We start from the raw sequence: 169,909 nt of genomic DNA, 5'->3' as shown, positions 1-169,909 counted from the left end.
GTACGCCATCGCCGGCAAGCCGGCTCCTACAGGGGGCGTGTTTTATCCGGTAATCATCGGGGGCATGGTGCCCAGGAGGGAGACTGCCGCCACCGCGCCAATGCCCAGCAGCCACTCCATAATCACGCTGGTTTTGAGCGTCGCCATGCGCTGCTCGCAATCCTTGATCCGCTGCCGATTGAACAGCGCCAACCCCAGCATCGCACTCACCAGCAGCACCTTGATCAGCAGAATCAAGGCAAACCCGGACAGCAACGGGGTCGGCCAGAACTGCCCGGTCAACACCCGCACATTGATCAGCCCGGTGATCACCAGTCCCGCCACCAGCGCATAACCGACACCGCTGAAGCGTTGCAGTATTTCGCGGACAGCATGGCCAGCCGGTTGCCGCAGGATCATCACCAGCAGCAACAATCCACCGAGCCAGGCGCCGACGCAGGTCAGGTGAATGATTTGATTGAGGATCAGCAACTGGCCGCTGAGGCCGTCGAGCATCGCGCCGTGACCGACCGGCGCCAACGTCGCCAGCAGCAGGCCGCCGAGGACCAGGCGCAAGGGCAGGCTGACGTGAAGCGGGGTCAGCAGCACAACCATCAGCAAACCATTGAGCAGCAGATGCCAGCGCCAGACCTGGCCGAAAAACGTATTGCCCAGCACCAGGCGCAAGGTCGACGGATCGAACGCCGCCTCCCACGCACCGGCCATGCTGACGGTGATCAGCAGCAGCCAGGCGATGCCGCTGACCAATGCGACCGAGGCGAGCCAGCGGCTGACTCGCGCCAGCGTTTTGTCCAATAACGCCTCATGACCCAACAGCAGCGGCCTGAATACCCAGACCCCGAACAGCATCAGCACCACGGTGAAATGCAGGAAGCGGCACAGCACCATCGCGCTCGTCATGAATTACTGGCCAACCTTGAAGCTGTAGGCGCCTTCGCTTTTGTGGGTGTCGACCGACACCGCATGCCATTCGACTTTGTAGGCGCCCGCCGCCAGTGGCGCAGCCGGGGTCACGACCAGGGTCTTTTTATCGCTGCCTTCGGTGGCCAGGCTTTTCACCTCAACGTTGGCGCCGTCCTTGCTGATCGTGACTTTGGTGAATGCCGCTTCGACACCTTCGGAGAAAACCAGGCGCAATTCCGACGGCGCACTCACGGTGCTGTCGGCAGCCGGCGTCTGGCTTTTCAGATGAGCATGGGCAAACACCGACGAAGCGGCGAGCAGCGAGCCGAGCAGGGCGGCAGCGGTCAGGGTTTTCTTGAAAAGCATCGTGGATACCTCAGAGGCAGGTTCGAAGAAGGGCGACAGTTTAACTGCGAGCGCGAGCGGGCGGGTGTACGAAGTTTCGTTTTCCGCTGTCGCCGCGATGTAGGGCGGATGCTAGTCTTGAGCAACGCTGTTGTCAGGGAGCCCTCATGGGCAATCACAAGATCGAGATTCGCCGCAGTAACGTCGAAAAAATTCTGCTCGGGGCCGAAAAGGTCTTCGCCGAAAAAGGTTTCGGCGGCACCGCCATGGCGGACATCGCCGCTGAAGTGCAACTGCCGCGCTCCAATCTGCATTACTACTTCAGCACCAAGACCGAGCTCTACAGCGCCGTGCTGTTCGATTTACTTGAAGTGTGGAAGCAGGATGCGCTGTGCTTCGAGATGTTCGATGACCCGCGCGTGGTGCTCAGCAGTTACATCCGCGCCAAGATGAACCACTCGCGCAGCCGGCCTTACGGCTCGAAAGTCTGGGCCAACGAAATCATCCACGGCGCGCCGACGCTGGGTGAGAAACTCGACGCCAGCCTGTACGACTGGGCCAAGATGAAAGAAGCGAAAATTCGCCAGTGGGTGGACGACAAACGCATCCTGCCGGTGGAGCCTTCCAGCCTGCTGTACATGATCTGGGCGTCGACTCAGCATTACGCCGACTTTGATCATCAGGTGAATATTCTGAACGATCACCAGCCGCTGTCGGACATGCAGTTCGAGCGGGCGGTGCAGACGGTGACGAGCGTGATATTGCGGGGGATCGGGTTGGAGCCCTGATATCTCGGGTGTTGCTGATGGCCTCTTCGCGGGCAAGCCTCGCTCCTACAGGTACCGCGCTGTACCTGTAGGAGCGAGGCTTGCCCGCGAAGGCGTCAGACCAGACAACGCATCACTCAAACTGCGACATGGTACGGATTCCTCGGATCATGATTCCAATCCAGAAACGGCTTGCCGTTCTCCATCGGCACCATCTCGATGCAGTCCTGCACCGGGCAAGTGATCTGGCACAAATTGCAGCCCACACACTCGTCATCGATCACTTCATATTTGTGCGTCCCATCCGCCTGCCTGAGGCTGGCCACCGCCTGGTGCGAGGTGTCTTCGCAAGCGATATGGCAGCGACCGCAACCGATACACGCCTCCTGGTCAATTTTCGCGATCACCTGATAGTTGATGTCCAGGTACTTCCAGTCCGTGGTATTGCCCACCGCGCGCCCGGAAAATTCCGACACGCTGGCGTAACCCTGACTGTCCATCCAGCGTGACAAACCGTCCTTCATGTCCTCGACAATCCGGAAACCATGCAGCATCGCCGCCGTGCACACCTGCACCGAGCCGCTGCCCAGCGCGATGAATTCCGCCGCGTCGCGCCAGTTGCCGATGCCGCCAATACCGGAGATCGGCAAGCCTTGAGTCTGCGGGTCGCGTGCAATTTCGGCGACCATGTTCAACGCAATCGGCTTCACCGCCGAGCCGCAATAACCGCCGTGAGTGCTTTGGCTGCCGACGATGGGGTTGGCGACCATGCGTTCCAGGTTAACGCTGGTGATCGAGTTGATCGTGTTGATCAGCGACACCGCATCGGCACCGCCGCGATGGGCCGCGCGGGCGGCGACGCGGATGTCGGTGATGTTCGGCGTGAGCTTGACGATTACCGGCAGCGAGCAATACGTCTTGCACCAGCGGGTGACCTGCTCGACATACTCCGGCACCTGACCGACCGCCGCGCCCATGCCCCGTTCCGGCATGCCGTGAGGGCAGCCGAAGTTCAGCTCGATGCCGTCGGCGCCGGTGGCTTCCACCAGCGGCAGGATGTGTTTCCAGGATTCTTCGACGCAGGGCACCATCAGCGACACGATCAAGGCGCGGTCCGGCCAATCCTTTTTCACCTGGGTGATTTCCCGCAGGTTGATCTCCAGCGAGCGGTCGGTGATCAGCTCGATGTTATTGAAGCCCAGCACTTCACGGTTGGCGCCGAAATGCGCCGAGTAGCGCGACGACACGTTGACCGCCGCCGGGTCTTCACCCAGGGTTTTCCAGACCACGCCACCCCAGCCGGCCTCAAAGGCGCGGACCACGTTGTAGGCCTTGTCAGTCGGCGGCGCAGAGGCCAGCCAGAACGGGTTGGGGGATTTGATGCCGGCGAAGACAATCGAAAGATCGGCCATTTACGCAGCCTCCACGTTGAGCATCAATTGAGCGTTGATCGCCTCGGCAGCCAGCTTGCCGTGCTGCACGGCTTGCACGGTGAGGTCCTGATCGAGGCTGGTGCAGTCGCCGCCGGCATACACGCCGGGGATGCTGGTGCGCAGCTGTTCATCGACGGCAATCCGATCGCCCTGACGCTTGAGTTCACGGGCCAGCGGGTCGCTGAGGGCGCTTGAGTCAAAGGCCTGGCCGATGGCTTTGAAGATCGCATCGGCGACCAGTTCGAAGGTTTCGCCAGTGGTTTGCAGGCGACCTTCTACCAACTGTGTGCGGGCGAAGCGCATGCCGCGCACGTGGCCTTGATCATCGAGCAATACTTCTTCGGGTTGCGCCCACGTCAGCAAGCGCACCTGATTGGCTTTGGCGATGTCTTGTTCGTGGTGGGTGGCGCCCATGTCCTCGACACCGCGGCGGTACACCAGATTCACGTCATGCGCGCCGAGGCGGGCCATTTGCACGGCCATGTCGATGGCGGTGTTGCCGGCGCCGAGGACGATGCAGTGGTCGGCCAAAGGCAGTTGTGTCAGGTCATCGGCCTGGCGTAACTCGCGGATGTATTCGGTGGCGGCGAGCAGGCCGGGGGCGTCCTCGTGATTCAGTCCCAGCTGTTTGCTGGCATTGAGACCGAGGCCGAGGAACACCGCGTCGAATTGCTGATGCAGATCGCTCAAGGTCAGGTTTTCACCGAGCTTTTGCCCGTGACGGATTTCGATGCCACCGATCTGCAACAGGAAATCCAGCTCCTTCTGTGCGTAATCGTCCACCAGTTTGTACTTGGCGATTCCGTACTCGTTGAGGCCGCCAGCCTTTTCCCGTGCTTCGAAAATCACCACGTCATGCCCGTGCATGGCACTGCGATGAGCGCAGGACAAACCGGCCGGACCAGCCCCTACCACCGCGATGCGTTTACCGGTTGCGGCGGCGCGCGGGAAGGGGTGTTCGCTAAAGTGCGCATTGTCCACGGCGTAACGTTGCAAGAGGCCGATCAAGACGGGCGCGCATTCATGGTCGTTGTTACGCACACACGCTTGCTGGCAGAGGATTTCGGTCGGACAGACCCGGGCGCAACTGCCGCCGAGGATGTTCGCCGAGAGGATTTTTTGCGCCGCGCCTTGCACGTTGTCCTGATGGATATTGCGGATGAACGAGGGAATGTCGATGTCGCTCGGACAGGCATTCACGCACGGCGCGTCGTAGCAATACAGGCAGCGCGAGGCTTCCAGGTGCGCCTGGCGATCGTTGAGCGGCGGCGCCAGATCGGTGAAGTGGCCGGCGAGGGCGGCCGCATTCTCAACGGGATGCGGGAGGTGGGTCAGGGTCTTGATCACGGTGTTGGCCTCACGGTTATTTGAGGTAACTGCCTCTGATGGGCATTGGTTTTTTGTCGCCTGGGCCGACGCCATCGCCAGCAAGCTGGCTCCTACAGTTGAAATGCATTCCCCTGTAGGAACTGGCTTGCCAGCGATAGGCCGAAGGCCGCTCTCAGCGTTTCACAGCAACCGGCTGATTCAACTCCGCCCGCTTGCTCAGCAAATCAAACACCGCCGGATACGCCGGCCGTTCGACATAGCGCCCGGCTCCACGCTCGGCGCGCAAATCCCCGTCTGCCCAGACCACCCGACCCTGGCTGATCGTGTGGCTCGGCACACCGCGCACGGTCTTGCCTTCGAAGATGTTGAAGTCGACCTGCTGGTGATGCGTCTTCGCCGAAATCGTGCGCGTGCCCTCGGGATCCCACAGCACCAGATCCGCATCGGCACCCACGCGAATCGCACCTTTACGCGGGTAGAGGTTGAAGATCTTCGCGGTGTTGGTGGAGGTGAGCGCCACAAAGTGCTGCATCGAAAAACGCCCGGTGTTCACTCCTTCATCCCACAACACGGCCATGCGGTCTTCGATACCGGCAGTGCCATTCGGGATCTTGCTGAAGTCGTCACGCCCCGCGGCTTTTTGCTCGGCGCAGAAACAGCAGTGATCGGTGGCGGTGGTGTGCAGGTTGCCGGACTGCAAACCATGCCAAAGCGCTTCCTGATGGCCGCGAGGACGGAAGGGCGGGCTCATCACATAACCGGCGGCGGTCTGCCAGTCCGGATGCTGGTAGACACTGTCATCCAGCAGCAAATGCCCGGCCAGCACTTCGCCGTAGACTGGCTGGCCCTTGCTGCGGGCATAGGTGATTTCGTCGAGGGCTTCCTTGGTCGACACGTGAACCAGGTACAGCGGCGTGCCCAGGGTTTCGGCGATACGAATCGCCCGGCTCGCCGCTTCACCTTCGACTTGCGAAGGGCGCGACAGCGGATGCGCTTCAGGGCCGGTAATGCCTTGGGCCATCAACTTGCGTTGCAGGTGATAAACCAGTTCGCCGTTTTCCGCATGCACGGTCGGCACGGCGCCCAATTCCAGGCAGCGCTCGAAACTCGCTACGAGGGTGTCATCGGCCGCCATGATCGCGTTCTTGTAGGCCATGAAATGCTTGAAGCTGTTGACCCCGTGATGGCTGACCAGCTCGGCCATTTCCTCACGGACCTGCTCGCTCCACCAGGTGATCGCCACGTGGAAGCCATAGTCCGACGCTGATTTTTCCGCCCAGCCGCGCCACTGATGAAACGCTTCCATCAACGACTGCTGCGGGTTGGGAATCACGAAGTCGATGATCGACGTGGTGCCACCGGCAAGTCCCGCCGCCGTGCCACTGAAAAAGTCTTCGCTGGCCACGGTGCCCATGAAGGGCAGTTGCATGTGCGTGTGTGGGTCGATGCCGCCGGGCATCAGGTATTGGCCGCTGCCGTCGAGCACTTCGGCACCCGCCGGAACATCAAGATTGTCACCGATGGCTTTGATCACGCCGTCGGCGCAATAGACGTCGGCGCGATAACTTTCATCATGGGTAATAACGGTGGCGCCACGGATCAACAGAGACATTCCGAGTTCCTCGCAGGCAATGACTGACTGGTGTCAGTTCTAACTGTTTTATATGCAGCAGGCGTCAACGGTCGTATTCCTGTCAACGCTGTCAGGATTAGAAGCTAGTATGAGTTCAAGGATTGAGCAAGAATATTTTTTATAAGCATATAACCGTTTTAAGCTATTGATAAATAATAACTAAATCGATTAATCACCAAAATGATGAGGCCTCTCACCATTTTGACGCACTTGACAGGTTCCAAAAATAGACGAGATTTCTTATGTGAAATCAGCCGCTTGAGAATGGTCTATGGTTGATGCGCAACTTTGAAAAAAAGATCGACGCACCAGATTGAGTCCTGACGGTTCGGACAACTTGCCTGGCCTTTAGCCTGATAGAACAGACACGTCGCCGAGTACTCACTGGAGATAGATATAAAACTGATCAACATCAGTTAGTTGCAACGTTTTTATGGAACTGCCCGATGCGTATTCGGAGTGCCCGGCACGTTTATTGATGCCGCCAGCCCCCGATGAGCAAAAAATAATTCAAAGAACAGTGGAGCGGCCATGCAACAGATCAGATCGCAAGTGACCGAGCGCGACGGCTTGTTCGAGCTCGAAGCCGGCAGCGATGTCCTCGACAGTCCCCGATACAACCACGACATGGCACCGACCAAGGTGCGCGAACGAACCTGGAACAAATGGCACATCACCGCGCTATGGGTCGGCATGGCGATCTGCGTGCCGACCTACACCCTCGGCGGTGTGCTGACCGCCTATTTCGGCCTGACGGTGGGCGAGGCGCTGGTGGCAATTCTGCTCGCCAACATCATCGTGTTGATCCCGCTGACCCTGAATGCTTTCCCCGGCACTAAATACGGCATTCCGTTCCCGGTGTTGTTGCGTTCGTCCTTCGGCATCCTCGGTTCCAATATTCCCTGCCTGATCCGTGCGCTGGTGGCGTGTGGCTGGTTCGGCATCCAGACGATGTTCGGCGGGTTGGCGATTCACCTGTTTCTGGGCTCGGTGTTCGAGGGCTGGAAATCCCTCGGTGGCACCGGTGAAGTCATCGGTTTCATGGTCTTCTGGGCGCTGAACCTGTGGGTGGTGATTCGCGGCGCCGACTCGATCAAATGGCTTGAAACGCTGTCTGCGCCGCTGCTGGTGCTGGTGGGTGTCGGTCTGCTGGTGTGGGCGATGCCGAACGTGTCGATGACCGAGTTGCTGGCGATCCCGGCCAAGCGTCCGGAAGGCGCCAGTGTGGTCAGCTATTTCGCCGCCGGGCTGACCGCGATGGTCGGGTTCTGGGCGACGTTATCGCTGAACATTCCCGACTTCAGCCGCTATGCGAAGAGCCAGAAAGACCAGATTGTCGGGCAGATCATCGGCTTGCCGCTGACGATGTTCCTGTTCGCCTCGCTGGGCGTGGTGATGACTGCCGCGTCGGTGAAACTGGTGGGCGTGACCGTCTCCGATCCCGTGACGTTGATCGGCCATATCCAGAGCCCGGTCTGGGTCGCGCTGGCCATGGCGTTGATCATCATCGCCACGTTGTCCACCAACACCGCGGCCAACATCGTGTCGCCGACCAACGACTTCCAGAACATCGCGCCGAAGGTGATCAACCGCACCAAGGCGGTGTTGCTCACCGGGCTGGTGGGGTTGTTGCTGATGGGCCATGAATTGCTGAAGAAACTTGGGTTGATTGTCTCGGACCTGAGCCTGGAAACGGTCTATTCGAACTGGCTGCTGGGTTATTCGAGCCTGCTCGGGCCTATCGCCGGGATCATGGTGGTGGACTATTTCCTGATCAAGAAACAGCAACTGGACCTGGCCGGGTTGTATCGCGATGACGTGTACCCGGCGTGGAACTGGTATGGATTTATCGCGTTCGGCGTGCCGGTGGTGCTGACGTTGCTGTCGTTGGGCAGCGATGCGTTCAGCTGGTTTTACAGTTATGGCTGGTTCACTGGCTCGGCGCTGGGCGGGTTGATTTATTACGGGTTGTGCTCGGTGCGGCCAAGCCCGTCTATCGCGAAATCTCCGGTGTGAGCACTGGCCTCTTCGCGAGCAAGCTTCGCTCCTACAAGGAATACGCAAACCTGTAGGAGCGAGGCTTGCCCGCGAAGGCGGCGCCACAAACACCAAAGAACTGCCTGAAAAACCTATAACAACTGCCTGAGGAGATCACCATGAACGCGGCCGTAGACGTTCTGCAATCCACCCATCAGCATATCAACCGCGACCGCCTGTGGCAGTCGCTCATGGACCTGGCCCGGCTTGGCGCCACGGTCAAGGGCGGCGTGTGTCGCTTGGCCCTGACCGACCTCGATCGCCAGGCCCGGGACATTTTCGTCAGGTGGTGCGAGGAGGCTGGGTGCACCGTCAGCATCGACGCCGTCGGCAACATCTTCGCCCGCCGCCCCGGCCGCAACCCGAACCTGCCACCGGTGATGACCGGCAGCCACATCGATACCCAACCCACCGGTGGCAAGTTTGACGGCTGCTTCGGCGTACTGGCCGGGGTCGAAGTGCTGCGCACCCTCAACGACCTGGGCGTGGAAACCGAAGCGCCGTTGGAAGTGGTGGTCTGGACCAACGAAGAAGGCTCGCGTTTTGCCCCGTGCATGATGGGCTCTGGCGTGTTTGCGGAAAAATTCACCCTCGAAGAAACCCTCGCCAAGGTCGACGCCGAAGGCATTACCGTCGGTGAAGCGCTGAACGCCATCGGCTATGCCGGGCCACGAAAAGTCAGCGGTCACGCGGTCGGCGCGTATTTCGAAGCTCACATCGAGCAAGGCCCGATCCTTGAGGACGAACACAAAACCATCGGTGTGGTGATGGGCGCCCTCGGGCAGAAATGGTTCGACCTGAAACTGCGCGGCGTCGAAGCCCACGCCGGCCCGACCCCGATGCACCTGCGCAAGGATGCACTGGTTGGCGCCGCCGTGATCGTCGGTGCGGTCAACCGCGCCGCCCTCGGCCATCAACCCCACGCGTGTGGCACCGTCGGTTGCCTGCAAGCCTATCCCGGCTCACGCAACGTCATCCCCGGTGAAGTGCGCATGACCCTCGATTTCCGTCATCTGGAACCGGCGAGGCTGGACTCGATGATCGCTGAAGTACGTGAAGTGATCGAAACCACTTGCGAAGAACACGGCCTGACGTTCGAACTGACCCCCACCGCCGACTTCCCGCCGCTGTACTTCGACAAGGGCTGCGTCGAAGCGGTACGCGGTGCGGCGCAAGGGCTCGGTTTGTCGCACATGGACATCGTCAGCGGAGCAGGGCACGACGCAATCTTCCTCGCGGAGCTCGGCCCGGCCGGGATGATCTTCGTCCCGTGCGAAGGCGGCATCAGCCACAACGAAATCGAAAACGCCGCGCCGGATGACCTGGCGGCCGGGTGTGCGGTGTTGTTGCGGGCGATGCTGGCGGCTTCGGCGGCGATTGCCGGGGGGCAGCTCGCGGCATAAACGTCAGAAATTCGCGTAAGCCCATGTAGGAGCGAAGCTTGCTCGCGAAGGCGCCCGTTCAATCGACAGTGATAGTGAAGTCGATGGCCCCTTCGCGAGCAAGCTTCGCTCCTACGGATTCGGATGTTTGCCGCACGATCCCCACCCCTCGCGGTCGTAATCTTCACAGAGCGCCACACGTTGGCGCGGCCGCCATTGTGGAGATCCAATGAGCCAGGACGTCCTGACCACCGAAACCAATCGCCGCCAGTTGCAGCAGATCATTGCCGGTTTGTCCGACGGGGTGATTCTGCTGGAGCTCGACCAGACCATTGTGTGGGCCAATGATGCTGCGCTGGCCATGCACGGCGTCAGCCGGATAAGCGAGTTGGGCGCGAACGCCAGGGAATATGCCCGGCGTTTCGCGTTGCGCTATCGCAATAACCACCCGGTGGCGACCGACAATTACCCGATCAACCGGGTTGCCCGGGGCGAGACCTTCAGCGATGTGTTGGTGGAGGTGACGCCGACCGCCGACGAGGATCGCACCTGGGTTCACAACGTGCGCAGCATGGTCCTGGCCGACAGTGCAGGGGCGCCGGAGTCGCTGGTGCTGATCATGGACGATGTCACCGAATGGGCCAGCGCCGAGCAGCGTTTTGAAAAGACCTTCAATGCCAACCCGGCCCCGGCGGTGATCTGCCGCCTCAGCGATTTGCGCTACATCAAGGTCAATTCGGGTTTTCTGGACATGACCGGGTATGCCCGCGATCAAGTCATCGGTGTTTCGACCTATGAACTGGACGTCCTTGAAGGCGCCGAAAAGAAAGACCTGGCGATCGAGCGTTTGCGCGAAAACACCACCATTCCCCAAATGCAGGCCGAGCTGAAGTTGGCCGATGGCAGCAGCAAACAGGTCATCGTCGCAGGCCAGCCGCTGGAGCTGAACGACGAAGACTGCATGCTGTTTTCTTTCGTCGACATGGAGCCACGGCACAAGGCTGAAGTTGCCCTGCGCCAGAGCGAGGAACGTTTCGCCAAGGCCTTTCGATTGACCCCGGTGCCCACCCTCGTGTGCGGTGCTGGCGATCAGGTGGTGATCGACGTCAACGAAGCCTTCCTCGATACACTCGCGTACCCCAGCGAAGACGTATTGGGCAAGACCCTCGCGGAGATCGATTTCATCCACGATCAAGGCGACCGCACTCGGCTGTTTGCGGCGCTGGAGAAAACCGGCCGCCTTGATCGCATCGATGTGCGTATCCGAAAAAAAGACGCTCAACTGATCGATTGCGCGATTTGCGCCGACACCGTGAACATTCAGGACAACCCTTGTTATCTGCTGGTGTTGATGGACATTACCGAGCGCAAACGTACCGAGCTGGAGTTGGTGGCGGCCATCGAAGAAGTGATGCAAGACGCGTCCTGGTTCAGCCGTACGCTGATCGAAAAACTCGCCAATGTGAAGAGCGCCAATTCGCCGAAATTGCCCAGTGTGTCGTTTACCGACCTGACGGCCCGGGAGCGCGATGTGCTTGGCCTGATCTGCGAAGGCCTGGCCGACAAGGAAATCGCCGCGCGCCTGAAACTGGCCCCCAATACGGTGCGCAATCACGTATCGACGGTTTACTCCAAGCTCGATGTGCACAGTCGCAGCGAGGCGATTGTCTGGGCACGCGAGCGGGGATTGTTTTCCGGTGAGTGGCGATCCAAAGGGCAGCGGTAAGGTGCAAATGCACTAGTTGAGGCAGTGCAAATGGATGTTCTGATCGGGCTCGGCGGTTTTTAGGCTGTAAGGGTGAGATACGAGTCTTCGCGTCCCCCTCGATACAGGAAAAGGAACCGTCACATGGTCACGTTCAGAGCGCACAGGTTTATGCGCCGTCGCCAAGGTGAATCGCAATGATTTCCCTGGCGCAATTACGTCTGCAACTGGAACGCAGTTTTTCGCCGCTGGCCTGTGAGTGCACGCTTACGGGGGATCATTCGCTCACAGTGAAGCTCTATCATCCGGTTTCCGGGCAGGTGGATCTGGTGGTCAGTGGGTTGAGCTTAACAACGCTCGGAACGCCGGACGCTGTGCAGGCGCTGATCGAAGAACTGCGTTATGAGCTTGAAAGCAATAGTCTGGGTCGACCGAATGCGATCCTGTAGGGGATTATCAAAAGTGAAGGGGCTATAGCATTTTGTTCTAGTTGAACTGTCATGTTTGACAGTAGCTCTCTTGCCCGATCTTTCTGATAGTGGGCCGTGTCTTTTTAACACGGCGTTATCAGAGGGGTTTCATAATGGAAATCGAAACGAGCCGAAAGTTTTCAGAGCCTGACTCGTGGGAGGACTCAAAGATATTTGTAGATGGAGTCGAGCATCTGCCGGGTTCGCCGATTGCGCTGAAGGCGCCTGATTCACATGTTTTGAAGATCGTTTCGAACTTGTTGGACGGTAAACAAATCAGGCTGGAGGTGGTCGACGTCGAACTGGCCAATATCGATATAGCCCCGAAGGGTTGGGTGACAGTGAGCGGCGGCATCGCGGAGTTTACAATCACTCCACAATCCATTATCGGAAAAGCCACGTTGATATTGTTCGCGATGGACTTTACTGAGGTTTTGACGTTTCCATGTATTGTCACGCCGCCTCCTCATCCTTGGTATTCGGTTTCTTCAATTTACGTGGAGTCATCGTCTTGGAGCGGATTCGTACCACACGCAGGGCTTGTACCCGGTGTAAAGGCTGGCAGTAGTTTTAAAATTACGTTGAGGCCGGTAGGGGATAGTTTGCTTGGCAAACAGGTGGAGATGAAAACGTTGGATTCATGGCTTCCACCTGTTGTGACGCCGACGGAACCTCAGGTGATGGTAAAAGACGGTATTACCTGGCGTGTTGTCTTCACAACGCCTGCGTTCGTAACGGCAAGGATTTTTTCCCCTGATGTTCCATCGTGGACCGGAATCACCTTCGTACCCTCCGGGTACAAAGTAGGAATAGCTTCTTCTGAAGAGTAGGGCTGCGCATCGGTATCAAGGGGGTTAATACACGCAGAGACTGGAACAACGATTGAGTCGGCACTCCAGGATTACTGCATGGCGTGACCTCTCTAATGGTCGTAGGCATTTGCACTGGCGGATTGGGCAAGAAACATCGATGCAGGGTGGCAGAAGCGGTCGAGTGGGCTATAAGCAATAAGTGGGTAAAACTCTGTGACCGGACCGTGAATAGGCGGAAATCCATTTGTTTCACAGATATCTGACAATCAGTTGCCGCGGGCCTACCTATGAACATTCTTGGGAAATGCACGTTTGCGCCTTTGTCGCTTGCCTTTTGCATAACGATACTCAGCGGTTGCGCCAGTCCACCGCCGCCACCTCCCGCCGCCCCACCTCCGATACCTCAACGCACGTGTGACACGTCTGAAAAAACCGATGTGTTGGGTGACGCAAGGGCTGAAGGGCAGGTGACAAGGGAGACCACGTTGACTCGGTGCGTGACTCAATAGCTCCCTGTACCTGAGTTGTGGGTGAAAATTATCCCGGCTGAAAAGACGTAATTTTACATTTGGGTATGCAAGGCTTACCGCGATGGCGTTCTCGAGATTGCCATCGCCGGCAAGCCGGGCTCCTACAATTGACGGACTTTCTCAGGAAAGAAAACCGCCATCCACATTCAGCGAAACTCCCGTGGTGTAACTCGACGCATCACTCGCCAGATACAACACCGCCCCCGCCATTTCACTCGGATCCGCCACGCGCTTCAGCGGGATCTGCGCCAGTGCAGTCTTCAAAATCGCATCATTCTTCACCAGCGCCGAGGCAAACTTGGTGTCGGTCAGGCCCGGCAGCAGGGCGTTGCAGCGAATCCCGAACTGCGCACATTCCTTGGCGAACACCTTGGTCATGTTGATCACGGCTGCCTTGGTCACCGAGTAGATGCCCTGGAAAATTCCCGGCGAGATGCCGTTGATCGATGCCACGTTGATGATGCTGCCACCACCGTTGTCACGCATCAGTTTGCCCGCTTCCACGGACATGAAGAAGTAGCCGCGGATGTTGACGTCGACGGTTTTCTGGAAGGCGCTGAGGTCGGTGTCCAGCACGTTGCAGAACTGCGGGTTGGTCGCGGCGTTGTTGACCAGGATGTCCAGGCGGCCGAACTGTTCGCGGATGCCGGCGAAGACCTGGCTGATTTGTTCCATTTCGCCGATGTGGCACGCGACGGCGGTGGCTTTGCCGCCGGCAGCGATGATGGCGTCGGCGACGTGCTGGCAGCCTTCGAGTTTACGGCTCGAGACGATGACATGGGCGCCTTGCTGGGCCAGGAGTTTGGCGATGGCTTCACCGATACCGCGGCTGGCGCCGGAGACGAAAGCGATCTTGCCGTCGAGGTCGAACAACTGGGTCTTGGACATGGGAGTTCCTTGTTATAGGCCTGACATTTGTACTGTAGGAGCCAGCGATGCGGCGACCCGACTTGCCGGCGAAGAGCGATTACGCGGTATTACAGATACACCGCAGTGTCCAATTCGCCGGCAAGTCGGGTCGCCGCATCGCTGGCTCCTACAAGTGGTGTGTTGTATCAGAGGCTGGATTTCTGGATGACCTGCAAACTCATCTGCTCCAGCAGTTTGTTCATGTGAATGAACTGCGCGAAGCGTTTGTCCTGGGTCTGACCATGGAAGAAGCGGTAGTAGATCTGCTGCACGATGCCGGCCAGGCGAAACAGGCCGTAGGTGTAGTAGAAGTCGAAGTTGTCGATCTGGATGCCGGCGCGTTGGGCGTAGTAATCGACGAACTCGCGGCGGGTCAGCATGCCCGGGGCGTGGCTCGGCTGGCGGCGCATCATTTGCACCGGGGCCGGGTCGCCGGCTTCGATCCAGTAGGCGAGGGTGTTGCCCAGGTCCATCAGCGGATCGCCGAGGGTGGTGAGTTCCCAATCGAGCACGCCGATGATCTGCATCGGGTTGTTCGGGTCGAGGATCACGTTATCGAAGCGGTAGTCGTTGTGTACGATGCTTGAGGTCGGGTGATCGGCCGGCATTTTGTCGTTGAGCCAGGCTTTGACCACGTCCCATTGCGGGGCGTCCGGGGTCAGGGCTTTTTCGTAGCGGTCGCTCCAGCCTTTGATCTGCCGCGCCACATAACCTTCGGGTTTGCCCAGATCACCGAGGCCATAGGCCTTGTAGTCGACCTGGTGCAGTTCAACGAACTTGTCGATGAAGCTCTTGCACAGTGCTTCGGTTTTCGCCGAATCCAGGCCCAGTTCCGGCGGCAGTTCGGAGCGCAGGATGATCCCGTTGACCCGTTCCATCACATAGAACTCGGCACCGATCACCGATTCGTCAGTGCAGTGCACGTAGGCTTTGGGGCAGTACGGAAAACCGTCGCGCAGTTGATTGAGGATGCGGAATTCGCGACCCATGTCGTGGGCGGACTTGGCCTTGTGGCCAAACGGTGGCCGACGCAGGACAAATTCCTGTTCGGGGTATTCCAGCAGGTAGGTGAGGTTCGACGCACCGCCGGGAAACTGGCTGATTTGCGGCAAACCGCTGAGGCCCGGAATGTGGGCCTTGAGGTACGGATCGATCAGGCTGGCATCGAGTTCTTCGCCGGAGCGGATACGGGTGGACTGGTCAGTAAGCGCCATGCTTATCCCTTCTGCTTATTCTGGAGGCCTGAGACTATTGGCTAATCTAATGTGCACACCCGGCACCGACAACCACGATCAGCCCTTATAGGTGAGCGTGTTGCCGGGCAATCATTGCTTTTGATACACCTGTTTGAATGTTGTCACAGCGCTGCCTGATTCGCATTGGCCGGCAGGGCGACGGGGGTGAGCACCGGTTCACCGGAAAAGAACGCCATCAGGTTGCGCCCGACCAGTTCGACCGTGCCCTGGGTCGCTTCCGGAGACAGTCCCGCGACGTGCGGCGTGAGGATGACATTGCTCAAGACTTTCAAGGCCTCCGGCACCTGAGGTTCGTGGTCGAAGACATCCAGTGCCGCGCCGGCAATGCGTCGCTGTTCCAGTGCGCCGATCAGATCAGCGGTCACCACGACACTGGCCCGAGCGATGTTGACGAGAAAACCGTTAGGACCCAGCGCGTCCAGCACCGGGCGATTGATCAGGTTTCGGGTGCCGATTCCGCCGGGCGTGGCCACCACCAGGAAATCCGAGACGCGGGCCAGTTCGGTAGGCGTCGAACAGAAGCTGTACGGCACATCGCTGCGATGCTGGCGGTTGTGGTAGCTGACCGTCATGTCGAAACCGTTGGCCGCGCGCCTGGAGATGGCCATGCCGACCGCGCCGAGGCCGAGGATGCCCAGGCGTTTGCCGGCGAGGGAAGGGCGCATGATCTTCGGCCACTCGCCCCGTCTTACGGCGGCGTCGCAGCGCGGGATATCACGCACCAGCGAGAGCAGCATCGCCATCGCATGGTCGGCGACCGAAGAAGCGTTGACGCCCGCGCCGTTGGTGACGGTCAGGCCCCGGTCGGCGGCGGCTTGCAGGTCGACGTGTTCGTAGCCGGCACCGATCACGCAAATGATCTTCAGCGCCGGCAGCGCGGCTATTTCGTCAGCGTACAAACCTAACGGGCCACGGGTCAGGACCGCATCGATCCGGGCGCCGTGGGTGGCAATGGCCTCGGCGCGCTCGGCGGGGGTCGGTGCCAGAATCAGGTGAAACCCCTGATGCTCCAGAATCGGCAAGTAATCATTGATTGTTTCAACCAGTACCAGAACGGTTGCGGGCATGCTGGGCTCCTGTGACTTGAAAATCCCTAGAGATTGCTGGCTTCAAAGTGCATTGGCAACGATCAAGGTCGCAGCGCTACCAGATGATCATAGCGGAACAGGAGGGAGAGGTTATGGCGCTGTCAAAAAGCTGCGCGCCGCGTCCAGAATCTCATCGGACAACGGTTCGCCACGGGTTGCGCGGGCCAGCGTCAGGGCGCCGACCATCAACGAGAACTGCACCAGCGCCTGCTGTCGATCGCGGGCGTCATCGCCGGTATCCATCAGGGGGGCGAACGTGCCGAGCAATGAGTCGAGACCGTCCATGAACGTTTGGCGCAGGCCGCTTTCGGCGGTTTCGTGGCACATGTCACCGGCAAACGCCGTCACCGGGCAGCTGTCGCCCGGATTATCGCGGCTGGCTGCCGACAGGTAGGGTTTGATCAAGGCCTGACGAGCGGCGTTCTTGTCTTCATTGGCGGCGATCCAGTCTTTCCAGCGGTCTGCCGATTGCTGGAATGCGAGGCTACTGGCCTCCTGGGCCAAGGCTTCCTTGGACTCGAAATGCCCATAGAAACCGCCATGTGTCAGGCCTGCCGCCGCCATGACGTCGATGACGCTGATGCCATGCACGCCCCGTTCGCGAAACAGCCGCGTGGCTGCCTCGACGATAATCTCGCGGTTGAGTTCGGCTTGTTTGCGGGAAACACGGGGCATTGGCGGCTCACAAAGATAAAGGATGGCGATCAGAGGGCGTACTGGGCAATTCCGTTGCCGAACGACCAGTTCTCTTTTTTCACTTCGACCAGATTAATGAAAACGTCCTCGAGGCGCACCGCCAGTTCAGCGTTAAGGCTCTCGGCGATGGTTTTGTAGAGCAGTTTTTTCTGCTCGACGGTGCGGCCTTCGCTCAGGGTGATCTGAATCACCACCAGTTTGTCGCTGCGGTCGATCCCCAGGTATTGCGTGTCAAAGATGAAGTGCTGCTCGTCGTGTTCGGCGAGGATCTGGAAATTATCGTTTTCCGGCACGCCGATGGCGCTGTGCATGGCGGCGTAGATCAACTGCCCGATGCGTTTGGCGTGGGTGGGGTCCTGATGCTTTTTGATGTCGATGCGAACCAGTGGCATGGAAGGTCTCCGGAAGGGATGCAGGTTTACTTAAAATACATGATGGCAAACCTTTATCAAGTCGAAGCTGGCTTTGGCGATGAAGCGTTTGTGCGTGATTGAGGCTCAACCGAAATTGTAGGAGCCGGCTTGCCGGCGAAAGATTTTGGATATTGCGGTTTTCTTCCGTCCGCCATCGCTGGCAAGCCAGCTCCTACAGGGGTGTGTTCGCTGCAGATTTGCTGATCCGCACAACCATTCCTCAGCTAAGTCTTTGCTTCTGTTCATTAATCCCGGAGAATCGCGCCCCTGTTTCGGCCAGGGCGCTGCCTGTCGGATTTTTCCGACTCGTCCTGGCCGGGTAGCAACTGACCGGAATGTGGAGATCCCACCGGATGAATGATCAGGCCAATAGCGTTAACGAACGCTATGTAGCGGCGAACCCTGTCAGCCTTGAGGGCTGGAATCGTCATGACACCACCTGGATGCTCGGCCTGTTTGGCACGGCCATCGGGGCCGGTACCCTGTTTTTGCCGATCAATGCGGGTCTGGGCGGTTTCTGGCCGTTGCTGGTCCTGGCGCTGCTGGCGTTCCCCATGACGTTTTACGCGCACCGTGGCCTGACCCGCTTCGTGTTGTCCGGTCGTGAAGGCGCGGACATCACAGAAGTGGTGGAAGAGCATTTCGGCATCAAGGCCGGTGCGCTGATCACCTTGCTGTACTTCTTCGCGATCTTCCCGATCCTGCTGATCTACAGCGTGGCCCTGACCAACACCGTGGGCAGTTTCCTTGAGCATCAACTGCACATCATGCCGCCACCGCGCGCCGTGCTGTCGTTTGTGCTGATCCTCGGCCTGCTGGCGGTGGTGCGTTGCGGCGAGCAAGTGATCGTCAAGGCGATGAGCCTGATGGTGTATCCGTTCATCGTGGCGTTGCTGTTTCTGGCGGTGTTCCTGATTCCGCACTGGAACGGCGGCATCCTCACCACGGCATCGACGCTGCCTGAGCCGTCGGCGCTGCTGCACACCTTGTGGCTGGCGATCCCGGTGATGGTGTTCTCGTTCAACCACTCGCCGATCATCTCGGCGTTCGCGGTGGACCAGAAGCGTCGCTACGGCGAGCACGCGGAAGAGCGCAGCTCGCAGATCCTGTCCCGCGCCCATGTGTTGATGGTGGTGATGGTGCTGTTCTTCGTGTTCAGCTGCGTGCTGACCCTGTCGCCGGCGCAACTGGCGGAAGCGAAGGCGCAGAACCTGTCGATCCTGTCGTACCTGGCCAACCACTTCAGCAACCCGACCATCGCGTTTGCGGCGCCGTTGATTGCGTTTGTGGCGATTTCCAAGTCGTTCCTCGGGCATTACATCGGTGCCAGTGAAGGTCTGAAAGGCCTGATCGTGAAGAGTGGCAAGCGTCCGGCAGCCAAGACGCTGGACCGTATGACCGCGGCGTTCATGCTGGTGGTGTGCTGGATTGTGGCGACGCTGAATCCGAGCATTCTGGGGATGATCGAGACCCTCGGTGGCCCGATCATTGCGGCGATTCTGTTCCTGATGCCGATGTATGCGATCCGCAAGGTGCCGGCGATGGCACGTTTCCGTGGTCAAGCGTCGAATGTGTTTGTGACGGCGGTTGGTTTGGTGGCTATTTCGGCGTTGATTTATTCGCTGAGCGCTTGATTGTTGTTGTTTGCTTGATTGGTTGAGATGACGGCTGATCCGCTTTGCGGGTTGGCCGTTTTTTTTGTGCGCTGGTTTTTTGAGGGGGGGGCATATCCGTTGCTGCGGTCACGGCTGCTAATGGTTTCGCCCTTACGGCGAGTCACTTGGAGAAGCGCCAAGTAACCAAGCGCTCTTGCCCCTTTCGTTCGGTGGCTCGCTAATGCTCGCCATACCCTCGCTCCGGTCCTGCTCCGTGGGCCCGCCGCCATCGGCCATCCATGGCCGGGGGCGGCTAACCCGGCATCCATGCCGGGTTGCCCACTGCGCAGAACCTGCGCTCGGCCTCTCGAGGGGGCGCTCAGATCAAAAGCGGAAGGCGAGCTAACGCTCGGCCTGATGAGTGGTGGAAATCAAAAGCGTACGCAGATCCCTGTAGGAGCCGGCTTGCCGGCGAAAAACGTCGGGGCGACGCGTTCATTCAGACAGCCCTCGTTATCGTTGACGCCCATCGCCAGCAAGCTGGCTCCTACAATTTTGAGTCGTGTGAACCCAATCCCCGTGTAGGAGCCGGCTTGCTGGCGATAGCGTCCGTCCAATCAATAAATGCGTCGACTGACCCACCGCCATCGCCAGCAAGCCGGCTCCTACAGGGGATCGGTGTACATGTCCGGAATGGGTGAGCGCAGCAGAGAAGGACAACGCGTACCCCCAAAGAGCCAGGTCGGCTTTCAGGCCGCCTCGACGGCTGTGGCGGTAGTCGCCCCCTCGAGAGGCCGAGTGGAGGTTCTGCGCAGTGGGCAACCCGGCATGGATGCCGGGTTAGCCGCGCACGGCCAAGGATGGCCGATCGCGGCGTGCCCACGGAGCAGGACCGGAGCGAGGGCATGCCGAGCATTAGCGAGGCACCGAACGAAAGGGGCAAGAGCCCTTTGGTTACTTTGGGGCTTTTCCAAAGTGACTCGCCGTAAGGGCGAAACCGCCAGCCGCCGCAACCGAAAAAACGGATATGCACACGGCCAGCGTTTTTATGGCATGGCACCTGATCCAGAACACCTGTCCCCAGGGATAAACAGCTAAGCTGCGGCTGCATCGGCGCGCCGTAAAGCGCCGTCTCTGGAGACGCTACATGGCTCGTACCCCCGGCGCATCGGCGCAACCCCGTGCCGATACACCTGACCGTTGGCTGGACGTACTGGCCGGCCTGTCGATTGCCGGGTTGTTGCTGCCCGAGGCGGTCGCCTATTCCAGCATTGCCGCGTTGCCGCCACAGGCCGGGGTGATTGCCTTGTTTGCCGGGCTGCTGTGTTACGGACTGTTCGGCACCAGCCGGTTCGCCATCGTGTCCGCGACCTCGTCGTCAGCGGCCGTTCTGGCTGCTGCCACCGCCGCGCTAGCCAATGGCGATCCGGCCTTGCGTATGAGTCTGGCGATCGGCCTGGTGCTGATGACCGGAGGTTTCTTCCTGTTGGCCGGGTTATTCAAGCTCGGCAGCGTCACCTCATTCATCGCCAAACCGGTGCTGCGCGGCTTTGCAGTGGGGCTGGCCGTGACCATCATCCTCAAACAAGTGGCGAGCATCGTCGACGTCCACTTGAGCACCGGCAACCTGATCCGTTTCCTGCCGCAACTGCTGGAGCAGTGGCCGCAGTGGAATAAAGTCGGGGCATTGGTCGGGGCGGTGGCGTTGCTGGTGTTGTGGCTGTGCGCGCGGGTCAGGCGTTTGCCTGGCGGTTTGCTGGTGGTGACGCTCGGCATCGCGGCGGGCCAATGGCTGAACCTGCCAGCCTACGGGGTCAAGTTGATCGGCGTCATCGATCTGAGTCTCGAAGTACCGCAGCTCCCGGTGTTGCCGTTCACTGACTGGTTGCGCTTGGGTGAACTGGCGTTCGCCATGGTGATGATCCTGTATGCCGAGTCTTACGGCTCGATCAGCTCGTTTGCGCTCAAACACGGCGACCGGGTGTCTTCCAACCGCGATCTGCTGGCCCTCGGTGCGGCCAATCTTTTATCGGGACTGTTTCATGGCATGCCCGCAGGCGCTGGTTATTCAGCGACATCGGCCAATGAAGCGGCGGGGGCCGGTTCGCGTCTGGCCGGGATTGTGGCGGCCGGGGTGGTGCTGCTCATCGTCCTGACGGTATTGCCGTGGATTGCCCTGACTCCCGAGCCAGTGCTGGCTGCCATCGTCATTCATGCCTTGGCCCGTGGCTTGAGCCTGCAACCGTTGGGCCGGTATTTCATCTGGCGTCGCGACCGCCTGCTGGTGATTTGCGCGGTGGCGGCGGTGCTGGTGCTGGGCGTGCTGGACGGCTTGCTGCTGGCAGTGGCAATCAGCGTGGTGCTGATGCTCAAGCAGATGTCGTCGGCGGACATCCAGGTGTTGGGGCAAATGGCCGGAGGTCACGATTTTATTGACCTGCAAAGACATCCCGACGCGAAGGAAATCCCCGGTGTGCTGATCGTGCGGCCCAGCGAGGCGCTGTTTTTCGCCAATGTGGAGCGCATTCTCGGTGGTGCGTTGCGTCTGGCGCGGCACGCACAGCCGCCGGTGCATACGGTTATCCTCAGTCTCGAAGAGTCGCCCGATCTGGACGGCACCAGCATCGAAGCACTGGAAGCGTTCTTTTTGCAGGTGCGCGCCGAGGACAAACTGCTGATCCTGGCGCGGCTCAAGCATCAGGCAAAAGCGGCGCTGTCGAAGTTGCCGGCGCAGGAGCTGGAGCAGGTGATTCTCAGCGGCCTGAGTGTCGATGTTGCTGTCCAGCAAGCCCTTAAGCTATCCGCATAACCCTGTGGGAGCGAGCCTGCTCGCTCCCACAGGGGATTGGTGCAAACCTTTCGGGCATAAAAAAACGCCGCTCATCTCACGATGGGCGGCGTTTTTTACAGCGTTGTAACGTTAGGCTTGAACGACCGGGATATTGGCGTTCGCAGCAACTTCACGGAACTCGGCGATCTGGTCGAAGGACAGGTAGCGGTAAACATCAGCCGCCATGCTGTCGATCTTGCCAGCGTATTCCATATACTCCTCGACGGTCGGCAGGCGACCCAGGATGGACGCAACGGACGCCAGCTCGGCCGAAGCCAGGTAGACGTTCGCGCCGTCACCCAGACGGTTCGGGAAGTTACGGGTCGAAGTCGACACAACAGTCGAGTTCGGCTCTACACGTGCCTGGTTACCCATGCACAGCGAGCAGCCTGGCATTTCCATGCGGGCGCCAGCCTTGCCGTAGATGCCGTAGTAGCCTTCTTCGGTCAGTTGGTGAGCGTCCATCTTGGTCGGCGGCGACAGCCACAGACGGGTTGGCAGCTGACCCTTGACCTGATCCAGCAGTTTACCGGCAGCGCGGAAGTGACCGATGTTGGTCATGCACGAACCGATGAACACTTCGTCGATCTTCTCGCCAGCAACGCTGGACAGCAGACGGGCGTCGTCCGGATCGTTCGGCGCGCAGAGCACAGGCTCTTTGATGTCGGCCAGGTCGATTTCGATGACTTCAGCGTATTCGGCGTCAGCATCGGCAACCATCAACTCTGGGTTGGCAACCCAGGCTTCCATCGCTTGAGCGCGACGTTCCAGGGTACGTGCATCGCCGTAGCCTTCGCCGATCATCCAGCGCAGCAGGGTGATGTTGGAGTTCAGGTACTCGGTGATCGACTCTTTCGACAGCTTGATGGTGCAACCGGCAGCCGAACGTTCAGCCGAGGCGTCGGACAGCTCGAAAGCCTGTTCGATGCTCAGGTTGTCCAGGCCTTCGATTTCCAGGATGCGGCCGGAGAAGGCGTTCTTCTTGCCTTTCTTCTCGACAGTCAGCAGGCCAGCCTGAATCGCGAAGTAAGGAATGGCGTGAACCAGGTCACGCAGGGTGACGCCCGGTTGCATTTTGCCTTTGAAGCGCACCAGGATCGATTCCGGCATGTCCAGCGGCATAACGCCAGTGGCGGCGGCGAACGCTACCAGACCGGAACCGGCCGGGAACGAAATGCCCATCGGGAAACGGGTGTGCGAGTCACCACCGGTACCGACGGTGTCCGGCAGCAGCATGCGGTTCAGCCAGCTGTGGATGATGCCGTCGCCCGGACGCAGGGAAACGCCGCCGCGGGTCATGATGAAGTCTGGCAGGGTGTGGTGGGTGGTCACGTCGATCGGCTTAGGGTAAGCCGCGGTGTGGCAGAAGGACTGCATTACCAGATCGGTCGAGAAGCCCAGGCACGCCAGGTCTTTCAGTTCGTCACGGGTCATCGGACCGGTGGTGTCCTGAGAGCCGACGGTGGTCATTTTCGGTTCGCAGTAGGTGCCAGGACGAACGCCTTTGCCTTCTGGCAGACCGCACGCCTTGCCGACCATTTTCTGTGCCAGGGTGTAGCCCTTGCCGGTGTCGACAGGTGCTTCAGGCAGTTTGAACAGGTCGGTTGGGCCCAGGCCCAGTTCGGCACGTGCCTTGTCGGTCAGACCGCGACCGATGATCAGCGGAATACGGCCGCCGGCACGAACTTCGTCCAACAGGACCGGGGTCTTCATTTCGAAGGTGGTCAGGACTTCGTCGGTGCCGTGTTTGCAGACTTTGCCAGCATGCGGGTACAGGTCGATCACGTCGCCCATGTTCATGTTGGTAACGTCGAATTCGATCGGCAGTGCGCCGGCATCTTCCATGGTGTTGTAGAAGATCGGAGCGATTTTGCTGCCGAAGCAGAAACCGCCGGCACGCTTGTTCGGCACGTAAGGAACGTCGTCGCCGAAGAACCACAGCACCGAGTTGGTGGCGGATTTACGCGAAGAACCGGTACCGACCACGTCACCGACGTAGGCGATAGGGAAGCCTTGACCGCGCATTTCTTCGATCTGCTTCATCGGGCCGGTGACACCCTGGACGTCAGGCACGATGCCTTCGCGGGCCATTTTCAGCATGGCGAGGGCGTGCAACGGGATGTCCGGGCGGGACCAGGCGTCCGGAGCAGGGGACAGGTCGTCGGTGTTGGTTTCGCCGGTGACCTTGAACACGCGCAGGCTGATCTTGTCGGCCAGGACAGGGCGGTTGCGGAACCACTCGCCGTCAGCCCAGGACTGGATCACGCCTTTGGCGTGTTCGTTGCCGTTGCGGGCTTTTTCCGCGACGTCGTGGAACGCATCGAACATCAGCAGGGTGTGCTTGAGCTGAGCGGCAGCGACAGCAGCCAGTTCGGCGTTGTCGAGCAGGTCAACCAGGGTCACGATGTTGTAGCCGCCCTGCATGGTGCCGAGCAGTTCTACAGCGCGTTTCTTGTCGATCAGAGGGGAAGTGGCTTCGCCTTTGGCCAGGGCAGACAGGAAACCTGCCTTTACATAGGCCGCTTCGTCCACGCCAGGCGGAATGCGATTGGTGATCAGGTCAACGAGGAAAGCTTCTTCGCCAGCCGGGGGATTCTTCAGCAGCTCAACCAGGCCTGCAGTTTGTTCGGCGTTAAGCGGCTGGGGAACGATACCCAGTGCTGCACGCTCTTCGATATGTTTGCGGTAGGCTTCAAGCACAGTTATTACCCTCATCAGTGGTCCCAAATGGGTGTCCGGGACGCTCATCCCGAAATTGCCGTACTCATGCGCTGCGTGGCGTTGTGGGCCACTTAGCCAGAATTACCGACAATTCCTTACAGAAGCTGCTTTCAAAGTTTTACGCCTGCAGAACGGGGAGCTGATGAGGGTTGGCGTTGGGCTTTTCCCCGCTGGAAAAACCCTTCGCCAACACCGCTCTGAAGGAACGACTGTGCTCGTGACGCTTTGAAAACAGCTTCTAACGGACATTGGCGCCTTAAAAGGCTGGCTGATTCTACGGCAAAAAAAATTTAAAGGTAAGTTGGGCTCTCAACTTTGAGGGGTGATGAATGTTAGACAAAGGGCTAACATGCCCGCCTGTTCTGCTTTCCCGTGCTTTGTTGACCTATGCCCAATCAGACCATCAAGACCCCCTGCGTCGGCCTTTGCTCCACTGTTTACGGTGACTTGGTCTGCCGTGGCTGCAAGCGTTTCCACCATGAAGTGATCAACTGGAACGGTTACAACGAGGAGGAAAAACGCGCGGTATGGCTGCGGCTGGAGCAACTGTTGTCCCAGGTAATGGCCAGCAAACTGGAGGTTTTCGATCCCCAGCGTCTGCGTTTGCAACTGGAACAGCGCAAGATTCGCTTCGTGCCGCATCAGTCGGAGTATTGCTGGGCCTATCAGTTGATCGCCCGAGGCGCGCGGGTGATCAACAATCTGGAAGCCTACGGGATGGTGTTGATGCCGGAGTTTCGCGACTGGAACCTGCCGGAGCTGCGGGATGCGATTGATCGGGAGTTCTTTTTGCTCTCCGAGGCGCATTACCAGCGTTACATCGCGCCCGGGTTCCTCAAGGATGCGTTCGGGGGTTAACCCTTAAAAGCTTCGCGGGCAAGCCTCGCTCCTACAGGTGAACACGTAACCCTGTAGGAGCGAGGCTTGCCCGCGAAGGCGCCCTGATGGGCTCCGCAAATCTCAATGATGAGACACCATCTCTTCCAGATGATCCTCAATCTCCTGCGGCTTCAACACCAGCACATCGCTCTCCACCGCATCCAGCACCACCTCCGCCGTATTGCCGATCAACGCGCCGGATATCCCGGACCGCGCCACCGTGCCAATCACGGTCACCGATGCGCCCAACGTGTGGGCCATGTACGGAATCAACACATCCGCCGGACCTTCCGCGATATGCAGGTGCTCATTGTCGATGTCGAACTCGGCTTGAAACGCTATGCACTGTTCGCGGTAACGCGCCTCGATGGTTTCGCTGAGCTGCAACGTAGGGTCCGCCGCCGACAGCATCGGTGATGGATGAGCGCTGACCACATGCAGATGCGCCTTGGCCAGGCTGGCAATGTCATAACCGTGATCGATGATGATGTTGTGCAGGTGACGGTGTTCGTCATCGGTATTGCCGACATCAATCGCCGCCAGGACTACACCGCCTGCCCAGGGTTTCGAGGTTTTCACCAGCAGCACCGGCGTCGGGCAGGAGCGCAACAGTTTCCAGTCCGCCGGGGTCAGCAGGGCTTTTTTCAATGAGCTGTCGGGGTAATGCTGCTTGATCACCAGCCCGCAACCTTCGGCTTGCTGCACATCGACGATGGTTTCGTGCAGGCTTTCGTTCCACGCCTGCTCGGTGGTCACGCTGTAGCCATCCGCGAGCAGCGCTGCCTTGAGCACACCAAGCATGCCGCTATGGTCATGCTTGCGGTCGCACACCAGCAGATGCAGATGAGCCTGGGTTACCCCGGCAATCAGCTTGGCCCGTTTGAGCGCCAGGCTTTCCGAGTGTTCGGGTTCGATGACCACCAGAATGCTGCGAATGGCTTGCATGATCGGGATCTCCAGAGGGAAAAAAAGCATGGCGTTGCACAACTATAGTTGCTGGTCGCGCATCCGGGACTTGATACATATCAACGGTCGTGGCTGGTGGTCTGGCGGCGGGCCGGTATAATCGGCGCCCTTCGTTTTGAACCTTTTGTCCGTGAGCCCCATGATCCTTCCCGAAATTCACGAGTTCCTCGGTTGCCGCACCCCTGACGGCTGGGTCCAGGCCGCACTGGCCGATCAGGAAACCTTGCTGATCGACCACAAGAACTGCGAATTCAAGGCGGCCAGCACGGCATTGAGCCTGATCGCCAAGTATCACTCCCACGTCGATCTGATCAACCTGATGTCGCGGCTCGCCCGGGAAGAACTGGTGCACCACGAACAAGTCATGCGCCTGATGAAGAAGCGCAAGATCGAGCTGCGCCAGCTGTCCGCCGGGCGGTACGCCTCTGGCTTGCGCAAAGTAGTGCGCAGCCATGAACCGGTCAAGCTGGTCGATACCTTGGTAGTCGGTGCGTTTATCGAAGCCCGCAGCTGCGAGCGGTTCGAGGCGTTGGTGCCGCACCTGGACGAGGAACTGGGCAAGTTCTACTTCGGTCTGCTGAAAAGCGAGGCGCGACACTTCCAGGGTTACCTGAAACTGGCGTACCAGTACGGTGACGCCAAGGACATCGCTCAGGTGATCGAGCGGGTCCGCGCTGCCGAGCAGGAACTGATCGAATCGCCGGACGTGGAGTTCCGCTTTCACAGCGGTGTTCCAGCCGCCGCATAACCCGTAGGAGCACGGCTTGCCGGCGAAGGCGTCTTTGAGATCGCCTTCGCCGGCAAGCCGTGCTCCTACAGTTAGTTGCGATCTTTTGCAGCGCAATTGTTAAAAACTCTTAAGAGTATGAAAGATCACTGAAAACCGGCCCCAGAGGCCGGTTTTTGCTGCCTGCAATCGCCGCCCCGACGCTGATTGACGCCATAATGCCGTCCACTTCACACAAGAGTTGGCACGCGTTCGTTATGGATAACCTGGGTTTTGGCAAAGTTCTGCTGGTGGAAGACGACGAAAGGCTTGCCGGGCTGATCGCGCACTTCCTGTCCCAACATGGCTTTGAAGTGTTACAGGTGCATCGCGGCGACCTCGCGTTGGCCGCATTCCTCGACTTCAAACCGAAAATCGTTGTACTCGACCTGATGCTGCCGGGCCAGAGTGGCCTGCACGTGTGTCGCGAAATTCGCAGCGTGTCCGATACGCCGATCGTCATCCTCACCGCCAAGGAAGACGACCTCGATCACATCCTCGGCCTGGAATCCGGCGCCGACGACTACGTGATCAAGCCGATCAAGCCGCCGGTACTGCTGGCCCGTCTGCGTGCGTTGCAACGCCGGCAAACGCCGGACAGCACTGTCTGCAGCTCGCTGGAATTCGGCCATCTGAGCATCGACCGCAGCTGTCGCGAAGTGCGCCTGGCGGGTGAGGGCATCGAGCTGACCACCATGGAATTCGAATTGCTGTGGTTGCTGGCCAGCGCGGCGGGCAAGATTTTGTCCCGCGACGATATCCTCAACCGCATGCGCGGGATCGCCTTCGACGGCCTCAACCGCAGCGTCGACGTCTACATCAGCAAGTTGCGCGGCAAGCTCAAGGACAACCCGCGTGAACCGGTGTGCATCAAGACCATCTGGGGCAAGGGTTACCTGTTCAATCCGTTCGCGTGGGAGCTGTAAATGCTGCGGTTATTTCTCGGTCTGTTTGTGATGATGACGGTTGGCCTGGTACTGGGGTTGCAAACCGTCGAGCGCACGTTCGATGCGCTGCTCGCCGGTCAAATGCAGAGCTACAACCGCGAGGCGGTGCGAGGTCAGGCCTGGTCGCTGGTGGAGCAGTTGCGCGGCCTGGACGGTCCGGCGCGGGAACGCCAATTGGAAACCGTGCGCCCTCACTACGGTTTGAGCCTGAGCCTGGTCGAAACGGATCAACTGGCCCTGACCGATCAGGAAAAAGCCGAGTTGGCCCAAGGCCTGCTGGTGCTGCGTGACAAGTACACGCAGTTCATCTCGCGCATTGACGACGGTTCGCAGTTGCTGAGCATCAAGCTGCCGGCCGAGCCGAGTCTGATGCCGTTCTACATTGCCGCGGCCTATTTGATGATCGCGGTGATGATCGGTTTCGTGTTGTTATTCTGGGTGCGCCCACACTGGCGAGATCTGGAGAAACTGCGCCTCGCCGCCGAACGCTTTGGCGACAACAACCTGTCGGCGCGGATCCAGCTGTCCAAGCGCTCGAACATTCGCGACTTGTCCGAGCATTTCAACCTGATGGCTGCGCGCATCGAAGGCCTGATCGCCAATCAGCGTGAGCTGACCAACGCGGTATCCCATGAATTGCGCACGCCGATTGCCCGGCTGTCGTTCGAACTCGATCAGCTCAAGCAACAATCCGATCCGAGCCAGCGTCGCGAACTGATTGCCGACATGTACGCCGACCTCGGCGAACTGGAAGAAATGGTCTCGGAGCTGCTGACCTACGCCAGCCTTGAGCGCGGTGCCACGGTCATTACCCGGGAGAATATTCAGGCCAACAGTTGGCTCGACAGCGTGGTCGGCAGCGTGGCGCTGGAGGCCGAGGCGGCCGGGGTGCAACTGTTGATTGTCGAGTGCCGGGTCGATGAGGTGCGCATCGAGCCACGCTTCATGGCGCGCGCGGTGATCAACCTGCTGCGCAATGCCATTCGCTATGCCGAAGAGCGAGTGGAGGTGTCGTTGGTGCGCACCGGTGATCATTACGAAGTCCAGGTCAACGACGACGGGCCGGGCGTGCCGGTGGACGGGCGGGAGAAAATCTTCGAACCGTTCTCGCGCCTGGACGCCAGTCGGGATCGCCGCACGGGTGGTTTCGGCCTGGGCCTGGCCTTGGTGCGGCGGGTGTCGCAGTCTCATGGCGGGCAAGTGCAAGTGGCGGATTCGCCGTGGGGCGGGGCGTCGTTTCGCATGACCTGGGTGCATCAGGATTAGTTGTGTGTTGCCGACGACCCCTTCGCGGGCAAGCCTCGCTCCTACAGGTTATCGGTGTTTTTATGATCGACGCATAACCCGTAGGAGCGAGGCTTGCCCGCGAAGGGGCCTTCAGCAACACCCTCAAATCAAAAGCTGTAAACGACCTGCCCAGCCACCGAAGTCTGCAAGCGACGCTCGACAATCGGACTGTCCGCCGCTTTACCACCCAGGTACTGCACCGCCAGCACCGTGGTAAAACTCCATTCATCGTTGATCGGCAGCGACCAGGTCAGATCCGCCCCCCGACTCACCAGGCCACCTTTGGTGTCATACGCCTTGAACTTGCTGCGCGACGCTTGAGCGCTGCTCACGCCATACCAGGTGCGCATGTAATTGCTGTCGCCGAACTGACTGTTCAGGCTGCCGACGACCTTGCCATAGTCACCTTCATAAAACGGCGCGCTGATGCTCAGTTTCAATCGGTTCCAGGCTGAGCCGGTGTCGTGTTCGTCCTCGTCTTCTTCAAGCGCATGTTCATAACTGGCGCCGAGAATGATCGGCCCCATGTGATAGGTCCCGTCCAGCCCCAGCAAGGGACGCGACTTGATCGAGCCCATACCGTTGAGCTCATCCGAGCCCTTGAAACCGCTTTTACGGTCCTTGCGCACATCACTTGCGCCGACGTAGACGCTGAGGCCGAAGTCCTCCTCGTCAAACGCCCAGCCAAGACCCTTTTGCGTGTCGAGAAAGAAACCATAAGGGCTGACGATTTCGCCGCCCAGCAACGGTGCGACTACGCGTTCATCACTGCCGCTGTAACGCGGCGCACTGGCAGCGCCGGCGCGCAGGGTGTAGTGCCAGTCTTCGGCATACAAGGAGGTGGAGGGGAGAAGCAGGCAAAAAGAGGTCAACGGCAAATACAGCGAACGAAACATGGGAGCACCCTGGGTGATAGTGGATGCGCCCATGCTAGGCGGGTGCCGCCCGGCAATCTTTGGCAGCTTTGTCGCAAAACTGTCAAAGACTGTGAACGGGGGTTGGCGAGCGGTGAGTCGCCTGTGGCGAGGGCGTAAATCCCTCGCCACGGGTTCAGCTTAGAAGTCCCACTTGGTGGTCAGCATCAGGTTGCGCGGCTCGCCGTAGAACGTGGTGTCGAAGTTGCCCAGGCCGGTCAGGTACTTCTTGTCGAAGATGTTGTTGGCGTTGGCGGTGAAGCTCAGGTGCTCGTTGTACTGGTAACGGGTCATCAGGTCCACGAGGGTGTAGCCACCCTGTTTGATCCGGGTGTAGTCGCCAGCGGGAGCGCTGTAGATTTTGCCGTAGAAAGCGCTCTGCCAGCTGATGCCGCCGCCAACGGTCACTTTGTCCAGGGCGCCAGGCAGGCGATAGGTGGTGAACGTGCGTACAACGTGCTCGGGTTTGCTGGTGGACAGCGGGTAACCGAAGATGCGCTGCTCGTCTTTATCACGGGTGCGTGCGTAGGTGTAACCGGCCATCAGGTTCCAGCCATCGGTCAGTTCGCCGGCCAGTTCCAGTTCCACGCCTTTGGTGGTGGTGCCGTCGACGGCTTTGAAGATGCCTTCGTTGGTGATCGCGTTGGTACCGGTTTGCTCGGCGACGCCGTCCTGCTCGATGCGGAACAACGCCAGGCTGGCATTCAGCCGGCCATCGAGGTAAGCGGCTTTCAGACCGGTTTCGTAGCTGACGCCTTCAACCGGTGCCAGGGTCATGCCACTGGCATCCTTGTTGGTCTGTGGCTGATAGATCGAGGTGTAGCTGGCGTATACCGAGTACACGTCGTTCAGGTCATAGACCACGCCGGCGTAAGGCGTGACGACGCCGTGTTCCTTGTAGCTCGCGTGGGTGTCGTCCAGCGGTGAGTCCACGTTGTAGCGGTAATCTTCGTTGTACTTGAAGGTGCTCAGACGGCTGCCGAGGATGACCGACAGATCATCGGTCGGGCGCAGGCGAGTGGCGAGGTACACACCGTTCTGGCTCTGGGTGCGTTCGTATTTACCGTTGGCCGGGAACTCCTGTTTCGGCAGATGGCCGTCCCAGTCGTAGATGCTCCCCGGGACCATTTCGAAGGCGCTGGTGTCGTAGGTGGAACCGGTCTGGCGGGAGTGGGACGTCATGACGCCGGCCACCAGGTCATGCTCGCGACCGCCCAGTGAGAAGGGGCCGGAGACGTTCACGTCGGCGGTGTCCTGCACGCGATGACCTTCCCAGCGACCCCAGAAGAGGAACATGCCGTCACCGGTATCGCGGTTCGGGTTGCCACCGCTGGCCGAGGCCAGTTGGGTGTCGTGTTCGGTGGTTTTCTCGCTGAGGCTGGCCTTGAATTTCCAGTCGTTGGCCAGCGCTTGTTCCAGCGAGGCAAAGTAGGTGGTTTCGTCGAAATCGCGGCGGCTCCAGTCGGCCGCCGGGTTGAAGCTGCGCGAAAAGTCGGTACGGCCGCCGTCGGAGAAATACGTCGGGTTGCCGGTCCAGGAACTGCCGCGAGGCGTGGCGCTGGACTTGTCGATGCCGAATGTCAGCAGGGTATCGTCGGTCAGGTCGGCTTCGAGGATGCCGTAGTACAGGTCTTTCTTTTGGCTGTAGTGGTCAATGTAGGAGTCCTTGTCCTGGTACACGCCGACAAAGCGCCCGCGCACGTTGCCCGAGTCAGTCAGCGAACCGGAAATATCGCCGGAGGTGCGGTAATTGTCCCACGAACCGACGGTGCCGCTGATCGAGGCCTTGAACTCTTTGGTCGGCTTCTTGCGGATCAGGTTGACGGTGGCGGACGGGTCGCCAGCGCCGGTCATCAGGCCGGTCGCGCCCTTCACGACCTCAATGCGGTCAAGGCTGGCGGAGTCGTCGCTGTTGTTCGGGTTTTCCCCATAGACACCGTCGTACGGCTGGTTGACCCCGTCGTACTGGAAGTTGGTGATGGCAAAGCCGCGGGCGGAAAACTCGGTACGGTCGCTGTCGTATTTCTGCGTCGAAACACCGGGGGTGTTACGCAACGCATCGCTGATGCTTTGCACACCGCGATCGTCCATTTGCTGGCGGGTAATCACCGTGACCGATTGCGGTGTTTCACGCAGCGACAACGGCAGGCCGGTGGCCGAAGACGTTGAGCCGGTGGTGTAGGAATGGGTGTCCTCGGTGGTCGCGCCCAAGGCGACACCATTGATGTTCGTCGCACCCAGTTGCAGCACGCCGTCGTCCTTGGCTGCCGTTTTGCCGGTGGCCGTTTCGGCGGCATGGGCGGTGGAGGCAAGGCTCAGCAGAGCGGCCGGAAGGGCCAGTGCCAAGGGGCACAGGGCAAAACGAAAACGCGCAGCAATTGGGTGCGACATGGAGATCCCTTTGTATCGAATCGATCGGTAAGTGAAAGGCTTCTGAGGGTTAACCGAACGAAAAACGCAAAGGGGAACTGCCGTGTGAAAAAAATCGAAGTTTTGATTAGTGAGCCAGACCCAGTCGCTCGTGCCACTGTGCGATGGACTCCTCGGGCCAGATCTCGCACTGCCGATCACCGGCATGCGCCGCAACCTCCACCCACGGCGCTTTCGAATTGAGCATCACGTGCGTGTACTCGGGTGGCACCGGCAACGCCGTATCAATGGCCGAGGCGAACGGGTGAATCAGTTCCGGCCATTCAGGGCTGAACAGCCACAAGCCCGAGCCACACACCGAGCAGAAGTGCCGCTCTGCCGTGCTGCGGTGTGCGCGTTTGGCATCTTCGTCCTTGAGTCGTGCGTGATAGATCGCGATGGATTTGCGACCGCGCACCTTGAGGCTGGCGGCATCACCCGCGATGTTGACCGAGTAACCGCCACCGCCCTGGGTCTTGCGGCAGATCGAGCAATAGCAACGTTGGTAAGGATAGGGGTGGGCGCTGGTCAGACTGAACGACACGGCGCCGCAGTGGCAGGAGCCTTCGAGCTGCATGGCAGAACCTCCAAATGATTGGCTGTTACTTCCCTGACCGCCCCGAAAACCGGTGGTTCACTGCTGGATCGGCACCAGGATCGCATCGCCGGTTGCCACCAGCTTCAACTGATCCCCTGTTTGCGCGAACAGTTCGGCACGGGCAAACACCTGCTTCTTGCCGGACTTCACCACCTGGCCGCGCGCAATGAACACTTCACCGACGGCGGGTGCAAGGCAATTCACCGAAAAATGCGATGCCAGGACATTGCCAGCGACCGTTCCGGCCGCAAACCCACAGGCGGTATCGAGCAGCGCGCCAATCAGGCCGGCATGCAGGAAGCCTGCGTATTGCGCCATGTCCGCCTCGCGAAAAGCCAGGGTCAGTTCCACCTCGCCCGGCTCGGTGCGAGTGACCTCAAAACCGGCCCAGCGGTTGAAGGCGGACGTTGAGTTGATCTTTTTGAGTGCATCAAGCATGGCGAATCCCTCCGGTTGAGGCATCAACATGCGCCGGGTTCTGGGGGATGTCATGGTGGATAAAGAAGGGTGATGGGCGGGTGGCTTGGTGGTGAATATTCTGGCCTTATCGCTAGCAGGCTAGCTCCCACATTGGATCTCCAGTGTTCATGAGACCACTGTGGGAGCTAGCCTGCTGGCGATAAACGAAAACGCGGTCCCACTGGACGCCCACCGCCCGCCAAGTCAGCATGAGCACCTCGAATCGGGAACCGACCCATGCGACGACTACCCTCCCTTGCAGCCCTCAAAACCTTCGAATGCGCCGCTCGCCACGCCCACTTCGGCCGGGCCGCCGCAGAGCTGTGCGTCACCGACAGCGCCGTCAGCCATCAGATCCGCCAGCTCGAAGAGCAACTGGGCGTGTCGCTGTTCATCCGCGAAGGCCGGCAAATCCGTCCGACCATGGCCGCCGGGCGCCTGATGCAAAGCCTGCAGCAAGCCTTCGAACTGATTGGTGAAGCCTGCGATGAACTGCGCGATCCGTCGTCGCTGGCGGTGTTGCGCCTGGCGGTGACGGCCGAGCTGGCGCAAAAGTGGTTGATGCGTCGCCTCACGGATTTCTATGCGCGCTATCCGCACATCACCTTGCACCTCTACGAACAGCCAATCGACGCCACCGCGCCGGGGGAAGACATCGATCTGGCCATCACCTACGGCACCGGCCCGGTGGACAGCAGCGCGTACTTCGTTCGGCCATTGCCGGCATTGCAGTTTTTCCCGGTGTGCAGCCCCGGCCTGTTCAACCAGGGCGCCCTGAAAACCCCGAAGGACCTGGCGCGCCACTGCCTGCTGCACGACGATCAGGACGGCAAGACCTGGACCGCGTGGCTCACCAGTCATGCCGGCGATCTACGCCCCGAACGACAGTTGTATTTCGCCCATGCCGGCCTGGCGCTGGAAGCCGCGGCCCAAGGACAGGGCGTGGCCATGGGCGATAACCTCACGGCGCAGGAAGACTTGCTCAGCGGTCGACTGGTCCGGCCGTTTACCTCAAGCATGACTGCGCTGGGCCAATACGCGCTGGTGTGTGAACGAGTGCGCCTGGAGCGTCCGGCTGTGGCGCAGATGCTCGAGTGGTTCAACGATCAGCTGATCGATTGATGAGTTGAATTCAAGTATTCCGCAATAATCATCGTTGGCGAGGAGGGCGCCGACGACCTTAGCCTGTGGTCATTCCAATCCCCGTCAACGAGGTTTGACCATGGCACGTTCGCTCGACACCACCCCAAAACAAGACGGCTTCCGCCTGCCCGGCGAATTCGAAACCAAGGCCGGTTGCTGGCTCGGCTGGCCGGAGCGCACCGATGTCTGGCGCAACGGGGCCAAGCCGGCGCAGAAAGTCTGGGTGCAGATCGTCACCGCCATCTCTCAAAGTGAACCGGTCACCGTGTGTGCCTCCGCCGCGCAATTCGCCACGGCGCGCCGTCAGTTGCCGCCGCAAGTTCGCGTGGTGGAAATGACCTGCAACGACACCTGGTTCCGGGACAGCGGTCCGTGCTTTGTGGTGAATGACGCCAGCGGCGAAGTACGCGGCGTCGACTTCGAATTCAACGCGTACGGCGGCCTCGATGGCGGCTTGTATTACCCGTGGGACAAGGACGACCAGATCGCCAGCAAGATCCTCGAAATCGAACGTTTCGACCGCTACCGCGCACCGCTGATCGCCGAACTCGGCGGCATCCAGAGCGACGGCCAGGGCAGCATCCTCACCACCGAACAATGCCTGCTCAACCGCAATCGCAACCAGCACCTGGGTAAGGAAGAAGTCACCCGGCGGCTGACGGACTACCTCGGCGCCGAGCAAGTCATCTGGCTGCCGCGCGGTTGCAAGTTCGACGAAACCGACGGTCACGTCGACGACCTCGCGTGCTTCGTGCGTCCCGGTGAAGTGGTGCTGCAATGGACCGACAACCGCGATGATCCGCAATGGGAAATCTATCAGGAAGCCTACGACGTCCTGCGCAGCACCCGTGACAGCCGTGGCCGCGAGTTGATCGTACACAAACTGCCACAACCCGACGTGCTGGAATGGACTGCAGAAGAAGCCGAAGGTCTGGACCAGCAAGACAGCACCCACGCCCGTCAGGCCGGCACCAAAATCTGCGCGTCGTATATCAACTACTACGCCGGCAACACCTCGATCGTGGTGCCGCTGTTTGGTGATCGTAACGATCAGGTGGCACTGGCGACACTGGCTGAGCTGTTCCCGCAGCACAAGATCGTCGGCATCGAAAACTCCCGGGAAATCCTGCTTGGCGGCGGTAACGTCGCGTGCATCACCATGCCTCAATACGCTGGTAAAGGAGTGTGATCATGGGCCTGCACAAACTGACTCAAGCGTTATTGCTGGTGCTTGCACCCTTGTGTGTGCAGGCCGCCGACAGCGCCAGACCGGTGGTGAACCTGTACATCTGGGGCGAATACCTGGCCCCGGATACCCTGACCAATTTCGAGAAAAAGACCGGCATCCATGTGATCGCCGATCATTTTGATTCCCTGGAAACCGTCGAGACCAAACTGCTCACCGGTCGCAGTGGTTATGACCTGGTGCTGACGGCGGGGCAGCATTTGTCCAGGGCGATCCAGAGCGGTGCCATTCAAACCTTGAACCTGCAACGGTTGCCGCACTTTGCCGGCGTCGGTGACGAGTTCCGCCAGCACATGGCGGTGTTCGATCCGGGCAATCGTTACGCCGGGATTTATGCCTGGGGCACGACCGGTGTGGGTTATCAGGAAGAGGCCGTCAAAAAGCGCCTGCCGGAGGCGCCAACGGACAGTTGGGCGATGCTGTTCGATCCGGCGGTGGTCTCGAAATTTGCCGATTGCGGCGTGAGTTTGCTCAACGATCCCAACGAGGTGTTCGCCGCGGTGATGAAGTACATGGGGCTGGACATCAACCGCCAGAACCTCGATGACCTGAAGCTGGCCGAGCAGCAACTGGCGAAGATCCGGCCGTACATCCGTTACTTCGACAATGACCTGAACATCAGCGACCTGGCCAATGGCAATACCTGCGTGGCGATGTCGTGGAATGGCAACGTGGCCATTGCGGCGGGTCAGGCAGAAGCCGCGAAAAAACCGTTCACGTTGACCTACCGGATACCGAAGGAGGGCACGTTGATCTGGTTCGACGCCATGGTCATTCCCAAGGATGCGCCGCATCCCGAGGCCGGGCTGGCGTTGATGGATTACCTCATGACGCCGCAAGTGATTGCGCCAATCACCGACACCATTCACTACGCCAATGCGATCACGGCGGCGGATGACTTGATCGCCCCGGCGATTCGTAATGATCCGGGGACGTATCCGTCGGCGCAGGTGCGGGCTTCGTTGTATAGCAAGAATGACAATGGCAAGGCGTTCAACCGGGCGTTGATTCGGGCGTTCAGTCGGTTGAAGTCGGGGTTGTGACTGGATTTGAGTGATGTGTTGAATGGGCTGGCGCCATCGCGAGCAGGCTCGCTCCCACAGGGGATCTCCAGCGTTCACAAAATCCCTGTAGGAGCGAGACCGGCTATTTGGCTGGCACCCGCCACAAATACCAGGACGCTACCGTCCGGTAAGGACTCCACCCCAGGCCGATCTCGACCATCTGCTTGCGCGTCGGCTGCACCTCCAGGCCCTTCAACCGCCGATAGCCCTCACGCACCCCAAAGTCATCCGCCGGCAGGATGTCCGGGCGCTCCAGGCTGTAGATCAGCAGCATCTCCACGGTCCAGCGCCCAACGCCGCGCAGGGTAATCAACTGCTCGATCAACGCCTCATCGTCCATGGCCAGCGCCGTTGCATAGTCCGGCACCACGCCGTCCAGCGCTGCTTGAGCAATGCCCTGAATGGTCGCGATTTTGCCGGCGGAAAAGCCGCAACTGCGCAATTGATCAAAACCGCTCGCCAGAATCTGTTCGGGCCGCGGAAACGAGGCCGAAGGAAACAACGCCAGCAGCCGCCCGACAATCGCATCACCGGCCCTGGCGTGCAGTTGCTGATAGGCAATAGCCCGCACCAGCGACTCATACGGGTCGCGAGCTGCATGAGGCTGATGCAGGCAAGGGCCGATGGTCGCGATATGGCGCGCCCAATCGTCGTCAATGGATGCCAGAAAACGGGTCGCGGGCTGATAGGGATCGGGCATGAGGATCAAGTGTTTCCGCCGGATTTCAGCAGGGCGTTCACTTCCCCGTACGTGAAGGCCTTGAGCTGGCTGCTGTCGAGTTTGCCGGTCTCCAGAAACCCCTTGGCCAGGCCGGCCATGGCGCCGTACAGAAACTCGGCGATTGCGGAGCCCGCGCTCAAACGCCGTACACCCAGCGCTTTCAACGTTTCAGGGGCGGGTAACCCCGGCAACGCGAGTACGTTCACCGGCAGCGTGGTGCCACGGCACAACGCGGCAATCTCGTACTCCGCCGAAACGCCTGCCGCGAACAGTCCGTCCGCCCCGGCCGCTTGATACAGCGCGGCGCGTTTGAGTGTTTCCGCGACGCGGTCTTCGGCCGGCACCAAGGCCTTGAGGTACACGTCGGTGCGGGCGTTGATGAACAGTTTCACCTGACGACGCTCCGCAACCTGGCGTGCGATGGCGATCTTGCGCGCCAGCAGCTCGGGCGGCGAAGCACCGTCCTCGATGTTGATCCCGACAGCGCCAGCAGCGAGCACCGCCTCAACCACTTCGGCGACCCGCGCCACGTCTTCGGAATAGCCGGCTTCGATGTCCACGGTCAACGGCAGCGAAATCACGCGGGCGATGGCCTCGACGCTCGATACCAGGCGTTCGAGCGGCAGGGTGTTGCCGTCTGCGTAACCGTGCGCCCAGGCGACTGCCGCGCTGCTGGTGGCCACGGCTTTGCAGCCCAGTTGTTCAACGATGCGGGCCCCGGCGGCATCGGCAACGTTGGTGAGAATCAGCAGGCCGTCCTGATGCAGCCTGTGGAATGAGTGGTCGAGCGTATCCATCGATTTCCTTCCTTATGAAAACACCGAGTGATCAGAACGCGAGTTGATGGGTGATCTGCACCGCCGCTTTTTCCAGCCTGAGCAGAAACGCCTTGCGCGGTTGTCCTCCACCATAGCCCGTCAGCGAGCCATCTGCACCGATCACACGGTGGCAGGGCAAGACAATCGAAAGGCGGTTGTGCCCGTTGGCCAGGCCCACGGCGCGACTGGCGCCGGGCTTGCCCAGCCGCGCGGCGATGGTGCCGTAGGTGCTGGTCTGGCCGTAAGGGATTTTCGCCAGTTCGGCCCAGACTTGCCGCGAGAATTCGCTACCGGGCAAGTGCAGGGGCACCTTGAATTCGGTCAGTTTGCCGGCGAAATAGTGCGCCAGCTCGTCTTCGATTTGCTGCAGGTGAGCGTTGTGACCGGGCGCCACTGCGTAGCCGTAACGGTTCTGCAAGGCCTCGACTTCGCGGGTCAGCGCCGGCCGATCCAGAAACTCCAGCAGCACCAGCCCACGCCGTTCGGCCATGGCGATCATCGGCCCCAGCGGGGTGGTCAGGCGTGCGAACAACAGTGGCTCGCTGTGGGCCGCGCGGCCGGGCGTGATGTGAAAGGATTTTTGAAACGCATCGCGAAATCCACTCAGCGATTCGTATCCCGAATCGAACGCCGCGCTGTCAATGGAATCGCCTTGTCTGATCCCGCCCAGTGCCATGCCGAGGCGCCGGGCACGCAACCATGCATGAAAGGTCATGCCGAAATGCTGTTTGAACCAGCGGCGCAGTTTCAGCGGCTCAATGCCCTCGGCCAGCAGTTGCACATCGGTCCAGCGCCGTTCGGGGTCGGCGTCCACCGACTTGAGCAGCCTTTGCACCCAGTCCGGGGCAATGGCGGCAGCGTCCAGCGGTTTGCATCGCAGGCAGGCTCGATAACCGGCGGACAGGCACTCATCCGCATGGGCAAAGAACTCGACATTCTCCGGTTTTGGCTTGCGCGCCGTGCAGCTGGGGCGGCAAAAGATCCCGGTGGTTTTGACCGCGGTAAAAAACACTCCCTCGTACGCGGTGTCGCGTTCGAGCATGGCGCGGACCATCTCGGCGTGGGGAGGGAGCAAAGTTTCTTGTAAGTTCATGGCATGAGCATAAGACGCGGCGCTCGGTACCTCCACCGGAAAATCGACAGAGAATTCCAGTGAGCAGTCGGGCTCTACGTGTTATCGATTCCGGATTTGTTCTTCTGACGGTCGATTAGCACCTGGGTAACGATGATTCCCCATATGACCGCTAATAAAAGATTGAACGTGATGAGTCTGAACACTGCAAAAAAAGCTCCGTATATCGCCATGGTCAGGATAGTCATACGTATGAGTGTCCAGTGAATGGGCTCTGATCTGATCGATGACAGTTTGAAAATGACAGGGCCAAAAAGTAAGGCCGAATACACTAACAAGCCGCTTATTCCCCCGACCATCAACATGTAAAATGGCCAGTTGTGCACGTAGGCCACTTGTTTGGCTTCCGAAACGTTGTCAGCATTTTCCCAGCGCATTTCGTGTTTGACTCCCAATCCATTGCCCATTATCGGGCGAGGCACAAACATTTCCCAGGCGATTTTATATTCATCCATGCGTGCAGAGATATTGAAGTCTTTTGTTGTTTTATTGTCTGAAGGTGCTTCTGGTTGAATGGAGTGATAGTTATCGGGTGCGGGCGGTGCTTCAAATGTACTGGTGTCGTTCGGTGTTGTCTCTGTCGATATGTTTTGTTCGGGGGTGGAAAGTGCTGTTGTCGAAATAAGTGCATCGGGCTCGACAATAGTGTCAACAGGCGTGACGTTGAGTTCTGAGGTTGGCAGGGCGATCAATTGGCTCATTCGGCCAATCCAGATGTCCTGAATACCTGTAGAGTAAATGAATATCAAGCCCGCCGCGCCGAGCGCCGTGAGGGTTGTAATAAATTTCGGCAGCACCTCTTTGCGGTAAACAATGAGGTAAACCAGGAATATAAACATCGCCAGTAACGAGCTCAGTAACATGCTTCTGGTAAACGTGATAAGTATTGCGATCATGCAGGACAGGGCCATCAGCAAACCTGTCGTCGCTGCGGCCTTTGGCTGCGCCAATGAAGCCAGGGTTACACCGATGACGAGCCCGACAGGCAGGAGGGCGTCCGTGGCCTGTGCGATCGACATGGTTATTCTGTCGCGCATGGGGCCAATGGCGTCGGCGTATTCACTTGCAACGGTTTCCGGGATTCTGAGCGCCTGGTCATCGACCGAAAGAAGCCAATAAGGCCGCCATAAGTCGCTGTGAAAATAATAAAAAATAATAAAACCCGCGAGCATGAATATTGACGTTGCGATTGAAATTCCAATCCAGCGAATCCGGTTGCCGTCCTTGCCTATCAATACCGCGACAGGTAAAAAATTCAACATGAAAAGAAAAGGAATAATTCCTCTGGTCCAGTCCCTGAGCGGGATGTTGTTGTTCAGCGCAACTGTCAGATTTATCGTTATTGCAGTCGAGACTACCAGTATTGTAAGTCCCCAAAGTTTCAAGTGAGGGCGAGCGGCGGGGGAGCGCAGGCACTCAATAAAAGTGCCTGCTGTAATGACAACCAAAAGAACGGCAAATGAAAATTCTTGTAAGCCAACTGTAGCGGGGGCCGGAGGTAACGCAAGTGCCAGCGGGAATAGTGTCAGCATTCCTAGCCATGGCGAAAAAACCGCCATGATGATAACGGAGGCCATGCCGGCAACAGCCATAAAAAGAATAGTGTCGTTTTCTTGTGTCAGGCCAATAGCAGTCAGCGCTGCAATAATGATTGCAGCGCTATTTTTAATGCGGATCATAGTGTTCAATACCATGAGTCACTCTCCCTCAGGAGAGCGTCTTTAGGATGGCTTGAAGCGGTTGGATATGACCAAGTCGCTCCTGTCCATGATTCAACTTGCAACGAACCAGTCGATGCGATTAATTCAGCCGGTCAGCACAATTGAATTGCACATTCATACGTGCTGTCAGCCCTGTGCTTATGAATCGGACATTGACCAACGACTGGGCAGGCGTCGCTGTTGTCCGGCACGCTGAATAAATCATGAGGTGTCCTTTCAGGCATTCTTGGGAGCCCGGGAATCAGGGCGCGGGCAGAAGAAGATACCGACACACTCAGTTGCTGAATGTAGGAAAGTTCCTGAAATGGGTACTCCGCTTTCCCTGTATCAAGCGCCAGCATCTGAAGCTGCGGAGCAGGCATCAAAACCCTGGGCAGGTGGTAAGCGGAGGAGGAGCGAGGCGAGGGGGGAGACACTACTATCGCGGCCCGGCGACGCCCAGGATTAAGGGCGTCGCGGTTTTCAATGCCGTGGACTCGAAAAACGGTGACCTGACCGCTTTTTTACAAAGCCACCTCTTCCTTGATAGAGGACTGGCTTTTGCGGCGATCGGCAAGTATCTGGGCAAATATGAGTCCCCAGATAACGGAAATCAAAAGATTGAAGGTGATGAGCCGGAAGACAGCGAAGAAAGCACCATAGACAGTCATGGTCAGTACGGCCGCACGGATAATGGTCCAGTGCGTCGACTCAGACTTGACCCAGGACAACCTGAAAAACAGCGGCCCGATCAGGACGACCGAATAAACAAGGAAGCCAGCGATGCCGCCGACCATCAAAATATAAAAAACCCAGTTGTGCACATAAGCAACCCATTTGGTTTGCCGCTCATTCTCAACGGTCTCCCACTGCATTTCGTGCTTGATACCCAGGCCGTTGCCTAATACGGGATGGCTGACAAACATGTTCCAGGCAATTTTGTACTCTACCAGCCTGGACGAAACGTTAAAGTCCAGTTTTTCTTTCAAGACAGGGTCTTTACTGTAGAACTCCTTCAGGTTGCCAGTTTTTATTTCTGTCAGTTGGTTCATTCGCCCAATCCATATGTCTTGCATGCCAGTGGCGAAGATGAAGACCACGCCAGCTACGCCTAACGCTGCTCCAATTTTCACGACTTTAAGCCGCATTTCCTTGCGGAACATGAATATAAAAGCGGTAAACACAAATGCGATGAGCAGCGAACTCATCAACATGCTTCGGGTGAAGGTGATCAGTACGGCGAACAGGCAGGTCAAGGCCATCAAAAAACCGATTGCGACGACACTTTTGCGGCGAGCCAGGGTCGCCAGAACGACGCCCAACACGACCCCGACGGGCAACAAGGCATCCGTTGCCTGCGCCACCACCATTGTCACCCTGTCGCGCATCGGGCCAAGGGCGTCGGAATATTGCAGGGCAGCAGTTTCGGACATTCTGACGACCTTGTCGTCTACCATCACAAGCCAGTAGGGCAGCCAGATGTCGTAGTAAAAATAGTAAAAAATAATATAACCGGAGAACAGGAATATGAGTGTGGCAATGGACCCGCCGAGCCAACGTATCCTGCTCTCATCGTTGCCTACGAGTATCGCGACAGACAAAAAGTTATAAATGAACAGAAACGGAATTGCGCCGCGCACCCAGTCGACCAACGGCACGCCGTTTTTTACCGCGACGAACAGGTTGACTGCCAATACAAACAATCCGACAAGTAATGCCAGGCCGAAATACTTGAGTGCCGCCTTGTTCGCGGATCGTGAAAGTTTTACCAGTACACCCACAAAGATGACGCCCATTAGCAGGGCGAACGAAAGTTCGGTGATTCCGATGGTGGCAGGTGCCGGGGGCAGAGAGAACAGCAGGGGGAATAACGCGAGCATTCCCAGCCAGGGCGAAAACGCCGCCAGGATGATGAGTGAGCAAATACCGGCGACACCCAGATAAAAAACAAAACCGTGTTCTTGTATCAGACAAATAGCGGTAAGCGCTGCAAGTGCAATTGTTGCGCTATTTTTATTAAAAATCATGTTTATTACCTTGATTACTTCCGTGTTAGTAAGGGGGGGCACCTTGAGCGAGGGCCTCAGCAACTGACCTTTTCAGTTCGGCCTGGTTCCATCGACTCAAAGCGAGAGCCCGTCAAAACGATAATGCAGCTGGTTAACCTGGCATTGACAAAGTTCCGGAATTGCGCTGTTGGCGGCCAAGTTGCCGTTAAATCACCCGCCGACAGGCTAGATTCGGTGGGGGCTGGCGCTATGACCATAGGTCGGATCAATTCTGAAATATTTTGAAGTGAGTATTCTAGTCAGTGTGCTGATGTAACGCGAGGGGTGTCATGGCTATTCGGGACGGGAGGTCAGACTCGCAGTCCTTGTTCGGCTTTGGAAGTGCTCGGTTTGAAGCCGTGACGAAGGACGTTACCGGGAGCTTGAATGCCTGGATGCGCGATGGACCTGAAATGAATGAATCCTTTTTTCGAGTGTTCGCTGTCGGCCTGGAGCAGACAAATCAGCAGGCGTGAAACACTTCAACCACGGCGTGCCATCAGCAACACCGAAGCCGCCGCCGACAGCAACCCCGCACAGCAGCGATTGAAAATCTGCTTGCCCCGAGGTTTCGCAAACCAGCGGCGCATGTGCAGGCCCATGTAGGCGTAGGCGCCAATGGCGATCCATTCCAGGATCAGGAACAGCGCACCCAGCACCGCAAATTGCGGCGTCACGGCCTGGTTCGGGTCGACAAACTGCGGCAGGAATGCAGTGAAAATCAGGATCGCCTTCGGGTTGCCGGCTGCCACCAGGAACTCCTGTCGCGCCAATGTCAGCATCCCCGCCGGCGCGCCAGTCACAACGTTTTCAGCCCCCGGATCCGCGCGCCATAATTGCCAGGCGAGGTAGAACAGGTACGCCGCGCCGACAATCTTGATCCCGTAGAACAACAATTCCGACGTTTGCAACACCACCGCCAAACCCGCCGAGGCAAGGGCGATCATCCCGGCGAATGCCAGCAGTCGACCGATCCCGGCCACACACGCGGTGCGGTAACCGTAACGCGTCGAATTGCTGACCGACAACAGGTTGTTCGGACCCGGTGCCATGTTCAGGGCGAAGCAGGCCGGGAGAAAAAGGGACAGGGTGGCGAGGTCCATGATCGGCTCCAGAAGCGAGAGCGATATTTTTATCACAGGTGCCGTGCGGCCCAACCCATACAGTGGCGAACGGCACGTCCCGTACAATCGCTTACTTCGCGAACTTCTTCGCCCCCGCCACACATAGAATCACCGCCACGGTCACCGCCAGCATGCCGATGCTGACCTGCTCGTGAAGCAAGGTCGCCGCCAGCGCCAAGCCAAAAAATGGCTGCAGGAGTTGAAGTTGTCCGACCGCGGCAATCCCGCCCTGAGCCAGCCCGCGATACCAGAAAACGAAGCCGATCAGCATGCTGAACAGCGACACGTAACCCAGGCTGAACCAGGCCGGTGTGCTGATCCCGGAGAACGATGCGGGGGCGAGCCACCAGGTCAACAGCGCCATCACCGGCAGCGACAACACCAGCGCCCAGCAAATCACCTGCCAGCCGCCCAGTGTTCTGGACAGTTTCGCCCCTTCGGCATAACCCAGACCGCACGCGAGGATGGCCAGCAGCATCAGGATGTCGCCTTCAGGTGAGGCGGTCAGGCCTTGTGAGGCAGCAAATCCCACCACCAGCAGGCTGCCCAGCACCGAGAAAAACCAGAATACCGGCCGCGGCCGCTCACCACCGCGGATCACGCCGAACACGGCGGTCGCGAGCGGCAGCAAGCCGACGAAGACGATGGAGTGCGCCGACGTCACGTATTGCAACGCCAGCGCCGTCAACAGTGGAAAGCCGACCACCACGCCCATGGCCACGATGAACAGCGGCAGCAGTTGGCTCTTTGCAGGGCGCTTTTCCTTGAACAGCCACAGCATGCATAGCGCCAGTACGCCGGCGATGGTTGCACGGGCGACGGTCAGGAAAACCGGGTCGAATTCCAGCACTGCCACTCGCGTGGCCGGCAGCGAGCCGCTGAAGATCACTACGCCGATCAACCCGTTGATCCACCCGCTGGTGGTCTTTTCCCGGGGCTCGATATGCAGGTTCGATACGCGTTCCATTGAGGTCACACTCGATGATTGTTTTCGCGGCGGGTTGCCTTGAGCGCATCGTATGGCTGACTATAAAGACAATCAAAAAATTGTCATGGATACATCTCGAGATGCCGCGCTCCCGATACAAGTCGCTGGTTGATTCCTTTGCCACTGATATCCGTTGCGGACGTTTGCCGCCGGGCACTCGCTTGCCCACGCACCGTCAGTTGGCCGAGTCAGAAGGGCTGGCCCTGGTCACGGCCAGCCGGGTATATGCAGAGCTTGAGGCGATGGGGCTGGTGAGTGGGGAAACCGGGCGGGGCACGTTCGTTCGGGAAACGTCGCTGCCGCCTGGTCATGGCGTTGATCAACCCGAAGTGGCCGCGGGCGTGATGGACCTGAATTTCAACTACCCCTCATTGCCCGGCCAGGCCGATCTGTTGCGCAACGCCTTGCGTCAGCTCGCGTTGTCCGGCGATCTGGAATCCCATCTGCGCTACCAGCCGCATGGCGGGCGCCTGCATGAGCGCGCGTCGGTCGCCAGCCATTTGCGCACGCGAGGGTTGAGCGTAGAGGCCGGGCAGGTATTGATCGTCAGCGGTGCCCAGCATGGTTTGGCGGTGACGATGATGGCGCTGCTGAAACCGGGCGATGTGATTGCGGCAGATGCGTTGACCTACTCGGGTTTCAAAGTGCTGGCGCAAGCGTTGCACCTGGAAATCGTGCCTATTCCCGTCACCGAGACCGGACCGGATCTCGATGCACTCGACACGCTCTGCCGGCGTCGTTCGGTGCGGGCCGTCTACACCATGCCGACCCTGCATAACCCGCTGGGCTGGGTGATGGATGCGGCGTGGCGGAACCAGCTCGTATCGATAGCGCGCGCCCACGACCTGTTGATCATCGAGGACGCCGCGTACGCGTTTCTCGCCACTGACCCGCCATCACCAGTGGCCCAATCGGCGCCGGAAAGGACGGTCTACGTTTCAGGGTTTTCGAAGAACGTCGCCACCGGCCTGCGTGTCGGCTTCGTTGCTGCGCCGGCTGAAAAGGTCCCGGCACTGGAGCGCGTGATCCGGGCGACCACCTGGAATACGCCAGGTGTGATGACCGCGATTGCCTGCGCATGGCTCGACGATGGAACCGTCAGCAAACTCGAGGAGCAAAAGCGCGCGGACGCACAAGCCCGGCAAGCCCTGGCTGCGGAGCTTCTGAAAGGGCTGCCCTGCATCACTCATCCTTCTTCCTACTTTTTGTGGCTGCCTCTGGCGGAGGACGCCAGGGCGGACCAGATCGCCGTGGAGTTGATACAAGAGCAAGTGGCCGTTTCCACCGCCGAACCCTTTTCCGTCGCTGCCAACGTGCCCCATGCGATCCGATTGGCGCTGGGGTCGGTGGACATGGATTCTCTTCGGGCAGCGCTGATCAAGGTGAAGCGGGTGGTGGGCGCTTATTCCTAGAACGGTTGGGCAGTTTTCTTCAATACGCGGACCAGCCCGCGCCTTACCGTAAGGCCTGGTTCAACTGAATTGAAGAAGGTATGCAATGAGTCTGATTATTTCGATGGCGGCGTTTGCCCTGGTGGCCTCGATTACGCCGGGGCCGGTAAACATTGTGGCGTTGAGTTCCGGCGCGCAGTTCGGTTTTCGCGCCAGTCAGCGCCACGTGGTCGGCGCAACGCTGGGTTTTGTGTTGCTGCTGGTGTTGATGGGGTTGGGGCTGCATGAAGTGTTGCAGGCATGGCCGGCGCTGACGCGGGTGGTGCAACTGGCCGGCGTGGCGTTTCTGTTGTTCATGGCGTGGAAACTGGCGGCGGACAACGGGCAACTTGATGCAAAGGAGTCGGGGCGTGCGCCGTCGATGGTGTACGGCGCGGTCATGCAGTGGCTCAACCCGAAAGCCTGGCTGGCCTGCGTGGCCGGCATGGGCGCGTTTGTCGCCGATGGCGAGGCGCGGCTGGTCTGGCAGTTTGCCGCGGTGTATCTGGTGATCTGCTACCTGTCCGTCGGTTGCTGGGCGTACGCCGGGACTTTTCTGCGCGGTTATCTGAACAACCCGGCGGGGATGCGCGTGTTCAACCGGATAATGGCGCTGTTGCTGGCGATGAGTGCGATTTACCTGTTGCTGCCCTGATCGATCATTCAGCCGCGATACTGCCCCGGTGTCGCCGCCAGATGCTGTTTGAACGCCCGCTGAAAATGCGCCTGATCGGCAAACCCGGCTTCCAGCGCCACGTCGGCGATCAGCTTGCCGCTGCGCAGTCGATCCTGGGCAAACTGGATGCGTCGGTTGACCAGAAACGCGTGGGGCGTCATGCCGTAATGCTGTTTGAAGGCGCGGATCAGGTAGGACGGCGACAGTTGCGCAGCGTCGCAAATGTCTTCGAGCTTGAGCATTTTCGTGCAGTTGTCGCGAATGTAGTCAGCCGCGCGCTCCAGTTTGAAATTGGGCTCGCGCAGCGGTTGATCGCCGGGGTTGAGGCGTTGCTGCACGTCGGTAAAAAACTCGACCGCTGCGCTGTGTTTGCTCAGCACGTCCTGCTCGCTGTCGACCAGTGTTTCGAACAGCGTCTTCAGGCCGGCAAACAGGCTGGCGTCAGACGTATGGGTGATGGAAAACCGCCGAAATGCCAAGTCGCTGCCGAACCCGAGCTGATGCTGCAAGTCGGTGAGCCACGGCGTATCGACGTACAACATCAAGTACGACCACGGCTGGTCGTCGATTGGATTACAGGCGTGGACGTCGCCGGGATTCATCAGCACTACGGTGCCGGCGCTGACCTCAAACTCCGATTGTTCATGGATATAGGTACTGCGCCCGGCGGTAATTGCACCGATGGAAAAGTGCTCATGGGCATGCCGGGTGTAACAGACCTCACGCCCATCGGCGATGGAGCGGGCTTCAATGAAGGGCAGGGCATCGTCGCGCCAGAAGCGGGGGGCCTTGTCAGCTTCTTTGCCAGCGGTGGGCTTCATCGTCGGTGTCCTCGGCAGGTCAGCACCGGAGTGTATTAGCTCTCGCCGTCAAAGGCTCGTTGCAGTGCAGCGATATCGAGTTTTTTCATTTGCAGCATCGCCTCCATGGCGCGCTGTGATTTTGCCGTGTCGGGGTCTTTCATCATGTTCATCAGGGCGATCGGCACGATCTGCCACGACAGGCCGAATTTGTCCTTGAGCCAGCCGCATTGCTGGGCCTGAGGGACGCCCCCCGCGCTCAGGGCGCCCCAGAAGTGATCGACTTCCTCCTGGGTCTGGCAATTGACCTGAAACGAGATTGCCTCGCTGAACTTGAACATTGGGCCACCGTTGAGGCCGGTGAAACTCTGTCCGTCGAGCTCGAAGCTGACCGTCATGACCGAGCCTTCAGGGCGGCCATGCAAATCGAAACCGGCGTGGCCATAGTAGGTCGTGGCGGTGATTTTTGAATGATCGAACACCGAGCAGTAAAACTTCGCGGCTTCCTCCGCCTGATCGTCGAACCACAGGCAGGGCGTGAGCTTCTGAACGCGTTGCATGGCGGTAATCCTCTCCACGGTTCACTCGTGCTGAACTTTCAGCGTAGTCAGCCGGGAGGGGCCCGGAAGTACCGCAGATCGATAAGTTACCGATCAGAAATCCCAGCGGGTGGTCAGTTGCACGTTGCGAGGCTCGCCGTAGAACCCGGTTCCAAAGTTACCGAGCCCGGTGTAATAGGTCTGGTCGAAGAGGTTCTTCACGTTCAGCGTGGTGCTCAGGTGATCGTTGAAGCGGTAACGCGCCATGACGTCCACCAGGGCATAGCTTTGCTGGGTGATTGTCGAAGACTGGCCGAAGTTGACCGGGTCGTCGGGGTTGGGCTGGAACACATTGCCGAAGAATTCGCTCTGCCAGTTCACCCCGCCGCCGACAGTGAGTTTTTCCAGTGCCCCTGACAGCCGGTAGGTGCTGAACACCCGAACCACTTGTTCCGGCGCGGTGGTTTGCAGGATCGAGCCGTAGACGTAATCGCCCTTGGCATCGCGGGTGTGGTTGTAGCTGTAGCCGGCCGACAGATTCCAGCCTTCCATCACTTCACCCGCCACTTCGACTTCAAAGCCCTTGGTCGTAGCGCCTTGCACCGGGCGGTACACCGATTCGGTGTCGACACCGCTGACGTACTCGGCGACGTTGTCCTGCTCGATGCGGAACACCGCGAAGCTGGCGTTCAAGCGCCCGTCAAGGAATTCGGCCTTGAGCCCGGCCTCGTAGCTGTCGCCTTCCACCGGGTCGAGCAGTTTGCGCTCGGCATCCTTGCTCATCTGCGGCTGATAAATGCTGGTGTAGCTGGTGTACACCGACCAGGTATCGTCGAGGTCGTAGACCAGCCCGGCATACGGGGTGACCACGCCGGTCTGGCGATAGCTGTCGCGCACATCCTTGGTGGTCGGGTCGCTGTAGTCCAGCTCATCGCTGGCAGTGAAGCGGCTGACCCGGGCTCCGAGGATCACCGCCAGGTCGTCGGTTGGCTTGAGGCGGGTGGCCAGGTAGGCGCCGGTCTGACGCTGGTCGATGTCGTTGTCGCCGACCCTGGCAATGTCCGGTTTCGCGAACTCGCCGCGCCAGTCGAAGATGCTGCCGTCGAGGGGTGGGTAGACCGAACCGTGCACCGGGATGTCCTGGCGGGTGTGCATCGACATGAAACCGGCGATCAACTCGTGCTCGCGACCCAGCAGGCTGAACGGGCCGGTGAAATTGACGTCGAGGTTGTCCTGCAACTGGTCGCCCTTGAACCGGCCCATGTACATGAACATGCCGTTGCCGGTGAGCGGGTCCGGATTGCCGCCGCTGGCCGAGGCGAGGAAGGTGTCGTGCTGGCGATGCTTGCGGTCGTAGCTGACCTTCAGCTTCCAGTCATTCACCAGTTGCTGTTCCACCGAGGCGAAGATCGTCTGGTTGGTGAAATCGCGCCGGCTCCAGTCGGTAGCCGGGTTGAACGAACGGGAAAAACGGGTGCGCGAACCGTCGCTGTTGTACATCGGGAAACCGGTCCAGCTGGCGCCACGGGAGCGGGTATTTTGCTGGTCGATACCGACGGTCACGAGAGTGCCCGGCGTCAGGTCGGCTTCGAGGATGCCGTAGGCGATGTCGCGGGTGTTGCGGTAGTTGTCCAGGTACGCGCTGCGGTCTTGATACGCCCCGACGAAACGCCCGCGCACGTTGCCGCTCTCCGTCAGTGGGCCAGCAATGTCGCCGGTGCTGCGATAGTTGTCCCAGGAGCCGACGGCGCCGGTGATCGAGGCCTTGAATGCTTTGGTCGGGCGCTTGCGGATCAGGTTGACGGTGGCCGATGGGTCCCCAGAACCGGTCATCAGCCCGGTGGCGCCCTTGATGATCTCGACGCGATCGAAGGTCGCCATGTCGGTGCTGGTGGTGCCGTAATCGTAGACGCCGTCGTAGTCGGTGTTGACACCGTCGTACTGGAAGTTGGTGATCGGCAGGCCACGGCTGGAAAACTCCCACCGCTCGCTGTCGTAGTTCTGCACACTGACGCCGGGTACACGGCGCAGGGCGTCGGCGATGCTGGTGGAGCCTTGGTCGTCCAATTGCTGGCGGGTGATGACCGACACCGACTGCGGGGTTTCACGCAAGGACAGCGACAGCCCGGTGGCTGAAGAGGTCGATCCGAGGGTGTAGGCGTGGCTGTCTTCGGTGATGGCGCCGAGCGCCCGGCCGGAAACGTTGGTGGTGCCCAGTTCCAGCGGCCCATTCGTTGCGGGTGCAACCTGCAGGACATAGCCGCGGTCGCCCTGCGGCTGGGCTTGCAAGCCACTGCCTTGCAACAGTCGCTGCAAGCCCTGTTGCACGGTGAATTCGCCTTCAAGCCCCGGGCTGTATTTATCACTCGCCAGATCGTTGCGGCCGGCGAGGAATATCCCCGCCTGTTCGGCGAAACGGTTGAGTGCGCTGACCAACGAGCCGGCAGCGACCGTGTAATAACGCTTCTGGCGGGTGGACTGTTCACTGGTGCCGGCTGTTTCGGCGTGGGCGAGGGCCGGGGCAAGACTCAGCAGCGCGACCGGAAGGGCCAGTGCCAACGGACGCAAGGCAAAACGAGTGCGAGCGAAGGAGTCGAGCAAAAGGGTGTTCCCTGGAATCAGATCGAGCGGCAATTGAAGTGCTTCACAGGGTTAACCGAACGAAAAACCAAAAAGGGAACTGTGGCGTTGAAATGTTTTTGGTTCACGCTTTTGGCGCGACGTTGACCCACCAGTCCATGGTTTTTTCGACGCGTATTGGTAGCGCCGCTTCCAGCAGGCGCAAGGCTTGATCGGTGTCCTTGAGCGGAAACGAGCCCATCACCGGCAAACCGGCGATGGCCGGGTCGCACGCCAGATGCCCCGGTCGGTAGCGGCTCAATTCTTCGATCAACTGCCCCAGCGGCAGGTTGTCCGCCAGCAACAGACCACGGCGCCAGGCTTCGCGGCCCGCCGCTGCTTCGGTGGAAGGCGGCGTGTGGTTTTGCGTGAACGCCAATTGTCGTCCGGCCTCGACCACCTGCACCTGGCCCGCCGTGGTTCGAACTTCGACCGCGCCTTCATAGACGTTCAGCAATGTCCGCTGTTGTTCCTGGCGCACGCTGAAACGAGTGCCGAGCGCGCGCATCCGGCCTTCGGTGGTTTGCACCAGAAAGGCTCGGCTGCTGTCCTTGGCGGTATCAATCAACACTTCCCCGGCATTCAACAGCAGCAGACGTTGCGTGGTGTCGAAACGCACATTCAGCGCGCTGAGGGCGTTGAGCCAGATGCGGCCACCATCGCTCAGGAGGCTTTCCCGGGTTTCGCCGGTGCCCGTAGAAAGATCGGCGGTCCATCGGCCCAGAGCGTCCGGCATCGAAGATTCCCGCCAGGCGTTCCAGCCCAGTAGCCCGCCCGATGCGAGAATGAGCAGGCTTTTGACTGTCTGCCGACGGCTGATCGGCGAGCGTGCGGTATTACGCAGCACAAGACCGGCGGCCTGCGGGTGATCATCCTGTAGCGCGGCAAAGCGCTGGCCAACACGCTCGACATAGCGCCAGGCCGCCTGATGATCGCCACTTTGCGCCAGCCAGGCTTGCCAGCGCTGACGTTCCTGATCGCCGACGTGCTGATCGTTGAGTTGCACATACCATTGCGCCGCTTGTTCGAGGCTGGCATGGCTGATCGAGTTGGAAGAGGCGGCGGGCATGGCGCTACTCGATCAACAGGCCATCGAGTTCGGCCTCAAGCATCGCGCAGTGCATCAGCGCCTGTGCCAGGTACTTTTTCACCATGCGTTCGCACACACCGATTTCTTCGGCGATGGCGCGGTAGGGCAGGCCATGCAACTGGGCCAGGATGAACGCGTCGCGCACATTCTTTGGCAGGCGCAGCAGCATGGCGTCCACTTCATACAAGGTCTCGACGATGATTGCCCGTTGCTCCGGCGACGGTTGAACCGCCTGCGGGCGTGCAGCCAGCGTTTCCAGCCACGCCTGTTCCAGCTGTCGACGGCGCCAGTGATCGATGCACAAGCCACGGGCAATGGTCGCCAGGTAGGAGCGCTCGCGACTTTCGCAATCGAACACTTGAGGGCGCTTGAGCACGCGGATAAAGGTGTCATGGGCCAGGTCGGCAGCATCGAACGCATTGCTCAAGCGTCGGCGCAGCAGCTCATGCAGCCAGCGGTGATGCGTGACGTAGAGGTTCTGAACGCTGGAAGAATCGGCGACCATCATCGTGAACAGATATCCATGGGCGACAGGCGCCGTTGGTGCAAATAAGAATTGGTCGCGATTAAAACAAAAGGTTTGGCTGCGTGCAAATGATATTGGTTTGCTTTTAGGATGTATGGACAGGCAGAAGGCCTTGGTGAAGTCAAATTGACTCTTACCGTAGTCGTATTGACTGTTCTGGTGTCAGGTCAAATTGACTGCCTTCGTCGCAGCGTGTTGATTTTTATAGCTTAAAAAACTGGCACGAAACCTGAAGTAACAAACGTACAACTGGTCTGATTCGGGAGTACGGAAATATGTTCGCTTACTTCAGCAATCCTCAGAATGTCTTGCACCTGTCGAGCAACATGTTGGGCGCGGGCCTGGCGCTGTTGCTGGCAGGCATCTACGGCGCTTATCTCTACGCCGGACACCTGCCGATCGTGGTGTTGGTCGCGATGCATGCCATGACCATCATCGGGCCGACCCTGATCAAGATCGGCTATGTCATGCGCCTGCTGGCCCAGCATCGGATGGGCAAAGGTTTGGTCACCGCAGCGGTTTGAGGCATCAGACCGGCATTTTGTTTGTACCGAGGCTCTAGCCTCGTCCCAGACCACCCTGTTCGGCGATCCAGCGGGTGGCCAGGTCGATAAAGGCGCGCAACTTCGGTTGAGTCTGGGTTCTGCCGGGGAAATACAGGTACAGCGCCGAACTCAGTGGCACGAACGGTTGCAGCACCCGCTCCAGTCGGCCGTCCGCCAACTCATCGGCGATTTCCAGATCGCAGGCATACGCCAGGCCCGAACCGCTACGGGCGGCCGCCACCAGCAACCTTCGGTCATTGACGATCACGCCGCCCTCGACACCCACCGTAAAATCGCGCCCCTCGCGGCGAAACTCCCAGCGGTGTGCGCTTCCCGAGGTCGAAAAGCGAAAGCCGATGCATTGATGATGGGTCAGGTCCTCAGGGCTGGCCGGTTTGCCTGCCTTGGCGAAGTACTCCGGCGCACCCACCACCGACCATTGCAGATCCGGCGTGAGGCGCACCGCGACCATGTCTTTTTCGATGGACTCGCCCAGGCGGATCCCTGCATCGAAACCGCCGGCCATCAGGTCTACCGTGGCGTCATCGAGGGAGATGTCGAGGGTGACTTGCGGATAAGCCTCGCGAAACAGCGGAATCAGCGGCTCCATCAACAAGGCCCCGGACAGCCTCGGTGCAGTGAGGCGCAGCGTGCCCATGGGCTGGTCGCGAAAGCCGCTGAGTACCGCCAGCGCCTCATCGATTTCACTGGCCGCAGGCCGCAACCGCGCAAACAGGCTGGCCCCGGCTTCAGTCAACGCCACCCGGCGTGTGGTGCGCTGGAACAGCAACACGCCCGTACGGCGCTCGAGCAATTTGATCGCATGGCTGACAGCCGTGGGGGTGACCGCCAATCGGGTCGCGGCGAGGGTGAAACTCTTGTGCTCGGCCACCGCCAGAAATTCGGTCAAGCCATCGAAAGGATCGTGATTCATCGCGGTGCCATTATGAAAGAGCGTTTCATAGTGCTTGTAACACGAGGGCATTTTTCCGGGCAATCTTCCTGCGTACCTTGTGCCTACCCCCACTGCACACAAGGAACACGCTCATGACCACCTCCAATAACTTCAAGCGTATCTGGCTCATCACAGGCGCTTCTCGCGGTATCGGCGCAAAAATCGCCGCCGCCGCGCTGGGCAACGGTGACGCGGTGGTTGCCACCGCCCGCGATGCCAACAGCATCACTCAGCGTTTTGGCGATCAACCCGGTTTGCTGGCCGTCACCCTCGACGTCACTGACGAAGCGCAAAGCGTTGCGGTCGCAAAAGTCGCCATCGAGCACTTCGGACGCATCGACGTGCTGGTCAACAACGCCGGTTTCGGTTTGCTCGGCGCAGTAGAAGAAGCCACTGCCGATGAAGTACGCCGCGTGTACGAAACCAATGTCTTCGGTTTGTTGAACGTCACTCGTGCCGTCCTGCCGCACATGCGCGCCGCTCGCAGCGGGCATGTGATCAACCTGTCATCGGTGGGGGGGTACAGATCCGGGGCGGGATTCGGTGTTTACTGCTCGACCAAATTCGCCGTCGAAGGCTTGAGTGAAGCGCTGCATGCCGAGCTGGAGCCGCTGGGCGTCAAGGTCACCATCGTTGAACCGGGCTATTTCCGCACTGAATTCCTTGAAGGCAATTCGCTGGTCGAGTCGCCGTCCTCGATTGGCGACTACGACGGCACTGCGGGTGAAGTGCGCAAGATTGCCAAGGCCGTGACCCTGAATCAGCCTGGTGATCCGGACAAACTGGCCCAGGTCATGATCACCCTGGTGGAAGCGCAAAAAGCACCGCTGCGCCTGCCGCTGGGCAGTGACTGCGTCGCGGCGATCGAAGCCAAGAACGCCTATGTCGCCGGTGAGTTGCAGGCCTGGCGCGAAGTGTCGGTGTCCACCGATTTCTAAGCCCCGACGCAACCTGTAGGAGCCAGCTTGCTGGCGAAGCGGCAGCGGCCATAAAACCGCTTCGCCAGCAAGCCGGCTCCTACAGGTTTGAGGTGGTTTTGAGAGTACCGGTGGTCGATGAACCGGTCTCGCCCGGCAATTTGCGCTTAGCTATAGGGATAACCCAAACAGCGCTACCTGTAGGAGCGAAGCTTGCTCGCGAAGGGGCCGTGTCATTTGACATGGAAGTCGTCTGTCACACCGCCTTCGCGAGCAAGCTTCGCTCCTGCATGGGCCGTGAGTCTGAGGAATTCGCCATGCTGACCCTCAACATCAATGGCAAGGATCAGGCACTGGATGTCCCTGCGGACATGCCGCTGCTTTGGGTCCTGCGCGATGTCACGCACCTGACCGGTACCAAATTCGGTTGCGGCATGGCCCAGTGCGGTGCCTGCACCGTGCATGTCGACGGGGCGCCGCTGCGCTCCTGCATCACGCCCGCCACGGCGGTGGCCCATGGGCAAAAAATCCTCACCATTGAAGGCCTGTCCACCGACGGTTCGCACCCGGTGCAACAAGCCTGGGCCGAACTCGATGTGGTCCAGTGCGGCTACTGCCAGTCCGGGCAGATCATGTCGGCGGCGGCGCTGCTGGCGAAGATCCCCAAGCCCACCGACAGCGACATCGACCAGGCGCTCTCCGGCAACATCTGCCGCTGCGGCACCTACCCGAGGATTCGTGCCGCGGTCAAACGCGCCGCCGACATCGGTTGACGGGAGTCATGCGCCATGAACAGCATCAATCCGTTATCGCGCCGAGGTTTTCTCAAGGGCAGCGCAGTGCTGGGCGGTGGGCTGGTGATCGCCTTTATCATCCCCGGCGCCCACCGTTTTGCCATGGGTGCCGAGAATCAGGGCAACGTCTTTGCACCGAATGCATTTTTACGAATCGGTAACGACAACAGCGTCACCGTGCTGCTCGGCCATTCTGAAATGGGCCAGGGCATCTGGACCGGCCTGACCATGCTGATCGCCGAAGAGCTGGACGCCGACTGGTCGAAAATCCGCGTCGAACACGCCCCGGCGTCGGCCGCCGACTATGGTCTGCCCGGGTTTGGCGGGATGCAAATCACTGGCGGTTCGACCTCGACCTGGATGGAGTTCGATCGTTACCGTCAGGCGGGCGCGGCGGCGCGGTTGATGCTGATCGAAGCCGCCGCCAAGCGCTTCAATGTTGCGCCTTCGGAAATTCGCACCGAGTCGGGTGTGGTCATTGCCGGCGACCACCGCGCGACGTACGGCGAACTGGCCGATGACGCGGGCAAGCTGCTGGCACCGGACCCGGCGTCGATCAAGTTCAAGGAGGCGAAAGACTGGAAGGTCATCGGCAAACCGACCAAACGCCTGGACACACCGGAGAAAATCACCGGGCGAGCCAAATTCGGGATGGACGTGCAGTTCGACGGACTCATGACCGCGATGGTTGCCCGCGCGCCGGTGTTCGGCGGCAGCGTCAAATCCTTTGAAGGCGCGCAAGCGCTGGAGATCCCGGGTGTGCATAAAGTAGTGCAGGTGCCGACGGGCGTCGCGGTGATTGCCGATCATTACTGGGCGGCGAAACTGGGGCGCGATGCGCTGAAGGTCGATTGGGATCTGGGGCCGAACACCGGGCTCGACAGCCAACATCTGCTGGAGAGCTTTCGCAAACTCGCCGCCACGCCGGGCACTTCGGCCAGCAAGGCCGGGGATGCACAGGGCGCTTTGCGCAAGGCAGCGAAGGCGATTGACGTCGAGTACAGCGTGCCGTACCTGGCTCATGCACCGATGGAACCGCTCAATTGCACGGTGAAAATCACCCAGGACAAATGCGAAATCTGGACCGGTACGCAGTTCCAGACGCTGGATCAGATGATCGCGGGAAAAATCACCGGGCTCAAACCCGAGCAGGTCGAGATTCATACCGAGTTTCTGGGCGGCGGTTTCGGCCGGCGGGCCAACCCGACTTCGGACTTTGTCGCTGAGGCCGTGGAGGTTGCGAAGGCGGCGGGCGGCCCGGTGAAAACGGTGTGGTCGCGTGAGGACGACATCCGTGGCGGCTATTACCGCTCGGCGTTCCTGCATCAGGCGCGTATCGGCCTGGATGCCAGTGGAATGCCGATTGCGTGGAAGCACGTGATGGTCGGGCAGTCGATCATGGACGGCACAGCGTTTGCGGCCACCATGGTCAAGGACGGTATCGACAAAACGTCGGTGGAAGGCGTTGTCGACAGCCCTTACATCGAGGGCTTGGCCGATCATCAGGTGGAACTGCATTCTCCGAAAACCGGCATCACCGTGTTGTGGTTGCGTTCGGTCGGGCACACCCACACGGCGTTCGTGATGGAGTCGTTGATCGATGAGCTGGCCGAAGCGGCAGGCAAGGACCCGGTGGAGTACCGGCGAACCTTGCTCAAGGACCATGCGCGGCATCTTGGTGTGTTGAACCTGGCGGTCGAGAAGGCCAATTGGACAGCGCCATTACCGGATGGGCATGCACTGGGTGTCGCGGTGCATGAATCGTTCGGCAGCTACGTCGCGCAGGTTGCCGAGGTGTCCCAGGACAACCTGAAGATCCGCGTGCACCGGGTGGTGTGCGCGGTGGACTGCGGAATTGCGGTCAACCCGATGAGCATCGCGGCGCAAATGGAGTCGGCCATCACCTTCGGCCTCGGCTTTACCCTGCACAGCAAACTGACCTTCGAGAATGGGCAGGTGGTGCAGTCCAATTACCACGACTATCAGGTGCTGCGCCTGAACGAAATGCCAGTGGTTGAAGTGCATATCGTGCCCAGCACCGACAAACCCGGCGGCATCGGTGAGGCTGGCGTGCCGCCCACGGCGCCAGCGGTGGCCAACGCAGTGTTTGCCCTGACCGGGCAACGGTTGCGCGAACTGCCCTTGCAACTGTCGGGGGTGTGAGATGAGGCGACATCTGATTCTGGGCGCAGTGGTGCTGATCCTCCTGACGATCTACGCCACGGACCTGTTCTCAGAGGATAGAGAAGCGTTGAAGGCTTTCGATACCGTGCAGAAAGTGTTTCAGAGCCCGCGCTGCCAGAACTGCCATATTCCCGGTGATTCACCGTTGCAGTTCGATGCCGGAACGCCCCACGCGATGAACGTCGTACGCGGCATGGACGGCAAGGGCGCGGCCGGTTTGCCGTGCGCCACCTGCCACGCCGACAGCAATCCGCCGGCCAGTTACGGCCCGCATGCTCCGCCGGGTGCACCGCACTGGAGCCTGCCGCCTGCGGCGCACAAAATGGCCTGGATCGGGCTGCCGGCCGACAAATTGTGCGCAATGATCAAGGACCGCTCCAGTAATGGCGACCGGGATTTCGCCGCGCTGATCAAGCATGTAAGCGACGACAAACTGGTGCTGTGGGGCTGGAATCCGGGTGAAGGGCGAGCGCCGGTGCCGGTGCCGCACGATATCTTCGTCACTCAATTCAAGCGCTGGGCCGAGGCCGGTGGGCCTTGTCCGGTGGTGGGTAGTTGACCGACGGTCCGTTAACCGGGAGTCAAACCGGGTATGGACCACTCTAAAGAACATACCCGCCAATGGAGTGAGTCATGCTGAACCCAGGCAAACCGGTAAAACACGGCGCTAACGCAGACCCGTTGCTGTCGCCCCAGCAAGCGCGTCAATTGCTGCGTGATCAGGCCCGTAAAGCCGAGCAGGAAGTGATTGGTGTGCAGATGGCGAGCATGGATGAGTTGACGCTGCTGTCCAACCGTCACGGCTTCACGACACTGGCCCAACTGGGGCTGGACGCCTGTCAGCAACTGGAAAAGCCGGCCACGCTGCTGTTTTTCGACCTCGATAATTTCAAGCACATCAACTATTTGTACGGTCGCGCCGAGGGTGATGACGCGCTGAAAACCTTTGCCGACGTGCTGCGCATCGCCTTCCGCGAAAACGATGTGATTGGCCGGCTCGGCGACGACGAGTTTGTGGCCTTGTTGACCGGTTCAAGCGCCGTGGACATTGGCGCCATCAAGTCGCGGCTCGAAGAAATCCTCGACGAGCGCAATGCCACGATGCGTCGCGGTTATGACATTCGCTTCAGCATTGGCCAGGTTGAGTACGACATTAATCTGCATCACTCGATCGATGAACTGCTGATTGAGGCGGAGAGGGCGTTGCATCGGTAGGCTGGAATTTCGGTGGTATATGAGCGGGCCTCATCGCGAGCGGGCTCGCTCCCACAGTGGATCTTCGCAGAATACAAAACCTGCATCCGGCACAAATCCTTGTGGGAGCGAGCCTGCTCGCGATGAGGCCCTCAAAATCACCCATATCTTCACTTGGCAAACAGCTGCCCGATATCCTTGAACGCTTTGAACTCCAGCGCGTTACCGCAAGGATCAAACAAAAACATCGTCGCCTGTTCGCCAACCAACCCCTGAAACCGAATACCCGGTTCAATCACGAATCGGGTGTCGCGCGCCTTCAGCCGTTCAGCCAAACCCTCCCACTCATCCATCCCCAGCACCACGCCAAAATGCGGCACCGGTACGTCATGCCCGTCCACGGCGTTTGTATGCGCCGCTTCCTGTGAGGCGTTTTTGGGCGCCAGGTGAATCACCAACTGGTGGCCGAAAAAATTGAAGTCGACCCAATGGTCGCTGGACCGGCCTTCCTCCAGGCCGAAGACGTCACGGTAAAAAGTCCGGGCTGCCGCGAGGTCATATACCGGGATTGCCAAGTGAAAAGGGGAGAGTTGCATCGCTGTGCCTCGCAGATTGACGGTGGTTGAGGTGGAGTTTAGCGCTGTGCTTTTCGATTAAAAGACGATAGTTTTTGCATCGAGCTCAAATTATTTCGATCAATCGAGACCGTCATGCTGCGTGAACTGAAAACCTTCATCGCTGTTACACGCTACGGCACATTCGCCGCCGCCGGCATGCACATCGGCCTGACGCAGTCGGCAGTCAGCGCGCAGATGCGCAATCTGGAACAGGCGTTGGGCATTCGTTTATTCGATCGCACCGGGCGTCAGGCGATTCTCAATGCGGCAGGGCAACGGGCGTTGCCGATGGCCCGGGAGATGCTGGAAACCTTCAGTCGCATGGCGGTCAGCGATGACGTCAGCGAATACCGCGGCGAGCTGAAGATTGGCGCAGTGGCCACGGCCCAGACCGGGTTGCTGCCCCAGGCGTTGTTGCGGCTGCGTCAGCAAGCGCCGTTGCTGGAGCCGAAACTGGTGCCGGGCGTTTCGCTCAATTTGCTGAGCCAGGTCGATACCGGGGAGGTTGATCTGGCCATCCTGATCAAGCCGCCGTTCGAGTTGCCCAAGGAGTTGTCGGCGCAGGTCATTCGCAAGGAACCGTTTGTGCTGATCGTGCCGCGGGAGCTTGAAGGTGATGACCCGTTGCAGATCCTCGCGGACCATCCCCATGTGCGCTACGACCGCAATTCCTTCGGTGGGCGCCTGGTGACGCGGTTCCTGCGTGAGCAGCAGATTGATGTGCAGGTGGCTTTGGAGCTGGATGAACTGGAAGCCATCGTCAAAATGGTTGAATGCGGATTGGGTGTTTCGTTGCTTCCTGAGGCTGGGTTGTGGCTTGAGTATGGCGCGAAGGTGCGGATCATCCGGTTGGGCGAACTGACGTTCTACCGCGAGATTGTGCTGTTGCAGCGCTACAGCCAACGTTTGCAGCCAATCCAGCAGCTATTTGCCGACTGCTTGAGCCAATAGATGATCCCTGTAGGAGCTGGCTTGCCAGCGATGGCGATGTCCGTCTCACTGTAAATGTTGGCTGTACGACCGCTATCGCTGGCAAGCCAGCTCCTACAAGGGATCGCGGTGGGGTCTGGAATTTCGGGCACAAAAAAACCCGCCTGTAGAGGCGGGTTTTTTCGTTACCGTCGAAGATTACTCTTCGAGGCTGCCCATGGCCGTGGTGTTGAAACCACCGTCCACGTACATGATTTCACCGCTGATGCCGGACGCCAGGTCCGAGCACAGGAAGGCGCCGGCGTTGCCGACTTCTTCGATGGTGACGTTGCGACGCAGCGGGGTTTGCGCTTCGTTGGCGGCCAGCATCTTGCGGAAGTTCTTGATGCCGGAAGCGGCGAGGGTGCGGATCGGGCCAGCCGATACGCAGTTGACGCGAGTGCCGTCCGGGCCCAGGGAGCCGGCCAGGTAACGTACGCCAGCTTCCAGCGAAGCCTTGGCCATGCCCATTACGTTGTAGTTAGGCATGGTGCGCTCGGCACCCAGGTACGACAGGGTCAGCAGGCTGCCGTTGCGGCCTTTCATCATTTCGCGGCCAGCTTTGGCCAAAGCCACGAAGCTGTAGGCGCTGATGTCGTGAGCAATGCGGAAACCTTCACGGGTGGTGGCTTCGGTGAAGTCGCCGTCCAGTTGGTCGCCCGGGGCGAAGCCGACGGAGTGCACGATGCAATCCAGGCCATCCCACTTCTTGCCCAGCTCAACGAAGACCTTGGCGATTTCTTCATCGCTGGCCACGTCGCACGGGAAGCACAGGTCCGGGTTGGAACCCCAGCTTTGTGCGAACTCTTCGACACGACCCTTGAGTTTGTCGTTCTGATAAGTGAAGGCAAGCTCAGCGCCCTCGCGATGCATGGCGGCAGCGATGCCGGATGCGATGGACAGCTTGCTGGCGACACCGACGATCAGTACGCGCTTACCGGCGAGAAAACCCATGTGTTGCTCCTCTCTTTCAGGTTATTGCGCAGTGGCTGGTGCCAGAAAAGCGGCTTCCAGCAACTGCTGTGTATACGGATGTTGGGGGGCGGCAAAGATACTTTGCGCGTCTCCCTGTTCGACCACTTGGCCATGCTTGACCACCATCAGCTGGTGGCTCAGCGCTTTGACGACAGCCAGGTCATGGCTGATAAACAGATACGTCAGGTTGTACTTGGTTTGCAGTGAACGCAAAAGCTCCACCACTTGGCGCTGCACTGTCCGGTCGAGGGCCGAAGTCGGCTCGTCCAGCAGAATCAGCGCCGGTTTTAGCACTAATGCCCGGGCAATGGCGATTCTCTGCCGCTGCCCGCCGGAAAATTCGTGGGGGTAGCGGTGCCGGGTTTCCGGATCCAGACCTACCTCCTTGAGTGCCGCAATAATCGCTTGTTCCTGTTCTGCCTCGGTGCCCATCTTGTGAATCCGCAGGCCTTCGCCAACGATCTGGCTCACGCACATCCGCGGGCTCAGGCTGCCGAACGGGTCCTGAAACACCACCTGCATCTCCCGACGCAGCGGCCGAACCTGTTGTTGCGTCAGGCAGTCTAGCTGCTTGCCTTCAAAACGGATCGCACCTTTGCTGCCAATCAGCCGCAAAATCGCCAAACCGAGTGTCGACTTGCCGGAACCGCTTTCTCCCACGATCCCCAGGGTCTGTCCCTGAGGCAGGCTGAAATTGATCCCGTCCACTGCTTTGATGTGATCGACGGTCTTTTTCAGCAAGCCTTTCTTGATCGGGAACCAGACTTTCAAGTCCTCGACCTGCAGCAGCGGCGGGCCAATCACATTGGTCGCCGGCTTGCCGCTGGGCTCCGCTGCCAGCAGTTCCCGAGTGTACGGATGCTGCGGCGCGCGGAACAACTCTTCGCACGATGCCTGTTCGACGATGCAACCGCGCTGCATGACACATACGCGATGCGCAATTCTTCGCACAAGGTTCAAATCGTGACTGATCAGTAACAATGCCATGCCCAGACGGGTCTGCAATTCCTTGAGCAATTCGAGGATTTTCAGCTGGACGGTCACGTCCAGCGCGGTGGTCGGTTCGTCTGCGATCAGCAGCTCCGGCTCGTTGGCCAGGGCCATGGCGATCATCACTCGCTGGCGCTGGCCGCCGGACAATTCGTGGGGCAGGGCTTTCAGGCGCTTCTCGGGCTCCGGAATGCCGACCATTTCCAGCAGTTCCAGCGTGCGTTTGGTCGCGACTTTGCCGATCAAACCTTTGTGGATGCTGAGAACTTCGTTGATCTGCTTCTCGATCGAGTGCAGCGGATTGAGCGAAGTCATCGGCTCCTGAAAGATCATCGCGATCCGGTTGCCACGGATGTGGCGGATGGTTTTCTCTTTCAGGCTCAGCAGGTCTTGCCCGGAGTACTCGATGGTGCCGGACGGATGCCGGGCGAGCGGGTAGGGCAGCAGGCGCAGGATCGAGTGCGCGGTCACCGATTTGCCGGAACCGCTTTCACCCACCAACGCCAGGGTTTCGCCGCGCTTGATGTCGAAGCTGACACCTTCGACCACTCGCTGGCAGCGCTCGCCAACGACGAATTCGACGGCCAGGTCGCGCACTTCGATCAGATTGTCCTGATTCATTTCACTTCCTCGGGTCGAAGGCATCGCGAGCGGACTCGCCGATGAACACCAGCAGACTCAACATCAACGCCAGCACCGCAAACGCGCTCATGCCCAGCCACGGCGCTTGCAGGTTGGATTTGCCCTGGGCCACCAGCTCACCGAGCGACGGCGCGCCCGGCGGCAGGCCGAAACCCAGGAAGTCCAGCGCCGTCAGCGTGCCGATGGCGCCGGTGAGGATGAACGGCATGAACGTCATGGTCGAAACCATCGCGTTGGGCAAGATGTGGCGGAACATGATCGCACCATTCTGCATCCCCAGCGCCCGGGCCGCGCGCACGTATTCGAGGTTGCGTCCGCGCAGGAACTCGGCGCGGACCACGTCCACCAGGCTCATCCACGAAAACAGCAGCATGATCCCCAGCAGCCACCAGAAGTTCGGCTGGACGAAGCTGGCGAGAATGATCAGCAGATACAGCACCGGCAACCCGGACCAGATCTCCAGGAACCGCTGCCCGGCCAGATCGACCCAGCCGCCATAGAAACCCTGCAAGGCACCGGCAATCACGCCGATGATCGAGCTGAGAATGGTCAATGTCAGCGCGAACAGCACCGAAATCCGGAAGCCGTAAATCACCCGCGCCAACACATCGCGCCCCTGATCGTCCGTGCCCAGCAGGTTGTCGGTCGACGGCGGCGCCGGTGCCGGGACTTTCAGGTCGTAATTGATGCTTTGGTAGCTGTAGGGAATCGGCGCCCACAGCACCCACGCATCCTTGGCCTTGAGCAGTTCGCGGATATACGGGCTCTTGTAGTTGGCTTCCAGCGGGAATTCGCCGCCGAACGTAGTCTCCGGGTAACGCTTGAGCGCCGGGAAGTACCAGCTGTTGTCGTAATGCACCACCAAGGGTTTGTCGTTGGCGATCAGCTCGGCGCCGAGGCTCAGGCCGAACAACACGAGAAACAGCCACAGCGACCACCAGCCGCGCTTGTTGGCCTTGAACAGTTCGAAACGCCGACGATTGAGAGGGGACAGGTTCATCTCAATGCTCCCGGCTTTCGAAGTCGATGCGCGGATCGACAAAGGTGTAGGTCAGATCGCCGATCAGTTTCACCACCAATCCCAGCAGGGTGAAGATGAACAACGTGCCGAAGACCACCGGGTAATCACGGTTGATCGCCGCTTCGAAACTCATCAGCCCCAGTCCGTCGAGAGAGAAGATCACCTCCACCAGCAACGAACCAGTGAAGAAAATCCCGATGAACGCCGACGGGAAACCGGCAATCACCAGCAGCATGGCGTTGCGGAATACGTGGCCGTAGAGGACACGGTGATTGGTCAGGCCCTTGGCCTTGGCGGTGACCACGTACTGCTTGTTGATTTCATCGAGGAAGCTGTTTTTGGTGAGCAGGGTCATGGTGGCGAAGTTACCGATCACCAGCGCCGTCACCGGCAATGCCAGGTGCCAGAAGTAATCGAGAATCTTGCCGCCCATGCTCAGTTCATCGAAGTTGTTCGAGGTCAGTCCCCGAAGCGGGAACCAGTCGAAATAGCTGCCGCCGGCGAACACCACAATCAACAGAATGGCGAACAGGAACGCCGGGATCGCGTAACCGACGATGATCGCCGAACTGGTCCAGACGTCGAAGTGACTGCCATGTCGCGTGGCCTTGGCGATCCCCAGCGGGATCGACACCAGGTACATGATCAGCGTGCTCCACAGACCGAGGGAGATCGACACCGGCATCTTTTCCTTGATCAGGTCGATGACCTTGGCGTCGCGAAAGAAACTGTCGCCGAAATCCAGGGTGGCGTAGTTCTTGACCATGATCCACAAACGTTCCGGCGCCGATTTGTCGAAGCCGTACATGTGCTCGATTTCTTTCACCAGCGCGGGGTCAAGACCCTGGGCGCCACGATAGGCCGAGCCGGCCACCGACACCTCTGCACCACCGCCGGCAATGCGGCTGGTGGCGCCTTCGAAACCTTCGAGCTTGGCGATCATCTGTTCCACCGGCCCGCCGGGGGCGGCCTGGATGATCACGAAGTTGATCAGCAAAATGCCGAGCAGCGTCGGGATGATCAGCAGCAGTCGCCGAAAAATATACGCCAGCATCTATTACTCCGTGCCCGCAGGGTCGGCTTGCAGTTTGGTTTCGACTTCTATCGCCGGTGTCACGTTGGGCTTGATCCACCAGGTGGCCGTACCGATGTCGTACTTGGGTGAGATTTTCGGGTGGCCGATATGGTTCCAGTAAGCCACGCGCCAGGTCTTGATGTGCCAGTTGGGGATCACGTAATAACCCCATTGCAGCACGCGGTCCAGTGCACGGGCGTGAGCCACCAGGCTTTTGCGCGAATCGGCGTTGATCAGTTGCTCGACCAGTTGGTCCACCACCGGGTCTTTCAGGCCCATGGAGTTGCGGCTGCCGGGTTTGTCGGCGGCGGCAGACATCCAGAATTCGCGCTGTTCGTTACCCGGCGAGTTGGATTGCGGGAAGCTGCCGACAATCATGTCGAAGTCCCGCGAACGCACGCGATTGATGTACTGCGAGACGTCGACCCGGCGAATCACCAGATCGATCCCCAGGTCGCTGAGATTGCGCTTGAACGGCAGCAGCACCCGTTCGAACTCGGTCTGGGCCAGCAGGAACTCGATGTTCACCGGTTTGCCGTTGGCGTCGACCATCTTGTCGTCGACGATCCGCCAGCCGGCTTCCTGCAACAGCTGATAAGCCTTGCGCTGCTGCGTGCGGATCATGCCGCTGGCGTCGGTCACCGGGTTCTGGAAGGCCTCGGTGAATACCTGCTCGGGGATCTTGCCGCGGAACGGGTCGAGAATGGCCAACTGATCGGCATCCGGTAAACCGGTGGCGGCCATTTCCGAGTTTTCAAAGAAACTGCGGGTACGCACGTAGGCGCCGTTGAACAGTTGCTTGTTGGTCCATTCAAAGTCCAGCAACAACGTCAGCGCCTGGCGCACGCGCACGTCCTGGAACACCGGACGGCGCAGGTTGAACACAAAACCCTGCATGCCGGTCGGGTTGCCGTTGGGGATCTGTTCCTTGTTCAACCGACCTTCGGCAACCGCCGGGATGTTGTAGGCGTTGGCCCAGTTCTTCGCGCTCATCTCCAGCCAGTAATCGAACTGTCCGGCCTTGAGTGCTTCCAGGGCCACGGTGTTGTCGCGGTAGTAATCGGTGGTCATCACGTCGAAGTTGTAGAAACCACGGTTGGCCGGCAGGTCCTTGCCCCAGTAATCCTTGACCCGCTCGTAGCGAATCGAGCGCCCGGCCTTCACCTCGCTGACCTTGTACGGGCCGCTGCCCAACGGCATTTCCAGGTTGCCCTTGTTGAAGTCCCGGGTCGCCCACCAGTGTTTGGGCAGTACCGGCAACTGGCCGAGGATCAACGGCAGTTCGCGGTTGTTGGTGTGCTTGAACTTGAACAGCACGGTCAGCGGGTCTTCGGCGACGGCTTCAGCGACGTCGCTGTAGTAACCGCGATACATCGGTGCGCCGTCCTTGATCAGCGTTTCGAAGCTGAACACCACGTCTTCGGCACGGATCGGATGACCGTCGTGGAAGCGTGCTTCAGGGCGCAGGTAGAAACGCACCCAGCTGTTGTCCGGGGCTTTCTCGATCTTGCCGGCAACCAATCCATATTCGGTGAACGGTTCATCGAGTCCCTGTTTGGCCAGGGTGTCGTAGATCAGCTCGATGTCGCCGGCCGACACGCCTTTGCTGATGAACGGGTTGAGGCTGTCGAAGCCGCCGAAACCGGCCTGACGGAAGACCCCGCCCTTGGGGGCGTCCGGATTCACGTAATCGAAATGCTTGAAGTCGGCCGGGTATTTCGGCGGCTCGTTGTACAAGGTCAGGGCGTGTTGCGGCGCGGCGCAGGCCAGCCCGGCGAACAACAGGCCGCTGGCCTGCAAGAGCAGGGCGCGTACGGGTTTCATCGATCTTTCTCCGAAGATTTCAGCCACCACGCGCTCAGGCCCAGCGTATAGGGCGGCGTGGTGACAAAGGCGAACCGGTTGCGGTAGGCCAGGCGGTGATAATTGAGGTACCAGTTGGGAATGATGTAGTGCTGCCATAACAACACGCGGTCCAGGGCTTTGCCGGCGGCAACCTGTTCATCGCGGGTCTGGGCGGCGAGCAGTTGCTCGAGTAAATGGTCAACCACCGGGTTGGCGATGCCCGCGTAATTTTTGCTGCCCTTGACCCCGACCTGGCTGGAATGGAAATACTGCCATTGCTCCAGACCGGGGCTGAGGGTCTGGTTCAGGGTCATCAGAATCATGTCGAAATCGAACTGGTCGAGGCGCTGTTTGTACTGGGCGCGGTCCACCGTGCGCAACCGGGCATCGATGCCGATACTGGCGAGGTTCTCGACATAAGACTGGAGGATGCGTTCCAGATTCGGGTTGACCAGCAGGATCTCAAGCGAGAGCGGCTGGCCCTTGGCGTTTTCGACTCGTTGACCGTTGAGCTTCCAGCCGGCCTCGGCGAGCAGGCTCAGGGCCTGGCGCATGGTGTCCCGCGGAATGCCGCGCCCTTGGGTCTGCGGCAGGCTGAACGGCTCGGTGAGCAGTTTGGCGGGCAATTGCTCGCGGTACGGCTTGAGCATCAACCACTCATGACCGACCGGCAGGCCGGTGGCCGAGAATTCGCTGTTGGGGTAGTAACTCATGGCGCGCTTGTAAGCGCCGCTGAACAGCGTGCGATTGGTCCACTCGAAATCGAACATCAGCCCCAGCGCTTCGCGCACCTTCGCGTCGGAGAAGGCCGGGCGCCGGGTGTTCATGAACAGGCCCTGGCTCTGGGTCGGGATCTGGTGCGGGATCTGCGCCTTGATGACATCGCCTCGTCGCACGGCCGGGAAGTTGTAACCGTTAACCCAGTTCTTCGCCTGATGCTCGATGTAGATGTCGAACTCGCCGGCCTTGAAGGCCTCGAACGCGACGTCGCTGTCGCGGTAGAACTCGACTTCCATGCGGTCGACGTTGTACTTGCCACGATTGACCGGCAGGTCCTTGCCCCAGTAATCCTTGACCCGTTCAAACACAATCTGGCGCCCGGGCGTGACCGAGGTCATGCGATAAGGGCCACTGCCCAGCGGCGGCTCGAAGGTGGTGGCCTTGAAGTCGCGACCTTTCCAGTAATGCTGCGGCAGCACCGGCAACTCGCCCAGGCGCAAGATCAGCAGTGGATTGCCAGCGCGCTTGAAGACGAAGCGGATGCGCTGTGGGTTGAGCACGTCGACCCGCAACACTTCCTGGAGATTGGTGCGGTATTGCGGATGGCCTTCCTTGAGCAGCAATCGATAAGAGAACGCGACGTCATACGCGGTGATCGGCGTGCCATCGTGAAAGCGGGCTTCGGGGCGCAGGTTGAACACCACCCAGCTGCGGTCTTCGCTGTATTCCACCGATTGGGCGATCAGGCCATAACTGGAGGTGGGTTCGTCGCCGGACGGCGCGTATTGGCCGGTGCCGACCATCAGCGGCTCGTTGAGCTCGTTGATGCCGTACTGCAGGAAATTCGCGGTGGAAACCGGGCTTGAGCCCTTGAAGGTGTACGGGTTGAGCGTATCGAAGGTGCCAAACGCCATCACCCGCAACGTACCGCCCTTGGGCGCTTGCGGGTTGACCCAGTCGAAATGGGTAAATCTGGCCGGGTACTTGAGCGTGCCGAACTGCGCATAACCATGGCTTTCGCTGATCGTCGCACTTGCGGAGGAGCTCAAGGCCAGGCTGATAAGGAGCAGGAGGAGGGGACGCTTCAAGTCAGAGATCCGATCCAGGCGGCTTGGGCTTTGTGGGCCGTACAGTAACAGCTTGTATGGACAGGAAAAAGACGGGGATTTAACGACCCGTTAATTGCCGGGGCAGATCGCTTGTGGAGGCTTGGAAACCTATTTGATCGCTCGTCGTACACAAACCCTGTAGGAGCCAGCTTGCTGGCGATGGTCGTTAACGATATCGCGTGAAATCTGGTTAAACGCGGCGCACTTGAGCCCATCGCCAGCAAGCCGGCTCCTACAGAGGTTGTGTGAACCTGTTTATGGTATTTGGGCAAAAAAAAGCCCCTGAAGTCAGGGGCTTTTTTTAGTGCGGCGAAGCAACCGTCAACATCTGACCCGGCTTCAGCGCCTGGCCGACACGCGGGTTCCAGCGCTTGAGGTGCTGCATTTCAACGTTGAAACGCTTGGCCACGATGTACAGCGAGTCACCTTGCTGGACCTTGTATTGGGTCTGCGGTTTCTTGGTGTCCGTCTTGCCATTCGTTTTGGTGTTGGCGGCCACTACGGTGTTGACGCGTCCGGAGCTGCGCTTGGTCTTGTCCTGCATCACCAGCGTCTGGCCAACCTTGAGGTCCTTGCCGGTCAGCTTGTTCCAGCGTTGCAGGTCTTTCACGTCGACCTTGTTGGCCTTGGCGATGGTGCCGAGGTTGTCGCCACGTTTCACGCGGTAGGCGCGTTTGAGGCTGGCGATCTGGGTATCGTCTGCGCCTTCGAACACCGGTTTGAGCGACTTCTTGCTGATCAGCTCTTCAGGACGCATGGTCGACAGGCTGGCGGTCAGCAGTTGCGCCTTGGACGTCGGCACCAGCAAATGCTGAGGACCGTCCAGAGTGGTGGTGCGCTGCTTGAAGGCCGGGTTGAGCTGGAACAACTCGTCTTCGTCGATATTGGCCACCGCTGCAACCTTGGACAGGTCCATGCGCTGGTTGATTTCGACGGCCTGGAAATACGGCTCGTTGGCGATCGGGTTGAGGTTCACGCCGTAGGCTTCGGGCGCCAGGACCACTTGCGACAGGGCCAGCAACTTCGGCACATAGGCCTGGGTTTCCGACGGCAGTGGCAGGTTCCAGTAATCGGTGGGCAGGCCAAGTCTTTCGTTACGTTCGATGGCCCGGCTGACCGTACCTTCACCCGCGTTGTAAGCCGCGAGGGCCAGCAGCCAGTCGCCGTTGAACATGTCGTGCAGACGGGTCAGGTAATCCATCGCGGCGGTGGTCGACGCGGTAATGTCGCGACGGCCATCGTAGAAACGGGTCTGGCGCAGGTTGAAGTAACGCCCGGTGGAGGGAATGAATTGCCACAGGCCAACCGCGTCGGCCCGGGAATAGGCCATTGGGTTGTAGGCGCTTTCAATCACTGGCAGGAGTGCCAGTTCCAGCGGCATGTTGCGTTCTTCAAGGCGTTCGACGATGTAGTGAATGTAGAGACTGCCGCGTTCGCCGGCGTTTTCGAGGAAGGAAGGGTTACTGGCGAACCACAGGCGCTGTTGCTCGATGCGCGGGTTGACGCCCAGGCCTTCCTGCAACTGGAAGCCCTGGCGCATGCGCTCCCAGACGTCCTGTGGAATTTGCGGGCTAGGCTTTTCGCTGAGCCAGATGGGCTTCTGTTTGGCTCGCGCTGCGATGTTCGGGGTATGTGCCGCGTCGGTCTGCGGCACATGGCTGGAACAGCCCGCCAGAGTGGCGGACACAGCCACCGCTATGGCTTGAGCCAAGCGGGTCAATGCGTCTGAATTGATGGCTTTACGAATAGATGACGACATTGGCTGGAAGTAAGTTCCGGGCAAAAATGTCGGGCGATTCTAGAAAGCGCACCCTCTGCGGTCAACCATTCAGATTTTTCGCACCAACGGCAAGCCCTCTCAGAACTTATCCTTCCAAGCGCGCAGAGCAGCAAAAACCGCACTCGGAGCCCGGTTATAGGTGCCATTCCGTTCGTCCACTTTTTCTTTAACAGATGTTTCGCCGACACGTAAAAACGGGTTTGTCAGCTTTTCCAAAGCGATCGACGAAGGCAGCGTGATGATGCCCGCTGCACGTTGTTCGGTGACTTTTGCCAGCCGTTCGACGGTATGTGGGTTGCCGGGCTCGACCGCTACGGCGAAACGCAGGTTGCTCAGGGTGTATTCATGCGTGCAATACACCTGCGTATCCTCGGGAAGGGATGCGAGGCGTGTCAGCGAGGTGTGCATTTGCTCGGGCGTGCCTTCAAACAGCCGTCCGCAACCGGCGGCGAACAGGGTGTCGCCGCAAAACAGCACGTCCTGATGGTAGTAGGCAATGTGCCCCAGGGTATGGCCGGGAACGGAGATCACCTCGAAGTCCCAACCCAGCACGCTGATACGGTCGTTGTCCTTGAGCGCGACGTCCCGCGCCGGAATGGTTTCACTGGCCGGGCCGTAGACCTTCGCGTCCGTCGCTTTTTTCAACTGTTTGACACCGCCGACATGGTCGTGATGATGGTGAGTGATCAAAATATCACTCAGTGCCCAACCCGGATTCGCCGCGAGCCAGGCCTGGACCGGCGCGGCATCGCCGGGATCGACCACCGCACAGCGTCGCGTGACGGGGTCTTGCAACAACCAGATGTAGTTGTCGGTGAAGGCGGGCAGGGCACTGATCTGTATCATCGTCGGATTCGCCAAGCGGAAAACAATGGCGCATCTTAGAACTTCCTGGCGCGTTGGAGAATGCAATGACTGATAAAGCGTTCGCTCAGGCTGATCCTGACTGGCTGGCCCTGATCAGCGCGGCCCGTGAATGGCTGTCCGGCCCCATCGGGCAATTTCTGCTGGACGAAGAACGACGCATGCTCGAAGACGAGCTGGGGCGCTTCTTCGGTGGCTATCTGGTGCATTACGGTCCTTCGGCCGAGACACCGCCGTCGGCGCCGCAGGTCCAGCGCAATGTGCGCCTGGGTGCGCCATTGCCGGGTGTCGAGATCGTGTGTGAAGAGCAGGCCTGGCCGTTGAGTGAGCACGCTGCCGATGTGGTGGTGTTGCAGCACGGCCTGGATTTCTGCCTGTCGCCCCATGGTTTGCTGCGCGAAGCGGCGAGCAGCGTGCGTCCTGGCGGGCATTTGCTGATCATCGGGATCAACCCCTGGAGCAGCTGGGGCTTGCGCCACGTGTTCGCCCATGACGCCTTGCGCAAGGCTCGGTGCATTTCGCCGTCGCGGGTCGCCGACTGGCTGAACCTGCTGGGCTTCGCGCTGGAGAAACGCCGCTTCGGGTGCTATCGTCCGCCGCTTGCGTCCCCGGCCTGGCAAGCCCGTTTGGCCGGTTGGGAGCGCAAGGCCGGTGACTGGCAACTGTCGGGTGGCGGCTTCTATTTATTGGTCGCGCGCAAGATCGTGGTCGGCCTGCGGCCGGTTCGTCAGGAACGTCGCGAGCCGATGGGCAAGTTGATTCCATTGCCGATGGCCAAGGTCAACCGCCGCAACATCGAGCCGTAACACTTTTTATATTCCCGGCCGGGCGCGTCCCGGCCTCGGGCATCGTCGATCAACGATCGGCGGGCCACCGCATTTTCTGGATAGATTGGCATGAGCGATAGCGTAGAACTCTTCACCGACGGCGCCTGCAAGGGCAATCCTGGCCCAGGCGGCTGGGGCGCATTGCTGGTGTGCAAGGGCGTTGAAAAAGAACTCTGGGGTGGCGAAGCCAACACCACCAACAACCGTATGGAGCTGATGGGCGCGATTCGCGGGCTGGAAGAACTGAAGCGTTCCTGCGACGTGCTGCTGGTGACGGACTCGCAGTATGTGATGAAAGGCATCAACGAATGGATGGACAACTGGAAGAAGCGCGGCTGGAAAACGGCAGCGAAAGAACCGGTAAAAAATGCTGACCTGTGGAAATTGCTGGACGAGCAGGTCAACCGCCACAACGTCACCTGGAAGTGGGTGCGCGGGCACATCGGGCATCACGGCAACGAGCGGGCCGACCAGTTGGCTAACCGTGGCGTGGATGAAGTGCGCGGTTACAAACAAGCCTGACCTTTGTAGGAGCCGGCTTGCCGGCGATAGCGTTCCCGAGATCAATACAAGGCTCAGGACCTATCGCCGGCAAGCCGGCTCCTACAAGATCGGTGTTCACAGCATCAAAATGGCGTTGGCCAGTTGTTGGTCTGAATACTGATCGCTCAGTCCGCCACGAATCCTCTCGAATGCCGCTTCAATCCGCGCTCCGCGAATCTCCCCGTCACTCGCCACAAATGCTGCCGCATCATCCTTGGCCGCCAGCACAATCTTGTCGTCCTTGAATGATCCGCTCGTGCCCTTGGACGAACTCAAGGTCAGGCTCAACGTGATATCGGTGCTGATTACAAAACTGGTGGCCTGGGCGGTGGTTGCGATCAGGCAGCCGCCCAGGACCAGCAGGCGTAGCGATTGTGTGGTGGTCATGACGAGCTCAAATCCATCGGAAACAAGCCGCGCACGCTATCAAGCCGTTCTTTGCCAAACTTTATGAACATTGCTAATGATTGTTAAAAACTGCATGAGCTTCAGTCATTTGCCTGTGCGCACGCCTGATCCCGTGGGCGTGTTAACATCGCCGTTTTTGCACGATTGACCCGTTGAGAGCTGAGCACTGATGGCCACCAGATCCGTTGTACTCGATACCGAAACCACCGGCATGCCGGTGACCGACGGCCACCGGATTATCGAAATCGGTTGTGTCGAGTTGATCGGTCGGCGCCTGACCGGCCGGCATTTTCACGTTTACCTGCAACCGGACCGCGAGAGTGATGAAGGCGCCATCGGCGTTCACGGCATCACCAACGAATTCCTGGTGGGCAAGCCGCGCTTCACTGAAGTGGCTGATGAGTTTTTCGAATTCATCAAGGGCGCGCAGCTGATCATCCATAACGCGGCGTTCGACGTTGGCTTCATCAACAACGAATTCGCCCTGATGGGCCAGCACGATCGTGCGGACATCACGCAACACTGCTCGATCCTCGACACCCTGATGATGGCCCGGGAACGTCACCCGGGGCAGCGCAACAGCCTCGACGCCTTGTGCAAACGTTATGGCGTCGACAACTCCGGCCGTGAGCTTCACGGCGCCTTGCTCGACTCCGAGATTCTCGCCGACGTTTACCTGACCATGACCGGCGGCCAGACCAGCCTGTCGCTGGCCGGCAATGCGTCCGACGGCAACGGGTCCGGCGAAGGTGCGGACAACTCGGCCACGGAGATCCGCCGTTTGCCGGCCGATCGCCAGCCAACCCGCATCATCCGCGCCAGTGAAGATGATTTGGCGCAGCACATGGCCCGTCTGGAAGTCATCGCCAAATCCGCTGGTGCGCCATCGTTGTGGCAGCAACTGCTTGAGGCTGAAGCTCAGGCTTGAATCTCGCGGATAGACATCGAATCTGTAGGAGCCAGCTTGCTGGCGATTGCGGCGGGGCAGTCGACACGTTCATTGCCTGAACGGACGCGATCGCCGGCAAGCCGGCTCCTACAGGGGCATGCGATCCACCAATGATATCGATGACCCATTTCGGGGCATTGCACTCGCCACAAGCGCCTCAACCCTCTACCCTGAGGTTATTGGCAGGCTACGGACTGCCGCCTCAGGACACTGAGCCCCATGTATAAAGATTTGAGATTCCCGGTCTTGATCGTCCATCGCGACATCAAGGCCGACACGGTTGCCGGTGATCGGGTGCGTGGCATCGCCCGGGAGCTGGAGCAGGAAGGTTTCAGCATTGTCTCGGCAGTGGATTACACCGAAGGGCGGTTGGTCGCGTCGACCCATCATGGCCTCTCGTGCATGTTGATCGCCGCCGAAGACCCCAGCGCCAACTCCCATCTGTTGCAGAACATGGCCGAACTGATCGGTCTGGCGCGGGTGCGTGCGCCGGATTTGCCGATTTTCGCGCTGGGCGAGCAGGTGACGCTGGAAAACGCCCCCGCCGATGCAATGGACGAGCTCAATCAGCTGCGCGGTATTCTCTATTTGTTCGAAGACACCGTGCCGTTTCTGGCACGGCAGGTCGCACGAGCCGCACGCAAATACCTGGATGGCCTGCTGCCACCGTTCTTCAAGGCGTTGGTGCAACACACCGCCGACTCCAATTATTCCTGGCACACGCCCGGCCATGGTGGCGGCGTGGCCTATCACAAGAGCCCGGTGGGGCAGGCGTTTCACCAGTTCTTTGGGGAAAACACTCTGCGCTCGGACTTGTCGGTATCGGTGCCGGAACTCGGTTCGCTGCTCGACCACACTGGCCCTCTGGCCGAGGCGGAAGCGCGAGCGGCGCGCAACTTTGGCGCCGATCACACCTTTTTCGTGATCAATGGCACCTCGACTGCCAACAAGATCGTCTGGCATTCGATGGTCGCCCGCGATGACCTGGTGCTGGTAGACCGCAACTGCCACAAGTCGGTGCTGCACTCGATCATCATGACCGGCGCGATTCCGTTGTACCTGTGCCCGGAACGCAACGAGCTGGGAATCATCGGCCCGATTCCGCTGAGTGAATTCAGCCGCGAATCGATTCAGGCCAAGATCGACGCCAGCCCGTTGACCAATGGCCGTGCGCCCAAGGTCAAACTGGCAGTGGTGACCAATTCGACCTACGACGGGCTCTGTTACAACGCCGAACTGATCAAGCAAAGCCTGGGCAACAGCGTCGAAGTGCTGCATTTCGATGAGGCCTGGTATGCCTATGCGGCGTTTCACGAATTTTTTGCCGGGCGTTACGGCATGGGCACTGCGCGCAGTGCGGACAGCCCGCTGGTGTTCACCACTCATTCCACCCACAAACTGTTGGCGGCGTTCAGTCAGGCCTCGATGATTCACGTCCAGGACGGCGGTGCGCGGCAACTGGATCGCGACCGCTTCAACGAAGCGTTCATGATGCACATCTCCACGTCGCCGCAGTACAGCATCATCGCCTCTCTGGATGTGGCGTCGGCGATGATGGAAGGTCCGGCGGGTCGCTCGCTGTTGCAGGAAATGTTCGACGAAGCCCTGAGTTTCCGTCGGGCACTGGCGAATTTGCGTCAGCATATTGCCGCTGATGATTGGTGGTTTTCCATCTGGCAGCCGCCGTCGGTGGAAGGCATCGAGCGCGTGGTGACGCAAGACTGGCTGCTGCAACCTGATGCCGACTGGCACGGCTTTGGCGGCGTGACCGATGACTATGTGCTGCTCGATCCGGTCAAAGTCACGCTGGTGATGCCGGGCCTCACCGCCGGCGGTGCGTTGAGCGAACGCGGGATTCCGGCGGCGGTGGTCAGCAAATTCCTCTGGGAGCGTGGGCTGGTGGTCGAGAAGACCGGGCTCTATTCGTTTCTGGTGCTGTTCTCCATGGGCATCACCAAGGGCAAATGGAGCACGCTGCTGACCGAGTTGCTGGAGTTCAAGCGCAGTTATGACGCCAACGTCAGCCTCGTGACCTGCCTACCCTGCGTGGCGCAGCAGGAAGGCGCGCGTTACAAGGGTATGGGGCTGCGCGATTTGTGCGATCAACTGCACGCCTGTTACCGCAGCAATGCCACGGCCAAACATCTCAAGCGCATGTACACCGTGTTGCCGGAAATCGCCATGAAGCCGGCTGACGCTTATGATCATCTGGTGCGTGGCGAGGTGGAAGCCGTGTCCATCGATGCACTGGGCGGCCGCATTGCCGCGGTGATGTTGGTGCCGTACCCGCCGGGGATTCCGTTGATCATGCCCGGCGAACGCTTCACCGAGTCGACCCGCTCGATCATCGATTACCTGGCGTTTGCCCGCACGTTCGATAGCAGTTTCCCGGGGTTTGTCGTCGATGTGCACGGCTTGCAACACGAAGACGAGGGCAATGGGCGGCATTACACCGTCGATTGCATCAAGGAGTGAGGACCTTTCCCAGTATGCAACCGGTCATGAATCCGAAATACCCAGGGCTGTCGGTTCGCGTTGCCGACGACGGCTTTGCGGCTTACATCTGGGGCAGTGATTTCAGTTTTGAAGTCACGGCCTATGTCGCCGCCGAAATCGGCAAACCGATGGAGCAGTGGTCGGTCACGCCAATCACCCCTTACCGCAAGTGCTATGGCATCGATCCCGAGGAATTCAGCAGTTTCCGCGACGCCGCCGACAGCGCGATTTTCATGGCCTATCTCGATGATGAGCCGGTGGGCCACCTGGTGGTCAGCACCAACTGGAACGGCTTTGCCCATATCGACGAGTTGGCGGTCCACGCGCCCGCCCGCCGGCATGGCGTGGCCAAGGCGCTGCTTGATGTGGCGCAGTTCTGGAGCCGCAAGAAAAAACTGCCGGGCATCATGCTAGAAACCCAGAACAACAATCTGGGCGCATGTCGGCTGTATGAGCGCTGCGGTTATGTGATGGGGGGTGTCGATCATCTGCGCTATCGCGGCATCGACCCGAACACCGCCGAAATCGCATTGTTCTGGTATCGATTATTCGACAATCCGCTGGAAAGCCCGATCAGCTCGCCAACATCGCCACGGCTTGTTCCGTGACGATGTCCAGCAGTGCCTGAAGGGCGGGGGAAGGCTCGCCGTTCTTCAGGGTCAGGGCGTAGACGCTGATCGGCACGGCGGGCGCCAGCGGGCAAGCATCCAGGCCGGCGGATTTGGCCCCGAGCGCGGTGAACGGGTCGACAATCGCCAAGCCTTCACCGGCTTCGACCATGCTGCGCATCATCTGGTGAGTCTGAACCCGAGTGTGAATCACCGGGGCAGGGCGCAGGGCGTGCAGTTTGTTGTCGAGTGCCGGGCTCAGCGGATCATGACCTTCCAGGCCGACCATCGACTGCCCCGCCAGGTCTTGCAGCGAAATGTATTTCTGCTTCGGTTGCAGCCAGCCATGGGGGGCCAGCAGCTGGAGTTTGCCCTGGGCAATTACCTGGCAATGAATATCGGCGTGGTCGGGATCGTGCAGGCTCAGGCCCAGATCGCTTTCGCGCAGCAGCAGGCTTCTGACGATGTCGCGGGTGGGTTGGCTCAGGAGGCAGCAAGGCACGTCGGGGAGACGCCGACGCAACGCCGCGATGCTCTGTGGCAACAACTGTTGTGCCAGGGGCGGCGTGCAAATAATGCGAAGGGGTGGGGCCTGATATTGCTTGAGGCTGCTGGCCAGTCGCAGGACCGGCTCGAGCGCATCGTAGACGTGGGCGATTTCGACCTGGAGCTCCCGCGCCTCGCGCGTGGCTTGCAAGCGTCCACGCACGCTGGAAAACAGCATGAAACCCAACTGACTCTCAGCGTCACGCAGAATGCCTTCGACCTCGGCCACTGGCAGCTGCAGCCATTCGGCGGCGGTGCCAAGGTGACCGGTCTGCAGGAGCGCCTGGATCACTTCGATATGACGTAAACGCATGCGTGAAGTCCATGTTCAGCAGGTGAGGGAGTCAGTGGCTGAATCCTAACCCAAGTCCGCGCATAAGACTTCTGCTCATAACGCGAGGTTATGAGGCGACGCTGGCTTCGGGTTCACGAATGAGGGTGACGCCCGATTGCACCAGCAGAAACTCGTTTTCATCAAGCTTGTTGACGCGATCGCCAATGGCCAGCTTGTAGGTGGTGACAGCGGTGAGGCCGTCTGCCGAAGGGGTGGATTCCTGGAACTCATGCACGGAATAGACACGGCCTTCCGCGTCTCTTGCATGGAACTGACTGACGAGTACTGCTGCCATCTGCTTAGAACCTCTGGAGATAAATCACTCAATTTGCGGTTCTGTAGACCGTGGTTGGGCGAGGTAAGTTTTCCTACAGGAAAAAAATAGTCAGGGGCGGCGTTTTTCAGTCGCCCACTGCTTGAATCGTCATCTATAACTACAAGCTCTTTCCATCGGACAGTCGAGAATCTTCCATGAGCAATGTCTACACGATCGCCGTTCTGGTCGGCAGCTTGAGAAAGGAATCGATCAACCGCAAGGTGGCGTTGGCCCTGGCCGATCTGGCACCTGCAAATCTCAAGCTCAACATCGTCGAAATTGGCGACTTGCCGCTCTACAACGAAGACATCGATGGCGAATCACCGCCGGCAGCCTACAGCACTTTCCGGCAACAAGTGAGTTCATCCGACGCGTTGCTGTTCGTCACCCCGGAATACAACCGTTCGGTTCCTGCGCCGTTGAAGAACGCAATCGACGTCGGTTCGCGTCCATATGGCAAGAGCGCCTGGGGTGGCAAGCCGGGTGCGGTGATCAGCTGTTCACCGGGGGCTATCGGCGGGTTTGGCGCCAACCATCATTTGCGCCAGTCCATGGTGTTTCTCAATGTGCCTTGCATGCAACAACCGGAAGCCTACTTGAGCGGTGCCGGTTCGGCCTTCGATGAAGCGGGCAGATTGTCCGAGACGGTGAAGCCGTTTTTGCAGAGTTTCATCAATGCTTACGGGCAGTGGGTCGAGCAGCATAAGAAAGTCTGAAAACCACTTTGATAGCCGCTGCCGAATGCAGGCTCGGCAGCGGCTGCACAAACAAACGTTTCCAGACTTTGCTTTACTGGATATTCGAAATTCCATATATTCACGCCTCGTTTGTCCGGAGGCGTTTCCCTGTATGTCCGACTCTTACAGTCCCGTCGATGTTTTCAAGGCCCTGGCCGATGACACGCGCAGCCGTATCGCGCTGTTGATCGCCCGCGAAGGCGAGTTGTGCGTGTGCGAGTTGACCGCCGGGCTGGACTTGAGTCAGCCGAAAATTTCCCGTCACCTGGCGCTCTTGCGTAGCAATGGGCTGTTGGCGGACCGCCGTCAGGGGCAATGGGTGTTCTATCGCCTGCACCCGGACCTGGCGCCTTGGGTCGTCACTCTGCTGCACGGCGCACTGGCTGAACATCAAGGCTGGCTGGCTGCCGATGTCGCACGCCTTCAAGCCATGACCGATCGCCCCGTACGTTGCTGTTAATCCCTGATTTCTGTTGAAGGCTGCTTTGCATGCTCATTGCGTCGTTGATTTTCCTGCTGACCATCACCCTGGTGATCTGGCAGCCCAAAGGCCTCGGTGTCGGTTGGAGTGCGGTGTTCGGCGCCGTGCTGGCGCTGATTTTCGGTGTGGTGCACCTCAGTGATATTCCGCTGGTGTGGCAGATCATCTGGAACGCCACCGGCACTTTTGTCGCGTTGATCATCATCAGCCTGTTGCTGGATGAGGCGGGGTTCTTTGCCTGGGCGGCACTGCATGTCGCGCGGTGGGGGCGGGGCAGTGGGCGCAAGTTGTTTGCCTACATGGTGCTGCTCGGCGCGCTGGTCTCGGCCTTGTTTGCCAACGACGGGGCGGCGCTGATCCTCACGCCTATCGTGATTTCCATGCTGCTGGCGTTGCGCTTTTCCCCGGCGGCGACCCTGGCGTTCGTGATGGGCGCCGGGTTTATTGCCGACACTGCCAGCCTGCCGCTGGTGGTGTCGAACCTGGTGAACATCGTTTCCGCCGACTTCTTCCACATCGGCTTCAATCGCTACGCGGCGGTGATGGTTCCGGTCAACCTGGTGAGCGTTGCGGCGACACTGGCGGTGTTGATGTGGTTTTTCCGGCGCGACATTCCCAAGGATTACGACCCTGAGCAACTGGAACATCCGTCCAGTGCGATCCACGACAAGGCGACGTTTTATGCCGGTTGGGCGGTGTTGCTGATCCTGCTGATCGGGTGCTTTGCGCTGGAACCGCTGGGTATTCCCATCAGCGCCATTTCGGCGGTGTGCGCGGCGTTGCTGCTGGCCATTGCTGCCCGAGGCCACAAGATTTCCACGCGCAAGGTGCTGAAAGAAGCGCCATGGCAGATCGTGATTTTCTCGCTGGGCATGTATCTGGTGGTCTACGGCCTGCGTAACGCCGGGCTCACCGGATACTTGGCGGGTTGGCTGGACGGTTTTGCCGGTTACGGCGTCTGGGGCGCGGCCATGGGCACGGGTGTGTTGACGGCGCTGCTGTCGTCGATCATGAATAACCTGCCGACGGTGCTGATTGGTCTGCTGTCGATTGACGCGAGTCAGGCGAGCGGAGTGGTGAAGGAGGCGATGATCTACGCCAACGTGATCGGCAGTGACCTAGGGCCGAAGATTACGCCGATTGGCAGCCTGGCGACGTTGTTGTGGCTGCACGTGCTGGAGCGCAAGAGCATTCGGATCGGCTGGGGGTATTACTTCAAGGTCGGGATTGTGTTGACGGTGCCGGTGTTGTTGGTGACGTTGGCGGCGTTGGCTGTGCGGTTGTCCGTTTAGACCGCATCGACCCTATCGCCGGCAAGCCGGCTCCTACAGGACTTGTGAACAACTGTAGGAGCCGGCTTGCCGGCGATGACGTCCTCCCGGATACCGCAAATCTCAACCACTGCCCGGCACATTCGGCCAAAGGTCCGCCACCAGAAACAACCGCTCCGCTTCCTCCCACTCCCCATTCGCATTCTCGATCAACCGCACCAGCAACTGCGCCGGCGCCTGCGGTTCCAGATCGCTCAGCCACGCTTGCAGCTGTTGCGTGCTCCAGGTCTGCTCGGCCGGGTAGTGCGCCGGCGCCAGCCAGGCATGGCGGGGCAGGGGTTGCCAGCGACCGAACGGGCGCTGCGTGACAAAATCATTCCAGTCCTTTTGATGCAGCCAGCTACCGCGCAAATGCTGTGGGTGCGCACCGCTTGGGGCTTCGGATTGCCCCGGCCACGGATAAAGCAGATAGCCGCCCAGCCACAAATGCGCACTGAACTGCTGGATGTCCAGCGCCGCCAGGACCTCGCGGCTCTCCGGTCGCGCGGAAATCGGCAGCTGATGCTGGCTCAGGTGCGCCAGTTTGCGGTCCAGCCGATCGTGGCAGCCTGGCCCCAGCCAGTGCGCGGTGTTATGCCCCGCGCCATTTTGCGGGCCGAGGTAAAGCTTGATCGCCAGTTCCAGGTGATGCACGCCGTCGCGATCGCGCAGCAGCATGTCCAGTTCGCCCAGCGTGTGGCCTTCGCGACGGATTGGCATGTTCGCGGCAATCAGATCGATGCCCGGTGCATGGCGCACCGCGTATTGCCACAGCCGTTCGTAATACAGACCCAGGCGCCGGGTCCGGGCCTGGGCCAGCCAGTGCAGCAAGTCGTAGCTGTCGTGATCCAGTTGCCGTAGCCAGAGTTCCAGCCGTTCCGGCGCTTGCACCCAGTCACTGCCCGCCAGTGGATGACGTTGCGGCCACGGCGTGACCTCCAGCATCGGCGGCGCGAGGATGACCCAGGCCAGGTCGCGGACCTCGGGGTGGCGCAACTGGTGGGGTAACTGCAGCAAATCGGGAAATAGGATCATCTTGCGAGCATAGCCCTAAACCTGAGTGCGCCCTTGTGGCTGAAAGGATTTTGTCTATCCCGCGCTTTCGCCCATAATCGTGGTTTTCGCCGTCGCAAACCGTAGGGGCACCATGGAGCAATTTCGTAATATCGGCATCATCGGTCGCCTGGGCAGTTCGCAGGTGCTGGATACCGTCCGCCGACTGAAACGGTTTCTGCTCGATCGTCACCTGCACGTGATCCTCGAAGACACCATCGCTGAAGTCCTGCCGGGTCATGGCCTGCAAACTTCATCGCGCAAGATGCTCGGTGAAGTCTGTGACATGGTGATTGTGGTCGGCGGTGACGGCAGCCTGCTTGGCGCCGCACGCGCACTGGCCCGACACAATATTCCGGTGCTCGGCATCAACCGTGGCAGCCTCGGTTTCCTGACCGATATTCGCCCCGATGAACTGGAAGTCAAAGTCGCGGAAGTACTCGACGGCCACTATCTGGTGGAAAACCGCTTCCTGCTGCAAGCCGAAGTCCGCCGCCACGCCGAGGCCATTGGCCAGGGCGATGCGCTGAACGATGTGGTGCTGCACCCCGGCAAATCGACGCGCATGATCGAGTTCGAGCTGTACATCGACGGCCAGTTCGTCTGCAGCCAGAAGGCCGACGGCCTGATCGTCTCCACGCCGACCGGCTCGACCGCGTACGCGCTGTCGGCGGGCGGCCCGATCATGCACCCCAAACTTGACGCTATTGTGATTGTGCCGATGTACCCCCATACCTTGTCGGGTAGACCGATTGTGGTCGATGGCAACAGTGAGCTGAAAATCGTCGTGTCCAAGGATATGCAGATCTACCCGCAAGTCTCCTGTGACGGGCAGAACCACTTCACCTGCGCGCCGGGTGACACCATCACCGTGAGCAAGAAAGCGCAGAAGCTGCGGCTGATTCATCCGCTTGACCACAACTACTACGAAGTCTGCCGGACCAAACTCGGCTGGGGCAGCAAGTTGGGGGGTGGAGGCGACTGATGCTCGATCCCGCGCGAAGTTATGACCTTATCGGTGACGTGCACGGTTGCGCCCTGACCCTTGAGCACTTGCTCGACCTGCTTGGTTATCACAAACAGGGCGGCGTCTGGCGGCATCCGTCGCGCATGGCGGTGTTCGTCGGTGACATCATCGACCGCGGCCCGCGGATTCGCGAGGCGCTGCACATCGTCCACGACATGGTCGAGGCTGGCCAGGCGTTGTGCATCATGGGCAACCATGAATTCAACGCGCTCGGCTGGAGCACGCCAGCGCCGCCGGGCAGCGGCAAGCAATTCGTCCGTGAGCACACGCCACGTCATGCGCGCCTGCTGGGTGAAACCCTGACCCAGTTTGAAGACCATCCCGCGGACTGGCATGACTTCCAGCAATGGTTCTACGAACTGCCGCTGTTTGTGGATGCCGGGCGTTTCCGTGTGGTTCACGCCTGCTGGGATTCGGGCCTGATCGAGCCGCTACGCGCTCTGTTTCACGACGGCTGCGTCGATGAACATTTCCTCCAGGCCTCGGCCGTGCCGGGCAGTTTTGCCTGCACCGTGTTCGACCGTTTGCTGCGCGGCACCGACATGCGCTTGCCTGACGGGTTGACCATGACCAGCGGCGATGGCCTGACGCGCTCGTTCTTCCGCACCAAATTCTGGGAAGACGACCCGCAAACCTACGGAGACATCGTGTTCCAGCCTGACGCTTTACCGGAACCCGTCGCCCGGACGCCGCTGTCGTCCACCGAGAAAAACACCTTGCTGCGCTATGGCGTTGACGAACCCTTGTTGTTCGTCGGCCACTACTGGCGCAGCGGCAAACCGGCGCCGATCCGTCCGAACCTGGCCTGCCTGGATTACAGCGCGGTGCTTTACGGCAAGCTGGTCGCCTATCGACTGGATCAGGAAACCCGGCTCGATCCGCACAAATTCGTCTGGGTCGACGTCGAACGGCCGGAGGCACTTCGATGAGCGCCGTGGCCGTTTTACGCCTGCCGCTGGCGGTGGATCTGAGCGGGTTCGTCAAACTGCTGCAACGCATGCAGGTGCCGCATCGGGTCAGCGAAGAGCAGGGCGAGCAGGTGTTGTGGGTGCCCGCCAATATCAGTGAAGACGTGCGTGCGTTGTACGAGCGTTTTCCGACGGGTGATCCCGATCAGCAACTGGACATCCCGGTGACGATAACCGCGAAGCGTCCTGGTTTCGTCGAGCAATTGCGCCACGCCAAAGCGACGGCGGCGGTGCTGCTGCTGAGCCTGATCGTCGGTGCGGTGACGCTGCTGGGCGAAAACCTCGACACGATGCGCTGGTTGACCTTCCTCGATTTCCGGGTGGTCGGCGAATACATCCATTTCACGCCATTGGCCGACAGCCTGGCAGCGGGGCAGTGGTGGCGTCTGGTGACGCCGATGCTGATCCACTTCGGCATCCTCCACCTGGCCATGAACGGCATGTGGTATTGGGAACTGGGGCGACGCATTGAGTCGCGTCAAGGCGGCATCAACCTGATTGGCCTGACCCTGCTGTTCGCCCTGGTGTCGAACTACGCGCAGTTTTATTTCAGCGGCCCGACCTTGTTTGGCGGGTTGTCCGGCGTGTTGTATGGCCTGCTCGGGCATTGCTGGATCTTTCAGATCCTGTCGCCGAACCGCGCTTATCGCCTGCCTCGCGGGGTGCTGGTGATGATGCTGGTGTGGCTGCTGCTGTGCCTGTCCGGGCTGGTCTCGATGATCGGCTTCGGTGAAATTGCGAACGCCGCCCACGTCGGCGGGTTACTCATCGGATGCTTCACCGGTTTGTTGGGTGGTTTGTACAACCGCCGTAAACTGGCCGCCTAAAAAAGTTATGTAAGTTCGGAGACCTTGATGTCCTCTTTTAACGAAATGATCAAAAACATCACCCCCGATATCTACCAGAGCCTGAAACTGGCGGTGGAAATCGGCAAATGGTCCGACGGTGGCAAACTCACCGCCGAACAACGCGAACTGTCGCTGCAAGCGATGATCGCCTGGGAAATCCAGAACCTGCCCGAAGACCAGCGCACCGGTTACATGGGCGTGCAGGAATGCGGCTCGAAGTCGATTGAAGTGCCGAATATCCTGTTCAAGTCGGATGCCATCCATTGATCGAGATTGGCCGCGGTGCAATCAGTAAAATGTCGGCCCGCCTGGACGGGGCCGACGTGCAGTACGCGTTTCGTCTGGACGATGTCGAAGTGCCGGTCAACCCGTTGATCGGCACCACGGTACGTCTGGAATACCTGGGGGCGATCCACTGCTGCCATTGCGGACGCAAGACCAAAACCAGTTTCAGCCAGGGTTACTGCTACCCGTGCATGACCAAACTGGCGCAGTGCGATATCTGCATCATGAGCCCGGAGCGCTGCCACTACGACGCCGGCACCTGCCGTGAGCCGGAGTGGGGCGAGAAGTTCTGCATGACCGATCACATCGTGTACCTGTCGAACTCGTCCGGGATCAAAGTCGGGATTACCCGCGCGACCCAACTGCCGACACGCTGGATCGACCAGGGTGCTCGTCAGGCGTTGCCGATCATGCGTGTTGCGACCCGTCAGCAGTCAGGCTTCGTCGAAGACCTGTTCCGCAGTCAGGTGGCGGACAAGACCAACTGGCGTGCTTTACTCAAGGGCGAAGCGGTTTCGGTGGACCTGACCGAAGTACGCGATCAGCTGTTTGAAAGCTGCGCCGAAGGCCTGCAAACCTTGCAGGAACGATTTGGTCTGCAGGCGATCCAGACTATTAGCGATGCCGAGCCGCTGGAAATCCGTTATCCGGTGGAGCAGTACCCGGCCAAAATCGTCAGCTTCAACCTGGACAAGAACCCGATTGCCGAAGGCACGCTGCTGGGGATCAAGGGCCAGTACCTGATCTTCGACACCGGCGTGATCAATATTCGTAAATACACGGCTTATCAGCTCGCCGTGCATCAGTAAGGACTCCAGCATGCGCACCGAACAACCGAAGATGATCTATTTGAAAGACTATCAGGCGCCTGAGTACCTGATCGACGAGACGCACCTGACCTTCGAGTTGTTCGAGGACCACAGCCTGGTCCATGCGCAACTGGTGATGCGCCGCAACCCTGAGCGTGGCCCGGGCTTGCCGCCGCTGGTGCTGGACGGTCAGCAACTCGATCTGCTGTCGGTGACCCTGGCCGACCGCGAACTGACGGCTGCCGACTATCAGTTGACCGAGAACCATCTGACGCTGCATCCGACCAGCACCAGCTTCACGGTCGACACCAGCGTACGCATTCACCCGGAAACCAACACCGCGCTGGAAGGCCTGTACAAGTCCGGCACGATGTTCTGCACCCAGTGCGAGGCCGAAGGCTTCCGCAAGATCACCTATTACCTCGACCGCCCGGACGTGATGAGCACGTTCACCACCACGGTCGTCGCGGAACAGCACAGCTACCCGGTGCTGCTGTCCAACGGCAACCCGATTGCCAGCGGTCCTGGCGAAGACGGCCGCCATTGGGCGACCTGGGAAGACCCGTTCAAGAAACCGGCGTACCTGTTCGCACTGGTGGCCGGTGATTTGTGGTGCGTCGAAGACACCTTCACCACCATGACCGAGCGCAACGTGGCGCTGCGCATCTACGTCGAGCCGGAAAACATCGACAAGTGCCAGCACGCCATGAACAGCCTGAAGAAATCCATGCGCTGGGACGAAGAGGTCTACGGTCGTGAATACGACCTGGACATCTTCATGATCGTTGCGGTCAACGACTTCAACATGGGCGCCATGGAGAACAAGGGCCTCAACATCTTCAACTCCAGCGCCGTGCTGGCTCGCGCCGAAACCGCGACCGACGCCGCGCATCAGCGTGTCGAAGCGATCGTCGCTCACGAATACTTCCACAACTGGTCGGGCAACCGCGTGACCTGCCGCGACTGGTTCCAGTTGTCGCTGAAGGAAGGCTTCACGGTGTTCCGCGATTCCGGTTTCTCCGCCGACATGAACTCGGCCACCGTGAAGCGCATCCAGGACGTGGCTTACCTGCGCACTCATCAGTTCGCCGAAGACGCAGGTCCCATGGCCCACGCCGTGCGCCCGGACAGCTTCATCGAGATTTCCAACTTCTACACCCTGACCGTGTACGAAAAGGGCTCGGAAGTGGTCGGCATGATCCACACCTTGCTCGGCGCCGACGGGTTCCGTAAAGGCAGCGACCTGTATTTCGAGCGCCATGACGGCCAGGCCGTGACCTGCGATGACTTCATCAAGGCCATGGAAGATGCCAACGGTGTCGACCTGACCCAGTTCAAACGCTGGTACAGCCAGGCTGGCACGCCGCGTCTGGCGGTGAGCGAGTCCTACGACGCTGCAGCGAAAACCTACAGCCTGACGTTCCGTCAAAGCTGCCCGGCGACCCCGGACAAGGTTGAAAAACTGCCGTTCGTGATCCCGGTTGAATTGGGCCTGCTGGATTCCAAAGGCGCGCCTGTTGCCTTGCGCCTGTCCGGCGAAGCCAGCGCCCAGGGCACCTCGCGCGTCATTTCGGTGACCGAAGCCGAACAGACCTTCACCTTCGTCGATATCGCTGAGCAACCGCTGCCTTCGTTGCTGCGCGGCTTCTCGGCGCCGGTGAAACTGAGCTTCCCGTACAACCGCGACCAACTGATGTTCCTGATGCAGCACGACAGCGACGGTTTCAACCGCTGGGATGCCGGTCAGCAATTGTCGGTGCAAGTGCTGCAAGAGCTGATCGCGCAACAGCAGAAGGGCGAGAAGCTGGTGCTGGATCAGCGCCTGATTTCGGCCTTGCGTACCGTGCTGTCGGACGAGACGCTGGATCAGGCGATGGTCGCCGAAATGCTCTCGCTGCCGGGTGAGGCGTATCTGACCGAGATCAGCGAAGTGGCTGACGTCGATGCCATCCACATCGCTCGCGAGTTTGCCCGCAAGGCGTTGGCAGACGGTTTGTTCGAGGCGTTGTGGTCGCGTTACCAGGCCAACCGCGCTCTGTCGAAACAAACCCCGTACATTGCCGAAGCCGAGCACTTTGCCCGTCGCGCCTTGCAGAACATTGCGCTGTCGTACCTGATGCTCAGCGGTCAATCGCAAGTAATGGCGGCGACGCTTGAGCAGTTCGAGACCAGCGACAACATGACCGAGCGCCTGACGGCATTGGCGGTGTTGGTGAATTCGCCGTTCGAAGAAGAAAAAGCCTTGGCGCTGGCCGGTTTTGCCGAGCACTTCAAGGACAATCCGCTGGTCATGGATCAATGGTTCAGCGTTCAGGCGGGCAGTACGTTGCCGGGCGGGCTGGAGCGGGTGCGTCAGTTGATGCAGCATCCGGCGTTCAACATCAAGAACCCGAACAAGGTGCGGGCGTTGATCGGCGCGTTTGCCGGGCAGAACCTGATCAACTTCCATGCGGCGGATGGTTCGGGGTATCGCTTCCTGGCGGATCTGGTCATCGAACTGAACGGGTTCAACCCGCAGATTGCTTCTCGCCAACTGGCGCCGCTGACGCGCTGGCGCAAATACGACGATGCTCGTCAGGCGTTGATGAAAGGGGAGCTGGAGCGGATTCGTGCTTCGGGTCAACTGTCCAGCGATGTGTTTGAAGTAGTCAGCAAAAGCCTGGCCTGAGTTTGGCGTTGGAACCTGTAGGAGCGAGGCCTGCCCGCGAAGGTTGTGTGTCGGGCGCGTTTTTTGATGGTGTGCATATCCATTGCTGCGGTAACGGCGGCTGGCGGTTTCGCTCTTACAGCGACTCACTTTTCCAGACGCCGAAAAGTAAGCAAAAGGCTTTGCCCCTGACGTACGGTGGCTCGCTAATGCTCGCCATGCCCTCGCTCCGGTCCTGCTCCGTGGGCCCGCCGCCATCGGCCATCCATGGCCGGGGGCGGCTAACCCGGCATCCATGCCGGGTTGCCCACTGCGCAGAACCTCCACTCGGCCTGCCGACGGGGCAGATCAAAATCAAAAACCAAGCAAAAGCGAGGCGGCCTGCCAGCCGACCTGGCTCTTTCTTCGTACGCATCCCCCTGTAGGAGCCGGCTTGCTGGCGATAGCGGTGGGTCCGCCAACTTATTTCTCGACTGACCCACCGCCATCGTCGGAACGCCGCCCGCAGCAAGCCGGCTCCTACAGTTGATCGTATTTATCCAAACGCATATGCATTTCCCTTGTAGGAGCCAGCTTGCTGGCGATGGACGTCAACGATAACGCGGGCTGTCTGAATGAACGCGTCGCCCAGACGTTTTTCGCCGGCAAGCCGGCTCCTACAGGGAACCCCATACGCTTTTGCTTTTCACCACTCATCAGGCCGAGCGTTAGCTCGCCTTCCGCTTTTGATCTGAGCGCCCCCTCGAGAGGCCGAGCGCAGGTTCTGCGCAGTGGGCAACCCGGCATGGATGCCGGGTTAGCCGCCCCCGGCCATGGATGGCCGATGGCGGCGGGCCCACGGAGCAGGACCGGAGCGAGGGCATGCCGAGCCTGGGCGAGGCACCGAACGAAAGGGGCAAGAGCGCTTGGTTACTTGGCGCTTCTCCAAGTGACCCGCTGTAAGAGCGGAACCAATAGAAGCCGTTACCGCAAAAATGGATATGTACACAAAACACCAACCACAAACCACAAACCCCGAATCACCCCACCTGATACCCCAACATTCAGAAAAACCCCCATCCCCCCAGGTTAACAAAAGATAACGTGGCGTCGATTGTCAGACCTTTCCAAACCCCGATAGGATAAGCCAGCTTCCGAAGGGGCTCTGGATTGCGGGTTTCAGGACTATGCTCCTAACCATCCAATCCCGATGAGCACCCCTTACGGCGCCCTGAAAGGTTGAACGACCTAACAATAATAATGGGGGAAGGTCTATGAGTGAGCCTGTCATGGGTGTGGGTATCTGCCGCCCGCCGGCACTGCGCAAATTCGCATTGCTGGCTACAGCGCTCTCGCTGTTGGGCTGTGCCGTGTTGTCGGCACCTGCGCTGGCCAATGCGGCGCCAGCCACCGACGTTGTCTATTCCGTTGAATCCGCCAAAGCCAGCAAAAGCCTGATGCTCGACGTCGTGCACGCCGGCAAGCGCCTGGTGGCCGTCGGGGATCGCGGGCACATCCTGTATTCCGATGACCAGGGCGCGACCTGGACCCAGGCCAAGGTGCCGACCCGGGCACTGCTGACCTCGGTCTATTTTGTCGACGACAAACACGGCTGGGCCGTCGGGCATGACGCGCAGATCCTCGCCAGCGAGGACGGCGGCGTCACCTGGACCAAACAATATGAAGACCTGAAACGCGAATCGCCCCTGCTCGACGTCTGGTTCCAGGACGCCAGCAACGGCTTCGCCGTGGGCGCTTACGGCGCGCTGGTGGCCACCACCGACGGCGGCAAGACCTGGGAAGACGCCAGCGACCGCCTGGACAACGAAGACCAGTACCACCTCAACGCCATTGCAGCGATCAAGGATGCCGGGCTGTTCATCGTCGGTGAGCAGGGCAGCATGTTCCGTTCCTCCGACTGGGGGCAGACCTGGGAAAAACTCGAAGGCCCCTATGAAGGCTCGTTGTTCGGCGTGATCGGCACCGCCGAGGCCAACACGCTGCTGGCCTACGGGCTGCGGGGCAACCTGTTCCGCTCCACCGATTTCGGCACCACCTGGGAGCCGGTCGAGTTGAAAGCCACCCGTGGTGCGCTGGAGTTCGGACTGTCCGGTGCGACCTTGCTCGACGACGGTTCCATCGTGATCGTCGGCAACGGCGGCTCGGTGATCCGCAGCAACGACAACGGCGAAACCTTCAGCGTGTTCAACCGTCCGGATCGCATTTCCGTTTCGGCGGTCACTGCGGCGGGCGACGGCAATCTGGTTCTGGCAGGACAGGGCGGCGTTCGCGTCACCTCGCCAACCGGCGCCGGTGCAGAGAATGGAAAAAACGGGTCGTCCAAATGAGCCGGGCAAATAATAAGAAGGCGGGTCTATGACATCCTTGAGCAGCCATCACCAAGACAAGGCGACGTTTCTTGAACGCCTGATTTTCAACAACCGCCCGGCAGTGATCGTGATCTGTCTGTTGGTGAGTATTTTCCTGTTCTGGCAAGCGACGCTGATTCGGCCGTCCACCAGTTTCGAAAAGATGATCCCGCTCGAGCATCCGTTCATTCAAAAGATGATGGAGCACCGCAACGACCTGGCGAACCTGGGCAACACGGTTCGCATTTCGGTTGAAGCCACCGACGGCGACATCTTCTCCAAGGAGTACATGGAGACCCTGCGTCAGATCAACGACGAGGTGTTCTACATCTCCGGCGTCGACCGTTCCGGCCTCAAGTCGTTGTGGAGTCCGAGCGTACGCTGGACCGAGGTGACGGAGGAGGGCTTCGCCGGCGGTGAAGTGATCCCGCAGAGCTACAACGGCTCCCAGCAAAGCCTCGATTTGTTGCGCAACAACGTGCTTAAGTCCGGTCAGGTCGGGCGTCTGGTGTCCAACGACTTCAAGTCGAGCATCGTCGATATCCCGCTGCTGGAGTCCTACCCGGATCCGCAGGATCAAGGCAAGTTGCTGGCCCTGGACTACCGCAAGTTCTCCCACGAGCTGGAAGAAAAGATCCGCGACAAGTACGAGAAACAGAACCCCAACGTACAGATCCACATCGTCGGTTTCGCCAAGAAAGTCGGCGACCTGATCGATGGCCTGGTGATGGTGGTGATGTTCTTCGGTGTCGCCTTCGTCATCACCCTGATTCTGTTGTACTGGTTCACCAACTGCATGCGCAGCACCGTGGCGGTGTTGAGCACGACGCTGGTGGCGGTGATCTGGCAGCTCGGCCTGATGCACTTCTTCGGCTTCGGGCTGGATCCGTACTCGATGCTGGTGCCGTTCCTGATCTTCGCCATCGGCATTTCCCACGGCGTGCAAAAGATCAACGGTATCGCCTTGCAGTCCAGTGAGGCCGACAACGCGTTGACTGCGGCGCGGCGCACCTTCCGCCAATTGTTCCTGCCGGGGATGATCGCGATCCTTGCGGATGCGGTGGGCTTCATCACATTGCTGATCATCGACATCGGCGTGATTCGCGAGCTGGCCATCGGTGCATCCATCGGTGTGGCGGTGATCGTGTTCACCAACCTGATCCTGTTGCCGGTGGCAATTTCCTACGTCGGCATCAGCAAGCGCGCCGTCGAGCGCAGCAAGAAAGACGCGCACCGCGAACACCCGTTCTGGCGCCTGCTGTCCAACTTCGCCAGCCCGAAAGTTGCCCCTGTGTCGATCGTGTTGGCCCTGTTGGCCTTCGGTGGCGGCCTCTGGTACAGCCAGAACCTGAAAATCGGCGACCTCGATCAAGGTGCTCCAGAGCTGCGTCCGGATTCGCGCTACAACAAGGACAACAACTTCATCATCAGCAACTACTCCACCAGTTCCGACGTGTTGGTGGTGATGGTCAAGACCAAGTCCGAAGGTTGCTCGCGCTATGAAGCGATGGCACCCATCGACGAGCTGATGTGGAAGATGCAGAACACTGAGGGCGTGCAGTCGGCGATCTCGCTGGTGACCGTATCCAAGCAGATGATCAAGGGTATGAACGAGGGCAACCTGAAATGGGAAACCCTGTCGCGCAACCCGGACGTGTTGAACAACTCCATCGCCCGCGCTGACGGCCTGTACAACAACAGTTGCTCCCTGGCGCCAGTGCTGGTGTTCCTCAACGATCACAAGGCTGCCACCCTGGATCGCGCAGTTCATGCGGTGCAGGACTTCGCCAAGGAAAACAACAAGGAAGGCCTGGAATTCATCCTTGCGGCAGGTAACGCCGGCATCGAGGCGGCCACCAACGAAGTGATCAAGGAATCCGAGCTGACCATCCTGATCCTCGTCTACATCTGCGTCGCAACCATGTGCATGATCACCTTCCGTTCCTGGGCGGCGACCTTGTGCATCGTGTTGCCACTGGTGCTGACGTCGGTACTCGGCAACGCCCTGATGGCTTTCATGGGCATCGGCGTCAAAGTTGCGACCTTGCCGGTAGTGGCGTTGGGCGTGGGGATTGGTGTGGACTACGGCATCTACATCTACAGCCGCCTGGAAAGTTTCCTGCGTGCCGGCCTGCCGTTGCAAGAGGCGTACTACCAAACGCTGAAGTCCACCGGTAAAGCCGTATTGTTCACCGGCCTGTGCCTGGCGATCGGCGTGTGCACCTGGATCTTCTCAGCCATCAAGTTCCAGGCCGACATGGGCCTGATGCTGACCTTCATGCTGCTCTGGAACATGTTCGGCGCGTTGTGGCTGCTGCCGGCGCTGGCTCGTTTCCTGATCAAACCGGAGAAGCTGGCGGGGCAGAAGGGCAACTCGTTGTTCGCTCACTAAACCTCAGGCAAAACCAAAAAGCCGCAACCTTGGGTTGCGGCTTTTTTATGGGTGATTGGAAAACTCAGCGAGGTTGCAACGGTAGAAAATCGCTGTTCGCCAGTTCCTTGCTGATGATTCCGTGATGAATTTCGATTTTCTGCTTCGGGTCCTTGGCCTTGGCCATGGCCGATTCATAGGTTTCGAAGCGTTGCTCCCTGGTTTTCAAGTGCGCCTGGGTGTAGTCAGCCTTGGCATCATCCGCGTTGGCGTAGTGAAAATGCCCGTACCACCAGGGTTGATTGTCTTTATTCAACAAAGCGTACTCTTGCATGAAGTCACGCCGCCCGGTTTTCAGCTGAACCCGGTTGCCGTTGATTCGCGCAAAAATTTCTTTGTGCCGCAGCAGATACTCCACCCCCTCGCTACTGGGCGGCCGGGCGAGGGTCATGCGGGTGCGAAGTTCAGTGGCCTTGTTGTCGAGGATAAGCGCTTTGTCGCGGAGTCCGCTGATCAGCGAAACGTCTGTTTCGCGGTTGGCCGGAGGACTTTCGTGCTGTTCCAGTCCATCGGCGTACCCGATCAGTTTTTGTGCTTCCCGTTGCAACTGCTCTTCGATTTCCTTGGGAGAACTGGCGCGCTGCGCGTAACCCTCGATCTTCTGCACGTTTTTATCGACATCGGCCAACGCCTTGCGGGCATCGCCCTTGAGCTGCTGATAGGGGTGCGTTGCCTTGGTAGCTGCGGGTCTGGCATCGACGATTTCTACCCAGACATTGGGCTCGTGCTCGTGGAACGAAGCCAGTGGCCTTTCTTCGAACGGATGGTTGATGTCGACAATGTCTCCTTCCTGGTGAGCGACCCGTTGTCGAAGATCGCCGATCAATGTGCCTTTAGCGGTTTTGATCACCCGCTTGCGACTGGACCATGAATAGGGACGCTTCACCGGCGGCTTGGGGCCGGAAGCTGATGTTGAAGGCTCCTCCGGTTGCGGCAACAGTTGAAGCGCTTCCGCAAGACGTCGTTCGGCATCGATACGCAGTTGGTGAATGAGCTCGCGCAGGCGATTGAAGGGGTGTGCCTGCAGTTCATCTGTGCTGAAAATGCCTATCGCCTCAAGGCCGTCCTGTGCCTTGTTGTACTGATCGACCAGGTTCTCCAGAACGGAGATCCGGTCGCTGTTGGTGTAGGTGTGTTCCGTTTGCAGTTCGGCATGCGAGCGAGACAGCAGCAGTAATGGGCTGAGGGTGTGTTCGAGCACACCCATGGTGCTGCTTCCGAGGGCCTTGAGGCTGAGCAGGCGCAAGATACTCAGCTGATAGCACTTGACGCGCAGTGCCGTCATTTCATCTTCGGGCCTGTTGCCGGTCAGTCGTTTCCAGTACTCGATGCCCTGGCGAGGGATCTGCTTGAGTTCCTGCAGTCGGCTGTCTACCTGGTCCAGAAGCTTGATCATGGATTCGTTGATGTCGGAGGTTTTGCGCATGAACTCAAAGTAGCGATCCAGTACCGCGTCGCCTTCGCGGATCAACGCGTCATGCAAATGCCCGACGCCATTTCTCAAGTCCGCATACGTTTGATTGACAGCCTCGCGCTCCCAGTCAGCAATGACGATCCGTTTGCGGGCGTTGTTGATGATGTTTTCCGACAGGTTGCACAACTGCACAGGATCGGGATCGGATTTGGTCAACTCGGCCAATTCCCTTTTCTCGGCCAGCAGCGTGGCGTAGCTTTCGGTCTGTTTGTCCAGCTCATCAACGAACCGTTGCCTGTACGTGGCGCGATCGAGCTCTGTACTGGCGGCGTCGTTCTTTTTCAGCTGCATCAGGTTTTCGGCAATGTCGACGCGCTTCTGCACCCGCACTTGCTGATCCACGAATTCCTGACGATTGAGTTCCAGCAGACTGATGCGTTGTTGCGTGATTTCTCGCTGGGCGTTGATCCGTGCATTGCGCCCGCCGCCAACCAGTTTCAACCCTTGATCCAGAGTCCAGCGGCCCGCTCCATTGGTCTTGAGCTTGATGCCGGGATGATCCGGGTGCTCCGGATGTATCAGATACGCCTCACCGAACCCGGGCACGATACTCACGCGAAACAGCAGGCCGGCGACGGTGGCGTGCCAAAGATTGCCGATCCGGTACAAACCTTTGAAGACGCCGGTGGTAACGGGCTCTGGCAGAGGTGTCGGCCATGGCACCTGAACCTCCCGTAACGTGTTGAACAGTCGGGCCGCTGCCGAATCGCGCGCGCTCGACTGGTTGAAGTCGAGCAGGGTCTTGCCACTGCCCGGCGGCTCGGAGGGCAGGCCCGGAGTGTCCTGGGTAATAGTCGATTCGGCGGGCCATGAAAATGTCTGCGCAGGACGGCGCAAGGAGGCGAGGGCATCCGGAACTGGCGTCGCTGCGCTGTCGGAAAGTGCCGGGGATCCTTCCTCTCGAGCGACATGCAGAACCAACAGGCCAATGTTCAACAGCACATCGATCCATGCCTGATTCCGCGCCTTCGGGTCATCACTGTCCAGCGCTGGCAGATCGTTGATCAGGCTGTGGGCGATTTGCAGCATCCAGCCCACCACCATGGCGGGGCCGCGCAACAACGGCAGAATCAGGTTGTTGAACACCAGCCAGCCACCCTCAAGGATGATCGCCCAGCGGCTCTCGGCATTCGACACCGATTGCCGATCCGCCAGATCGATCAGTGTGCGTGCATTGCTGACGAACAGACTGGCCAGCAATCGACCTTCTTCCAGCGCGGTGAGCCAGCCGCCAACCGCTTCGTTGCCGGCCAGAATCGCCGGTTGGGGCTTTTCAGGCAGTGTGAATTCGTCCCCTGCATGGAAGTGGACAATGTGCGGTTCGGTGAAGCCGTTGTTGTCGTAGATCGGCCGTGCGCGATCCGGCAGCCAGGTCAGCACGCTGGTTTGCAACGGGCCGGTTTGCGCAATGGCACTCAGCAAGTCCTGACGGCTGGAGTATTGGTGCAGAGGTTCTGAATACAGCGGTCGGTAAAGAATATGCGGGCCGTCCGACTTCAGGTCTTTCGGCTCAATGATGAACATGTTGCTGACCACATCACTCGTGGCCCCGGCCTTGCGTTGAAACGCCAATGGCCTGATGACGACGGACTGTTCCTCGACAATGCGCTCGGCGGCCAACGGCTGGAACACTGCATCGACATATCGATAGCCCAGGAAGGTGAAGCCATGCTCACCTTTGATCGAATGCTCAAGGGCACGCAGCGGTAAATTCAGGCTCAGTTCCAGGCCGAAGAGTCGCAGTCGCTCATTGGCCTCGGGACTGTTGCCAAGCAACTGCGCCTCGATGTACTCGGGGTAATGTTTTCCGACATCAACGCGGCTCACCAGATCCAGCAAATAGGCCTCGGTGGTCCAGTCTTGAATCAGCTGGTTTTCGGTGTGGCGAAGGGTCATCCGGCCCTTGGGTTTGCCGGCCAGGTTGTTGATCGCCAGGTCGGTCAGGGACATTTTGACGGGTTCGAGGTAGCCGCTGCCCAAATCGCCGACAGGCACGTGAAAGGTCAGTTCCAGTTCATCGGACTTGTAGCCGGGTGCCAAGGGCTGGTCTTTGAGCATTTGCTCATGCAGCGCATTTCTGGCGAACGTGCGAAGGTCAACGACGTCGTCGGGCAACGAGCGTCCCTGTGTCTGCTGTTTGACACTGGCCATCGACAACGTGTGTTTACGCCACGCCATGCGATCAGTGGCGCTGGCGCCCTGCAACCACTCGGGAATCGTTGTCTGTAGGGCGTGAAGGTGCGTCGGGTGGTTGTCGCTGCCGATAAACAGTGCGGCGACATCGGTGATTGCGTCAAAACGCTTTTCAAGGTCAGCCAGGCTTTGGCGTGCGGGCAGTTTGAGCGACCCCAAATCTTCCAGTTGCCGGTTCAGCAGCAGAGCTGCCTGGGTATCAAAGATGTTGCCGTCCGGAGCAAAACGTTTCCAGGTGATGGAGTCCGCCGTGAAGTCTTGCTGAAACCGCGCGCCCCACGCGGCACCGAAGGCTTGCAGGGACGGGAACGATTCGATGTTGCCGGTCACGCTGCACAACAAATGAGTCTCGCCGCAAATCACCAGGATATCCGGCGCCTGCAGTGTGAACGACATGTCGCCTCTGCTCAGCGTGACTTGAAGCGTGCAGGCTTCAATTGCACCTTTGGCCCAAGGACGCTGAAGGCGTTCGCGGTTGTCAGGTTGGCGGGCCAGCTCCAATAGAATCCCGGCCTGCTCGGCATCACTTGCTGCGAGGCGCGTCGCGGATGTTTTCAACACGCCGGCGAGCAGGTTCCCCAGCCATTGCCAGCGACTGACGCCGCTGTCGTCCTGTACGTTCCAGCAGGCGGCCAATGATTCCTGAGCGCCGATGTAGAAAATGTCGGGTAATTCACGGATGACCTGCGCAATCACTTGCAGGTCGGGCAGTCGCGATGTCGTGTTGTCGGCGGTAAGTTGAGCGGGGGCACGGTTTGTCAAAAAACAGCTGCGACCGTATTGCTCGCTGAAATCGGGGAATGCGCCACTGGCCAGGTAGTCGAGCACCACGTCCAGAAGCAGCGTCAACCGCCAGGCGCCATCCGGGATCGGTTGGGCAATTTTGGTTCGCTCAGGGTCGAACGCCAGTTGCGGGTATTTTTCCAGAATGCCGTCTTTGAGCAGGCGGGCGGTTTGCGAGCGTAAGGTCGGCCGGGTATTAAATCGGGTGTGAACCGCCCGCGCGATGATGTCGGTGTCGCTTGCGGCGGCGGGTGGTGATGCAGGTGTGGGCATGATGCAATCCTTTGCATGTGTGGTTCCTCAACGTAAAACCGAATCGAAAGGGATGTGCGGTAGCCGGGTACCGCACATTGGGCGAAGCGATAGGTTAAGGCCTGCGTTCAGGCCAGAAACGAAAAAGCCGCAACCAGGGTTGCGGCTTTGTTATCTCAGAAGATCAACGTAACCCCTGTAGGAGCCAGCTTGCTGGCGATGGTGTGCCAGTAGACATCGTTGTGGCTGACACACCATCGCCAGCAAGCTGGCTCCTACAAAGGGATCGTTTTTATGAGGGATCGGCGCCGAGCACCACATTCAGCGCACTGCGTGCATCGTCCAGTTGCACCAGCGTTGCATGCCGTGCACCCAGCGCATCGCGGTTTTCGATGGCGGTGAGAATCGCCTTGTGCCGTGGCAACGCCAATTCATGCAGGTTCGGCCGCTGGTTGGAATGCTTCAACGCCTCGGCAATCGCCACCGACAGCATGTTGCACAGGTTCGCCAACAGATCGTTGTGGGTGGCGTCGGCGATGCGGCTGTGGAAATCCAGGTCCGGTTGCAACAGGGCTTCAGGCGTCGGCGCGGCTTCCATGCGTTGGTAGGCTTCACCGATAGAGGCAATGTCTTCGTCGGTGGCGAATTGCGCGGCGAGGGCCGCCGCTGCCGGTTCGATGATGCTGCGCACGCTGGTCAGCAGATCGAAGAACTGATTCTGCGGGCTGCTTTGCATCAGCCAGTGCAGCACGTCCGGGTCAAGCATGTGCCATTCCTTGCGCTGCTTGACCACCGTGCCGACACGCGGACGGGAATACACCAGGCCTTTGGCGACCAACACGCGAGTGGCTTCGCGCAGCACCGGACGGCTGACCGCGTACTCCTCGCACAACAGGGCTTCGGCGGGCAGTTTGTCGTCCGGTTTGAAGCGTCCCGAAACGATCTGCATGCCCAGTTCCTGGACAATGCGCGAGTGCATGCTTTTGCGGTCGGAGGGTTTGCGGTAATCCATGGGGAACGGCGCGATCCTGTGCGGGGGAGGTGCTGCGCATCATAACAGGCGCGGCGCAATCTTGAGGCAGGCATGAACAAATGTGGGAGCGAGCCTGCTCGCGATGACGGACTGACAGCCAACTTTAATGTTGAATGTTCAATCGCTATCGCGAGCAGGCTCGCTCCCACAGGGGATAGATGGGGTTAGTGGGAGTGGCGGGGGACTTCGGCGCCTCGGCAACCGACCAGGAAGTCGAAGTCGCAGCCCTGATCCGCTTGCAACACATGGTCGATGTATAGCTGGCGATATCCACCCAGGATCATCTGCTGCGGCGGTTGCAGATCGGCCATGCGCGCCGCCAGTTCGGCGTCCGGAATGTCCAGGTGCAGACGCCCGTTGGCGCAATCGAGTTCGATCCAGTCACCTTCCTTCACTGCTGCCAAAGGCCCGCCGGCCGCCGCTTCCGGTGCTACGTGCAACACCACTGTGCCGTACGCGGTGCCGCTCATGCGCGCATCGGAAATACGCACCATGTCCGTCACGCCCTGGGCCAGCAGTTTGGCCGGCAAGCCCATGTTGCCGACTTCAGCCATGCCCGGATAACCCTTCGGCCCGCAGTTTTTCATCACCAGAATCGAGTTGGCATCCACGTCCAGTTCCGGATCGTTGATCCGCGCCTTGTACATGTCAAAGTTCTCGAACACCACCGCACGCCCACGATGCTGCATCAGCTCAGCCGTGGCGGCGGACGGTTTGAGCACCGCGCCGAGTGGCGCCAGGTTACCGCGCAATACGCAGATGCCGCCGTCAGCGCGGATCGGGTTGTCGAGAGTGCGGATCACTTCGTCCTGGCCGTAGATCGGCGCGTCCTTGGTGTTCTCGCCGAGGGTCTTGCCGTTGACGGTCAAGGCATTTGGATTGGGAATCAGGTTGGCTTCGCCGAGGCGACGCAACACCGCAGGCAAGCCACCGGCGTAGTAGAACTCTTCCATCAGGAAGCGCCCGGAGGGTTGCAGGTCGACGATGGTCGGCATGCCGCGACCGATGCGGGTCCAGTCATCCAGCTCCAGTTCCACGCCGATGCGGCCGGCGATGGCTTTCAAGTGGATCACGGCGTTGGTCGAACCACCGATGGCGGCGTTGACCCGAATGGCGTTTTCGAAGGCTTCCTTGGTAAGGATTTTCGACAGTTTCAAATCTTCGCGGACCATCTCCACCGCACGCATGCCGGACATGTGCGCCAACACATAACGGCGCGCATCCACCGCCGGAATCGCGGCGTTGTGGGGCAGGGAAGTGCCGAGTGCTTCGGCCATGCACGCCATGGTCGATGCGGTGCCCATGGTGTTGCAAGTGCCGGCGGAACGGGACATGCCGCCCTCGGCCGCGAGGAAATCATCGATGGAGATGGTGCCCGCTTTCACTTGTTCGCTGAGCTGCCAGACCACGGTGCCCGAGCCGATGTCCTGGCCCTTGTGCTTGCCGTTGAGCATCGGCCCGCCGGTGACGACGATGGCGGGCACGTCGCAACTGGCCGCGCCCATCAACAGCGCCGGGGTGGTTTTGTCGCAACCGGTCAGCAGCACCACGCCGTCAATCGGGTTGCCGCGAATCGCTTCTTCGACGTCCATGCTCGTCAGGTTACGGGTAAACATGGCGGTCGGGCGCAGGTTCGATTCGCCGTTGGAGAACACCGGAAATTCCACCGGGAAACCGCCGGCCTCGATCACGCCGCGTTTGACGTGGTCGGCGATCTGGCGGAAATGCGCGTTGCACGGGGTCAGTTCCGACCAGGTGTTGCAGATGCCGATGATCGGTTTGCCGTGGAACTGGTGGTCGGCGATGCCCTGATTCTTCATCCAGCTGCGGTACATGAAGCCGTTCTTGTCGGCAGTGCCAAACCATTGGGCGGAGCGCAGGGTGGGTTTCTTATCAGACATGATCGATTCTCTTATTGTATGACTATATTGTTCTGGCTGAGGCGTAACATAAGCGCAATTCGATCTGTTTGGAAGTGTTGTTGCGTAAATAGTATTACTATATAGTCCACTCCAACGGAGGGAAGGCCCTGGCAGCTTTTGGCGAGAGGCGTCCCCCGAGGTTCTATAACAACAACAATCGGAGACCGATCTCATGAGCCAGGAACTGCGGCTTATTCGTCGCATCACGCTGAAACTGATTCCCTTCCTGATCCTGCTGTACCTGATCGCCTATGTGGATCGCTCCGCCGTGGGCTTCGCCAAGCTGCACATGGGCGCCGACATCGGTATCGGCGATGCGGCTTACGGCCTCGGTGCCGGGCTGTTTTTCATTGGTTACTTCCTGCTGGAAATCCCCAGCAACCTGATGCTCGAACGCTTCGGCGCGCGGCGCTGGTTTGCGCGGATCATGGTCACCTGGGGCGCCATCACCATCGGCATGGCCTTCGTTCAAGGGGCGCACAGCTTCTACGTGATGCGCTTTTTGCTCGGCGCCGCCGAAGCCGGGTTCTTCCCGGGCGTTCTGTACTACATCACGCAGTGGTTCCCGGTTCGCCATCGCGGCAAGATCCTCGGGCTGTTCATCCTCTCCCAACCGATCGCCATGCTGATCACCGGCCCGGTGTCCGGCGGCCTGCTCGGCATGGACGGCATCCTCGGATTGCATGGCTGGCAGTGGCTGTTCATCGTCATCGGCTCCCCGGCGATCCTGTTGACCTGGCCGGTGCTGCGTTGGCTGCCTGACGGTCCGCAACAGGTGAAATGGATGGATCAGCCCGAGAAAGACTGGCTGGCTGGCGAACTGAAAAAGGACCTTGAGGAGTACGGCCAGACCCGCCACGGTAATCCGTTGCATGCCCTCAAGGACAAACGCGTGTTGCTGCTGGCGCTGTTTTATCTGCCGGTCACCCTGAGCATTTATGGCCTGGGCCTATGGTTGCCGACGCTGATCAAGCAGTTCGGTGGCACTGATCTGGTGACGGGTTTCGTGTCGTCGGTGCCGTACATTTTCGGGATCATCGGTCTGTTGATCATCCCGCGCAGTTCCGACCGTTTGAATGATCGCTACGGCCATCTGGCGGTGCTGTATGTGTTGGGGGCTATCGGCCTGTTTCTCAGTGCCTGGCTGACGGTGCCGGTGCTGCAACTGGCGGCGCTGTGCCTGGTGGCGTTCGCCCTGTTTTCCTGCACCGCGGTGTTCTGGACCTTGCCGGGCCGGTTCTTCGCTGGCGCCAGTGCGGCGGCGGGGATCGCGCTGATCAACTCGGTGGGCAACCTCGGCGGCTACATCGGTCCGTTCGTGATCGGGGCGCTGAAGGAATACACCGGCAACCTGGCTTCGGGGCTGTATTTCCTCTCGGGTGTGATGGTGTTCGGGCTGATTTTGACCGGCGTGGTGTATCGGTTGCTGGAGCGCAAGCATGTGCTGCCGGCGGACCAGTTTGCAGCCAGCGCACGCTGACCTGTAGGAGCCGGCTTGCCGGCGATGGCGTCGGCACATTCAACATCATTGTCGACAGGCCGATCGCTATCGCCAGCAAGCCGGCTCCTACAGGGTTCTGCAGTGTTTTTGAGAATTGCTTACAGGAGAAAATTCATGCGTTTGGTTCAATTTGAATTGTTTAACGGCGAGCGCCGGGTTGGCGTGGTCGAGGACGGTCTGGTCCGCGAGGTGCAGGACGCGCGCACGGTGCGCGATCTGGCGTTGGCGGCGATCGAGGCGGGCGTCAGTCTTGAGCAGCAGGTGAACGCCCTGGGCCTGGGCATCAGCCACGACTATGCAGAACTGCTGGCGAAACTGCGCATCCTGCCGCCGCTGGACCATCCGGACCCGGCACACATGCTCGTCAGCGGCACCGGCCTGACCCATCTGGGCAGCGCCTCGGCGCGGGACAAGATGCATCAGCAGGCCGGCGACGAAGCAACGATGACCGACACCCTGCGCATCTTCAAGTGGGGCGTGGAGGGCGGCAAACCGGCAGCGGGGCAGGCCGGTGTGCAACCGGAATGGTTCTACAAAGGTGACGGCAGCATCGTCGTGCGTCCGGGTAAACCGTTCCCGCTGCCGCCGTTTGCCGAAGACGCCGGAGAAGAACCCGAGCTCAGCGGTCTTTACGTCATCGGCCACGACGGCAAGCCGTATCGCCTCGGTTATGCGGTGGGCAACGAGTTTTCCGATCACGTCATGGAGCGCAAGAACTACCTCTATCTGGCGCATTCCAAACTGCGCAGTTGCAGTTACGGGCCGGAGCTTCGGGTCGGTGAGTTGCCGGAGCATCTGGCGGGCACGAGCCGCATTTTGCGCGACGGCGAAGTGCTGTGGCAGAACGAGTTTCTCACCGGCGAGGCCAACATGTGCCACAGCCTGGAAAACCTCGAATACCACCATTTCAAATACAGCCAGTTCCTGCGTCCGGGGGACGTGCACATTCACTTCTTCGGCACCGCGACCCTGTCCTTTGCCGACGGCATTCGCACCCGGCCGGGGGATGTGTTCGAGATCAGTCAGGCCGAGTTCGGTGCGCCGTTGATCAACGGCATTGCACCGGTTGAAGCGGCCTTCGAGCCCGGCACCATCGGCATTCTTTAAGGAGTAACCCATGATTCTTGGTCACAACTATATTGGCGGCCAGCGCAGTGCCTGCGGCAGCGTCAAACTCCAGAGCGTCGACGCCAGCACCGGCGAGGCGTTACCTCACGATTTCTATCAGGCCACGCCGGAAGAAGTCGATGCCGCCGCCAAGGCTGCCGCTGCCGCGTACCCTGCTTATCGCAGCCTGAGTGCCGAGCGCCGCGCGCAGTTTCTCGATGCCATTGCCGATGAGCTGGACGCGTTGGGCGATGAATTTGTCGCCGTGGTCTGCCGCGAAACCGCGCTGCCTGCCGCCCGCATTCAAGGCGAGCGCGGTCGCACCAGCGGCCAGATGCGCCTGTTCGCCAAAGTGCTGCGGCGCGGTGATTTTTATGGCGCACGGATTGATCTGGCGCTGCCGGAGCGCAAGCCGTTACCGCGTCCCGACCTGCGTCAGTACCGCATCGGCCTCGGTCCGGTTGCGGTGTTTGGCGCCAGCAATTTCCCGTTGGCGTTTTCCACCGCCGGCGGCGACACCGCTTCCGCCCTGGCCGCCGGTTGCCCGGTGGTGTTCAAGGCGCACAGCGGTCACATGGCCACGGCCGAGCAGGTCGCTGATGCAATCCTGCGCGCTGCGGAAAAAACCGGCATGCCGGTCGGTGTGTTCAACATGATCTACGGCGGCGGGGTCGGCGAAGCGCTGGTCAAGCACCCGGCGATTCAGGCAGTCGGTTTCACCGGTTCGCTCAAGGGCGGGCGGGCGTTGTGCGACATGGCCGCTGCGCGTGCGCAACCGATCCCGGTGTTTGCCGAGATGTCGAGCATCAACCCGGTGATCGTCTTGCCCCAGGCCCTGGCCGTTCGTGCTGAAAGCGTGGCCCGTGACCTGACCGCTTCGGTGGTGCAAGGCTGTGGCCAGTTCTGCACCAACCCCGGTCTGGTGATCGGCATTCGCTCGGCGCAGTTCAGTGCGTTTGTGCAGCAGGTGGCGGGGTTGATCAACGATCAGCCTGCGCAAACCATGCTCAATGCCGGGACGTTGAGCAGTTATGGCCAAGGCCTGCAAAAACTCCTCGCGCATCCGGGCGTGACGCACCTGGCGGGTAATCCGCAGCAAGGCAATCAGGCGCAGCCGCAGCTGTTCAAGGCCGATGTCAGTCTGTTGCTCGACGGCGATGAAGTGCTGCAGGAAGAGGTCTTCGGCCCGACCACGGTGTTTGTCGAGGTGGCGGATCAAGCGCAACTCAGCGCTGCTTTAAATGGCCTGCACGGACAACTGACGGCAACGATCATTGGCGAACCGGCAGACTTCGAGCAGTTCGGCGAGTTGACGGCGTTGCTGGAACAGAAGGTCGGACGAATCCTGCTCAACGGCTATCCGACCGGTGTGGAGGTCTGCGATTCGATGGTCCATGGCGGGCCGTACCCGGCGACGTCCGATGCGCGTGGCACCTCGGTGGGCACGCTGGCGATTGACCGCTTCCTGCGGCCGGTGTGCTTCCAGAACTACCCCGACAAGCTGCTGCCGGATGCGTTGAAGAACGGCAACCCGCTGCGTATTCAGCGGCTGGTGGATGGACAGCCTTCGCGTGATGCCCTCTAACGGCTGAACATAAATCCCTGTGGGAGCGAGCCTGCTCGCGATTGCGGACTGTCAGGCACATTGATGTTGAATGTGCCGCCGCTATCGCGAGCAAGCCCGCTCCCACATTTGTTCTGTGTGGCGTGGGAGTTTTGTGGTCGGCTCTGAGCCGCTCCCACATTGCGCTATCATTGCGTCTTTCCCCTTCAAAGATTGACTGCCATGACTGCCCCAACCGACACCTTGCTCAACGCCCTCGAACACTGCGGAATGGTGGAAATCGACGGCTTGCATGCCTTCGAATTCGCCCTTGATGTCGACGACAATCTGCACATCGAATGCATGGATGGTCGAGCGGCCAAACATTGGGAGTTCACCCCAGCGCAAATCGAGGCGGCGACCTTCGATACCACATTGCAGAGCTGGCTGATCAAGGACAACGACGGCGAACACCGCCTGGTCTGCCTCGGCGACGTCATCAGCGGCGACAACGAAGACGACGAACAAGAGGATGCGTAATCTCTGGCCGCTGTTGATCGCCGGCAGCATCGGCGCAATGGGTGTTCAGGCCGCATCCGCCGACGACTATCAATTGCTCGTGGGTTCCTACACCGCAGGGCAAAGCCAGGGCATTTATCGCCTGAATTTCGACAGCGCCACCGGGCAGCTCGACGCCAAGCCGTTGCAAGTGGTCAACAGCGAAAACCCGTCCTGGTTGACCCTGTCCAATGATCAACGTCATCTGTTCGTGGTCAACGAAAACGGCCCGGGACAGAAAGACCCTGTCGGGCGCGTCAGCAGTTATGCGATCGACGCCAAAACCCATGCGCTGCGCCTGATCAATCAGGTCCAGAGCCTGGGCAACGAGCCGACCCATTCGAGCCTCAGTGGCGATGCCAGCCACCTGTTCGTCAGCAATTATTCAGTGGCTGAAGACCCGGGCGGCACGCTGGCGGTGTTGCCGGTGGGCGCCGATGGCATGCTCAAAACCGTAGTGCAAATGAGCAGTCATCCATCCAGCCGGGTCAACCCCGAGCGGCAGATGTCGGCGCATGTGCATTCGACGGTGTCCTCGCCGGATGGCAAGTTTGTGTTCTCCAATGATTTGGGCGCGGACAAGATCTTTGTCTATCGCTTCGATCCGAAGGCCAACCCGGACTTGCCGTTGATCGCGGCTACACCCGCGTCGGTCCAGTTGCCGCCCGGCAGCGGACCACGGCATTTGCTGTTCAGTGCCGATGGCAAACACGCGTGGTTGACCCTGGAAATGAGCGCGCAGGTCGCGGTGTTCGATTACCGCGACGGCACGCTTGAGCAAACGCAAATGGTCGATCTGGCGGCCGGGCAACCGACGTCGGACAAAGCCGCCGCAGCGTTGCATGCATCAAAGGATGGCAAATTCCTCTACGTCAGCAACCGTGGCACCGCCAATCAGTTGCTGGTGTTTGCCATTGCCCCTGCGACCGGCCACCTCAAAGAGCTGCAACGCCGTTCGGTGGAAGGGGATCACCCGCGCGAGTTCAGCCTCGATCCGAGTGGCCGGTTCGTGCTGATCGCCAATCAGAAGAGCAACCAGATTGTCGTCCTCGAACGCGATGCCAAGAGCGGTCTGCTGGGTAAAACCGTGCAGAAACTGCCGATGGATGCCCCGAGCGATCTGAAGTTCCTGGTGCGTCAATAGGCCGCAGGCCCCGGTTGATGGGGCCTGCATCCTTCTATTAATGACGCTGATATCTGCTACTGCTACAAAAGATTTCAAGGCGTCAGCCTCGGCAGTTAAGTTTGCTTCACGGCCCCACCGGGCAAGCAAGCCAACTGAATCCGAGGAATACCGCCATGAACTTCAATCTCTTCTCTGTCATCGCCGCATCCGCCATCTCTGCCACCGTTGCGCTGCCAGCCAGCGCCAACGTTGAAATCAGCGACAAAAAATCCCACGCCCAGAGCTACACCCAGAAATACCTGCAACAGAGCGCCAACTTCTACGCAGCCCTGGATCACAAAACCCAAGCCTGAAAGCCAAGCCCTGCACCCTTTATGCAGGAGCGAAGTCACTTGCGCGGATCAAGCTGAAAAGCTTCGAGAAAGCCTGAGTGATGTCGCTCCTGCATAACGCGTTTACGACAGCATCATATTGCTATTAATGCTGCGCTTGATATCACATGGCCATGAGTTTAAATTTGACGCTGATTTATTGACTCCTTCTACTATAAAAAGGATCGACAGCATGGCGATGCGTCTGGCCGTGGTACTTCTATTCCTCTATTCAACCCCCATTTTATCTGCCGCAACGCCCGTTCCAGGCGAGCCTGACGCTGCCCGAGAGCGCATGATGAGTTTTATCGAAGGCTGAAATAGACTGGCTTAATGATCAACGAAGCTGATGGTGACTATGGATAACCCTGAGTGGTTATCACAGCTTTTTTGATCGATTCTGTGGGCACTGAAACATGCCCACGGAGAACACCATGGCCAGCGCAATCCTCACTTCTGCCAAACACGGCGCCTACCTGGCCATCGGTCTTTACGTGGCGCTGGTGTTGGTTGTCAGCATTACCGCGCAATCGCAACACGAAATCGACGCACCGATTCAGGTCGCTTATCCCGCCATTCAGTTCGAGCACCGCGCACAAAACGCCGTGATCGATCACGCAGACGTGGCGGGAGTGACAGGGGCATGAAAGGGGGCAAACTCTGGGTCATCGCCTTCCTGGCGTTCATGACCAATGGCTCATCACTGTTGGGCATCGGACAAGCCTCGGCAGGTTCCGTGGCTCGCGCTATCGAAGCCAATCACAACCTCGCTCGCAGCATCGAAACTGAAAAGGCCATGGGCCTGCTGGCCGGTAATCCACCGATCAAACGCCAAGGCGATTTCTTCGGGCCGTTCCAGGTCGATTGCTCGGTGCTGCAGATGTGCGAAGTGTTCGCCTGAATCCTGATACGCCAACAACCCTTGTAGGAGCGAGGCTTGCCCGCGAAGCTTTTGGCGGTCTTGATGACCCCTTCGCGGGCAAGCCTCGCTCCTACAGGGGGGGCAGCTATTTCTTCATGATTGATGTGAACAGGTCCGATTCCAGGAATCGCTGCAACCACGCCTGCAACCGCACGTAAGGCGTCTGCCCGAACCACTCGCGATCGACATGGGCGAACTGCCGAACGAACGGCATCAACGCCACATCCGCCAGGCTCGGATGCGCCGCCAGCAAGTAATCGCGGCCTTCAAGCAACGCCTCCAGCCTGCGCAAGAACACCTCACCCTCGCTGCGATAAAACGCCATTGGCTGCTCGGGATAACGCTCGGCGTACTTGTAACGATTCAGGTGCACTTTGAACACCTGATCGTTCTCTTCGATCAACGCGGCGATCTGCGCTTGCCCCACAGGATCATCCTTGAGCAACCAGTCCTGCGGATCGTTCTGCGCCAATGCCCAGTGCATGATCGCCAGACTCTCATCGATCACTTGGTCGTCGACGCTCAGCACCGGCACCGTGCCTTTGCTCGACAGCGCCAGCATCTCGGCAGGCTTGGCCTTCAGGCTGACCTCGACGATGTTCACCGCAACGTCCGAGTAACGCAGGGCCATCCGCGCCCGCATGGCGTACGGGCAGCGGCGGAAGGAGTACAGCGTGGTCATTTCACCTCCAGGGTGCTCAGGCCGTTGCCCTGACGGTGGACCTGGATCTGCACCGGGATCCGTTCGTGCATTTCCTGGACGTGGGAAATTACCGCGACCTTGCGGCCCTGAGCCTGCAAGCCATCGAGGGCGTCCATCGCCAGTTGCAGGGATTCGGGGTCGAGGCTGCCGAAGCCTTCGTCGATGAACAGCGATTCGATTTTCAGCGTGCTCGACGCCATCGAAGCCAGACCCAATGCCAGGGCCAGCGACACCAGGAACGTCTCGCCACCCGACAGCGAATGCACCGAACGCAGCTCGTCGCCCATCTCGGTGTCCATCACCAGCAAGCCCAGCATGCTGCCGCCGCGTTTGAGGCGATAGCGCCGCACTAGTTGCCGCAACTGCACGTTGGCGTGATGCACCAGCAGGTCGAGGTTGTAGGCCTGGGCGATCTTGCGGAAGGTGTCGCCGGTCGCGGAGCCGATCAAGGCATTCAAGCGCGCCCAGCGCTGATACTCGCTGTAAGCGTCGGCGATTTGTTGCGCCAGGGCCTGATTGGCGTTCTGCCGGCGCTGGTCCTCGGCCTGTTCGGCGCGCAGTTCGGCGCAACGGTGCTCGCTGGCGGCAAACTGGTTTTGCAGTTCGGTCAGGGCGGTGTCCAGTTGCGCGGCATCGAGATAACCGTTGTGCTGCGCCTGATGACTGGCCAGACGCTTGTCGCGTTCCTGCAACAACACCTTGGCTTGTTCGATGGCTTTTTCGTTGTGCTGCAACCGTTGACGCAATTCGCTGACCTGTTGGTCGTCGACGCTCAGCAACTGCTCAAGGCCGCCGTCATCCAGTTCCGGATGCAAGGCGCGCCAGTCGGCAATCTTCAGGCCCAGTTCACGATCTTCGCTTTCAAGGGCGAGCAGGCGGTCTTGCTGCGCTTTCAGTTCCGCTGCCAGTTGCACCAGGTGCGTGCGCACCGATTGCAGTTCCTGACTGACGGTCGCCTGGGCATTGCGCGCCTGTTCGACGGCTTGATCCAGTTGCTGTTGCCAGTGTTCGGCGCTGCTGTGGGAACCGAGCAGTTGCGTCAGTTGCTGCTGGCAAGCCTGTTGCTGCTCGGTGAGCGTGGTGAACTGGCGCTGAGCTGTTTCCAGCTGCTGGACGCGGGTCAGTTGACGATCCTGTTCCTTCTCCAGCGTCTGCTGGCGTTGTAGCTGTTCGCTCAGTTCATCGCGTTGCTGGTCGAGTTGCTCCAGGCGCTGGGCGATCTGCCGGTCGAGCTGCATGAAGGTCGCAGCCGGTTCGTTGCGCAAGGCGTCCAGTGTGTCGGCCGGGAGCAGGGTGCTGAAGGCGATCAGCTCTTCGTCCAGGCGCTGACGGTCATTGCTCAACTCGCGTTGCTGGTTGGCCAGGTGCTGGGTCGCCTGCTGACTCGCGGATTCGGCGTTGCGCAGTTGCTGTTGCAGGCGCGTGGCGTCCTGCTGCAGGGTGAGCAGGGCGGTCTGGCGCTGTTCGTCCTGCGTGATGCTTTGGTTCAACTGGCTGTTTTGCTGGTTCAACCAGGCATCGCGTTTGGCGCTGTCCTGGGTGAAAAGCTGCGCGGATAACGGGTGCGCATCGAGGCTCGGGGCCAGGCTTTGCTGCTGAGCGAGCAGTTGTTCCTGCTGTTGCAGCAATTCCTTCTGTTGCGCAATCACGCCGCCGACTTCGGTACGCAGGTCGGTGAGTTTTTCCTTGAGCGAATCCACCGCTTTTTGCGCGTTGGCCTGTTCGTTTTCATCATGGCGGCCGAGGCTTTGCAGCAGCGCTTCCGGTTGATGATAAGGATGGTCCGGGCTGCCGCAGACGGGGCACGGCTGATCGTCCTGCAATTGCTCGCGCAGTTCTTCGACACTGGCGCTGCGTGCCAGACGCTGACGTTCCAGCAGTTCGCGGGTCACCGTCAGGGTCTGTTCGGCCACGGTCAATTCGTTTTTGGTTTTCACCCCGTCCTGGGTCAGGCGGTCGCGCTCCTGCTGGGCAACGGTTTGACGTTGCTGCAATTCGGCGATGCGCTTGTCCAGTTCCTGCTGGCCAGTCCACAGTCGCGTCAGCTCTTCAATGGCGCGCAGTTGCTTGCGGTTGTCCTGCAACAGAGTGCCCAGCAGCTGGATCTGTTCGGCCACCGCATCAGGCTCGGCGCCGGCCTCTTTGTAGAGCACTTCCAGATTCTGTTTTTGCGCCGCCAATTCCTCGGCGGCATGGGTGGCGTTCTGCTCCAGAGAGGCCAGTTCCGCCTGCCCCTTGTTCAATCGATTGCCGATCAGCATCAACTGTTGCAAGCGGTCGCGGTAGGCGTTCCAGGCATCGCTGAGTGGCGCTAGATGGGTGCTTTGCTCAAGCTCGGCGGCAATCCGTTGCAGACGCTCGGCAACCCGGTTCTGCTGCTCAAGCAAACCTTGAATCGTCTGTTGGCCTTCGGAGCAGGCCCGTTCCGCTTGCTGCTTGAGGTCGGCGCTGAGGCCGGTGTCCTTGATCAGGCGGGCGAGGGTGCTTTGCGCCTCAAAGGCCTGGCGCAGCAGTGGCGCGCTTGAGGTGTGTTGGCTTTGTGCCTCGATCAGCGCGGTTTGCGCTGCGCTGAGACTGTGTTCGAGTTGCGTCTGACGGGTTTGCAGATCCTGTTCTTGCCCGGTGTGCTGCTGGATCTGCGCGGCCAGCGGCGTGAGCTGGGCGGTCAGTTCGGTCTTGCGGGCGAACTGGTGCCGTTGTGGTGCCAGTTGTTCCAGTCGAGTCAGCTTCAAGCGTTCGCTGGCCAGGTTTTCCCAGTCCTGCCGGGCGCTGGTCAGTTGCTCGGTGGCGCTGAGCTGCTCGTCCTGCAATTGGCGCAGCTCTTTCAGCCAGGTGTGTTGCAACTCCAACTGTTTGAGTTGCGCCTGCTGAGTCTTCAATTGCTGCTGTGCTTCGTTGAAGCGTTCATCCAGTTCTGCGCGGGCTTCGGTCGACAGCGGCGTGACGCCGGTGGCCTGGTCCTGCAACAGCTTGTGCGCTTCACGGGCCTCTTTGGCCTTGTCGAAGGCGCGACGGCCGAGACGTGTGTAGAGCGCGGTGTCGGTGAGTTTTTCCAGCAGTTCGCTGCGTTCGTTGTCGTTGGCCTTGAGGAACGCACTGAATTCGCTCTGGGCCAGCAACACGGCACGGGTGAACTGCTCGAAGTTCAGGCCCAGGACTGCTTCGAGCTGGACCTTGAATTCAACTTTCTGACTGGCCAGCAGTTGATCCAGATCGATATCGCGCAAGCTCTGACGGCTGTGTTGCAGCTTGCCGCCGGCCTTTTCCCGGGCGCGATTGGCTTCCCAGCGCGCGCGGTAGCGACGGCCATCGATGCCGACGAAATCCACTTCGGCATAGCCTTCGCCCGTACCGCGACGCAGTAACGTGCGCGGGTCGCCGGTGCTGATTTCACCGTCGGCGTCCGGCGCTTTGGCCGACACTTGCGCGTTGCTCAACCGCGGCACGGCGCCGAACAGCGCCAGGCACAAGGCATCGAGCAAGGTGCTTTTGCCGGCACCGGTCGGCCCGGTGATGGCGAACAAACCGGCGCTGGCCAACGGCTCGGCGGTGAAGTCGATTTCAAATGGCCCGGCCAGGGAGGCGAGGTTTTTCAGGCGGATCGCGAGAATTTTCATGGCTGTTCGCTCTCCATTTGCACGTCTTGCAACAGCTCGGCGAAGTCCTTCAGCGTTTGCTCATCGACCTCGCTGCCGTAGTTGTCCTGCCAGGCGCGGCTGAACAATTCCTGGGGCGTGAGCTGGTCCAGTTCAACCAGGGTCGCACCGTCATCGAGGCCATCACGGCTGCCGTTTCCGGCGTACTCAGCGGCGATGCGCACCAGGCGCACGGCTTTGCCTTGCAGGGCGGTTTCGACCTGATGGCGCAAGTCGGGTTGCGGCTCGTCGAGGCGCACCCGCACTTCCAGCCACGGCTGCCGTTGAACGTCGGCGAGCAAGTCGATGTTCGGCAGGTCGCCCAGTTGCAGCAGGATGTCAGCCAGAGGTGCAGGGCCGATACGTTGCAGGTTGACGGCGCGGGGAATCAGTTTCGGTTCGACGCTGACCAGGGTTTCGCCGTCGAGTTGGACGTCGAGAATCTGATGCTGATAACCGATTTCGGAAAACGACAATGGAATCGGCGAGCCGCTGTAGCGAATGCGCTCTTCACCGTTGACCTTCTGCGGTTTGTGCAAGTGGCCAAGGGCAACGTAGCTGATGCTCGGGCCGAAGAGACTGGCGGGCAGCGCTTCGGCGTTGCCGATGATCAGGCTGCGCTCGGAATCTTCGGACACCGATCCGCCGGCCATGTGCGCATGACTGATGGCAATCAGCGCCTGACCTTTCTTGCGCTTGGCGTTGGCGGCTTCGATCAGCCACTCGTGAACCTGGCCAATCCCGCGCAGGTAGTTGTCGCCCAGGTGCGCGCCGGTCACTTCGGCAGGTCGCAAAAATGGCAACGCCAGGCACCAAGCAACGGTTTTGCCCTTGGCGTCCGGCAGTGGCAGCAGCAGGCGCTCGGCGTCGAGTTGGCCGTCATCCAGCCACAACACACGACCCAGCGCATGCGTGCGCAAACGGCGCATCAACGGTGCAGGCAATTCGATGCGCGAGCCGGAGTCATGATTGCCGGCGATCATCACGATGGTCAGCTTCGGCTGCTGTTCGTGGGCGCTGACGATGAAATCGTAGAGGCGTTCCTGGGCTTTGACCGGTGGATTGACCGTGTCGAAGATATCGCCGGCGATCAACAGCACATCGGGCTGGTCCAGTTTCAGTTGATGCAGCAACCAATCGAGGAAACAGCCGTGCTCGAAATCGCGTTCCTGGCCGTGCAGGTTCTGCCCAAGGTGCCAGTCGGAGGTGTGAAACAGACGCAAGGCGAGCTCCGTAGGAAATAGAGTGATGGCCGCGAGGAAATTGACAGCGGCGAAAGGGGAGAGAGTTTACGGGTAAAGCGACACCAAACCTACTGCAGGAACTGGCCACCACAACCTCAAGGGCCTCTTCGCCGGCAAGCCTGGCTCCTACAGGGATTCGCGCCGCCCCCGGCCTTGTAGGAGCGAGGCTTGCCCGCGAAGGCGGCCTTGAGCGCGACGCGGAACTCGGGATCGCTTCGCCGGCAAGCCGGCTCCTACAGGATTGGGGTTACTTCGGGTAGAGCGGTGGCAGGCCGCTGTCGCCGACCGGGTCTTGAACCCGCTCGGCAATCGGGATTGCCTTGATCGCGCGCCACAGCTCTTCACCTTGCCAATGCTGGCCGGTCTCGCTGTACAGCGCCCCGTTCAAACCATCCAGCGCGTCCGACAACGGCACGAAACGCGCCGCCATGTCGGCCAGGGTTTCCGGTTGTTGCCGGGCCCAGGCGTCGAGGGCCTGGCGGGTGGCGTGGGAGTCGTTGGCCTGACAGGCGCGCTTGAGGTCGTCGAGCACGGTACGCGGGCTCGGGCCTGTCTGGGCCGCGCGCAGGATCGCCGGTTGCCAGCGGGCACGCCACCAGAGGCCGAAACCCAGCAGGGTGGTGCAGGCGAGAATGACGGTGCTGAGTTTCCACCACCAGAGCGCTTCATTGTCGGCAGGGGAAATGACCAGCGGCGTGCCGGCCGGGGTATCAACCATCAAGCCAGGATTGTTCACCACTTGCAGCGTCCGCGCCGGCAGGCTGCTGTGTTCCAGATGATCTTCGAAGGTGTTCCACCAGACCACATCCACAGCCGGCAACTCGACGTTCCCCCGCTGGACAGGCACCAGTGCCTCACGGTCCTCGCGGCTGCCGATCAGGCCGCGCTCGCTATTCTGGTTGACCAGCACCGGCTGATCCGGATAGCGCCGCAAGCCGTTGACGTCGGTGGCCGGCAATGGCGGCAGTTGTGAACTGGCCAAACCTTCGGCTTCCAAAATCAGGCTGCGAGTCAGCGAGTCACCCACTTGCGTGTGATCCGGTTCCGGATTCCAGCTCTCGCTCAGGGTCAGGCTGCGGGCCGGCAGCCAAGGCACGTCAGCCGGGTAAGTGGCAGGTTTCGGCTTGACGGTCAGCGGCAGTTCGACCGAGCTGACACGCATCAATTTGCCGGATTTCGGCACCTGGGACTCGACGTCCTTGGCCGGCTGCGCGTCCACCAGCGTGGCGCTGAAAACCTGCGCCGGAATGGTCAACTGGCCGCTGTGTTGCGGGTAGATCGCGTAGCGCAATTCGATCACGCCATGGCGCAGGCCGTTGATGTCTTTTTCGTAAGTGCGCGACTCGCCCAACTGCTCGATGCGCGCATCGGGAATCTGCAACGGAGTCAGGCTGCTGTCGTCATACAGCGACACGGAATGGTAGATGCGCAAGGTCAGGAGCGCCTGGGCCTGCACGTACACGCTGTTTTGATCGAGGCTGGCGTCGATGAATACCGGGGCCAGTTTTTGCGTGCTGTCCTGGGTTTCGCTCTCGACCACTTGCAAGGTGATCGGCTGGCTCTGCACATCGCCCAGTTGCAGCGACGGAATCACCACGCTGCCGTTCTGGCGAGGTAGCAGGGTGATGATCCAGCGGGTGGTGGCGCCGTTGCCGCCGTTAAGGGTCGTCAACTGGTTGACCTGGCGGGTGCCGCGCACTTCAAACAGAGGCTCCAGCGCCGTCAGGTCGGGCTTGCCGAATTGGGTGACATCGTTGGACTCCAGGGTCAGCTCGACCGTTTCGCCGGAGTTCAGGCGACTGCGGTCGACACTGGCGACCAGTTGCGCAGCCTGGGCCTGAACGGTCCAGATAAACAGAGCAAGCATGAAAGCGGTGAAGCGGGTCATCGGGTTTTTTCCTGATCCTGATGTTGCTGCTGTTCGTACCAGAATTTGCGCCTGAGCAATTCGCCCGGGTCGTCCGGGATCTTGCGCAGCCATTGTTCCAGCGCCTGGCGCTGTTCGCCATCGATGGTATCGCTGGCAGGGCGCAACGGCGGGGTGGTGCTTTGTTCGTCGCCCAACTCGCTGCCGGGCACCTCATTGGTGCCGGGGCGCGCCGGTGTCGTATCCGACTGTTCTGCATCGGGTGCCGTGGTCTGGGCATCGGACTTCGGTTCGCCACTGTTCGACTGTTGGGTGGCTGCGCCCGGCGGTGGTTCCTGCGGGGTCCCGGTCTCGTCGCCTTCGGTTTTGTCCGGTTCAACGGGTGCCGGCGTATTTTTCTGCTTGATCAAGCTTTCCACCAAGGCCTTGTTGGTCTGCGCCGGGCGCAGATCCGGTTGCCGCTCCAGTGCCTGATCGTAAGCATCCAGCGCGGCTTCCAACTCACCGCCTTTGGCCAGGGCGTTGCCACGATTGTAGTGGGCGTGGGCATCATTGCCTTCGGCGAACCGCTGGGCGGCGCCACTGTAGTCGCCGGCCTCGTAGAGCGCCACGCCTTGCCATTGCCGATCCTGGAAATGCTGCGCGGCCTCGGCCGGACGCTTCTTTTTCAACAGATGCAGGCCTTGCTGGTCAGGGCGCAACCACAAGTCTTCGAAGTCGAAGGCATGGCTCGGCTGCGGCAACAGGAACAGCAGCGGCAGGCAGAGCAACCAGCCGCGTCGCCCGGCGCAGGCCGCCAACAGCAACAGCGGCAACAACAGCCAATAACCCTGATCGGCCCAGCTATCGAGACGCAGGGTCTGGCCGTCATTGCGCAAGTTGCGCGGGCCATCGAGCAAGCCGAGGGCGCGCAGGTCGGCATCGTCCAGGCGCGCGTGGCGATAGCGCCCATCGAGGCCGTTAACGAACGCTTTCAGGTTCGGCTCGTCGAGGTGCGGCACCAGAATCGCGCCCTGATCATCTTTGAGGAAACTGCCATCTTCCTGAGTGATCGGTGCGCCTTCGGCGGTGCCGATGCCGAGCATCAAAAACCGGGTCGACTTGCCGTCGAGCGCCTGTTGAATGCCTTCGCGTTCCAGTTCAGTCAGGGACGAACCGATCAGCAGAATCCGGCCGTCACCCAGCGCGGCCTGATTCAGCAGCGCAAGGGCTTTGGTCACCGCGAGATCGGCGCGATGGCCGGTCTGGGGCATCAACGACGGTTTGAGCGCCTCCAGCAGATTGCGGCTGGTAGACAGGTCATCCGACAGCGGCACCAGCGTGTGTGCGCTGCCGGCGTAGACGACGATGGCGGTCTGGGCGTCGCTGCGGTTTTGCAGCAGGTCGAACAGCTTGCGCCGGGCCTGTTCCAGCCGGTTTGGCGTCACGTCGGTGGCGAGCATCTCCGGGGTCAGTTCAAGGATCACCACCAGCGGGTCGGCGGGTTTCTGGCTGGCTTGCTCGACGCGCTCCCAACTCGGCCCCAACAGCGCCAGTATCGTCAGCAGCCATGCCACACCGAGGGCGACCCACGGCAATTTGCTGTCGCGACCGTTGCCGCCACTGAGCAGCGAAGAATGAAAGGCCGGCGGCAGAATCATCTGCCAGCGCCCGGCGCGTTTCTGTCGATGCCAGAGTTGCCAGAGCAACCAGCCGAGCAGCGGCAACAGCAGCAGCCACCAGGGACGGAACCAGTAAGGCCACAGCGCACTCATCGGCGCCTCCGCAGGCGCAGGCGCTTGAGTCGCTGACGCCAGTCAGGCAGTTGCGTTTGCAAGAACAGATCCTTGGTAAACAGGCGCTGCAACGGGTTATCCGGCCAGCGTTCGCGCGCCACCAGCAATAGGCTCAACAGCAGCGCCATCGCCAACGGCCAGTGATACAACGCTTGCGCCGGGCGGGCCTGGGTCGGTTGCTGGGTCACGGGTTCCAGTTGATCGAGGGTTTCCTTGATCGTTTGCAGTTCCTTGCCGTCGCGAGCGCGGAAATACTGGCCGCCCGTGGCGGCGGCAATGGCTTTCAGCGCAGGCTCGTCGAGGTCCAGGCTCGGGTTGATGCCGAGGAATCCTGCGGTGCCGCTTTGCTCGGGATCGGCGCCGATGCCGATCGGGTAGATTTTCACGCCTTCCTTGGCCGCCAGCCGCGCGGCGGTCAGCGGGTCGATTTCGCCGCCGTTGTTGGCACCATCGGTGACCAGAATCAGCACACGGCTTTGCGCCGGACGCAGGCGCAGGCGTTTGAGCGCGAGACCGATGGCGTCGCCGATGGCGGTGTTCTTGCCGGCGATGCCGATGCGCGCTTCGTCGAGCCAGACCCGCACGGTGCGCCGGTCAAAGGTCAGCGGTGCTTGCAGGTACGCTCTGCTGCCGAACAGGATCAGGCCGACACGGTCGCCTTCGCGTCGCTCGAGAAAATCACCGAGCAAATGTTGCACCAGCGTAAGGCGGCTGACCTCATCGTCCTGCCACTGCATGTCAGGGAAATCCATGGAACCGGAAACGTCCACCGCCACCAGCAAGTCACGGCCACTGGCGGCAATCGGCAACGGTTCGCCGAGCCATTGTGGGCGCGCTGCAGCGATCAGCAAAAACAGCCACAGCAGGATGAACGGCGCTTGTTGCCGCCAGGCTGGCAGGTTGGCCCGGGCACGGCGCCGGGCCAGGCCTTCGAGGTCACTGAGGAAACTGACTTTTAGCGCCGGTTCGCCGCTGTCGGCCACCGGCAGCACGATGCGCATCAACCACGGCAGCGGCAGCAGGGCGAAGATCCACGGCCAGGCGAACTCAAACATGTTTGCGAATCCACGTGTCGACGGCTTGGGTCAGGCCGGCGATGGCCTTGTCGTCGAGTTTGCATTCGGGTTTGTAGGCGCCTTCGACCAGTACCATCCAGCGCGTCAGCCCGGCGGCCGGGCAACGGTTGTCGAGAAACGCCAGCCATTTGCGCCCGTTGAGGGTGTGGCTCTGGCTGTAGGGGTAATGGTTGCGGCACAGGCGTTTGAGCAAGCCATTGAGTTGCTGCAGCCAGGCACCGGCCGGTGCGCCGTCGTAAGGTTTGGGCATCAGCGCCAGTTCGGCCAGTGCGGCGATGCGCACCGGGTCCAGCGGTTGTTCGGCGCGCACGATGGGGCGCTTGTTCGGCAGGAAACGCCGGGCCTTCCACAGGCCGAAGCCGATCAGCGGCAGTAACAACAGCAAAAACCACCAGCCCGGTGCCGGTGGCCAAAAGCCAATCGGCGGCGGGGAAATCAGCGGTTGCAGTTGATCGAGGCTGCTCATCGATATTTCCCCGGTTTTTGCGGGTTCAGGTACTCGCGCAGTTGTTCGACCATCTCGCTCTGGGTGCTCAGGGGCATCAACAACACCCGCAGTTTTTGCGCGAGCAATTCCCAATGGGCAATGCGTGCTTCGGCCTGGGCGCGGTAGGTCTGGCGCAGGTCGAAATTCAGCGTGTCGAGTTCCAGTTGCGCGCCGCGTTCGGCAAAGCGCAAAAGGCCGGCAGCGGGCAGGGCATGGTCCAGTGGGTCGGACAGTGGCAGCAGCAACAGGTCGCAATGGCGCGACAGCAGGCTCAGTTGCTGCTCGGAACCCTCAGTCAGCGCGCGCTCGTCGCAGATCACGATCACCAGGCTGCCGGGGCGCAGCACCTCACGGGCACGACGCAGGGCCAGGTTGAGGGCATCGCGGTTCTGCTCGCTTTCGGTGTGCAACGACTGATTGACACGCACCAGCCGGTTGAGAAATTGCAGCAGGCTTTGTTTGCTGCGCCGGGGCTTGATTTCATAGTGTTCGTTATCGCCGAACACCAGGCCGCCAACCCGATCGTTATGGCCGAGCGCGGCCCAGCCGATCAAGCTGGCGGCCTGGGCGGCGAGCACCGATTTGAACATCAGCCCCGAACCGAAAAACAGCCGTCGGCTCTGTTCGACCATGATGAAAATCGGCCGCTCGCGTTCTTCGTGGAACAGCTTGGTGTGCGGTTCCTGGGTTCGGGCGGTGACGCGCCAGTCGATGCTGCGCACGTCGTCGCCGGCCTGATAGACCCGCACCTGATCGAAATCGACACCACGACCACGCAGCTTGGAGTGGTGCAGGCCGATCAGCGGGCTGCGCTGGCTCGGCGTGGAAAACAGCTGCACTTCACGCACACGATGGCGCATCTCGATCAGCTCGGCGAGGCTGACGCGGATGCCCGGCTCGGGCGGCAGAATGACGTTCATCGGGGTCAAGCGACGGCTACGACGTCGAGAATCCGCTGGACCACCCGGTCCTGGTCGATGCCAGCGGCTTCGGCTTCAAAGGACAGAATGATGCGGTGACGCAACACGTCGAACAGCACCGCTTGAATGTCTTCCGGGCTGACGAAGTCGCGACCGGCCAGCCAGGCGTGGGCGCGGGCACAGCGGTCGAGGGCAATCGAACCGCGCGGGCTGGCGCCGTAGGCAATCCACTCGGCCATCTCCGGGTCGAACTTGGCCGGCGTGCGCGTGGCCATGACCAGTTGCACCAGGTATTCCTCCACGGCGTCGGCCATGTACAGACCGAGGATTTCCTTGCGGGCGGCGAAAATGGCCTGCTGGCTGACCCGGCGCTCCGGTTTGGTTTCACCGTTCAAGGCTTCGCCACGGGCCTGTTGCAGGATGCGGCGTTCGACGGTGGCGTCCGGGAAGCCGATTTTCACGTGCATCAGGAAGCGGTCCAGCTGCGCTTCGGGCAGCGGGTATGTGCCTTCCTGCTCGATCGGGTTTTGCGTGGCCATCACCAGGAACAGCGGCGACAGCTCGTAGGTGCTGCGCCCGACACTGACCTGACGCTCGCCCATGGCTTCAAGCAAAGCCGACTGAACCTTGGCCGGGGCACGGTTGATTTCGTCCGCCAATACCAGGTTGTGGAAGATCGGGCCTTGCTGGAACACGAAACTGCCGGTTTCCGGGCGATAGATTTCCGTGCCGGTGATGTCGGCAGGCAACAGGTCAGGGGTGAACTGGATGCGATGGAACTGGGCTTCGATGCCTTCGGCGAGTTCTTTGATGGCCTTGGTCTTGGCCAGGCCGGGAGCGCCCTCGACCAGCATGTGGCCGTCGGCAAGCAGGGCGATGAGCAAGCGCTCGATGAGTTTTTCCTGGCCGAGAATCTGCGTTGAAAGAAAGGTTCGCAGCGCGAGCAGCGCTTCACGATGTTCCATCGATGACTGTTCCTGGAAAGGGTGACCGAAGACGTTCGAATAACGCCAGGGCTGGGGGCGTTACTTTAATCTATCGCGGGGGGCGGCGACTAACGGCATTTTGTGCAAATGTGCGCAGGAGGTGGGTTATCGATGTTGTTTCGGAGAATGTGGCGATCTTGCGGACGCCTTCGCGGGCAAGCCTCGCTCCTACAGGATCAGGGTAGCCGCGATATTGCGGCCGGCCTAAACCTGTAGGAGCGAGGCTTGCCCGCGAAGAGGCCCGTCCAGGCAACATCAAATCTTGCTGATGTAAGTCCCGGTCCCCTTAAGGATGTTCTGCAAGGTTTCTTCCACTTCCGCCAGATCACTCGCACTCGTGCTGTGCGTAATCTCCAGCGAATCATCCCCATTCAACGCATCCGCATCCGCCGCAGCGATTTCGATCAGCAAGCGGGTAGGGCTCAGCGTCACTTTCACGCCGTCCAGCGTTGAAGGTTCGCCATCAAGGGTGATCTCCAGCTCGTCCTCGTCCGGGTAGCGGCTCATCAGGAACATTTCACCCTGATCGCTGTGGCAGGCGAGCATGGCCATGTTGTCTTCTTCCTCGTCACACGGGTTGACGATCAACAGGGCGGTGGTCATTTTCATGGGTATTTCCTGGCTCGGCGAGCGTTGTGAACACAACAAAAGGCAATTCTGCCAGCCCTCGGGAATTTCTGCTCGGCTGACTGTCAGAGAATGTGACGTGAACATTCAGGGCGCTGTTGGTCATTTCTGGCACGAAGGTGCTGTAAATCCGGGCATAAAACGCCCAATTTCCTACACGGCTGCTAGTGTTGTCCGATACGCAGGGCGTTGGCTGCGTGCCGATGACCGAATATGTCGCAGCGCTGCAAGCACGGGCCTTGCCGCACTGGTTAAGCTGCGCAACGGATGAGCACCTGTAAAGACATTGCGCTGTCGATCTGCCAGTCGTTTTTGCAGATGCCCATTCATGGAAGGTGAATGTGACCTGAGTGTCTCGTCCAGCTTCACCCACCTGTCACCCTGTTTCCTCTGCCCGAGAATCAGGAACCGGGTGACGGATCGCCCCGAAAGGGGTTTTGCACGCGACGCTTCCATCAATAACAAGCCCAAGCGGAGTACCACAGATGGCGTTCTTCACCGCAGCCAGCAAAGCCGACTTCCAGCACCAACTGCAAGCGGCACTGGCGCAGCACATCAGTGAACAGGCACTGCCACAAGTGGCGCTGTTCGCTGAACAATTCTTCGGCATCATTTCCCTTGACGAGCTGACCCAGCGTCGGCTGTCCGACCTCGCCGGCTGCACCCTTTCTGCGTGGCGCCTGCTTGAGCGCTTCGATCACGCGCAACCGCAGGTTCGCGTCTTCAACCCTGATTACGAACGCCACGGCTGGCAGTCGACCCACACCGCGGTCGAAGTGCTGCACCACGACCTGCCTTTCCTGGTGGACTCGGTGCGCACCGAGCTGAACCGTCGCGGCTACAGCATTCATACCCTGCAAACCACTGTGCTGAGCGTGCGTCGCGGCAGCAAAGGCGAGTTGCTGGAAATCCTGCCTAAAGGCACCCAGGGCGAAGGGATCCTGCAAGAATCCCTGATGTACCTGGAAATCGACCGCTGCGCGAACACCGCAGAGCTGAATGTCCTGAGCAAAGAGCTGGAACAGGTTCTCGGTGAAGTCCGCGTCGCGGTTGCCGATTTCGAGCCGATGAAAGCCAAGGTCCAGGAAATCCTGACCGGCCTCGACAACAGCAAATTTGCGGTCGACGGCGAAGAAAAAGCTGAAATCAAAAGCTTCCTGGAATGGCTGGTGGGCAACCACTTCACCTTCCTCGGCTACGAAGAATTCGTGGTTCAGGATGAAGCCGATGGCGGCCACATCGTTTACGACCAGAATTCCTTCCTCGGCCTGACCAAACTGCTGCGCACCGGCTTGACCTACGATGACCTGCGCATCGAAGACTACGCCGTGAACTACCTGCGCGAACCGACCCTGCTGTCGTTCGCCAAGGCTGCGCATCCAAGCCGTGTACACCGTCCGGCTTACCCGGACTACGTGTCGATCCGCGAGATCGACGCCGATGGCAAGGTCATCAAGGAATGCCGTTTCATGGGCCTGTACACCTCGTCGGTGTATGGCGAGAGCGTGCGGGTCATTCCGTACATCCGCCGCAAGGTCGAAGAGATCGAACGCCGTTCCGGCTTCCAGGCCAAGGCTCACCTGGGCAAGGAACTGGCGCAGGTGGTCGAAGTGCTGCCGCGTGATGACCTGTTCCAGACCCCGGTCGACGAGCTGTTCAGCACCGTGATGTCGATCGTGCAGATCCAGGAACGCAACAAGATTCGCGTGTTCCTGCGCAAAGACCCGTACGGCCGTTTCTGCTACTGCCTGGCCTACGTGCCGCGTGACATCTACTCCACCGAAGTGCGCCAGAAGATCCAGCAAGTGCTGATGGATCGCCTGAAAGCCTCGGACTGCGAGTTCTGGACCTTCTTCTCCGAGTCCGTACTGGCCCGCGTGCAACTGATTCTGCGCGTCGATCCGAAGAACCGTCTGGACATCGACCCGCTGCAACTGGAAAACGAAGTGATCCAGGCCTGCCGCAGCTGGCAGGACGACTACGCCAGCCTGGTGGTGGAAAGCTTCGGCGAAGCCCACGGCACCAACGTGCTGGCGGACTTCCCGAAAGGCTTCCCGGCCGGTTACCGCGAGCGTTTCGCTGCGCATTCGGCTGTGGTCGACATGCAGCACCTGCTGAGCCTGAACGAAAAAAATCCACTGGTGATGAGCTTCTATCAGCCACTGGGTCAGGTCTCCGGCCAGCGCGAGCTGCACTGCAAGCTGTATCACGCCGATACCCCGCTGGCCCTGTCCGACGTGTTGCCGATTCTGGAAAACCTCGGCCTGCGTGTGCTGGGTGAGTTCCCGTATCGCCTGCGTCACAACAATGGCCGCGAGTTCTGGATTCACGATTTCGCGTTCACCGCCGCCGAAGGCCTGGAACTCGACATCCAGCAACTCAACGACACCTTGCAGGACGCCTTCGTCCACATCGTGCGTGGCGATGCCGAGAACGATGCGTTCAACCGTCTGGTACTGACCGCCGGCCTGCCATGGCGCGATGTTGCGCTGCTGCGTGCCTACGCACGCTACATGAAGCAGATTCGCCTGGGCTTCGACCTCGGCTACATCGCCAGCACCTTGAACAACCACACCGACATCGCTCGCGAGTTGACCCGGTTGTTCAAGACCCGCTTCTACCTGGCACGCAAGCTGGCCACCGATGATCTGGAAGACAAGCAGCAACGTCTGGAACACGCGATTCTGGCAGCACTGGACGACGTCCAGGTGTTGAACGAAGACCGCATCCTGCGTCGCTACCTCGACCTGATCAAAGCGACCCTGCGGACCAACTTCTACCAGACCGATGCACACGGTCAGAACAAGTCCTACTTCAGCTTCAAGTTCAACCCGCACCAGATTCCAGAGCTGCCGAAGCCGGTTCCGAAGTTCGAAATCTTCGTCTACTCGCCTCGCGTCGAAGGCGTGCACCTGCGCTTCGGCAACGTGGCTCGCGGCGGTCTGCGCTGGTCTGACCGTGAAGAAGACTTCCGTACCGAAGTCCTGGGCCTGGTAAAAGCCCAGCAAGTGAAGAACTCGGTCATCGTGCCGGTCGGCGCGAAGGGCGGCTTCCTGCCGCGTCGCCTGCCACTGGGCGGCAGCCGTGACGAGATCGCGGCCGAGGGCATCGCTTGCTACCGCATCTTCATTTCGGGCCTGTTGGACATCACCGACAACCTGAAAGACGGCGCACTGGTACCGCCGGCCAACGTCGTGCGTCATGACGACGATGACCCGTACCTGGTGGTCGCTGCGGACAAGGGCACTGCAACCTTCTCCGACATCGCCAACGGCATCGCCATCGACTACGGTTTCTGGCTGGGTGACGCGTTCGCCTCCGGTGGTTCCGCCGGTTACGACCACAAGAAAATGGGCATCACCGCCAAAGGCGCGTGGGTTGGCGTACAACGTCACTTCCGCGAGCGCGGCATCAATGTCCAGGAAGACAGCATCACCGTGGTTGGCGTCGGCGACATGGCCGGTGACGTGTTCGGTAACGGCTTGCTGATGTCCGACAAGCTGCAACTGGTCGCTGCGTTCAACCACCTGCACATCTTCATCGACCCGAACCCTGAGCCGGCGAACAGCTTCGCCGAGCGTCAGCGCCTGTTCGATCTGCCACGTTCGGCATGGTCGGATTACGACACCAGCATCATGTCGGAAGGCGGCGGGATCTTCTCGCGCAGCGCGAAAAGCATCGCGATTTCCCCGCAGATGAAAGAGCGCTTCGACATTCAGGCCGACAAGCTGACCCCGACCGAACTGCTGAATGCCTTGCTCAAGGCACCGGTAGACCTGTTGTGGAACGGCGGTATCGGTACTTACGTCAAAGCCAGCAGCGAAAGCCACGCCGATGTCGGCGACAAGGCCAACGATGCACTGCGTGTGAACGGCAACGAACTGCGCTGCAAAGTCGTGGGCGAGGGCGGTAACCTCGGTATGACCCAATTGGGTCGTGTCGAATTCGGCCTCAATGGCGGCGGTTCCAACACCGACTTCATCGACAACGCCGGTGGCGTGGATTGCTCCGACCACGAAGTGAACATCAAGATCCTGCTGAACGAAGTGGTTCACGCCGGTGACATGACCGACAAGCAACGTAACCAGTTGCTGGCGAGCATGACCGACGAAGTCGGCAACCTGGTGCTGGGCAACAACTACAAGCAGACTCAGGCCCTGTCCCTGGCGGCCCGCCGTGCCTTCGTGCGGATTGCCGAATACAAGCGCCTGATGAACGATCTGGAAGGCCGTGGCAAGCTGGATCGCGCCATCGAGTTCCTGCCGTCGGAAGACGCGATCAACGAACGCCTCGCGGAAGGCCATGGCCTGACCCGTGCCGAGCTGTCGGTGCTGATCTCCTACAGCAAGATCGACCTCAAGGCGCAGTTGCTGGACTCCCGTGTACCGGACGACGACTACCTGACCCGCGACATGGAAACCGCTTTCCCGCCAACACTGGTGAGCAAGTTCTCCGAGGCCATGCGTCGTCACCGTCTGAAGCGCGAGATCGTCAGCACCCAGATCGCCAACGATCTGGTAAACCACATGGGCATCACCTTCGTTCAGCGACTCAAAGAGTCGACCGGCATGAGCCCGGCGAACGTGGCCGGTGCGTACGTGATCGTGCGTGACATCTTCCATCTCCCGCACTGGTTCCGTCAGATCGAAGCCCTGGATTACCAGGTTTCCGCTGACGTACAACTGGAGCTGATGGACGAGCTGATGCGTCTGGGCCGTCGCGCTACGCGCTGGTTCCTGCGTGCCCGCCGCAACGAGCAGAACGCTGCCCGTGACGTTGCGCACTTCGGTCCGCACCTGAAGGAGTTGGGTCTCAAGCTCGACGAACTGCTGAGCGGCGAGATCCACGAAAACTGGCAGTCCCGTTATCAGGCGTACGTCGAAGCCGGTGTGCCGGAGTTGCTGGCGCGCATGGTGGCTGGTACTTCGCACCTGTACACGCTGCTGCCGATCATCGAGGCCTCCGACGTGACCGGCCAGAACCCTGCGGACGTGGCCAAGGCCTACTTCGCCGTGGGCAGCGCGCTGGACGTCACCTGGTACCTGCAACAGATCAGCGCTCTGCCGGTTGAAAACAACTGGCAGGCCCTGGCCCGTGAAGCGTTCCGCGATGACGTCGACTGGCAGCAACGTGCGATCACCATCTCTGTCCTGCAACAGGGCGGCGGCACTCAGGATGTGGAAACACGCCTGGCGCTGTGGATGGAAGAGAACGAAGGCATGATCGAACGCTGGCGCGCCATGCTGGTGGAAATCCGTGCAGCGAGCGGTACTGACTACGCGATGTATGCGGTAGCCAACCGTGAGTTGCTGGACCTGGCTTTGAGCGGCCAAGCGGTGGTGCCTGCCGCTGCTGTCACCGCCAGTGCCGAGCTGGAACCGGCGGCCTGATCAGTCGCTGAATGAAAAAGCCCCGCATTGAGAGATGCGGGGTTTTTTTTGTTTGAATGATTTGTGGTGTTTTGGCGGGCCCCATCGCCGGCAAGCCGGCTCCTACAAAGTTTCGCATTTCTACCGTAGGAGCCGGCTTGCCGGCGATGGGGCCATCCGTCTCAATACAACTTCTGAACTGTTGTGTTATCAATCATCGACACTTTATCTGTCGGCCTGGTCAATAAATTACTGAGCGACTGGTCAAACTTCTGCAATGCCCGGACTTGCACATTCTGCTGTTCATTAATATCCGCCACGATCTCTTCGCTGCGTTTATAGTCTGCCCACACCGGGCTCAATGCTTTGGCGTCATGCCCTTGTGCAGTCCCGATGTAATTGAAGTTGGCATCATAAAAGTCCGCACTTACATCGGCCTTGATGTCCGAACTGCGCGAGGTGATCAATTGGCTGCGGGTGTCGACAATCGCGACCACGTCCGGTTTCGCCGCCCTGAGACTTTGCATGTCCGGGTACACCGTGACCGAGCCGAACTGGCGCTGCAACGAGGCCTTGACCCAATCCACCGCCAGGTCGGGTTTGGAGGTGGCGACATAGGCATCATGTATCGGTTGCACCAGCAGGCTCTGGCCGAAACCGGTGCCGGCATTGGCCTGATAGTCCTGCAGGTAGGCACGGTTGGTCTGGGTGTTGCGGCTGTAGACGATGCCCAGCGAGACCTGACCGCCGCTGGCGACATGGGTGGCGTTGCTGCGGCCGACGGGTGCGCTGAAGATACCGTCGAGTGAAGAAACTGCCGTCGGTGCAGTGGGAATTGAGCAGCCGGTTAAAACAGCGGCAAACGACAAGGTGCTGACAAGTGCAAGTTTCATGGGTGTCTCTCCAGTGAAACAACTTGAGTCGGAAGTTAAAGTTGCCGGTGTCGGCAGTGACTTCAGACTAAACCTGTGGCGGCTGAATGAAATAGCCAATTCATGAACTTGTCAGGTGGCCAATAGTATTGTTTGGTTTAAAAGTTGCCGGTTAATTGCCTCGGGCAATAAAAAGGCCCGAACTTTCGATTCGGGCCTGTTTATTTATGGCTGTACGTTCAGCTATCAGTTTTCCAATGGGATCAACACTTTCTCGTCGGGGGACAACACCATGAACACCAGGAGTTTGGCCGGCTTGGTTGCGCTGGCATTTTTCGAGACCAGATGCTCCGAACCGGCGGCTTCATACCAATACTCGCCAGCCTTGTAGGTTTTCGGTTGCTCGCCTTTCACCTGGGAAGTGATCGAGCCCGAAATCACATACGCCATTGCGGTGCCTTCGTGCTTGTGGGCGATGGAGGACTGGCCCGGCTTGTAGTCGACTTCGATCATGAGCGCCTTTTTGCCGGGGACGTTCTTCAGTACTTCATCTTGCAGAATCGTGACTTTTTCCGAAGGGTCGTGGGCGAATGCCGAGGCAGAAACGCTCAGGGCGAGGACGGCAAGCGGGGTGGCCAATAAACGCAAAACTTTCATGATTCATCACCTGCGGGGGGGTAGTTGTCGCAAACAACGTTAGTCCGCCAGTGACCGCAATCAAACAGCCAATTCGGCAGAAGGTCAGGGGACCAATCCGGATTTACGCAAGGCAATGCAAAACCTGTAGGAGCCGGCTTGCTGGCGATAGCATCACCGCGGTGCATCAGGCACACCGAGGTGAATGGATCGCCTGTAGGAGCCGGCTCCTACAGGGGGTGTTTAACGGATCGGGAAGCTGTTGAAGTCCACGGCGTTCGCCAATTGGCAATCGATCAGGTCGATGAAACCTTGCGCCTGTGGGGTGTTGAAATGCGATTGCATGGCCGCTTCCGATTGCCAGCGGGCGCTGACGTTCCAGCGGTTGCTGTCCTCGGGGCAGCGGTCGACCATATAGGATTCGCAGCCCGGTTGTTCACGCAGGGTTTCGACAATCTTTTGCAGTTGCTTACCCAGTTCGTCCGAGCGGCCGGCTGCGGCCTGCACCTTTACGGTGTTGATCACTTCGTTGGACATTGCTCACACTCCTGAATCAGGCCGGACGAATCCTGCTCATTGAGGGATAACGCTTACGAGGATAGGCCTGCGCTTGCGGACCGCCAATAGCCAATTGCCGGATAAAAACCCAGACCAATCGCTCAGGCGATTTGCTGAAAAATGTCGCGCAAACGGTCCAGCGCGGTGTCGATGTCCAGGGTTTCAATGGCGCCAAACCCCATGAGAAGCCCGGCCTGTGGGGCCCGCTGGTAGTAAAAGGTATCGATGGAATACAGCCCGACTTCGACCTTTTTCGCCAGTTCGATCAGCAATGGCATATCGATAGGCACTTTGCACATAAGCACCATGTGGAAACCCGCCGTGCTCGGGATCGCTTCGAGCCAGGGAGACAGGTCACCGGCGATACGCGTGAGGATGCGTTCGCGACGCCCGGCGTAGATCGTATGACAGCGCCGGATGTGCTTGAGCAGGCAACCTTCGGCAATGAATTTGGCCAGTGCCCATTGGGGCAGGGTGGAGGTGTGCAGGTCGGTGAGTTGCTTGGCGCGGATCACCGCTTCGAGTATCGCCGGCGGCAAAATCGCGTAGCCGAGGCGCAGTTCCGGCAGCAGGGTTTTCGAAAAGGTCCCGACGTAGGCGACGATCCCGCGCTCATCCATGCTTTGCAGCGAGTCAGTGGGCCGGCCTTCGTAGCGGAATTCACTGTCGTAATCGTCCTCGATGATGATCGCGCCCAACTCGTAGGCGCGCTCCAGCAGCGCCACGCGACGTGCCTGGCTCATCGGCATGCCGAGCGGAAACTGGTGGGACGGCGTGACATAAATCAGCCGGGTGCCGAGGGGGATTTTGTCGACCTGGATGCCGTCTGCGTCGACCGGTACGCCGATCACTGTGGCGCCGTGGCTGCCGAACAGCAGGCGCGCGGGCGGGTAACCGGGGTCTTCCATGGCGACGATGCTGCCGGGGCGCGTGATCACGCGGGAGATCAGGTCCAGCGCTTGTTGCGCACCGTTGCACACCACCACGTCTTCGTCCTGGCAATTCACCCCACGGGAAAACGCGATGTGCCGGGCGATCGCATTGCGCAGCGCCGGCAGGCCTTCAGGCAAGCTGTAGAAACCTTTGGAACCGGACATCTGACGCAGCGCGTGCGAGGTACAGCGCCGCCAATCGTCCTGCGGAAACTGGCCCTTGCTGGTGGCGCCACCGATGAAGTCATAACGCAGCGAGCCTTCCAGCGTCGGGTGACGCAAAAACACCGGTAAATTGCGCCACGACTCGATGACCTCGGCGCTTGCCAACTGCGAATGGCTTTGCTTGGGCTGCGCTTTGGCCGTCCGGGCATTGACGTAGGTGCCTTTGCCGATCACCCCGGTCAGGAAGTTTTCATAGGTCAGTTGCGCGTACGTGTCGGAAATGGTCTTGCGCGAGATGCCCAGCTGTTCGGCCAGCAGACGGCTGGGCGGCAGTTGCGTCCCGGCTGCCAGGCGACCGGATTCGATGGCGCTGCGCAGTTGGTTGTACAACTGGCCTGCCAGGTCCTTGCGGCCGTTGATGACAACATGAAGTTCCATACCGGCGGGGCTCCTGGGCGGTTAAGGTGCGTGTGCGTCGCGCCAGATTACGCGCAAGCGCCGCCGTGCAGAAGTTGCGTGGGGGAAAAAGCGCGGATTGGTCTGCTCGGAGTGGTCCACCGGTATTTCGCGCAATTGGATCTGTAACGCCGGCGCATCAGCGCTTACCGTGAAAACATCTATCAATCCACGAGGCACGCCATGACTTCCCGTCTGGATTACTACAGCGCGTCGCCCAAAGCGATGAAAGCGATGATCGCCATGGAGGCGCTGACCAGCAACCTGAGCATCGAGCCGGCGCTGCTGCACCTGATCAAGATCCGCGCCTCGCAGCTCAACGGCTGCGCCTTCTGCACCGACATGCACTCGGTGGACGCGCGACGCCTCGGCGAGACCGACCGGCGTCTGTATTCGATTGTGGTCTGGCGCGACAGCGGCTTTTTCAACCCACGCGAGCGCGCGGCGCTGGCCTGGACCGAAGCGGTCACCTTGCTCTCGCAAAGCCATGTGCCGGACGACGTCTACGCCCAGGCCCGGGAACAGTTCAGCGAGAGCGAAATGGTCGACCTGACCATCGCCGTCACCACCATCAACAGCTGGAATCGCCTGGCGGTGAGTTTCCGCCAGTCCCCCAGCGCGTGATGACGCTGTCACATCAGGTTCATGAACGTTGCGCAGGATGAGGTTTTCAAAGGACAGATCGACAGGGAGTCATTGATGTCATTCATGGAAACCGCCGGGCGCCAGAGCCCTGCCGAATACCGCTCGCCGGTAAACACCTCGTCATCCATACATGCGCAGGCCGCCGCGCTTGACCCGCAACTGGCGCAAGCGTTCATGGTCAGTGCCCGCTGCGGTTGTTTCATGCAGGCGTCGCGCAGTCTCAACATCAAGGCGACGTTGCTGCGCAAGCAGTTGGCGCAACTCGAAGCGCACCTGCAGTGCTCACTGTTCAGCCATGGCGACAATGGGGTTGCCCTCAGTCGTGAAGGCTTGCAGCTTCAGGCGCAGCTGATTGCCTTGGCCCATGAACGCGACTTGCCGGTGATCGAACAGCCCTTGGTGCGCCTGGCCGTCGCCGAATCGATCCTGCATGACATCCTCGGTCGCGACCTGGTGGGCTTGCTGCGCCGCAACGCCAGTGTGCGTCTGGAGATCATCTCCCTCGACAGCGAGCTGGCCCTGCGCGCCGTCAGCGCCGATGTGGTGGTGTGGCTGGCGGGCACCGATTCGCCACTGCCGGGCCCGAGTTTTGCCGTCGGCGAGCCGCGACGTCTGGCTCGGCTCGACTACCTGCCGCACATTGCCAAGCGTTATTCACGCACTGCGTCACGCCCGGACGGCCTCGATGACCTCGCTGATTTCCTGCTGGTGCAATGGCAGCCTCATCGTCAGGTCGAGAGCTTTGTGCCGTGGAATGCGCTGGTGGATCAGCGCCTCGCCGGGGTGGTGCAGTTGCATGCCTATGAGCTGATGCTGGAGATGATCCGTTGCAGCGCCTGTATCGGTTTGCTGCCTGGTTACATGAGCCATTTCGACCGTGGTCTGATCGCTCTGCCGGGGTTGTTTGGCCCGCCGATGCAGCGCCAGGTGTGGATGGCGGTCAATGCGCAGTCGCAGGATGAGGCGCAGGTGCAGATGATCGTCGAGCTGATTCAAAACACCTTCAACGAGCGCCGGGAGTGGTTCGAAGCCTGACCAATACCAACTGTAGGAGTGAGCCTGCTCGCGATAGGGCCATAACATTCAACATTGATGTTGACTGTCCGGACGCTATCGCGAGCACGCTCACTCCTACAGTAGGTTCTCGTCATGCTGGAAGATTGCGTTGTAGAGTGGGCGGCCATGTCTGTATCAAGGATGAATCACCCATGCCCGTCACTGACGCTGTCATTACGCTTGAACGCTTCAACGAATCCCACCTCGAAGGCATCACCGCGCTTTACAACGAGCCAGCGATTACCCGGCAAGTGCTGCAAATGCCGTTTCAGTCCATCGAGGTCTGGCGCAAACGCCTGGATCCGGGCAACGAACGGCATGTGCAACTGGTGGCGCTGAGTCAGGGGAGGGTGATTGGCAACATCGGCCTCGAGCAGTTTTCGCGCATCCGCCGCAGTCATGCTGCCAATTTCGGCATGGGAGTCTCTGAGGCGTGGCAGGGCAAGGGTGTTGGCTCGAAGCTGCTGGCCACCGCGCTGGACATCGCCGACAACTGGATGAATCTGCAACGGGTCGAGCTGTCGGTGTACGCCGACAACGAAGCAGCCATCGGTTTGTACCGCAAGTTTGGTTTTGAAACCGAAGGCCTGTTTCGGGACTACGCCGTGCGTGACGGAGTGTTGGTGGACACCTTGAGCATGGCGCGTCTGCGCCGCATGCCCAAGGCCGGTTGATTCACTCGCCCAGTGCAAACGCCACCGCCGCCTGCGCATGCAGTTCGGTGGTGTCGAGCAGGGGCAGGGTGCTGTGTTCGGGTTTGATCAGCAGGCCGATTTCGGTGCAGCCGAGGATGATGACCTGGGCGCCGCGCTGGCTCAGGGATTCGATCACCTGCTGATAGATCCGGCGTGACGCCTCGCTGATCACCCCGACGCACAACTCGTCGTAGATGATCCGGTGCACGGCTTGACGCTCCTCGGCGTCCGGCACCAGTACGGTCAGCCCCATCGACGTCAGGCGCTCCTTGAGAAAGTCCTGTTCCATGGTGAACGCAGTCCCCAGCAACCCGACGTTCAGTGCGCCGGCATCGACCGCCGCCTGTCCGGCCGGGTCGGCGATGTGCAGGAACGGAATGTTGATCGCCGCCTGAATCTGCCCGGCGACCTTGTGCATGGTGTTGGTGCACAGCACCACGCAATCGGCGCCGCCAGCCTCCAGCCGCCGCGCGGCATCCACCAGAATCAGCGCCGCATCGTCCCAGCGACCGGCATGCTGGGCCTGTTCGACAGGCCCGAAGTCGACGCTGTACATTAGCAGTTTCGCCGAACGCAACGGCCCGAGCCGGTCGCGTACCTGTTGGTTGATGAGGCGGTAATACTCGGCGCTGGACTCCCAGCTCATGCCGCCGATAAGGCCGATGGTGCGCATGGCGTGCTCCTGTTGATGGCAACCCTTTGTCTGGGAGTATCCCGTGGCGCTTCACGGCTTTCTATCAGGAAATTTCACATGCTGAGCCAACGGCTGCCGGGCGCAAAAGTCAGCTTGCAACTCTTGCCCCGTGCCGCTTACAGCGCACGCGATCCGGCGCAATCGCGCACCCTTGGGGTGACGCTGGAGCGCCAGCAGGGTGTGCACGCGATTGACTCGGATCGGCGGGTGGATTTCGATACGTTGCCCGGTGTTCTGGCGTATACCCCGGTGGGCGTCGAAGTGTTTTCCGAATCGTCCAGCGGTGGCGAATATTTGCTGATGCGGCTGGACGAATCGTTTGCCGATGAACATTTGCCTGCCATTGGCCATCGCGTACAGTCTTGCGGCAATCGACAGGCGCTGAGCCAGGCGCGCGAAGTGCGGCGTTTGTTGCTGGCGCCACAACCCGACCTACTGGCACTGGAGCAATGTGCCCTGGGATTTGTGGGGTTGGCGCAGCCGCAGGTCGAAATGGCTCATCGGCCGGCGCCAGCCGCACTCGCCCAAGTGCTGGACCTGATCGCCGGACAATTCCATCAGCCCCTCACGCTGCAACAACTGGCGGCGGCCTACGGCCAGAACGAGCTGCGCTTTCTGCGCGACTTTACCCGGGCCATCGGCCTGACACCGCACGCTTACCTCGTTGAAGTACGACTTCAGGCGGCACGGCGGATGATCGAGCACACCCGGCTGAGCCTGGCTGACATCGCCCTTGATGCCGGTTTCGCCCACCAGTCGCACATGGGCAGCGCCTTCCGCAAATTCCTCGCCATGACCCCCAGCCAATACCGCTCACGCTTTTAGTCGTACGCCCGCCGCGCGCATCTGCCATGCTCAAAGTCCGCAGCACTGTTTCAACAAAGGAACACCGCAATGGACGACGTACAACAACTGGGCGAGATGCTTCGCCACTACGCAGACAGCGAAGCGCACAAAAAACAATTGTTCGAGTCGCAATCGGCCGTGTGGGCGACGCGCATTGGCGAGCTGTTTGATCAGATCCAGCAATGGCTGGAACCGGTCCGGGCGCCGAACCTGCTGGAAGTCAGCCGTGAGGCGTATGTCGCTTCGGGGCCGAGTGTTCCGGTCGAGACGTCAACGTTCAAGACCGAGAAACTGGGCATCGTGATCGCCGGCAAACCCGTGGAGTTCGTGCCGGATGTGATGGGTACCGGTGGGCAGATTTCCCTGGCGGTGATGGGCCTGACCGCCGCGCGGTATGGCAGCATTTCGCTGGTGTGCCTGCCGCCGTCCAACAACTGGCAATGGCGCAAGACCAATGGTTTGAAGGACCCGGACACCTTTGCCTTCGATGCGAATTTTCTGGCGCAGCAGTTGCAGAGTCTGATCCCTAGAGATCGCGGCTGATCCGAGACCGCCATCGCTGGCAAGCCAGCTCCTACAGGGGATGCGTCGCACTTGTAGGAGCTGGCTTGCCAGCGATGGGGTCATCAGCTTCGAATCACATATCCAGATTCACCCAGCCCGGTTTTGCCACTTCCGGCGCAACCGCCTTCACCACTTTCCCCGTCGCCAACTCCACCCGTCGTGCCACCTCCGGGTCATCGGCAAACGGGATCAGGCTCGCTTCCTCCAGACTTTCTGCCGTCTGCTGCTTCAGGCAGTACTCGACCGCCAGCCAAAGCCCCGCAACACCCACGATATTCAACACGATCTCGAACATCTCAGCTCCTCGTCTCAGGCAATCCGTGCATCACGTTCAGCCATCGCCACGTCGGAAACCCGTACCGTGCGCCAGGCGTTGTACGCCATCAGCAGCATGCCGCTGAGGAAGAACACGCCGCCGGCAAACCGCACCACAAATCCCGGATGACTGGCCTGCAAGGCTTCGACGAAGGAATAGGTCAGCGTGCCGTCGTCGTTGATCGCGCGCCACATCAGGCCCTGGGTGATGCCGTTGACCCACATCGAGGCGATGTACAGCACAGTGCCGATGGTCGCCAGCCAGAAATGCAGGTTGATCAGCGGCGTGCTGTACATCTGCTCGCGGCCGAAGACTTTCGGAATCATGTGGTAGACCGCGCCGAAGGTGATCATCGCCACCCAACCGAGGGCGCCGGCGTGCACGTGGCCGATGGTCCAGTCGGTGTAGTGGGAGAGGGCGTTCACGGTTTTGATCGCCATCATCGGCCCCTCGAAAGTCGACATGCCGTAGAAGGCCAGCGACAACACCAGAAAACGCAAAATCGGATCGGTGCGCAATTTATGCCAGGCGCCCGAGAGCGTCATCATGCCGTTGATCATGCCGCCCCAGCTCGGCGCCAACAGGATCAGCGACATGGCCATGCCCAACGACTGCGCCCAGTCCGGCAACGCGGTGTAGTGCAAGTGGTGCGGGCCGGCCCAGATGTACAGGGTGATCAACGCCCAGAAATGCACGATGGACAAGCGATAGGAGTACACCGGCCGCCCGACCTGTTTCGGCACGAAGTAATACATCATCCCGAGGAACCCGGTCGTCAGGAAAAACCCCACCGCGTTGTGCCCGTACCACCACTGCACCATGGCGTCGGTGGCGCCGGAATACACCGGGTAGGACTTGAACCAGTCCACCGGAATCGACAGGTGATTGACCACGTGCAGCATGGCGATCACCACGATGAACGCGCCGAAAAACCAGTTGCCGACGTAAATGTGATGGGTCTTGCGTTGCACCACCGTCGTGAAAAACACGATGGCGTACGCCACCCAGACCACGGTCATCCACACCGCGCCGGAGAACTCGATCTCGGCGTATTCCTTGGTAGTGGTGTAGCCCAGCGGCAGGGTGATCAGCATCACCACGATGACCGATTGCCAACCCCAGAAGGTGAAGGCGGCGAGGGTGTCCGAGTACAGCCGCACCTGGCAGGTACGCTGCACTGCGTAATAACTGGCGGCGAACTGCGCGCTGCCGGCAAAGCCGAAAATCACCAGGCTGGTGTGCAGCGGACGCAAACGCCCGAACGAGGTCCACGGCAGGTCGAGGTTCATCTCGGGCCACACCAGTTGCGAGGCGATCCACACCCCCATCGCCATCCCCACGACGCCCCAGAAAATGGTCGCCACGACGAATTGGCGGACGACCTTGTAGTTATAGGCCTGTCCGATTGTTGCTGTGCTCATGGTCAATGCTTCCACGGTTGCAAAGTCTTGCCAGGCCACCCGGACTGGCATGCCGTGAACTGTAGAAACCTCATCGAAAACAAAACAGATTCAGGAAAGCGCAATTAATACGGATCAGATAAAGGCGCCGTACCTGTCAGAGTTGACAGTATCGGCGGATTGAATCCAGCGGTTTAATAAACCCGCTGACGCATTGGGTAGTGGTGAGTTCCAGTGGTTGCGTTCAAGGCAAGTCAGCCCTGCCGGTCATGGCGATCAGGAGGGGCACTTTCATACAGGATGTTCTGAACACAAGGGTGAACCAATGACAACTTTCACTTATACAGGCCCCAAGGTGCCTGCCGATGATGCGTCCGTGATGCCCGATATTCGCGGTAAAAAGATATTCATGGGTTTTTGGCATAACTGGGGGCCGAGTGCCGGGTATCAAGGCGGATTGACGGGGGAAGTGCAACTGGAAGACATCCCCGTCGAATACAACGTTGTTGCCGTCGCGTTCATGAAGGGGGCCGGTATCCCGACATTCAAGCCATACAACCAGACCGATGTGGAGTTTCGGCGTCAGGTCGGCGTACTCAACAAGCAAGGTCGCGCGGTGCTGATTTCACTGGGGGGCGCCGATGCACACATTGAGCTGCGCAACGGTCAGGAACAGGCGTTTGCCGCTGAAATTATCCGATTGGCGGAAGTCTATGGTTTTGATGGGTTGGACATCGATCTGGAGCAGACTGCTATCGACTTTGCCGATAACAATAAGGTGATTCCGGCGGCGCTTAAACTGGTCAGGGAACACTACGGGAAAGAGGGTAAACACTTCATCATCAGCATGGCGCCAGAGTTCCCGCACTTGACACAAAGCGGCAGGAACGTTCGAGGGCAGGCCGAAGGCGAATTTATCGAATTGCTTGCGGACGGGAAATACATACCGTATCTGACTGCGCTGAAGGACCATTACGACTTCATTGCCCCGCAATACTACAACCAGAACGGTGATGGGCTTTATGTGCCAGGCCTTAATCCACCCTGGCTGGCGCAAAACGATGGCGTGCGCAAGGAAGAGTTCCTCTACTACCTGACCACCGCATTGGTAACAGGTACTTATGGGTTCACCAAAATCCCTGCCGACAAATTCGTTATCGGCTTGCCCAGCAGTATCGATGCCGCCGCCAACGGGTATGTAGTTGATCCCGCTTTTGTGAAAAATGCACTCAAGCGACTGGTAAAAGACGGCAACGGGATCAGAGGCTTGATGACGTGGTCGTGCAGTTGGGAGTGTGGCACCAACAAGGCCGGTGATTCGTACGATTGGCGCTTCAAAAGGATTTACGCACCCATCGTTGATGAGATGTCGAAACAACCTCAGTAGTGATCCATAAAACTGATATGGTTTTTTTGAAGTCTCCTGAATCTGTAATGTTTTTCCGGTGCCCCTCATAGTCGCCTCATCGAAAACGAGCCACAGAGCCCGTCCCATCCTGATGAGGTAGCCACATGTATCAGTACGACGACTATGACCGGGCGCTGGTCTTCGAGCGGGTTGCGCAGTTTCGTGATCAGGTCGAACGCTTTACGGCAGGCGAGTTGAGCGAAGAGGAATTCCTGCCGTTGCGCTTGCAGAACGGCCTGTACATGCAAAAACACGCGTACATGCTGCGCGTGGCCATTCCCTACGGCACGCTCAGTGCGCAACAGATGCGTACGCTGGCGAGCATCGCCCGGGATTACGACCGTGGCTACGGCCACTTCACCACCCGCCAGAACATGCAGTTCAACTGGATCGAACTGGCCCAGGTGCCGGAAATCCTCGAACGCCTGGCCCAGGTAGAAATGCACGCGATCCAGACGTCCGGCAACTGCGTGCGCAACATCACCACCGAAGCCTTCGCCGGAGTTGCGGCGGACGAGTTGATCGACCCGCGACCGCTGGCGGAAATCCTGCGCCAATGGTCGACGATCAACCCGGAGTTCCTGTTCCTGCCACGCAAATTCAAGATCGCCATCTGCTCGGCCGTACAGGACCGCGCGGCGATCATGATGCACGACATCGGTCTTTATCTTTACCCCGGCGCCGACGGACAAATGCTCCTGCGGGTGATCGTTGGCGGTGGTTTGGGACGCACGCCGATTCTTGGCCTGCAGATTCGCGAAGGCTTGCCGTGGCAGCATTTGCTGTCGTATGTCGAAGCGGTGCTGCGGGTCTACAACCGCCACGGTCGGCGGGACAACAAGTACAAGGCGCGGATCAAGATTCTGGTCAAGGCACTCGGGATCGACGCTTTCGCCAGGGAAGTGGAGGAGGAGTGGCAGCATCTCAAAGACGGTCCGGCGCAGTTGACCGGCGATGAATATGCGCGTGTCGCCAGTGCCTTCGTGCCGCCGGATTACCGTTCGCTGTCCAGTACCGACCTGGAGTTCGGCACCCGCCTGGCCGAAAACAGTGCATTCGCCCGCTGGGTCTCGCGCAACGTCCAGCCGCACAAGGTGCCGGGCTACGCCAGTGTGGTGCTGTCGACCAAACCGGGCAGTGCTTCGCCGCCGGGAGATGTCACCGGCGAACAAATGGATGCCGTGGCCGCGTGGTCCGAGCAATTCGGTTTCGGCGAAATCCGGATTGCCCATGAACAGAACATCGTCCTGCCGGACGTACCGAAGTCGGACCTGTTCACGCTCTGGCGTGTGGCTTGCGAGCACGGGTTGGGCAGTGCCAATGTCGGTTTGCTGACCGACATCATCGCGTGCCCCGGCGGCGATTTCTGTGCATTGGCCAACGCCAAGTCGATCCCCATTGCGCAAGGCATTCAGGCGCGTTTTGACGACCTGGATTATCTGCACGATCTGGGCGACATCAGCCTCAACATTTCCGGTTGCATGAACGCCTGCGGTCATCACCACATCGGCAATATCGGCATTCTTGGCGTCGACAAGAACGGCAGCGAGTGGTACCAGATCACCCTCGGCGGCGCTCAGGGCAAAAACAGCGCGTTGGGCAAAGTCATCGGCCCGTCCTTCAGCGCGGCTGAGGTGCCCGAGGTGATCGAGCGGATCATCGCCACGTTCGTGCGTTACCGCGAGAGTGAGGAACTGTTCGTCGACACGTTGCAGCGCCTTGGTCTGGAGCCGTTCAAAGAGGCGGTCTATCCGAAGTTGCTGGAGGTGTCGGCATGAACAATCTGCTACGACTGGAGGCCGGTGTGGCGCGGATCGATAGCGCCGATCCGTGGGCCCTGGTCAGGGATCCAGCCACCGGATTACCTTCAGGTCCGGTGATAGTGCCGCTGGCCTGCTGGCTGGAGGCGCCCGGGCAGCAGGGCGTGTGGCTGGGGCCGGACGATGAGGTGGAAAGCCTCAAGCCGTGGTTCGACCAACTGCCGCTGATTGCGCTGGACTTCCCGAGTTTTCGCGACGGTCGTGGTTACAGCCAGGCGTATTTGCTGCGCACCCGATTGGGCTGGACCGGCGAACTGCGCGCGGTCGGCGATGTCCTGCGCGATCAACTCAGCCACATGCGCCAATGCGGGTTCGACAGCTTTGCGGTGCGCGAGGACAAGTCCGCCGAGGACGCGCTCAAGGGGCTCGCGGGCATGAGCGTGTTGTATGGCCGCTCGGTGATCGAGCCACGACCGTTGTTTCGGCGGCGCTGACAACCACACGACTTTTTGCTTTGGCCGGGGACCCCGTTTTGATAGAGTCCGCGCCTCATAAGGAAGCGGGTCAAAGAAAGGAGTCTGGTTTGAGCGCGGGCAAGAAAGTTTTAGGGCTGGTCGCAGTGTTGCTGATGGCGGCCCTGTGGGGCAGTTATGTGTATCTGTTCCAGGAGAACCGTGACGGGCAACTCGGGGCGTCAGCCGACAGTTCCGCCTGGTGCGGCACGCCACCGGCCAGCGATGCGGCGGCGCTGGGCAAGGATCACCTGACCCTGCGCATCACCAACAATGTACGGGGCGATTTCATGCTCTCGGGTGCGGTCATCGTCTCCGAGCGCACTTTCGATCGGTATGACCTGGGCCGCAACGAGTTGCGCCTGCGCCTGGAACCTCTTCAATGGTCCTACGGCGTCACGCCGATCTTCCTTGAGCAGGTCAGGATCAAACCGCTGAGTCGCAACCTCTCTTCGCTCGACCAAAGTGCCTACGCCGAGCTTGAATCCCGGCCTATCGGCGTGCAGGGGCGGGCGGCGGCGTTTCCGTTCGACACCTGGCGCTATGGCTACAAACCGGTGCTGTACATCCTCAAGGGCAATGAACGGATCGACCTGAAGTTCAAGCGCATCACCACCCTCATGGAGATGTCCAACACCTTCACGCCGATTCAAAAGTACAACCGGGTCGAATACATCAACGAGAAAAACTCATTGGTTCGCGAGGACGATTACAAGCCCTACGCGGCCAATGAGTGCGCCTTCAGTGTCGAGCGCAAAGGCTCGTTCAAGGTGATCGTGCTGCTGTTGTTGCTGGTGATCTGCCTGCCGCTGATGCACGTGTTTTACCGCGACGAACCGGGCATCGATTTTCTCGCGACACTGGTGAGTATCGGCGCGATCCGCGTGCTGTTGGTGGGACCGCTGGAGGACTTCCAGCTGTACAACATCGACTTCCTGTTCGGCGCCGCGATTCTGTTGGTGGGCACGGTGTCGTTGATCAAGGCGATGCGGGCGAACAGTCGGCGGGAGTTGGCGTTGAAGAGTGGTTCGTCCTGGTGATACCGAGGCGAGGCTATCGCCAGCAAGCTGGCTCCTACAGGGGTATGCGATCTCTGTAGGAGCCGGCTTGCCGGCGATGGGGCCCTCGGATCACTTCAACGCAGGATCCCCCATGTTCATCTTCTTCCAGCCCTGCAACAGCACCTGGGCCTTGGGCTCCTGTCCGTTTTCCAGGTAGTACTGGATCAACGATAACCGCGCATTGCGGTTCGCCGGTTGTACCTTCAACAACCGTTCCAGTTCCTCGCAGGCCTCATCGACCTTGCCGCTGTCATGCAGCGCCACCGCCAGCACGTAGCCGAACTGCGCGCTCTGGGGTTCCAGGCCAGCGGCTTTGCGCAGCACCGGCATGGCCTGGGCCGTTTTGCCCGCTCGTATCAGCGACAACCCTTGGGTATGCAGCAGCAAAGCGGCGTCCGGATGCTCCTTGATGCCCTGTTCCAGCAGGGCCTGTGCCTCCTGACTACGCCCACTGGCTTCGAGCCACTGCACCAGCGTCACCAGCGCCGGGTAAAAGTCCGGATCGCGCTGGAGCGCCGTGCGCAGCAGCGCTTCAACTTCAGCGCTGCGACCGCTGGCCTGATACAGCATGGCGAGGTTGAGGTTGGCTTCCGCGCGTTCGGCCAGGCTCTTTTGCACATCCTCATACTCGGCGATGGCGGCGTTCCAGTTCGCCTGAGCGCTGCCCAAACCGTCGCGGGCGACGCTGAGCAGATCCCGGGCGGCAGCGATGCGTACCGCTTTGACCGGGTCACCCAGTAACGGTGTCAGCAGTGGTGCGCGCTCCGGCGGCGGGAGGAACGCGCTGATCGCCCGAACGGCGCTTTCACGCACTTGCGGTGCCGGGTTGCGCAAGTCCTGAGTCGCCAGTTTCAACGCCTGTTCGCTGGGGTACAGCGGCAACTCGGCCAGCAGCGTTGCGCGCTGGATCGCCGGCAGGTTGCTGCGTTGCAGCTGTTCGTACAAGGCTTGCGCCGCGCCGGGCTGACCGTTGCGAATCAGCCACAGGCTTTCGTCGTAACGCGGCGCCTCGGCGGCGGTGGCTGCGGTGTTCCAGAGCTTGAATTGTTCAGTGATTTTGTCACCGGCCTTACCCTGATGGCAGGTCAGGCAGGCGTCCGGCGTGCCGAGTTTTTTCGCCCGCTCAGGGTTGGGAATGCTGAAGCTGTGGTCATGCCGAAAGTCATTGCCCATGTAGAACTTGCCGGGCATGTGGCAATCCACGCACTGCGAACCCGGTTGCCCCATGACGTGGCGGGTGTGCTCGACAGAATCGTAGTTTTTCGCCTGCAAGCCCTTGCCCTCGACACCGGCCACCGAGGTTTTGCCGGCGCTGTTGTGGCATTGCAGGCAGACGCCGTTGCCCGGTGCCTTGAGTTCGTTGCTGTGGGGGTTGTGGCAGTTGCTGCAGCGCACGCCCTTGTCGAACATTTTGCTCTGGGCGAAGGAGCCGTGTTCGAACACTTCGTCCTTGATCTTGCCATCCAGCGCATACAACTCGCGGGTCAGGGGGCTGGGCAGATAGTCATCCATCAGGCGCTTGCCGACGGTGAAACCATCGCCCAGCGGCGCGCGCCGTGAGTGGCAGCGGGCGCAGGTTTCGATCTCGACGGTCGCGTCCTTGTCCTTGAGGTCGACGGCGAAACCGGCGTGGATCAGATCAGTCTTTTTCGCGGTCCATTCCAGGTGGCTGGACGCCGGACCGTGGCACGCCTGACAACCCACGCCAAGGCTGTTCCACTGACTGTCAAAGGTGTTTTTAGCCGCGTCGAAGTTGCGTTTGTAGCCGGTGGTATGGCACTCGACGCACATGAAATTGGCGTTCTGGCTCGGCTTGCTCCAGTGCAACGGGTTCTTGAAGTTCACACCCTGGCCCGGATAGAGGTGAAACCATCGGTGTTTCTCGGTATCCCAGGCAACGGCCAACGCCTGCAACCGACCGTCACCGACTTCAATCAAATACTGCTGCAACGGCGCGATGCCAAAGGTGTAGGCGACCTTGAAATCAGCGTTGTTGCCATCAATGCCCGGCGTGTTGACCCAGAATTCGTCGTTCTTGCGCGAAAACCGGGTTGTCTCGTTTTCGGCCTTGAAGGTGACGTTGTTGAAGTCGCCGAGCATCGTCCCGGCACTGGCTTCCTGCATCGCCAGTTGGTGATGCGAGCCTTGCCAGTCCTTCACTTGTTCGCTGTGGCAAGCCTGGCACTGTTGCTCATCGACCATCTTCGCCGGCGCGGCGACCACGGGTTTTTCAGGAGCAATGACCGGTGTACTGAGCGGCGGCGCATAGGTCACCGGGGCCGGTTGGCTGCTGAACAGAAACCAGCCAATGCCCGCGATCGCCAGGAGCAACACGCTGATGAGAACGGGAAACAGATAACGAGAAAACGAAGTCGGTGACGAATCAGGGTTTGGGGCGGCTGCTTTATTTTTATGTTTCGGCATTGCGACTTCCATAGTCCGGGTGCGTTTGCCGTCAGGCGCGCGTTCTAGCTCGATGCAGCTTTGACGGATGCCGGGCGTCTGTCAAATGACAGGTGTGATCCTCTGCGCGGCGATAGATGAATGTTGTGATTCTGCACAACAAAACGCGCTGCATTAGCTATACCTGTTAAACCGTTTCCAAACCGTAGTCGACCGCCCTACAGGAGTTACCGCATGAAGCTTGCATTGATGATGAGTACATTGTGTATTGCCTCGATCGGCGTAGTTGGCTGCGCCAGCAAAAAGGTCGAGCCAGACGAGTATTCAGGCTTCCTCAAAAATTACAGCCAACTCCAGGAAGCCAAATCACCTTCGGGTGCAGTAGTGATGCGCTGGATCGATCCGAAAGTTGACATCAAGAAATTCCAAAGCGTGTACATCGAGCCGACCCAGCTGTATCCCAAGCCTCAGCCGACGGCAAAAATCCCTCAGACCACCCTGAACGGAATCACCAGTTATTACGATCAGGCGCTCAAACGCGAAATCGGCAAATCCCTGCCTCTGGCCTCAGGCCCTGGCCCGGGTGTGATTGTGGTGCGCGCCGCGATCACTGCCGTGAGCAGCAAGACCGAAGGGCTGAAACCTTATGAAGTGATCCCGATTGCGTTGGTGGCAGCGGCGGTGAGTACCGCCAGCGGTATTCGTGATCAGCAGACCGACCTGGCCACCGAAGCGGTGTTCCTGGACGGCGGCAGCAATAAAGTCGTGGCCCAGGTCGTGCGCAAGGGCACCGGCAAACCGCTGGAAAACGAATCGCAGGTGATGAAGGCCGATGACGTGAAAAGCGTGATCGATGGCTGGGCTGCGGATATGCATCAGTCGTATCTGAAACTCAAATCCAAATAATGTATCGGGGCTGAGGGCCTCATCGCGAGCAGGCTCGCTCCCACATTGGATTTGTGATCGACACACAATCCATGTGGGAGCGAGCCTGCTCGCGATGGCGGACTCACACACGCCGCATCACTCCCCGACAAACCACCGGTAATACGGATTCCCCCCATCCCCGCGCATCACCTCGCGAATATCCCTGGCCCACGCATCACGGTCGCCGTCATAGGCATGCAGGCTCGCCCGATAAAACTGCATCAAGCGCTGCTGGTGCGCATTCATCCGCTCGATGAATCCCGCATCGGCATTCACTAACGGTGGCGCGACGTGCAAGTCCAGCAGGGCGGGGAGCACCCGACTGATCTCTTTGGCCCGCACCCACGGCGCATATTCGATACGCGGCTGGTCGTCGGTCACCGGCGGGGCATCGGCGGCGAAACGCTCCAGCCCTGTGCGATCGGTGACCCACGTGGCGAGCAAGGCGTTGGCGGAACCGATGCCCACGTCCTGCAACGTGCTGCGCACGCTGTCCTGCTGGAAACGCTCGCTGATTTTCGCCGCATCCAGCGCAATCGGTTCCATCGAACCCACCAGCAGCATTTCGTGGAACTCGCTGGTCCACACGTTGGCGTACGGGAACACATCGAGAAAGCTGCGCACCAGGGCGCGTGAATCGTCGATGTTCTGCGTGGGCAGCGGCAGCCACTGCGCGACCAGCCCCTGTTTCTCAAGGCGACTGGCAGCCAGTTGGTAGAAGTCCCTGGAGTAAAGATTGACCACGCCGGCCGCGGAGGGCGGTGGCGGCTCAAGGGTGATCAAGTCATAGCGCTGCGGGTTGCGCAGCAGCTCCTGGCGCCCGTCGCGCAGGCGTACGTCAACGCCGGGATCGGCGGCGGCATTGAAGTTGCCTTTGAACAGCGGCGCAGCCTTGACCACCGAAGGCAGCAACTCGGCCACCACCCGGTGTTCGAGCCCCGGATAACGGGTCAATGCGCCTGCGGTGATGCCGGTGCCAAAGCCGATCACCAGCGCCGAGCGCGGTTCGCCGTTGTGGATCAGCAGCGGCAGCAGCGCCTGAATGCGCATGTAACGCAGGGACGGCATGGCGTCGCCGGTGTTGGACACGCCTTGAATGTACAAGCGCTGGAAGGCTTTCTGCCCCTTGCCCTGGGTGACCACCGCCACGGTCCCGCCGCGGCCTTCTTCATAGAAGGCCAGCGTGGCGTTGTGAGCACCGGGGAGCAGGCTGGCGAGTTTGTTCACCGGGGTAAACACCGCCACCGCCACCGACAACAGACCGATAGCCACCACCGCCTGCCGCCGACCTTTCTTGACCCCGTGACCCTTGCGCACCGCGAAGTACCCGATCCCGGCGGCGACGATGGCCAACAGCCCCAATGTGCGTACCAGGCCCAGCCACGGGATCAGCACAAACCCGCAGAGCATCACCCCGACAATCCCGCCCAGCGTATTGAACGCCACGACAGCGCCGACATCCTGGCCGACCCGCTCGCGGCCAACGCTCAGGCGCAGGGCGAGGGGAAACGCCGCGCCCAACAACAGCGTCGGCACAAACACGATGCTTAACGCCGCCACCGCAAACCGCGCGCTCATGCCCGGCAACTCACTCGCACCCAGCGACAACACCCAGGCTTCGGCGAGGCTTTGCGCGACCACCAGCCAGCGACCGAGCAGGGCGATTTCCAGCAACGCGACCAGCCCGGCACCGGCGATCAGCAAACCGAATACTCCCCAGGGATCACGAATGCGCTCCACCCGACGGGCCAGCAGCACACTGCCGAGAAACAGCCCGGTGAGGTACGTCGCCAGCACCACGGCAAAGGCGTAGGTGCGGGTGCTCATGAACTGCACGATCGATTGCGACCAGACCACCTCATAACCGAGGGCCACGCCGCCGGCAATCGAGTACAGCCACAAGGCCAGTCGGTCGGGCGCTTTGCTTGACGTGTGTTTTGCCGGCGCAACGACCGGCAGCGAACGGTGACGCTGAAACCACAAGGCGCCGGCGGCGGCCAGCAGGTTCAGCATCGCGGCCGCCAGGGCACTGCCGCGCACGCCGAGGGTGGCAATCAGCACGAACGCGGCCAGCAGGGTGCCGGCGATGGCCCCGGCGGTGTTCGCCGCGTAGAGCTGGCCGCCAGCCTTGCCCAGATGCTGCGGGTCAGTGGCCAGCGAGCGCACCAGCACCGGCAAGGTGCCGCCCATCAACAGCGCCGGAATACCCACCAACGCAAACGGCAATACCCATGCGGCCAGACCGATGTGTTGTTCCAGCCAGGCAAACGGGCTGGCCGCGAGGCTCATGGCGAAGGTCGCGCCGACACCCAGCACGGCCACCACCACTTCCAGCCCTGCATACAGCAGAACGGGCTGCTGCAATCGATCCGCCCAGCGTCCGAACAGCCATCCACCCAAGGCCAGCCCGGCAAAAAAAGCGCTGATACCGGTGGTGATTGCATAAACCTCGACGCCGACCACCAGCGACAGTTGCTTGATCCACAAGACCTGATACACCAGCGCTGCGGCACCGGAGACGAACAGCAACAGGGCCGGGATCAGCAGCGCGGGGGAGGCGGCATGAGGAACAGGAATGGCCGACGACTTGCTGGCGACACGTGAGGACATAGGGCTATTGCCTTGTACAAATTTCGAATTAAACACAAAACCATTGTAGGAGCCGGCTTGCCGGCGATAGCGGCCGTCCAGTCGATAAAAGTGTCGCCTGAAAAAACGCCATCGCCGGCAAGCCGGCTCCTACAGGGTTTGTGTTTGCACCATGGAATAGGGCCGCTTGCCCGGTCAGGGCGAGCGGCGGTCAAACATTATTTCTTGGCTTTTTCTTCAATCCGCCGATCCACATCCGCGCGGATCTGATCGATGCTGAAGCTCGCCGGTTTCTGGCTAGGCGGATACTCGACGAAGGTTTCCAGGAATCTCGCGGCCTGGGTGGACGCTAGCGATACGAGGTACGCATTCTTGGCCGTCCAGTCGTAATACTGGTCGGAAACCACGTCGGCACGTTCATACGGATCCATGCGCAGGTTGAAGATTTTCGGTACGCGCAGGCAGACGAACGGTTCGGCCCAGACTTCGAAACCACCTGGTTTGCGTTGTTCGCAGAACACCGCTTTCCAGTTGCCGGAGCGCATGGACACGAGCACGCCATCATCGTTGAAGTAGAAGAACTGCGTGCGCTCACTCTTAGGCGATTGGCCGGTCAGGTACGGTAGTTGGTTGTACCCGTCCAGGTGCACCTTGAAACTGGTGCCGCCTGAAGCCGGCGCCCAGCCCTTGAGCAGCTTGTCCTTGACCCCGTCGTCGCCAGCAGCCGCCAGCAAGGTCGGGAACCAGTCGAGGCCCGAGAACAGCTCGTTGGAAACCTCGCCCGGTTTGATCTTGCCCGGCCAACGCACCATGGCCGGAACGCGGTAGGCACCTTCCCAGTTGGAGTTCTTCTCGTTACGGAACGGCGTGGTCGCCGCGTCCGGCCAGGACCATTGATTCGGGCCGTTGTCGGTGGTGTAGACCACGATGGTGTTGTCGGTGATTTTCAGGTCATCGAGGGTCTTGAGCAGTTTGCCGACATCGCCGTCGTGCTCGAGCATGCCGTCGGCGTACTCGTTGCCTGGCATGCCGCTCTGGCCCGCCATCGATTCACGCACATGAGTGAAGGCGTGCATGCGCGTGGTGTTCATCCAGACGAAGAACGGCTTATCGGCCTTGGCCTGTTTCTCGATGAACGCTTGCGCAGCGGCGGTGGTTTCGTCGTCGATGGTTTCCATGCGCTTGGTCGTCAAGGCGCCGGTGTCCTCGATCTTGCCATCGGCGAAGCTGTGGATCACGCCGCGTGGAGAGTTGGCCTTGACCCACTCGGGGTCATCTTTGGGCCAATACGGTCGTTGCGGCTCTTCTTCGGCATTGAGGTGGTACAGGTTGCCGAAAAATTCGTCAAAACCGTGGTTCGTCGGCAGGTATTCATCCCGGTCGCCCAAGTGATTTTTGCCGAACTGGCCTGTCGCGTAGCCTTGCGATTTGAGTGCCTGAGCGATGGTGATGTCGCGTTTCTGAATGCCTACCGGCGCACCTGGAACGCCGACCTTCGACAGGCCGGTACGCAACGGTGTCTGGCCGGTGATGAACGATGAGCGTCCGGCCGTGCAGCTGTTCTCCGCGTAATAGTCGGTGAACAGCATGCCTTCCTTGGCAATCCGGTCGATGTTCGGAGTCTTGTACCCGACCACGCCCATGGAGTAGGCACTGATGTTGGTCTGGCCGATGTCATCGCCGAAGATCACCAGGATATTGGGTTTTTCGGCGGCCCCGGCAGTCGCCGAAATCGCCATCACCGAGGCCGCCACCAGGGCGAATTTCGGTAGCCACTTGCGTATGCGAGTCATCTGACTTGCTCCTTTTGCGCTAGTGTCGCGTGGTGCGACAAACGTTTATTGCAGTCCTGCGTCACGCTTTTTATTGCACTTGCTCGGGAGTGGCGGCCGCCTCGAACGGATAGATCCGGCGCCATTCGGACGCCATGTCGACGATAGTCCAGCCACGGGTTTTTGCTTCGTCCAGGGCTTTGTCCAGGCGCCCGATATCGGACTTGCGGTCATAGGCCCATTCGCGTTTGGCGTCGGTGTGGTGCACCAACCCCATGAATCGTTTGCCGGGGCCGGCGGCAGTCCACTGCAACATTTGCAGGTCGCCGTCGGAATTGCCGAACGCCAGGATTGGCCGCTTGCCGATCACCGCGTCGATGCTTTCCGGTTTGCCCGGACCATCGTCGTTGTGGGCCAGTTTGGGCGTGCGCACGATCGAGGCTTTGCCGTCCTTGAACTGGAACGCCGTGACGAAGGTGGTGCCGATCACTTGCTCGGGCGGGATGCCATAGACCTTCTCGGCGAAGGCGCGCATGAACCCGGTGTCGCCACCGGAGACGATGTAGGTCTTGAAATCCTGGCCGCGCAGGTAGTCGAGCATTTCCAGCATCGGCTGGAAGATCATCTCGGTGTACGGCTTGCCGGTCTTCGGATGCCGGGCCTGGCTCAGCCAGGTCTTGGCATAGTCGTCGAAGGCTTCGGTGGTCATGCCGGTGTGGGTCGCACCGAAGATCTTCATGATGCCGTCCATGCCGGCGGCGGCGAGTGCCTGGTGATCGTTTTCCAGGACGGCCTTGAAGGGCTGGGTGGTTTTCCATTCCGGGTGCTGCGGCGCGGTGCGCTTGACCTCTTCCAGGGCAAACAGCAGTTCGAAGTACATCGGCTGCTCGCTCCACAAGGTGCCGTCGTTGTCGAACACGGCGATGCGGTCAGCGGGCTTGACGAAGTCCCTGCTGGATTGGTCGGTGACCGTCTGGACGAACTCGATGATGTGCTTTTTCGCCGGGCCGTCATTCCACGACGGCAATGGCTCGTTGGCGTGTGCCAGCAGCGGCAGGATCAGCGTGAAGAGCAGCGTCAGCCCGAAACGATGGTGGCTTGATGTCGCGTTCGTCATGGGAATTCCTTCTCGTGGACGGGGTTGAGCGGCCGCAGTGCGGGAACGGTCCGGACGTTGCTGCCTCGCGCCTGACTATGCAGCGTAGACAAGGATTGCCCGAGTTGGCGCAGCGCCTGATCTTCGGTCGATTGACGGCTGTAACAGGCGCGTAACAGGTCCTGTAGGCGCGGGCCGAGGACGCTCAATTTCAGGCCCCCACGACTGCGTTTGAGCCACAGGTACAGGGCGCTGAGTTGCGCCGGTCGGGCGTTGATTTGCCGTGGAATCTGCCGCCAGGCGTAGTCGGCGGATTGCAGCCACGCGGCGTGTCGGGCACGGCGTCGGTCGCGCACGGACAGGTAAACGCGATGAATGAAAGGCCTTGCGAACCAGCCCAGTAGCAGCACTGCCGGCAGCAGCAAGACAACCAGCCAGTGCCTGGAAAAACGCACGCGACTGTGTTCGCCCATTTGTTTCAGGTCTTCGGCAATCGAGAACACAGGCGTGTAAGCGCTGTTGGCGATGGCCTCGAAGCTCACTGCCGGCACTTGCGCGGTGCGGGTTTGCTGGCTGCTGGCGTCCCACCATTTCAGCTCGATCGCGGGCAGGCTGTGATGGCCTTCGCTGTCGATACGGTAAGTCACGGTGTCGATACGTTGGCCGCCGGTGAAGTTGCCCCGGCCGTCGTCCAGGCTGCTGATTTGCGGGTTTTTCGGGTAACGGCTCAGGCCGCTGACATCGCCCAATGACGGCGCAGGCAGCGACATCGCCATGGCGTTGTCGGCCTGCAAGGTCAGTTGCCGGGTCAGGCTGTCGCCGACCTTCAGAGGCGTTGCCGAGTCGATGACTTTTTGCGTGAAACGCAGCCCTTGCGCCACCAGTACCGGTTCGCCGGATTTGAATCCAGGTGGTTGCTTGGCGGTGAAATGCAGCGGCTGGCTTTGCGCACTCAACGGGGCGCTGGCCTGGCCCGGCGTGGCCTGCACGGTCAGCGCCGGAATGTCAAAACCCCGGGCCTGATTCGGGCTGATCCGGTAGCTGTAGCGCATGCCGTTGAACGCCTTGCCGTCCAGCGTCTGGTTGATGTGCTCGGCGTGGCCGTCGGGCGGCAGCACCAGCGCGCCGGGCAGTTTCAGGTCGGGCAGGGCGGGGGCGTCGGTGAACCAACTGTCAGTGAGGACGTCGAGTTGCAGCTCCAGGAGGCCGCCGACCATGACCGGGTCAGCGGGTTGCAGGCGGGTCTGGATGCGCAGTTCGGGTTCGGCGGCGAGGGCGGATGTGGTGATCAGGCAGCAGAGCAAGGCGGCAAGTGTTGTGGTGAGTGAGCGGACGCCATCGCGAGCAGGCTCGCTCCCACAGTTGATTGGATTGAAATCAAATTTTTGTGATCGCCACAAATCCTCTGTAGGAGCCGGCTTGCCGGCGATGGCCATCACTCGATTCATGGCTTGCCCCCCGCCTGATCCTGCAAGCTGAACTTCTGCTTGAGGAATTTCGCTGGCGATGTCGTCAGGTTCTGCAACCACAACGCGTCCGACGTCGCCTGCTCGGTCTCCACGGCTTTGCTTTGTCCCTTGCCCGGCGCCTTGTCCATCTTGATTTCGTCAGGTTTGACCTCGGGCGCGTTCTGTTCGGCGCTCTCGGTGTCTTTTTCCAGGGCGATGGCCAATGCCAGATTGGCCGTGGCCTCCGGGAACTGTGGTTGCAGCTTCAGCGCCTGGGTGTAGGCCGCGATGGCCTGATCAAACTTGAAACGGCGCACGTAAATATTGCCCAGGTAGAAATACGCCTGGGGTGTTTCCAGTCGCGCAAAACTCGCCAGCGCGAGGTCAAAATCCGCCGCGTTATAGGCCGCGATGCCCTTCCAGTACGGATCGACAAACAGGGCAGCAGCCTTCGGGAAATGCTCATGTTCGAAGGCCCAGCGACCTTGCTGGTCGGGGGTGAAAAATGCATCGGTCAAAGCGTTGGCCTGTGCATTTGTCGGCTGAAAACCGACACCCAGCGCCAGCAGCAAACCGGCCGTCCAGTTCAGGCTCCAACCTTTGCGCACGCAGAAAAACGCGATCAGCAGCAGCGGCCAGCACAGCCAGTATCCGGCGTCTTTCCAATGCAACTCACGCTGCTCGTCACTGGCCACCTGGAAATGTTGACGGGCGTGCAGTTCGATCCAGTCCAGATCGTTGTCATTGAGCGTCAGGCTGCCCAGCGGCGCCGCCATGGCTGATGCCAACTGCTTCAGCGCGGCCTGGTCGAAACGGCCAAGGGCCGGGCGGCCATTACTGTCGGTGCGCGGCTGGCCATTGGCGTCACGAATGATCCCGCCATCCTCGCTGCCGACGGCGAGGATCAACACTTGCAGCGTGCTGTCGTTCAGTTGCTTGCCCAGGCCGGCGAGTTGCGAGGTGTCGGCGCCGTCGGTGATCAGCAACAACGTGCCCGGCGTTTTCTCCGCCGCCAACAGGCGTTTGGCCTCGTCGATAACCGCGCCGACATCCTTCCCAGGTTTGCCGATCAGGTCACTGCTCAATGCCTGGATAAACGTATCGAGCAACGCCGGATCGTCGGTTGGCGGCAGCACCAGATGCGCGCTGCCGGCGTAGGCGATCAGCGCGTTGCGAGCACCGGCGCGGCGCTGGATCAGATCGTGCAGTTTGTGTTTGACCGCTTCCAGGCGACTGGGCGGCACGTCGCTGGCGTCCATCGAGGGCGAGAGGTCGATGGCAATGATCAGCGGCGCACGATTTTCCAGAAAGTCCGGCCGGTCCTGCTCCCAGGTCGGCCCGGCAGCGGCCAGGGCGCCCAACATCAACAGCGCACACACCAGATGCACCGGCCGCAAGCGCTGTTGGTCCTGCGGGGTCATCAGCAAGTGCGGCAGCAAGTGCTCGGCAATGTTGCTGCGCAAACGCCGCTGCACATCCCGGCTGCGCCTCCAGAGCCACGGCAGCAAGGCACCCAACGGCACGAGCAAGAGCCACTGCGGACGGAGGAAGTGCAAGTCGCTGAGGTTGATTTCCATCTCAAGCCTCCTGCCGCTGACGCGCGAGGCTCAGGTGCGGACGCAGCAGGGCGCCGAGGTGGTAGAGCGCGAGCAAACCGATAGCGGCGCCGAGCGGCCACCAGAACAGATCCCTTTTCGGTTGGTGGCTGAGGGTTTTCACCTGGTGCGGGGTCAGCGTGTCGAGGGTGCTGTAAACCTGATCCAGCGCGGTGCGGTCTTCGGCGCGGAAGAACTTGCCACCCGTGGCGTCGGCGATCTGCTGCAAGCCTTGCAGGTTGACCTTGGCTTCGCCTTCGGCGCTCGGTTCGCCAATGCCGATGGTGTGAATCACCACACCCTTGGCGGCGGCCATCGACGCCGCGTGATCCGGGGTGATGGCGCTGCTGGTGTCGTTGCCGTCGGTGAGCAGGATCAGGACTTTTTCCTGTTCGTGGGCCTGATCCAGCAACTTCAGGCTCAGGCCAATCGCATCGCCGATGGCGGTGTTGGGTCCGGCCATGCCGATGCCGGTGTCGTCCAGCAACAGTGACAGGCTGGCGTGATCGAGTGTCAGCGGCGCCTGCGGATACGCGCCGCTGCCGAACACGATCAAGCCCAGGCGATCTTCTTTACGCTTGTCGATAAAACCGTGGACCACGTCCTTGACCGCCGCCAGACGATTGATCTTCTGCCCGTTGGCATCGGTGAAATCAGTGGTTTCCATTGACTGGGAGATGTCGATGGCCAGCATCAGATCGCGCACCGGTTGCTGGCGTTCGATGGGTTTTTCCACCAACACCGGGCGTGCGGCCGCGAGCAGCAACAGCGCCCAGACCAGCAGGTTCAGGAGCAATTGCCAGCGATTGTTGCGTGTGCCGGCGGCGCTTGGCGCCTGTCCGACCGCGCGGCTCATGGCGCCAAAAAACGGCACCCGCACGGCGCTGCGGGCTTCGCGGTAATCGGGCAGGTAGCGGTAACCCAACCAGGGCAACGGCAGGAGCAGTAACAGCCAGGGGTAATCAAGCTGCCACATGGTGCGACTCCACCCAGTGTTTGCAGGTGTCGAACAGCTGCTGACGCTGATCATTGGGCAACGCCAGCAATGTTGCATCCGGCGCATAGGCCAGCAACGCTAATTGCCGGCTGAAATCCGCCGGCAACGGCTGCGCACTGTGCTGCGCCAGAAATGCCTGCCAACGCTCATTACCTAACGCCGCAGGACCTTGTAGGAGCCGGCTTGCCGGCGATGGCGTCCGCGAGGGCTGTGCAAATCTCAAGGGCCCCATCGCCGGCAAGCCGGCTCCTACAGAGGGTGTGTTCCAATTTGAGGGCATCGACAGGGCTACGCGTTTGAGCAGTTCGGGGAGTTCGCGCAGAGCGCTGATTTGATCATCGCTGCTTTGCAGTTCAGCCAACCGCACCAGCGCCTCGCGCCGATACCGATCCCGCCGCCACTGCCAAAACCGCCGCGCACCCACCACCAACACAGCAGCCATCAACACCGCCAACAACACCCACCAGCCCCACGTCTGCGGCGCATAACTGACGGGCGCCGGCAGGGCCATTTCCTTGAGTTGCTCAATACTCGGCACGTTGGGATTCATCGCCGCCCCCCGCCGAGTTTGCCCAGTTCCGCGCGCAGTTGTGCCTGCGCCTCGGTCGCCGTACTGAACATCATCAACGGCACCTGACTGCGCCGAAGCAGCGTGGCGACGTCCTTGAGCCGACCGCTGAGGAAATCCCCCAGCGGCTGATGAACACTGCGTTGCTCGACCGCCAGCTCGACTTGCAACTGACCTTGAGTAATCAGCAAACGACCATTTTTCGGCAGGTTCAACGCCAACGGGTCGTACACCTGCATGGCAATCACATCGTTATGCGCCGCCAGTTGCCGCATCAGTTGCAAGGTGCGTTCGCCCGCACCGGCAAAGTCGCTGACGATGCAGATCAGGTGATCGTGACCGGCCACTGCCAGGCACTGTTGCAGGACTTTATCGAGCTGATCCTCGCCCTCGGCGTCCGGGTTGGCCGCGCTCAATGCCTGATTCTGCTGGACAATGCGACTGCACAGCGCTTCGATCCGTTTGCGGCTGCGCAACGGGGCAATCGCGTCGATCCGTGAGTCGTTGAATACCAACCCTCCAACCCGGTCGCCCGCGTTGAACACCATCCACGCCGCCAGTGCGCCGAGTTCGGCGGCAACCGCGGATTTGAAACTGCGTTGCGAGCCGAAAAACATCGACATGCGCTGGTCCACGAGGATCAACGCCGGGCGATCGCGCTCTTCGGTGAACGTGCGCACCACCGGTTTGCCGGTGCGCAGCGAGGCGCGCCAATCGAGGTGGCGCAAGTCGTCCCCCGGTTGATAGCGGCGCAACTCATCGAAATTCAGCCCGCGCCCCCGCAGCCGCGAAGCGTGGTTGCCAGCGAGGATGCTGCCTTGCGGCTGGCGTGCGAGGAAACTCAGGTCACGGGCCTTGAATTCCAGCGCCATCAATTGCGCGAGAGAGACATAGACCAGACCGTCGACACTTTTTATTCTCAACATCAGGCAGGAATCGCAACGTTATCGAGCAGGCGATCCAGTACCTGATCGGCCGTGACGCCATCGGCGACCGCGTCATAACTCAGCTGCAAACGATGACGCAGCACCGGATGCACCACGGCGCGCACGTTGTCCGGCGAGACAAAATCCTGCCCCTGCAACCAGGCATCGGCACGGGCGCAACGGTCCAGACCGATGCCGCCGCGCGGGCTGGCGCCGATGGCGATCCAGCGGCCCAGGTCCGCGTCGTAATCCGTCGGATGGCGGGTGGCGTTGATCAGGTCGATCAGGTAACGATCGATGGCCGGGGACACATGGATGGCGCTGACTTCCCGGCGTGCAGCGAAAATCACGTCCTGCGACAGCGCGAAACCCTGCACCGGCGCGGTCTTGGCGCCTGTCGCAAACTCCTCTTCACGCAGCAGTCGCAGCACTTGGCTCTCGTTTTCCGCACTCGGGTAATCGAGCAGCACCTTCATCAGAAAACGGTCCATCTGCGCTTCCGGAAGCGGGTAAGTGCCTTCCTGTTCGATGGGGTTTTGGGTGGCGACCACGATGAACAACTCCGGCAGCCCATGGCTGTTGCCGGCCACGGTGATTTGCCGTTCTTCCATCGCTTCCAGCAGGGCTGCCTGGACCTTGGCCGGTGCGCGGTTGATTTCGTCGGCCAGAATCAGGTTGCCGAACAGTGGGCCGGGCTGGAATCGGATCTCGTTCTTGCCATCGATCTGGTGCAGCACTTCGGCACCAGTGATGTCCGACGGCAGGAGATCAGGCGTGAACTGGATGCGGCTCATCTTCGCGTCCAGGTGTTTGGCCAGCGCTTTCACCGTGCGGGTCTTGGCCAGCCCGGGCAAGCTTTCCAGGAGCAAATGGCCGTTAGCGAGAAGGCCCAGCAGAATCTGCCGGATCACTTGATCCTGGCCCAGCACCGCTTCAGCGATACTGGCTTGCAGGGCGTTGAGGTCGTTGAGTGCGGTCATTGAGGGGCCTTATTCAAGTCGCCAAAGGCGTTGGCAGGTTGATCGATAAAACTGGCGATCCCTGTTCACTTCTAGAAGAACGCCAAAGTCAGGTTGACGCTGAATCCGTTGCCTTCAGGCCGGTTCTTGGTGTCGAACTCCGGGATCCAGCGAGCGTTGACGCTGGCCTGGGCGTCGGCGAATTTGCCGGCCCAGCCCACCGTCGGACCGGCGCCCACCGAGCGTCCGCGAAAGCCGCTGTTGGCGCCTGACCCGGAGTCGTCGGTGAGCTGCTGGATGTAGCCCGCGGCCATGCCGGCGTTCCAGCCGTTGCCGAAGCCGTGGGTCCATAGCGCATCGAGGGTGAAGAGGTTGCCGTTCTTGTAGTCCGTGGCGTCGTTTTCGGTGTAGAACTCAAGCCCGCCAGACAAGGTGAACTCGCCGCCCTTGCCGTCGAGGTGAGTGAAGGCCACGGTGGGCATGAAGGTGTAGGTGTTCTGCCCGGCGTTGGCCAGGCGATCATCGTTGTAAGCGCCGGTCGGCAGGTAGATCGGCAAGGACAACGAGAGGTGGTTGACCTCGTCGAAGTGGTAGCCGGCGGCAATGGGCGTCACCAGCAGGTCGGCGAACTGGGTGCCGGTATCTTCCGTTCCCAGCGTCCGGCCACGAGGCCCGGTGACGCTCGCGGTAATGTCGGTGTACTGCACCGGCACGCCAATCGCCGACGCGTAGTTCCAGCGACCCTTGCCGGTGTCCCAGACATGGGTGAAGTTGGCCATGGTGTAAGACACTTTCAGGTCCAGGCCGGCACTCAAGGCGCCAACGATAGGCACTTGCACGTTGCCCTTGAGCTCGCCGTCGTACCAGAAACTGCTCAACGACATCACCCAGCCGGGTTCCGGTGGCACGATCCCGGCATTGGAAAATACCTGCAAGCCGGTCATCGGCCGACCGCCACCGCCTTCTGCCGCCAGTACCAGCGGGCTGCTGCCGACCACGCAGAGGGCCAACAAAGGACGTACCACAAAAGACCTGACCATGGCTGGCTCCGCTTATTGATTTTGTGGGGTGACTGGCGTCAACGAGGGCATTTTCCACTCGCCGCTGGAGACTTCCGGTCTTGGCAGGTACAGGCGCAGGACACCGTAGAAAGGCCCGTTCGGCGCTGGCAGCCAATTACTTTGCAGGTCTTTGGGCGGGGCTTTGTGCTGCACATAGAGGGTCAGGCCGCCGTCGGCATCCAGCTTGAGATCCGGCAGCATTCGCGAGTTGATCAGGTAACGATTCAACGGGTTGGCGACCAGCAATTTGTTCTTGCCGTCGTACATCGTCAGCGACCAGAACGCGTCGGCCGGGGGCAGGGCGCCCTTGTCGAAATGCAGCGTGTAATCGTGTTTCGAGGCGTCGACCGGCTGGCCGTCCTTATCGACGAAATAGCCGATGTAATTCGCCTCCTCGGCAGAGTTGCCGAAGATCCCCATGTTGGCGCCGGCGTAGCGGTACAGGTAGTTACCGTTGAGGTGGTCGCGGGTGCCGAACAAATCGCCGCTGCTGACCTGATGGCTGTCGACCTTGTCCTTTTTAAACTGTGCTAATTCGGCCTTGGCGTCGGCGATGCCGTCTTCCAGGGCTTTGCGCTGACTGGCAGGCAGCTCGTTGGGTTTGAACGGTTTGCCGGCTCCGATGCCGATTTTGGCGAAGCGCGCCAGCAAGTCTTTTTCCGCGTCCTGGGGCGGGGCAAACGACAGCATGAAATTCAGGTAGCCGAACAGCTCCGGGGTTTCGCTCATGGTCGGCGTGGGCTTGGGCCAGTCGACCTTCGGCGCGGCAGGCGGGGCCTTTTGTTTAACGTAGTGGCTCAGCGGCTCGATCTTGTAGCCCTTCTGGATACCCTTGACCTTGCCCAGGTCTTTTTCGTCGAACAATTGCGTGCGATACAGCGCGTAGGCAATGTTGGTTTCACTGCGCAGCAGACGGTCGATTTCAACCGGTTGCTGACCTTGCCAGTTCGGCCCGGCGATCATGAAATGCCCGCCGGCGTTGCCCGTGCTGCGGGTGCCCAGATATGCAAAATTCTGCGTGTAGGCGTCGATCAGTTGCACCGAGTAGTAACGGTGTTCTTCGATGGGCGGCAGGGTCAGCACCACCGGCTCGGCACGCAGATCCATCCAGATAAACGAGTAGGGCGTGTCGGCGTTGGGCGTGACGAAGGCCGTGTCCTTGGCGGTGAAAGCCTGTGCGGTGTTGCCGATCCGGTTGAGCGGTGCCTTGAAGTTCGGGCTCTTCTTGTCGACCGCCTGGGTGTAGAGGGTCTTGTACATTTCCACCACCGGGTAGCCGTACAAATAAGCTTCCTTGGCGATGGCCCGCGCTTCTTCCGGGCTGGCGGTGAATCCGGTCTTTTGACTGACGCTGACGTCTTGAGCGCCAACGCCGCAACTGACAAACATGCTCATCAAGCTGTAACCGGCTGCGCGAATTGCACCGTGCATAAATAGGGTCCTTATTTGCCGAAGGTGACGTTGATCCCCGCGAACAGCGTGAACTGCGGCAAGCCATCGCCCTTGCGCTCGACGGTCCACTGCGGCTCGATGAAGGCGTTGAGAATATTGGAGCCGGATTTCCAGACCTTGCCGGCACCCAGACCGAGGGGGATGTAATGGGTGTCGTTTTTCAGGTCGAAGGTCCAGATGGCAGTGGAGCGCAGGTACCAGCCTCTATCGAGGTTGTGAATGACAAACGGCTGCAGGGTTGCCGATTCGACATGCGGGCGGTCGCTGTCGCCGGCAAAAGAACTCTGGTATTGCACTAACGCACCGAGCAAGCCACGGGGCGATGAATCAATCGCAATGGCCGCCAGCCCCGCTTGCCACTTGCCGGTGCCGAGCTCGTCCCGATCGGCGTAGGGCGCGGTGATCATCGGGCCAATGCCCAACTGCACGCCTTCGGTCTTGAGCAGGAAGATATCAAACAGGTTCAGATCGCCTTCGCCGGTGCTGTAGCCACCGTGCGGATCGGGACGGGTGCTGATCGGTGCGGTGGCGCGCAGCAATTGCGGGACGCCGATGAAATCGTTGGGTGCAATCGGCAGCGTCCCGCGCACCAGCAAATCGTTGGTGTGGATATTCGAGTCGTAGTACTTCGGGGTGTAATAGTCCTGCAGGTTCATCCCCGGTGCGAGGTTCAACGGGTTGTTACTTTTGTTGGCCGTGTCAGCGTTGTCCGCCTGGGCACACACGGCGGACGTTATTGAAACCGCCAACAAAAGGGCGCTCGCTCCTGGAGTGTTCGACATGATTCCCCGGTTCCTTGGTGGCTCATTGGCCTACTCGGCACTTGGCGGCCGTTATGCGTAATCTCTTTCCTATCAAGCCTGTAGGACATGTCTGATGACGTTAGCAGTTGTCGGCGGGTAATCCAGTCGAAGGGCGCATTTGTCCGCCTGTGTAGTGGTTGTTGATGATGATCAAGCGCTTCAAACAAAACGTGGGATGGCATTCCGTATTTGAATAAAAAGCAGCCGGCATATTGCCGATCAGTCTTTGCGACCTGTGATTTGTGACAGTTTTCGGCGGCGTGTTTTTCGCTGATAGTTAAATGCCCAGTTTTCAATCACCGACGATTATCGAGAACACACCATGATGAACCAGCCCAATAAAAAATCAGCCCCCGATCGTTCCTGGGACGAGGCCACGATTCTTTTCAACGGCAAGCCGGTATTGCCGAACGAGACAATCGCCCTGCTTTATGGAGAGGACAATACTCTCGATATAGAAGCCACACCGGAAGTCGCCGAAGAGATTTATCTGGCGGTCGTGGATAATAATGAGGGCGTTAAACTCCTGGTGAAACCGGAGTTGGAATCCTGGCACGAGCTGGTCGACGGAAAGTTAAGTTATAAAATCAGTCCGGAAGTTGGAAAGAGCGGTGCTCTTGTGCTCGTTCTAATGAGTCGGCAATTGAATATGCCATTGGAAATTTCGTGTCAGGTCATGTCGCCCAAGCCAATTGAACAGTTAGTCATCCGGATTAATGGCTCAGAGCTCAAGTCTGGAGATATTGTTTATGCGGTGAGGGGTAGCAGTAATTTAATTGAGGTGGAACCTCTTCGCGGTAGCCCGTTAATAGGCCAGAACATTGAATTGTCTTCGGATGCGGCGACACCGCCGAAACTGGTTCCAGTGTTCGAACCGCCAGAAGGATCTCAAACACTTAACCCCGTTGCTCGTTGGAGCCTGGATTGCGGTGACGAAACGGATGGAAATCTATCAATCAGATTGAGTCTGGAGAGTATCCCGCTAGAATTTATTGATCTGCCAGTGGACGTGGGCTATCAAGACGGTGGTGTCATACTGACAACCATTATTCTGCAGACGGTTGGCAATTCAAAAACACTGACGACTAGATCCATGAAAGGTGTTCAGTTGAAGAAGGGGGTTAAGGTTGAATGGCTTAGGGCAGACGGTAGTCGTCTGAAACTTGAATTCACCGGTGAAAATGCATCCAGCTCTATACAGTTTAAACAGGGGGAATTGGTCGGTGTGATTACAGCCCACACCTTTGTTCGCGGAAAACCTAGTTCTCCAAGAACCATTAATATCGTTTAACCCTGATAAGTATCAGGTTAAACGTGTGAACGTAGAACTCCCGATCACGTCCGTTCAATGGCACAGGACCTGGACGTGATCGCGGCGCTATGGCGGGGCTCAGCGCTTGTCCATCTGCTCTCGTTGCCGCTCCTCCTGCTCCCGCAGTTCCGGTGTGAACTCGGCCCCAAAATCCTCCGCCTCGAACACCTGGCGGATCTCGATCTCAGCTTCGGTACCCGGCATCGGGTTAGGGCAGCGCTTGACCCATTCGATCGCTTCCTCTTTCGACTTCACTTGCCACAGCCAGTAGCCGGCGATCAATTCCTTGGTCTCGATAAACGGGCCGTCAATCACCGTGCGCTTGTCGCCGGAAAAACGCACGCGCGCGCCTTTACTGCTCGGATGCAGGCCTTCGCCGGCCAGCATGATCCCGGCCTTGATCAGCTCCTCGTTGTAATTGCCCATTGCGGTCAACAGTTCTTCTCTGGGCATGACGCCGGCCTCGGAGTCGGGGCTGGCTTTGACAATGATCATGAATCGCATGGGGTTGTCTCCAATGGATGTGAGTGACTCACAGCATGGTCGATTGGCCGAGGTTTAAATCGACAGCGCTTCCCAAAGATATTGCCCGTCATCGGAACAACGTGGCTCAAGCCCTTATTCCAAGACAACGGTATTTCTCGAACATTTATTGTGAATGGATCTTATAAACTGTCATTTCTGACAGTGCCCCCCGCTGCTTTATTTCTCGATAGTCGAGTGGCCAGTTTTTTGTCCACTTCCAACTATCGGAAACGTGTCATGACCTCGAATCTTAAAATCGGAGCTACCGAAACTTCTCCCGTTTATTTTTGTTACGGGGCTTCAGGCGAGCGCGGGCATACGCTCACCGCAGTCGGCGAAGCCAGCAGCCCGTGGGTCGGACACGGCGTCAGCGTAAATCCCGCTGCCGGGCAAACCCTTCCGTTCCAGACCGTCCCCGCGTCTGGCGATTACCAGAAGTTTTCGGAGCAGGGATGTGAGTGGAAGGTCAATTGTCCGAACGACGGCGAAGAGCTCGCCTTCGATTGCAGGATACAGACCGAGTTTACCGCCGAGCCCTACAGTATTCCGGTGAAGTTGGGGCATTACCTGCGTGAATTCCTGGGCAGGCGCAATCCGATCGGTGCGCCACTGATCGGTGATGAAGTCACCGCCGAGGTCCAGGTCGTGTCTGCCTACACCCAAAAACTACTGAAAGATGTCGAGGTTCAGTGGTTCGTTGGTGGGGAACCCGCAGTCTCCAAAAAAACCAACGATCTGGGCTGGAGCACATTCAGTCACACCTTCACAGCGGACGGCGAACAGTCGATTTCGGCCAAGGTGTTTAATCCCTATAACGACACGTGGGTCGAACACAGTTTTCCAATCAAGGTGTACGCCGATAGTCCCTGGAAAGAAGCGGAGCTGAAAGTAAACAATGTACTCGTACCGTGGCGTTCATCCGTTCTATTGCGTCGTGGGCAAGCGAATGAAGTGACCGTAAAAGTTGAGCCGGCAATCGCAAAAACACTCAGGCTGGCGTTGATTAATGAGGAAGGGCTGAACATTGTTGCCGTGCCTGCGGACACTGTATGGCAGCAACCGGATCCAGTGTCCGGAGAGTTCAAATGGACCCTCACCTCGAACGAGCAGAAGAGTGGTCGAGTCAAGTTAGTCATCTATAGCCAGGAAGTGGCCCAGCCTTGGGAGCACGACGGGCGGGTGCTTGCAAACAATCTTGCTGATGAAGTGGAGGTCCGGATTGACGGCAAACCTGTCACGTCGGGCGTCAACTTTTTCTTCCGCGGTCGACCTGGTGTTATTACCTTTGTGCCCACGGAGGGCAGTTCGGTAACAGAAGGCCTTGGGGTGACGCTGACACGCGTGATCACCAGTGGTCTCGATGAGGCAGACTTGGTGTCCAACCCTGGATTTGGCGTTTCAACGCCAGATCATCGCTGGAGCGTCACCGGGTCCAACAAGAGTGGAACTTTCCAGCTGATATTCACGTGCCAGGGCATTGCCGTGCCGCTTACGCTGGCACTCAATGCCTTGTTGTCGACTGATCTGAATGACGAAGCCGATGTGCGGATCGACGGCGTGGAAATCCCGGTCGAAGGGTGGGTCTTCTTCCGGGGGGAAGCACAAACGCTGACAGTGGTTGCCAAATCGGGCAGTCCACTGGGCCGTCTACCTCTGAAGTTGCAATGGATCACAGGGGAACTGGAGCCCGAAGCGTTTACTTGCGAACCTGCCCTGGACACTTATACCGAAGGCCGCAGCTGGAGCATCACCGGCCCCGCAGACAAGAGCGGCATGTGCCAATTCGGGTTCGTTGGCGAGGGCATGAGTACGCCCATTGAATTGCCAGAGTGTGTGTTGCTGTCGAAAAACTTCGCCGATGAGGGGGCGTTCTTGGTCGACGATGTGGAGCTGTCGGACAATACGGTTTTCACCAGAGGCGTTGCAAGAACCCTGACCCTGGTGCCGAAGGTGGGCAGCCCGCTCGCCAACTTGATGAAAAGCCTGCAATGGCATGCCGGCACGGGATTGGTCAAAGCAGATCTGACGTGCACCCCGGCGCTTGACCTGGCCACAAAACTCAATAGTTGGCAAATTACCGGTTCCGCCACCAAGAGCGGTACGTTCCAGTTGAAACTGGTCGGCCCGGGAGGGGTGACGCTGGGGCAACTGGCCGTTTGCATGTTGTTGTCGCGCAACCTTGAGGCCGACGTGACCGTCAAGCTGGATGGCGCCGTCATCCCGGCCGAAGGCAAGGTGTTCATCCGGGGCAAGCCGCGAACGTTGACCCTGGAGCCCAAAGCCGGCAGTCCGGTGGCCGATCTGCTGATGAGCTTGCGATGGGGCAGTGGCACCGGTTTGGTCGCAGGGGACTTTCAATGCGTACCAGCACTGGATCAGGCGACCAAGCCTCATAGCTGGCGCATCACGGCCCCCGCGACTAAAAGCGGCACCTTCCACTTTACAGTGGCCGGTCCGAGCGGCGTTACGTTGACCACCCTTGCGCTCAGTACCGTGCTGTCGGCCAACCTGCGCGACGAAGCCGACCTCCTGTTTGCCGGCAAGCCACTGCCGGCTCAAGGGGTTGTGCTGTTGCGCGGCCAGCCGGGCACATTTTCATTGGTGCCTAAGACAACCAGCCCCATTGCCGGTAAACCCCTGGCGATGAAGTATGGGGGAGGCACGCTGCCTGTGAGTGATGTGACTTGTCGGCCCCCATTTGGCGAATCAACAACTCAGTATCAATGGGCGTTTACCGGCCCTGTTAGCCGAAGCGGTACTTTCATTGCGGAAGTTGGTTACGGGCAGGATGCGAAGCTGGTTATGGAGCCGGTTGTTGTTCTGTCGCCCAAATTAAACGATGAATTGAGTGCCTTCGACATCACCCCACAGGGTGGAAGTTTGTCTCCGGTTGACCTTGAGGGTGAGGGCCTGACGCTCACCAAAGACTCCGCAAGTTTGACGCTGAAAGTGCCCGATTCAAGCCCGCTTATTGGAAGGACAGTTGCATTCAAGTGGGAGGGCGACGCTGAAAATCCCTCAGTCGTGTTGCCTGCTCCGTTTGAGATGAAGGCTTCCACTGTGGTCGAAATTAAGGGAGTGGATAATCCCGCGTCGCTCAAGCGCCATCAGTTGTGTCTGGACTACGGTGGCGCGGTTACAGCGTCCTGGACGTTCAGGTACCTCAGAGGGTTGCCTACGGGCGGACTGAGTATCTGGTGCGACGGCGTGAATCATGGGGCGAATTCCTTATTGCTTAAATTCAATAAAAGCTACGAACTTTCTATCAGGCCAAAAACTGAAGACAGCGTTTTTGTGGGCTGGAAGTGCAAGTTTATCGGCGTTGCAGAACAAGGGATTGCTATCGAGTTGCTACCTCCTTCTGACGAGTTTGTGGAGATTGGTTCGCCTGCGGCAGGGGGGGCGAAAAAAACTATACGGGCCCGGGATACTGGTGGGGGCGTAGGTCGGAAGGTTTATATGGATGTGCAGGTTAAAGATTTTGGCGTGTTGAAAGTTCCAATTGAGATTGTCTAGGTATTTTAAGTGTAAGCGGGTTTCTAGAAAAATTATATGTGGTGGCGATGCGCGCTGGGCTTTAGTGTTTCAGTGCTCCTTAAACGAAAACGAAAACGAAAACGAGGAAGCGGTCATGAGTAATAAAATACCTGAGAGTAAATATGAGTTGGGGGCCGGTAGTGGTCAGCTCAACGTAGAAAAAAGTAGTAATACTTCGGATTTTTTTGAGTCGTGCACTTCATTTGAGGTTCTGAGGGGAGATTGGGATCGTCCGGACTTTCGATACCCGGTTGACTATAGAACCGGCAGCATGGTTGTAGCTGCACTAGGGACGTTAAAGTTGTTTAAGTTGAGGATGAAAGCACCGCTGGATTTAAAGGGTTTTTCTGTCTTTGCTCCCGGTCTTTCTAATGCTTATTGGTATGGGTCTCCGAACGGTCAGGGTGAGCCTATTACAGTTAGACCTGATTTTGACGATCGCCGTATAGGAAAGTATGTCTTGGAATTTGCTACGGAAGGTGCAACATCTTCCTTGGGGCTTTTTATTGCGCCTTATGATATGACGTATTTTACGTCATACAAATTGAACGGCGAAGATTATGGTCGGCAAGATTTGTTATTGTATTACAATGAGTTTTACGCCTTGGAGTTCTATAGCCTGGAAGATGAGAATTATAAATTTCTTGAGTCGAGCAAGATTGTAAGTGTTTCATGTCCTGAGGGTGCGCCTTACGATATTGATTTTATAGAGGAAGAAGAATTAGTAGAAAACATATTTGGCAAGTCGAGCCTTGACGGTTTGTCGTCAGCGAAAAATAAGACGGCGAAGATGACCGGTGGGGTCAAGGGGTTGAGAGTACGTTATAAAAATCCGGACAATCCATATTTTGGACCGCTTGACGTGACCTTGCGTTTTCAAGAGGGGATGGTGCTTAAGCCTCCTATCGAGGTCGTAAAAAGAGTTGAAGTGTAAATTGCTAGGCTTGCCCCCTGAGGCTCAGGGGGTGAGTTGTCCCGTAACACTCGATGCCTGCCAGCAATAATATTGATTGTCAGCGGACAAGCACACTTCGCTGTGTGACAACTATCCAAGATTTCATTTCCCCATAGGCCCTCACCCCCATTTCATGCTTAACTTCTGCCTCGTCGAATTTTCCACATCAACGTTCAGAAGGACTCCGTTCATGGCTCAAGTCACTCTCAAAGGCAACCCGGTTCAAGTCAACGGCCAATTGCCACAAGCCGGTTCCAAGGCGCCAGCCTTTTCCCTGGTTGCCGGCAATCTGTCCGACGTGACCCTGGCGAGCTTCGCCGGCAAGCGCAAAGTGCTGAACATCTTCCCAAGCGTCGACACCCCGACCTGCGCCACGTCGGTGCGCAAGTTCAACGCCCAGGCCAATGACGTCGCCAACACTGTGGTGCTGTGCATCTCTGCTGATCTGCCGTTCGCCCAGGCCCGTTTCTGCGGCGCCGAAGGCCTGGAAAACGTGCAGAACCTGTCGACCCTGCGCGGTGCCGAGTTCATCGAGAACTACGGCGTTGCGATTGCCGATGGCCCACTCAAAGGCCTGACCGCCCGTGCCGTTGTGGTACTGGACGAGAACGACAACGTGCTGCACAGCGAGCTGGTCAAGGAAATCGCTGAAGAACCGAACTACGAAGCGGCACTCGCTGTTCTGAAATAAGCATACCTTTACAATTGTTAACGGCCTGGCCCTGTCCAGGCCGTTTTCATTTGTGCTTCAGTGTCTTAGATAAATCTCCTGTTACGTAAGCCGAAGGTAAATTGCCGGTAAAGGCGCTTTGCTAAATCCCCGCCAGTGCTTATCGTTCAGCCTCCCGTAGAAAAAGCCCACGCGCCCAATGGTTGATCATTCAATGCAATCCTCTGCTCCCCGTAGTCCTCGTCGCTGGCTGTTCGGCCTGCTTGTCCTGTTGGTCATCGCCGGCCTGTGCTGGAAATTCTGGCCTGGCAGTGCTGCGCCAAAAGAAGGCAACGGACAAAAAGCCGTGGCCGGGCACACTGGCCGTTCGGGTGGCATGCGTCCGGGTTTCGGCGGGGCGACCGGGCCGGTTCCGGTGCGTGTGGCGCCGGCGGTCAAGGGTGACTTCCCGCTGTATTACAAGGCGTTGGGCACCGTAACGGCGCTGAACACCATTAATGTGCGCAGCCGGGTGGGCGGCGAGCTGATCAAGGTATCGTTCGAAGAAGGGCAGATGGTCAAGGCCGGTGACTTGCTGGCGGAAATCGATCCGCGCCCTTACCAGAACGCCTTGCTACAGGCCGAAGGCACCTTGTTGCAGAATCAGGCGCAACTGAAAAACGCGCAGGTCGATGTCGAGCGTTATCGCAACCTGTACCGCGAAGACAGCATCGCCAAGCAAACCCTGGACACCGCCGAAGCGCTGGTCGGCCAGTACCAAGGCACGGTCAAGACCAATCAGGCAGCGGTCAACGACGCCAAGCTCAATCTCGAATTCACCAAAATCCGTGCGCCGATAACCGGGCGTGTGGGCCTGCGTCAACTCGACGTCGGCAACCTGGTGGCGGCCAACGACACCACGGCGCTGGCGATCATCACCCAGACCCAGCCGATCAGCGTGGCGTTCACCTTGCCGGAAAACAGCCTCGACGTGGTGCTGACCCGCTATCGCAGCGGCGCCAAATTGCCCGCCGAAGCGTGGAACCGTGGCGACACCCAAATACAGGCCACCGGTGTATTGCAGAGCCTCGACAACCAGATCGACGTCACCACCGGCACTTTGAAATTCAAGGCGCGCTACGAAAACCGTGATCAGGCGCTGTTCCCCAATCAGTTCGTCAACGTCCACCTGTTGGCCGACACCCTCAAAGGCGTGGTACTCGCGCCGTCGGCAGCGATTCAATTCGGCACCAACGGCACCTTCGTCTATGCGATGGATGGCGACAAGAAAGTCACGATCCGCCAGTTGAAAGTCGGCGCCAGCGATGGTGACAACACCGTGATTACCGAAGGCCTGGTTGCCGGCGATCGTGTC

General features: G+C 59.8%; 141 protein-coding genes (1 of these 141 running past the window's edge). 65 read left to right on the top strand and 76 right to left on the bottom strand.

The features are described 5' to 3' along the window. Window positions 1–42 precede the first annotated feature (42 nt). Entirely contained in the window at window positions 43–900 is an 858-nt protein-coding gene (gene copD, locus KGB25_RS06405; protein ID WP_223434628.1) for a copper homeostasis membrane protein CopD, read from the bottom strand. A gap of 3 nt (window positions 901–903) precedes the next feature. After that, on the bottom strand, window positions 904–1,269 hold the full coding sequence (copC, locus tag KGB25_RS06400; protein WP_008036774.1) for a copper homeostasis periplasmic binding protein CopC: 366 nt from the start codon (window positions 1,267–1,269) through the stop codon (window positions 904–906). 146 nt (window positions 1,270–1,415) lie between these two features. On the opposite strand from copC, the gene KGB25_RS06395 reads away from it, so the two are divergent. Further along, complete coding sequence (locus tag KGB25_RS06395) at window positions 1,416–2,036, top strand: TetR/AcrR family transcriptional regulator (RefSeq protein ID WP_008024841.1); 621 nt, start codon at window positions 1,416–1,418, stop codon at window positions 2,034–2,036. Between the two features lie 116 nt (window positions 2,037–2,152). Here the strand turns inward: KGB25_RS06395 and preA are convergent, their stop codons facing one another. From preA to hydA, 3 genes are all read right to left on the bottom strand, one after another. Then, window positions 2,153–3,427, bottom strand: coding sequence for an NAD-dependent dihydropyrimidine dehydrogenase subunit PreA (gene preA, locus KGB25_RS06390; protein WP_192227454.1), 1,275 nt, complete (start codon window positions 3,425–3,427; stop codon window positions 2,153–2,155). Further along, window positions 3,428–4,795, bottom strand: a complete 1,368-nt coding sequence (locus KGB25_RS06385; protein ID WP_008024837.1) for an NAD(P)-dependent oxidoreductase — start codon at window positions 4,793–4,795, stop codon at window positions 3,428–3,430. It abuts the gene before it with no gap. A gap of 154 nt (window positions 4,796–4,949) precedes the next feature. Next, complete coding sequence (gene hydA / locus KGB25_RS06380; protein ID WP_008024835.1) at window positions 4,950–6,389, bottom strand: dihydropyrimidinase; 1,440 nt, start codon at window positions 6,387–6,389, stop codon at window positions 4,950–4,952. A gap of 552 nt (window positions 6,390–6,941) precedes the next feature. Between hydA and KGB25_RS06375 the strand changes: the two genes are divergently transcribed. The 5 genes from KGB25_RS06375 (at window position 6,942) to KGB25_RS06355 (ending at window position 12,834) form a co-directional block, all read left to right on the top strand. Beyond that, window positions 6,942–8,426 (top strand): NCS1 family nucleobase:cation symporter-1, encoded by a 1,485-nt coding sequence (locus tag KGB25_RS06375; protein ID WP_008036778.1) that lies wholly within the window; start codon window positions 6,942–6,944, stop codon window positions 8,424–8,426. Between the two features lie 140 nt (window positions 8,427–8,566). Next, a complete protein-coding gene (locus tag KGB25_RS06370; RefSeq protein WP_223434627.1) occupies window positions 8,567–9,850 on the top strand; it encodes a Zn-dependent hydrolase in 1,284 nt (427 codons plus the stop codon). A 208-nt stretch (window positions 9,851–10,058) separates the two neighbouring features. Further along, window positions 10,059–11,555, top strand: a complete 1,497-nt coding sequence (locus KGB25_RS06365) for a helix-turn-helix transcriptional regulator (RefSeq protein ID WP_223434626.1) — start codon at window positions 10,059–10,061, stop codon at window positions 11,553–11,555. A gap of 176 nt (window positions 11,556–11,731) precedes the next feature. After that, window positions 11,732–11,983, top strand: a complete 252-nt coding sequence (locus KGB25_RS06360) for a DUF1652 domain-containing protein (protein WP_207285651.1) — start codon at window positions 11,732–11,734, stop codon at window positions 11,981–11,983. Between the two features lie 134 nt (window positions 11,984–12,117). Next, a complete protein-coding gene (locus tag KGB25_RS06355; RefSeq protein ID WP_223434625.1) occupies window positions 12,118–12,834 on the top strand; it encodes a hypothetical protein in 717 nt (238 codons plus the stop codon). A 632-nt stretch (window positions 12,835–13,466) separates the two neighbouring features. Here the strand turns inward: KGB25_RS06355 and KGB25_RS06350 are convergent. The 5 genes from KGB25_RS06350 to KGB25_RS06330 all read right to left on the bottom strand — a co-directional run bounded on the left by KGB25_RS06350 (window position 13,467) and on the right by KGB25_RS06330 (window position 17,687). Then, the gene (locus KGB25_RS06350; protein ID WP_008036792.1) at window positions 13,467–14,234 is read right to left on the bottom strand and encodes an SDR family oxidoreductase; all 768 of its coding nucleotides are present in this window, start codon (window positions 14,232–14,234) and stop codon (window positions 13,467–13,469) included. 167 nt (window positions 14,235–14,401) lie between these two features. Next, a complete protein-coding gene (locus KGB25_RS06345; RefSeq protein WP_008036793.1) occupies window positions 14,402–15,469 on the bottom strand; it encodes a phosphotransferase family protein in 1,068 nt (355 codons plus the stop codon). A 143-nt stretch (window positions 15,470–15,612) separates the two neighbouring features. Next, window positions 15,613–16,578 (bottom strand): 2-hydroxyacid dehydrogenase, encoded by a 966-nt coding sequence (locus tag KGB25_RS06340; protein WP_223434624.1) that lies wholly within the window; start codon window positions 16,576–16,578, stop codon window positions 15,613–15,615. Window positions 16,579–16,689: 111 nt separating this feature from the next. Further along, the gene (locus KGB25_RS06335) at window positions 16,690–17,274 is read right to left on the bottom strand and encodes a TetR/AcrR family transcriptional regulator (protein WP_223434623.1); all 585 of its coding nucleotides are present in this window, start codon (window positions 17,272–17,274) and stop codon (window positions 16,690–16,692) included. Window positions 17,275–17,303: 29 nt separating this feature from the next. Next, window positions 17,304–17,687 (bottom strand): tautomerase family protein, encoded by a 384-nt coding sequence (locus KGB25_RS06330; protein WP_223434622.1) that lies wholly within the window; start codon window positions 17,685–17,687, stop codon window positions 17,304–17,306. Between the two features lie 374 nt (window positions 17,688–18,061). On the opposite strand from KGB25_RS06330, the gene KGB25_RS06325 reads away from it, so the two are divergent. Together KGB25_RS06325 and KGB25_RS06320 are read left to right on the top strand one after the other, a co-directional pair. Continuing rightward, window positions 18,062–19,342, top strand: coding sequence for an HAAAP family serine/threonine permease (locus KGB25_RS06325; RefSeq protein ID WP_223434621.1), 1,281 nt, complete (start codon window positions 18,062–18,064; stop codon window positions 19,340–19,342). 1,108 nt (window positions 19,343–20,450) lie between these two features. Then, window positions 20,451–22,112, top strand: coding sequence for a SulP family inorganic anion transporter (locus KGB25_RS06320; RefSeq protein ID WP_223434620.1), 1,662 nt, complete (start codon window positions 20,451–20,453; stop codon window positions 22,110–22,112). Between the two features lie 111 nt (window positions 22,113–22,223). Here KGB25_RS06320 and acnB read toward each other — a convergent pair whose 3' ends face one another. Beyond that, complete coding sequence (gene acnB, locus KGB25_RS06315) at window positions 22,224–24,833, bottom strand: bifunctional aconitate hydratase 2/2-methylisocitrate dehydratase (protein WP_032832425.1); 2,610 nt, start codon at window positions 24,831–24,833, stop codon at window positions 22,224–22,226. A 408-nt stretch (window positions 24,834–25,241) separates the two neighbouring features. Here acnB and KGB25_RS06310 point away from each other — a divergent pair, with 408 nt between their 5' ends. Further along, a complete protein-coding gene (locus tag KGB25_RS06310; protein ID WP_008028699.1) occupies window positions 25,242–25,712 on the top strand; it encodes a DUF1289 domain-containing protein in 471 nt (156 codons plus the stop codon). Between the two features lie 102 nt (window positions 25,713–25,814). Here KGB25_RS06310 and KGB25_RS06305 read toward each other — a convergent pair whose 3' ends face one another. Next, window positions 25,815–26,678, bottom strand: coding sequence for a universal stress protein (locus KGB25_RS06305; RefSeq protein WP_192416534.1), 864 nt, complete (start codon window positions 26,676–26,678; stop codon window positions 25,815–25,817). A gap of 160 nt (window positions 26,679–26,838) precedes the next feature. On the opposite strand from KGB25_RS06305, the gene KGB25_RS06300 reads away from it, so the two are divergent. From KGB25_RS06300 to KGB25_RS06290, 3 genes are all read left to right on the top strand, one after another. Continuing rightward, window positions 26,839–27,447 carry a tRNA-(ms[2]io[6]A)-hydroxylase gene (locus KGB25_RS06300; protein ID WP_008028695.1) on the top strand — a complete coding sequence of 203 codons (609 nt, stop codon included), beginning with the start codon at window positions 26,839–26,841 and terminating at the stop codon, window positions 27,445–27,447. A gap of 236 nt (window positions 27,448–27,683) precedes the next feature. Further along, a complete protein-coding gene (locus KGB25_RS06295; RefSeq protein ID WP_032828732.1) occupies window positions 27,684–28,391 on the top strand; it encodes a winged helix-turn-helix domain-containing protein in 708 nt (235 codons plus the stop codon). Continuing rightward, complete coding sequence (locus KGB25_RS06290) at window positions 28,392–29,678, top strand: ATP-binding protein (protein WP_223434619.1); 1,287 nt, start codon at window positions 28,392–28,394, stop codon at window positions 29,676–29,678. It begins immediately after the preceding gene. Between the two features lie 128 nt (window positions 29,679–29,806). Here KGB25_RS06290 and KGB25_RS06285 read toward each other — a convergent pair whose 3' ends face one another. The 4 genes from KGB25_RS06285 to KGB25_RS06270 form a co-directional block, all read right to left on the bottom strand. Beyond that, entirely contained in the window at window positions 29,807–30,595 is a 789-nt protein-coding gene (locus KGB25_RS06285; protein ID WP_008038197.1) for a MipA/OmpV family protein, read from the bottom strand. Between the two features lie 159 nt (window positions 30,596–30,754). Further along, window positions 30,755–33,004, bottom strand: coding sequence for a TonB-dependent siderophore receptor (locus KGB25_RS06280; RefSeq protein ID WP_223434618.1), 2,250 nt, complete (start codon window positions 33,002–33,004; stop codon window positions 30,755–30,757). Window positions 33,005–33,110: 106 nt separating this feature from the next. Then, entirely contained in the window at window positions 33,111–33,599 is a 489-nt protein-coding gene (locus KGB25_RS06275; RefSeq protein WP_223434617.1) for a GFA family protein, read from the bottom strand. Between the two features lie 57 nt (window positions 33,600–33,656). Next, window positions 33,657–34,058, bottom strand: a complete 402-nt coding sequence (locus KGB25_RS06270) for a PaaI family thioesterase (RefSeq protein ID WP_008028682.1) — start codon at window positions 34,056–34,058, stop codon at window positions 33,657–33,659. Between the two features lie 258 nt (window positions 34,059–34,316). Here KGB25_RS06270 and KGB25_RS06265 point away from each other — a divergent pair, with 258 nt between their 5' ends. The 3 genes from KGB25_RS06265 to KGB25_RS06255 all read left to right on the top strand — a co-directional run bounded on the left by KGB25_RS06265 (window position 34,317) and on the right by KGB25_RS06255 (window position 37,511). Then, window positions 34,317–35,201 carry a LysR substrate-binding domain-containing protein gene (locus KGB25_RS06265; RefSeq protein WP_008038204.1) on the top strand — a complete coding sequence of 295 codons (885 nt, stop codon included), beginning with the start codon at window positions 34,317–34,319 and terminating at the stop codon, window positions 35,199–35,201. A gap of 100 nt (window positions 35,202–35,301) precedes the next feature. Further along, complete coding sequence (gene aguA / locus KGB25_RS06260; protein WP_223434616.1) at window positions 35,302–36,411, top strand: agmatine deiminase; 1,110 nt, start codon at window positions 35,302–35,304, stop codon at window positions 36,409–36,411. A gap of 2 nt (window positions 36,412–36,413) precedes the next feature. After that, on the top strand, window positions 36,414–37,511 hold the full coding sequence (locus tag KGB25_RS06255; RefSeq protein WP_223434615.1) for an extracellular solute-binding protein: 1,098 nt from the start codon (window positions 36,414–36,416) through the stop codon (window positions 37,509–37,511). A 103-nt stretch (window positions 37,512–37,614) separates the two neighbouring features. On the opposite strand, the gene KGB25_RS06250 is transcribed toward KGB25_RS06255, so the two are convergent. From KGB25_RS06250 to KGB25_RS06220, 7 genes are all read right to left on the bottom strand, one after another. Beyond that, window positions 37,615–38,232: a DNA-3-methyladenine glycosylase family protein gene (locus tag KGB25_RS06250; protein ID WP_223434614.1), complete on the bottom strand. Its 618-nt coding sequence runs from the start codon at window positions 38,230–38,232 to the stop codon at window positions 37,615–37,617. Window positions 38,233–38,237: 5 nt separating this feature from the next. Next, the gene (locus KGB25_RS06245; RefSeq protein WP_223434613.1) at window positions 38,238–39,050 is read right to left on the bottom strand and encodes an isocitrate lyase/phosphoenolpyruvate mutase family protein; all 813 of its coding nucleotides are present in this window, start codon (window positions 39,048–39,050) and stop codon (window positions 38,238–38,240) included. 31 nt (window positions 39,051–39,081) lie between these two features. Beyond that, window positions 39,082–40,164 (bottom strand): bifunctional transcriptional activator/DNA repair enzyme AdaA, encoded by a 1,083-nt coding sequence (locus tag KGB25_RS06240; protein ID WP_223434612.1) that lies wholly within the window; start codon window positions 40,162–40,164, stop codon window positions 39,082–39,084. Window positions 40,165–40,238: 74 nt separating this feature from the next. Next, a complete protein-coding gene (locus KGB25_RS06235; protein WP_223434611.1) occupies window positions 40,239–41,897 on the bottom strand; it encodes an O-antigen ligase family protein in 1,659 nt (552 codons plus the stop codon). A 530-nt stretch (window positions 41,898–42,427) separates the two neighbouring features. Beyond that, complete coding sequence (locus KGB25_RS06230; RefSeq protein WP_207285662.1) at window positions 42,428–43,930, bottom strand: O-antigen ligase family protein; 1,503 nt, start codon at window positions 43,928–43,930, stop codon at window positions 42,428–42,430. A 503-nt stretch (window positions 43,931–44,433) separates the two neighbouring features. Beyond that, window positions 44,434–45,054, bottom strand: a complete 621-nt coding sequence (locus KGB25_RS06225; RefSeq protein WP_192227379.1) for a LysE family translocator — start codon at window positions 45,052–45,054, stop codon at window positions 44,434–44,436. Window positions 45,055–45,145: 91 nt separating this feature from the next. Then, complete coding sequence (locus tag KGB25_RS06220; protein ID WP_008038222.1) at window positions 45,146–46,042, bottom strand: DMT family transporter; 897 nt, start codon at window positions 46,040–46,042, stop codon at window positions 45,146–45,148. A 101-nt stretch (window positions 46,043–46,143) separates the two neighbouring features. Between KGB25_RS06220 and KGB25_RS06215 the strand changes: the two genes are divergently transcribed. Together KGB25_RS06215 and KGB25_RS06210 are read left to right on the top strand one after the other, a co-directional pair. Then, entirely contained in the window at window positions 46,144–47,475 is a 1,332-nt protein-coding gene (locus KGB25_RS06215) for a PLP-dependent aminotransferase family protein (RefSeq protein WP_223434610.1), read from the top strand. Between the two features lie 85 nt (window positions 47,476–47,560). Further along, a complete protein-coding gene (locus tag KGB25_RS06210; protein WP_207285665.1) occupies window positions 47,561–48,148 on the top strand; it encodes a LysE family translocator in 588 nt (195 codons plus the stop codon). 8 nt (window positions 48,149–48,156) lie between these two features. On the opposite strand, the gene KGB25_RS06205 is transcribed toward KGB25_RS06210, so the two are convergent. The 5 genes from KGB25_RS06205 to KGB25_RS06185 all read right to left on the bottom strand — a co-directional run bounded on the left by KGB25_RS06205 (window position 48,157) and on the right by KGB25_RS06185 (window position 53,725). Then, complete coding sequence (locus KGB25_RS06205) at window positions 48,157–48,990, bottom strand: AraC family transcriptional regulator (protein ID WP_223434609.1); 834 nt, start codon at window positions 48,988–48,990, stop codon at window positions 48,157–48,159. 35 nt (window positions 48,991–49,025) lie between these two features. Next, window positions 49,026–49,529 (bottom strand): VOC family protein, encoded by a 504-nt coding sequence (locus tag KGB25_RS06200; protein WP_008038228.1) that lies wholly within the window; start codon window positions 49,527–49,529, stop codon window positions 49,026–49,028. A 93-nt stretch (window positions 49,530–49,622) separates the two neighbouring features. Then, the gene (locus tag KGB25_RS06195; protein ID WP_223434608.1) at window positions 49,623–52,109 is read right to left on the bottom strand and encodes a TonB-dependent siderophore receptor; all 2,487 of its coding nucleotides are present in this window, start codon (window positions 52,107–52,109) and stop codon (window positions 49,623–49,625) included. Between the two features lie 103 nt (window positions 52,110–52,212). After that, window positions 52,213–53,196 (bottom strand): FecR domain-containing protein, encoded by a 984-nt coding sequence (locus tag KGB25_RS06190; RefSeq protein WP_223434607.1) that lies wholly within the window; start codon window positions 53,194–53,196, stop codon window positions 52,213–52,215. 4 nt (window positions 53,197–53,200) lie between these two features. Next, a complete protein-coding gene (locus KGB25_RS06185) occupies window positions 53,201–53,725 on the bottom strand; it encodes a sigma-70 family RNA polymerase sigma factor (protein ID WP_192227371.1) in 525 nt (174 codons plus the stop codon). 293 nt (window positions 53,726–54,018) lie between these two features. Here KGB25_RS06185 and KGB25_RS06180 point away from each other — a divergent pair, with 293 nt between their 5' ends. Continuing rightward, entirely contained in the window at window positions 54,019–54,267 is a 249-nt protein-coding gene (locus KGB25_RS06180; RefSeq protein ID WP_192227370.1) for a transmembrane sensor/regulator PpyR, read from the top strand. 34 nt (window positions 54,268–54,301) lie between these two features. On the opposite strand, the gene KGB25_RS06175 is transcribed toward KGB25_RS06180, so the two are convergent. Further along, a complete protein-coding gene (locus tag KGB25_RS06175; protein ID WP_223434606.1) occupies window positions 54,302–55,222 on the bottom strand; it encodes a LysR family transcriptional regulator in 921 nt (306 codons plus the stop codon). A 113-nt stretch (window positions 55,223–55,335) separates the two neighbouring features. Between KGB25_RS06175 and KGB25_RS06170 the strand changes: the two genes are divergently transcribed. The 5 genes from KGB25_RS06170 (at window position 55,336) to KGB25_RS06150 (ending at window position 60,353) form a co-directional block, all read left to right on the top strand. Next, window positions 55,336–56,181 (top strand): oxidoreductase, encoded by an 846-nt coding sequence (locus KGB25_RS06170; protein ID WP_223434605.1) that lies wholly within the window; start codon window positions 55,336–55,338, stop codon window positions 56,179–56,181. A 296-nt stretch (window positions 56,182–56,477) separates the two neighbouring features. Then, a complete protein-coding gene (locus KGB25_RS06165; RefSeq protein ID WP_223434604.1) occupies window positions 56,478–56,933 on the top strand; it encodes a (2Fe-2S)-binding protein in 456 nt (151 codons plus the stop codon). A 15-nt stretch (window positions 56,934–56,948) separates the two neighbouring features. Continuing rightward, a complete protein-coding gene (locus tag KGB25_RS06160) occupies window positions 56,949–59,117 on the top strand; it encodes a xanthine dehydrogenase family protein molybdopterin-binding subunit (RefSeq protein ID WP_223434603.1) in 2,169 nt (722 codons plus the stop codon). A 1-nt stretch (window position 59,118) separates the two neighbouring features. Further along, window positions 59,119–59,697 carry a hypothetical protein gene (locus KGB25_RS06155; protein WP_008038245.1) on the top strand — a complete coding sequence of 193 codons (579 nt, stop codon included), beginning with the start codon at window positions 59,119–59,121 and terminating at the stop codon, window positions 59,695–59,697. Window positions 59,698–59,771: 74 nt separating this feature from the next. Next, window positions 59,772–60,353, top strand: a complete 582-nt coding sequence (locus tag KGB25_RS06150; protein ID WP_008038246.1) for a GGDEF domain-containing protein — start codon at window positions 59,772–59,774, stop codon at window positions 60,351–60,353. Window positions 60,354–60,502: 149 nt separating this feature from the next. Here the strand turns inward: KGB25_RS06150 and KGB25_RS06145 are convergent, their stop codons facing one another. Further along, window positions 60,503–60,928: a VOC family protein gene (locus KGB25_RS06145; protein ID WP_192227364.1), complete on the bottom strand. Its 426-nt coding sequence runs from the start codon at window positions 60,926–60,928 to the stop codon at window positions 60,503–60,505. 114 nt (window positions 60,929–61,042) lie between these two features. On the opposite strand from KGB25_RS06145, the gene KGB25_RS06140 reads away from it, so the two are divergent. Next, on the top strand, window positions 61,043–61,900 hold the full coding sequence (locus KGB25_RS06140) for a LysR family transcriptional regulator (protein ID WP_223434602.1): 858 nt from the start codon (window positions 61,043–61,045) through the stop codon (window positions 61,898–61,900). Between the two features lie 177 nt (window positions 61,901–62,077). On the opposite strand, the gene fabI is transcribed toward KGB25_RS06140, so the two are convergent. The 8 genes from fabI to gloB all read right to left on the bottom strand — a co-directional run bounded on the left by fabI (window position 62,078) and on the right by gloB (window position 72,921). Continuing rightward, window positions 62,078–62,872, bottom strand: a complete 795-nt coding sequence (fabI, locus tag KGB25_RS06135) for an enoyl-ACP reductase FabI (protein WP_008028639.1) — start codon at window positions 62,870–62,872, stop codon at window positions 62,078–62,080. Between the two features lie 21 nt (window positions 62,873–62,893). Then, entirely contained in the window at window positions 62,894–64,504 is a 1,611-nt protein-coding gene (locus KGB25_RS06130) for an ABC transporter ATP-binding protein (RefSeq protein ID WP_207286645.1), read from the bottom strand. 1 nt (window position 64,505) lies between these two features. Next, window positions 64,506–65,525: an ABC transporter permease gene (locus KGB25_RS06125; protein ID WP_008028637.1), complete on the bottom strand. Its 1,020-nt coding sequence runs from the start codon at window positions 65,523–65,525 to the stop codon at window positions 64,506–64,508. A 1-nt stretch (window position 65,526) separates the two neighbouring features. Beyond that, complete coding sequence (locus KGB25_RS06120) at window positions 65,527–66,600, bottom strand: microcin C ABC transporter permease YejB (RefSeq protein WP_008028636.1); 1,074 nt, start codon at window positions 66,598–66,600, stop codon at window positions 65,527–65,529. A 3-nt stretch (window positions 66,601–66,603) separates the two neighbouring features. Then, the gene (locus KGB25_RS06115; RefSeq protein ID WP_192227362.1) at window positions 66,604–68,445 is read right to left on the bottom strand and encodes an extracellular solute-binding protein; all 1,842 of its coding nucleotides are present in this window, start codon (window positions 68,443–68,445) and stop codon (window positions 66,604–66,606) included. After that, window positions 68,442–70,256, bottom strand: a complete 1,815-nt coding sequence (locus KGB25_RS06110; protein WP_411740535.1) for an extracellular solute-binding protein — start codon at window positions 70,254–70,256, stop codon at window positions 68,442–68,444. Before KGB25_RS06110 ends, KGB25_RS06115 begins: the two co-directional genes overlap by 4 nt. Window positions 70,257–70,596: 340 nt before the next feature. Then, a complete protein-coding gene (locus KGB25_RS06105; protein WP_008038257.1) occupies window positions 70,597–72,054 on the bottom strand; it encodes a transglycosylase SLT domain-containing protein in 1,458 nt (485 codons plus the stop codon). 99 nt (window positions 72,055–72,153) lie between these two features. Beyond that, window positions 72,154–72,921 carry a hydroxyacylglutathione hydrolase gene (gene gloB, locus KGB25_RS06100; RefSeq protein WP_223434600.1) on the bottom strand — a complete coding sequence of 256 codons (768 nt, stop codon included), beginning with the start codon at window positions 72,919–72,921 and terminating at the stop codon, window positions 72,154–72,156. A gap of 65 nt (window positions 72,922–72,986) precedes the next feature. Here gloB and KGB25_RS06095 point away from each other — a divergent pair, with 65 nt between their 5' ends. Continuing rightward, window positions 72,987–73,745, top strand: a complete 759-nt coding sequence (locus KGB25_RS06095) for a methyltransferase domain-containing protein (RefSeq protein ID WP_008038260.1) — start codon at window positions 72,987–72,989, stop codon at window positions 73,743–73,745. Between the two features lie 90 nt (window positions 73,746–73,835). Next, the gene (gene rnhA, locus KGB25_RS06090; RefSeq protein WP_008028618.1) at window positions 73,836–74,288 is read left to right on the top strand and encodes a ribonuclease HI; all 453 of its coding nucleotides are present in this window, start codon (window positions 73,836–73,838) and stop codon (window positions 74,286–74,288) included. A 96-nt stretch (window positions 74,289–74,384) separates the two neighbouring features. Here rnhA and KGB25_RS06085 read toward each other — a convergent pair whose 3' ends face one another. Further along, window positions 74,385–74,696: a DUF2388 domain-containing protein gene (locus KGB25_RS06085; protein ID WP_008038263.1), complete on the bottom strand. Its 312-nt coding sequence runs from the start codon at window positions 74,694–74,696 to the stop codon at window positions 74,385–74,387. A gap of 190 nt (window positions 74,697–74,886) precedes the next feature. On the opposite strand from KGB25_RS06085, the gene dnaQ reads away from it, so the two are divergent. The 3 genes from dnaQ (at window position 74,887) to KGB25_RS06070 (ending at window position 78,770) form a co-directional block, all read left to right on the top strand. After that, window positions 74,887–75,645 (top strand): DNA polymerase III subunit epsilon, encoded by a 759-nt coding sequence (dnaQ, locus tag KGB25_RS06080; RefSeq protein ID WP_008038265.1) that lies wholly within the window; start codon window positions 74,887–74,889, stop codon window positions 75,643–75,645. Between the two features lie 240 nt (window positions 75,646–75,885). After that, window positions 75,886–78,141, top strand: coding sequence for an Orn/Lys/Arg decarboxylase N-terminal domain-containing protein (locus KGB25_RS06075; RefSeq protein ID WP_223434599.1), 2,256 nt, complete (start codon window positions 75,886–75,888; stop codon window positions 78,139–78,141). Window positions 78,142–78,155: 14 nt separating this feature from the next. Next, window positions 78,156–78,770, top strand: coding sequence for a GNAT family N-acetyltransferase (locus KGB25_RS06070; protein ID WP_192227359.1), 615 nt, complete (start codon window positions 78,156–78,158; stop codon window positions 78,768–78,770). On the opposite strand, the gene KGB25_RS06065 is transcribed toward KGB25_RS06070, so the two are convergent. Together KGB25_RS06065 and KGB25_RS06060 are read right to left on the bottom strand one after the other, a co-directional pair. Continuing rightward, window positions 78,736–79,629 (bottom strand): LysR family transcriptional regulator, encoded by an 894-nt coding sequence (locus KGB25_RS06065; RefSeq protein WP_223434598.1) that lies wholly within the window; start codon window positions 79,627–79,629, stop codon window positions 78,736–78,738. The genes KGB25_RS06070 and KGB25_RS06065 overlap by 35 nt on opposite strands. 88 nt (window positions 79,630–79,717) lie before the next feature. Continuing rightward, entirely contained in the window at window positions 79,718–79,945 is a 228-nt protein-coding gene (locus KGB25_RS06060; RefSeq protein WP_008028606.1) for a hypothetical protein, read from the bottom strand. Window positions 79,946–80,121: 176 nt separating this feature from the next. Between KGB25_RS06060 and KGB25_RS06055 the strand changes: the two genes are divergently transcribed. From KGB25_RS06055 to KGB25_RS06045, 3 genes are all read left to right on the top strand, one after another. Next, entirely contained in the window at window positions 80,122–80,682 is a 561-nt protein-coding gene (locus KGB25_RS06055) for an NADPH-dependent FMN reductase (protein ID WP_008028605.1), read from the top strand. 133 nt (window positions 80,683–80,815) lie between these two features. Beyond that, the gene (locus KGB25_RS06050; RefSeq protein WP_008028603.1) at window positions 80,816–81,163 is read left to right on the top strand and encodes a metalloregulator ArsR/SmtB family transcription factor; all 348 of its coding nucleotides are present in this window, start codon (window positions 80,816–80,818) and stop codon (window positions 81,161–81,163) included. 29 nt (window positions 81,164–81,192) lie between these two features. Then, entirely contained in the window at window positions 81,193–82,476 is a 1,284-nt protein-coding gene (locus KGB25_RS06045) for an arsenic transporter (protein ID WP_008028602.1), read from the top strand. A gap of 102 nt (window positions 82,477–82,578) precedes the next feature. On the opposite strand, the gene KGB25_RS06040 is transcribed toward KGB25_RS06045, so the two are convergent. After that, window positions 82,579–83,529 carry a DUF1853 family protein gene (locus tag KGB25_RS06040; RefSeq protein WP_223434597.1) on the bottom strand — a complete coding sequence of 317 codons (951 nt, stop codon included), beginning with the start codon at window positions 83,527–83,529 and terminating at the stop codon, window positions 82,579–82,581. Between the two features lie 112 nt (window positions 83,530–83,641). On the opposite strand from KGB25_RS06040, the gene KGB25_RS06035 reads away from it, so the two are divergent. From KGB25_RS06035 to KGB25_RS06000, 8 genes are all read left to right on the top strand, one after another. Further along, entirely contained in the window at window positions 83,642–84,532 is an 891-nt protein-coding gene (locus KGB25_RS06035; protein WP_008028599.1) for an NAD(+) kinase, read from the top strand. Continuing rightward, the gene (locus tag KGB25_RS06030) at window positions 84,529–85,503 is read left to right on the top strand and encodes a metallophosphoesterase (protein WP_177318166.1); all 975 of its coding nucleotides are present in this window, start codon (window positions 84,529–84,531) and stop codon (window positions 85,501–85,503) included. Before KGB25_RS06035 ends, KGB25_RS06030 begins: the two co-directional genes overlap by 4 nt. After that, a complete protein-coding gene (locus KGB25_RS06025) occupies window positions 85,500–86,369 on the top strand; it encodes a rhomboid family intramembrane serine protease (RefSeq protein WP_223434596.1) in 870 nt (289 codons plus the stop codon). The genes KGB25_RS06030 and KGB25_RS06025 overlap by 4 nt, the downstream gene beginning before the upstream one ends. 27 nt (window positions 86,370–86,396) lie before the next feature. Continuing rightward, the gene (locus KGB25_RS06020; RefSeq protein ID WP_008028592.1) at window positions 86,397–86,657 is read left to right on the top strand and encodes a YeaC family protein; all 261 of its coding nucleotides are present in this window, start codon (window positions 86,397–86,399) and stop codon (window positions 86,655–86,657) included. Next, window positions 86,654–87,484 carry a DUF2797 domain-containing protein gene (locus tag KGB25_RS06015; protein WP_223434595.1) on the top strand — a complete coding sequence of 277 codons (831 nt, stop codon included), beginning with the start codon at window positions 86,654–86,656 and terminating at the stop codon, window positions 87,482–87,484. Before KGB25_RS06020 ends, KGB25_RS06015 begins: the two co-directional genes overlap by 4 nt. Window positions 87,485–87,494: 10 nt before the next feature. Next, the gene (pepN, locus tag KGB25_RS06010) at window positions 87,495–90,152 is read left to right on the top strand and encodes an aminopeptidase N (RefSeq protein WP_223434594.1); all 2,658 of its coding nucleotides are present in this window, start codon (window positions 87,495–87,497) and stop codon (window positions 90,150–90,152) included. 1,232 nt (window positions 90,153–91,384) lie between these two features. Continuing rightward, a complete protein-coding gene (locus KGB25_RS06005; RefSeq protein ID WP_008030080.1) occupies window positions 91,385–92,458 on the top strand; it encodes a WD40/YVTN/BNR-like repeat-containing protein in 1,074 nt (357 codons plus the stop codon). Between the two features lie 28 nt (window positions 92,459–92,486). After that, window positions 92,487–94,871, top strand: a complete 2,385-nt coding sequence (locus tag KGB25_RS06000; protein WP_008042857.1) for an efflux RND transporter permease subunit — start codon at window positions 92,487–92,489, stop codon at window positions 94,869–94,871. 64 nt (window positions 94,872–94,935) lie between these two features. Here KGB25_RS06000 and KGB25_RS05995 read toward each other — a convergent pair whose 3' ends face one another. From KGB25_RS05995 to KGB25_RS05985, 3 genes are all read right to left on the bottom strand, one after another. After that, window positions 94,936–99,633 carry a dermonecrotic toxin domain-containing protein gene (locus KGB25_RS05995; protein WP_223434593.1) on the bottom strand — a complete coding sequence of 1,566 codons (4,698 nt, stop codon included), beginning with the start codon at window positions 99,631–99,633 and terminating at the stop codon, window positions 94,936–94,938. Between the two features lie 271 nt (window positions 99,634–99,904). Continuing rightward, window positions 99,905–100,624, bottom strand: coding sequence for a FadR/GntR family transcriptional regulator (locus KGB25_RS05990; RefSeq protein ID WP_008030085.1), 720 nt, complete (start codon window positions 100,622–100,624; stop codon window positions 99,905–99,907). 185 nt (window positions 100,625–100,809) lie between these two features. After that, window positions 100,810–102,546, bottom strand: coding sequence for an IlvD/Edd family dehydratase (locus KGB25_RS05985; RefSeq protein ID WP_008030087.1), 1,737 nt, complete (start codon window positions 102,544–102,546; stop codon window positions 100,810–100,812). Between the two features lie 193 nt (window positions 102,547–102,739). Between KGB25_RS05985 and KGB25_RS05980 the strand changes: the two genes are divergently transcribed. From KGB25_RS05980 to KGB25_RS05945, 9 genes are all read left to right on the top strand, one after another. Continuing rightward, a complete protein-coding gene (locus tag KGB25_RS05980) occupies window positions 102,740–104,047 on the top strand; it encodes an MFS transporter (RefSeq protein ID WP_223434592.1) in 1,308 nt (435 codons plus the stop codon). A 135-nt stretch (window positions 104,048–104,182) separates the two neighbouring features. Continuing rightward, on the top strand, window positions 104,183–105,175 hold the full coding sequence (araD1, locus tag KGB25_RS05975; RefSeq protein ID WP_008030092.1) for an AraD1 family protein: 993 nt from the start codon (window positions 104,183–104,185) through the stop codon (window positions 105,173–105,175). A gap of 10 nt (window positions 105,176–105,185) precedes the next feature. Then, window positions 105,186–106,760: an aldehyde dehydrogenase (NADP(+)) gene (locus KGB25_RS05970; protein WP_223434591.1), complete on the top strand. Its 1,575-nt coding sequence runs from the start codon at window positions 105,186–105,188 to the stop codon at window positions 106,758–106,760. A 201-nt stretch (window positions 106,761–106,961) separates the two neighbouring features. Continuing rightward, window positions 106,962–107,258: a DUF5629 family protein gene (locus KGB25_RS05965; protein ID WP_223434590.1), complete on the top strand. Its 297-nt coding sequence runs from the start codon at window positions 106,962–106,964 to the stop codon at window positions 107,256–107,258. Then, the gene (locus KGB25_RS05960; RefSeq protein WP_223434589.1) at window positions 107,251–108,420 is read left to right on the top strand and encodes a lactonase family protein; all 1,170 of its coding nucleotides are present in this window, start codon (window positions 107,251–107,253) and stop codon (window positions 108,418–108,420) included. Before KGB25_RS05965 ends, KGB25_RS05960 begins: the two co-directional genes overlap by 8 nt. A gap of 155 nt (window positions 108,421–108,575) precedes the next feature. After that, a complete protein-coding gene (locus KGB25_RS05955; protein WP_008030101.1) occupies window positions 108,576–108,755 on the top strand; it encodes a hypothetical protein in 180 nt (59 codons plus the stop codon). Between the two features lie 211 nt (window positions 108,756–108,966). After that, window positions 108,967–109,092 (top strand): hypothetical protein, encoded by a 126-nt coding sequence (locus KGB25_RS30380; protein WP_008030104.1) that lies wholly within the window; start codon window positions 108,967–108,969, stop codon window positions 109,090–109,092. A 115-nt stretch (window positions 109,093–109,207) separates the two neighbouring features. Beyond that, on the top strand, window positions 109,208–109,420 hold the full coding sequence (locus tag KGB25_RS05950) for a hypothetical protein (protein WP_008030105.1): 213 nt from the start codon (window positions 109,208–109,210) through the stop codon (window positions 109,418–109,420). After that, window positions 109,417–109,674, top strand: coding sequence for a hypothetical protein (locus KGB25_RS05945; protein WP_008030107.1), 258 nt, complete (start codon window positions 109,417–109,419; stop codon window positions 109,672–109,674). Before KGB25_RS05950 ends, KGB25_RS05945 begins: the two co-directional genes overlap by 4 nt. A 106-nt stretch (window positions 109,675–109,780) precedes the next feature. Here the strand turns inward: KGB25_RS05945 and KGB25_RS05940 are convergent, their stop codons facing one another. The 10 genes from KGB25_RS05940 to KGB25_RS05895 all read right to left on the bottom strand — a co-directional run bounded on the left by KGB25_RS05940 (window position 109,781) and on the right by KGB25_RS05895 (window position 122,997). Further along, window positions 109,781–110,377, bottom strand: a complete 597-nt coding sequence (locus KGB25_RS05940; protein WP_223434588.1) for a glutathione S-transferase — start codon at window positions 110,375–110,377, stop codon at window positions 109,781–109,783. Next, a complete protein-coding gene (locus tag KGB25_RS05935) occupies window positions 110,374–114,015 on the bottom strand; it encodes an AAA family ATPase (protein WP_223434587.1) in 3,642 nt (1,213 codons plus the stop codon). The genes KGB25_RS05940 and KGB25_RS05935 overlap by 4 nt, the downstream gene beginning before the upstream one ends. Next, on the bottom strand, window positions 114,012–115,256 hold the full coding sequence (locus tag KGB25_RS05930) for an exonuclease SbcCD subunit D C-terminal domain-containing protein (protein ID WP_223434586.1): 1,245 nt from the start codon (window positions 115,254–115,256) through the stop codon (window positions 114,012–114,014). Before KGB25_RS05930 ends, KGB25_RS05935 begins: the two co-directional genes overlap by 4 nt. A 268-nt stretch (window positions 115,257–115,524) precedes the next feature. Then, window positions 115,525–117,165, bottom strand: a complete 1,641-nt coding sequence (locus tag KGB25_RS05925) for a BatD family protein (protein ID WP_223434585.1) — start codon at window positions 117,163–117,165, stop codon at window positions 115,525–115,527. Next, a complete protein-coding gene (locus KGB25_RS05920; protein WP_223434584.1) occupies window positions 117,162–118,898 on the bottom strand; it encodes a VWA domain-containing protein in 1,737 nt (578 codons plus the stop codon). Before KGB25_RS05920 ends, KGB25_RS05925 begins: the two co-directional genes overlap by 4 nt. After that, on the bottom strand, window positions 118,895–119,974 hold the full coding sequence (locus tag KGB25_RS05915) for a vWA domain-containing protein (RefSeq protein WP_008042895.1): 1,080 nt from the start codon (window positions 119,972–119,974) through the stop codon (window positions 118,895–118,897). Before KGB25_RS05915 ends, KGB25_RS05920 begins: the two co-directional genes overlap by 4 nt. Then, window positions 119,967–120,461, bottom strand: a complete 495-nt coding sequence (locus KGB25_RS05910; RefSeq protein WP_008030120.1) for a DUF4381 domain-containing protein — start codon at window positions 120,459–120,461, stop codon at window positions 119,967–119,969. The genes KGB25_RS05915 and KGB25_RS05910 overlap by 8 nt, the downstream gene beginning before the upstream one ends. Beyond that, window positions 120,458–121,402 (bottom strand): DUF58 domain-containing protein, encoded by a 945-nt coding sequence (locus tag KGB25_RS05905; RefSeq protein ID WP_008042897.1) that lies wholly within the window; start codon window positions 121,400–121,402, stop codon window positions 120,458–120,460. Before KGB25_RS05905 ends, KGB25_RS05910 begins: the two co-directional genes overlap by 4 nt. Window positions 121,403–121,407: 5 nt before the next feature. Continuing rightward, window positions 121,408–122,367, bottom strand: a complete 960-nt coding sequence (locus KGB25_RS05900) for an AAA family ATPase (protein WP_008030123.1) — start codon at window positions 122,365–122,367, stop codon at window positions 121,408–121,410. A 276-nt stretch (window positions 122,368–122,643) separates the two neighbouring features. Then, a complete protein-coding gene (locus KGB25_RS05895) occupies window positions 122,644–122,997 on the bottom strand; it encodes a hypothetical protein (protein ID WP_008042899.1) in 354 nt (117 codons plus the stop codon). Between the two features lie 503 nt (window positions 122,998–123,500). Between KGB25_RS05895 and KGB25_RS05890 the strand changes: the two genes are divergently transcribed. Further along, window positions 123,501–128,405 (top strand): NAD-glutamate dehydrogenase, encoded by a 4,905-nt coding sequence (locus KGB25_RS05890; RefSeq protein WP_207284244.1) that lies wholly within the window; start codon window positions 123,501–123,503, stop codon window positions 128,403–128,405. Window positions 128,406–128,566: 161 nt separating this feature from the next. On the opposite strand, the gene KGB25_RS05885 is transcribed toward KGB25_RS05890, so the two are convergent. From KGB25_RS05885 to KGB25_RS05870, 4 genes are all read right to left on the bottom strand, one after another. Further along, entirely contained in the window at window positions 128,567–129,277 is a 711-nt protein-coding gene (locus tag KGB25_RS05885; RefSeq protein ID WP_223434583.1) for an ATPase, read from the bottom strand. Window positions 129,278–129,502: 225 nt separating this feature from the next. Continuing rightward, window positions 129,503–129,913, bottom strand: a complete 411-nt coding sequence (locus tag KGB25_RS05880) for a cupin domain-containing protein (protein WP_008030133.1) — start codon at window positions 129,911–129,913, stop codon at window positions 129,503–129,505. 222 nt (window positions 129,914–130,135) lie between these two features. Next, the gene (locus tag KGB25_RS05875; RefSeq protein ID WP_008042903.1) at window positions 130,136–130,429 is read right to left on the bottom strand and encodes a putative quinol monooxygenase; all 294 of its coding nucleotides are present in this window, start codon (window positions 130,427–130,429) and stop codon (window positions 130,136–130,138) included. A gap of 122 nt (window positions 130,430–130,551) precedes the next feature. Further along, window positions 130,552–131,985 carry a PLP-dependent aminotransferase family protein gene (locus KGB25_RS05870; protein WP_223434582.1) on the bottom strand — a complete coding sequence of 478 codons (1,434 nt, stop codon included), beginning with the start codon at window positions 131,983–131,985 and terminating at the stop codon, window positions 130,552–130,554. Between the two features lie 201 nt (window positions 131,986–132,186). On the opposite strand from KGB25_RS05870, the gene KGB25_RS05865 reads away from it, so the two are divergent. The 3 genes from KGB25_RS05865 to KGB25_RS05855 all read left to right on the top strand — a co-directional run bounded on the left by KGB25_RS05865 (window position 132,187) and on the right by KGB25_RS05855 (window position 134,378). Next, entirely contained in the window at window positions 132,187–132,627 is a 441-nt protein-coding gene (locus tag KGB25_RS05865) for a carboxymuconolactone decarboxylase family protein (RefSeq protein WP_008030139.1), read from the top strand. A gap of 75 nt (window positions 132,628–132,702) precedes the next feature. Further along, window positions 132,703–133,683 carry a LysR family transcriptional regulator gene (locus KGB25_RS05860; RefSeq protein WP_223434581.1) on the top strand — a complete coding sequence of 327 codons (981 nt, stop codon included), beginning with the start codon at window positions 132,703–132,705 and terminating at the stop codon, window positions 133,681–133,683. A gap of 173 nt (window positions 133,684–133,856) precedes the next feature. After that, a complete protein-coding gene (locus KGB25_RS05855; RefSeq protein ID WP_223434580.1) occupies window positions 133,857–134,378 on the top strand; it encodes a GNAT family N-acetyltransferase in 522 nt (173 codons plus the stop codon). A 1-nt stretch (window position 134,379) separates the two neighbouring features. On the opposite strand, the gene KGB25_RS05850 is transcribed toward KGB25_RS05855, so the two are convergent. Beyond that, window positions 134,380–135,072: an aspartate/glutamate racemase family protein gene (locus KGB25_RS05850; RefSeq protein ID WP_223434579.1), complete on the bottom strand. Its 693-nt coding sequence runs from the start codon at window positions 135,070–135,072 to the stop codon at window positions 134,380–134,382. A gap of 78 nt (window positions 135,073–135,150) precedes the next feature. On the opposite strand from KGB25_RS05850, the gene KGB25_RS05845 reads away from it, so the two are divergent. Further along, window positions 135,151–135,918, top strand: a complete 768-nt coding sequence (locus KGB25_RS05845) for a helix-turn-helix domain-containing protein (protein WP_223434578.1) — start codon at window positions 135,151–135,153, stop codon at window positions 135,916–135,918. A 69-nt stretch (window positions 135,919–135,987) separates the two neighbouring features. Continuing rightward, window positions 135,988–136,482: a hypothetical protein gene (locus KGB25_RS05840; protein ID WP_223434577.1), complete on the top strand. Its 495-nt coding sequence runs from the start codon at window positions 135,988–135,990 to the stop codon at window positions 136,480–136,482. Between the two features lie 94 nt (window positions 136,483–136,576). On the opposite strand, the gene KGB25_RS05835 is transcribed toward KGB25_RS05840, so the two are convergent. Beyond that, window positions 136,577–136,798, bottom strand: a complete 222-nt coding sequence (locus tag KGB25_RS05835; protein WP_192416470.1) for a cbb3-type cytochrome c oxidase subunit 3 — start codon at window positions 136,796–136,798, stop codon at window positions 136,577–136,579. Between the two features lie 14 nt (window positions 136,799–136,812). After that, complete coding sequence (gene ccoN, locus KGB25_RS05830; protein WP_207284251.1) at window positions 136,813–138,240, bottom strand: cytochrome-c oxidase, cbb3-type subunit I; 1,428 nt, start codon at window positions 138,238–138,240, stop codon at window positions 136,813–136,815. Between the two features lie 304 nt (window positions 138,241–138,544). Between ccoN and KGB25_RS05825 the strand changes: the two genes are divergently transcribed. The 4 genes from KGB25_RS05825 (at window position 138,545) to KGB25_RS05810 (ending at window position 142,939) form a co-directional block, all read left to right on the top strand. Beyond that, window positions 138,545–139,606, top strand: coding sequence for a glycosyl hydrolase family 18 protein (locus KGB25_RS05825; protein ID WP_223434576.1), 1,062 nt, complete (start codon window positions 138,545–138,547; stop codon window positions 139,604–139,606). Between the two features lie 125 nt (window positions 139,607–139,731). Continuing rightward, window positions 139,732–141,405 (top strand): nitrite/sulfite reductase, encoded by a 1,674-nt coding sequence (locus KGB25_RS05820; protein WP_223434575.1) that lies wholly within the window; start codon window positions 139,732–139,734, stop codon window positions 141,403–141,405. Next, on the top strand, window positions 141,402–141,881 hold the full coding sequence (locus tag KGB25_RS05815; protein ID WP_223434574.1) for a DUF934 domain-containing protein: 480 nt from the start codon (window positions 141,402–141,404) through the stop codon (window positions 141,879–141,881). Before KGB25_RS05820 ends, KGB25_RS05815 begins: the two co-directional genes overlap by 4 nt. An 89-nt stretch (window positions 141,882–141,970) precedes the next feature. Beyond that, window positions 141,971–142,939: a hypothetical protein gene (locus KGB25_RS05810; protein ID WP_223434573.1), complete on the top strand. Its 969-nt coding sequence runs from the start codon at window positions 141,971–141,973 to the stop codon at window positions 142,937–142,939. A 90-nt stretch (window positions 142,940–143,029) separates the two neighbouring features. On the opposite strand, the gene KGB25_RS05805 is transcribed toward KGB25_RS05810, so the two are convergent. Then, window positions 143,030–145,384, bottom strand: coding sequence for a tetratricopeptide repeat protein (locus KGB25_RS05805; RefSeq protein ID WP_223434572.1), 2,355 nt, complete (start codon window positions 145,382–145,384; stop codon window positions 143,030–143,032). A gap of 213 nt (window positions 145,385–145,597) precedes the next feature. On the opposite strand from KGB25_RS05805, the gene KGB25_RS05800 reads away from it, so the two are divergent. Beyond that, window positions 145,598–146,269 (top strand): DUF3313 domain-containing protein, encoded by a 672-nt coding sequence (locus tag KGB25_RS05800; RefSeq protein WP_008036344.1) that lies wholly within the window; start codon window positions 145,598–145,600, stop codon window positions 146,267–146,269. 117 nt (window positions 146,270–146,386) lie between these two features. On the opposite strand, the gene KGB25_RS05795 is transcribed toward KGB25_RS05800, so the two are convergent. The 12 genes from KGB25_RS05795 to KGB25_RS05740 form a co-directional block, all read right to left on the bottom strand. After that, a complete protein-coding gene (locus tag KGB25_RS05795; RefSeq protein ID WP_223434571.1) occupies window positions 146,387–148,900 on the bottom strand; it encodes a fused MFS/spermidine synthase in 2,514 nt (837 codons plus the stop codon). A gap of 197 nt (window positions 148,901–149,097) precedes the next feature. Beyond that, window positions 149,098–150,672, bottom strand: coding sequence for an arylsulfatase (locus KGB25_RS05790; RefSeq protein ID WP_223434570.1), 1,575 nt, complete (start codon window positions 150,670–150,672; stop codon window positions 149,098–149,100). Between the two features lie 70 nt (window positions 150,673–150,742). Next, window positions 150,743–151,768 (bottom strand): HAD family hydrolase, encoded by a 1,026-nt coding sequence (locus tag KGB25_RS05785; RefSeq protein ID WP_008030176.1) that lies wholly within the window; start codon window positions 151,766–151,768, stop codon window positions 150,743–150,745. Next, on the bottom strand, window positions 151,765–153,195 hold the full coding sequence (locus KGB25_RS05780) for a hypothetical protein (RefSeq protein ID WP_223434569.1): 1,431 nt from the start codon (window positions 153,193–153,195) through the stop codon (window positions 151,765–151,767). The genes KGB25_RS05785 and KGB25_RS05780 overlap by 4 nt, the downstream gene beginning before the upstream one ends. Further along, the gene (locus KGB25_RS05775; RefSeq protein ID WP_223434568.1) at window positions 153,192–154,772 is read right to left on the bottom strand and encodes a VWA domain-containing protein; all 1,581 of its coding nucleotides are present in this window, start codon (window positions 154,770–154,772) and stop codon (window positions 153,192–153,194) included. Before KGB25_RS05775 ends, KGB25_RS05780 begins: the two co-directional genes overlap by 4 nt. Window position 154,773: 1 nt before the next feature. Further along, entirely contained in the window at window positions 154,774–155,766 is a 993-nt protein-coding gene (locus tag KGB25_RS05770) for a vWA domain-containing protein (protein ID WP_223434567.1), read from the bottom strand. Further along, window positions 155,753–156,337: a DUF4381 domain-containing protein gene (locus KGB25_RS05765; protein ID WP_223434566.1), complete on the bottom strand. Its 585-nt coding sequence runs from the start codon at window positions 156,335–156,337 to the stop codon at window positions 155,753–155,755. Before KGB25_RS05765 ends, KGB25_RS05770 begins: the two co-directional genes overlap by 14 nt. Next, window positions 156,334–157,281, bottom strand: coding sequence for a DUF58 domain-containing protein (locus tag KGB25_RS05760; protein ID WP_223434565.1), 948 nt, complete (start codon window positions 157,279–157,281; stop codon window positions 156,334–156,336). Before KGB25_RS05760 ends, KGB25_RS05765 begins: the two co-directional genes overlap by 4 nt. Continuing rightward, a complete protein-coding gene (locus KGB25_RS05755; RefSeq protein WP_008036331.1) occupies window positions 157,281–158,261 on the bottom strand; it encodes an AAA family ATPase in 981 nt (326 codons plus the stop codon). Before KGB25_RS05755 ends, KGB25_RS05760 begins: the two co-directional genes overlap by 1 nt. Window positions 158,262–158,332: 71 nt before the next feature. Beyond that, window positions 158,333–159,280 carry a transporter gene (locus tag KGB25_RS05750; protein ID WP_223434564.1) on the bottom strand — a complete coding sequence of 316 codons (948 nt, stop codon included), beginning with the start codon at window positions 159,278–159,280 and terminating at the stop codon, window positions 158,333–158,335. 12 nt (window positions 159,281–159,292) lie between these two features. After that, a complete protein-coding gene (locus tag KGB25_RS05745; RefSeq protein ID WP_411740542.1) occupies window positions 159,293–160,732 on the bottom strand; it encodes a DUF1254 domain-containing protein in 1,440 nt (479 codons plus the stop codon). 11 nt (window positions 160,733–160,743) lie between these two features. After that, complete coding sequence (locus tag KGB25_RS05740) at window positions 160,744–161,535, bottom strand: hypothetical protein (RefSeq protein ID WP_008036310.1); 792 nt, start codon at window positions 161,533–161,535, stop codon at window positions 160,744–160,746. Window positions 161,536–161,878: 343 nt separating this feature from the next. Here KGB25_RS05740 and KGB25_RS05735 point away from each other — a divergent pair, with 343 nt between their 5' ends. Continuing rightward, the gene (locus KGB25_RS05735) at window positions 161,879–162,847 is read left to right on the top strand and encodes a hypothetical protein (RefSeq protein ID WP_223434563.1); all 969 of its coding nucleotides are present in this window, start codon (window positions 161,879–161,881) and stop codon (window positions 162,845–162,847) included. 99 nt (window positions 162,848–162,946) lie between these two features. On the opposite strand, the gene KGB25_RS05730 is transcribed toward KGB25_RS05735, so the two are convergent. Next, a complete protein-coding gene (locus KGB25_RS05730; protein WP_223434562.1) occupies window positions 162,947–163,372 on the bottom strand; it encodes a YciI family protein in 426 nt (141 codons plus the stop codon). Window positions 163,373–163,630: 258 nt separating this feature from the next. On the opposite strand from KGB25_RS05730, the gene KGB25_RS05725 reads away from it, so the two are divergent. The 4 genes from KGB25_RS05725 to KGB25_RS05710 all read left to right on the top strand — a co-directional run. Continuing rightward, entirely contained in the window at window positions 163,631–166,909 is a 3,279-nt protein-coding gene (locus KGB25_RS05725) for a hypothetical protein (protein WP_223434561.1), read from the top strand. 115 nt (window positions 166,910–167,024) lie between these two features. Further along, window positions 167,025–167,864, top strand: coding sequence for a hypothetical protein (locus KGB25_RS05720; protein WP_223434560.1), 840 nt, complete (start codon window positions 167,025–167,027; stop codon window positions 167,862–167,864). Window positions 167,865–168,075: 211 nt separating this feature from the next. Continuing rightward, entirely contained in the window at window positions 168,076–168,576 is a 501-nt protein-coding gene (gene tpx, locus KGB25_RS05715) for a thiol peroxidase (RefSeq protein WP_008030203.1), read from the top strand. A gap of 178 nt (window positions 168,577–168,754) precedes the next feature. Beyond that, window positions 168,755–169,909, top strand: the 5' portion of a protein-coding gene (locus KGB25_RS05710) for an MdtA/MuxA family multidrug efflux RND transporter periplasmic adaptor subunit (RefSeq protein ID WP_223434559.1). Its footprint extends 162 nt past the window's final position; 1,155 of the gene's 1,317 nt are visible here — the first part of the coding sequence; the start codon lies at window positions 168,755–168,757; its stop codon lies off the right edge, out of view.

It is taken from the genome of Pseudomonas sp. BF-RE-21, assembly GCF_019947305.1.
Classification (GTDB): Bacteria; Pseudomonadota; Gammaproteobacteria; order Pseudomonadales; family Pseudomonadaceae; genus Aquipseudomonas; species Aquipseudomonas migulae.
The sequence above is the reverse complement of the archived record's forward strand: the minus strand, read 5'-3'. Positions and strand labels throughout refer to the sequence as shown.

Coding starts and splice junctions, on each gene's coding strand:
- KGB25_RS05755 (WP_008036331.1), bottom strand. CDS start 158,261: ATGACCGCACTCAACGACCTCAACGCCCTGCAAGCCAGTATCGCTGAA.
- KGB25_RS06155 (WP_008038245.1), top strand. CDS start 59,119: ATGAGGCGACATCTGATTCTGGGCGCAGTGGTGCTGATCCTCCTGACG.
- KGB25_RS05885 (WP_223434583.1), bottom strand. CDS start 129,277: ATGAAACTTGCACTTGTCAGCACCTTGTCGTTTGCCGCTGTTTTAACC.
- KGB25_RS06020 (WP_008028592.1), top strand. CDS start 86,397: ATGTCCTCTTTTAACGAAATGATCAAAAACATCACCCCCGATATCTAC.
- KGB25_RS05730 (WP_223434562.1), bottom strand. CDS start 163,372: ATGCGATTCATGATCATTGTCAAAGCCAGCCCCGACTCCGAGGCCGGC.
- KGB25_RS06250 (WP_223434614.1), bottom strand. CDS start 38,232: ATGCCCGATCCCTATCAGCCCGCGACCCGTTTTCTGGCATCCATTGAC.
- KGB25_RS06205 (WP_223434609.1), bottom strand. CDS start 48,990: ATGAAGCCCACCGCTGGCAAAGAAGCTGACAAGGCCCCCCGCTTCTGG.
- KGB25_RS05995 (WP_223434593.1), bottom strand. CDS start 99,633: ATGCCCACACCTGCATCACCACCCGCCGCCGCAAGCGACACCGACATC.
- KGB25_RS06190 (WP_223434607.1), bottom strand. CDS start 53,196: ATGCCCGCCGCCTCTTCCAACTCGATCAGCCATGCCAGCCTCGAACAA.
- KGB25_RS06395 (WP_008024841.1), top strand. CDS start 1,416: ATGGGCAATCACAAGATCGAGATTCGCCGCAGTAACGTCGAAAAAATT.
- KGB25_RS05965 (WP_223434590.1), top strand. CDS start 106,962: ATGACTGCCCCAACCGACACCTTGCTCAACGCCCTCGAACACTGCGGA.
- KGB25_RS06185 (WP_192227371.1), bottom strand. CDS start 53,725: ATGATGGTCGCCGATTCTTCCAGCGTTCAGAACCTCTACGTCACGCAT.
- KGB25_RS05915 (WP_008042895.1), bottom strand. CDS start 119,974: ATGTTTGAGTTCGCCTGGCCGTGGATCTTCGCCCTGCTGCCGCTGCCG.
- KGB25_RS05910 (WP_008030120.1), bottom strand. CDS start 120,461: ATGAGCAGCCTCGATCAACTGCAACCGCTGATTTCCCCGCCGCCGATT.
- KGB25_RS05980 (WP_223434592.1), top strand. CDS start 102,740: ATGAGCCAGGAACTGCGGCTTATTCGTCGCATCACGCTGAAACTGATT.
- pepN (WP_223434594.1), top strand. CDS start 87,495: ATGCGCACCGAACAACCGAAGATGATCTATTTGAAAGACTATCAGGCG.
- KGB25_RS06225 (WP_192227379.1), bottom strand. CDS start 45,054: ATGGACCTCGCCACCCTGTCCCTTTTTCTCCCGGCCTGCTTCGCCCTG.
- KGB25_RS06025 (WP_223434596.1), top strand. CDS start 85,500: ATGAGCGCCGTGGCCGTTTTACGCCTGCCGCTGGCGGTGGATCTGAGC.
- KGB25_RS06040 (WP_223434597.1), bottom strand. CDS start 83,529: ATGATCCTATTTCCCGATTTGCTGCAGTTACCCCACCAGTTGCGCCAC.
- KGB25_RS06055 (WP_008028605.1), top strand. CDS start 80,122: ATGAGCAATGTCTACACGATCGCCGTTCTGGTCGGCAGCTTGAGAAAG.
- KGB25_RS05865 (WP_008030139.1), top strand. CDS start 132,187: ATGACTTCCCGTCTGGATTACTACAGCGCGTCGCCCAAAGCGATGAAA.
- aguA (WP_223434616.1), top strand. CDS start 35,302: ATGGCACGTTCGCTCGACACCACCCCAAAACAAGACGGCTTCCGCCTG.
- KGB25_RS05835 (WP_192416470.1), bottom strand. CDS start 136,798: ATGTTCGAGATCGTGTTGAATATCGTGGGTGTTGCGGGGCTTTGGCTG.
- tpx (WP_008030203.1), top strand. CDS start 168,076: ATGGCTCAAGTCACTCTCAAAGGCAACCCGGTTCAAGTCAACGGCCAA.
- KGB25_RS06355 (WP_223434625.1), top strand. CDS start 12,118: ATGGAAATCGAAACGAGCCGAAAGTTTTCAGAGCCTGACTCGTGGGAG.
- dnaQ (WP_008038265.1), top strand. CDS start 74,887: ATGGCCACCAGATCCGTTGTACTCGATACCGAAACCACCGGCATGCCG.
- KGB25_RS05800 (WP_008036344.1), top strand. CDS start 145,598: ATGAAGCTTGCATTGATGATGAGTACATTGTGTATTGCCTCGATCGGC.
- KGB25_RS05925 (WP_223434585.1), bottom strand. CDS start 117,165: ATGACCCGCTTCACCGCTTTCATGCTTGCTCTGTTTATCTGGACCGTT.
- KGB25_RS05860 (WP_223434581.1), top strand. CDS start 132,703: ATGTCATTCATGGAAACCGCCGGGCGCCAGAGCCCTGCCGAATACCGC.
- KGB25_RS05765 (WP_223434566.1), bottom strand. CDS start 156,337: ATGAATCCCAACGTGCCGAGTATTGAGCAACTCAAGGAAATGGCCCTG.
- KGB25_RS05740 (WP_008036310.1), bottom strand. CDS start 161,535: ATGTCGAACACTCCAGGAGCGAGCGCCCTTTTGTTGGCGGTTTCAATA.
- KGB25_RS06200 (WP_008038228.1), bottom strand. CDS start 49,529: ATGCAACGCGTTCAGAAGCTCACGCCCTGCCTGTGGTTCGACGATCAG.
- KGB25_RS06290 (WP_223434619.1), top strand. CDS start 28,392: ATGCTGCGGTTATTTCTCGGTCTGTTTGTGATGATGACGGTTGGCCTG.
- KGB25_RS05985 (WP_008030087.1), bottom strand. CDS start 102,546: ATGTCTGATAAGAAACCCACCCTGCGCTCCGCCCAATGGTTTGGCACT.
- KGB25_RS05795 (WP_223434571.1), bottom strand. CDS start 148,900: ATGTCCTCACGTGTCGCCAGCAAGTCGTCGGCCATTCCTGTTCCTCAT.
- hydA (WP_008024835.1), bottom strand. CDS start 6,389: ATGTCTCTGTTGATCCGTGGCGCCACCGTTATTACCCATGATGAAAGT.
- KGB25_RS06095 (WP_008038260.1), top strand. CDS start 72,987: ATGACTGATAAAGCGTTCGCTCAGGCTGATCCTGACTGGCTGGCCCTG.
- KGB25_RS06235 (WP_223434611.1), bottom strand. CDS start 41,897: ATGGTATTGAACACTATGATCCGCATTAAAAATAGCGCTGCAATCATT.
- KGB25_RS05825 (WP_223434576.1), top strand. CDS start 138,545: ATGACAACTTTCACTTATACAGGCCCCAAGGTGCCTGCCGATGATGCG.
- KGB25_RS05745 (WP_411740542.1), bottom strand. CDS start 160,732: ATGCACGGTGCAATTCGCGCAGCCGGTTACAGCTTGATGAGCATGTTT.
- KGB25_RS06265 (WP_008038204.1), top strand. CDS start 34,317: ATGCGACGACTACCCTCCCTTGCAGCCCTCAAAACCTTCGAATGCGCC.
- rnhA (WP_008028618.1), top strand. CDS start 73,836: ATGAGCGATAGCGTAGAACTCTTCACCGACGGCGCCTGCAAGGGCAAT.
- KGB25_RS06115 (WP_192227362.1), bottom strand. CDS start 68,445: ATGAAACCCGTACGCGCCCTGCTCTTGCAGGCCAGCGGCCTGTTGTTC.
- fabI (WP_008028639.1), bottom strand. CDS start 62,872: ATGGGTTTTCTCGCCGGTAAGCGCGTACTGATCGTCGGTGTCGCCAGC.
- KGB25_RS06000 (WP_008042857.1), top strand. CDS start 92,487: ATGACATCCTTGAGCAGCCATCACCAAGACAAGGCGACGTTTCTTGAA.
- KGB25_RS06160 (WP_223434603.1), top strand. CDS start 56,949: ATGAACAGCATCAATCCGTTATCGCGCCGAGGTTTTCTCAAGGGCAGC.
- KGB25_RS05840 (WP_223434577.1), top strand. CDS start 135,988: ATGGACGACGTACAACAACTGGGCGAGATGCTTCGCCACTACGCAGAC.
- KGB25_RS06220 (WP_008038222.1), bottom strand. CDS start 46,042: ATGGAACGCGTATCGAACCTGCATATCGAGCCCCGGGAAAAGACCACC.
- KGB25_RS06170 (WP_223434605.1), top strand. CDS start 55,336: ATGACCACCTCCAATAACTTCAAGCGTATCTGGCTCATCACAGGCGCT.
- KGB25_RS06280 (WP_223434618.1), bottom strand. CDS start 33,004: ATGTCGCACCCAATTGCTGCGCGTTTTCGTTTTGCCCTGTGCCCCTTG.
- KGB25_RS05875 (WP_008042903.1), bottom strand. CDS start 130,429: ATGTCCAACGAAGTGATCAACACCGTAAAGGTGCAGGCCGCAGCCGGC.
- KGB25_RS06320 (WP_223434620.1), top strand. CDS start 20,451: ATGGCTCGTACCCCCGGCGCATCGGCGCAACCCCGTGCCGATACACCT.
- KGB25_RS06240 (WP_223434612.1), bottom strand. CDS start 40,164: ATGAACTTACAAGAAACTTTGCTCCCTCCCCACGCCGAGATGGTCCGC.
- KGB25_RS05900 (WP_008030123.1), bottom strand. CDS start 122,367: ATGGAACATCGTGAAGCGCTGCTCGCGCTGCGAACCTTTCTTTCAACG.
- KGB25_RS06165 (WP_223434604.1), top strand. CDS start 56,478: ATGCTGACCCTCAACATCAATGGCAAGGATCAGGCACTGGATGTCCCT.
- KGB25_RS05780 (WP_223434569.1), bottom strand. CDS start 153,195: ATGAATCGAGTGATGGCCATCGCCGGCAAGCCGGCTCCTACAGAGGAT.
- KGB25_RS06215 (WP_223434610.1), top strand. CDS start 46,144: ATGCCGCGCTCCCGATACAAGTCGCTGGTTGATTCCTTTGCCACTGAT.
- KGB25_RS05855 (WP_223434580.1), top strand. CDS start 133,857: ATGCCCGTCACTGACGCTGTCATTACGCTTGAACGCTTCAACGAATCC.
- KGB25_RS05950 (WP_008030105.1), top strand. CDS start 109,208: ATGGCCAGCGCAATCCTCACTTCTGCCAAACACGGCGCCTACCTGGCC.
- gloB (WP_223434600.1), bottom strand. CDS start 72,921: ATGATACAGATCAGTGCCCTGCCCGCCTTCACCGACAACTACATCTGG.
- KGB25_RS06070 (WP_192227359.1), top strand. CDS start 78,156: ATGCAACCGGTCATGAATCCGAAATACCCAGGGCTGTCGGTTCGCGTT.
- KGB25_RS05735 (WP_223434563.1), top strand. CDS start 161,879: ATGATGAACCAGCCCAATAAAAAATCAGCCCCCGATCGTTCCTGGGAC.
- KGB25_RS06180 (WP_192227370.1), top strand. CDS start 54,019: ATGTTCGCTTACTTCAGCAATCCTCAGAATGTCTTGCACCTGTCGAGC.
- KGB25_RS05790 (WP_223434570.1), bottom strand. CDS start 150,672: ATGACTCGCATACGCAAGTGGCTACCGAAATTCGCCCTGGTGGCGGCC.
- KGB25_RS06285 (WP_008038197.1), bottom strand. CDS start 30,595: ATGTTTCGTTCGCTGTATTTGCCGTTGACCTCTTTTTGCCTGCTTCTC.
- KGB25_RS06335 (WP_223434623.1), bottom strand. CDS start 17,274: ATGCCCCGTGTTTCCCGCAAACAAGCCGAACTCAACCGCGAGATTATC.
- KGB25_RS06345 (WP_008036793.1), bottom strand. CDS start 15,469: ATGGCGCTTACTGACCAGTCCACCCGTATCCGCTCCGGCGAAGAACTC.
- KGB25_RS05890 (WP_207284244.1), top strand. CDS start 123,501: ATGGCGTTCTTCACCGCAGCCAGCAAAGCCGACTTCCAGCACCAACTG.
- KGB25_RS06305 (WP_192416534.1), bottom strand. CDS start 26,678: ATGCAAGCCATTCGCAGCATTCTGGTGGTCATCGAACCCGAACACTCG.
- KGB25_RS06120 (WP_008028636.1), bottom strand. CDS start 66,600: ATGCTGGCGTATATTTTTCGGCGACTGCTGCTGATCATCCCGACGCTG.
- KGB25_RS06375 (WP_008036778.1), top strand. CDS start 6,942: ATGCAACAGATCAGATCGCAAGTGACCGAGCGCGACGGCTTGTTCGAG.
- KGB25_RS05815 (WP_223434574.1), top strand. CDS start 141,402: ATGAACAATCTGCTACGACTGGAGGCCGGTGTGGCGCGGATCGATAGC.
- copD (WP_223434628.1), bottom strand. CDS start 900: ATGACGAGCGCGATGGTGCTGTGCCGCTTCCTGCATTTCACCGTGGTG.
- KGB25_RS06105 (WP_008038257.1), bottom strand. CDS start 72,054: ATGTCGTCATCTATTCGTAAAGCCATCAATTCAGACGCATTGACCCGC.
- KGB25_RS06210 (WP_207285665.1), top strand. CDS start 47,561: ATGAGTCTGATTATTTCGATGGCGGCGTTTGCCCTGGTGGCCTCGATT.
- KGB25_RS06275 (WP_223434617.1), bottom strand. CDS start 33,599: ATGCAGCTCGAAGGCTCCTGCCACTGCGGCGCCGTGTCGTTCAGTCTG.
- KGB25_RS05805 (WP_223434572.1), bottom strand. CDS start 145,384: ATGCCGAAACATAAAAATAAAGCAGCCGCCCCAAACCCTGATTCGTCA.
- KGB25_RS05880 (WP_008030133.1), bottom strand. CDS start 129,913: ATGAAAGTTTTGCGTTTATTGGCCACCCCGCTTGCCGTCCTCGCCCTG.
- KGB25_RS05940 (WP_223434588.1), bottom strand. CDS start 110,377: ATGACCACGCTGTACTCCTTCCGCCGCTGCCCGTACGCCATGCGGGCG.
- KGB25_RS06255 (WP_223434615.1), top strand. CDS start 36,414: ATGGGCCTGCACAAACTGACTCAAGCGTTATTGCTGGTGCTTGCACCC.
- KGB25_RS06145 (WP_192227364.1), bottom strand. CDS start 60,928: ATGCAACTCTCCCCTTTTCACTTGGCAATCCCGGTATATGACCTCGCG.
- KGB25_RS06060 (WP_008028606.1), bottom strand. CDS start 79,945: ATGGCAGCAGTACTCGTCAGTCAGTTCCATGCAAGAGACGCGGAAGGC.
- KGB25_RS05720 (WP_223434560.1), top strand. CDS start 167,025: ATGAGTAATAAAATACCTGAGAGTAAATATGAGTTGGGGGCCGGTAGT.
- KGB25_RS06270 (WP_008028682.1), bottom strand. CDS start 34,058: ATGCTTGATGCACTCAAAAAGATCAACTCAACGTCCGCCTTCAACCGC.
- KGB25_RS06130 (WP_207286645.1), bottom strand. CDS start 64,504: ATGAATCAGGACAATCTGATCGAAGTGCGCGACCTGGCCGTCGAATTC.
- KGB25_RS06330 (WP_223434622.1), bottom strand. CDS start 17,687: ATGCCACTGGTTCGCATCGACATCAAAAAGCATCAGGACCCCACCCAC.
- KGB25_RS06300 (WP_008028695.1), top strand. CDS start 26,839: ATGATCCTTCCCGAAATTCACGAGTTCCTCGGTTGCCGCACCCCTGAC.
- KGB25_RS05820 (WP_223434575.1), top strand. CDS start 139,732: ATGTATCAGTACGACGACTATGACCGGGCGCTGGTCTTCGAGCGGGTT.
- ccoN (WP_207284251.1), bottom strand. CDS start 138,240: ATGAGCACAGCAACAATCGGACAGGCCTATAACTACAAGGTCGTCCGC.
- KGB25_RS05750 (WP_223434564.1), bottom strand. CDS start 159,280: ATGGTCAGGTCTTTTGTGGTACGTCCTTTGTTGGCCCTCTGCGTGGTC.
- KGB25_RS05775 (WP_223434568.1), bottom strand. CDS start 154,772: ATGGAAATCAACCTCAGCGACTTGCACTTCCTCCGTCCGCAGTGGCTC.
- KGB25_RS05920 (WP_223434584.1), bottom strand. CDS start 118,898: ATGAGTGCGCTGTGGCCTTACTGGTTCCGTCCCTGGTGGCTGCTGCTG.
- KGB25_RS06360 (WP_207285651.1), top strand. CDS start 11,732: ATGATTTCCCTGGCGCAATTACGTCTGCAACTGGAACGCAGTTTTTCG.
- KGB25_RS06295 (WP_032828732.1), top strand. CDS start 27,684: ATGGATAACCTGGGTTTTGGCAAAGTTCTGCTGGTGGAAGACGACGAA.
- KGB25_RS30380 (WP_008030104.1), top strand. CDS start 108,967: ATGGCGATGCGTCTGGCCGTGGTACTTCTATTCCTCTATTCAACCCCC.
- KGB25_RS05870 (WP_223434582.1), bottom strand. CDS start 131,985: ATGGAACTTCATGTTGTCATCAACGGCCGCAAGGACCTGGCAGGCCAG.
- KGB25_RS05935 (WP_223434587.1), bottom strand. CDS start 114,015: ATGAAAATTCTCGCGATCCGCCTGAAAAACCTCGCCTCCCTGGCCGGG.
- KGB25_RS05895 (WP_008042899.1), bottom strand. CDS start 122,997: ATGAAAATGACCACCGCCCTGTTGATCGTCAACCCGTGTGACGAGGAA.
- preA (WP_192227454.1), bottom strand. CDS start 3,427: ATGGCCGATCTTTCGATTGTCTTCGCCGGCATCAAATCCCCCAACCCG.
- KGB25_RS06150 (WP_008038246.1), top strand. CDS start 59,772: ATGCTGAACCCAGGCAAACCGGTAAAACACGGCGCTAACGCAGACCCG.
- KGB25_RS06005 (WP_008030080.1), top strand. CDS start 91,385: ATGAGTGAGCCTGTCATGGGTGTGGGTATCTGCCGCCCGCCGGCACTG.
- KGB25_RS05905 (WP_008042897.1), bottom strand. CDS start 121,402: ATGAACGTCATTCTGCCGCCCGAGCCGGGCATCCGCGTCAGCCTCGCC.
- KGB25_RS05955 (WP_008030101.1), top strand. CDS start 108,576: ATGAACTTCAATCTCTTCTCTGTCATCGCCGCATCCGCCATCTCTGCC.
- KGB25_RS06325 (WP_223434621.1), top strand. CDS start 18,062: ATGAATGATCAGGCCAATAGCGTTAACGAACGCTATGTAGCGGCGAAC.
- KGB25_RS05850 (WP_223434579.1), bottom strand. CDS start 135,072: ATGCGCACCATCGGCCTTATCGGCGGCATGAGCTGGGAGTCCAGCGCC.
- KGB25_RS06065 (WP_223434598.1), bottom strand. CDS start 79,629: ATGCGTTTACGTCATATCGAAGTGATCCAGGCGCTCCTGCAGACCGGT.
- araD1 (WP_008030092.1), top strand. CDS start 104,183: ATGCGTTTGGTTCAATTTGAATTGTTTAACGGCGAGCGCCGGGTTGGC.
- KGB25_RS06125 (WP_008028637.1), bottom strand. CDS start 65,525: ATGAACCTGTCCCCTCTCAATCGTCGGCGTTTCGAACTGTTCAAGGCC.
- KGB25_RS06340 (WP_223434624.1), bottom strand. CDS start 16,578: ATGCCCGCAACCGTTCTGGTACTGGTTGAAACAATCAATGATTACTTG.
- KGB25_RS05845 (WP_223434578.1), top strand. CDS start 135,151: ATGCTGAGCCAACGGCTGCCGGGCGCAAAAGTCAGCTTGCAACTCTTG.
- KGB25_RS06350 (WP_008036792.1), bottom strand. CDS start 14,234: ATGTCCAAGACCCAGTTGTTCGACCTCGACGGCAAGATCGCTTTCGTC.
- KGB25_RS06175 (WP_223434606.1), bottom strand. CDS start 55,222: ATGAATCACGATCCTTTCGATGGCTTGACCGAATTTCTGGCGGTGGCC.
- KGB25_RS05760 (WP_223434565.1), bottom strand. CDS start 157,281: ATGTTGAGAATAAAAAGTGTCGACGGTCTGGTCTATGTCTCTCTCGCG.
- KGB25_RS05960 (WP_223434589.1), top strand. CDS start 107,251: ATGCGTAATCTCTGGCCGCTGTTGATCGCCGGCAGCATCGGCGCAATG.
- KGB25_RS05725 (WP_223434561.1), top strand. CDS start 163,631: ATGACCTCGAATCTTAAAATCGGAGCTACCGAAACTTCTCCCGTTTAT.
- KGB25_RS06085 (WP_008038263.1), bottom strand. CDS start 74,696: ATGACCACCACACAATCGCTACGCCTGCTGGTCCTGGGCGGCTGCCTG.
- KGB25_RS05990 (WP_008030085.1), bottom strand. CDS start 100,624: ATGGATTACCGCAAACCCTCCGACCGCAAAAGCATGCACTCGCGCATT.
- KGB25_RS05945 (WP_008030107.1), top strand. CDS start 109,417: ATGAAAGGGGGCAAACTCTGGGTCATCGCCTTCCTGGCGTTCATGACC.
- KGB25_RS05770 (WP_223434567.1), bottom strand. CDS start 155,766: ATGTGGCAGCTTGATTACCCCTGGCTGTTACTGCTCCTGCCGTTGCCC.
- copC (WP_008036774.1), bottom strand. CDS start 1,269: ATGCTTTTCAAGAAAACCCTGACCGCTGCCGCCCTGCTCGGCTCGCTG.
- KGB25_RS06140 (WP_223434602.1), top strand. CDS start 61,043: ATGCTGCGTGAACTGAAAACCTTCATCGCTGTTACACGCTACGGCACA.
- KGB25_RS06230 (WP_207285662.1), bottom strand. CDS start 43,930: ATGATTTTTAATAAAAATAGCGCAACAATTGCACTTGCAGCGCTTACC.
- KGB25_RS06310 (WP_008028699.1), top strand. CDS start 25,242: ATGCCCAATCAGACCATCAAGACCCCCTGCGTCGGCCTTTGCTCCACT.
- KGB25_RS06365 (WP_223434626.1), top strand. CDS start 10,059: ATGAGCCAGGACGTCCTGACCACCGAAACCAATCGCCGCCAGTTGCAG.
- KGB25_RS06050 (WP_008028603.1), top strand. CDS start 80,816: ATGTCCGACTCTTACAGTCCCGTCGATGTTTTCAAGGCCCTGGCCGAT.
- KGB25_RS05970 (WP_223434591.1), top strand. CDS start 105,186: ATGATTCTTGGTCACAACTATATTGGCGGCCAGCGCAGTGCCTGCGGC.
- KGB25_RS06075 (WP_223434599.1), top strand. CDS start 75,886: ATGTATAAAGATTTGAGATTCCCGGTCTTGATCGTCCATCGCGACATC.
- KGB25_RS05785 (WP_008030176.1), bottom strand. CDS start 151,768: ATGACGAACGCGACATCAAGCCACCATCGTTTCGGGCTGACGCTGCTC.
- KGB25_RS06245 (WP_223434613.1), bottom strand. CDS start 39,050: ATGGATACGCTCGACCACTCATTCCACAGGCTGCATCAGGACGGCCTG.
- KGB25_RS06035 (WP_008028599.1), top strand. CDS start 83,642: ATGGAGCAATTTCGTAATATCGGCATCATCGGTCGCCTGGGCAGTTCG.
- KGB25_RS06045 (WP_008028602.1), top strand. CDS start 81,193: ATGCTCATTGCGTCGTTGATTTTCCTGCTGACCATCACCCTGGTGATC.
- KGB25_RS06370 (WP_223434627.1), top strand. CDS start 8,567: ATGAACGCGGCCGTAGACGTTCTGCAATCCACCCATCAGCATATCAAC.